Origin of the sequence: Ruegeria sp. HKCCA0235A, from assembly GCF_013033235.1 — a bacterium.
Classification (GTDB): domain Bacteria; phylum Pseudomonadota; class Alphaproteobacteria; order Rhodobacterales; family Rhodobacteraceae; genus Ruegeria.
Genome location: NZ_WQDQ01000001.1, coordinates 114296 through 339603, shown reverse-complemented (window position 1 = coordinate 339603; position 225308 = coordinate 114296). Strand labels below are relative to the sequence as shown.

At 57.7% G+C, this 225308-nt stretch carries 227 protein-coding genes, 4 tRNA genes and 1 other RNA gene (2 of these 232 running past the window's edge); 102 read left to right on the top strand and 130 right to left on the bottom strand.

Features of this window, described 5'->3' with window-relative positions:
* A protein-coding gene (locus tag GOW56_RS01680; RefSeq protein ID WP_171204755.1) for a GNAT family N-acetyltransferase crosses the window boundary here: on the bottom strand, positions 1-454 show its 5' portion. It extends 302 nt beyond the left edge of the window; only the first 454 of its 756 coding nucleotides appear in the window; the start codon lies at positions 452-454; its stop codon lies off the left edge, out of view.
* 108 nt (positions 455-562) lie between these two features.
* Positions 563-745 carry a DUF3553 domain-containing protein gene (locus tag GOW56_RS01675; protein ID WP_050602459.1) on the bottom strand — a complete coding sequence of 61 codons (183 nt, stop codon included), beginning with the start codon at positions 743-745 and terminating at the stop codon, positions 563-565.
* 43 nt (positions 746-788) lie between these two features.
* Between GOW56_RS01675 and GOW56_RS01670 the strand changes: the two genes are divergently transcribed.
* Positions 789-1385: a histidine phosphotransferase family protein gene (locus tag GOW56_RS01670; protein ID WP_171204754.1), complete on the top strand. Its 597-nt coding sequence runs from the start codon at positions 789-791 to the stop codon at positions 1383-1385.
* Here the strand turns inward: GOW56_RS01670 and GOW56_RS01665 are convergent.
* The 9 genes from GOW56_RS01665 to GOW56_RS01625 all read right to left on the bottom strand — a co-directional run bounded on the left by GOW56_RS01665 (position 1382) and on the right by GOW56_RS01625 (position 8836).
* Positions 1382-2644 carry a glutamate-5-semialdehyde dehydrogenase gene (locus GOW56_RS01665; protein WP_171168187.1) on the bottom strand — a complete coding sequence of 421 codons (1263 nt, stop codon included), beginning with the start codon at positions 2642-2644 and terminating at the stop codon, positions 1382-1384. The genes GOW56_RS01670 and GOW56_RS01665 overlap by 4 nt on opposite strands.
* Positions 2645-2677: 33 nt before the next feature.
* Positions 2678-3784 (bottom strand): glutamate 5-kinase, encoded by a 1107-nt coding sequence (gene proB / locus GOW56_RS01660; protein ID WP_171204753.1) that lies wholly within the window; start codon positions 3782-3784, stop codon positions 2678-2680.
* Positions 3772-4806 (bottom strand): GTPase ObgE, encoded by a 1035-nt coding sequence (gene obgE, locus GOW56_RS01655; protein ID WP_171204752.1) that lies wholly within the window; start codon positions 4804-4806, stop codon positions 3772-3774. The genes proB and obgE overlap by 13 nt, the downstream gene beginning before the upstream one ends.
* Before the next feature lie 38 nt (positions 4807-4844).
* Positions 4845-5381: a GNAT family N-acetyltransferase gene (locus GOW56_RS01650; RefSeq protein WP_152457964.1), complete on the bottom strand. Its 537-nt coding sequence runs from the start codon at positions 5379-5381 to the stop codon at positions 4845-4847.
* Positions 5378-5986, bottom strand: coding sequence for a LysE family translocator (locus GOW56_RS01645; protein ID WP_152457963.1), 609 nt, complete (start codon positions 5984-5986; stop codon positions 5378-5380). Before GOW56_RS01645 ends, GOW56_RS01650 begins: the two co-directional genes overlap by 4 nt.
* Before the next feature lie 95 nt (positions 5987-6081).
* Positions 6082-6351, bottom strand: coding sequence for a 50S ribosomal protein L27 (gene rpmA / locus GOW56_RS01640; protein ID WP_039535512.1), 270 nt, complete (start codon positions 6349-6351; stop codon positions 6082-6084).
* An 11-nt stretch (positions 6352-6362) separates the two neighbouring features.
* On the bottom strand, positions 6363-6974 hold the full coding sequence (locus GOW56_RS01635; protein ID WP_152457962.1) for a 50S ribosomal protein L21: 612 nt from the start codon (positions 6972-6974) through the stop codon (positions 6363-6365).
* A gap of 219 nt (positions 6975-7193) precedes the next feature.
* Positions 7194-7994, bottom strand: a complete 801-nt coding sequence (locus tag GOW56_RS01630) for a DUF2059 domain-containing protein (protein WP_171168193.1) — start codon at positions 7992-7994, stop codon at positions 7194-7196.
* Positions 7994-8836, bottom strand: coding sequence for a DUF2059 domain-containing protein (locus GOW56_RS01625; RefSeq protein ID WP_171168195.1), 843 nt, complete (start codon positions 8834-8836; stop codon positions 7994-7996). The genes GOW56_RS01630 and GOW56_RS01625 overlap by 1 nt, the downstream gene beginning before the upstream one ends.
* A gap of 123 nt (positions 8837-8959) precedes the next feature.
* Between GOW56_RS01625 and GOW56_RS01620 the strand changes: the two genes are divergently transcribed.
* The 9 genes from GOW56_RS01620 (at position 8960) to GOW56_RS01580 (ending at position 17724) form a co-directional block, all read left to right on the top strand.
* A tRNA-Ser gene (locus tag GOW56_RS01620) sits at positions 8960-9049 on the top strand.
* Between the two features lie 260 nt (positions 9050-9309).
* Positions 9310-9834: a hypothetical protein gene (locus tag GOW56_RS01615; protein WP_171204751.1), complete on the top strand. Its 525-nt coding sequence runs from the start codon at positions 9310-9312 to the stop codon at positions 9832-9834.
* 200 nt (positions 9835-10034) lie between these two features.
* Positions 10035-11063 (top strand): alcohol dehydrogenase catalytic domain-containing protein, encoded by a 1029-nt coding sequence (locus GOW56_RS01610; RefSeq protein WP_171204750.1) that lies wholly within the window; start codon positions 10035-10037, stop codon positions 11061-11063.
* A gap of 75 nt (positions 11064-11138) precedes the next feature.
* Positions 11139-12014, top strand: a complete 876-nt coding sequence (locus GOW56_RS01605) for a branched-chain amino acid ABC transporter permease (protein WP_170344324.1) — start codon at positions 11139-11141, stop codon at positions 12012-12014.
* Between the two features lie 3 nt (positions 12015-12017).
* Positions 12018-13115, top strand: a complete 1098-nt coding sequence (locus GOW56_RS01600; RefSeq protein ID WP_171204749.1) for a branched-chain amino acid ABC transporter permease — start codon at positions 12018-12020, stop codon at positions 13113-13115.
* Entirely contained in the window at positions 13112-13876 is a 765-nt protein-coding gene (locus GOW56_RS01595) for an ABC transporter ATP-binding protein (RefSeq protein ID WP_171204748.1), read from the top strand. The genes GOW56_RS01600 and GOW56_RS01595 overlap by 4 nt, the downstream gene beginning before the upstream one ends.
* Positions 13873-14646: an ABC transporter ATP-binding protein gene (locus GOW56_RS01590; protein WP_171204747.1), complete on the top strand. Its 774-nt coding sequence runs from the start codon at positions 13873-13875 to the stop codon at positions 14644-14646. Before GOW56_RS01595 ends, GOW56_RS01590 begins: the two co-directional genes overlap by 4 nt.
* Before the next feature lie 5 nt (positions 14647-14651).
* Positions 14652-16538: a long-chain fatty acid--CoA ligase gene (locus GOW56_RS01585; RefSeq protein ID WP_171204746.1), complete on the top strand. Its 1887-nt coding sequence runs from the start codon at positions 14652-14654 to the stop codon at positions 16536-16538.
* A 25-nt stretch (positions 16539-16563) separates the two neighbouring features.
* Positions 16564-17724, top strand: coding sequence for an ABC transporter substrate-binding protein (locus GOW56_RS01580; protein ID WP_152457952.1), 1161 nt, complete (start codon positions 16564-16566; stop codon positions 17722-17724).
* A 392-nt stretch (positions 17725-18116) separates the two neighbouring features.
* On the opposite strand, the gene rpsI is transcribed toward GOW56_RS01580, so the two are convergent.
* Together rpsI and rplM are read right to left on the bottom strand one after the other, a co-directional pair.
* Positions 18117-18602 (bottom strand): 30S ribosomal protein S9, encoded by a 486-nt coding sequence (gene rpsI, locus GOW56_RS01575; RefSeq protein ID WP_171204745.1) that lies wholly within the window; start codon positions 18600-18602, stop codon positions 18117-18119.
* A 6-nt stretch (positions 18603-18608) separates the two neighbouring features.
* Positions 18609-19067, bottom strand: coding sequence for a 50S ribosomal protein L13 (rplM, locus tag GOW56_RS01570; protein ID WP_039536983.1), 459 nt, complete (start codon positions 19065-19067; stop codon positions 18609-18611).
* Between the two features lie 243 nt (positions 19068-19310).
* Here rplM and GOW56_RS01565 point away from each other — a divergent pair, with 243 nt between their 5' ends.
* Positions 19311-19676, top strand: a complete 366-nt coding sequence (locus GOW56_RS01565) for a nuclear transport factor 2 family protein (protein WP_171204744.1) — start codon at positions 19311-19313, stop codon at positions 19674-19676.
* Between the two features lie 3 nt (positions 19677-19679).
* Here GOW56_RS01565 and GOW56_RS01560 read toward each other — a convergent pair whose 3' ends face one another.
* Positions 19680-21083 carry a PLP-dependent aminotransferase family protein gene (locus GOW56_RS01560; RefSeq protein WP_171204743.1) on the bottom strand — a complete coding sequence of 468 codons (1404 nt, stop codon included), beginning with the start codon at positions 21081-21083 and terminating at the stop codon, positions 19680-19682.
* Positions 21084-21182: 99 nt separating this feature from the next.
* On the opposite strand from GOW56_RS01560, the gene GOW56_RS01555 reads away from it, so the two are divergent.
* Positions 21183-21410 (top strand): DUF1127 domain-containing protein, encoded by a 228-nt coding sequence (locus tag GOW56_RS01555; RefSeq protein ID WP_171204742.1) that lies wholly within the window; start codon positions 21183-21185, stop codon positions 21408-21410.
* 61 nt (positions 21411-21471) lie between these two features.
* Here the strand turns inward: GOW56_RS01555 and GOW56_RS01550 are convergent, their stop codons facing one another.
* Positions 21472-21915 carry a PaaI family thioesterase gene (locus GOW56_RS01550; protein ID WP_171204741.1) on the bottom strand — a complete coding sequence of 148 codons (444 nt, stop codon included), beginning with the start codon at positions 21913-21915 and terminating at the stop codon, positions 21472-21474.
* Between the two features lie 58 nt (positions 21916-21973).
* On the opposite strand from GOW56_RS01550, the gene GOW56_RS01545 reads away from it, so the two are divergent.
* The 4 genes from GOW56_RS01545 to gluQRS all read left to right on the top strand — a co-directional run bounded on the left by GOW56_RS01545 (position 21974) and on the right by gluQRS (position 25883).
* A complete protein-coding gene (locus GOW56_RS01545) occupies positions 21974-22759 on the top strand; it encodes an enoyl-CoA hydratase (RefSeq protein ID WP_171204740.1) in 786 nt (261 codons plus the stop codon).
* 253 nt (positions 22760-23012) lie between these two features.
* Positions 23013-24353, top strand: coding sequence for a methylenetetrahydrofolate--tRNA-(uracil(54)-C(5))-methyltransferase (FADH(2)-oxidizing) TrmFO (gene trmFO, locus GOW56_RS01540; protein ID WP_171204739.1), 1341 nt, complete (start codon positions 23013-23015; stop codon positions 24351-24353).
* A gap of 37 nt (positions 24354-24390) precedes the next feature.
* On the top strand, positions 24391-25005 hold the full coding sequence (locus GOW56_RS01535) for a class I SAM-dependent methyltransferase (RefSeq protein ID WP_171204738.1): 615 nt from the start codon (positions 24391-24393) through the stop codon (positions 25003-25005).
* Positions 25002-25883, top strand: a complete 882-nt coding sequence (gluQRS, locus tag GOW56_RS01530; protein ID WP_171204737.1) for a tRNA glutamyl-Q(34) synthetase GluQRS — start codon at positions 25002-25004, stop codon at positions 25881-25883. The genes GOW56_RS01535 and gluQRS overlap by 4 nt, the downstream gene beginning before the upstream one ends.
* Positions 25884-25893: 10 nt before the next feature.
* On the opposite strand, the gene hisI is transcribed toward gluQRS, so the two are convergent.
* Complete coding sequence (gene hisI, locus GOW56_RS01525) at positions 25894-26283, bottom strand: phosphoribosyl-AMP cyclohydrolase (protein WP_171204736.1); 390 nt, start codon at positions 26281-26283, stop codon at positions 25894-25896.
* A gap of 48 nt (positions 26284-26331) precedes the next feature.
* On the opposite strand from hisI, the gene GOW56_RS01520 reads away from it, so the two are divergent.
* Positions 26332-26784: an iron-sulfur cluster assembly scaffold protein gene (locus GOW56_RS01520; RefSeq protein WP_152457940.1), complete on the top strand. Its 453-nt coding sequence runs from the start codon at positions 26332-26334 to the stop codon at positions 26782-26784.
* A gap of 59 nt (positions 26785-26843) precedes the next feature.
* On the top strand, positions 26844-27482 hold the full coding sequence (locus GOW56_RS01515; protein ID WP_152457939.1) for a MarC family protein: 639 nt from the start codon (positions 26844-26846) through the stop codon (positions 27480-27482).
* A 184-nt stretch (positions 27483-27666) separates the two neighbouring features.
* Here the strand turns inward: GOW56_RS01515 and GOW56_RS21985 are convergent, their stop codons facing one another.
* From GOW56_RS21985 to GOW56_RS01495, 5 genes are all read right to left on the bottom strand, one after another.
* A complete protein-coding gene (locus tag GOW56_RS21985) occupies positions 27667-27789 on the bottom strand; it encodes a hypothetical protein (protein WP_256368775.1) in 123 nt (40 codons plus the stop codon).
* A 112-nt stretch (positions 27790-27901) separates the two neighbouring features.
* A complete protein-coding gene (gene recG, locus GOW56_RS01510; protein WP_171204735.1) occupies positions 27902-29992 on the bottom strand; it encodes an ATP-dependent DNA helicase RecG in 2091 nt (696 codons plus the stop codon).
* The gene (ligA, locus tag GOW56_RS01505; protein WP_171204734.1) at positions 29989-32241 is read right to left on the bottom strand and encodes an NAD-dependent DNA ligase LigA; all 2253 of its coding nucleotides are present in this window, start codon (positions 32239-32241) and stop codon (positions 29989-29991) included. The genes recG and ligA overlap by 4 nt, the downstream gene beginning before the upstream one ends.
* A gap of 123 nt (positions 32242-32364) precedes the next feature.
* Positions 32365-33081, bottom strand: coding sequence for a response regulator transcription factor CtrA (ctrA, locus tag GOW56_RS01500; protein ID WP_152457936.1), 717 nt, complete (start codon positions 33079-33081; stop codon positions 32365-32367).
* A gap of 86 nt (positions 33082-33167) precedes the next feature.
* Positions 33168-33461 (bottom strand): DUF1153 domain-containing protein, encoded by a 294-nt coding sequence (locus GOW56_RS01495; RefSeq protein WP_171168228.1) that lies wholly within the window; start codon positions 33459-33461, stop codon positions 33168-33170.
* Positions 33462-33589: 128 nt separating this feature from the next.
* Here GOW56_RS01495 and mnmA point away from each other — a divergent pair, with 128 nt between their 5' ends.
* Complete coding sequence (gene mnmA, locus GOW56_RS01490; RefSeq protein ID WP_171204733.1) at positions 33590-34735, top strand: tRNA 2-thiouridine(34) synthase MnmA; 1146 nt, start codon at positions 33590-33592, stop codon at positions 34733-34735.
* On the opposite strand, the gene GOW56_RS01485 is transcribed toward mnmA, so the two are convergent.
* The 19 genes from GOW56_RS01485 to GOW56_RS01400 form a co-directional block, all read right to left on the bottom strand.
* Positions 34732-35277, bottom strand: a complete 546-nt coding sequence (locus GOW56_RS01485) for a carboxymuconolactone decarboxylase family protein (protein WP_171204732.1) — start codon at positions 35275-35277, stop codon at positions 34732-34734. The genes mnmA and GOW56_RS01485 overlap by 4 nt on opposite strands.
* Positions 35278-35376: 99 nt before the next feature.
* Positions 35377-35952, bottom strand: a complete 576-nt coding sequence (locus tag GOW56_RS01480; RefSeq protein WP_171204731.1) for a hypothetical protein — start codon at positions 35950-35952, stop codon at positions 35377-35379.
* On the bottom strand, positions 35945-37111 hold the full coding sequence (lpxB, locus tag GOW56_RS01475) for a lipid-A-disaccharide synthase (protein WP_171204730.1): 1167 nt from the start codon (positions 37109-37111) through the stop codon (positions 35945-35947). Before lpxB ends, GOW56_RS01480 begins: the two co-directional genes overlap by 8 nt.
* Positions 37111-37905 (bottom strand): LpxI family protein, encoded by a 795-nt coding sequence (locus tag GOW56_RS01470; protein ID WP_171204729.1) that lies wholly within the window; start codon positions 37903-37905, stop codon positions 37111-37113. The genes lpxB and GOW56_RS01470 overlap by 1 nt, the downstream gene beginning before the upstream one ends.
* 4 nt (positions 37906-37909) lie before the next feature.
* Entirely contained in the window at positions 37910-38695 is a 786-nt protein-coding gene (gene lpxA / locus GOW56_RS01465) for an acyl-ACP--UDP-N-acetylglucosamine O-acyltransferase (RefSeq protein WP_171116000.1), read from the bottom strand.
* On the bottom strand, positions 38692-39165 hold the full coding sequence (gene fabZ, locus GOW56_RS01460; RefSeq protein WP_152457928.1) for a 3-hydroxyacyl-ACP dehydratase FabZ: 474 nt from the start codon (positions 39163-39165) through the stop codon (positions 38692-38694). The genes lpxA and fabZ overlap by 4 nt, the downstream gene beginning before the upstream one ends.
* 73 nt (positions 39166-39238) lie before the next feature.
* Positions 39239-39754, bottom strand: coding sequence for an OmpH family outer membrane protein (locus GOW56_RS01455; protein ID WP_254447148.1), 516 nt, complete (start codon positions 39752-39754; stop codon positions 39239-39241).
* A gap of 69 nt (positions 39755-39823) precedes the next feature.
* Positions 39824-42076: an outer membrane protein assembly factor BamA gene (gene bamA, locus GOW56_RS01450; protein ID WP_371807866.1), complete on the bottom strand. Its 2253-nt coding sequence runs from the start codon at positions 42074-42076 to the stop codon at positions 39824-39826.
* A 235-nt stretch (positions 42077-42311) separates the two neighbouring features.
* The gene (locus tag GOW56_RS21980; protein WP_256367495.1) at positions 42312-42440 is read right to left on the bottom strand and encodes a hypothetical protein; all 129 of its coding nucleotides are present in this window, start codon (positions 42438-42440) and stop codon (positions 42312-42314) included.
* Positions 42441-42518: 78 nt separating this feature from the next.
* Entirely contained in the window at positions 42519-43871 is a 1353-nt protein-coding gene (gene rseP / locus GOW56_RS01445; protein WP_171204727.1) for an RIP metalloprotease RseP, read from the bottom strand.
* A gap of 4 nt (positions 43872-43875) precedes the next feature.
* A complete protein-coding gene (gene dxr / locus GOW56_RS01440; RefSeq protein WP_171204726.1) occupies positions 43876-45048 on the bottom strand; it encodes a 1-deoxy-D-xylulose-5-phosphate reductoisomerase in 1173 nt (390 codons plus the stop codon).
* Positions 45048-45830 (bottom strand): phosphatidate cytidylyltransferase, encoded by a 783-nt coding sequence (locus GOW56_RS01435; protein WP_170344370.1) that lies wholly within the window; start codon positions 45828-45830, stop codon positions 45048-45050. The genes dxr and GOW56_RS01435 overlap by 1 nt, the downstream gene beginning before the upstream one ends.
* On the bottom strand, positions 45827-46558 hold the full coding sequence (locus GOW56_RS01430) for an isoprenyl transferase (protein WP_170344372.1): 732 nt from the start codon (positions 46556-46558) through the stop codon (positions 45827-45829). Before GOW56_RS01430 ends, GOW56_RS01435 begins: the two co-directional genes overlap by 4 nt.
* Before the next feature lie 9 nt (positions 46559-46567).
* Positions 46568-47131 (bottom strand): ribosome recycling factor, encoded by a 564-nt coding sequence (gene frr / locus GOW56_RS01425; RefSeq protein ID WP_171116013.1) that lies wholly within the window; start codon positions 47129-47131, stop codon positions 46568-46570.
* 181 nt (positions 47132-47312) lie between these two features.
* Positions 47313-48308 (bottom strand): acryloyl-CoA reductase, encoded by a 996-nt coding sequence (acuI, locus tag GOW56_RS01420; protein ID WP_171204725.1) that lies wholly within the window; start codon positions 48306-48308, stop codon positions 47313-47315.
* An 89-nt stretch (positions 48309-48397) separates the two neighbouring features.
* On the bottom strand, positions 48398-49501 hold the full coding sequence (locus GOW56_RS01415) for a dimethylsulfoniopropionate demethylase (RefSeq protein WP_171204724.1): 1104 nt from the start codon (positions 49499-49501) through the stop codon (positions 48398-48400).
* A complete protein-coding gene (locus GOW56_RS01410; RefSeq protein WP_371807865.1) occupies positions 49502-50032 on the bottom strand; it encodes a DinB family protein in 531 nt (176 codons plus the stop codon).
* Positions 50029-50733 carry a DUF1326 domain-containing protein gene (locus GOW56_RS01405; protein WP_152457918.1) on the bottom strand — a complete coding sequence of 235 codons (705 nt, stop codon included), beginning with the start codon at positions 50731-50733 and terminating at the stop codon, positions 50029-50031. The genes GOW56_RS01410 and GOW56_RS01405 overlap by 4 nt, the downstream gene beginning before the upstream one ends.
* 4 nt (positions 50734-50737) lie before the next feature.
* The gene (locus GOW56_RS01400) at positions 50738-51502 is read right to left on the bottom strand and encodes a DUF2182 domain-containing protein (protein ID WP_171205023.1); all 765 of its coding nucleotides are present in this window, start codon (positions 51500-51502) and stop codon (positions 50738-50740) included.
* Positions 51503-51617: 115 nt separating this feature from the next.
* On the opposite strand from GOW56_RS01400, the gene GOW56_RS01395 reads away from it, so the two are divergent.
* The 10 genes from GOW56_RS01395 (at position 51618) to GOW56_RS01350 (ending at position 59267) form a co-directional block, all read left to right on the top strand.
* Positions 51618-52349, top strand: coding sequence for a FadR/GntR family transcriptional regulator (locus GOW56_RS01395; RefSeq protein WP_171116021.1), 732 nt, complete (start codon positions 51618-51620; stop codon positions 52347-52349).
* A gap of 117 nt (positions 52350-52466) precedes the next feature.
* A complete protein-coding gene (locus GOW56_RS01390) occupies positions 52467-53867 on the top strand; it encodes a selenium-binding protein SBP56-related protein (RefSeq protein ID WP_152457916.1) in 1401 nt (466 codons plus the stop codon).
* A 13-nt stretch (positions 53868-53880) separates the two neighbouring features.
* Positions 53881-54534 (top strand): hypothetical protein, encoded by a 654-nt coding sequence (locus tag GOW56_RS01385; RefSeq protein ID WP_171204723.1) that lies wholly within the window; start codon positions 53881-53883, stop codon positions 54532-54534.
* 59 nt (positions 54535-54593) lie between these two features.
* Positions 54594-55244 (top strand): TenA family protein, encoded by a 651-nt coding sequence (locus GOW56_RS01380; RefSeq protein WP_171204722.1) that lies wholly within the window; start codon positions 54594-54596, stop codon positions 55242-55244.
* A gap of 17 nt (positions 55245-55261) precedes the next feature.
* Complete coding sequence (locus tag GOW56_RS01375) at positions 55262-55624, top strand: DUF4345 family protein (RefSeq protein ID WP_152457913.1); 363 nt, start codon at positions 55262-55264, stop codon at positions 55622-55624.
* Positions 55625-55660: 36 nt separating this feature from the next.
* Positions 55661-56008: a transfer-messenger RNA gene (ssrA, locus tag GOW56_RS01370) on the top strand.
* A gap of 101 nt (positions 56009-56109) precedes the next feature.
* Positions 56110-56541, top strand: a complete 432-nt coding sequence (locus tag GOW56_RS01365; protein WP_171116031.1) for an ester cyclase — start codon at positions 56110-56112, stop codon at positions 56539-56541.
* Positions 56542-56666: 125 nt separating this feature from the next.
* The gene (locus GOW56_RS01360) at positions 56667-57482 is read left to right on the top strand and encodes a sulfurtransferase/chromate resistance protein (RefSeq protein WP_171116033.1); all 816 of its coding nucleotides are present in this window, start codon (positions 56667-56669) and stop codon (positions 57480-57482) included.
* Positions 57479-58732 carry a chromate efflux transporter gene (gene chrA / locus GOW56_RS01355; protein WP_171116035.1) on the top strand — a complete coding sequence of 418 codons (1254 nt, stop codon included), beginning with the start codon at positions 57479-57481 and terminating at the stop codon, positions 58730-58732. Before GOW56_RS01360 ends, chrA begins: the two co-directional genes overlap by 4 nt.
* 76 nt (positions 58733-58808) lie before the next feature.
* Positions 58809-59267 carry an SspB family protein gene (locus GOW56_RS01350; protein WP_152457909.1) on the top strand — a complete coding sequence of 153 codons (459 nt, stop codon included), beginning with the start codon at positions 58809-58811 and terminating at the stop codon, positions 59265-59267.
* A gap of 27 nt (positions 59268-59294) precedes the next feature.
* Here the strand turns inward: GOW56_RS01350 and GOW56_RS01345 are convergent, their stop codons facing one another.
* Positions 59295-59858 carry a hypothetical protein gene (locus GOW56_RS01345; protein ID WP_152457908.1) on the bottom strand — a complete coding sequence of 188 codons (564 nt, stop codon included), beginning with the start codon at positions 59856-59858 and terminating at the stop codon, positions 59295-59297.
* A gap of 205 nt (positions 59859-60063) precedes the next feature.
* Here GOW56_RS01345 and fumC point away from each other — a divergent pair, with 205 nt between their 5' ends.
* From fumC to GOW56_RS01325, 4 genes are read left to right on the top strand one after another with little or no spacing between them, the layout of a single operon-like run.
* The gene (fumC, locus tag GOW56_RS01340; RefSeq protein ID WP_171204721.1) at positions 60064-61458 is read left to right on the top strand and encodes a class II fumarate hydratase; all 1395 of its coding nucleotides are present in this window, start codon (positions 60064-60066) and stop codon (positions 61456-61458) included.
* Positions 61458-61634, top strand: a complete 177-nt coding sequence (locus tag GOW56_RS01335) for a DUF4169 family protein (protein ID WP_171116043.1) — start codon at positions 61458-61460, stop codon at positions 61632-61634. Before fumC ends, GOW56_RS01335 begins: the two co-directional genes overlap by 1 nt.
* Positions 61631-61852 (top strand): ribbon-helix-helix domain-containing protein, encoded by a 222-nt coding sequence (locus GOW56_RS01330; RefSeq protein ID WP_171116045.1) that lies wholly within the window; start codon positions 61631-61633, stop codon positions 61850-61852. The genes GOW56_RS01335 and GOW56_RS01330 overlap by 4 nt, the downstream gene beginning before the upstream one ends.
* A 58-nt stretch (positions 61853-61910) precedes the next feature.
* The gene (locus GOW56_RS01325) at positions 61911-62513 is read left to right on the top strand and encodes a DNA-3-methyladenine glycosylase I (protein ID WP_171204720.1); all 603 of its coding nucleotides are present in this window, start codon (positions 61911-61913) and stop codon (positions 62511-62513) included.
* Between the two features lie 4 nt (positions 62514-62517).
* Here GOW56_RS01325 and GOW56_RS01320 read toward each other — a convergent pair whose 3' ends face one another.
* The 4 genes from GOW56_RS01320 to GOW56_RS01305 all read right to left on the bottom strand — a co-directional run bounded on the left by GOW56_RS01320 (position 62518) and on the right by GOW56_RS01305 (position 66836).
* Positions 62518-63399, bottom strand: a complete 882-nt coding sequence (locus GOW56_RS01320) for a fructose bisphosphate aldolase (RefSeq protein ID WP_171204719.1) — start codon at positions 63397-63399, stop codon at positions 62518-62520.
* Between the two features lie 73 nt (positions 63400-63472).
* Complete coding sequence (locus tag GOW56_RS01315; protein WP_171204718.1) at positions 63473-64822, bottom strand: cytochrome P450; 1350 nt, start codon at positions 64820-64822, stop codon at positions 63473-63475.
* Positions 64819-66021, bottom strand: coding sequence for a hypothetical protein (locus GOW56_RS01310; RefSeq protein WP_171204717.1), 1203 nt, complete (start codon positions 66019-66021; stop codon positions 64819-64821). Before GOW56_RS01310 ends, GOW56_RS01315 begins: the two co-directional genes overlap by 4 nt.
* A 62-nt stretch (positions 66022-66083) precedes the next feature.
* Positions 66084-66836 (bottom strand): cytochrome c biogenesis CcdA family protein, encoded by a 753-nt coding sequence (locus GOW56_RS01305; RefSeq protein ID WP_152457901.1) that lies wholly within the window; start codon positions 66834-66836, stop codon positions 66084-66086.
* A 106-nt stretch (positions 66837-66942) separates the two neighbouring features.
* On the opposite strand from GOW56_RS01305, the gene GOW56_RS01300 reads away from it, so the two are divergent.
* Positions 66943-67176, top strand: a complete 234-nt coding sequence (locus GOW56_RS01300; protein WP_152457900.1) for a sulfurtransferase TusA family protein — start codon at positions 66943-66945, stop codon at positions 67174-67176.
* 48 nt (positions 67177-67224) lie between these two features.
* On the opposite strand, the gene GOW56_RS01295 is transcribed toward GOW56_RS01300, so the two are convergent.
* The 8 genes from GOW56_RS01295 to purC form a co-directional block, all read right to left on the bottom strand.
* Positions 67225-70095 carry a ribonuclease E/G gene (locus GOW56_RS01295; protein ID WP_171204716.1) on the bottom strand — a complete coding sequence of 957 codons (2871 nt, stop codon included), beginning with the start codon at positions 70093-70095 and terminating at the stop codon, positions 67225-67227.
* 508 nt (positions 70096-70603) lie between these two features.
* Positions 70604-71938: a sigma-54 dependent transcriptional regulator gene (locus GOW56_RS01290; RefSeq protein ID WP_171204715.1), complete on the bottom strand. Its 1335-nt coding sequence runs from the start codon at positions 71936-71938 to the stop codon at positions 70604-70606.
* Positions 71939-71950: 12 nt separating this feature from the next.
* Positions 71951-73633 (bottom strand): ATP-binding protein, encoded by a 1683-nt coding sequence (locus GOW56_RS01285; RefSeq protein ID WP_371807735.1) that lies wholly within the window; start codon positions 73631-73633, stop codon positions 71951-71953.
* A 132-nt stretch (positions 73634-73765) separates the two neighbouring features.
* Positions 73766-74434: a phosphoribosylformylglycinamidine synthase subunit PurQ gene (gene purQ, locus GOW56_RS01280; protein ID WP_171204714.1), complete on the bottom strand. Its 669-nt coding sequence runs from the start codon at positions 74432-74434 to the stop codon at positions 73766-73768.
* An 11-nt stretch (positions 74435-74445) separates the two neighbouring features.
* Positions 74446-75489: a zinc-dependent alcohol dehydrogenase family protein gene (locus GOW56_RS01275; RefSeq protein ID WP_171204713.1), complete on the bottom strand. Its 1044-nt coding sequence runs from the start codon at positions 75487-75489 to the stop codon at positions 74446-74448.
* A gap of 4 nt (positions 75490-75493) precedes the next feature.
* Entirely contained in the window at positions 75494-75724 is a 231-nt protein-coding gene (gene purS / locus GOW56_RS01270; protein WP_117872765.1) for a phosphoribosylformylglycinamidine synthase subunit PurS, read from the bottom strand.
* Positions 75725-75839: 115 nt separating this feature from the next.
* Positions 75840-76505, bottom strand: coding sequence for a MarC family protein (locus tag GOW56_RS01265; protein ID WP_171116063.1), 666 nt, complete (start codon positions 76503-76505; stop codon positions 75840-75842).
* 139 nt (positions 76506-76644) lie between these two features.
* Complete coding sequence (gene purC / locus GOW56_RS01260) at positions 76645-77400, bottom strand: phosphoribosylaminoimidazolesuccinocarboxamide synthase (protein WP_117869044.1); 756 nt, start codon at positions 77398-77400, stop codon at positions 76645-76647.
* Positions 77401-77587: 187 nt separating this feature from the next.
* Here purC and GOW56_RS01255 point away from each other — a divergent pair, with 187 nt between their 5' ends.
* Positions 77588-77905 (top strand): DUF1476 domain-containing protein, encoded by a 318-nt coding sequence (locus GOW56_RS01255; RefSeq protein ID WP_152457893.1) that lies wholly within the window; start codon positions 77588-77590, stop codon positions 77903-77905.
* Positions 77906-78026: 121 nt separating this feature from the next.
* A complete protein-coding gene (gene bmt, locus GOW56_RS01250; protein ID WP_171204712.1) occupies positions 78027-79040 on the top strand; it encodes a betaine--homocysteine S-methyltransferase in 1014 nt (337 codons plus the stop codon).
* A gap of 11 nt (positions 79041-79051) precedes the next feature.
* Here bmt and GOW56_RS01245 read toward each other — a convergent pair whose 3' ends face one another.
* The 10 genes from GOW56_RS01245 to GOW56_RS01200 all read right to left on the bottom strand — a co-directional run bounded on the left by GOW56_RS01245 (position 79052) and on the right by GOW56_RS01200 (position 90466).
* On the bottom strand, positions 79052-79828 hold the full coding sequence (locus GOW56_RS01245) for an enoyl-CoA hydratase-related protein (protein WP_171204711.1): 777 nt from the start codon (positions 79826-79828) through the stop codon (positions 79052-79054).
* Between the two features lie 75 nt (positions 79829-79903).
* Entirely contained in the window at positions 79904-80359 is a 456-nt protein-coding gene (locus GOW56_RS01240; protein ID WP_171204710.1) for a cytochrome c-type biogenesis protein, read from the bottom strand.
* Positions 80356-82320: a heme lyase CcmF/NrfE family subunit gene (locus GOW56_RS01235; protein WP_171204709.1), complete on the bottom strand. Its 1965-nt coding sequence runs from the start codon at positions 82318-82320 to the stop codon at positions 80356-80358. The genes GOW56_RS01240 and GOW56_RS01235 overlap by 4 nt, the downstream gene beginning before the upstream one ends.
* A gap of 75 nt (positions 82321-82395) precedes the next feature.
* The gene (locus GOW56_RS01230) at positions 82396-82974 is read right to left on the bottom strand and encodes a holin family protein (protein WP_171204708.1); all 579 of its coding nucleotides are present in this window, start codon (positions 82972-82974) and stop codon (positions 82396-82398) included.
* The gene (locus tag GOW56_RS01225) at positions 82965-83576 is read right to left on the bottom strand and encodes a holin-associated N-acetylmuramidase (RefSeq protein WP_171204707.1); all 612 of its coding nucleotides are present in this window, start codon (positions 83574-83576) and stop codon (positions 82965-82967) included. Before GOW56_RS01225 ends, GOW56_RS01230 begins: the two co-directional genes overlap by 10 nt.
* A 118-nt stretch (positions 83577-83694) precedes the next feature.
* A complete protein-coding gene (ccmE, locus tag GOW56_RS01220; protein ID WP_171116077.1) occupies positions 83695-84141 on the bottom strand; it encodes a cytochrome c maturation protein CcmE in 447 nt (148 codons plus the stop codon).
* A gap of 7 nt (positions 84142-84148) precedes the next feature.
* Positions 84149-85177 carry an N-acetyl-gamma-glutamyl-phosphate reductase gene (argC, locus tag GOW56_RS01215; protein ID WP_171204706.1) on the bottom strand — a complete coding sequence of 343 codons (1029 nt, stop codon included), beginning with the start codon at positions 85175-85177 and terminating at the stop codon, positions 84149-84151.
* Positions 85178-85271: 94 nt separating this feature from the next.
* On the bottom strand, positions 85272-86081 hold the full coding sequence (locus GOW56_RS01210) for a glutamate racemase (RefSeq protein ID WP_170344434.1): 810 nt from the start codon (positions 86079-86081) through the stop codon (positions 85272-85274).
* 8 nt (positions 86082-86089) lie between these two features.
* Entirely contained in the window at positions 86090-86968 is an 879-nt protein-coding gene (locus tag GOW56_RS01205) for a lysophospholipid acyltransferase family protein (protein WP_171204705.1), read from the bottom strand.
* 78 nt (positions 86969-87046) lie between these two features.
* The gene (locus GOW56_RS01200; RefSeq protein ID WP_171204704.1) at positions 87047-90466 is read right to left on the bottom strand and encodes an indolepyruvate ferredoxin oxidoreductase family protein; all 3420 of its coding nucleotides are present in this window, start codon (positions 90464-90466) and stop codon (positions 87047-87049) included.
* Between the two features lie 169 nt (positions 90467-90635).
* On the opposite strand from GOW56_RS01200, the gene GOW56_RS01195 reads away from it, so the two are divergent.
* The 5 genes from GOW56_RS01195 (at position 90636) to grxD (ending at position 97202) form a co-directional block, all read left to right on the top strand.
* Complete coding sequence (locus tag GOW56_RS01195) at positions 90636-91544, top strand: LysR family transcriptional regulator (RefSeq protein ID WP_171116088.1); 909 nt, start codon at positions 90636-90638, stop codon at positions 91542-91544.
* 269 nt (positions 91545-91813) lie between these two features.
* A complete protein-coding gene (locus GOW56_RS01190; RefSeq protein WP_171204703.1) occupies positions 91814-94060 on the top strand; it encodes a mechanosensitive ion channel domain-containing protein in 2247 nt (748 codons plus the stop codon).
* A 181-nt stretch (positions 94061-94241) separates the two neighbouring features.
* Complete coding sequence (gene purL / locus GOW56_RS01185) at positions 94242-96401, top strand: phosphoribosylformylglycinamidine synthase subunit PurL (RefSeq protein WP_171204702.1); 2160 nt, start codon at positions 94242-94244, stop codon at positions 96399-96401.
* A gap of 135 nt (positions 96402-96536) precedes the next feature.
* Positions 96537-96773, top strand: coding sequence for a BolA/IbaG family iron-sulfur metabolism protein (locus tag GOW56_RS01180; RefSeq protein WP_170354080.1), 237 nt, complete (start codon positions 96537-96539; stop codon positions 96771-96773).
* Between the two features lie 66 nt (positions 96774-96839).
* Positions 96840-97202 (top strand): Grx4 family monothiol glutaredoxin, encoded by a 363-nt coding sequence (gene grxD / locus GOW56_RS01175; RefSeq protein ID WP_171116094.1) that lies wholly within the window; start codon positions 96840-96842, stop codon positions 97200-97202.
* 6 nt (positions 97203-97208) lie between these two features.
* Here grxD and GOW56_RS01170 read toward each other — a convergent pair whose 3' ends face one another.
* The 3 genes from GOW56_RS01170 to GOW56_RS01160 are packed head-to-tail and all read right to left on the bottom strand — an operon-like array spanning position 97209 to position 98802.
* Positions 97209-97556, bottom strand: a complete 348-nt coding sequence (locus tag GOW56_RS01170; RefSeq protein ID WP_171204701.1) for an MliC family protein — start codon at positions 97554-97556, stop codon at positions 97209-97211.
* Complete coding sequence (locus tag GOW56_RS01165; protein WP_171116096.1) at positions 97553-97948, bottom strand: cell division protein ZapA; 396 nt, start codon at positions 97946-97948, stop codon at positions 97553-97555. The genes GOW56_RS01170 and GOW56_RS01165 overlap by 4 nt, the downstream gene beginning before the upstream one ends.
* Positions 97948-98802 carry a hypothetical protein gene (locus GOW56_RS01160; protein ID WP_171204700.1) on the bottom strand — a complete coding sequence of 285 codons (855 nt, stop codon included), beginning with the start codon at positions 98800-98802 and terminating at the stop codon, positions 97948-97950. Before GOW56_RS01160 ends, GOW56_RS01165 begins: the two co-directional genes overlap by 1 nt.
* Before the next feature lie 236 nt (positions 98803-99038).
* On the opposite strand from GOW56_RS01160, the gene tkt reads away from it, so the two are divergent.
* Positions 99039-101063 carry a transketolase gene (gene tkt, locus GOW56_RS01155; protein WP_171204699.1) on the top strand — a complete coding sequence of 675 codons (2025 nt, stop codon included), beginning with the start codon at positions 99039-99041 and terminating at the stop codon, positions 101061-101063.
* Between the two features lie 56 nt (positions 101064-101119).
* On the opposite strand, the gene GOW56_RS01150 is transcribed toward tkt, so the two are convergent.
* On the bottom strand, positions 101120-102079 hold the full coding sequence (locus GOW56_RS01150) for a DUF808 domain-containing protein (protein WP_171204698.1): 960 nt from the start codon (positions 102077-102079) through the stop codon (positions 101120-101122).
* 181 nt (positions 102080-102260) lie between these two features.
* Here GOW56_RS01150 and gap (GOW56_RS01145) point away from each other — a divergent pair, with 181 nt between their 5' ends.
* The 3 genes from gap (GOW56_RS01145) (at position 102261) to gap (GOW56_RS01135) (ending at position 104565) form a co-directional block, all read left to right on the top strand.
* Positions 102261-103262 (top strand): type I glyceraldehyde-3-phosphate dehydrogenase, encoded by a 1002-nt coding sequence (gene gap, locus GOW56_RS01145; protein ID WP_152457871.1) that lies wholly within the window; start codon positions 102261-102263, stop codon positions 103260-103262.
* 72 nt (positions 103263-103334) lie between these two features.
* On the top strand, positions 103335-103478 hold the full coding sequence (locus GOW56_RS01140; protein WP_171116107.1) for a hypothetical protein: 144 nt from the start codon (positions 103335-103337) through the stop codon (positions 103476-103478).
* Between the two features lie 82 nt (positions 103479-103560).
* On the top strand, positions 103561-104565 hold the full coding sequence (gap, locus tag GOW56_RS01135) for a type I glyceraldehyde-3-phosphate dehydrogenase (RefSeq protein ID WP_152457870.1): 1005 nt from the start codon (positions 103561-103563) through the stop codon (positions 104563-104565).
* On the opposite strand, the gene coaD is transcribed toward gap (GOW56_RS01135), so the two are convergent.
* From coaD to GOW56_RS01120, 3 genes are all read right to left on the bottom strand, one after another.
* Positions 104557-105048, bottom strand: a complete 492-nt coding sequence (gene coaD, locus GOW56_RS01130; RefSeq protein ID WP_152457869.1) for a pantetheine-phosphate adenylyltransferase — start codon at positions 105046-105048, stop codon at positions 104557-104559. The two genes, gap (GOW56_RS01135) and coaD, sit on opposite strands and share 9 nt — an antisense overlap.
* A gap of 85 nt (positions 105049-105133) precedes the next feature.
* A complete protein-coding gene (locus tag GOW56_RS01125) occupies positions 105134-105571 on the bottom strand; it encodes a CBS domain-containing protein (RefSeq protein WP_171116112.1) in 438 nt (145 codons plus the stop codon).
* A gap of 60 nt (positions 105572-105631) precedes the next feature.
* A complete protein-coding gene (locus tag GOW56_RS01120) occupies positions 105632-106534 on the bottom strand; it encodes a LysR family transcriptional regulator (RefSeq protein WP_171204697.1) in 903 nt (300 codons plus the stop codon).
* A 104-nt stretch (positions 106535-106638) separates the two neighbouring features.
* Here GOW56_RS01120 and GOW56_RS01115 point away from each other — a divergent pair, with 104 nt between their 5' ends.
* Together GOW56_RS01115 and GOW56_RS01110 are read left to right on the top strand one after the other, a co-directional pair.
* Positions 106639-108138 carry a CoA-acylating methylmalonate-semialdehyde dehydrogenase gene (locus tag GOW56_RS01115; RefSeq protein WP_170344463.1) on the top strand — a complete coding sequence of 500 codons (1500 nt, stop codon included), beginning with the start codon at positions 106639-106641 and terminating at the stop codon, positions 108136-108138.
* A 204-nt stretch (positions 108139-108342) separates the two neighbouring features.
* Positions 108343-108927, top strand: a complete 585-nt coding sequence (locus tag GOW56_RS01110) for a L,D-transpeptidase (protein WP_171205022.1) — start codon at positions 108343-108345, stop codon at positions 108925-108927.
* A gap of 68 nt (positions 108928-108995) precedes the next feature.
* Here the strand turns inward: GOW56_RS01110 and GOW56_RS01105 are convergent, their stop codons facing one another.
* Positions 108996-109472: a fasciclin domain-containing protein gene (locus GOW56_RS01105; RefSeq protein WP_152457864.1), complete on the bottom strand. Its 477-nt coding sequence runs from the start codon at positions 109470-109472 to the stop codon at positions 108996-108998.
* A gap of 71 nt (positions 109473-109543) precedes the next feature.
* Positions 109544-110395 (bottom strand): class I SAM-dependent methyltransferase, encoded by an 852-nt coding sequence (locus tag GOW56_RS01100; RefSeq protein ID WP_171204696.1) that lies wholly within the window; start codon positions 110393-110395, stop codon positions 109544-109546.
* 137 nt (positions 110396-110532) lie between these two features.
* Here GOW56_RS01100 and GOW56_RS01095 point away from each other — a divergent pair, with 137 nt between their 5' ends.
* The 5 genes from GOW56_RS01095 (at position 110533) to GOW56_RS01075 (ending at position 115091) form a co-directional block, all read left to right on the top strand.
* Positions 110533-111648 (top strand): carboxylate-amine ligase, encoded by a 1116-nt coding sequence (locus GOW56_RS01095; protein WP_171204695.1) that lies wholly within the window; start codon positions 110533-110535, stop codon positions 111646-111648.
* A gap of 112 nt (positions 111649-111760) precedes the next feature.
* Positions 111761-112903, top strand: a complete 1143-nt coding sequence (locus GOW56_RS01090; protein WP_152457861.1) for an acyl-CoA dehydrogenase family protein — start codon at positions 111761-111763, stop codon at positions 112901-112903.
* A 7-nt stretch (positions 112904-112910) separates the two neighbouring features.
* Positions 112911-113951 (top strand): enoyl-CoA hydratase/isomerase family protein, encoded by a 1041-nt coding sequence (locus tag GOW56_RS01085; protein ID WP_171204694.1) that lies wholly within the window; start codon positions 112911-112913, stop codon positions 113949-113951.
* Between the two features lie 3 nt (positions 113952-113954).
* Positions 113955-114827, top strand: coding sequence for a 3-hydroxyisobutyrate dehydrogenase (mmsB, locus tag GOW56_RS01080; protein ID WP_171204693.1), 873 nt, complete (start codon positions 113955-113957; stop codon positions 114825-114827).
* 72 nt (positions 114828-114899) lie between these two features.
* The gene (locus tag GOW56_RS01075; protein ID WP_171116124.1) at positions 114900-115091 is read left to right on the top strand and encodes a DUF2892 domain-containing protein; all 192 of its coding nucleotides are present in this window, start codon (positions 114900-114902) and stop codon (positions 115089-115091) included.
* A 37-nt stretch (positions 115092-115128) separates the two neighbouring features.
* On the opposite strand, the gene uvrA is transcribed toward GOW56_RS01075, so the two are convergent.
* Together uvrA and GOW56_RS01065 are read right to left on the bottom strand one after the other, a co-directional pair.
* A complete protein-coding gene (gene uvrA / locus GOW56_RS01070) occupies positions 115129-117987 on the bottom strand; it encodes an excinuclease ABC subunit UvrA (RefSeq protein WP_171204692.1) in 2859 nt (952 codons plus the stop codon).
* 177 nt (positions 117988-118164) lie between these two features.
* Positions 118165-118241, bottom strand: a tRNA-Asp gene (locus tag GOW56_RS01065).
* A 180-nt stretch (positions 118242-118421) separates the two neighbouring features.
* On the opposite strand from GOW56_RS01065, the gene GOW56_RS01060 reads away from it, so the two are divergent.
* Positions 118422-118496, top strand: a tRNA-Val gene (locus GOW56_RS01060).
* A 112-nt stretch (positions 118497-118608) separates the two neighbouring features.
* Positions 118609-120195 (top strand): APC family permease, encoded by a 1587-nt coding sequence (locus GOW56_RS01055; protein ID WP_171204691.1) that lies wholly within the window; start codon positions 118609-118611, stop codon positions 120193-120195.
* 45 nt (positions 120196-120240) lie between these two features.
* Here the strand turns inward: GOW56_RS01055 and lon are convergent, their stop codons facing one another.
* The 4 genes from lon to GOW56_RS01035 form a co-directional block, all read right to left on the bottom strand.
* Positions 120241-122649: an endopeptidase La gene (lon, locus tag GOW56_RS01050; RefSeq protein ID WP_171204690.1), complete on the bottom strand. Its 2409-nt coding sequence runs from the start codon at positions 122647-122649 to the stop codon at positions 120241-120243.
* A gap of 223 nt (positions 122650-122872) precedes the next feature.
* On the bottom strand, positions 122873-123280 hold the full coding sequence (locus tag GOW56_RS01045; protein WP_152457854.1) for a DUF6636 domain-containing protein: 408 nt from the start codon (positions 123278-123280) through the stop codon (positions 122873-122875).
* A 91-nt stretch (positions 123281-123371) separates the two neighbouring features.
* On the bottom strand, positions 123372-124502 hold the full coding sequence (tgt, locus tag GOW56_RS01040; protein ID WP_171204689.1) for a tRNA guanosine(34) transglycosylase Tgt: 1131 nt from the start codon (positions 124500-124502) through the stop codon (positions 123372-123374).
* A gap of 63 nt (positions 124503-124565) precedes the next feature.
* The gene (locus GOW56_RS01035) at positions 124566-125477 is read right to left on the bottom strand and encodes a nucleoside hydrolase (protein WP_171204688.1); all 912 of its coding nucleotides are present in this window, start codon (positions 125475-125477) and stop codon (positions 124566-124568) included.
* A 175-nt stretch (positions 125478-125652) separates the two neighbouring features.
* On the opposite strand from GOW56_RS01035, the gene GOW56_RS01030 reads away from it, so the two are divergent.
* The 3 genes from GOW56_RS01030 to GOW56_RS01020 all read left to right on the top strand — a co-directional run bounded on the left by GOW56_RS01030 (position 125653) and on the right by GOW56_RS01020 (position 127278).
* Positions 125653-126543, top strand: coding sequence for an SPFH domain-containing protein (locus tag GOW56_RS01030; RefSeq protein ID WP_152457851.1), 891 nt, complete (start codon positions 125653-125655; stop codon positions 126541-126543).
* Positions 126543-126821 carry an NfeD family protein gene (locus GOW56_RS01025; protein ID WP_171168340.1) on the top strand — a complete coding sequence of 93 codons (279 nt, stop codon included), beginning with the start codon at positions 126543-126545 and terminating at the stop codon, positions 126819-126821. Before GOW56_RS01030 ends, GOW56_RS01025 begins: the two co-directional genes overlap by 1 nt.
* Before the next feature lie 94 nt (positions 126822-126915).
* The gene (locus GOW56_RS01020) at positions 126916-127278 is read left to right on the top strand and encodes an SUF system Fe-S cluster assembly protein (protein WP_152457849.1); all 363 of its coding nucleotides are present in this window, start codon (positions 126916-126918) and stop codon (positions 127276-127278) included.
* 220 nt (positions 127279-127498) lie between these two features.
* Here the strand turns inward: GOW56_RS01020 and GOW56_RS01015 are convergent, their stop codons facing one another.
* Positions 127499-127768 carry a hypothetical protein gene (locus tag GOW56_RS01015; RefSeq protein ID WP_254447138.1) on the bottom strand — a complete coding sequence of 90 codons (270 nt, stop codon included), beginning with the start codon at positions 127766-127768 and terminating at the stop codon, positions 127499-127501.
* A gap of 289 nt (positions 127769-128057) precedes the next feature.
* Here GOW56_RS01015 and GOW56_RS01010 point away from each other — a divergent pair, with 289 nt between their 5' ends.
* Entirely contained in the window at positions 128058-128423 is a 366-nt protein-coding gene (locus tag GOW56_RS01010; RefSeq protein ID WP_171204686.1) for an iron-sulfur cluster assembly accessory protein, read from the top strand.
* Positions 128424-128571: 148 nt separating this feature from the next.
* Positions 128572-129321, top strand: a complete 750-nt coding sequence (tpiA, locus tag GOW56_RS01005; RefSeq protein ID WP_171168346.1) for a triose-phosphate isomerase — start codon at positions 128572-128574, stop codon at positions 129319-129321.
* Positions 129322-129430: 109 nt separating this feature from the next.
* Here tpiA and GOW56_RS01000 read toward each other — a convergent pair whose 3' ends face one another.
* The 7 genes from GOW56_RS01000 to GOW56_RS00970 form a co-directional block, all read right to left on the bottom strand.
* Positions 129431-129718, bottom strand: coding sequence for a hypothetical protein (locus GOW56_RS01000; protein ID WP_171204685.1), 288 nt, complete (start codon positions 129716-129718; stop codon positions 129431-129433).
* A gap of 97 nt (positions 129719-129815) precedes the next feature.
* Positions 129816-130127, bottom strand: coding sequence for a multidrug efflux SMR transporter (locus GOW56_RS00995; protein WP_171116148.1), 312 nt, complete (start codon positions 130125-130127; stop codon positions 129816-129818).
* 154 nt (positions 130128-130281) lie between these two features.
* Complete coding sequence (locus GOW56_RS00990) at positions 130282-131658, bottom strand: TRAP transporter large permease (protein ID WP_152457844.1); 1377 nt, start codon at positions 131656-131658, stop codon at positions 130282-130284.
* Positions 131658-132335, bottom strand: a complete 678-nt coding sequence (locus tag GOW56_RS00985; protein WP_171116150.1) for a TRAP transporter small permease — start codon at positions 132333-132335, stop codon at positions 131658-131660. The genes GOW56_RS00990 and GOW56_RS00985 overlap by 1 nt, the downstream gene beginning before the upstream one ends.
* Before the next feature lie 113 nt (positions 132336-132448).
* Complete coding sequence (locus GOW56_RS00980) at positions 132449-133450, bottom strand: DctP family TRAP transporter solute-binding subunit (protein WP_171116152.1); 1002 nt, start codon at positions 133448-133450, stop codon at positions 132449-132451.
* 362 nt (positions 133451-133812) lie between these two features.
* A complete protein-coding gene (locus tag GOW56_RS00975; RefSeq protein WP_171204684.1) occupies positions 133813-135042 on the bottom strand; it encodes a sigma-54 dependent transcriptional regulator in 1230 nt (409 codons plus the stop codon).
* Positions 135039-136820, bottom strand: coding sequence for an ATP-binding protein (locus GOW56_RS00970; RefSeq protein ID WP_171204683.1), 1782 nt, complete (start codon positions 136818-136820; stop codon positions 135039-135041). The genes GOW56_RS00975 and GOW56_RS00970 overlap by 4 nt, the downstream gene beginning before the upstream one ends.
* Here GOW56_RS00970 and GOW56_RS00965 point away from each other — a divergent pair.
* Positions 136819-138000 carry a cytochrome P450 gene (locus GOW56_RS00965; RefSeq protein ID WP_171204682.1) on the top strand — a complete coding sequence of 394 codons (1182 nt, stop codon included), beginning with the start codon at positions 136819-136821 and terminating at the stop codon, positions 137998-138000. The genes GOW56_RS00970 and GOW56_RS00965 overlap by 2 nt on opposite strands.
* Before the next feature lie 128 nt (positions 138001-138128).
* Here the strand turns inward: GOW56_RS00965 and GOW56_RS00960 are convergent, their stop codons facing one another.
* Entirely contained in the window at positions 138129-138611 is a 483-nt protein-coding gene (locus tag GOW56_RS00960; protein ID WP_117869097.1) for an Lrp/AsnC family transcriptional regulator, read from the bottom strand.
* A 144-nt stretch (positions 138612-138755) separates the two neighbouring features.
* Between GOW56_RS00960 and cobA the strand changes: the two genes are divergently transcribed.
* The 7 genes from cobA (at position 138756) to infC (ending at position 144381) form a co-directional block, all read left to right on the top strand.
* Positions 138756-139592: a uroporphyrinogen-III C-methyltransferase gene (cobA, locus tag GOW56_RS00955; RefSeq protein ID WP_171204681.1), complete on the top strand. Its 837-nt coding sequence runs from the start codon at positions 138756-138758 to the stop codon at positions 139590-139592.
* The gene (locus GOW56_RS00950; protein ID WP_171204680.1) at positions 139532-139846 is read left to right on the top strand and encodes a DUF2849 domain-containing protein; all 315 of its coding nucleotides are present in this window, start codon (positions 139532-139534) and stop codon (positions 139844-139846) included. The genes cobA and GOW56_RS00950 overlap by 61 nt, the downstream gene beginning before the upstream one ends.
* A gap of 65 nt (positions 139847-139911) precedes the next feature.
* Positions 139912-141576 carry a nitrite/sulfite reductase gene (locus GOW56_RS00945; protein WP_171204679.1) on the top strand — a complete coding sequence of 555 codons (1665 nt, stop codon included), beginning with the start codon at positions 139912-139914 and terminating at the stop codon, positions 141574-141576.
* Positions 141566-142327 carry a phosphoadenylyl-sulfate reductase gene (locus GOW56_RS00940; RefSeq protein ID WP_171204678.1) on the top strand — a complete coding sequence of 254 codons (762 nt, stop codon included), beginning with the start codon at positions 141566-141568 and terminating at the stop codon, positions 142325-142327. Before GOW56_RS00945 ends, GOW56_RS00940 begins: the two co-directional genes overlap by 11 nt.
* Entirely contained in the window at positions 142324-142731 is a 408-nt protein-coding gene (locus GOW56_RS00935) for a DUF934 domain-containing protein (protein ID WP_171116164.1), read from the top strand. Before GOW56_RS00940 ends, GOW56_RS00935 begins: the two co-directional genes overlap by 4 nt.
* Positions 142732-142840: 109 nt before the next feature.
* Positions 142841-143674, top strand: coding sequence for a ferredoxin--NADP reductase (locus tag GOW56_RS00930; protein ID WP_171204677.1), 834 nt, complete (start codon positions 142841-142843; stop codon positions 143672-143674).
* Between the two features lie 158 nt (positions 143675-143832).
* Positions 143833-144381 carry a translation initiation factor IF-3 gene (gene infC / locus GOW56_RS00925; RefSeq protein WP_152457832.1) on the top strand — a complete coding sequence of 183 codons (549 nt, stop codon included), beginning with the start codon at positions 143833-143835 and terminating at the stop codon, positions 144379-144381.
* A gap of 57 nt (positions 144382-144438) precedes the next feature.
* On the opposite strand, the gene GOW56_RS00920 is transcribed toward infC, so the two are convergent.
* The 3 genes from GOW56_RS00920 to GOW56_RS00910 are packed head-to-tail and all read right to left on the bottom strand — an operon-like array spanning position 144439 to position 146993.
* Positions 144439-144852 (bottom strand): hypothetical protein, encoded by a 414-nt coding sequence (locus tag GOW56_RS00920; protein ID WP_171204676.1) that lies wholly within the window; start codon positions 144850-144852, stop codon positions 144439-144441.
* 54 nt (positions 144853-144906) lie between these two features.
* Positions 144907-146223 carry an aspartate aminotransferase family protein gene (locus GOW56_RS00915; RefSeq protein WP_171204675.1) on the bottom strand — a complete coding sequence of 439 codons (1317 nt, stop codon included), beginning with the start codon at positions 146221-146223 and terminating at the stop codon, positions 144907-144909.
* Positions 146220-146993 (bottom strand): 3-keto-5-aminohexanoate cleavage protein, encoded by a 774-nt coding sequence (locus GOW56_RS00910; RefSeq protein WP_171168371.1) that lies wholly within the window; start codon positions 146991-146993, stop codon positions 146220-146222. Before GOW56_RS00910 ends, GOW56_RS00915 begins: the two co-directional genes overlap by 4 nt.
* Before the next feature lie 88 nt (positions 146994-147081).
* Between GOW56_RS00910 and GOW56_RS00905 the strand changes: the two genes are divergently transcribed.
* Positions 147082-147981: a MurR/RpiR family transcriptional regulator gene (locus tag GOW56_RS00905; protein WP_171204674.1), complete on the top strand. Its 900-nt coding sequence runs from the start codon at positions 147082-147084 to the stop codon at positions 147979-147981.
* A gap of 66 nt (positions 147982-148047) precedes the next feature.
* On the opposite strand, the gene GOW56_RS00900 is transcribed toward GOW56_RS00905, so the two are convergent.
* Together GOW56_RS00900 and GOW56_RS00895 are read right to left on the bottom strand one after the other, a co-directional pair.
* The gene (locus tag GOW56_RS00900) at positions 148048-149049 is read right to left on the bottom strand and encodes a molybdopterin-binding protein (RefSeq protein WP_171204673.1); all 1002 of its coding nucleotides are present in this window, start codon (positions 149047-149049) and stop codon (positions 148048-148050) included.
* On the bottom strand, positions 149046-150014 hold the full coding sequence (locus GOW56_RS00895) for an XdhC family protein (protein WP_171204672.1): 969 nt from the start codon (positions 150012-150014) through the stop codon (positions 149046-149048). Before GOW56_RS00895 ends, GOW56_RS00900 begins: the two co-directional genes overlap by 4 nt.
* Before the next feature lie 229 nt (positions 150015-150243).
* On the opposite strand from GOW56_RS00895, the gene GOW56_RS00890 reads away from it, so the two are divergent.
* Positions 150244-150744, top strand: a complete 501-nt coding sequence (locus GOW56_RS00890; RefSeq protein WP_171204671.1) for a hypothetical protein — start codon at positions 150244-150246, stop codon at positions 150742-150744.
* 4 nt (positions 150745-150748) lie between these two features.
* Here GOW56_RS00890 and GOW56_RS00885 read toward each other — a convergent pair whose 3' ends face one another.
* Together GOW56_RS00885 and GOW56_RS00880 are read right to left on the bottom strand one after the other, a co-directional pair.
* Positions 150749-152008 (bottom strand): VWA domain-containing protein, encoded by a 1260-nt coding sequence (locus tag GOW56_RS00885; protein ID WP_171204670.1) that lies wholly within the window; start codon positions 152006-152008, stop codon positions 150749-150751.
* Between the two features lie 6 nt (positions 152009-152014).
* The gene (locus tag GOW56_RS00880) at positions 152015-152923 is read right to left on the bottom strand and encodes a MoxR family ATPase (protein WP_171204669.1); all 909 of its coding nucleotides are present in this window, start codon (positions 152921-152923) and stop codon (positions 152015-152017) included.
* A gap of 162 nt (positions 152924-153085) precedes the next feature.
* On the opposite strand from GOW56_RS00880, the gene pyrC reads away from it, so the two are divergent.
* Positions 153086-154123 carry a dihydroorotase gene (pyrC, locus tag GOW56_RS00875; RefSeq protein WP_171204668.1) on the top strand — a complete coding sequence of 346 codons (1038 nt, stop codon included), beginning with the start codon at positions 153086-153088 and terminating at the stop codon, positions 154121-154123.
* Here pyrC and GOW56_RS00870 read toward each other — a convergent pair.
* Both GOW56_RS00870 and GOW56_RS00865 read right to left on the bottom strand, forming a co-directional pair.
* Positions 154120-155412 (bottom strand): MmgE/PrpD family protein, encoded by a 1293-nt coding sequence (locus GOW56_RS00870; protein ID WP_171204667.1) that lies wholly within the window; start codon positions 155410-155412, stop codon positions 154120-154122. The two genes, pyrC and GOW56_RS00870, sit on opposite strands and share 4 nt — an antisense overlap.
* Before the next feature lie 37 nt (positions 155413-155449).
* The gene (locus tag GOW56_RS00865; RefSeq protein ID WP_171205021.1) at positions 155450-155896 is read right to left on the bottom strand and encodes a type II toxin-antitoxin system RatA family toxin; all 447 of its coding nucleotides are present in this window, start codon (positions 155894-155896) and stop codon (positions 155450-155452) included.
* Between the two features lie 72 nt (positions 155897-155968).
* Here GOW56_RS00865 and hpt point away from each other — a divergent pair, with 72 nt between their 5' ends.
* Positions 155969-156511, top strand: coding sequence for a hypoxanthine phosphoribosyltransferase (gene hpt, locus GOW56_RS00860; RefSeq protein ID WP_152457820.1), 543 nt, complete (start codon positions 155969-155971; stop codon positions 156509-156511).
* A 120-nt stretch (positions 156512-156631) separates the two neighbouring features.
* On the top strand, positions 156632-156988 hold the full coding sequence (locus GOW56_RS00855) for a hypothetical protein (protein ID WP_171204666.1): 357 nt from the start codon (positions 156632-156634) through the stop codon (positions 156986-156988).
* An 11-nt stretch (positions 156989-156999) separates the two neighbouring features.
* On the opposite strand, the gene GOW56_RS00850 is transcribed toward GOW56_RS00855, so the two are convergent.
* Both GOW56_RS00850 and lipA read right to left on the bottom strand, forming a co-directional pair.
* On the bottom strand, positions 157000-158151 hold the full coding sequence (locus GOW56_RS00850) for an amidohydrolase (RefSeq protein ID WP_171204665.1): 1152 nt from the start codon (positions 158149-158151) through the stop codon (positions 157000-157002).
* A complete protein-coding gene (lipA, locus tag GOW56_RS00845) occupies positions 158148-159098 on the bottom strand; it encodes a lipoyl synthase (RefSeq protein WP_171116194.1) in 951 nt (316 codons plus the stop codon). The genes GOW56_RS00850 and lipA overlap by 4 nt, the downstream gene beginning before the upstream one ends.
* Positions 159099-159361: 263 nt before the next feature.
* Here lipA and GOW56_RS00840 point away from each other — a divergent pair, with 263 nt between their 5' ends.
* Positions 159362-159910, top strand: coding sequence for a peroxiredoxin (locus tag GOW56_RS00840; RefSeq protein WP_171204664.1), 549 nt, complete (start codon positions 159362-159364; stop codon positions 159908-159910).
* A 48-nt stretch (positions 159911-159958) separates the two neighbouring features.
* Here GOW56_RS00840 and GOW56_RS00835 read toward each other — a convergent pair whose 3' ends face one another.
* Positions 159959-161038: a DUF6456 domain-containing protein gene (locus GOW56_RS00835; RefSeq protein ID WP_171204663.1), complete on the bottom strand. Its 1080-nt coding sequence runs from the start codon at positions 161036-161038 to the stop codon at positions 159959-159961.
* A gap of 241 nt (positions 161039-161279) precedes the next feature.
* On the opposite strand from GOW56_RS00835, the gene GOW56_RS00830 reads away from it, so the two are divergent.
* Positions 161280-161579 carry a DUF6477 family protein gene (locus GOW56_RS00830; protein WP_171204662.1) on the top strand — a complete coding sequence of 100 codons (300 nt, stop codon included), beginning with the start codon at positions 161280-161282 and terminating at the stop codon, positions 161577-161579.
* On the opposite strand, the gene GOW56_RS00825 is transcribed toward GOW56_RS00830, so the two are convergent.
* Both GOW56_RS00825 and GOW56_RS00820 read right to left on the bottom strand, forming a co-directional pair.
* On the bottom strand, positions 161580-163124 hold the full coding sequence (locus tag GOW56_RS00825; RefSeq protein ID WP_152457813.1) for a trimethylamine methyltransferase family protein: 1545 nt from the start codon (positions 163122-163124) through the stop codon (positions 161580-161582).
* A gap of 114 nt (positions 163125-163238) precedes the next feature.
* Positions 163239-163688: a GNAT family N-acetyltransferase gene (locus tag GOW56_RS00820; RefSeq protein ID WP_171204661.1), complete on the bottom strand. Its 450-nt coding sequence runs from the start codon at positions 163686-163688 to the stop codon at positions 163239-163241.
* 93 nt (positions 163689-163781) lie between these two features.
* Between GOW56_RS00820 and guaA the strand changes: the two genes are divergently transcribed.
* The 9 genes from guaA (at position 163782) to GOW56_RS00775 (ending at position 173201) form a co-directional block, all read left to right on the top strand.
* Positions 163782-165341: a glutamine-hydrolyzing GMP synthase gene (guaA, locus tag GOW56_RS00815; RefSeq protein ID WP_171204660.1), complete on the top strand. Its 1560-nt coding sequence runs from the start codon at positions 163782-163784 to the stop codon at positions 165339-165341.
* A gap of 246 nt (positions 165342-165587) precedes the next feature.
* On the top strand, positions 165588-166451 hold the full coding sequence (locus GOW56_RS00810; RefSeq protein WP_171168686.1) for a DMT family transporter: 864 nt from the start codon (positions 165588-165590) through the stop codon (positions 166449-166451).
* A 126-nt stretch (positions 166452-166577) separates the two neighbouring features.
* Positions 166578-167738, top strand: coding sequence for an OmpP1/FadL family transporter (locus GOW56_RS00805; protein WP_171204659.1), 1161 nt, complete (start codon positions 166578-166580; stop codon positions 167736-167738).
* Positions 167739-167839: 101 nt separating this feature from the next.
* Entirely contained in the window at positions 167840-168736 is an 897-nt protein-coding gene (locus GOW56_RS00800; protein WP_171204658.1) for a DMT family transporter, read from the top strand.
* A 48-nt stretch (positions 168737-168784) separates the two neighbouring features.
* Positions 168785-169657: an ATPase gene (locus GOW56_RS00795; protein ID WP_171116212.1), complete on the top strand. Its 873-nt coding sequence runs from the start codon at positions 168785-168787 to the stop codon at positions 169655-169657.
* Positions 169658-169693: 36 nt separating this feature from the next.
* Positions 169694-170611, top strand: coding sequence for a homoserine O-succinyltransferase (metA, locus tag GOW56_RS00790; protein ID WP_171204657.1), 918 nt, complete (start codon positions 169694-169696; stop codon positions 170609-170611).
* A complete protein-coding gene (locus GOW56_RS00785; RefSeq protein ID WP_171204656.1) occupies positions 170601-171554 on the top strand; it encodes an alpha/beta fold hydrolase in 954 nt (317 codons plus the stop codon). Before metA ends, GOW56_RS00785 begins: the two co-directional genes overlap by 11 nt.
* A gap of 49 nt (positions 171555-171603) precedes the next feature.
* The gene (ppk2, locus tag GOW56_RS00780; RefSeq protein WP_171204655.1) at positions 171604-172473 is read left to right on the top strand and encodes a polyphosphate kinase 2; all 870 of its coding nucleotides are present in this window, start codon (positions 171604-171606) and stop codon (positions 172471-172473) included.
* A 113-nt stretch (positions 172474-172586) separates the two neighbouring features.
* Entirely contained in the window at positions 172587-173201 is a 615-nt protein-coding gene (locus GOW56_RS00775) for a TetR/AcrR family transcriptional regulator (RefSeq protein ID WP_152457804.1), read from the top strand.
* A 5-nt stretch (positions 173202-173206) separates the two neighbouring features.
* Here the strand turns inward: GOW56_RS00775 and GOW56_RS00770 are convergent, their stop codons facing one another.
* Entirely contained in the window at positions 173207-174265 is a 1059-nt protein-coding gene (locus tag GOW56_RS00770; protein WP_171116220.1) for an adenylate/guanylate cyclase domain-containing protein, read from the bottom strand.
* Entirely contained in the window at positions 174262-174630 is a 369-nt protein-coding gene (locus GOW56_RS00765; RefSeq protein ID WP_152457802.1) for a group 1 truncated hemoglobin, read from the bottom strand. Before GOW56_RS00765 ends, GOW56_RS00770 begins: the two co-directional genes overlap by 4 nt.
* Before the next feature lie 399 nt (positions 174631-175029).
* Between GOW56_RS00765 and speB the strand changes: the two genes are divergently transcribed.
* Positions 175030-176004, top strand: a complete 975-nt coding sequence (speB, locus tag GOW56_RS00760) for an agmatinase (RefSeq protein WP_171205020.1) — start codon at positions 175030-175032, stop codon at positions 176002-176004.
* A gap of 34 nt (positions 176005-176038) precedes the next feature.
* Here speB and GOW56_RS00755 read toward each other — a convergent pair whose 3' ends face one another.
* The 7 genes from GOW56_RS00755 to GOW56_RS00725 form a co-directional block, all read right to left on the bottom strand.
* Positions 176039-177259 carry an aminopeptidase P family protein gene (locus GOW56_RS00755; RefSeq protein WP_171204654.1) on the bottom strand — a complete coding sequence of 407 codons (1221 nt, stop codon included), beginning with the start codon at positions 177257-177259 and terminating at the stop codon, positions 176039-176041.
* A gap of 163 nt (positions 177260-177422) precedes the next feature.
* A complete protein-coding gene (locus GOW56_RS00750; RefSeq protein ID WP_171204653.1) occupies positions 177423-178634 on the bottom strand; it encodes an ABC transporter permease in 1212 nt (403 codons plus the stop codon).
* A 5-nt stretch (positions 178635-178639) separates the two neighbouring features.
* Entirely contained in the window at positions 178640-179914 is a 1275-nt protein-coding gene (locus tag GOW56_RS00745) for an ABC transporter permease (protein WP_171204652.1), read from the bottom strand.
* A gap of 70 nt (positions 179915-179984) precedes the next feature.
* Positions 179985-181076, bottom strand: coding sequence for an extracellular solute-binding protein (locus GOW56_RS00740; protein ID WP_171204651.1), 1092 nt, complete (start codon positions 181074-181076; stop codon positions 179985-179987).
* A gap of 103 nt (positions 181077-181179) precedes the next feature.
* A complete protein-coding gene (locus GOW56_RS00735; protein WP_171204650.1) occupies positions 181180-182280 on the bottom strand; it encodes an ABC transporter ATP-binding protein in 1101 nt (366 codons plus the stop codon).
* 137 nt (positions 182281-182417) lie between these two features.
* The gene (locus tag GOW56_RS00730; RefSeq protein WP_171168409.1) at positions 182418-183128 is read right to left on the bottom strand and encodes an aspartate/glutamate racemase family protein; all 711 of its coding nucleotides are present in this window, start codon (positions 183126-183128) and stop codon (positions 182418-182420) included.
* Positions 183125-184270: a Xaa-Pro peptidase family protein gene (locus GOW56_RS00725; RefSeq protein ID WP_171168411.1), complete on the bottom strand. Its 1146-nt coding sequence runs from the start codon at positions 184268-184270 to the stop codon at positions 183125-183127. Before GOW56_RS00725 ends, GOW56_RS00730 begins: the two co-directional genes overlap by 4 nt.
* A gap of 209 nt (positions 184271-184479) precedes the next feature.
* Here GOW56_RS00725 and GOW56_RS00720 point away from each other — a divergent pair, with 209 nt between their 5' ends.
* Positions 184480-185664: a M24 family metallopeptidase gene (locus GOW56_RS00720; RefSeq protein WP_171204649.1), complete on the top strand. Its 1185-nt coding sequence runs from the start codon at positions 184480-184482 to the stop codon at positions 185662-185664.
* A 33-nt stretch (positions 185665-185697) separates the two neighbouring features.
* Here the strand turns inward: GOW56_RS00720 and GOW56_RS00715 are convergent, their stop codons facing one another.
* Positions 185698-186540 (bottom strand): LysR family transcriptional regulator, encoded by an 843-nt coding sequence (locus tag GOW56_RS00715; RefSeq protein ID WP_171204648.1) that lies wholly within the window; start codon positions 186538-186540, stop codon positions 185698-185700.
* A 106-nt stretch (positions 186541-186646) separates the two neighbouring features.
* On the opposite strand from GOW56_RS00715, the gene GOW56_RS00710 reads away from it, so the two are divergent.
* Genes GOW56_RS00710 through GOW56_RS00690 form a run of 5 tightly spaced genes read left to right on the top strand, consistent with a single transcriptional unit; the run spans position 186647 to position 191446 of the window.
* Positions 186647-187246 carry an amino acid synthesis family protein gene (locus GOW56_RS00710; RefSeq protein ID WP_171204647.1) on the top strand — a complete coding sequence of 200 codons (600 nt, stop codon included), beginning with the start codon at positions 186647-186649 and terminating at the stop codon, positions 187244-187246.
* Positions 187218-188006, top strand: coding sequence for an alpha/beta fold hydrolase (locus tag GOW56_RS00705; protein ID WP_171204646.1), 789 nt, complete (start codon positions 187218-187220; stop codon positions 188004-188006). The genes GOW56_RS00710 and GOW56_RS00705 overlap by 29 nt, the downstream gene beginning before the upstream one ends.
* Positions 188003-188920, top strand: a complete 918-nt coding sequence (locus GOW56_RS00700; RefSeq protein ID WP_171204645.1) for a flavin reductase family protein — start codon at positions 188003-188005, stop codon at positions 188918-188920. The genes GOW56_RS00705 and GOW56_RS00700 overlap by 4 nt, the downstream gene beginning before the upstream one ends.
* A gap of 3 nt (positions 188921-188923) precedes the next feature.
* Complete coding sequence (locus GOW56_RS00695; protein WP_171204644.1) at positions 188924-189958, top strand: LLM class flavin-dependent oxidoreductase; 1035 nt, start codon at positions 188924-188926, stop codon at positions 189956-189958.
* A 9-nt stretch (positions 189959-189967) separates the two neighbouring features.
* On the top strand, positions 189968-191446 hold the full coding sequence (locus GOW56_RS00690; RefSeq protein ID WP_171204643.1) for an aldehyde dehydrogenase: 1479 nt from the start codon (positions 189968-189970) through the stop codon (positions 191444-191446).
* 424 nt (positions 191447-191870) lie between these two features.
* Here GOW56_RS00690 and GOW56_RS00685 read toward each other — a convergent pair whose 3' ends face one another.
* The 5 genes from GOW56_RS00685 to GOW56_RS00665 all read right to left on the bottom strand — a co-directional run bounded on the left by GOW56_RS00685 (position 191871) and on the right by GOW56_RS00665 (position 195517).
* Positions 191871-192659, bottom strand: coding sequence for an SDR family NAD(P)-dependent oxidoreductase (locus tag GOW56_RS00685; protein WP_171204642.1), 789 nt, complete (start codon positions 192657-192659; stop codon positions 191871-191873).
* A gap of 22 nt (positions 192660-192681) precedes the next feature.
* The gene (locus GOW56_RS00680; RefSeq protein WP_371807864.1) at positions 192682-193593 is read right to left on the bottom strand and encodes an LLM class oxidoreductase; all 912 of its coding nucleotides are present in this window, start codon (positions 193591-193593) and stop codon (positions 192682-192684) included.
* A 69-nt stretch (positions 193594-193662) separates the two neighbouring features.
* A complete protein-coding gene (locus tag GOW56_RS00675) occupies positions 193663-194439 on the bottom strand; it encodes a CmcJ/NvfI family oxidoreductase (RefSeq protein WP_171204640.1) in 777 nt (258 codons plus the stop codon).
* 49 nt (positions 194440-194488) lie between these two features.
* Positions 194489-194791, bottom strand: a complete 303-nt coding sequence (locus tag GOW56_RS00670) for a DUF1330 domain-containing protein (protein WP_171116251.1) — start codon at positions 194789-194791, stop codon at positions 194489-194491.
* Positions 194792-194809: 18 nt separating this feature from the next.
* On the bottom strand, positions 194810-195517 hold the full coding sequence (locus GOW56_RS00665) for an NAD(P)H-dependent oxidoreductase (protein ID WP_171204639.1): 708 nt from the start codon (positions 195515-195517) through the stop codon (positions 194810-194812).
* Positions 195518-195628: 111 nt separating this feature from the next.
* On the opposite strand from GOW56_RS00665, the gene GOW56_RS00660 reads away from it, so the two are divergent.
* Complete coding sequence (locus tag GOW56_RS00660; RefSeq protein WP_171204638.1) at positions 195629-196558, top strand: LysR family transcriptional regulator; 930 nt, start codon at positions 195629-195631, stop codon at positions 196556-196558.
* A 52-nt stretch (positions 196559-196610) separates the two neighbouring features.
* Here the strand turns inward: GOW56_RS00660 and GOW56_RS00655 are convergent.
* The 9 genes from GOW56_RS00655 to pyrH all read right to left on the bottom strand — a co-directional run bounded on the left by GOW56_RS00655 (position 196611) and on the right by pyrH (position 206959).
* A tRNA-Ser gene (locus tag GOW56_RS00655) sits at positions 196611-196700 on the bottom strand.
* A gap of 134 nt (positions 196701-196834) precedes the next feature.
* Positions 196835-199261, bottom strand: coding sequence for a DUF3772 domain-containing protein (locus GOW56_RS00650; RefSeq protein ID WP_171204637.1), 2427 nt, complete (start codon positions 199259-199261; stop codon positions 196835-196837).
* Positions 199261-200295 (bottom strand): cysteine synthase A, encoded by a 1035-nt coding sequence (locus GOW56_RS00645; RefSeq protein ID WP_171204636.1) that lies wholly within the window; start codon positions 200293-200295, stop codon positions 199261-199263. Before GOW56_RS00645 ends, GOW56_RS00650 begins: the two co-directional genes overlap by 1 nt.
* A 68-nt stretch (positions 200296-200363) precedes the next feature.
* Positions 200364-201479: an NUDIX domain-containing protein gene (locus GOW56_RS00640; protein ID WP_171204635.1), complete on the bottom strand. Its 1116-nt coding sequence runs from the start codon at positions 201477-201479 to the stop codon at positions 200364-200366.
* Between the two features lie 27 nt (positions 201480-201506).
* Positions 201507-201947, bottom strand: a complete 441-nt coding sequence (locus tag GOW56_RS00635) for a TrgA family protein (RefSeq protein ID WP_171204634.1) — start codon at positions 201945-201947, stop codon at positions 201507-201509.
* A 15-nt stretch (positions 201948-201962) separates the two neighbouring features.
* On the bottom strand, positions 201963-203171 hold the full coding sequence (locus GOW56_RS00630; RefSeq protein WP_171168444.1) for a cyclopropane-fatty-acyl-phospholipid synthase family protein: 1209 nt from the start codon (positions 203169-203171) through the stop codon (positions 201963-201965).
* A 69-nt stretch (positions 203172-203240) separates the two neighbouring features.
* Positions 203241-204665, bottom strand: coding sequence for a deoxyribodipyrimidine photo-lyase (locus GOW56_RS00625; protein WP_171204633.1), 1425 nt, complete (start codon positions 204663-204665; stop codon positions 203241-203243).
* Positions 204666-204715: 50 nt separating this feature from the next.
* A complete protein-coding gene (locus GOW56_RS00620) occupies positions 204716-205942 on the bottom strand; it encodes an aminotransferase class V-fold PLP-dependent enzyme (protein ID WP_171204632.1) in 1227 nt (408 codons plus the stop codon).
* A 264-nt stretch (positions 205943-206206) separates the two neighbouring features.
* A complete protein-coding gene (pyrH, locus tag GOW56_RS00615) occupies positions 206207-206959 on the bottom strand; it encodes a UMP kinase (RefSeq protein WP_152457773.1) in 753 nt (250 codons plus the stop codon).
* Between the two features lie 97 nt (positions 206960-207056).
* Here pyrH and miaA point away from each other — a divergent pair, with 97 nt between their 5' ends.
* From miaA to GOW56_RS00590, 5 genes are all read left to right on the top strand, one after another.
* Positions 207057-207950, top strand: a complete 894-nt coding sequence (miaA, locus tag GOW56_RS00610; protein ID WP_171204631.1) for a tRNA (adenosine(37)-N6)-dimethylallyltransferase MiaA — start codon at positions 207057-207059, stop codon at positions 207948-207950.
* A 355-nt stretch (positions 207951-208305) separates the two neighbouring features.
* Positions 208306-209970 (top strand): ABC transporter substrate-binding protein, encoded by a 1665-nt coding sequence (locus GOW56_RS00605; RefSeq protein ID WP_152457771.1) that lies wholly within the window; start codon positions 208306-208308, stop codon positions 209968-209970.
* Positions 209971-210106: 136 nt separating this feature from the next.
* Positions 210107-211153: an ABC transporter permease gene (locus GOW56_RS00600; protein WP_152457770.1), complete on the top strand. Its 1047-nt coding sequence runs from the start codon at positions 210107-210109 to the stop codon at positions 211151-211153.
* A gap of 13 nt (positions 211154-211166) precedes the next feature.
* The gene (locus GOW56_RS00595) at positions 211167-212630 is read left to right on the top strand and encodes an ABC transporter permease (protein ID WP_171204630.1); all 1464 of its coding nucleotides are present in this window, start codon (positions 211167-211169) and stop codon (positions 212628-212630) included.
* A gap of 93 nt (positions 212631-212723) precedes the next feature.
* Positions 212724-214811 (top strand): ABC transporter ATP-binding protein, encoded by a 2088-nt coding sequence (locus GOW56_RS00590; RefSeq protein WP_152457768.1) that lies wholly within the window; start codon positions 212724-212726, stop codon positions 214809-214811.
* Positions 214812-214931: 120 nt separating this feature from the next.
* Here GOW56_RS00590 and GOW56_RS00585 read toward each other — a convergent pair whose 3' ends face one another.
* The 3 genes from GOW56_RS00585 to GOW56_RS00575 all read right to left on the bottom strand — a co-directional run bounded on the left by GOW56_RS00585 (position 214932) and on the right by GOW56_RS00575 (position 217687).
* Positions 214932-215918 (bottom strand): MBL fold metallo-hydrolase, encoded by a 987-nt coding sequence (locus GOW56_RS00585; RefSeq protein ID WP_171204629.1) that lies wholly within the window; start codon positions 215916-215918, stop codon positions 214932-214934.
* Positions 215919-216048: 130 nt separating this feature from the next.
* The gene (locus GOW56_RS00580; RefSeq protein ID WP_171116283.1) at positions 216049-217011 is read right to left on the bottom strand and encodes a LuxR C-terminal-related transcriptional regulator; all 963 of its coding nucleotides are present in this window, start codon (positions 217009-217011) and stop codon (positions 216049-216051) included.
* 97 nt (positions 217012-217108) lie between these two features.
* A complete protein-coding gene (locus GOW56_RS00575) occupies positions 217109-217687 on the bottom strand; it encodes a lytic transglycosylase domain-containing protein (protein ID WP_152457765.1) in 579 nt (192 codons plus the stop codon).
* Positions 217688-217890: 203 nt separating this feature from the next.
* Here GOW56_RS00575 and ssb point away from each other — a divergent pair, with 203 nt between their 5' ends.
* Together ssb and GOW56_RS00565 are read left to right on the top strand one after the other, a co-directional pair.
* The gene (gene ssb, locus GOW56_RS00570; RefSeq protein WP_171204628.1) at positions 217891-218379 is read left to right on the top strand and encodes a single-stranded DNA-binding protein; all 489 of its coding nucleotides are present in this window, start codon (positions 217891-217893) and stop codon (positions 218377-218379) included.
* 18 nt (positions 218380-218397) lie between these two features.
* Positions 218398-219468, top strand: coding sequence for a site-2 protease family protein (locus tag GOW56_RS00565; protein WP_171116285.1), 1071 nt, complete (start codon positions 218398-218400; stop codon positions 219466-219468).
* Positions 219469-219477: 9 nt separating this feature from the next.
* Here GOW56_RS00565 and aroB read toward each other — a convergent pair whose 3' ends face one another.
* Together aroB and GOW56_RS00555 are read right to left on the bottom strand one after the other, a co-directional pair.
* A complete protein-coding gene (gene aroB, locus GOW56_RS00560; RefSeq protein ID WP_171204627.1) occupies positions 219478-220590 on the bottom strand; it encodes a 3-dehydroquinate synthase in 1113 nt (370 codons plus the stop codon).
* A complete protein-coding gene (locus tag GOW56_RS00555; protein ID WP_171116289.1) occupies positions 220591-221178 on the bottom strand; it encodes a shikimate kinase in 588 nt (195 codons plus the stop codon).
* Positions 221179-221396: 218 nt separating this feature from the next.
* On the opposite strand from GOW56_RS00555, the gene GOW56_RS00545 reads away from it, so the two are divergent.
* The 4 genes from GOW56_RS00545 to GOW56_RS00530 form a co-directional block, all read left to right on the top strand.
* Positions 221397-222917 (top strand): hypothetical protein, encoded by a 1521-nt coding sequence (locus GOW56_RS00545; RefSeq protein ID WP_171204626.1) that lies wholly within the window; start codon positions 221397-221399, stop codon positions 222915-222917.
* A gap of 2 nt (positions 222918-222919) precedes the next feature.
* Entirely contained in the window at positions 222920-223876 is a 957-nt protein-coding gene (locus tag GOW56_RS00540; RefSeq protein WP_171204625.1) for a site-specific tyrosine recombinase XerD, read from the top strand.
* A gap of 63 nt (positions 223877-223939) precedes the next feature.
* Positions 223940-225247, top strand: coding sequence for an HlyC/CorC family transporter (locus GOW56_RS00535; RefSeq protein WP_171204624.1), 1308 nt, complete (start codon positions 223940-223942; stop codon positions 225245-225247).
* A gap of 19 nt (positions 225248-225266) precedes the next feature.
* On the top strand, positions 225267-225308 hold the 5' end (the start) of the coding sequence (locus tag GOW56_RS00530; protein ID WP_171204623.1) for a hypothetical protein. Its footprint extends 117 nt past the window's final position; only the first 42 of its 159 coding nucleotides appear in the window; it begins with the start codon at positions 225267-225269; its stop codon lies off the right edge, out of view.

The window sequence follows — 225308 nt, the reverse complement described above, 5'->3', positions numbered from 1 at the left end:
CCGTGCCGTGAAAGCTGGCGACGCCAAACAGAACTTCGATCTGGCGTTCGGCCACATAGCGAGAGAGACCATTCCAGAGATGATACATGGCCGTACCGCCCCGGTAGTCCCTGTGCAGGCACGACCGGCCCAGTTCCAGCAACTTGCGGCCACTTTGCTTGAGAACGCTCAGATCGTATTCGTCTTCGGAATAAAACTGCCCCAATTCAGCGGCGCGATCACCCGGTAACAGCCTGTAAACGCCGACAACTTCTCCGGTCGCATCATCAATGGCCAGCATGTGATCGAAATAAGGATCAAACCGGTCCCGTTCCAGCCCGGCCACATGATCGACCAGCGCCCCTCCGCCGCCGAGTTCGCGCACAAATACGTCATAACGCAACCGCTGCGCTGCGCGCAGTTCGTCCCGGGTTTCCGCCAGTTTGATCGTGAACGAGGGGCCAGCGTCCGGCATGTCAGATTTATCAATCCTGTTTTATCAACGCGGCTGATACCTCAGTTCTTCGGGGGAAGGCAACAAGTGGAGATCTGGTCTTTTCCGTTAACTCTTCTTAAACCAGTTTCACGGATCAAAGACCGGCATCAGGGCGATGCGTGTTCCGTCGATTACCACTTTCCCCTGCTCGCGAAAGTTTACGGTGATCTTGCCTGCGATGTTGGATTGAACCTGTCCGACACCCCATTCGGGGAAATCCGGGTGGCGAACAAACATGCCCGGTGCAAGAATAGCATTCATGTCTGTCATTTGGGGCTTCCGGTTCCTGTGGCAGATACCGCAGGAGGTACGCATGGGCAACACGAACGTCAACCTGGCTGAATTGATCGGCTCACGGATCTGCCACGATTTGATCAGCCCGATCGGGGCAATCACCAACGGGCTGGAACTGTTGGACATGGTTGGTGCTGTTCAGGGCCCCGAGATGGAGTTGATCTCGGGCAGCGTCGGCAGTGCGGGCGCGCGTATCCGGTTTTTTCGGGTTGCCTTCGGATCAGCAGGAGAACAGCCGCTGGGCCGGGCCGAAGTGGCCGAACTGCTCAAGGACATCGAACGCACCGGACGGGTGCGGGTAAACTGGTTTATGACCGAGCCCATGCCGCGCAACCAAATCAAGCTGGCGTTCCTTGCGCTCATGTGCTGCGAAAGTGCCATGCCGATGGGCGGAGAGGTTGAGATCGAGAACCAAGGCACCAATTGGACAGTGACCGGAACTGCCGACAAGTTGAACGTAGACAATACCTTATGGAAACACGTTGCAACCGGCCGGTTCCCCAACAAGATTACCCCCGCGCAGGTCCAGTTCGCTCTGCTGCCGGAAACGGCAAATGCGATGGGTCGACGCGTTTCCGTGGAAACCGCCGCGACCCGCCTTGTGCTGCGTTTTTAATTCCGAATTGTTCCGTTCCCGCGCACCAGATATTTGAAACTGGTCAACTGTGCGGCCCCCACCGGGCCGCGGGCATGCATTTTGCCCGTGGCGATACCGATCTCGGCGCCCATCCCGAATTCACCACCATCGGCGAACTGAGTCGAAGCGTTGTGCATAAGGATCGCGCTATCCAAACGCTCAAAGAAACGGGCCACGGCCGTGTCATCCTCGGTCATGATACAATCTGTATGGTTCGACCCGTAATGCTGGATATGCGCAATGGCAGCATCGATATCGGCGACGGGCTTGGCCGCGATCACGCTGTCCAGAAACTCTTTTCCCCAATCCTCCGCCGTCGCGGGAATTGTACCCTCGACCGCAAGTGCGCCTTCGGCGTGAACCTCGACCCCTGCTTTCAGCAACGCGGCAATCACGTCACGCCCCAGCGTTTCGGCGATGTCCTGATGGATCAGCAGGCATTCGGCAGCGCCGCAGATCCCGGTACGGCGTGTCTTGGCGTTCAACACCACGTCCAGCGTTTTCTGCGGATCAGCGGCCTTGTCGACATAGATGTGCACGATGCCTTCAAGATGGGCAAAAACAGGCACACGGGCCTCACGCTGGACCAGCCCGACCAACCCCTTGCCGCCGCGCGGAACGATGACGTCGACATAGTCGGTCATGGTCAGCAATTCCTGAACCGCCGCACGGTCACGTGTCGGCACCAGTTGAATCGCATCTTCCGGCAGATCGGCGGCCTTCAGCCCCTCGACCAGGCAGGCATGAATCGCTGTCGAAGAATGAAAGCTCTCGGAGCCGCCACGCAGAATGACGGCATTTCCGGATTTCAGACACAGCGCACCTGCGTCAGCCGTGACATTGGGGCGGCTTTCATAGATCACGCCGATCACACCCAGCGGGGTGCGTACGCGTTGGATTTTCAATCCTGTCGGGCGGTCCCATTCGGCCAGCACTTCGCCCACCGGATCGGTCTGATCAGCCACTGCGCGCAGACCATCGACCATGCCCTGAACACGCGCCTCATCCAGCATCAGCCGATCCATCATCGCGGGGCTCAGACCTTTCTCGCGGCCGAACTCCAGATCCTTCCGGTTGGCTTCGATGATCTGCGCCCGATTGGCCCAAACCGCGTCGGCCGCTGCAATCAGGGCGGCATGTTTGCGTTCTGGGTTTGCAAAAGCCAGATCGCGCGATGCCGCTTTGGCACGTTTCCCAAGATCAGCCATCAGAGCGGGAATGCTGTCGAAATCTTTCATGTCGCGTGCCTTTCAGGTCATCTTTTTCAGTATTTACAGGGCCAGATCATCCCGGTGAATCAAGGCCGCACGGCCGGGATATCCAAGTGTCGCCTCGATCTCGGACGACTTGCGCCCCTTGATCGCGTCAGCCTCCTGCGCGGTGTAACGGCTGATCCCCTGCGCCAGCCGGCGGGCCTTGGGGTCAAGGATCGCAACGGGGTCGCCGCGCCCGAAATCGCCGGTCACTTCAACAATACCCGCGGGCAACAGGCTTTTGCCATTTGCCAGCGCATTGGCAGCCCCTTCATCGATGGTGATTTCGCCACGCGGTTTCATGGCCGAAATCCAACGTTTGCGCGCAGCATGCGGGTCCAGCGTTGCGGTAAACCACGTCGAGTTCGCGCCATTTTCCAGCGTTTTCAGAGGGTTCAGAACCGATCCTTCAGTGATCGCCATCGCACATCCGCCCGCGGTGGCCATCTTGGCGGCCAGCAGCTTTGTCTTCATTCCGCCCTTTGACAGGCCAGAGCCCGCATCGCCCGCCATGGCTTCGATCTCGGGCGTGATCTTGTCGATCGTTTCGAAACGCGTGGCCGAGGCGTCCTCGTTGGGGTTGCCCGAATAGAAGCCATCGACATCCGACAGCAGGATCAACTGATCCGCCCCCACGGTCACGGCAATTTGCGCGGCCAGACGATCATTGTCGCCATACCGGATCTCATCCGTTGCCACGGTATCGTTTTCGTTGACGATCGGCACGACACCCAAACCCAGCAGAGTTTCCAGGGTCGCGCGTGAATTCAAATAGCGGCGGCGATCCTCGCTGTCCTCCAATGTCACCAAAACCTGCGCCGTGGTGATCCCATGAGGTGTCAACGCCTCTTCATATGCGCGCGCCAGACGAATTTGCCCGACGGCGGCCGCAGCTTGCGACTTTTCCAATGGCAATGTCGCCATGGACAGACGCAAAACGCCGCGGCCCAGTGCAATCGACCCGGACGAGACGAGGATTACATCTGTCCCCTGCCCCTTGAGCCATGCGACATCCTGCGCCAACGAAAACAACCATTCCTTGCGCAACAGGCCGGTTTCGCGATCAACCAGCAAAGCCGACCCGATTTTGACGACCAATCGGCGCGCTGAAGTCAGGGTTGCCAAGGCTGCGCCTCCTCAGTGGGTTTCTGACGCACACGATTGTCATCGATCTGGCCGCGCAACGCGCGCAAAACCTCGGTTACACCTTGATGAGCAACACCGGACATCATCATCACCGGGCCGCCAACGGCCTCTTCAAGCTCGGCTTTGGCCATATCACGTTCTTCGTCATCCAGCGCATCGACCTTGTTCAGGACGGTGATCCGGGGTTTCTGGGCCAGCTCGCCGCCATAGGCCTCAAGCTCGTGGATAATCGTGCGGTAGTCATCGGCAACCGTTTCCGAGGTACCATCGACAAGATGCAACAGCACGGCGCAGCGCTCAACATGACCAAGAAAGCGGTCTCCGATCCCGCGGCCCTCATGCGCGCCCTCGATCAGGCCGGGAATGTCAGCCACCACGAATTCCACGTTGTCGACCCCCACGACACCCAGATTTGGGTGCAGCGTGGTAAACGGATAATCCGCGATCTTGGGCCGCGCGTTTGACGTGGCTGCAAGAAAGGTCGATTTGCCTGCATTTGGCATGCCCAGCAGACCCACATCGGCGATCAGCTTCAGACGCAGCCAGATCGTGCGGTCAATGCCGGCCTGCCCCGGATTTGCACGCCGGGGGGCCTGGTTGGTGGCCGATTTGAAGTGCAGGTTGCCGAAACCGCCATTGCCCCCTTTGGCCAGCAGAACGCGCTGACCCACCTCGGTCAGATCGCAGATAACGGTTTCTTCATCCTCATCCAGGATCTCGGTGCCGACAGGCACGCGCAGGACAATGTCATCGCCATCCTTGCCGGTACGTTGCTGGCCCCTGCCCGGCTGGCCGTTCTTGGCAAAGAAATGCTGCTGATACCGGAAGTCGATCAGGGTGTTCAGCCCGTCCACGACTTCGGCCCAGACAGACCCGCCCTTACCGCCGTCCCCGCCATCAGGTCCGCCGTATTCGATGTATTTTTCGCGTCGGAAGCTGACGCAGCCGCTACCGCCGGCCCCGGACCGGATGTAGACCTTTGCAAGATCGAGAAATTTCATGGTCTGTCCCCTACTGCAAAGGCCCCATCGGCCACAAGTCAGAGTTTTTTACTGTATGTCCAGGTGGGCACATTCGCATCACGCGCCACCGAATAGCTTTCTGCATCGCCAAGATACTGGAACCCGCAATGAGTCAGGACCCGGGCCGAGGCCGGATTGTCCTGAAACACGCTGGCAAACATCGTCGCGTTTTTCAGCGGGTTGGCATTTACCAGTGCTTCGACAGCCATCGACGCAATGCCGGTGTTCCAGTAGATCGGCGCCACCCAATAGCCCACTTCGGACTGGTTCCGATCCAGCCGCTTAAGCGTGATCAGACCAATCAGTTCCGGACCGCCGTCCTTGGTGGCATCCATGACCCAGACGTCCTCGTCCCGGTCCTCGGCCATTGAGCGCGTCACAAAGGCCTCGGTCGAGCCGGGGGCCAAAGGATGCGCGATACTCGTCGTCATGCGCGCCACACGCTCATCACCGGCATAGTGCTCGATCAGCCCCATATCCGACCGACGCAGAGGGCGCAGATCGAACCGCTCGGTTTCTATGACCGGCTGATTTATTATTGTTTCAAGTTTCATGGGTGTGTTCCTCCTCCGAACAACACGAAAAGTACGGACGCAACCGTAAGGCCTGCCAACGTCCACATCAGATATTTTTCAACGGGTCGTCCTTCAACCGCATGGGCAATTCTATCGCCCGCAAAAGTCCAGATCGGATGAAGGATCACCTGGCAAAACAACAAACACAGAGCAATCGTAACCGTCGCTTCGAAACTGGGGGTGCCCGCAGCCACGAACCCGGTGAACCCGGCAATGATCATGGCCCAGGCCTTGGGGTTGAGCGGATGAACAATCAGCCCGGCCAGAAAGCCGGGGGCGTTCCCTTCAGCCTGTTGTCGCGACAAACGCGTGTTGGCGATCTTCCACGCCAGCCAAAAAATATAGGCCGCTGACGCGTATTTAAGCACCGTAAACACCGCGGGTGCCTGATCCGCGAGATGCAGCAATCCAAAGCCGACCGGCCAAATGATCAACTGCTTCCCAAGGATAACACCCCCGACAAAAGGCAACGCGGCGCGAAATCCAAAACGCGCACCAGTACCCAGCAGGACCATGTTGGCCGGTCCCGGCGTGCCGACCTGGCTGGCGGCAAAGATCAGGAAACTGGTGGTTGCAACTGTCATCGGTTTGTTTGATCACGACTGCGTTAAAACGAAAAAGGGACCGGCACTTTGTGCCGGTCCCCCATGAATTTTTCTTAAACCTTCTGGGTTTCGGCTTACTCTGCGGCCTCCGCCACTGGCAGGACCGAAATGAAGGTGCGGTTTTTGAGCCCCTTGTGGAACTTCACGGCGCCATCAGTAGTTGCAAAGATGGTGTGATCCTTGCCCATGCCTACGCCTTCGCCCGGCCAGAACTTGGTGCCGCGCTGACGCACGATGATGTTGCCTGCGATGGCGGCCTGACCACCATACAGTTTCACGCCAAGGCGACGACCCGCTGAGTCGCGGCCGTTACGGGAGGAACCGCCAGCTTTTTTATGTGCCATTCTCTCTCTCCTTAGCCTTTGGCCAGCTCTTTGGCCTGCTCAACCCATTCGGGTTTCACTTTGACCGTTTCGATAGCAGCAATCTGCTCGTCCGACAAGGCGGCCAGAGCGGCAAAGCTCTCGATTCCGGCTTCGGCAAGCTTCTTGGCAGCGGCAGGGCCGACGCCGTTCAGCTTGGTCAGATCGTCCGCAGCAGCAGCGGCAGGTGCCTCTGCCTTGGCTTCGGCTTTCTTGGCAGGCTTTGCAGCAGGTGCCGCTTCGCCAGCCGGAGCCGAACCGGTTGCAGCCTTGATGCCCGACTTGTCAGCGCCCGACGACAGGATGTCGGTGATCTTGACCAGTGTCAGCTTCTGACGGTGGCCAACGGTACGCTTCGAGCTGTGCTTACGACGACGCTTGACGAACTTGATGACCTTGTCACCTTTGATCTGTTCGATAACTTCGGCCTGAACGCCTGCGCCTTCGATGAACGGTGCGCCAACAACCGGAGCGTCGCCACCCAGCATCAGAACATCGTTGAATTGAACTTTTTCACCTGCGTCGGCAGCCAACTTTTCAACGCGGAGGATATCACCCGCCTGAACCTTGTACTGCTTGCCGCCAGTCTTGAGGACCGCAAACATGCGTCTTTCCTTTGTCTAACCGCGTTCTGTGGTCCCCTTTCGGGAGTTTCCGGCTCCAAGACACTTGAAAGCCACCTCGAACAGCGCGCCCTTTTCGGGCTGTGTGAATGACCATCAGGACATCCCAAGGGTCAAATAATAACGATACCCGGCACGGAAAACCGGCCGGGATGCGCGCTTATCCATAGATCGCCGGGAAAAGTCAACACCAAAGCGTCGTCAGAGATCAGACGCCCTGAGTGTCTGTGCGACCGCCCGCCCCAACCGGAAAGAGATATCGTTGAACATCCGGTCAAAGCCGTCGAAAAGCGCCTCGTTCAGGGCGCGCCCGGTTTCGGTTCTGGAGAACGCAATATTCTCACGCATCTGGGTCTCGTCCAACGGCCGATAGGCCATCAGAAGAAAGGAATAAAGCCACGCCTCGGTTTCCGCTGCGCGGCTTTCTTTCTGTGACAGAAGTTCGGCCAGCAATTCCTGATCGTCGCCTTGCGCGTCGACATCAAGACCCTGAAAGAAGCTGTAGTCGGAACTCAGCGCCCCATGAACGTTCTTTTCGACAAGGTCATTTGCCTGGATGTACTCATCGACCAACTCGAAACGAGTCGAGTCGCGCTCAACGGACTCATAAGCTTCGCGGGCCATGTCCTCAATGGCCGGGTCCGACATCGCCTGACGGGCCGAGTTTTCCAGCGACACGATCGTCTGACCAAGATCGCTTTCGAAAAACAGGATCGCCTGATCAAGCTGCGCAACGGACAGACCCGCCTCAAAGGCATCCGTCAGGAATTTCTGCATCCAGACCGGATCGTAAATATCTTTGACCTGCGCTTCAAAATACGCGCCGCCGGTATTGTCCAACAGCGTTTCGTCAAGTTCCTCGCGGTGCCCTTGACCTTCCTGTACGAGAATTTCCATCACATGCGAAAGATGCATGGCCTGCGCCAGCCGGTCGACCCTTTGATCGGCCAGCAATTGAGCGCCCCACAGAACAAACGCAATCGCCAGAAAAACGCGGTGCATCAAATATCCTGCGCGGGGTGCAGTTCGGCCATTCGGGCCGCAAGTACTTCGAACCGCATGGCCATGATTTCGTATTGGATCGCGTTCAGCAGTTCATACACTTCCTGCATCAGGGGTTGTTCCAGCGCCTCGACATACGAGTCGACATCCGCATCGGAAAAGTCCTGATAGGTATACGCTGCCCCCGCAAGGCTGGACAGTTGCAGCGACTGGCGCATACCGGCTTCGTTCCGCTTCATCAGCGCACGCAATTCATCCGCATCAAGTTGCAGGTCAATGACACCTGATGCGCTGGCTGCCAGAAGAAAACGCACCTGAATTTCTTGCAGGGCCCGCACTGCGGTACCGGTCGAATCGATCGCCTTGTTCATACGTTTGAAACTTTCGACCCGTTGCGATCCGTCCTTGATCAGGTCTGCAATGATTTTTTGGCCTTCCAGCTGCTTGGCCTCATCGTCCTCGAGCATATGCGAGGCGTTTTCGGCCTCAACCAGGCGCTGACCCAGATCCGATGCATAAAAGTCAACCGCGTGTGTCAGGGCCTCATCACTCAGGGTTTGTTCGAGGATGGAAACCGCGGTCTCGTGCATGGCGCCGACGTCAAAGACTTCGTCTGCCAGACGCGTCCAGTCCGAACCGAAGCCATCGGGATCAATCCCCAGCATCTGGGGGGCAGACCTCGAGCTCAGCGCGATGCTTTCCAGGGCAACGTCAAACCCGGTCGTGGTCAGAAAGGCCTCTATCCGATCACGGCTGGCGGCGGAAAGTTCCAACGGGATCAGAACAAGCGCAAAGAGCGGGGCCAGAAACCAAAAGGCGGAGCGGCGTACAAACTGTATCATGGATATCAGACTAGGAGTTTTGCGCTGGCAGGCAACGGAAAATCCCGGGTTTCTTCAATTCCCGAATTTTCTGCTTGCACCCCTGCCCGTTCCTCACTAAATCCCCCCCTCACAGACCCCCGCGGAGAGGTGCCGGAGTGGTCGAACGGGGCGGTCTCGAAAACCGTTGTGGGTGCAAGCCCACCCAGGGTTCGAATCCCTGTCTCTCCGCCACTATCCCAATGCAGGCTCAATGCTGCCTTTTGGCCCACAAGAAGCGCCCGAAAATTGGTTGCGTCTGCGGGTCATTCCCGGCGGATCGCCGCCAAAACAGGGCGCGACATCTTTGTGCCGGCGTGTTCTTGCCGCGTTTCAAAGGACAATGAGCATAGCCCGGCTTATACTCTATTCTGCTGAGAATTATCGGGAATTCCCCTTTGTACCTGAGTTATTTTTGGCGCATTCCGGCGACACAATTTCCAAAGGAGACACACATGTCGCGTACTCTTATTCTTGCCATCGTCATCGCCGCAATTGGCGCCGGCGGATACTATTACCTGAATCAACCCGAACCCACACCCGCCGAGCGTTTGGAAACCGCGGCAGAAGAAGCCGCCGAAGCGGTGACAGACGCAGCTTCATCTGTACAGGACGCTGCCTCTGACGCTGTCGATGCAGCGACCGAACAAGCCGCCGAAGCAGCGTCGTCGCTGACGGACCAAGCTACAGAAGCGGCGTCATCGGTGGCGGATCAGGCCTCTGATGCGGCTCAGGAGGCCAGCGATCAGGTGGCCGCGCTGGCCGGTCAAGGGCAGGAGTTGCTGAACTCATGGATTCAGGAAGGCAAGCTGGACCCGACCAACTTCGACTATGATGGCATTATGACATCCCTTCAGGACAGCACTCTGGCCACCGATCTGAAAGATCAGGCGATCAAGATTGTGAATGATATCAAGGATTCGCCTGAAACGATTGTTCAGAAAATTCAGGAACTGACCAACCTGCTGACCCAACAGTAAAGTGTTGAAGGCCGATCCACGGGTCGGCCTTTGCCCTGGGGCGCATCTGCGCTGCCCCTACGTTACGGTGTCGTTGAATTGACCTCCTGCGCGGCTTTTGATTGGCTGTGCCTGACAAAAAGCCCGCGCCCTGCCCGACTGGTCTGAGGCTTTTCGGACAAGGGGCGCGCTTTGATTCAGCCAAATTCGAGGATCAACCGATGACCGACCTGCCACAGACTATGTTCGCCGCAATCCTTAAGCATAACGGGTATTCCGGTACGGCCACCGGACCGGCCATTGAAAACGCCGCCGACTGGTTGGAAGGAGCCGAAGTTCCCAAGCCGGAACCCGGCCCGGGCCAGGTGCTGATCCGTTTGCGCGCGGCTTCGGTCAATCCGTCCGATCTGCATTTCATCAAAGGTGAATACGGACAGCCAAGGGTCAAGGGATCCCCCGCCGGATTTGAAGGATGCGGAGACGTCGTGGCCGCAGGAAAGGGCGCCGAGGCCCTGCAAGGGCAACGCGTCGCGTTCGTCGCCGCGGGATCGGGGGCCTGGGCGGAGTATGTCGTCACGCAGATGCAGATGTGCATCCCTCTGCGCCCTGATATCTCGGACGATGACGGGGCCGCCCAGATCGTCAATCCAATGACGGCGATGGCCATGCTGGATATGGCCAAGGCCGACGGCGATGCCTTTGTCGTATCAGCCGCGACCAGCCAGTTGGGCAAGCTGATGTGCAGCCTTGGTCGGGATCTGGGTTTGAAGCCGATCGCTTTGGTGCGTCGGGCCGAGACCGCAGAGATGTTGAAAGACCTTGGCGCTGCCGAAGTGCTTGTGACAACCGACGAAGACATTGTCGCAAAGTTTGCGGATCTGAGCGCGCAGCTGAAACCGCGCGTGTTTCTGGATGCCGTGACGGACCAATTGTCCGAACAATTGTTCTGCGCCATGCCCAACCGGGCGCGCTGGATCAGTTATGGCAAGTTGTCTACCGAGGCGCCGACGCTGACTCAGACAGGCCAGTTGATTTTCATGGGAAAGCGGATCGAAGGGTTCTGGCTGACAAGCTGGATGATGTCGACTCCGCCCGCCGATCAGATGCGTGTCGTGGCCGAGGTTCAGGCCCGGTTTGCCGACGGGCGCTGGAAAACGGATGTTTCTGAACACCTTACACTCAGAAATCTTGTGCCAAACCTGGCTGATGCGCTGAAAAAGAGTGACGGCAAGGTGATAATAACGCCATAGTAGAACAAACCCGCGTCACCGCAGGATACGCGCGGGCAGAACGCGACACCGGCAAACCGGTCGAGGGAGGACAGTTTGGATAACGCACAGCTGCTGATCAGCGGACTGGCAAACGGGTGTGTCTATGGCCTGATCGCGCTTGGCTTTGTTCTGATCTACAAGGCGACCGAAGCGGTAAATTTCGCGCAGGGCGATTTCATGATGCTGGGGGCCTTTGTCACCATCGGCCTGACCAACACCGAGTACATGGGTCTGCCGTTCTGGCTGGCCCTGCCGATATCACTGGGGATCATGGGGGCATTGGGGTATCTTCTGGATCGCCTGATCATCCGTCGCCTGTTTGGCGAAAGTCAGACCGCCGTTGTTATCCTGACCATCGCCCTGGGCTTTGTGATCCGTTTCGTGGCCGGATTGATCTGGGGGCACGAACCGCAAACACTGCAAAACCCGCTGGCGGGGAAAGATCTGCGCTTTGGCGGCCTTGTGCTGGGGCTGGAGGATGTCGCCGTGATCGTCGTGACCATCCTGCTGACATGGGGCCTTTACGTCTTTTTCAAACGCTCCAAACTTGGGCTGGCGATGCAGGGGGCGTCGCAGAACCAGCTGGCAGCGTATTACATGGGCGTACCTGTCAAGCGGGTTCAGGGGTTCATCTGGGCGCTGGCCGGTGTCGTTGCGGGGATTGCGGGCATTCTGTTCGCCGCCAAGGGCGCGGTGGATCCGACAACCGGATTGCTGGGCATCAAGGCATTTGCCGCCGCCGTTATCGGAGGATTCGGAAGCCTGCCCGGTGCGTTGGCCGGTGGACTTATCGTCGGCGTGATCGAACCTTTTGCCAGCCGCTATATCGCGGCGGGTTACAGCCAGATCGCGCCATACGCCCTGCTGCTTGCCGTGCTGATCTTTCGCCCCAACGGGTTGTTCAGTCAGGTTCGGGTCAAAAAGGTCTGAGCCATGCGGATCGTCTTCAAAACCGACTACATGCAGGATATCCATCCATGGAAAGACCGCTATCAGCTTGTCCTGTATCTGATCCTGCTGACGGTTGTTGCCGCAGCCCCCTTGTGGCTTGACGAGTTCTATCTGGGTGAACTGACCAACGTCCTGATCTGGGCCATTGCCGGGTTGGGCCTGATGATCCTGACCGGGCATACAGGGCAAGTCAGTCTGGGCCACGCGGCCTTTCTGGCCTTTGGCTGCTATGCCAACGTTGCCCTGATCGAAGCAGGGGTGCCCTTTCTTCTCGCCTTTCCACTGGCCGGCATCCTGACGGGGATCGCGGGCGTGACCGTTGCGATCCCTGCCCTGCGCCTGCATGGCATCTATCTGGCCATCTTCACCATGGCTCTTTCGATCCTGATGGACGACATCATCGTTCTGTCCGAACCCATCACCGGCGGCGTTGCAGGCAAATATGTCGGCGGGGTCGCAATCTTCGGCCATCTGGTGGACCGCTGGGGAACGCCCGATCAGTTTTTCTGGCTGGTCCTGACCGTCGCCGTTCTGGTCACACTGGGATATATCAACCTGCTGCGCGCGCCTTTGGGCCGCAGCTTTATCGCTGTGCGCGACTCTGAGGTTTCGGCCCAGGCGATGGGAATCGATATCGCACGGACAAAGATGATCTCTTTCGCCTTGTCCTGCGCGGTGACGGGCTGGGCCGGGGCACTGATGGGGTTGTTCGCCGGAGCGTTCAACAACGAAACCTTCAGTGTTCTGATCTCGATCCAATTGTTGATGATGATCGTGATCGGTGGGCTTGGGTCGATCCACGGCGCGTTTCTGGGCGCGATCGTGATCGGGTTCCTGCCGCAGTTTCTGTCGATCTCAAAGGAATATGCCGGCGCTCTGTTCGGTGGCAGTACGGTGGCCATTCCGGGATTGGAGTTCGGCATCTTCGGCATGATCCTGATCGCCTTCATCCTGTTCGAACCCATGGGCATCTATGGCCGCTGGCTGAAAATCTGCACCTGGTTCGAGCTGTTCCCCTTCTATCGAAAGGACATGTTCAAACGGCAGAAATCCTATCTCAAGACGGAGCGTCTGAGATGAGCTTGCTGGAGTTCGAAAATGTCACCCTCAAGTTCGGCGGCCTGACGGCGGTGGATGACCTGTCATTCGACGTTCGGGAAGGTGAAGTCTTTGCCATCGTCGGCCCAAACGGTGCGGGCAAGTCCACTGTTTTCAACCTGATTTCCCGGTTCTACGATCCCGTTGACGGGGCGATCCGGTTTGACGGTCATGATCTGCTTCGGGTCAAACCGTCCGGCGTCGCCGCCTATGGCGTGGCGCGCACCTTTCAGAATATCGAACTGTTCGAACACGCCACCGTTCTGCAAAACCTGCTGGTCGGGCGGCACCGCCACCGCAGGACAAACCTGATTTCCGAGATTCTGTTCACCCCGTCCGCAAAGCAACAGGAACTGGAAAACCGCGAGAAAGTGGAACGGATCATCGATTTTCTCGACCTGCAAGCCTATCGCGACAAGATGATATCGGGGCTGCCCTACGGCGTGCGCAAAGTGGTCGAAGTTGCACGGGCTTTGGCAACTGACCCAAAACTCTTGCTGCTGGATGAGCCGGCCTCGGGGTTGTCCGTGGAAGAAACAACGGACATGCGTTGGTGGATCGATGATATCCGACGGCAGATGGGCATCACCGTTTTGATGGTAGAACATGACATGGGCCTGGTCTCGGGCGTGTCAGACCGGGTTCTGGCCATGGCAGACGGCGCAAAACTGGCGCTTGGGACCCCGGCCGAAGTTCAATCGCACCCGGCAGTGATCGAAGCCTATCTTGGGAAGGCTTCATGAGCGCGCCAATCCTGAAAATCCGAAATGTCGAAAGCTTTTATGGCCCGATCATGGCCATTCGCGGTGTTTCGCTGGACGTTCACGAAGGTGCGATTGTTTCGATCCTTGGCGCAAACGGTGCCGGCAAGACGACGTTGATGAAAACCGTCTCGGGGGTGATGGACCCGGAAAAAGGCACGATCACCTTTGATGGAGACGACATTCAAGGGGCCGAGCCGCATACCGTCGTCCAGCGCGGGATCGTGCATGTACCCGAAGGGCGCGAGGTGTTTCCTCTGCTCACCGTCGATGAAAACCTGAGCCTCGGCGCGTATACCCGAACGGACAAAGTGCAGATCGACCAGGATCGCGAGCTTGTTTTCAGTTACTTTCCCGTTCTGAAAGATCGTCACACGCAAGAGGCCGGCACCCTTTCGGGCGGGCAGCAACAAATGCTGGCAATCGGACGTGGGCTGATGGCCCGTCCCCGCATCATGCTGCTGGATGAGCCGTCGCTGGGTCTGTCACCGCTTTTGGTGCAGGAAATATTCGCCATTCTGAAACGTCTGAACGAAGAACAGCATATGACGATGCTGCTGGTCGAACAGAACGCCAATGCGGCGTTGCGGCTGGCGCATCATGGATACGTGATGGAGGTAGGCCGCATCGTCATGGACGGCGCTGCGGATACGTTGCTGAAATCCGAAGACATCCAGAACTTCTATCTTGGCGTGCAGGAAGAAGGCGCACGCGAAAGCCGCCGTTGGAAACGCAAGAAGACGTGGAGGTAAGCAAGATGGATGCCACGCCCCTCGCCTCGCAGGTCAAGATCAACGGCGTTGAACTGAATGCAACCCCCGGACAACGCCCGTTGCGCGTGGATGGGTGCACCACCATCAGCATGCTGTTTCAACAACGTTGCGCGGAACTGGGGGATCGTACAGCCCATCGCGAAAAGGATTTGGGCATCTGGAAGTCATATTCCTGGGCCGACTACTGGCAGCACGCCAAGTGGATCGGGCTTGCCCTGCGCAAGCTGGGCCTGGAACGCGGCGACGTTGTTTCGATCCTGTCCGAGGACCGCAAGGAATGGATGTGGTTCGATATGGGTATTCAGTGCGTCGGGGGTATTTCTTCTGGCGTCTACACGACGGATTCGGCCAATCAACTGCAATATCTGGTCAACAACAGTGGCAGCAAGTTCCTCATCGTCGAGGACGAAGAGCATCTGGACAAGTTTCTGGAAGTCGAAAATCAAATTCCGGATCTGATCAAGGTGATCATTCTGGAAGACGAAGGCTTGCACGACCTGACCCATCCGCGCTGCATGATGATCGACGATCTTTACGCTTTGGGCCAGCAGGCCGAACAGGAAGATCCGGGACGGTTCGAAGCCGAAATCGCATTGGCCAAACCTCAGGATACAGCCTTGCTGGTTTATACATCCGGCACCACCGGCCAGCCCAAGGGTGCGATGTTAAGCCATGAAAACATCCTGGCCGGCATCGAGGCCGGTGCCTGGTCATTGCCGACGCAGTCCAGTGACGAACAACTGTGTTTCCTGCCCCTCTGCCATATCCTGGAACGCGACGTATCGGTCTATTTCCCACTGGCCGCCCGCTGCACCGTGAATTTCGCGGAAAGCCCCGAGACGGTCTTTGCAAATCTGCAAGAGGTCTCGCCTTCGACCTTCACGGCAGTGCCGAGAGTTTGGGAAAAGATCTATGCGCATGTGCAAATCCTGGCGCAGGATGCAACGCCGTTGGGTCGAATGGCATACGGTCTTGCCCTGAAGGCCGGCGCACGGCGGGCCGAGTACGTGAGTTCGGGAAAACTCGTTCCCGCCGCCATCGCGGCCCGGTTCTGGTTTTGGGATCAGTTGGTTCTGAAGAATCTGCGCCGGATGCTCGGTTTGGACAAACTGCGCCGGGGTGGCACGGGTGCTGCGCCTATCTCGGCGGATTTGTTGAAATGGTACTGGGCCATCGGTGTGCCGATCGTCGAGGGCTTCGGCATGACCGAAACGTCCGGCCTTGCCACACTCAACACTGTGGAAAGCAACAAGATCGGAACCATCGGCAAGGTCGTCCCGGGGTGCGACATCCGCATCTCGGACGAAGGTGAAATTCAGCTCAAGGGCATGAACATCTTTCAGGGCTATTGGCGCAACAACGCAAAGACGGCGGAAAGCTTTACCGCCGATGGCTGGCTGCGCACCGGCGATATGGGACGTATCGACAAGGACGGGTACGTTACCATCACCGGCAGGTTGAAAGACATCATCATCACCGCCGGCGGCAAGAACATCAACCCGGCCGAAATCGAAAGCCGGCTGAAGTTCAGCCATTACATCTCGGACGCGGTGATCATCGGCGACCGGCGCAAATACCTCACGGCGCTGATCATGATCGATCAAGAAAATGTCGAAAAATATGCGCAGGACCAGAAAATCCCTTTCTCGAACTTTGCCTCGCTTTGCGCCGCGGCTGAAGTCAAGGAACTGATCGGCGCCGAAGTGGCCGCGGTGAACAAGGAATTCGCACGGGTCGAGCAGATCAAGGATTTTCGCTTGATCGACGTTCTGCTGACCGCCGAGGATGACGAGCTTACCGCCACGATGAAGCTGAAACGCGGCCTGGTCGAAAAGAAACACGGACATCTGATTGAAGACATGTACACTTAGCCAAAGATTTTTCGGGAGGAGAAAGATGAAGAAGTCATTCAAATGGCTGGCCGCCGCCACGGCGTTGACCGCCTCGGCAAGCATCGGTTGGGCTCAGACGCAGGGCGTGACGGATGATGAGATTGTCATCGGGTCCGTCAACGACCTGAGCGGCATCTTTGCCGCGGTGGGTGTCCCGGCGACCAAAGGTGCCAACGTGGTATTCGACCGGGTGAACGAAGCCGGTGGCATACACGGGCGCAAAATCCGCTATGTGGTCGAGGACAACGGATACCAGATGCCGCGTGCGATGCAGGGCTACAACAAACTGCTGAACCGCGACAAGGTGTTCGCCATGCTGCAATCGCTTGGCACGCCGATGAACATGGCTGGGTTCAAGTTGTTGGATCCCAAGGGCATTCCCAACGTGGCACCTCTGACCGCTGCGCGTCAGATGTTGCAAGAGCCGATGCGAAACAAGTTCACGTCTTTCTCGACCTACTATGATCAGGCGCGTGTCGGTGTGAAATATCTGGCCGGCGAATTTGGATCAAAGACGGTTTGCACCATGTATCTGCCAACAGATTTCGGTGAGGAAATTCTTGAAGGCAGCAAGGCCGGCGCCGAAGAAGCCGGGATCGCTTTTGGATCTGAAACGACCCACAAGCCGGATGAGACAGATTTTGTCGGGTCGCTCAGCAAGCTAAAGGAAGAGGGCTGCGATATCGTCACCATGGCGCTTGGCGTGCGGCAGGCGATCACCGTAGTAGGCACGGCCAAGAAGATGGGTCTGACGGACATGAAGTTCCTCGGGACTTCGGCCAGTTTCCTGACTGTCGTGGCGCAGGTTCCCGGTGGGGTGACTGACGGGTTCTATGCAGCAGCTTCGTGGCAGGATCTTTGGGCGCGTGCGGACCAACCTGCCCCAGCGGCATTTATCGAAGAATACAAGGCCGCAACAGGCGAAGATCCGGTTGGATTTGCCATGTTGGGCTATTCCGCTGCGGAAATGATGGTCAAGGCGCTTGAAGCCGCGGGCCCTGACCTGACGCATGACAGCTTTATCGAAGCGATGGAGTCACTGGACTATCAGGATGACCTGGTCGGCAACCACATTACTTATGGCCCGGATGATCACCAGGGGGCGGATACGGTTTTCGTCAATGTCGTTGAAAACGGCGCGTGGAAACTGGTTTACGAAGAATAAAGCACCGCTTCTACTAAAAAATGGGGCTAGTTTTTGCCCCCTTTTTTATCCAGATAATTTTTTGAGCTGTTACCATCTGTTCCCCTTGCGTTCTCATCGGGAAGGGTCATATTGATACTTACGTAACTAGTAGAGTAGAAAATATGAGTAAAAATTATCGCAGTTCAAAAACCGGGCAGTTTGTAACGCCAAAATATGCGAAATCTCACCCGACGACTACGATAGGTGAAAATCGTGGAGGTGGCGAAACCGGCAGATCTAGAAGTGCAAGAACCGGGCAATTCGTAACAACTGGCTACGCCAAGAAGCATCCATCGACTACAGTTACTGAGGACAAATAGCAAAAGGGCTCGCAATTGCGAGCCCTTTCTTTGTTGGGTTTTCCCGGCGAATTAACGCTTGGAGAACTGGAACGAACGGCGGGCTTTGCGCTTACCGAATTTCTTACGTTCCACAACGCGGCTGTCGCGGGTCAGGAAGCCAGCGGCTTTCAGGGCGCCGCGCAGGTTGGGATCGTACAGTTGCAGCGCTTTCGAGATGCCGTGCTTGACCGCACCGGCCTGACCGGTCAGGCCACCACCTTTGACGGTGGCGACAACGTCGAACTCGCCTTCGACACCAGCAACCTGGAACGGCTGGCGCAGGATCAGTTGCAGAACGGGGCGTGCAAAATAGACGTCCTGATCCTTGCCGTTCACGGTGACCTTGCCGGAACCCGGCTTGATCCAAACGCGGGCAACAGCGTCTTTACGCTTGCCGGTGGCATAGGAACGGCCCAGCTCGTCACGTACGGGTTCACGCACGATGACTTCCTCGGCCACGGTTTCAACGCCTGAGACGGCGCTCAGCTCTTCGAGAGTATTGATCTGATCAGCCATCGGTCATTAGCTCCGGGTGTTTTTCTTGTTCATGGACTTGACGTCCAGAACTTCGGGCGCTTGCGCCTCGTGGGGATGCTCGGCACCGGCGTAAACGCGCAGGTTGGTCATCTGCTGACGCGCCAGACGGTTGCCCGGCAGCATGCGCTTGACCGCCTGGGTCACGACGCGTTCGGGGTGTGCACCTTCCAGGATCTGCTGCTTGGTGCGCGACTTGATGCCGCCCGGGTGGCCAGTGTGCCAGTAGAAGTTTTCTTCGCGCTTCTTGCCGGTCATCTGGATCTTGTCAGCGTTGATCACGATGACGTTGTCGCCCATGTCCATGTTCGGGGTGAACGACGCTTTGTGCTTGCCACGCAGGCGCATGGCGACGATCGAGGCAAGACGGCCCAGAACAACGCCCTCGGCGTCGATCAGGATCCATTTCTTGTCGATGTCTGCAGGTGTTGCAGAAAAGGTTTTCATGGCAGGATAGTCCTGTTTGATGTGAAAGACCGCCCCAAGCGAGGCGGCCCGAATTCGATGGATGCGTATCTAGACACCCATGACCGCCACGTCAAGCGACCAAACGCCATTTAAAACGTTTCAAAACAATGGCTTGTTAAATAGGTATTATTTTACCCCACGCTTTCAGCACCGAGATCGCCCCAATTTCGACACTCTGATACACTCGGTTGGAATTGATCATGCCCAACCACGGAGGGTCGAATGCAGGAATTGATGCGCACGATTGAAAACTATGGCGCGGCCTGGCAGGAAAAGTCGGCCGAAAAACGGCTTGCGCTTCTGACCCAGTGCTTTGTGGAAAACGGTCGGTACGTGGATCCGACAGCCGATGTTTCAGGCCGTGAGCGGTTGAGTACACATATCGGCGAAGTCCTTTTGAATTCGAATGGGCGTGTCGAAATCACCAGCAGCCCTGTGTCGCACCATGATGTCGTTCACTTCACGTGGCATATGGTGGCCCCCGACGGCGCAATCATGGTGTCCGGGCATGATTTCATTCGATTGGACGAGGACGGAAAAATTGCCCATCTGGCCGGTTTCTTTGGCGACCCGCCCCCGCTGACCTGAATGCTAAACGCTGATCTGTTCAGGCGGATTGTCCAGCAAAGCGCGCAACCTCAGCATTGCGTCCTCGAACCGTTCCAACGAAACATGGCCATTCATTGCGATGCGCACTGCGTTTGGAGCACGCCCGTCGCGCAGGGCGAACTCATCCGCTGATCTGAGTTGAATGCCTTCCCGCTCTGCCGCGCGGCTGAACGCGGCAGAGCGCCAACCCGATGGCAGGTTCAGCCAGACAAAAGGCACATCCGGTGCCCAGTTCAGATCGAACCCACCCAGCGCATTGACGGTAATCCGAACATACTCGCCCATCCGCTTGCGCACATCCTGTGCAATCTGGCGGGTACGCGGGTCCGACAGCAGCAACCGGGTCAGTTCGGCCAGGGGTTGAGCCAGGCCAAAATACCCATATTCGGCGGATCGGCGCAGATCGACGCTGCGATCCTTTGGGGCAATGGCAAAGCCCACCCGCAAAGCCGGTGTGAGTATCTTTGAAATGGACGACACGTGCCAGCCCCGCTCGGGGGCGAGCGCGCGATAACTGGGTTCACGCGCCTCCCCCATGCGATAGCAATCGTCTTCCACGATCTGAAGGTCGAAGCGCCGGGCGACGTCCACGACCTCTTTCCTGCGTTCCAGCGGCGTGTGGATGCCGGTGGGGTTCTGAACTTCTGGCGAGACGCAAACGGCCTGAGCATTGGTTTGCCGCAAAACATGTTCCATCGACGCCGGATCGATGCCCCATTTGTCCATCTTGACGCCAATGACTTCGGCACGCATCAACTCTCCGGCCCGACGGAACCCGGCGTAAGAGAGGTCTTCAACCAACACAATCGGTTTGGGTCCGCGCAGGATGGTCTGAAACACCAGACACAATCCGTTCTGTCCGCCATGGGTCAAGACGATGTCGTCATGGGTCAGCGGGCCCAGCGGCAAATCCGACAGCCATTCCACGACTGATTGCCGCATGGGTATGTACGCGTCCCGCGTCGGGTAATTCAGAAACAGCCCGGGATCAGCTTGCGAAACCTTTTGCAGGCATTCCCGGATAAGCGCCACCTGCCCCGCATCCGGCAAGCGCGGGCTGAACAGGCTGACATTGGCGTTGTACTTGTCTTCCCTCAGATGCAGTTGCCTGGCCCAGACATCATCCAGAATCGGTGATTTCGGCGGGGCCACAAATGTACCACGTCCAACCTCGGCGTGGAGCAAGCCCTCGTCGGTCAGGATCGTATAGGCACGTGCGACCGTACCAGGTGTGATTTGCAAGCGATACGCCAGTTCGCGAACTGGCGGAAGCTTGGCGCCAACATCTAATTTCTTGTCATCAATAGCTTTTCTTATTGCATCGGCAACCAATGTGTATTTCGGACCCTTGGATTTTGGCAGGGCTTCCGGCCAAATTGTATCCATTACAATTCTTCCTTTGCCTTTGACACAATTTCGAATGTATCAAACCTATGTACCAAGAAATACTGTTTTGTGTCAATACAATTTGAAAGGAATTCCGAGATGACACGCACAATGCACACCCCCGCCCTTCTGCTGCTGAACGACAGCCCACGGCTGCCTCTGCTCGCGGCTCTGGCCGTGCGGTTTGCGGCGGCGGTCACTCAATGGGAACGCCGTCGCCGCAGTCGCGTCAATCTGAGCTATCTGGATGACCGTCTGCTTCAGGACGTCGGGCTGACCCGCCATCAGGCTGGCCGGGAAACAAACCGCTTTTTCTGGCAGCCCTGACTGATCCCCAGTCCCAATTATTGGGACCTCTTCCTTGGCCGGGGCCTGTCCCCGGCCTTTTTTATCCGAAATTCGCGGCAGCGGACCCCGCTGGCGGCAGGGAATAGGTCATCGTTGCCCGCGCAACCGGAAGATCACTGCCTTCCGAGTATAAAAGCACATCCCCAACGGCCAGTGTTTTTCCCAGTTTCAACAATCGACAGGCCGCAATCATATCGGCGCCGCCTTCCGGCTTGCGCAGGAAATCAAAAGAACTGTTGGTGGTAACAGCCAGTGACTGGCGCCCTTTCCGTGCCAGAACCATCGCATAGACACTGACATCGGCAAGCCCGAACATCGACGGGCCGGAAACCGTGCCCCCGGGGCGCAAATGTTGATCCTGAACCACAAGGCGCATGGTGATCGTATCTTCGGTCAAATCTTCAACGACGAAATCCTTGTGCACCTGCGGGAACACCTGTTTGAGGTATTGTGACAGTTCGTCCCGGTTCATTGCCAAAGCCATACTTCCCCTCCTGCTCTTGCCGACCTAGAGTTGGCCCAACTTGGGAATGGAGGGCAAGATGGCAATTCTGGAACGTTACGACACGGGCGCGGTGGCACGGCTGACACTGAACGCCCCGGACCGGCTGAACGCATTAAGTGATGAGATGCTGGCTGCACTGCAAGCCGAACTTGATTCACTGCGCGACGACAGCTCGATCCGGGCCGTGGTCCTGTCGGGGGCAGGAAAGGCGTTTTGTGCCGGGCATGATTTGAAACAGATGACGGCCGGACGCCAGTCGGAAGATGGCGGCAAGGCCTACTTTCAAGATCTCTTTTCCCGCTGCGCCCGGATGATGATGTCCATCCAATCCCTGCCGCAACCCGTTATCGCGCAAGTCCATGGCATTGCGACCGCCGCCGGATGTCAACTGGTTGCAACCTGCGATATGGCGGTGGCCGCAGAAGGAACGCGGTTTGGCGTCAACGGGGTCAATATCGGCCTGTTCTGTTCCACGCCGATGGTTGCTCTCAGCCGCAACATCCCCAGAAAGCAGGCATTTGAAATGCTGACCACCGGCGAATTCATTTCAGCAGAGCGCGCCGCCGAATTGGGGCTGGTAAATCGCGTCGTTCCTGAAGCGCTGCTGGAACAAGAAGCCAACGGGCTTGCGGAACTGGTCGCATCCAAGCTTGGCATGGCCGTGAAGATCGGCAAGGAAGCGTTCTATCAACAGCTGCAAATGCCTTTGGATCAGGCTTATGCCTATACCGGAGACGCAATGGCGCAGAATATGTTGTACCGCGATACAGAAGAAGGCATTTCCGCCTTTATTGAAAAGCGCCCCCCGAATTGGACCCAATGACGCAATTGTTTTGAACATTTTTTGCCACTGTCTTCATTTTTGCACTTTTCAAAAGGGCAACTCTGTGGCAAAGCTGGGTCGAGGCCAAGGCCTCAAGACACTTTTGGGTCGCCGTGGGCGGAAGGTCCCTCCAGCTGGTCTCTCTCACCAGCGCTGACATTCCCGCAGCGGCGACCCCAAGACCCCTCCACCAGATCAGTCGCAAAAAATACGGCAGTTGCGCCTGTCTGTGCGGTGCCCTATGTGGCTGCACATGACACAAGTTTTGCATATCGTGGGCGGTGGAATGGCCGGGTCCGAAGCGGCCTGGCAAGCCGCTGAAATGGGCGTTGACGTGATCATTCATGAAATGCGTCCCACCGTTGGCACCTTCGCACATCAGACAGGAAACCTGGCGGAAATGGTGTGTTCGAACTCATTCCGATCAGATGATGATGAACAGAACGCCGTTGGTCTGCTGCACTGGGAAATGCGGGCAGCCAATGGGTTGATCATGACCACAGCCCATGAACATCGCCTGCCGGCCGGTGGTGCGCTCGCCGTGGACCGCGATCCCTTTGCCGAAGATGTCACCGCAAAACTCCGCGCACATCCGCGTGTGACGGTAACAGACGAAGAAGTGACCACCCTTCCCGACGATGGGCAGTGGATCTTCGCGACCGGTCCGTTGACCTCACCTGCACTGGGGGAAGCCATCCGGGCGGAAACGGGATCGGACGCGCTGGCGTTCTTCGATGCGATCGCGCCCATTGTCTACGCCGACAGCATCGACATGAGCAAAGCGTGGATGCAATCCCGGTACGACAAAGGCGAGACCGAGGAAGAACGCACGGCTTACCTGAACTGCCCGATGGACCGTGATCAATACGAGGCTTTCATCGACGCCCTTCTGGCTGCGGACAAAACCGAGTTTCACGAAGGTGAGACCGCAGGCTATTTTGATGGCTGCCTTCCCATTGAAGTCATGGCCGAACGCGGGCGCGAGACACTGCGCCATGGTCCGATGAAGCCGGTTGGGCTGACAAACCCCCATGCACCTGACGTCAAACCCCATGCCGTGGTTCAGTTGCGGCGCGATAACGCGTTGGGCACATTGTTCAATATCGTGGGGTTTCAGACCAAGATGAAATACGGCGCCCAGACCGACGTGTTCCGCATGATCCCCGGCCTGGAAAACGCCAGCTTTGCCCGGCTGGGCGGCATCCACCGCAACACGTTCATCAACTCTCCCACCCTGCTCGATGCACAGATGCGCTTGAAATCCAAGCCCAACATCCGCTTTGCCGGCCAGATTACGGGCGTCGAAGGCTATGTTGAAAGCGCCGCTATGGGATTGCTTGCCGGTCGCATGGCCGCCGCGGAAATACTGGGGCGTGACTTGCCCGAAGTTCCGAAAGACAGTGCAATGGGTGCGTTGATCCATCACATTACGGGCGGGGCCGAAGCCAAGACGTTTCAGCCGATGAACGTAAACTTTGGCCTGTTCCGCCCCGTGGACGGCCTGAAAGGCGGGCGGCGCGGCCGGAAGGACCGGTACAAGGCCTATACCGATCGTGCCAAGACAGAATGGCAAACCTGGTTGGATCAATGCTGACTGGACGCGCGGCGTGATCTCGGCCTAGCATGACGGGATGAGCGACAAGTTCCTGGACAGCACCTACAATCTCGACACGCCTGAAGACACTGAAACGCATTATCAGAACTGGGCCGCGACCTACGAAAAAGAGGTCGCGGAACAGGGATATGCAACCCCGGGACGGGTGGCCGCGGCTTTGTGGCAATTCCACCCTCACCCCCAAACGCCGATTCTGGACTTCGGCTGCGGAACGGGGCTTTCCGGTCTCGCCTTGCGGGCAGCGGGATTTGAGGTCATCGATGGTATCGATCCCACCCCCAAAATGCTGGAAGAGGCAGAGGCCAAGGGTGTTTACCGAACCCTGACCGGGTTTGACATCACCAAACCGGCCCCCCTCAGGCGCGGCGCGTATTCGGTGATCACCGCCATCGGCGTCATCGGTCAGGGCGCGGCCCCGCCCGAGACATTCGACCAATTGATGCACACCTTGCCCAAAGGTGGGTTGCTGGCGTTTTCCCTGAACGATCATACGCTGAAAGATCACAAATTCACCTGCCGACTGACGGATTGGGTCGACATGGGTGCCGCACGTTTGCTATTTCGTGAACACGGGCCGCACTTGCCCGGCATCAACCTTAACTCTGACGTGTATGTTATAGAAAAAGCGTGACTTTCGTAACGCGTTTCGCGCCATCCCCGACTGGCCCGCTTCACCTTGGTCACGCGTATTCTGCGATGATCGCCAGCGACATGGCCAGATCCGAACACGGCCGGTTCTTGCTGCGCATCGAAGATATCGATCGGTCCCGCTCGCGTCCGCATTGGGAGGATCAGATCTATGATGACCTCAATTGGTTGGGGCTGACATGGCCGGAACCGGTGCTGCGTCAATCAGATCGGCTGAGTATCTATGATCGCGCGTTGGAGCGGTTGTGGATGAAAGGTCTTCTGTATCCTTGCCTGTGCAATCGCAAAGATATTGCCGCCGCCGCAAGCGCGCCCCAGGAAGGCGCGCCCTTGCTTGGTCCAGACGGAATTATCTATCCCGGAACGTGTCGAAAAATCAACCAGGGCATAGACTTAAGTCAAAAACCTCACCCAAAGGACCAGGTGTTGCGACTGGATGTTGCCAAGGCCTGTCAAACAATCCAAGATCCGGCCAGTTTCCAATTCTTGGAACTGGGCTCCGGCCCCGGTGGCGAAACAGGAACAATTGCTTTCACCCCGGATGAGATGGAAACCAGTGTCGGCGATATCGTTCTGGCCCGCCGCGACATGGGCACGTCCTACCATTTATCCGTCGTTCTTGACGACGCGGCCCAGGGGATCACCCATGTAGTCCGAGGTCAGGATCTGTTCGAAGCCACCCGCATCCATGTGCTGCTTCAGGTGCTGTTGGATTTGCCGACGCCTGCGTATTATCATCACGATCTGATCCGCGATGACGCCGGCAAACGGCTGGCGAAACGCGACGATGCGCGTGCCATCGCGAAATACCGGGCCGATGGTGCCAGCCCGGCAGACATCCGGCATATGGTGGGGCTTTGATCTGGCTCAGTTACGCCATCGGGGCCATCAGTTCGGTCTCGGCCCCGTCCCGCACCGCAGTATAAAAGCACGTCCGGCGGTTGGTGTGACAGGCAGCACCGGTTTGACGCACCAGAACCAACAGGCAATCGCGGTCACAGTCGATGCGGAGATCCACCAGTTCCTGCACATGGCCCGAAGTTTCACCCTTGATCCAGAAAGACTGACGCGAGCGCGACCAATAGGTCACCCTGCCCGTTTCCAGCGTCTTTTCAATGGCCTGTGCGTTCATCCATGCCATCATCAGAACTTCGCCCGACACCTCATCCTGCGCAATTGCCGGAATCAGTCCCGCCTCGTTATATTTCAGAGTCGATGGATCAAACGCGACGGGGTGAGACATGACAAAAACCTTTTGCATCCGTTGGGCTGGCCACTATGTATGAGGAACACACGACGAGGGAAAGCCATGAGCGGCGAGAACGACTTGATCAAGCTGTATTCCGGACGCATTCTGGCGTTGGCGGCCGACATCCCGCATCTGGATCGGTTGGAAAACCCGGATGCAACAGTCAAGAAACGCTCGCCTCTTTGTGGCTCTACCGTAACGGTTGATTTGAAGGTTCAGGATGGACGTGTCAGCGCCTTCGGGCAGGACGTCAAAGCCTGCGCGCTGGGACAGGCCTCTGCTTCGGTGGTTGGCGACGCGATCATTGGTGCCACGCGTGCGCAGGTCGAAGCAGCGCGCGATCAGCTTGCGGCCATGTTGAAAAAGGACGGCCCCGCCCCGGATGCGCCGTTTGACGGTCTTGAGGTCCTGATGCCGGCGCGGGACTACAAGAACCGCCACGCGTCAATTCTGCTGGCGCTGGATGCCGCCGCCGAAGCCATGGCGCAGGCCGAACAGGCAGATTGCGCCTGATCATAGCTATTTGATGTAAACCCGTTTACCTTCCGCTTAAATTTAAGGAGGGATGGGTTTTGGAAAATCTACTCGAGCATTTTGTAACTCTTTGGGTCGTAATAGACCCGATTGGAACTATTCCCGTTTTCATTGCCGTCACTGCGGGGCTAGAGGCCGCCGCGCGTCGCAAAACAGCGCTGTTGGCATCGATAATAAGCGCCGGTGTCCTTTTGTTCTTTCTCGTGTTTGGGCAATTGCTGATCGAAGCGCTGGATATTGGACTGAATTCATTTCAGGTCGCAGGCGGCATCATCTTGTTTCTGTTCGCTCTGACCATGATCTTTGGCGAAAGCAAACAAGACATAGAACAGCGTCAGGCCGAAGAGGATCAGGAAGATAAGTATCACAAGCAGAATCCCGCGATATTTCCTCTTGCGGTTCCGTCTCTGGCCTCGCCCGGCGCGATGCTTGCAGTGGTGATCCTGACGGACAACCATAGATACAGTGCAGCCGATCAGGGGATTACCGCATTGGTCATGCTGTCGGTTTTAGTAGTTGCCTTCGTTCTCATGCTTCTGGCCGAACCGATCATCCGCCTGATTGGCCATTCAGGAGCAGCGATCATCAGCCGTATCATGGGGATGATCCTAGCCTCGGTCGCGGTCAATTCAGTGCTGTCCGCATTGCTTGAGATTTTCAAAACCGGCCAGTTGTAAAAAAAACCGCCGCACCTTCCGGGCGAAAGGGCGGCGGCAGGCATTGCGTGTCTCGCGTGGGGTCCGGATTACCGCACGGGGCCGAGGCAAGGCCCCTCAAGGGGTTTGGGACAGGCACGTCACCCTTGACTGAAATGGGGATGACAGCGCGGTTTTTTCGGCACGAGATCGCAGGCAGAAAGGTTCAGAAGCCAACCGGCAGGTGCAAGGCGACCATCAGGATCACGACCAGAGATATCACGCCCACGGCATCCTGTAGGATCGTCGATTGTGAGCGGCTGAATACGGTCTTGATCTGGGTCAGCATAGGGTCACCTCCGGTCAGAGCTTTAATCCTTTGTTGACCTTTTGTTCTCATATTTACCCGAGTCGGTAAAGAACTTTTTGAGAACATTTGTGAACTTTCTGGATCTTTTTGCCTAACCCACTGAAATCAAACGGATCGCCTGATCCTGCTTCATCAGCCACAAAAGCACGCGTGCCGCGCGCCCCCGGTCCGAGGTCAGCTTGGGATCCGCATTCAGCAATGCCCGGGCATCGGATTGGGCCACGGCCATCAAGCCGGCCTGACGCTCGAGGTCCGCAATGCGGAACTTTGGCAGACCGGACTGCGCAGTTCCGATCAGATCCCCGGCACCGCGCATCTCCAGATCGGTTTCAGAAATACGGAATCCGTCTTCGGTTTCACGCAGAACCTCCAGCCTTTTGCGCCCCCCCTCGCTGAGCGGCGGTTGATACATCAACAAACACGTCGATTCCGCATCACCCCGGCCCACGCGGCCGCGCAATTGATGCAGTTGGGCCAGACCAAAGATTTCGGCCCGTTCGATGACCATGATCGTGGCATTGGGCACATTGACCCCCACTTCAATGACGGTCGTGGCCACAAGAACTTTGGTGTCCCCGTTCTGGAATGCGGACATTGCCGCGTCTTTTTCCGACGGCGGCATTTGCCCGTGAACCAGCCCGACCACACCTTCGCCCAATATGGCACGCAAGCGTTTGAACCGTTCTTCAGCAGCCGTCAGGTCTGAAACCTCGGATTCATCGACCAAGGGGCAGACCCAATAGCATTGCCGCCCCTCATCAATCGCCCGACGCAGATGCGACACGACCTCGTCCATGCGCTGCGTACTGACAATCGCTGTCTTGATCGGTTTGCGCCCCGGCGGCTTTTCGTCCAGCACCGAGACATCCATATCGCCATATTGCGCCAACGCCAGACTGCGTGGAATCGGGGTGGCGGTCATCACCAATACATCCGCGCCCTGCCCTTTTTCCGACAACTCCATCCTCTGGCGCACGCCAAACCGGTGCTGTTCATCAACTATGGCCAAGCGCAGCGCTTTGAATTCAACATCACTCTGAAACACGGCATGGGTGCCGACCAGAATTTGGATATTGCCATTTTTCAAAGCCTCAAGCTTGGCGCGCCGCTCTGCGCCCTTGTCACGCCCAGTGAGCAGCTCCAGCACCACTCCGGCCTCTTCCGCCAGCGGTCGCAACCCTTCTAGGTGCTGGCGGGCGAGTATCTCGGTCGGGGCCATCATCACGCCCTGCCCTTTGGCCTCGACTGCAATCAGAAGGGCCATGAAGGCCACCAATGTCTTGCCGGCCCCCACATCACCCTGCAACAATCGGTTCATGCGGGAATCCGATGCCATATCGGCGGCGATTTCCTCGATCGCGCGGCTTTGTGCGCTGGTCGGACGATAAGGAAGGCTGGCCAACACCCTGGATTGCAACGCGCCTGTCCCTACGCTGACGACACCACGGGACTTCCGCTCTCGCTGACGCGCCAGAGCCAGCGTCATCTGATGGGCGAACAGCTCGTCATAGGCCAGACGCTGACGCGCGGGCGCAAATGGTGAGACATCATCAGCCCCCTGAGGATTGTGACCGGCACGAATTGCCGAGATCCAATCCGGCCAGTTTTGCTGTGCCATCTGCGCCGGGTCGATCCATTCCGCCAGCTTTGGCGCCCGCGCCAATGCGCTGCGGGTGGCCTTGAAGGCCGTCTTTTGAGTCAGCCCCTGTGTCAGATGATATACCGGTTCGAATTCCGGAATTTCACTGGCTTGCTCGACCGGCAACATATGATCCGGATGCACCATCTGAGCCATGCCGTCGAACAGCTCCAGCTTGCCCGAGATCACACGGCGCGCGCCCTGAGGCAGTACTTTCTTCAGATACTCCCCGCGCGCGTGAAAGAAAACCAGCTGGAAATCGGCCTGGCTGTCTTCGACATGCACGCGGTATGCGCCCCCCTTGTTGCGCGGCGGCCTGTGTGGGCCGACCGTCACTTCGACGGTCAACGTGGCGGGCAGATCGACGCCCTGAATCGTCTCTCGCCGACGTCGGTCGACGACGGCATAGGGCAAGCCGAACAGAACGTCGCGTGGGCTCTCAACGCCGGCCTGTTGCAGGACCTGCGCGGTCTTGGGGCCGACGCCCTCGAGTGTTTCAAGCCCCGCAAACAGCGGGAACAGCTGTTCCGGCCTCCCGCTCATGCGCCTTCGATCAGCTGCAACCAGCCATCCTCATCCAGGGTTTCGATACCCAGCTCTGCCGCTTTCCTGGCTTTCGAACCCGCACCGGGCCCGGCGACCAGAATGTCGGTTTTCTTGCTGACGGAACCAGAAACCTTCGCACCCAACGCCTCGGCCCGTGCCTTTGCCTCGGCGCGGGTCATCTTTTCCAAAGTACCGGTGAACACAACCGTCTTGCCAGCCACCGGGCTGTCTGAGGCGGGCGCATCAGGAGCGAAGATTGTCAGTTCCTTGCGCAACGTATCGAACGCGCGCCTCTCTTCCACGTTCGAAAATGCATCGGACAGGGACAGACCCAGCGTTGCGCCGATCCCGTCTATTCCAATCAACTCAGCCCAGGCGGCATTGGCATCCGGCGGAACACGCGCCGCGGTTATGGCCGCATCCCGCACTTCCTTGACACGTGCCCGACGACCTTCTGCCAGCGCGGCTGCCCGTTCGGCATCCTCGGCCTCATCCGCTTGCCGCTGAGCCAAAGCCGCAGGGCGGGCGGCGTCCAGGGCCTGCGTCATGGCCTCCCAATCGCGGTAAAACAGCGCCAGATCGCGCGCTCCGACCTCGCCGACATGTCGAATGCCCAAAGCGAACAACAGGCGCGCAAACGGAATGGTCCGCTTTTCGTCGATCGCGGCAAACAGGTTTCTGGCCGAGGTTTCCCCCCACCCATCCCTGTTTTTCAGCCGTGCCAGATTGGCCCTGTCACGCTGCTCCAGTGTAAAGATATCCGCCGGAGTCTTTATCGGAAGGATCGGATCATCATAGAACATCTCGATCTGTTTCGCGCCAAGGCCTTCTATGTCAAACGCCTTGCGCGAGACGAAATGCTTCAGTTTTTCAACGGCCTGCGCGGGGCAAATCAAGCCACCGGTGCAGCGGCGGACCGCATCGCCATCTTCACGGATCGCCTCGCTTTGACATTCCGGACAGCGCGTCGGAAAGGTAAAGGGCTGCGAACCGGCCGGGCGCTTGGACAGATCAACATCTGACAGTTTCGGAATCACATCCCCGGCGCGGTATACCTGAACCCAGTCACCGACACGTATATCCTTGCCATCGCGGATCGTGCCGCCCTTGGCATCGCGCCCCGCGATATAGTCTTCGTTGTGCAATGTGGCGTTGGACACAACAACACCACCCACAGTCACTGGATGCAACCGGGCAACCGGGCTAAGCGCGCCTGTACGACCGACCTGAATGTCGATCGCCTCCAGCCTCGTCCAGGCCAGTTCGGCCGGGAACTTGTGTGCGATCGCCCATCGCGGCGTGGTTGAGCGGAACCCCAAACGCGCCTGAAGCGACAGATCATTCACCTTGTAGACGACCCCGTCGATGTCATAGCCCAAGGTGGAACGTTGCGCTTCGATATCCCGGTAATGTTCCAGCATCTCTTGCGTCGTTTTGCACAGGCGGGTCAAGGGATTCGTCGAAAATCCAAGTGATTTCAACCGCTCGATCGCCCCTATCTGCGAGTCGGACAATGGCTCTGAAACCTCTCCCCAGGCGTAAGCAAAGAAACGCAACGGGCGCGAGCGCGTGATTTCCGGATCCAGTTGTCGCAAAGACCCCGCCGCCGCGTTTCTTGGATTGGCAAAGGGTTTTCCGCCGCGCTCTGCCTGCCGCGCGTTCAACGCCTCGAAATCCGCGTGAGACATGTAAACCTCACCCCTGACTTCCAGAACCTCTGGCGCGTTTTCAAGGTGCTGCGGGATATCAGATACCGTGCGGGCATTGGCCGTTACGTTTTCACCGACTTCACCATCTCCGCGCGTGGCAGCCTGAACAAGCTGTCCGTTTTCATACCGCAATGACAACGACAGGCCATCAATCTTGGGTTCGGCGGTGTAGGCCAAACTTTCACCCGCTCCAAGACCCAGGTATTTCCGGATCGACCTGTCGAAATCGGCCACGTCGTCATCATCGAAAGCGTTGCCCAGCGACATCATGCGCACGGCGTGCGTGACTTTCGAAAAACCATCAGCAGGCTTTGCACCCACTTGATCCGTCGGGCTGTCGGGACGCTTGAGATGAGGGAAGCGCGCTTCTATCTCGGCATTGCGCCGTTTGAGAGCGTCATAGTCGGCATCCGACATGTCAGGCGCATCAGCCGTGTGATACAGCGTGTTTGCTTTCGACAATAGTTCGGCCAGACGTGCAAGCTCGGCACGCGCCTCATCTTCCGTCAGCTCGGATATGGAAATTAAGTTGCTCATGGCCTCGCCCTGTCACGCGTACTTGGACCTCAGTGATAGGGCGAGGCCATGGCCAGGTCCAGACGTGCTGAGCCGTGAGTGCAATGTGCCGCCCTGGACCACCGGCGGCACGGGTGGTTCAATTCAAAGCCCGACTGCCATCCGTGTTTCGTCCAGCGTGTTGCTTTGCGGATCTCGCAGCACATAGCCACGGCCCCAGACGGTTTCGATATAGTTCTCTCCGCCGGTCGCATTGCTGAGCTTTTTGCGTAGTTTGCAGATGAACACATCGATGATTTTCAGTTCAGGTTCATCCATGCCGCCATACAGGTGGTTCAGAAACATTTCCTTGGTCAAAGTCGTCCCCTTGCGCAGGCTGAGCAGCTCGAGCATCTGGTATTCCTTGCCGGTCAAATGAACCGTTTTGCCATCCACTTCCACGGTTTTTGCATCAAGGTTCACCGCAATTCGCCCTGTATGAATGATCGATTGCGAATGCCCTTTGGAACGGCGGATGATGGCGTGGATGCGTGCCACCAGTTCTTCGCGATGGAAGGGCTTGGTCAGATAATCATCGGCGCCAAAGCCGAATCCCTTGATCTTGCTTTCGGTATCATCGGCACCGGACAAAATCAGAATCGGCGTTTCCACCCTGGCGATCCGCAACTGGCGCAGAACCTCGTGCCCGTTCATGTCCGGCAGGTTCAAATCAAGCAAGATCAGGTCGTAATCATAGAGTTTCGCCAGATCGATTCCTTCTTCGCCAAGATCCGTCGCATAGACGTTCAGGTTCGCATGCGTCAGCATCAGTTCGATGCTTTTGGACGTGGTCGGATCATCCTCGACAAGAAGTATGCGCATTTTTCACTGCTCCAATTCGGGTCAATAATTCCAATTAAATTTAAACCTGACCAAGAATGGTTAATCTGACGTTACCGTTGAATTATTTATTCACGCTCTCCTTTAGGTTGTCGATACTTTTTTAGCGCCGTCGCCTTCAACGCCTCGGCGCCGTGTTCCGCGACCAAAGAAACCCAACCATTGAATTCTTCGTCGCTCAGGCCATATTTCTTTTTTGCGTCAGACAGGCTGATCAGCCCGTAAAGCACGCCACGCACGACAAGAATCTTGCGTGACGCCACCCATCGCCTTGTGTTCGCCGGCGGCAAATCCGCATGCGTCAAAATGGATCCATCCGGCAGAGCAACAGACCTTGGCCCTTCAACTTTGTGCAAATACATCGCTTTACCCTTCTTGCTGCACCAAAGCTGCCCTCAGCCTACTTAAAGTCGCGTGAAACCGCCCCTTGAGAGTGTGTAGAATTTTCCTATATTCTGCCGGTCTTTCTTAACCCGGACTGGAATCTGCAATGGCCCTCGATACCGAGACCCCGCTGAACTCGCTTGGCTTTGCCAAACCACCCTCGGAAACGCGGGTCGTTGTGGCGATGTCGGGGGGCGTCGACAGTTCCGTTGTCGCGGCCTATCTGGCCGATCTGGGCTATGATGTGGTCGGTGTGACTTTGCAGCTATATGACCACGGCGCGGCATTGGCCAAGAAAGGTGCCTGTTGCGCTGGAATCGATATTCATGATGCGCGACGCGTGGCGGAAGAGCGGGGATTTCCGCATTACGTTCTGGATTACGAGAACATCTTCAAGGATGCCGTGATCGACGAGTTTGCCGACAGCTATCTGGCAGGCGCGACGCCGGTTCCCTGCATCCGCTGCAACGAGCGCGTGAAGTTCAAGGACCTTCTGGAAACCGCTAGGGATCTCGAGGCAGACTGCATGGCCACCGGCCATTACATTCAGCGCAAGATGGGCGCCAACGGACCGGAACTGCACAGCGCCGAAGACGCCAATCGCGATCAGTCCTATTTTCTGTTCTCGACCACGCCAGAGCAATTGAATTTTCTGCGCTTCCCGCTGGGCCACCTGCCGTCAAAAGACGCAACCCGTGAGATGGCGGCGCAGTATGGGCTGTCGGTGGCGGACAAGCCCGACAGCCAGGATATCTGCTTCGTGCCCGACGGCAACTATGCCAGCGTCATCGAAAAACTGCGCCCCGGAGCCGCGGAACCCGGCGAGATCGTTCACGCCGATGGCCGCGTACTGGCGCAGCACAACGGCGTGATCCACTATACGATCGGGCAACGTCGCGGTCTTGGCATCGGCGGCCTTAGCGAGCCGCTTTACGTCGTCAAACTGGACGTCGACAAAAAGCAGGTCGTTGTCGGCCCGAAAGAGATGCTGGCAACGCGCGTCGTTCCGGTGCGCGAGATCAACTGGCTGGGCGATGAACCCTTTTCGTCACGCGATGAATGGCATCTGTCCGTCAAAGTCCGCTCGACCCGCCCGCCGCGCGAGGCAATCATTCGGCCGCTGTCGGACACCACGGCCGAGGTCGAACTGCTGACCCCCGAGGAAGGCATCTCGCCCGGGCAGGCCTGCGTATTTTACGCAAACGAAGGCAGTCGCGTGTTCGGCGGCGGCTGGATCTGGCGTGGGTATTAGGCTGAAACCGGCTCGACCTCGGGTTCGATCTGAATCTGCAATGCATCGTTGAACCGATTGAACGCACCGCACAAGGCGATGCGCCAAGTTAGCTCGACGATCTGGGCATCGGTGAACCATTCCCTCAGATCCGCCACTTCGGCATCCTTCATACGGCCCGACCGGATCGTCACGGCTTCGGCATAGCGCACGACCGCCTTGTCACAGGCATCCAGCTCCGGATGATCCTCGACGTCCGGCAGACGCGACGCCCCTTCGGGGCTCAGCCCCGCGACGGACAGCAGCGGTGTGTGATGCGACACGCAATAATCGCAGGCATTCAGTTTCGATACCGTCACCATCGCCAGCTCCAACGCACGGCGTGGCAGGTTCTCCTGCTCTCGCAGGGTTGTCAGCATTCCCGTGACATGGTTCAGAACCGGAGGGCAATACGCAGCGACGCGGGCCCAGTTGTCAAATGGTCCATAGGCGCCCAATGCAGCGTGGGAAGCGCGCGCGTCGGCGGTCATTTCCTGATCCGACAAAGGGGGGATGCGGGTCATGTCGAAAGCTCCTTTTCTGGGTCACGATACCTTGGACCTGCGCCCCAGCAACAGACCTTGCAGGTCACATATGCGATACGAAGCGCTCTCTTTGCCGGGTCACAACATATCGGTGGGAGAATTGAAGAGAATATAGAGCCCGACGCAGACCATGATATATGGCGCAATCCGATCCAGCCGGGCAACGCGCGGGCCAAGGCTTTTGGCGTGGGGTGCCCCCCATGCCGCAACAACAACCAGCAAGGCGGCCGCGCTGGCGGCACCGATCAACGCAACAACCCGATAGGACGGCGCCGAATCCGCAAGCAGAGGGGTCATTACCGCAAAACTGTCTATCGAGAGGCTCAGGAAAAGCGTCACCACCGAAGTCACCGCCCCTTTTGACTCCGCACCTTCGGTGTCCGCGTCGCGAAACTGATGCCAGATTCCGCGCAAGCCAAACACCAGCGGGACAAGGCCAAGATAGCCGATCCAAAACGGAAGGCCGCTCTGGTTCAGGCCCACGGCCACGGTCATGGCCAGGGAAAGTACGATCGTCTGAGCGACGGCAAAGCCCACGATCGCACGGCGCTGTTCCATCACCAGAATCAAGCCCAACAAGACAGCCAGATTGTCCAGATTGGTAGAGATCATCGCGATCCCCGCAGAGACTGCAAACAGCGCGTGATCAAGCATTGCTTGGCTGCATTCTGTTCAAAACCGCCCGCGCCGCGCGCAAGCCGGGTGCTTCGCCCCCACGCCCCAACCTGTCCATGGTCAGGTTCATGGCAAGCTGTTGCGCATCGGGTGCGTCGGCTACCTTTCGCAAGGCTTCGGCGATTTTTTGAGGCTGACAATCATCCAGCAGGCATTCCGGCACGGCGCGTGTTTCCGAAACCAGATTGACCAGTGTAACGGTGTCCAGCTTGACCATCCGTTCCGCCATTTTCTGCGTTAGCCAGTTGAGTTTGTATGCAATTACCATCGGCGTATTCTGCGCCGCAAGTTCCAGCGAAACCGTTCCCGAAGCAGCAAGGGCAAGATCTGCGGCGCCAAAGGCTGCTCGTTTGTCGGCCATGGCTTGCTCTGCCCCCACCTGGCGCGGGTCCAGCACCACGGGGGTGCCTGGCCATTCTGGTACCAGGTCATTTATCAGATCGGTTGTCGCACCTACGGTCGGGATCACCACGCGGTAATTCGGGTGGTCATCGAAAAACAACCGCAACGCGCCGCCGAAAGACTCTGCCAGACGTTCGATCTCACCCCGCCGAGACCCGGGCAAGGCCAGCAGGATCGGCGCATTGCCCAGATCAAAGCGGTGGCGAAAGGCGGCAATCTCGTCAGGCGTGGCAATCGGTTCGCCTACCACAGGATGGCCGACAAAGTCGCATTCCATCCCTGCCCGCTCCATATACGGAGGTTCAAAAGGAAGAAGCGCCAGCACATGGTCGATGACCTTTGCCATCTTGTCTGCACGCCCGGGGCGCCAGGCCCAGACGCTGGGGGCAACATAATGCACGGTTCGGATTTTGCTGTTGGCTTTTACGATTTTGGCGACGCGCAAGCTGAAATCCGGGCTATCTATGGTGATTAGAACATCCGGTTTCGTGTCCAGCACCGCCTGTGCCGTCTCGGATATCCGCCGTTTCAGTTGAAAAAACTTCGGCAGCACTTCGACAAGCCCCATGACCGACAGCTCGGACATCGGGAACCGACTGCGCAGACCCTGCGCTTGCATCAGCTGGCCTCCCACACCGTCGAATTCAACCTCGGGCACCAGGGTTTTCAACCCCTCCATCAGCGCGCCGCCCAACCGGTCGCCCGAAGGTTCACCGGCGACCAGAAAGACACGCATCAGACCGACCGCTCGCGGATATAGAGAAACAGACCCAGACGGTTGCATTCAGCGATGACGCGCTCTTTTTCCAGAACCAGCACACCGTCTTTTTCCAAAACGATCCCGGACAAACCTGCCGCAACCGTGTCGGTAACGGTTTCCGGCCCGATGGCGGGCAAATCGGCGCGCCGATCCTGATCGGGTTTGGGACCTTTGAATAGAATGCCGCCGCCAGCGTCGGGGCGTTGGGTCAGGGATTGCAGCATCCACGCGGTGCCGAACACCCCCTCGATGGCCAGCGCCTGCCCTTTTGACACGGCACAGGCCTGCCCGGTATCCGCCGCCCCCATTGCCCGAAGAATCCCGGCGGCGCGGTCAGCGTCTGCCATGTCGGCGTCTGAGGGCTGGGCTTCGGTCAGACATCCCACAGGCGGCAACAAACCGGGCGCGATCTCATGCGCGGCCCTGAGGGTGAGGCCGGCCCCTTCAAGAATTCCGATCACGGCGCGCAAAGCGCCGTCATCCCCGGACAGGATGGCCTTTTGGATGATCGGAACCAATGGCAGCGTCGCGGCGTCAATGCGCGAGGGGTCGATTGGCGGGCGCCGAACAGCGCCAGCCAGACAGATATCGGTCACGCCCCGCGCCTTCAGGTCAGCGATGAAACTGCCCAGCTGTTCCAGAGGAAACACGACATCCGCACTCAGGGTGTCCGGCAGAAACCCCTCCATCGCGCAGATCAAAGGGCGTTCTGTCAACTGCGCAACAACTTCGGTCGGCAGCGCCCCGGTTCCCGCAATCAACGCAAGCATGACCCTATTTCCTCGGGGTCAGGAAGGATCGGTCACTGTGGCCGGTGACGAAATCCACGATCTGCTGCACATAGTCGCTTTCGTTGCCTTCACCGATCCGGCTGGCGCGATCCATAAAGGTGCCTTCGCCGTCGGACAATTCCTTGAAGGCCGCACGCAGCGCCGAGATATCTTCACGCGATACACCCTTGCGCTTGAGACCGACGAGGTTTAGGCCATCCAGCTCACCCCTCGACGCCTGTACCAGACCGTAAGGAATAACATCTTTCGGCACCATGGTCAGCGCGCCAATAATGGCCCCGCGTCCAACGCGCACCCATTGATGCAACCCCGAAATGCCACCGACGATCACGTCGTCTTCGACGATGCAATGCCCCGCCGCGCCGGCATGGTTCACCATGATCACACGGCTGCCGATCTGAACGTCATGGGCCACGTGAACACCCGCCATCAACAGACAGTCGTCACCGATCCGCGTGACCCCTCCGCCACCTTCCGTCCCGGTATTGATTGTCACATGCTCGCGAATGCGGTTGCGTTTGCCAATCTCAAGTCGGGTGTTTTCGCCACTGAATTTCAGATCCTGAGGGATCTCACCAATCACCGAGAAATTGAACACAACGGTATCATCGCCGATAGAGGTGTCGCCCGTCACGACCACATGCGATTTCAACTCGACCCGATCGCCTAGTTTCACCTGTGGGCCCACGTGGCAGAAGGGACCGATGATACAATCCTGTCCAATCTGCGCACCATCTTCAATAATTGCGCTGGGATGGACTCCGTTCATGTTGTTTTTTCCATATCCCAGTCGACATAGGCCGAGAATTCCGCCTCGGCGGCGACTTCGCCTTCGACAGTTGCACGGCCGCTGAATTTGAACAGCTTTCCGCCTTTTTTCCCACGTACGGTTTCCACATGCATTTCCAGCACATCACCGGGCACAACCTTGCGGCGGAATTTGCACTTGTCGATGCTCATGAAGTAAATCAACAGTTCGGTGTCGATGACGTCCATTCCCACACCCAGCATCACACCGGCGGTCTGCGCCATTGCCTCGACGATGGTGACACCCGGCATGATCGGCGTACCGGGGAAATGCCCCTGAAAATGTGGTTCGTTCATGGTGACGTTCTTGATTCCACGCGCCGACTGATAGCCCGAGATATCTACCACCTTGTCGACCAGCAAAAACGGATAGCGGTGCGGCAGGATCCTCTGGATCAGCTGAATGTCTGCGCTTTTGGTTTCAGTGCTCATGATGCAGATATCCCGTTTTGGATGTTTCTTTTTTTGCGTGGTTAGCAATACAGCATTGCAAGGGCAAGCGAACCTATTCGCCCTGAACCTCTTGCAAATCGCTTCCGTCACCAATCGCGGCGTTTATTCGGATGATTGCGGCTTCGGTGATGTCGGACGTGCTGACGACGACATTGGATCGCTCGATCATCACGCTGGCCCCAATTTCGCGCAACAGATCGACAAGCACCGGGCGCACAATCTCGGAAAAGGTCTGCTGGGCTTCTTCGCTGCGACGGGCCAGAACATCCAGCTTTGCCCTTTGCCCCTCGCGATGGGACTGAACCTTGAGATCAAACGCCTCGGCCAGGGGGCGGAACTCGTCGGCCGACATGGTGGCGCGCTGCTCGGTGAGTTCCTTTTCTTCGCGGCTCAGTTCCGCGACAATCCGTTGGTTTTCTTCGGCCAGTAAGGCGCTTTCCTTTTCAATTTCGCGAAAAACGCGCTGTCCAAAGGCGGACTTGGCAAACAGCTCTTCACTGGACAGGGTGACAACACTGGCTTGTGGCACACCAAGCTGCTGTGCATTTGCCAAAGGCGCCGAGACCATCGTCACAAATGCGCACAGGGCCCAAAGCGGGCCCCGTGCTCTGCCAAGCAATCTGTTCAGCATCGCGGATCAGAACCGGGCCTGGATCGTGAAGTCAAAGTTCTGCTCCTTGTCGAAAGATTCTTTCTTGAGAGGCTGCGAGAAGTTGAACTGCAACGGCCCGAATGGAGTTTCCCAGAGCACCGAAATCCCAATCACGTGCCGGATCGATCCGTTTGCACCGACAATAGTTGCACCTGCCGTATTGACGTTGTCGATGTTGTAGAGGTTGCCAACATCATAGAACAAGCCACCGCGCAGACCGAGTTCCTCGGGAAGACCCAGCGGGAAGTCGGTTTCGAAACGGGCAACCCAGTAGTAGTTGCCCCCGATCGCGTCATCCTGACCGTTGGACAGGTCACGCGGTCCGATACCCGCAGGTTCGAAACCCCGGAAAGTATTGGGGCCCAGCACAAACCGGTCAACGGTACGGCTGAAATCGTTTCCGCGCCAGTGCAGAGCGCCCAGTTCCATCGTTGCCCGAAGCACCACCTCTTCGTTCCAAACCCGGGTTTGCGCGATGCCACGTGCCGTGGTCTTGAAGAATTTGTTGTCCCCACCAAGTCCGGCGGCATCAACACCTACTTCAAACAGAACGCCAGTGTTGGGGTCCAGGCCGCCGAGACGGCTGTCATAAATGTAGGACAGTCCCAAGGAACTGGACGTCCGTTTGCCCTGCGCAATTTCAGAAGAAATCACCGCACCGTTAACTTCATTGTCCTGCTGCGTCATCTCGCTGCGGTCCCAGCCATAGCGAACCCGCAGAGCCGACAATTCACCAATCGCGTAGGTCAGCTGCGGTGCAAAGAAAAGACTGCTTGTGTCGTAGCTTGCAAACCCGGAATTGGTAGCCGACAGCCCCAGACCAAGGTCAAAGCGCAGCTTGCGGCCCAGCAGATAGGGCTCTGTAAAGCTGAGCGTATATTGTTCCGAGTCCTGCGCGGTGGAGATCGAGACACCAAGGTTCTGGCCACGGCCCAGGAAGTTGGATTCGTTCAGACCAATTGCAATCCCGAAACCGTCCGTAACCGAGTAGCTGCCTCCAAGGCTCAGCGAGCCGGTGGGTTGTTCTTCAACGTCTACATCCAGAATGACCTGGCTAGGCGACGATCCCTCGCGTGGTTCGACTTCGGCGACAGCAAAGAAGCCCAAGGCATTGATACGCTCCGCAGCCTGGCGGATTTCGCGTGGATTGAACGGGTCACCTTCGACAGTGTCAAACTGCCGGCGGATCACTCGGTCCAGGGTGGTTGTGTTGCCTTCAATATCGATCCGCTCGACAAAGATCCGAGGACCTTTTGTCAGAACAAATTCGACATCCAAAGTCAGATCGCGGTCATTGCGCGTAACACGGGGTTCCACCCGAAGGAAATCCACGCCTTGCTTCAGGCCCAGTCGCTCTTGTCTAGTAATCGAGTTTTCAACAAGCGTCGGCGTATATGTCACGCCGGGTTTGATCTTCAGCGCGTCCTGATAAGGTGCCGGATCGACGCCCGGAATTTCGCTGACGGTCGTGATTTTACCGAACGAGAATTTTTGGCCCTCGGTTACATTCATCACCAGGAAAAAAGCATCCCTTTCACGGGTAAACTCGACGTTGGCGCTGTTCACACGGAAGTCGACATAGCCTCGTGAAAGGTAGAAATCCCGAATGACTTGCTTGTCGAACTCGATACGATCGCCGATGAACGTGTCGTTCCGGAAGAACGTCCGCAGGAAGGTTGCCTGCTTGGTTTCCAGAACGCGGCGCAAACGACGGTCCGAAAAGGCACGGTTGCCAACAAAACTGACACGTTCCACTTCAATGGTCGTGCCTTCTGCCACTTCAAAAACCAGATCAACTCGATTGTCGCTACGGCGGATAATCCGAGGGATTACGGTCGCGGCAACTCGGCCTTGGGCTGAATACACTTCAGCAATCATGTCAGCGTCAGACTCGGCCAACTGCGGGGTAAAGACGCGGCGCGGCTGAGATTCGATAACGTCCAACAACACGTCGTCTTTGACACGGGCGTTACCCTCGATGCTGATCTGATTGATCGTCGGATATTCCTGAACCGTGATGACCAGCGTAGACCCCCGCGGCGTCAGCTCAACTGTTTCAAATACACCACTGTCAAGCAAACGCTGATAGGCATCATTGAGCTGGCCAGCAGTTACGGTCTGGCCAGGTTCGATTCCCGTTCGGGCGATGATCGTACCGGTTTCAATCCGGCGATTGCCCTCAACGTCAAACGAATTGATCGTGAAATTTTGCGCCAGTGCTGCATGCGGAAAAGTCATTAAGCTTGCAGCAACAAAAAGGAAAAGAACCGCTAGCGCCTGCCACAAAATATTGTTTGTTGGCATTTGCTGCCCGCAGGATGTGCCCGCCCCTCGCCTGTCAGTCATTTTATGCTCTACCCAGAATTTAAGACTTTAATGCTGAGTAGCGGGATTGAATGAGCTTGTCAAAAGGCGAAATAGAAGCAGCCGCGAAGACTGCCATTCAAATTGACGACGTTAATTTCGGTAAGAATCACATGGCCGCCAGATAGGCGGCACCTGCCATGGCCAACGCCGTAACCGCAAAGCTCAGCAGAACATCCCAATTCAGCACGAACAGGAAGCTAAAGCTCTGATACGATTTTTTCAGCGTTTTGGTCATGGCTTTTCCCTCAGACGCAAAAACCATAACGTCAAAATGAGGCAATATTGCGGCCCAATCTTGCGCCGCGCGCCACAATTAGCAGAACAAATCGTTGCTCACTGAAAACAGCATGAGGGTGAGAATTAAGGTGATCCCTACCCCCATGAGCACCCGCAAGGCCCCATCACTGGGTGGTTTCCCTGCAATGGCTTCATAGGCGTAGAACACGAGATGCCCGCCATCCAATGCCGGGATCGGAAACAGGTTCAGCAATCCGACCGCCGTCGACAGAACCGCGATGAAGAAAATGAAGTTCTGCGCCCCCTGACTGGCCATTGCCCCCGAGGTTTCGGCGATTCCGATCGGCCCCGATATGTTGCAGGTGCTGATTGCTCCTGTCACCATGTGCCAAATACCCGACAGCGACCCTTCGATAATGCGGCCCGTCTGTCTGACACCGCCGGTCAGTGAATCCAGAATACCAGCCGGTTCAGTTGCCGGCTCCAGCATCATGCCCCCGATGATCCCAATCCGCCAATGGGTGACGAATCCGCCATCCGGCTGAGGTTCATCCGTGCGTCGGGGGGCCAATGCGAATTCCAGCTCGGACCCTTCCCGCCAGACGTCCAACAGCAGAACCCGGCCATCGGACCCTTCGACAAAATCCTTCAGCTGCTCGAAGGCAAAGATCGGTTCTCCGTTCACCGCAGTGATGACATCGCCTTGTTTCAGTTGGATATCCATCGCCGCGCTGCGTGGGGCCACTTGGCGGATCAGGGGTGGAAACATCCATGGTGCTTGTACATCCAGGGTTTCACCATCCCGGTTCACCGTGTAATCCAGAACCGGTTCCACAGGCAGCGCCTCGATAAAGTCCTGCCAGGCGCCCTCTTCATCATAGTCAGGTGTCGGGATACCGGCGATTGCGGTGATCACATCACCTTCTCTCAGCTCCTGCACAGTGCCCGGCAAGGGTTGCAACGATCCAACTGTAAGCGGCTCTTTCGATACGCCCTGTGACCAGAAAATCAGGCCAAACACCAGAATGGACATGACGAAGTTGAAGACAGGTCCGGCCGCGACCGTTGCGGCCCGTGCCCACAAAGGGGCACCGTGCATGGTGCGGCGCAGCTCTTCCGGGCTTTGGGTGGCGATGCCTTCCATCGCCTTTTCATCCTTACCCGATGCTGCATTGGCATCGCCCAGGAACTTCACATACCCCCCAAACGGCAGCAACGCGATCTGCCATCTGGTCCCCCGTTTGTCGACACGGCTCCAGAGAACCGGGCCGAACCCGATCGAGAACACTTCGGCATGGATACCGGACCAACGCCCCACAATGTAGTGGCCGTATTCGTGCACCGCGACGATGACCGACAATGCGACGACAAACGCAACTATCGTCCAGAGAAGATTGCCAAATTGCGGGATTAGGGAAAGTACGTCCAAAATTCTATCCTGCTCGTTCCACCACAGCGTCATCGACCCACTGACGTGCCAGATGGTCTGTTTGCTGTACGTTATCAAGGGTCATAGGGGCATCAATAAGGCTGTCTGACGCGTCGAACCTGTCGAGAACCGCGGCGACGGCATCAGCCATATCCAGAAATCCGGTCCGGCGCGCGATGAAATGATCCAGCGCACGTTCCTTCGCGGCGTTGAAAACAGCACCCGCCAGACCGCCACGCGCCATCACGTCCCGGGCCAGTTTCAATGCGGGATAACGTGCCAGATCCGGCGCGTTGAAACGCAACTGCCCCAGCTTGGCCAAATCAAGGCGCTGTATCGGCAATTCCCGTCTTTCGGGCCAATGCAGCGCGTAACCGATGGCGTGGCGCATATCGGGTGCCCCCATATGGGCCATCATCGCACCATCACGATAACCGACCAGGGCGTGTACTATGGATTCCGGATGCACCAGCACTTCGATCTGATCCGGTTCGACACCGAAATATTCTTTTGTTTCGATGACTTCTAACGCTTTGTTGAACATCGATGCGCTGTCGATGGTGATACGCTGCCCCATATCCCAATTCGGATGGCTGGAGGCTTGTTCAACGGTCGCGTTCACCAGTTCTCTCAGGGGCCAATCTCGGAACGCCCCGCCGCTGGCGGTGATGATCACACGCTCGACTGTTTCGACGTCTTCACCGACCAAAGCCTGAAACACCGCCGAATGTTCGCTGTCGACCGGCAGCAATCGCGCGCCATGCTGTTTGGCCGTTTCCAGAACCAATGATCCTGCGCAGACCAATGTCTCTTTGTTTGCCAGTGCAAGGGTTGTGCCCTGTTTCAACGCCTCGATGCCCGGCGCCAACCCGGCCGAGCCGACAATGGCCGACATGATCCAATCCGCCGGACGTGCCGCAGCCTCGACGATGGCGCGCGGGCCCGCAGCCGCCTCGACGTCACTGCCGGCCAAAGCGGAACGCAGGTCATCAAGCCGGTCTTCATGAGCGGTGACGGCAATATCGGCATCGAGCCGACGCGCGTCATCCGCAAGCCTTTGAATATTGGCACCACCGGTCAATGCCACGACGTCATACTCGGACGGTGCGCGCGAAATCAGATCAATCGTGTTCTGCCCGATCGACCCGGTGGCTCCAAAAACAGATACCTTTCGCATTACATTTCACCCGGCGAATAGATCAGCCCCGCGATAAGAACAAACAGCGCGGCCCCCATCATGCCATCGAACCGATCCAGAAAGCCGCCATGGCCCGGTATCAGGTTCGAACTGTCTTTGACACCGAACTTGCGCTTGACCGCGCTTTCAACAATATCACCAGCCTGACTTGCCATTGAAGCCAAAACGGAAACAACGACAAAAGCGAATCCAAAGCCGGCCATGCTTGCAAAAACCGCGCCGACACATGCCGCGGCGGCCCACCCGCCGGCGGTTCCCGACCACGTCTTCTTCGGGCTGACTTTGGGCCAGAACTTCGGGCCGCCAACCGCCTTGCCTACGAAATAGCCCGCGACATCCGTGGCGACCACGACCGCGATCAGCCAAACCATCCAGCCAAAACCGAAGCTTTCCCGGATCGAAATGAAACCCAGCCCGGCCCCGACGATCCAGACCACAAACAGCCCGAACAGTACCTTCGAGCGACTGATCTGCCCCACACCCACAAGCGCTGGCGCGAGTACGACCGGCAAAGTATAAATCGGCGGCAGATGATAGCTGAGAACCACGGTGACGCTTGTCAGAATTCCCAATTGCACGGCCACGCCGCGGGCCTGCGGGTCGATCATCCGAACCAATTCCCACGTCATCAGACCACAGGCTGCGGCGATGAAGGTTTCGAACCACCACCCGCCAAGCCAGACCTCGATTGATCCGATCACGACCAGAACAGCAGCGGAAAGAACCCGTGTTGTCAGGTCAGACCATCGGCCGTCTCTCATGCCAGAACCGCTCCGAACCGCCGATCTCTTGAGCCGTAATTCTGGCACAGACGGGCCAGTTCATCAGCGGTGAAGTCCGGCCAGAGGGTATCGATGAATTCGTATTCCGAGTAAGCCGACTGCCACAGAAGAAAATTTGAAATCCGCGCTTCACCGCTGGTTCGAATCACAAGGTCGGGATCAGGAAGAACACGCGTATCCAGATACTTGGGAAGGGTTTCTTCATCCACCTCTTCGGGTTTCAGCCGCCCTTCTGCCACATCCCGCGCCAGACGCTTGGTGGCGCGCGCGACCTCGTCGCGCCCACCGTAATTCAGCGCGACGGTCAAATGAACCAGATCGTTGTTTTTGGTTTCTTCTTCCAGCGAGTCCATCAATTCGATCAACTTGGAATCCAGTCGGACCCGGTCTCCGATGAACCGAACCCGGATGCCATTATCCGCAAGTGTCCGGGTTTCCTTGATGATATAGCGGCGGAACAGGTTCATCAGGCCGGCCACCTCGACCTGGGTCCGCTTCCAGTTTTCGGTCGAAAAAGCGAACACTGTCAGGTACTTGATCCCCAAACCTGGGCAGGCCTCGACAACCTCGCGCACGCGCCGCGCACCGGCATGGTGGCCGAACAGCCGGGGACGGCCGCGCGCCTGCGCCCAACGACCATTGCCATCCATGATGATGGCCACATGGCGCGGGCCGGACTCCAGCTCGGTTTGCGGGTCTTTTGGCATCAGTTCGGCTCAGACCTGCATGATTTCGGCTTGCTTGGTTTCGAGCGCAGCATCTACGGCCTTGATCATCTCATCCGTCATGTCCTGAACTTCACTTTCCCAAAGCTTCTGGTCATCTTCCGACATGCCGTCCGCCTTGGCCTTCTTGATCTGATCCATGCCATCGCGACGCACGTTCCGGATCGCAATGCGCGCGTTTTCTGCGTAGTGACCGGCGACCTTGCTCAACTCGCGGCGACGTTCTTCGTTCAACTCGGGTATCGGCAGCATTATGATGGTGCCGTTCAATTGCGGATTGATCCCAAGGCCGCTTTCGCGGATGGCCTTTTCCACCTTACCCACCAGTGACTTGTCCCAGACGTTTACAGTGACCATTCGCGGTTCGGGCACGTTCACGGTGCCCACCTGGTTGATCGGTGTCATCGAACCGTAAGCGTCAACCATGACAGGTTCCAGCATCGAGGCCGAAGCACGCCCTGTTCGCAATGATGCAAATTCGGTTTTCAGATTGGCCATTGCGCCATCCATGCGGCGCTGCAGATCATCGGTGTCCAGTTCGAAGTCGTCAGACATTCTGCTCACTCCCCGTCTTCAGGTAATCTTTGGATGGGTCTTACGCCATCGCAATTGGGATGTATAGCAATCATGATCGGGAATTGTATCAATGGCCAGAGGTGTTGCGACCAATTTGGGCAAACATCTTTTCCGGAACCTGGCCGAGTTTCTTCGGCCAGGTTGAGTTCATGGGTCAGCCTCAGGCGTTCACGTCCACCACGACGCGCCCCTTGACCTGACCTTTCAGAATTTCGGCGCCCAGTTGCGGCAGATCGGACAGACCGGCCGGTTGAACCATCGCCTCAAGCTTATCCATCGGCAGATCCGTGGCGATCCGTTTCCACGCGCGCACCCTGTTGTCATAGGGCTGCATCACGCTGTCGATGCCCAAAAGGTTCACGCCGCGCAGCAGGAACGGAATCACCGTCGCAGGCAAAGCAGCGCCCCCTGCCAAACCTACCGCAGCAACTGAACATCCGTATTTCATCTGGCCCAGAACACGTGCCAGCATGGCGCCGCCCACAGCATCAACGCAGCCCGCCCATGTTTCGCTCTCAAGGGGGCGTTTTGTGGTCTCGTTCAGGTCGTCGCGCGGCACAATGGTCGTCGCACCAAGTGATTTCAGATAGTCACCGGTTTCGGGCCGTCCGGTGACCGCGGCGACCTCATAGCCCAAATTGCCAAGAATGGCCGTGGCCACCGACCCGACACCGCCCGCGGCACCGGTTACCAATACCGGTCCACGATCCGGGGTCAGCCCATGATCCTCCAGCGCCATGACCGCCAGCATCGCAGTAAACCCGGCAGTGCCCACAGCCATTGCCTGACGCGTTGTCAGCCCATCGGGCAACGGCACCAGCCAATCGGCCCGCGCGTTGGCTTTTTGCGAATAGCCGCCCCAGTGTGCCTCACCAACGCGCCATCCGGTCAGAACAACCTTGTCACCGGGTTTGTAGCGGTCATCCGATGAGGCCTCGACCGTGCCGGCGTAGTCAATGCCCGGGACATGCGGATAGGCCCGCACCAGCCCGCCCCCTTTCGGAGACAGACACAGGCCGTCCTTGTAGTTCACCGTGGAATATTCGACCGCAACCGTGACATCACCATGCGGCAGATCATCCACCGACAATTGTTTGATCGAGCCGGTGGCAAGTCCGCTCTCTTCATCCTTGTCTATCACAAGTGCATTGAACATTTGTCATTCCTTTCGTGTTCAGCGACCAGCCCATGTCGTCAGCTGGTTCAAAATATCCCGAGGTCGACGCGGCAGCGTCCTTGATTCTGCTAGATCCAGAAATGCGATTGCACGGTCGCGCGGCGCATCCCAGCCGGTGTTTCCACTTCCAGTTCCGTCCCGGCATCCCAATGGCTCAGGCGCACCATACCGATCGCCACATTGGTTTCAAAATCCGGAGACCAAGCCGCCGATGTCACCTGCCCCACGCGCTTGTCGCTTGCAAACAGGTCCCAGGGACGATCGCAACCCGGTACCGGATCACCGGCGATGGCGATTGGCCGGATTTGCTGCACCGGCCCTTCCTTGGCGACACGCAACAGGGCATCCCGACCGATACAGCCAATCGCAGTATGCGTGTTGCAGAACTTTCCCAGACCGCATTCATGCGGGGTATTGTCGTCGGTCATGTCGTTCCCATAGGACAACAGCCCGCCCTCAATGCGTTCGATCAGGTTCGGGCAGCCCGCGCGCACGTTCAGGTCTTGGCCGGCGGCAAACAGGGCGTTCCACAAAGGCATGCCGATATCGCCACCTTCCACGTATATCTCGAAACCACCCTGTTTCGAATAACCGGATCGCGCGACGGCCAGATCGCGCCCCTCGAACTCGAACATGTCGAATTTGAAGAAACGGATGTCGCGCACTCGGTCCCCGAAGACACGAGCCATCAGCTCGTCCGCCTTTGGGCCCTGAACGGCAAGCGGCGACACGTCCGGTTCATCCACCAGCACATCCAGACGGTACCCAACGGCGATACCCTTGACCCACAGCAACAGATCACTGTCGGCAATCGAGATCCACCATCGGTCTTCGGACAGCTTCACCGCCACCGGGTCGTTCAGCATGCCGCCGGTTTCGTCAACGATCGGCACATAGAAACATTGCCCCGGCAGCATACCGCGCAGATCGCGCGGGGTCAGCATCTGCATCAGACGCGCAGCATCAGGGCCACGCAATTCAACCTGCCGCTCGCACGACACATCCCAGACCTGCACATGGGTCTTCAGATGCCGGTAATCGGCTTCAACACTTTCAAAAACCGTCGGCAACAACATACGGTTGTAGACCGTATAGCCCTTGACCCCGGCAGCTTCGACTCCTTCAGAGAACGGAGTGCGCCGCAAGCGGCGTGAGGCGGAAATCTGCGGCATTCATACCTCCTGCGGCATAAAGACGATATCACTGACAGGCGCTTCCGAGCCCGTCTCGGTCAGCATTTTGTGCACTTGTCCCCTGTGATGGGTCTGATGATTGAAGAAATGGATCACGCACAGCGCGTAAGGCATTGTGACATCAGCCTCTTTTGCGGCGGAATACCACGTGAACGATCCGGTCAGCGGATCATCCCCCAGCCCTTCTGCCCAGTTCAGGATACGCGCATCGATCTTTTCGCGTAACGCCAACCAGCTTTGCAGATCCGGGCACAGGTATACGCTTTCATGGATACCTCCGCCTGCCTTGAGAATATTGCCATCTGGCCCGTCGCGCTTTTCGAAACGCGACATCCACATCCAGTCGCCCCATAGCAGATGGTTCACCGTGCCCATGATCGAGCCAAAGAACGCCCCGCGTTCAAGGGTCAGCTCCTTCGGTGTCAGAGATTGCAAAAACTCTGCCAACTGTTTGTTCTGCCAGTGATTGTAACGCGCCATTTCCTGCGCATACCCACCCGTGATCATCATTTGGGCCCGTGCCAGTCGATCGGGCAGATCTCTGCGGACTTGCCGCCAAAGTCCCAGACCCGGCCATAGTCGCGCACCTTCGATTTGGTGCCACGCGCCACGATGATGTCAGGTCCCATCCAGTATTTGGAATTTGAGACCATCACCGGATGCTCCGGGTCCTTGCCCGCAAGCATCTCGATCTCTCCCTGGATTTTGCGACCAATCGCGATCCGACGTTTGTTTCCGTCGCGCTCAATCTGGACCGGCGCCCGTTCCGCACCAATGATCTCGCTGACCAGCATGGTAAACAGACCGGTCGTGCCGCCCGCCTGACCGCTGAAGATTTGCAACAAACCGTTATAAGCTTTGCCGCTTGCGCGCTCGTCGACATAAGCGGCGACTTTCCACTGGCCTTCCCCCATCCGGCCCGGAATATCGACCAGCAAGCCGACATTCAGACCCGACAGATCCTCGCCTTCATAGTGGCCTTCATCAACGATGATGCCCATCCAAGCATGGCAGTGACCTTCCGTCGGGGGATGTGCGCCCAGCGACACCACGCAGGGGCAAAACACGTCACATGAACAGTTCAGGATCAACTCGCCCTTGATGGCCCATTCCGTCGGGCTCATCTCTCGCCGCTTGGGATTGGGCATGCGGCTGTCGATGCGCTGGCTGACGGGCAGCCGGTCGGCGTCTGGTTTTCTGTTTTTAGCCATTGGCTTATCCTCCGTAGCTAATTAGATACACGAGCAGGACAAGACCGCCCGCAATCAACACAAACCCCATTGGACGGGTCACGGCGTGCCCGATCTGAGGAAGTTTCTCCAAAACCATGAACAGGGTCGCGAGCCCCATCCACAACAGGCTCATAACACCGCCGACAAAGCCGAGTGCCATAAAGCCCCAGCAACAGCCGACGCAAAAGGCGCCAAGACCCAGGCCCATGCGCACGCCACCTGCAAAACCGGTTCTCCAATGTCCCAGGAAATAGGTCATCGGGGCATGGCAGACACCGTGGCACACCTCTTTGGCGCGGGAAAACTGAAAGGCGCCCACGGCAATCATCAAGCCGCCCGCGACCCATCCGGATTTGGCAATTCCCAGCATATCGACAACACCGCCAAACAGCAGAACCAACTGAATTCCTGCGATCACGGCCGCAAACCCGACCCAGACGATGGAATACCCGGCCAGAACCCCCAGCCAGCCGGCGCGGCTGCCATTTGCGCTGCGGATCAGGTCATCGTAACTGCGCAGGGTCGGGATCAGGGTCGGCAGCATCATGGCCGCCATCATGATCGCCCACATTGAAAACAGCGGCCCGAACTCGGCCATGGGCATGTACATATCCATGCGCGGATCCATCGCGGCCATCGCCTGCCCCATCGGCCCCGGACGGCCGATCAGATCAAGGTCCATGTCCCGGCTCATCGAGAACATGACCCACCACGCCCACAAGATCAGAACATAAAAGCCCAGCCACATTCCGCTGCGCAGCCACGTACGACTCACTTCGGCCTCCCGACTCAACTCCCTTGCTTTTCAAATGTCAGACTTTTAAATGTCAGACAAATAAAAATTTGCCCAAGGTCGTCTGAAGATGAAAACCGCGCCCCGGAAAACCGCAGACCTGTCTGCCCAGATCGCCCAGGCCATTCGGGATGCGATCGTATCGGGTGAACTGATCGTGGACGCGCGCCTGCCGTCCGAAGCCGAACTGTCGGATCAGTTCCAGGTCTCTCGCCCGACCGTACGTGAGGCATTGAAACGGCTGGCCGCGCAATCCTTGATCCGCACGCAACGCGGCGCTTCTGGCGGAGCGTTCGTGAATCGCCTGAGCTTTGAGGATGCCTATTCTCAGCAAGTCACGACTTCGACATTGCTGCTGTCGATGAATGCGGTCAGCTTCGATACCGCATGCGAGGCGCGATATGCCTTGGAAAGGGCCTGTGCGCCTTTGTCAGCGCAGCGGCGCACGGCAGATCACCTGGCGACCATGCGGGCAGAAATATTCCGCCAGTCTCAACCGGGCCTGACGGACGAAGCATTTTGCGCCTCGGACGTCACTTTTCATCGCGCTCTGGTGGATGGGGCTGGCAACCCGGTCCTGTCCTATCAGCTGGCAGGCGCCGTGGAAGCGATGCAACCGCTGATGAACATGATCACGTTTACCGCGCGATCCCGCGAAGAGATCATCGGACTGCACAGCAGAATAGTGGACGCGCTTGAGGCAAAAGACGCAGACACCGTAGACACCGCACTTATTGATCTGGAACATTACACACGACGGCTGGCCCATGACGTGGCCGAAAGCAAACGTAAACCGACCTGAGGGCCGCATTCGAAACAAGATCAGAACAAGGGGCAAAAAAGCGGGCAGATTGTCATCCGGCGCCAAGATCGGAACTCTCAATATGAATTGAAGTTCAATGACTTACGGGAGGACGTTATGAACCAAAGACCGGACCCAAGTTTTTATCCATCCGCGAAACTAGCGATGGAGGGCCCCGCTGAGACGCTTGCATTCACGCTGATGCTCAGCCCTGACTTTTCTCAACCCGACGGGCTGGCGGTTGTGAATGTCGATCCAAGCTCGGACGATTTCGGAAAGATCGTGCATCAGGTGATCATGCCCGAAAAGGGCGACGAATTTCACCACTTTGGCTGGAACGCCTGTTCTTCTTCCCTGTCGCCGCTGAGCGGTCACGCGTTTCTGGAGCGGCGCTATCTGATCATCCCGGGCATCCGGTCCAGCCGGATTTATGTCATTGACGTGAAAAACCCGCTTGAGGCCAAGATTCACAAGATCATCGAACCCGAAGAAGTCTTTGCAAAGACAGGGTATTCCCGTCCGCACACGATCCATTGCGGGCCTGAGGGCATCTATGTCAGCACCCTTGGTGGCGGCGGCCCCGACGGCACAGATGGCCCTCCGGGCATATTCATCATGGATTGCGAGACCTTCGATATCATCGGGCGCTATGAGATCGAGCGCGGCGTGCAGGACAAGCATTATGATTTCTGGTGGAACCTGCCGCGTGACTACATGGTCAGTTCCGAATGGGGGCTGCCGCCGCAATTCGAAAACGGGCTGGTGGCCGAGGATCTGCTGTCCAACAAATACGGCCACCGGATCCATTTCTGGAACCTTCGGAACCGGACGAATATTCAAACCATCGATCTGGGCGAAAACCATCAGATGGCCCTGGAAATCCGCCCCGCGCATGATCCCGTAAAACAATACGGGTTCTGCGGCGTTGTCGTCGATACGACCAACCTGCAAGGTGCGATCTTCACCTGGTGGCGCAATGATGACGGCACGTTCGAAGCCAAGAAGACCATAACAATCGATCCGCAACCCGCTGATCCTGATGATCTTCCTGACCTTCTGAAGGGCTTTTCTGCCGTTCCGCCGCTGGTTACTGATATCGACCTGAGCCTGGACGACAAGTACCTCTATGTCGCGTGCTGGGGAACCGGCGAGATGCATCAATACGATGTATCCGACCCGATGAACCCAACCCTGGCAGGCAAGGTCGAGATCGGCGGAATCGTCAAAAAGACAAAGCACCCAAATGGTCAAACCTTTGGCTATGGTCCACAGATGGTCGAAATCAGCCGCGACGGCAAACGCGTCTATTGGACCAATTCGCTCTATTCCACGTGGGACGACCAGTTCTACCCCGAGGAAGGTGGTGCGGCCATGGTCAAGGCTGATGTCGGCGAGAATGGTGGTCTGACATTGGATCCGAAGTTCTGGGTAGAGTTTCCCAAGGGCTATCGCAGCCACCAGATCCGGTTGGAAGGCGGAGACTGTTCAACCGACAGCTTCTGCTATCCGTCGGTCTGAGTTGGAATTTTTGATGTCATCAACGGCTGGCCTTTGGCTGGCCGTTGTTCTGAGCGGAGCCTATCACGGCCTGAACCCCGGCATGGGCTGGCCACTGGCAGTGTCTTCGGCTTTGATGGAACAACGCCAATCCGCGCTTTGGGGTGCACTCGCGGCTTTGGCTGGCGGGCATTTCGTGGCCATGCTCGGCGTACTTCTTCCTTTTGCCCTGATGGCCGTACTGGTCGATTATCAAAATGAAATCCGCATCGGCGCGGCTCTGGTCGTGATTGGCATGGGCCTGTACATCGCGATAACCCGCCGTCATCCCCGCTTTCTTTCGCGGATCCCGCCAAGCAGGCTTGCGCTTTGGTCTTTTCTTGTGGCGCTTGCCCACGGGGCCGCCCTGATGCTGGTTCCAATCTATCTGGGCCTGTGTGCCGTAGATGAACTGGACGCGGGCCATCAAGCGATTTCTCAGATCATGACCACGAACACCCTTTTGGTTCTGGGCGTCGCCGCGCTGCATACGGCCGCCATGGTTTTGGGTGGCGGGTTTTTGGCCTTTGCGGTCTATCGTTGGCTTGGTCTGCAATTCCTGTCGCGCAGCTGGTTCAACCTGGAGCTCGTCTGGGCCCTGAGCCTCATTCTGGTCGGTGGTCTGGGTCTTTGGTCCGCAATTGGCTGACCTTGTACTTTGTTTTGAAACGCGCTTTGTCTGCATCGAAACAAAACTGGAGCTTCCGAATGCAGGACCAAACCCGCCCAACCGAAGTGCTGCGTCAGGGCAAAATCGACGACTGGACGGCCGCCACAACCCATGCCTTCACCCGCAAACTGTCTGATGGCACCCTGCCCGAGAACAAGATGCGCTGGTATCTGCAACAGGATTATCAGTTCGTCGACGGTTTCGTGCGTCTTTTGGCCAGCGCCATCGCGCATGCGCCGACCCTTGCCGACAGCGTACCGGCCGCGCAGTTTCTGGCGGTGATCATAGGCCCCGAGAACACCTATTTCCTGCGCGCGATGGACGCTTTGGGCACTGAGCCCAGCACCGAGCCCGCGCCCGCCACACGCGCGTTTCAGGATCTGATGGCCGAAGCCGCAGCCTCTGGCCGTTATCAGAACATGCTGGCGGTACTCGTCGTGGCGGAATGGGTTTACCTGAGCTGGGCCAGCCCGGAAAACCCGCCCAAGGACGGCTTGCCGTTCTGGTTTGCGGAATGGATCACGCTACATGCGGGCGAAGGGTTCGAAAGCGTCGTGGAATATCTGCGCAGTCAGCTGGACAACGTCTGGCCGACGCTGGATGCGGCCGAACAGGCCGAGGTCACGCGACTGTTCCATCGCGCTGTCGAACTGGAACGTGATTTCTTTGACGCCGCCTACGCGGCCTGAACCATAAGGGGGCCGGAATGGTCGCAACTCTGAACGTCATCGCGGCATTGCTGACCATCGGGTTCGGCGCATTCGGGTTTCTGGCGCCGGCCCACACCGCGTCGGCCCTGGATCTGGCCCCGACCAACAGCACGATGGGGTTGTCCGAGATGCGCGCCTCGGTCGGTGGTTTGTTTGTTGTGACGGGGATTGCCGTTATCTGGCTGAACAACCCAATGGCCTATGTCATGCTGGGCATTGTCTATTCCGGTGCAGCGCTGGGCCGGTTTGTATCGGTCGCGCTGGACAATCCCCCCTTGGCCAAGGCGTTGATCTTTGGGGGAATCGAACTGGTTTTGGCCGTCTGGCTGATTGCTGCAAACTTCAACAAAGCCACCTAACAGATTGGAAATGTTAAACACGGCTGCGTTCATTCTGAGTTTGCATCCACCCATCACCTCACCTATATAAGAGTCGTCCTTCGGGACTATGGACATAAACGCGCTCGTAATAAGCGGATCGGACCCGGGGGCGGTACCCGGCGGCTCCACCAACCATCCTTCGTTTGGGGATTTTGGGGCCGAAACAGGATCGACGAACGTCTAAAGGGGTTAGCTTTGTCTCGGCTGTCTGCCACCGTTACCGGCGAAAACAGTACAATTGCAAACGACAATCGTGCTCCGGTTGCAGTTGCTGCGTAAGCAGTAGCAAGACCGAAACTTAAGCCCTTGCGCCTAGCCGCGTAAGGCGGGGTTCGCAGGTACCTGGCAACAGAAACCTGCATTAATCCCCCACATGTCTGAATTTATTTACCCGTCCCTTGGCGGATTCAGAGTTTATTCATTCCTTTTTGCCATCGTGCCAGCACTTGGACAGGAGAACTGGGATGACGAATTCAGAGATACTCAGAAAGTGGTACTCCGAGGTTTGGGAAAATGGAAACACCGAAGCAATTGATCAGTTCTTCGCACCCGAAACGATGGCCGAAGGGCTGATTCCGGAAATGCAGGTCGGTGCGGACGATTTCCGGGATCTGGTCATGGCGTTCCGCCATATTCTGGGGGACATCAAGGTCGAATTGCCCAAGATCATCGAAAACGGCGACTGGGTGTCCGCCATTCTGCATGTGCGTACTTTTCGGGCTGACAATGGCGCGCCAATGGAAGTCACCGGCCAGGTCATGGCGCGGTTCAAGGACGAAAAGATGGTTGAAGCCTACAACCATTTTGACTTCATCTCGTTTTTTGAAGAACTGGGCCAGTTTCCATCGGACACCCTGCCCGTATGCATGACCGGGCAACGTCTGGACTGGGCGTGAACCCAAAGCAATCTTGACCCCCATGACCCTTGCGCGCTAGCAATTGCCATGGGGTAAGATTGCGAACGCCCCGTGAGGCGACAGCCCAAGTTTCGCATGTATCCGCGGTCACAAGGAAACATGCTATGGCATCGCCCAACTCTATTTCTCCCAAACAGCTCCTGCGTCTGATTGGTACTCCGAACGTGCCCGTTCTATTCGACGTCTGCCTGAATGACGATTTTGAAGAAGATCCCTATCTGATCCCCGCATCAATCCGGCACCCGGCCGCAGATCTTCGGGAGCTTTCGTGCAAGATCTCCGATCGCCCAGCCGTGATTATCTGTCAGAAAGGCAAAAAGCTGAGCCAGGGCGTTGTCTCCTGGTTGCGCAGCGAAGGGCATCAAGCCGAATATCTGGAAGGTGGAATGCATGCCTGGCGCGACATGGCCGATGCACCACGTGTGCCCGCAGCACGCATTCCTGATCGAATTGGTGGCCATACGCTGTGGGTCACGCGTCACCGGCCAAAGATCGACAGAATCGCATGTCCCTGGCTGATACGCAGGTTTGTTGATCCCGACGCCAAGTTCCTGTTTGTGGCACCCGGCGAAGTCGAAAGCGTTGCGACTGTTTTCGGGGCGTCACCTTTTGATATCGAGAACACGTTCTGGAGCCACCGAGGCGACAATTGCACGTTTGACACCATGCTGGATGAATTCGGGCTTCACTCCCCTGCGCTGGACCGGTTGGCGACAGTCATCCGGGCAGCGGACACGAACCGGCACGCGCTTGCGCCTGAAGCGGCCGGATTGTTGGCGGTGTCCGTCGGGCTTTCAAGGCAGTATCGCGATGACCATGAAAACCTGAAAGCCGGGATGAATCTTTACGACGCGATGTATCGCTGGGCGCGCGATGGATTTGACGAAAGCCATGACTGGCCCACCGGGCGAACGTCATGACACCGACACTGGCCGAGATTACCAAGGTCTTTGGCAGGATCGGTTTGCTGTCTTTCGGCGGCCCTGCGGCTCAGATCTCCTTGATGCATCAGGAATTGGTAGAACGCCGACCCTGGCTGGATGAACAGACTTACCTGCGCGCCCTGTCTCTGTGCATGTTGCTGCCGGGCCCCGAGGCGATGCAGCTGGCAACTTATGCGGGGTGGCGTCTGCGCGGCGTTGCCGGCGGGCTGATTGCCGGCAGCTTGTTCGTGTTGCCCGGCGCGTTGGTGATTGCGGTTCTGGTCGCGCTCTATTCAGCATTTGGCGATGTTCCCTTGGTGCAGTCGGCCTTCACGGGCATCAAGGCAACCGTCATCGTCATCGTTTTGCAGGCGCTCCGCAATCTTTCGCGCAAGGCATTGAATGATCGCGAGCATCGAACAATCGCAATTCTGTCCTTCCTGGCCATTTTTCTGCTGAACCTTCCTTTTCCGGCGATCATATTCGTTGCCGCAGCCTGGGGGTACGTGACCTTCAAAGGACCCGTAGAAACTCCCACGCGAGAAGGAACACCACATCTGGCGCGGTCTCTGCGAACGATTGCTGTCTGGTTGCCCCTTTGGTTAGGCCCGCTCGTCGCTCTGAGCGTCACAGGCCATCAACTGCTGAGCGATCTGGGGTGGTTTTTTGCCCGGCTCGCCGTTGTAACCTTTGGCGGCGCATATGCCGTATTGGCCTACATGACCCAAACGGTTGTCGACCAGTACCACTGGATCAGCACGGATCAGATGATTGATGGGCTGGGGCTGGCGGAAACGACTCCGGGGCCGCTCATACTTGTCACACAGTTTGTCGCCATGCTGACCGGGCAACTGACCGGCGGGTTCACGCTGGCACTTGCAGCCGGTGCGGTTGCATTGTGGGCGACGTTCGTTCCGTGCTTTCTTTGGATTTTTCTTGCGGCCCCATATCTCGACCGTCTGGCCGCGCGTCCCCGCCTGTCTGCGGCCCTGCATGGAATCACTGCGGCCGTCGTCGGGGTGATTCTCAACCTTTCCGTGTGGTTCGCCCTGAATGTTCTTTTCGAATCAGTGTCTGAAAAATCATGGGGTCCTCTGGCAATCCCCATGCCGCAGATTTCCGCGTTGAATTTTACCGCATTCGGTCTAACTATCCTTGCTGGGACCTTGATTTTTCGACTGAAATTAGGGATGGGAACCGTGCTTGCCCTGATGTCGATTGCCGGCCTGGCTGCACACAATATCTGATCAATCCGGTCGTACCCGCCCTTTCGTTTCCGAACAAAACCCCTATGCTGAGCATAACCACTTTTGAGGATCACACATGTCGCAAGGCATCGATTATGGAAACCTGATGCACACCGCCATGCGCGGCCTGATCAAAACAGTGCTGAAGGAAGTTTCTGAAACCGGTCTACCCGGGGCGCACCACTTTTTCATCACTTTCGACACACGTGAAGATGGTGTGGAAATCGCCGACTGGCTGCGTGAACGATATCCCGAAGAAATGACCATCGTCATGCAGCACTGGTTCGAGAACCTCGAAGTTGGTGACCTCGGCTTTGGCATCACTTTGAACTTTGGCGATGCCCCGGAACCGCTGTACGTCCCTTATTCTGCAATCAAGACTTTCGTGGACCCATCCGTGGAATTCGGCCTTCGCTTCGAAAGCCCGGAAGACGAAATCGAAGAAGATCAAATCATCGAAGACGACATCGAAGTCGAAGAAGAAGAAATACATCACGATGCGGATATCGTATCGCTGGACAGCTTTCGGAAATGAACCTTCAAACCCCGCCCGGCGCGGGGTTTATCGTTTCATCAGGAAAGTCTCGACCGATCGTGATTTTTGACCATCTATGAATCGTGAAAACGCGAGGTTCAGCCCGCCTTGGGCAAGCGTGCGGTCGAATTGCTGCAACTCATATCCTCCGTCCTCGTCAATGAACAAAGAGAACACGGTTAGTGTTTCGTCGACGATGCGGCCCCATACAAATGGCTCGCCCTTCATCGGGTCCAGCGGGACTTCGTGACCAAAGACATTGCGTTTCATCGCCGCCGAAAACACATCCGGGCGGTCTGACGGAACAAAATCAATCGAGAACTTCTGTTCCTTTACGCGTCCATCCAGTTTGTATGTCGTCGTCCGCCAACTGACGTTGAAACCGTTCTTGGTCTCGACGATGGAAACGCTCATGTCACGGGGCGTTGTCGTGCCATCCGCGTCCACGACTTCGGCTGAACCGATATAATCTCCTATGAACGGTGTAATGTCTGCCGCGCGAGCCGCTGCGCTCAGAACCGACAGCCACAAAGCGCAAACTGCAAGTATCGCGACTGCTTTTTCAAGCGTAAAGCGATGGAAATTTGGCATTTTGTCCTCCATGGCGTCTATTGCTCTATTGTAGCCCAGAGGTATCCGCAAACAATGCACATTCCCCGCCAATAACGATTAAAGTGACGCACCCCGCGCCTATACCTTTGACGCCCTTAAGTTTAAGGTGCGCGCAACTGGCCGATTGCGTCACGGCGTGGCTGCGGCTAAACGGCATACAACTGCATACCAGACGGAGTGACCGATGTCTCAAACCCGCACAGAATCCGACAGCTTTGGCCCGCTCGAGGTTCCTGCCGACAAGTATTGGGGCGCCCAAACGCAGCGCTCGATCATGAACTTTCCCATCGGCTGGGAAAAACAGCCGGTCGCCATCGTGCGCGCGCTGGGCGTAATCAAGAAAGCCTGCGCCATGGAAAACAAGGCAACGGGCAAGCTTGACGCAAAGATAGCAGATGCGATCATTCAGGCCGCAGGCGAGGTGATCGAGGGCAAGTTCGACGACAACTTTCCGTTGGTCGTGTGGCAGACGGGTTCGGGCACCCAGTCGAACATGAATGCGAACGAGGTCATCGCCAACCGAGCCATCGAGATTCTGGGCGGCAAGATCGGATCCAAAGACCCGGTACACCCGAATGACCACTGCAACATGGGGCAATCGTCGAACGATACTTTCCCAACCGCCATGCATATCGCAACAGCGATGAGCGTACGCGATGTGCTGCTTCCCGGCCTTGAAAAACTGGCGTCCGGTCTCGAGCAGAAGGCCGAGGAGTTCAAGGACATCATCAAGATCGGCCGAACCCATACACAGGACGCGACACCGCTGACCTTGGGTCAGGAGTTCAGTGGCTATGCCCACCAGATTCGTCAGGGAATCGCACGCGTACATGCGGCGATGCCGGGGATTTATGAACTGGCCCAGGGCGGAACGGCCGTTGGCACCGGCCTGAACACCCAGCACGGCTGGGACAAAGCCGTCGCAGGCCATATGGCCCAAATCACCGACCTGCCCTTCGTGACGGCGCCGAACAAGTTCGAAGCGCTGGCCGCCCATGATGCCATGGTCTTCCTTTCGGGCGCTTTGGCGACGATTGCCGGCAGCTGCTACAAGATCGCAAACGACATTCGTTTCCTGGGCTCCGGGCCTCGTTCCGGCCTGGGTGAACTGATCCTGCCGGAAAATGAGCCCGGCTCGTCGATCATGCCCGGCAAGGTAAACCCGACGCAGGCCGAAGCGCTGACGCAGGTCGCCGCGCATGTGATGGGCAACAATGCAGCGATGAATTTTGCCGGGTCGCAAGGGCATTTCGAATTGAACGTCTACAATCCGATGATGTCCTACAACCTGCTGCAATCGATCCAGCTGTTGGGGGATGCCACCGACAGCTTTACCGAGCGGATGCTGATGGGCATCAAAGCGAACGAGCCGCGCATCGACAAGCTGATGAAGGAATCGCTGATGCTGGTCACGGCGCTTGCCCCTACCATCGGTTATGACAATGCGACCACCGTTGCGAAAACCGCCCACAAGAACGGTACCACGCTCAAGGAAGAAGCCATCGCGCTGGGCTTTGTGGACGAAGCGACCTTTGATGCCGTCGTCCGTCCCGAACAGATGATCGGCCCAAGAGACTGATGGGCAAGCCGGTCAATCTGAACCGGTATCGAAAAGAAAAAGCGCGGACCGAAAGAAAGGCCCGCGCTGACCGGAACGCCGTCGCGTTTGGGCGTACAAAAGCTGAAAAAGAAGTCGTGAAGCTTCAACAGAAAAAACAAAAGCGCGACCTCGACGATCATGAGCTGGACGAATGAGCGGCCGTCCTGTCAAACGCTCTTTGACCCTGCAAGGACACCGAACCTCGGTATCACTCGAGGATGAATTCTGGCGTGCTTTTCGCGAGATCGCTCAGGAACAAGGCAAGCCAATCAATGTCTTGGCGGCCGAAATAGATGTGGCCCGCGACCCGGAAACGGGTCTTGCATCGGCCATACGCGTCTTTGTGCTGAACTGGTTCCGCAACCCTGATTGAGACTTGTCACGCCCTCGCCTCGACGTGTAACGTGAGCGGGAACAAAAAGGGTACAACCATGAGCGACACCATTACCGGGCCGGATGGGCAGCAAAGATGCGCATGGTGTCAGGCCGCGCCCGAATTCTTTGAATATCACGACAATGAATGGGGTTACCCTGTCGGCGACGACCAACGGCTGTTTGAAAAACTGTGCCTCGAAAGCTTTCAGTCAGGTCTGAGCTGGCGAACGATCCTGAACAAGCGCGAAAACTTCAGGAAGGCTTTTTGCGGGTTTGATTTCAACAGGATGGCCACGTTTTCTGATGCAGATGTGGAACGGCTGCTACAGGATTCCGGGATCATCCGTCATCGCGGCAAGATTGAAGCGGTGATCAACAATGCGCGTTGCGCGCAGGACCTTGTGGCGGCCGAAGGATCTCTGGCGGCCTATGTCTGGCGTTACGAGGCTGAAACGCCTCCGCCTCCGCAAACGGCGTCCACATCGCCCGAGTCGGTGGCCATGTCGAAAGATCTCAAGAAACGGGGGTGGAAGTTCGTTGGCCCTACAACCGTGTTTGCGTTCATGCAGGCCATGGGGCTGGTCAATGATCACGCCGAGACCTGCATCGGCAGAAAAAAAGCGGCACAGTTGCGCCGCTCTTTCGTCAAACCTGTCTGAAAGGTTAGACCGAGGCTTCGTAAATCTTGTCGATGTTGCCACCCAGCGCCGCGTTGAATTCGGCATCTGACTGCTGCTTCGACAGGCCTTCGGTCAAGGCCCGCGAGAAGGATGCAATCATCTTGCCATTCCGGCCCAACAGATCACAGGCTTCTTCCGTCGAATAACCGCCCGACAGGGCCACAACGCGCAAGACCCGCGGGTGGTCAGCCAGCGCGTCATACAGGTTTGCCTTTGTCGGGATCGTCAGCTTCAGCATCACTTCCTGACCCTCGGCCAGTTGATCGAGGTTCTTGAGGATTTCAGCCTTCAGGATGTCTTCCGCCTCGGCCTTGGTTGCCGAATGGATGTTCACTTCGGGCTCCACGATCGGAACCATACCGGCATCGGTGACTTCGCGGGCGACGTCGAACTGTTGCGCAACCACCGCCGCGATGCCGTCGGCATTCGCTTCGTGAATGACCGAGCGTTCCTTGGTGCCGAACACACCATCGGCCTTGGCCAGGGTCTCGGCCAGACCGGGGATCGGTTTCATCATCTGAACGCCATTTGCCTGTTCTTCCAAGCCTTTGTCGATCTTCAGGAAAGGCACGATACCTTTGACCGACCACAGGTAATCGGCAACCTTGCGGCCTTCGATCTCTTCGCCCAGGGTACGTTCGAACAGGATTGCACCAATCACTTTGTCCTTTGTGAAATCGTCGGCCAGAATGATGCGGGCACGCATCTTCTGGATTTCACCGAACATCTCTTCGTCTGAGTTGTAGTCGGATGCCTCGACACCATACAACGCAAGCGCTTTCGGGGTTGATCCGCCGCTTTGATCCAGTGCCGCGATAAAGCCCGTGCCGTTGATCATCTGCGCGCGCTGTTCTGCTTTGGACATATTGTTTTCCCGTTCAATGATGATTCCGATGTTCTTCCCCGCATACAACAGGGCGTGAACCGATGGTAGGTTGTTAGCGCTCAAACAGGCGCAACCATATGCCATCTTTGGATCGAACCGTCAGATGCGCGACCGGAACAGGTGTTTTTCCCGGGATTGTTTCGAACCTGAAACGGCTCAAGAGCATCGACAGGATCAGCGGCCCTTCGACCATTGCAAACCCGGCCCCGGTGCACACTCGGGGGCCCGCAGAGAACGGGATGTAAGCGTCGCGCTGGCAGCGCTTGCCGTTTTCCGTGCCCCAACGCATAGGATCAAAACCATCCGGATCGTCCCACAAACGCGCCTGACGGTGCAAATGCCACGGGCTGATCACGATTTGCGCGCCAACCGGCACATCCCGGTTACGGAACCGTTCGGGGCGCGTGGCCTCGCGAACCATCATGGGCACCGGAGGATAAAGGCGCAGCGCTTCGCGAAACACATCCCGGCTGATCCGGAGTTTTGAAACACAGGCAAATGAAGGATCATCCAGAACGGCGGCTTCATCTGCAACCTTCTGTTGCCATTCCGGGTAAAGGGCCATCAGGTACAGCGTCCAGGCCAAGGCTGACGCACTGGTTTCATGCCCGGCAAGAAAAAAGATCGCTACCTGATCAACCATCTCGTCGGGGTCGAAGAACTGTCCGGTTTCGGGATCAGCCGTCGTCATGATCTTGGTCGCAAGATCATCAGGTGCCGTTCCGTCCTTGATGGCCTTTGCGCGTGTTCCTGTCAGTTCGGCAATCAGCGCCCTGATATCCCGCGCGTTTTGTTTGGTCGCCCTGGAATGAAACCGGGGCAGCCACTTTGGCAATGGAACAAAAGCCGCGAGATTCAGCAAAGGTTGCGCGCGTTGATAGGCCCGGAACTTTTCAAACACCTGGCTGGCGATAGCGTTTTCGATGGGAACGGAAAACAGGGTGCGGAATATGACGTCCGCCGCGGCGTGGCTTGTCTGTTCTTCGAATTCGAGTTCCCCGCCGACACAAGGTCGCAGCCGTTCCACACATGCCTCGGCAGCGGCCAGCATGGCCGGGAATGTATCCTTCAGACGCCCGCCTTCGAACGCCGGATCGATAATCCGCCGCTGTCGTTTCCAGACCTCGCCATTGGTCAGAAACACCGAATTGCCAAGCAACGGCCGCAGGCCTTCGCTTATCCTGCCGGACTTGGGGAAATCGTCAGGCCGTTTCCTGAGAACGGTTTGAATCAGGTCCGGTTGATTGATCAGGAACGATCGGAAGAACGGGGTTTTGAATTCTGCCATCCACGCGCGATATAACCGGGCTGGCTGCGCCGACAGCAGGTCATGTCTGAACAGTTTCAAATAGCGCAGCAAAGAAACCTTATCAGGGCGCGGGTCTGGCTTGGGCGGGGTCATGGGCGTACCGAGGTGAACTTGGAGACAGGCGTCTCGATACGGCTGCGCGAAGCCTCTCGATCCGCAAACCTTTGCCCCAGCGTCAACGGGCCAACCGTTATCCGGAAATAATCATAGCTTTCCGGCTTGTCGAAGGCGCAAAGGTACTGAAAATGAAGGCGAAAAAAACGCCATCGCAGAGCTTTCCAGCGTTCCGGAGACAAGGTTTGCGAAAAAGCCGCCGACAGGACCAGCGGCCAGCGTTTATCAGCATCGGCCACCCCCGTGACCGCAACCGGATCGCAAAGCGCAAAGGCGCAGCCATCACCGGGGGCCGAGACATCGATCCAGCTGAGCTCGGACCGCGTGGACAGGAAATGCAGATCGGACCGCAAATCGTGTGCCTGGGGCAGAAACGAGACCATGGGAACCACCTGTCCCAGACTTAGAAACGACAGCACCGCGCCTTGCTCGTGCACTTTCGTTTTTCGGACCAGCTCGGCCAGAACAGACACCCCCAGATGCGCGCCCGAGCTGTGGCCAACGACCAGCACCTCATCCACATCGGAATTCAACGCGTCTTGGATCGCTTCACGAAACGAAGACAACCTTTCCCGCAGCTCGACCGGCATTTGCCCGCTCAACTGCGCTGAATAGGCGTAATCATGCATCAGGTAATACGCAAACAGCCGGTTATCGACCTTGCGAAACCACAGCAGTAACGCGACGGCGATGGCCGCTCCGGGGAATACCCCCCACCAACCAGCCATGGCTATGCATGCCCATGCCACCGCAAGCGCGATCAGCAGCTGAGACACCAACATCGCCACTGGATACAACGCCGCGATCACCGGGCCCTTGCGCAATCGCATCAGACGCCACAACGTACCGGTTGATACGTAAATCCACGCCGTGCGGGCCAATTGCCAATAGGTCGCCGGGATCGAGACCGACATGCTGTCGCGCACGATATCGGACCACACCAGAACCTCGAATTCCGTTTCAACAGTCAGCCCATCTTGTTCCGAGGTCACACGCCAGCCGAAACGTCCCTCCGTTGTCTTTTGGGATATGGCGATCTCGTACCCCGAGATCCGGGCCTGCTTCTGCGATTCACTGCGATATAGCTCGCGATATCGCCGGGGCGGCATCGGATCATAGCCGGGTATATAGAACACCCGACGTCTGCGCACCTGCGGCTGATTTGTGTGACTGCTCATGCCCTTACCTTCTGATGCGCAGGTTAACGCAGGCTTGAAGCCAAGGTAAGAGGGTCAGTTGATCACCCGAAATTTGCCAGCGCCGGAAAAGTCTCCAGCAACCACCAGCTGAAACGGGTGAAAAGCCCGGTTATCAGCATGATGCCCACAAACAGCAACAGCCCGCCCATGATCTTTTCGATCGTGCCCATATACGGTTTGATCCGGTTCATCACGGTCATGGAGCGATTCAGGAACATAGCTGCCAACAAAAACGGAATACCCAAACCCGCAGCGTAAACCCCCAGCAGAAACGTGCCACGCGCGACAGACGCTTCGTTCGCCGCCAGTGACAGGATCGCACCCAGTTGAGGCCCAATGCACGGGGTCCAGCCGAATGCAAAAGCTAGGCCAAGGATGTAAGCGCCAAAGACCGACCCACCGGAATCACCGGTTTCAATCCGTGCTTCGCGATCCAGAAAAGGAATCCGGAAGACATTCAGAAAGTGAAGGCCAAAGACGATGACAACGGCACCGGACAACTTGGCGAACAGCACCTGGTTTTGCAGCACAAACGCGCCAAAGGCCGATGCGGTAAAGCCAAGCAGCAGAAACACGGTCGACAGGCCCATGACAAAGAACAGCGCCGACATGGTCGCCTTGCGCCGCGCGCGGGCCTCGTCCTGCATCTCATGTATGGTAACGCCGCTCATATACGCCAGATAAGGCGGTACGATTGGCAATACGCAAGGCGACAGAAAGCTGATCAGGCCACCCAGCAGCGCGACGAACATGGCGGGCAGCAGTCCCGCGTCTATGATTTCGATTCCGAACATGTTTCTGCACATATGTGATGAAGAGCGATCCGTCACGGGGCCAAACAGTCACATCCTCGTGCTCGGAATCTGGACAATATTACAACTGCGCCCTATCCCGAAAATCATGTCAGAGATTACAGATACCCTGGACGCTTTGGGCCTGTTGTGCCCCTTGCCCGTCCTGAAAGCCCGCAAACGACTGAAATCCATGCCGGAGGGTGCCGTTCTGCGGGTGCTGGCCGATGATCCTGCGGCCATCGTGGATGTTCCGCATTTCTGTGCCGAGGCCGGGCATACACTGCTTTCGCAGGACACTGACGGCGCACATCAGATCTATCTGATCCAAAAATCCAGCTGACCTTCGTTGCAGGTCAAAAAAGGCGGGCCGATCAGCCCGCCTTTTTCATTAACTTCCCAGCGACCACCAACCGCGTCGTTTGGGCTTGGCGGGTACGGGTTCAGGCTCTTCCGCCACGCTTTCAAGCACCGGCTCGGGCGTTGCTTCTGCTGGCCAGTCTTCGGCAGGATCTTCGGCTTCTGCAACGTCAGAGGCTTTTACAGCTTCCGCAGATGGCTTTTCCGCCTCATCCGCTTCTTCAACCGCTTGTGCCGCATCCACACCGTTTGCAGGTTGCTCTTCCGACGGCGGAGCGTCAGCCTGGGCTTCGGCTGGTTCAGCGGCCTCCTCAACCGGCTCTGCCACGATCTCTGCGCTTTCGCCCGCGATGCTCTCGCCGGTTTCCTCGGTTGCCGGCTCTTCCGTTGCAGCGTCGGCCGTCGTGGCGGATGGCTCTTCAGGCTGATCCGCAACTTCTTCGGCAACCGCATCTTTCTTGCGACGGCGCGGGGCGCGTTTGCGCTTGGGCTTTGCCGGCTTTTCTTCCTCCGAAGCCTCAGCTTCAGCCGGCTCAGCGTTTTCGACGTCAGGCGTATCGCTCTCTGCGTCTTCCTGTGCTGGCGCGTCACCCTCTTCCGCGGCCTGCTCTGGCGTGTCGCCATTGCCCGAACCTTTCTTGCGACGACGACGACGGCGCTTGCGCTTGGGCTTTGCCTCTTCTTCGGTCTGAGCGATTTCCTCTTCGGTCTCTTCCGCGTCCGATGAATCGACAAGATCCATCAGCGACGCATCGACAGAAACAACAGGCGCCGTGGCCTCGGGAACAATCCGGCTGGCCGTCTTGAACTTCTCCATCGAGAAGTCCGGGCTGACCAAATGGATATCCCCTTCGATCCTCACCGAAAGCCCATAACGCGCCTCGATCTGCGCAATATGCTCTCGCTTCTGGTTCATCAGGAAGTTGGCGATGCTGACAGGGCAGCGCACCAGGACTTCGCGCGAACGGCGGCGGGTGCCTTCTTCTTCGATCTGACGCAGGATCGACAAGGCCATGTTGTCGTCCGAGCGGATCAGACCGGTGCCGTGACAGGCCGGGCACGGCTGTGTCGTTGCCTCGATCATGCCGGGGCGCAGACGCTGACGGCTCATCTCCAGCAGACCAAAACCCGAAATACGACCAACCTGAATGCGGGCGCGGTCCGTTTTCAGTTTGTCTTTCAAACGCTTTTCGACAGCCGAGTTGTTCTTGCGCTCGTCCATGTCGATAAAGTCGATGACGATCAGACCGGCGAGATCGCGCAGGCGCAGCTGACGCGCAACCTCTTCAGCGGCCTCGAGGTTGGTCTTGAGAGCGGTTTCCTCGATCGAACCTTCCTTGGTGGCCCGGCCCGAGTTCACGTCGATCGCCACCAGTGCTTCCGTCACGCCGATCACGATATAGCCACCGGATTTCAGCTGTACGGTAGGATTGAACATCCCGGCCAGATAGCTTTCCACCTGATAGCGCGCGAACAGAGGCAGCGCATCTTCGTACCGTTTCACGTTTTTGGCGTGCGACGGCATGATCATCTTCATGAAGTCCTTGGCGATGCGGTACCCGCCCTCGCCTTCGACCAAGACCTCGTCGATATCACGGTTGTAAAGATCTCGGATCGACCGTTTGATCAGATCACCTTCTTCATAGATTTTTGCCGGCGCGATGGATTCCAGTGTCAGCGCCCGGATCTGCTCCCACAAACGCTGGAGGTATTCATAGTCGCGCTTGATCTCGGATTTGGTTCGCTTGGCCCCGGCAGTTCGAATGATCAAACCTGCCCCGGTCGGAACATCGATATCCGTTGCGATTTCTTTCAGCTTTTTCCTGTCCGCCGCGTTGGTAATCTTGCGGCTGATGCCACCACCACGTGCGGTATTGGGCATCAGAACGCAATACCGTCCTGCCAGCGAAAGATAGGTGGTCAGCGCAGCACCCTTGTTTCCGCGCTCTTCCTTGACAACCTGCACCAGAAGGACCTGACGTACTTTGATGACTTCCTGAATCTTGTAACGACGCGGGCGCGGTTTGCGCGGCGGACGAATGTCTTCGCTGTCATCATCATCAGCAACCGATTCAATCGATGCGTCTTTTGATGCAGCGTCTGTGCTTTTGGTTTCGTCAACGTCCTCATCAGGGTCTTGTTCATCATCCGCAGCTTCAACAGGTTCTTCTGCTTGCTCCGGCTCGGATTGGGCTTCATGCCCTTCCGATTGAATGTCTTCAACGGCTTCCACTGGCTCTTCGGCCTGATCCTCCGCGTCGTCGTCCGACACCACGACAGCCTGTTCAGTGGCTTCCTCGGCAACGTCGTCTAGTGCTGCCTCATCCGATGCGGTTTCGGTTGCTTCTTCAGTGGCCGGCGCGTCATCGTCAACCGGCTCCTCTACCGGAGTTTCAGCGACGACTTCCATCGGCGACGTTCCTTCCGGAACCTCAACGCCTGCTTCTTCACCCTCGTCCAGATCGATGGTTTCCATGCCGGTTGGTTCGGTCGAAACCTCCATCGTTTCAACCGGATCATCCGATTTCACGTCAGCGGCCTTCGCGCGAGACCGGGTCCGCCGCTTCTTGGATTTGGCCTCCTCAGCCTCATCCCGCGCCTTCATGGCCTCGGCATAGGCGCGCTCTTCCTCCATCAACGCCTCACGGTCGGCGACGGGGATCTGGTAATAATCCGGGTGAATTTCAGAGAATGCCAGAAAGCCATGCCGGTTCCCGCCATAATCCACAAAGGCCGCCTGAAGCGACGGCTCAACCCGCGTTACTTTTGCAAGATAGATGTTGCCGGCAAGCTGGCGTTTGTTTTCGGATTCAAAATCGAACTCCTCGACCTTGTTTCCGTCAACCACCACGACGCGGGTTTCCTCCGCGTGGGTGGCATCGATAAGCATTTTCTTAGCCATTTGTCCTTGGTGCACCGCGCCAAACGCGTTGTCCTGACCTGTCCAGGCGGACAGGCGCTTTTGGGGAGGTGTCTTGTCAGGGCGATATCAGACGGCGCGCGGCAGGGTCTGGCGCTGTGGCCCCCTGCCCGTTCTCTCAATCGTTGCGCGCGCGTCATCGCGGTTCTTCTCCGACAGGCGCGTCTGAACGCAGCCTGCCCATTTATTCCTTTCGCCCAGTGATCCCGGGCTCAGGTACTCCACTGCCCCTTGAGGGGCATAATCGGTCTGCTGAACCGCGAGGTCTTGACCCTCACCAACGGATCAGCAGCGAAACTCAAAGATTCGGGACTTGCAGGCGTCAAAATCGCCCGGCCCGTTCCGACACAATAAAAGCAACCCTGTGGAAAAGACAATGGGCAAACTGCACTCCGCCACCAACCAGCGCAACGGATCCCCTTCATCTGGCCAAAAATATCCCGGGGGAGGCGCCATAGGCGACGGGGGCAGAGCCCCCAAATCGCATCGCTTACAGATAGTCCGAACGCTGAAGGCCGTATTTGGCCATCTTCTCGTTCAGCGTCCGGCGAGGAAGGCAAAGCTCGTCCATGACTGACGCGATAGAGCCTTTGTGCCTGCGCATCGTATTATCAATCAGCATTCGTTCGAAAGCTTCGACATATTCCTTCAGCGGCTTGCCCTCGGTGGTCATCACCGGCTGCATCTCTTCGTGATCGGACATCAACAGAGACGCGATGGTGCCCGAGCCACGGCGCGATTGCAGCACCGCCCGTTCAGCAATATTGATCAACTGGCGCACATTGCCGGGCCATGGCGCCTGCAACAATTGCGCAGCTTCCTGCGCGCTCACCTGGGGGGCATCGCAACCGTATTCTTCGGCAAACTGCTCACTGAGACGGGTAAACAGGGTCAGGATATCTTCGCCCCGCTGCCGCAACGGCGGCATAGTGATGCGCAGCGCGGCCAGGCGATAGAACAGGTCCGGGCGCAGCACGTCTTCCGACGTCTTGCCCGCCTCCTGCAGGTTCGAGATGGCAACGATCCGGGTCTCCGCAGGTGTGCCCTGCTCGTTCATCACGCTCAGCAGCTTGGCCTGCAACGTATCGTTCAACGCTTCCACATCTTCCAGAACCAGCGTGCCGCCACGCGCCTCTTCGATGGCGGGCAGTTGCGCATCTTCGGGCATCATGGGGCCAAACAGGCGCTTGGCCAGTGCGTCTTCTTCAAGCGCGGCGCAGGACACCAGAACAAACTTCTTGCCGGCACGGCTGCCAACGGCATGAAGCGCGTGAGCCACAAGCGTTTTCCCGGTACCGGTTTCACCGTCGATCAACACATGGCCGTCAGCCTGGCCGAGATCCAGAATATCCTCACGCAGCCGCTCCATGACCGGGCTGGCACCGATCAGCTTGTTCATGATCTGGGTGCCGCCGGACAGCTCGCGCCGCAGGGCACGGTTGTCCAGAGTCAGACGGCGCGCATTGCTGGCGCGTTTGGCCAGTTCGGACATCTTGTCGGGGTTGAACGGTTTTTCAAGGAAGTCGAACGCGCCAACGCGCATCGCTTCAACCGCCATCGGCACGTCGCCGTGCCCGGTGATCATGATCACCGGCAAGGTGCTGTCGGCCCCCATCAACTTTTTCAGAAGCTGAATGCCGTCCATTCCCGGCATCTTGATGTCCGAGATCACGATTCCCGGATAATCCGGCCCCAGAACCTTGAGCGCGTCCTCGGCGCTGGCAAAGGTTTCCGTGTCATATCCGGACAAAGCAAGCCATTGGCTGATCGATTGGCGCATGTCCTGTTCGTCATCCACAATGGCGATTTTCATGGCCTGTGCCATAGTCATTCCTCGTTATTCCGCGGCCTCAAGGCCGTCGCTTCCCAGTGCTGGCAACTGCATTTCAAACACCGCGCCACCGTATTGGCCGTTGCGCGCAGTCAGCCGTCCCCCATGGTCGTTCACGATCCCCGACGAGATGGCAAGCCCCAGGCCCACCCCGTCTCCGGGCTGTTTGGTGGTGTAGAACGGCTCGAACAGGTTCTCGATATCCTCGATCCCATGCCCGTTGTCGCGTACCGTCAGGACAGCCGTGTCACCCGCCGCCAGAATGATTTCCACATCCGGCTCTGCCACTGATTTGGTGGCGTCCAGCGCATTGCGCAAGAGGTTGACCATCACCTGCTCGATCCGCATCCGATCCCCCATCACCACCACCGGTTCTTCCGGCAGGATCTGGGTGATCTTCACATGGCGCTGACGCAGCTGTGGCTCCATCATCGACAAGGCCGAGGCCAGCGCTTCGCCAAGATTTACGGGTGAAAACGCATCTGCCCCCTTGCGAGCGTAAGATTTGAGCTGCCGCGTAATCGCGCCCATCCGCTCGATCAGGCCATCGATCCGGCCAAAGCTGGCCAATGCCTCTTCCGGCCGGTTTCGACGCAACAGCAGACGGGCGCCGGCCAGATAGGTTTTCATTGCAGCCAGAGGTTGATTCAGCTCGTGACTGACCGCCGCTGACATCTCACCCAGAGCTGCAAGTTTCGAGCTTTGGGCAAGGGTCTGTTCCGCCAAATCCAACGTCTTTTCAACCCGTTCGCGTTCAGCGATTTCCCGCTGTAGCCTAGCGTTCAATGCGCGAAGCTCTGCCGACTCGCGCTGAAACAGGGTCATGCGCAGCGTCGCGCGTCGGCTCAACGCGTAGAACGCCAGCGCCAGAAGAATCGCAAAGCCCATGATCTCGAGCGCCAGCACGCTGTTCACTTTCTCGCGGATCGAGGCATAGGTCGTGAATGAAGTCATTTGCCAGCCGCGGAACGGGATGCGCGTCTCCAGACGCATCACGGCCTCGCCTTGCAGGTAGGCGTCAGGTGGCAAAGCGGTCCAATCGGTCGTCGCCCGAATGGCCCGCTGGATCGCCCCTTGCGGCGGTTGACGCAGCAGGGCCGCCCCCTCATCCAGACCCCGCCAGCGCGGTTCGGTGGACAGAATGATGGTTCCGGTACTGTCAGTGACCATCACCGCATCCGAAATACCAGCCCATGCCTGTTCAAACTTTTGCAGATCAACTTCGACAACGATCACGCCCAGTATTTCCGCGCTGTTTTCAAGCCGGCGCGAATAGACAAAGCTGTATCCGCCGGATTCCTTGGGAATAACGGAAAAGATCGTCGCATTTGACCGGATCGCGTCCACAAAATACGGAATATTCCTGTGCGCCTCGCCCAGTCTGTTCCGATCCGTCGCCGCAACCGTTCGCCCGTCACCATCCAACAGCATCAACGACGCCGCACCGATTTCCTCCACGAACGAAATCAAACGCTGCGTCGACAACGAATAGTCCCTGGATTGCAGCGCCGAAATCAGTGTCGGGTCCCGCGCCAGCAACTGGGGCACGATCGAGTTGCGGCGCAGTTCGCTCAGCAAATTGCCGGAATACAGCGCAAGGCGCAGCTCGGCCCGGTTGCGGGTGGATTCGGTGAACCTGTCGGTCAACAAGCGGTTGGTGATCCAAACCGTTGCGATTGTTGCCACCATCAATACAATAACAGCCAGCCGCAGCCGCCACCCCAACGGGGCGCCGCGAAAGGGTTTCAGCAGCTTTGACCAGCCTGATCGCACGTCCGAGTTCATGATCAGACGTTACGCGCGGGCGCGCGCGACCTCAAGTCACGCTGCTTCAAACACACCTGACAATGCGCGGAACAGCGCCGCCCCGTCAGTGCCGCCATGCCCTTGATCGGCCGCGCGCTCGGGATGCGGCATCATACCCAGAACACGACGGTTTTCGGAAAGGATCCCCGCGATATCACCGACCGAGCCGTTGGGGTTCTCGGTATAGGTGAATGCGATCCTGTCCTGATCTCTCAGCGCCGCCAGCATCGCGTCATCCGCGAAATAGTTGCCGTCGTGATGAGCGATCGGAATACCGATCACGTCGCCTGCGTTATAGCCACCGGTAAAGACGCTGTCGCTGGTTTCAACTTTCAGGCCCACAGTCTTGCAGATGTATTTCAGCCCGGCATTGCGCAGCAGCGCCCCCGGCAGGATACCTGTTTCCGTCAGAACCTGAAATCCGTTGCAGATCCCGACCGCATAACCGCCGCGTTCGGTGTGGTTGACCACGGCCTTGCAGATCGGCGACTGCGCAGCGATTGCACCGCACCGCAGATAGTCACCGTAAGAAAACCCGCCCGGAACGCCCACGATATCAATACCGTCCGGCAGCGCTGCATCTTTGTGCCAGACCATGTCGACCTGAAAACCGGCCTGCTCAAAGGCGACCGCGAGGTCTCGGTCACAGTTTGATCCGGGGAAAACGATTACGGCTGCGCGCATGGCGGGCCCTCCTACGAGACAAAATCGGTGACGACCGCAACGCCCGGAGGAGTTGGATGGTCAAAGGCGGCAAGCTCGGCGCTCACCTGGTTGAGAGATATTTTTCGCGTGACCAACGGGCTCAGGTCAATTCCACCGCCCGCGATCAGCGACAACAAAGACGGATAGCGCCAGCTTGGCATTCCGCGTGTGCCAAAGACGGAAAGCTGGCCAGAGTAAAGCACATCCATCGGCAACGCCATCTGGGTGTGATCTCCAGCAGGCATCCCGATCTGCACCATGCGCCCCATTTTGCGCAGGGAACGCATCGCGGAAACGGTCGTTGCTTCGACGCCAAGCGCCTCGATCGCAACATGGGCGCCGCCACCAGTGATTTCCTTCACCGCCTGCGGCGCGTCGCAGGTTGCCGCATTGACCACCGCATCTGCGCCCAGAGCCTTGGCATAGTTCAGTTTGTCATCCGTGATATCGACAATTACCACACGTGCGCCAAGCGCCTTGCCCAGCAGCAAAGTGGAAATCCCGACACCGCCACCGCCGAAGACGGCAATCCATTCACCGCCCTGAACCTGTGCCCGGCCGACCAATGCCTGCCACGCTGTCGTCACGCGGCAACCCAACGCGGCCGCGATGTCCGGCGCGATGCTGTCCGGCAAGGATGTCAGGTTCGCGTCAGCATGGGCCACCGCGACATATTCCGCAAAAGCGCCGTCACAGGTGAACCCCGGCACAACCTGATCCGCGCAGATCGTCTGATGACCCTGCGCACAATCCGGACACCGGCCACAGGCCAGAATGAAAGGCGCAATCACCCGATCCCCGACACGCCACCGGGTGACGCGCGCGCCGACGGAAACCACCTCGCCGCAATACTCGTGCCCTGGCGTCATGGGCAGGATGACGTCCGGGTCCGAACCAGACCACGCGTGCCAGTCAGACCGGCACACGCCGCAGGCCAGCACCCGCACGACCACGCCGTCTGCCGCCGGTGCGGGATCCGGGATCGTCATTACCTCAAGCGGCTGACGGTAGGTGATCAGACGCGCGGCCCGCATTCCATCAGACCAGTTCGATCTCGTAGCGTTCGATAACAGTGTTGGCCAAAAGCTTTTCGCACATCTCGGTCACATCTGCTTCGGTCGCGCCGTCGGCCAGTTCAAGGTCGATCACCTTGCCCTGACGCACACCTTCGACCTGATCAAAGCCCATTGCGCCCAATGCGTGCCGAACCGCTTCGCCCTGCGGGTCCAGCACCCCGTTCTTGAGCATCACATGAACCCGTGCTTTCATTTTGGCAACTCCACCTGCGGGCCGCAATCCGAGGCCCATTTCGTTGCGCGGGGGATAGCGCGCCAAATGGCTTTCGACAACCCTGTTTGCAAAGCAGTTTGCCGCAGCAATCCAACTATCCGCCTTCTTTGGCCAATCCCGGGTAATGCGCGTCAATTGCATGGAACGTGCCAGTCAGAACCATCTCGACCGCGACGGCGACCAGCAGGATGGCCATGATCCGGGTCAGGACGTTGATCATTGTCTCACCCAACAGGCGCGAGATCTGATCTGCGAACAACAATCCCAGCCCCACGATCGCGCAGGCAATCAGGATCGCCGAACCCAGCGTCACGATTTCGGCGCCGCTTGACAGTTGGTGCGAAAAAACGATCGTGATGGCGATCGTGCCCGGCCCGATGGTCAAAGGTATCGCCAGCGGTACGACCGCAAAATTCAGTTTCCGCTCGTGCCCGTCATCCATCGCGGCCTGATCGCCCGGCGGCCGGTCCTCGGCCTTCAACATCGACATCCCGATTCCGAAGATGATGATCCCTCCGGCAATCCGGAAAGCCGGCACATCAATGCCAAAAACCCCAAGCACCTCTTCCCCGATCACGACAGCGGTCAGCGCAATAACCGTAACCGAGATCATGACAACAACCGCAACATGCCGCCGTTCTGCCGCGGTGCAGTTTTTCGTCATGCTCAGAAAAATCGGGATGTTGTAAAGCGGATTGAAGATTGCAAGCACGGCGGCCAGAAACTTCAGAAACACTGTCTGATCAAACAGTTCCGCCATTTGACACCCATCCTGAACCTTTTGTGCCTGCCCGAGGCAAACATGCTGGGGAAACGAGAAACTGTCAATTTCAACCGCGAACGAAAAAGCGCCGCATACACGGTTGCGGCGCTTTGGCAAACTTGTGGTCCGGCCGTTCCTAGTTGATCAGCGTCGGCTTGGTGACATTGTTGCTGGGCAGGACACCCAGTCGGCGTGCAACTTCGGAATAGGCGTCGGTCAAACTGCCCAAATCACGGCGGAACACGTCCTTGTCCAGCTTCTGACCGGTTTCGATATCCCACAGGCGGCAGCTGTCGGGGCTGATTTCGTCAGCAACGATCAGGCGCTGATAATCGCCTTCAAACACGCGGCCGATCTCGATCTTGAAGTCGACCAGACGAATGCCCACCGCCAGCATCACACCGCTCATGAAATCGTTCACGCGCAAGGCAAGGCTGAGGATATCGTCCATGTCCTGCTGGCTGGCCCAGCCAAACGCGGCGATGTGTTCTTCGGTGACCAACGGATCACCCAGCGAATCGTCCTTATAGCAGTACTCGACGATCGGGCGCGGCAGTTGCGTGCCCTCTGCAATGCCCAGGCGCTTGGACATCGATCCGGCGGCATAGTTGCGCACGATCACTTCCAGCGGAACGATTTCGCAGTTGCGAACCAGCTGTTCACGCATGTTCAGGCGGCGAATGAAGTGGTTCGGAATGCCAATCTGGGTCAGGCCGGTCATGAAGAATTCCGACAGGCGGTTGTTGAGCACACCCTTGCCGTCGATCACGTCCTTCTTTTCCGCGTTGAAGGCGGTGGCGTCATCCTTGAAATACTGGACGATCGTTCCCGGTTCGGGGCCTTCGTACAGAATCTTGGCCTTGCCTTCGTAGATTTTCTTGCGACGCGCCATAAGCGACCTTTCCACTCTGCACAGAGGGATTGAGTCCCCTCACGTTGGCGTCCTCATAGTCCAAGCACCCATTTCCCGCAAGTTCATGTACCCGAGAGGCTTTGACGCAGCGCAAATCCCTTGCGCATGGGACGTCGTATAGTCATATCATCAGGAAAGAAGACATAACCCAAGAGGTCCTTGCCCTATGACGACGTTCGACGAACGCGAAAACGCCTTTGAAGCCAAATTTGCCCATGACGAAGAGATGCAGTTCAAGGCACAAGCCCGCTGCAACAAGCTTTTGGGTCTGTGGGCTGCTGAAAAACTGGGTAAATCCGGTGCCGACGCCGAAGAATATGCAAAGACGGTCGTGATTTCCGACTTCGAGGAAGCCGGGCACGAAGATGTCGTTCGCAAGGTTTCGGGCGATCTGGGCAACCTGTCCTCGGACGAGGAAATCCGCGCAAAAATGGCCGAGCTTCTGCCGGAAGCCAAGGCGCAGGTCCTGAGCGAGACCAACTGAGCCTAGGGCGTCCGACTCATGATCTTCATGAGTTTTATGAATTTGATTTGACGCCTTGGTCATGAGACACGGGGCGTCTCTTTTTTTAACGGCGTTTTGCGCCTTTTCCTGGAACAACCCTATGACAAACGCGCTGAGCAAGCTTCTGGAATCCAATGACGCCATTCTGGCCGATGGTGCCACGGGAACGAATCTGTTCAACATGGGCCTGCAATCTGGTGACGCTCCCGAACTCTGGAACGTGGATGCCCCGGACAAGATCCGGGCTCTGTATCAGGGGTCGGTTGATGCAGGCAGCGATCTGTTCCTGACCAACACGTTCGGCGGCACAGCGGCACGGCTGAAACTTCATGACGCGCACAACCGCGTGGGCGAGTTGAACCGCATCGGCGCCGAGCTGGGACGCGAAATCGCCGACAAGGCCGGACGACCTGTCGTCGTTGCAGGATCGGTCGGCCCAACCGGGGAAATCATGGAACCGGTCGGCAGCCTGTCGCACGCGGAAGCCGTGGAAATGTTCCACGAACAGGCGGAAGCGCTGAAAGAAGGTGGCGTGGATGTTCTGTGGGTCGAAACCATCAGCGCCCCCGAAGAGTTTCGCGCCGCCGCCGAAGCCTTTGCCCTGACCGACATGCCCTGGTGCGGCACAATGAGCTTTGACACGGCCGGACGCACGATGATGGGTGTCACCTCGGCCGATCTGGCCCAGTTGGTTGAAACCCTGCCGAATCCTCCCATCGCCTTTGGTGCAAATTGCGGCACCGGCGCGTCCGACATTCTGCGCACCGTGCTGGGCTTTGCCGCGCAAGGCACTGAACGCCCGCTGATCTCGAAGGGCAACGCAGGCATTCCGAAATACGTGGATGGTCACATCCATTATGACGGAACGCCCGAACTGATGGGGCAGTATGCCGCCATGGCGCGGGATGCCGGCGCGACCATCATTGGCGGGTGCTGCGGAACCATGCCCGACCACCTGCGCAAGATGCGTGAGGCGCTGGACAGCACGCCGCGTGGTGAACGCCCGACGCTCGATCAGATCACTGATGCGCTGGGTCCGTTCACATCCGCCTCGGACGGGACGGATGACGATGCGGCACCGGAACGTCGCACACGCCGCCGCCGCCGCGCATGATGTCAGCCTGATCAGCGCCCTTCGAATTTCGGAGGGCGTTTTTCCATGAAGGCCACGACACCTTCGGCAAAATCCCTCGAACGGCCACATTCGCCTTGCAGGTGCGCCTCGGTCGCAAGCTGCTGTTGCAGGGTGTTTTCATACGTTCCGCGAATGGCCCGCTTGATCGCGCCATAGGCGGCCGTGGGTCCTTTTGCCAGATACTCTGCCCTCTTGCGCCAATGATCGGCGAAAGCGTCATCCGGCACGGTTTCCCAGATCATGCCCCATTCATCCGCCTGCTTTGCAGTGATCTTGTCGGCAAACAAGGCCGCGCCCATCGCTTTGGCCAACCCCATCTGACGGGGCATGAACCATGTTCCCCCGGCATCGGGAAGCAGACCGATACGGGCAAATGCCTGAAGAAAATAGGCGCTTTCCGTGGCAATCACCACATCGGCACAAAGGGCAAGGTTCGCGCCTGCCCCGGCCGCCGGTCCGTTCACTGCGGCAATCGTGGGTACCGGGCAATTGTGGATCGCTTCCAACATCGGTTCGTATTCATCGCGCAGCGACCGTTCCAGATCGATCTTGCCGGTTGAAGACGCATCACCCAAATCCTGCCCCGAACAAAACGCGGGACCAGCACCGGTGATGACGACACAGCGCGCCTTGACCGCTGCATCTTTCATGGCGTGCGTAATTTCTGCCCGCATCTGGGTGGTCAGCGCGTTCATCTTGTCCGGCCTGTTCAGCGTCAGAACTGCCAGACCGTCTACAATCTCCAGAGCAACCGTTTCGTAATTCATGAAAACCCTCCCGTCGCGCCATGTGTTTTTGCACACTTACTGGCCCGGACGGGACGGGAAAAGCAGAACCACGCGTCAGTCTTCAAGAATTTGACGCAGACGTTCTTTTTCGTCCTCACTCAACGCGACAGAGTCCACCGAAGCACGGGCCTTGGCCCGGGTGCGGAGAAAGTTCAGCCCAACCGCGGCAGCGATCAACAGCATGATTGGCCCGGCCAGCCACAAAAACAGGTTCGAGCCGCTGGCAGTCGGTTTCAGAAGTACGTATTCGCCATACCGATCAACGATAAACGCGATCGCCTGTTCATCCGTATCCCCAGCCACCAACCGTTCCCGCAACAACACGCGCAGATCACGCGCCAGATCCGCGTTGCTTTCGTCGATGCTCTCATTGCGGCACACAAGGCAGCGCAGCCCGGCGCTGAGATCCCGCGCCCGCTGTTCCAGAACCGGATCATCCAGCACTTCGTCGGGCTGCACCGCAAAGACAGGGGTTGCGAGCATCATCACAATCAGAACAAACCGTTTCATTCCGCAGGTACTCCGCCGACCGGGGTTTTTCTTGCGCCTGCGGCCACACGGAAGCGCCTGTCACACAGGCTCAGGACACCGCCAAGCGCCATTAGGATACAGCCGCCCCAGATCCAGTTTGCCAGCGGCTTGATATAAGTTCGCATCACCCAGCCACCATCTGCCTGTCGATCGCCGATCACGACGTAAAGGTCCCCGAGGAAACGATAATCGATCGCCGCTTCGGTCGTGGGCATCCGCGCAACGGGGTAATCCCGTTTTTCCGGGTGCAATGTCCCGATCGGGCGGCCATTCTTTTCAACCAGAACATCCGCCGTGGTCGAAAAATAGTTCGGCCCCTCGACCCGACGGACATCTTGCAGCGTCAGCGTGAACTGTCCGACTTCGAAAGGTTGGTTGGGTTGGGCGACGCGAATATCCTCGTCCTCCCACGCAGTCAGGCCTGCAATGGCAAAGATGGTAACACCCAGCCCGGTATGAGCGACGGCTTTACCCCAATCCGCACCTGGCAGGCGGAACAAGCGTTTCAGGCTGCCGTTGCGCCCCGTACGGCTCCACAAATCAACGATGGCGCCAAATGTAATCCACGCCCCAAGGAACAGACCCACCGGCCCCAAAGCGCTGCGGCCGGTCTGCATCGCCCAAACCAGCAGGGCAATCGCCAGGGCCAGACCAAAGGCATAGCGCAGCGACCAGGCCGTTTTTCCAATCCGCCCGCGTTTCCACGGCAACATGGCCCCGATGGGAAGGATCAATCCCAGCAAAACCATGAATGGAGAGAATGCAGCGTTGAAAAACGGCGCCCCGACCGAGAGTTTGCGATCAAACATCATCTCGGCCACCATCGGCCACATCGTACCGACAAAGACCACGAAACAACTGACCGCCAGCAGGACGTTGTTTACGATCAGCGCGCTTTCGCGGCTGACCATGCCGAAAACACCCTTGGCCTCCATCGCCTGCGCCCGCGCGGCAAACAAAGTCAGCGCCCCACCGATGAAAACCACCAGAATGAACAGGATGAACACCCCGCGTTCCGGGTCATTGGCAAAGGCGTGAACCGAGGTCAGCAGCCCCGAACGAACGATGAATGTTCCGATCAGCGAAAAACCGAAGGCAATGATTGCCAGCAGGATGGTCCAGCTTTTCAGCGCCTCGCGCTTTTCAACAACGATTGCCGAATGCAGCAGCGCTGCCGCCAGGAGCCACGGCATGAAAGAAGCGTTCTCAACCGGATCCCAGAACCAGAAACCGCCCCAGCCCAGCTCGTAATAGGCCCACCAGGACCCCAGTGCGATGCCGATCGTCAAAAACACCCAGGCGGCCAGCGTCCATGGGCGAACCCAGCGGCCCCACGCCGCATCGATACGCCCTTCGATCAGCGCGGCGATGGCAAAACTGAACGCCATGCTCAGCCCCACGTAGCCGAGATACAGAAATGGCGGGTGGAAGGCCAAACCGGGATCCTGCAACAACGGGTTCAAATCCCGCCCGTCAAACGGCGCAATTGCCAGCCGGTCAAACGGGTTCGAGGTAAACAGTATGAAAGCAAAAAACGCCACGGCAATGGCAGATTGAACCGCAAGCACACGCGCCTTCAGGCTTGGGGGCAACCCGCCCCCAAAGAACGCCGCCATCGCTCCGAACAGCGTGACAATCAGCACCCAGAGCAGCATCGATCCTTCGTGGTTTCCCCACGTCCCGCTGATCTTGTAGATCATCGGCTTGGCCGAATGACTGTTTTCGACCACGATCCGCAGCGAAAAGTCCGACACGATGAAAGCCCAGATCAGCGCACCGAAGGAAAATGCAGTCAGCAGAAACTGGACGATGGCAGCAGGCTCGGCAAAAGCCATCCAGCCGGTCCAGTTTTTTGACGCACCGATCAGAGGCACCACGCTTTGCACGATGGCGACGAAAAAGGCGAGGATGAGGGCGAAGTGGCCAAGCTCTGTAATCATGCCCCGGAATATACTGCGAGGCCGAACCGGGGACCATTAACTTTCGCATGATCCGGGGGCACATAGTGTCGCGGGTCAAAGCCCCCGAAGCTTGCGCCAATCGGTCAATGCTGGATTCGCATCAGGACGCGAGGCGTTCTGTATCAGGTTGGCATCAGGGCCTGGGTCGGCGACGCCCGGGCTGTCGCTGCGCATGGCCCGCACCGTTTCTATGTTCCCCATGACCGTCGGCAGGCGCTGCATGGCTGCGCCTATATCCCGCTGAAAATCCTGCATTTTGCTCTGATGGCGCGCGCCAAAATAGAAAGAGACAATCACGCCCAGCAACCACCAAAGAGGTTCCGGCACCAGCGCAATGCCCTGCATGCGTTCAGCGAACCACAGCGGATCCACCATCGCGGCACCAAACAATCCCAGCGTTCCTAGTGCCAACGCCGGGCGCGGCAACCGGTTCACGCCATCCATGACGCGGTCGAACAGGCCTTTTTGAGGAAACACGAACTCTCGGCCGAACTGCGTCATTGCCTGACTTTGCAACTCTGTCGCGCGCTCGGCACGGGACTCGGCGTTTTCCCGGTATATTTCAACCGTCTCACGCACAGCGTTGCGACCGCCCCCGAACAGCAGCGCCAATACCCCCGAGATCAACCCCATGCCGCAACCCTTTCCTTGAATTCACTTTCCGTCAGACGATAGCGTGGCGACAGAAACTCTTCGGCCCGTTTGATCCAGCCTCCTTTGCCACCGGATCGGGTGCGCGCGTATTTTCTGGATGCCGGTCGTTTGTCGGCCAGCCGAAAGTAATAGTTCCGCCGCGCCACGCCATACGCATCGCGCAACGCGTTGGGATCTGGTTGGGCAGCGTCTTCGCACGCCTGCGCCGTTTTCGCGCCGATCACGCCATCTGCCACCAAGTCAAACCCCATATCACGCAAAAGCCGTTGCAGGATTATTACTGCTTGCGCACCGGCATTGACGTACATGTCGAAGACAGGGGCATGCAGAACATCCGGCAACAGTGCGATGCGTGGCTCTTCAAAGTAGTGCTGAACAAAGATATCGACCGCCTCGGGCTGAGTAAGCGCTCGGACATCCGCCACGTCAACCAGCCCATCCCCCGTCAGATCCAATCCAAGCCGGCGCATCGTATGGATCGTGACACCGAACTTGGTTGCCCCGCCCGGATCGTCCGGGTCATTCACGTACCCGCCTTCCCGGCGCACAATTTCATTGGCAATCTGCCGAACCGTTTGCATAGCGCCCTCATTTCGTTGAATGGCGCTGACGATCCCGAAAAAGAATTAACAAGCCTGAACGACCGAGGGCGCTGCCCGCATCCCGCGCGCAACGCCCTCAACACGAATGTGGGTCAGGTCAGCTTTCTTCAGCCTCTTTGTACACGCCCTGCTCTTTCAACGCGTCCACGACTTCTTTCGGCATATAGGTTTCGTCATGTTTGGCAAGAATTTCAGTGGCTTCAAACACACCGTTCACGTAACGCCCGGTGCCGACCATGCCCTGATTTTCCGAAAACAGATCAGGCAGAACCCCAGTGAAAGATACCTTTACGCTTTCGCCGCCGTCGGTGACGACAAAATGTACGGTTTCGCCCTGCCCACGGATGATTGAACCTTCTTCGACCAGGCCGCCAATCCGAAAGACCTCGGTCGGCTTGGGTGGTTCGGCAATCACCTGGCTTGGCGAGCGGAAAAAGTTGATCCCGTCGCGCATGGCATAGCCAATCAACGCAGTCGATGCCACCAAGGCAACGACAGCTACCAGAATGACTTGTACTCGGCGACGTTTCTTGAGCGTTTTCATACCGTCCTCACGGAAATAACGGTGCCATCATCAGGCCCCGGGTTTCAGTCTCACCTAACATCAGATTGGCGTTCTGCAAGGCTTGGCCACTGCTACCTTTTGTCAGGTTATCCAGCGCCGCGATCACGATCGCGCGCCGTTCGATCCGGTCTGCCACAACACCGATATGACAGAAGTTGGACCCGCGCACGTGGTGGGTCGATGGTGTCTCGCCCATCGGCAGCATCTGAATGAAAGGCTCATCCGCATAAGCCTTTGCAAGCGTTTCATAGATGCTCAGCGGGTCACCTTTTACGTAGGTCGTGGCCAGAATGCCCCGGTTTGCGGGGATCAGGTGCGGGGTGAACTGCACATGAACCGTACGCCCGGCCAGTTTGGAAAACTCCTGATCGAACTCACCCAGATGCCTGTGGGTCCCGCCGACGGCATAGGCGTTGGTGCCCTCGCTCAGTTCGGCGTGCAACAGGTTTTCCTTCAGCGACCGCCCTGCCCCGGACACAGCGCATTTCAGGTCCAGCACGATATCGTCCAGATCAATCACTCCGGCAGAAATCAGTGGCCGCAGAACGTATTGCCCGGTTGCTGCATTGCACCCTGTGCCCGCCACCAGCCGCGCGTCCCGGATTTCGTCGCGATAGAACTCGGTCAGGCCATAAACAGCCTCTTCCTGCTGCTCGAGCGCGGTATGCGGGTTGCCGTACCACTTTTCATATTCGTCCGGGTCAGTCAGCCGGAAGTCAGCAGACAGGTCGATGATCTTCAGATCCTTGGGCAGCGCACTGATCACTTCCTGGCTGGTCTTGTGCGGAAGGGCACAAAAACACAGATCGATCCGGGAAAAATCGATCTCGGAAATCTTGCACAGATCCGGCAGGTTCATGTGGCGCAGATGGGGGAAAACCTGCGCCATGGTCATCCCCGCCTTGCGTTCGGCGGCCAGCGCGACGATTTCCATGTTCGGGTGTTCGGCGATCAGCCGCACCAGTTCCGCACCGGTATAGCCCGAGGCACCCAGAATTGCGATTTTATGGGTCATGTCAGACCTCTTCTCAACGTGTGTCACATGTTACGACCGCCGATGCGACGGTCTTGGAATAATGAAAGCAGAACGGCCGCGTCCTTGACCTAAGTCAGGCGGCCTCGAATGTGATTTGTCGTCGGAGGAACTGGGTCGCCCGATCGCTCACCACATTGGGTTTCCCCGTCGTCAGGAAGCCTCCCGGGCCGGTACCCAGCATGTTGGGGTGGCGATGCAGGTAATCCGCAAGGCTTTCAGCAACCAGCTCTCCCTGGCTGTAGACCTGCACGTCAGGTCCCAATGCCGCCTGAAATGCTTCGGCCATGAGCGGGTAATGCGTACAGCCCAGAATGGCGGCCTGCGGTTCGGGCATCTTGCGCTTGAGGGCTTCTACATGGCTGCGCACCAACGCCTCGGCAAGGATCATGTCACCGTCTTCGATGGCATCCACGACGCCACCACATGCCTGCGCCTCGACATCCACGCCAATTGCCCGGAACGCCAGCTCGCGCTGAAAGGCCCGGCTGGACACAGTGGCGGGCGTGGCGAACAAGGCGACATGCTTGACTGCCACTTCGCGTGGTGGGGAATTGTCGCCCCATTGCCGTTCGGTCAGTGCTTCGATCAATGGGACAAAAACACCGAGAACCCTTTTGCCGTCGGGCACGCCTTCTTCCTGCATCCGACGCAGCGCCGCCGCGCTGGCGGTGTTGCAAGCCAGAATCACCAGATTGCAGCCGCGATCCCAAAGGTCCTGCACGGCCTTTCGGGTCAGCTGATAGATGTCCTCGGCATCGCGCACACCGTATGGGGCATGCGCGCTGTCCGCGTAATACAGGAAATCAACGTCAGGCAGACGTGTCTGCGCGGCGCTCAGGACGGTAAGACCGCCCAATCCGGAATCAAAGATACCTACTGCCATTAGCCCCTTCAGGCGCGATGCCGTTCCTCAAACTCGTAGCCATAGTCATACGACTTCAGCGGTGTTGGAGACAGCTCATACGTCGCTTTGCGCAGGAAATCCATCATCTTGCGCGTATCCTTGCCCAGCGGGTCCAGAATGTCGCGTCCGATCGGCGCGCCAATCACCACATTGACCGGGGTATCAACACGTTTTTTGAATTCCTTGATCAGCAACCCCATGCGCAGGGTGTTGTGCATATGGCTAGCAATCTGAAACAGACGTGACGTGTGCCCGTCGAAGAACACCGGAACGACGGTGGCATTGGATTTGGCCACCATTCGGGCCGTGAAACCGCGCCAACCCGGATCCATGGGATGCGCGAACGGATTGACGCCGGTGCTGACCGTACCCCCAGGGAAAATCCCGATTGCGCCGCCATCGCCAAGGTAATTCAATGCGGTCTTCCGCGTATCCAGATTCAGTTTCACCGCTTCTTTGGTTTCATCAAACGAAACAGGCAAAACGATACGGTTCAGGTCTTCGGCCTTGCGGAAAACGCGATTTGCGAGAATCCGGAAATCACCACGGGTCTGGGACAATATATGCCCCATCATCAGCCCATCCAGAATTCCATATGGATGGTTTGCAATCAGGATAAGCGGACCTTCCTTGGGGATATTCGCCAGTGCGCCACCAACGACATCCAAGGTCAATCCATAGCGATCGACCATGACCGACCAAAAATCCCGACCCTTTGCGACTTCTTGTTCGTATCCGTCGGCCCGTTTGATCAGACGCAACCGTCCCGTGGTGTTCTCCATCAGCCTGATGACCAACCGCCCCCCCTTGGTTTCGGCGGAATGCGCATACGAGATGTCACGAACGACATGACGACGAGAAGACATGAAGGGCTCCGTTTTGCTGCCCGCAAAATAAGTACAAGCAACAGGTTTGACCAGCTATCGTGACACCCTTGTGACGAATTACTCTGCCGCAGCTTGCAATTCAGGCCCACCGCTGCGGATGACGGCCAGCAGCTCTTCTCGCCGTTTCGCAGCCTTGGCCTCATTTTCCCGCAGTACCGGCCCAAATCCGCGGATATCCAGCGGCAAACGGGCCAGGGCGGCAATCGCATCACGGGTGTCCTGCGACACCAGGGGCAGAACCTCGCGCATGTCCTTTTCATACTGTCGGATCAGGGCGCGCTCCATCTTGCGTTCGGATGAATACCCAAAAATGTCCAGTGGTGTGCCGCGCAATGCCTTGAGTTTGGTCAACAGCTTCAATGCAGTCAGGATGGATTCGCTGAAGGCACGCTTTTTCGGCCTGCCATTGCTGCCTGATCCGCCGAATATCGGCGGGGCAAGGTGAAAGGTCATCTTGAAATCACCATCAAACTCGGCCGCCGCTTTTTCCCGACTGGTCAGCAGAAGGCGCGCAACCTCGTATTCGTCCTTGTACGACAACAGCTTGTGATACCCTTTTGCCACCGCTTCGCGCACATCCGCGTCCTCGACACTGTCCACCAGCTTGCGGTACCGCCTGGCCAGCCGGGCGCTTTGATATTCCGTCAGGTGCTGCGTGCGAAACGCGATGATCTGATCCAGTGTCTTAGGCATCTCAGCCACGGTCGGCGCAAGGATGGATTGCACGTCTTCCGGGTGCAGAACCGCCCAACGTCCAATATCAAACGCACGTTTGTTGCGTTCGACCGCCGTGCCGTTCAATTCGATGGCCTCAAAGATCGCCTGATGGCTGACCGGCAACAGCCCGCGCTGCCAGGTCGCGCCGAAGATCATCATGTTGGAATAGATTGAATCCCCCATCACCGCGCGCGCCAGTTCGGTCGCATCAAACAGCGAGACATCTTCTTTCAGCCGCGCTTGCAGGGCCAGTTCCAGCTGATCCGCCGGAATGCGGAACTCGGTATCACGCGTGAAGTCGCCCGTCACCGTTTCATGGCTGTTCACGACGGCCCCCGTACGTCCAGTGCGCGTCAGGCCCAACGTCTTTGCGCCGGCCGAGACCACCAGATCGCCGCCGATCAGCGCGTGGGCCTCGCCAGTGGCGACGCGAATCGCGCTAATATCCTCGGGGCGGTTGGCCAATCTACAGTGTATGTGGACTGCGCCGCCTTTCTGCGCCAGCCCCGCCATTTCCATCATGCCCGCGCCTTTTCCGTCAATCTGCGCCGCCTGCGCAAGGATGGCGCCAATGGTGACGACACCCGTACCGCCAACGCCGGTAATCACGACGTTGTGCGTGCCGGTGATCTTCGGCAGATCTGGTGTTGGCAAATCTGGCAGATCAATTTCGGTCGTCGCCTCTTTGCGAATTTTCGCGCCCTCAAGCGTCACGAAAGACGGGCAGAAACCGTTCAAGCACGAGTAATCCTTGTTGCAGCTCGATTGATCAATGGCCCGCTTGCGGCCTAGCTCGGTCTGTTTGGGAACGATCGACACGCAGTTTGACTGTACACCGCAATCGCCGCAGCCTTCACAGACATCGGTGTTGATGAACACACGCTTGTCGGGATCGGGGAATGTCCCGCGCTTGCGGCGGCGGCGCTTTTCGGCAGCGCAGGTTTGTACATAGACGATGACCGATACGCCCTCGATCTCGCGAAACTTCTCCTGCACCTGCATGAGGTCGGCACGCTCGTATGTCTGAACGCTGGCGGGCAGAGCCTTGAAGTTGACGTCCTCTTTTTCATCGTAAACCAGAGCCACCTCTCGGACACCCATTGCCTTGACCTCGGCAACGATCCGTTCGGCGGTCAGGTCGCCCTCATTCTCCTGCCCGCCGGTCATGGCAACCGCGTCGTTGAACAGGATCTTGAAGGTGATGTTCGTTCCTGCGGACAACGCAGCCCGGATCGCCTGAACGCCGGAATGGTTGTACGTGCCATCGCCAAGGTTCTGGAATACGTGCTTGGTCGTTGAAAACGGAGCCTCACCGATCCAGTTGGCGCCTTCCCCACCCATCTGAGTGAAACCGGTCGTCTCGCGATCCATCCATTGAACCATGTAGTGACAGCCGATACCGGCATAGGCGCGGCTGCCTTCCGGTACCCTTGTCGAGCTGTTATGCGGGCAGCCGGAACAGAAATACGGAAGCCGCGTTGCTATTTCCTGTGCGTTGTCGGCCCGGCGCGCTTCTGACAAAGACGCCAGCCCGGCCCGGATACCATCGGTCTCGCGCCCCTCTTCAATCAGGATCTCGCCCAGCTTTTCAGCGATCATGATCGGGTCAAGCGCACCGCGCGTCGGGAACAGTTCTTCGCGGTGCAATGTCCCGGCACCACCTTTGTACCAGCCATAGACCCGGCGTCCGCGCCGGTCGTCAAAGATGGCCTCTTTGACCTGAACCTCGATCAGCTTGCGCTTTTCCTCGACGATCACGATCAGGTCCAGCCCCTCGGCCCAGTCGTGGAATCCGGCCATATCCAGCGGGAAAGTCTGCCCCACCTTGTACGTGGTAATCCCCAGGCGCTCGGCCTCGGCTTCGTCGATATTCAGAAGCGAAAGCGCATGTGTCAGGTCCAGCCAGTTCTTGCCCGCCGCGACAAAACCGATCTTGGCGCCGGGTTTGCCCCACATCCGCCTGTCCAGCTTGTTGGCGTGTGAAAACGTTTCGGCTGCGAACCTTTTGTAATCGATGACACGCGTTTCCTGCAGATGCGGCGTGTCGCCCAACCGGATGTTCAACCCACCTTCTGGCATGTCGAATTCTGGGATGACCATTTGCATCCGGTCCGGACTTCCATCCACGACCGAGGTGACTTCGATCGTGTCCTTCATCGTCTTCAGACCCACCCAGACACCCGCGAAACGGCTGAGTGCAAATCCATAAATTCCATAGTCGAGGATTTCCTGAACGCCAGCGGGGCTGACGATCGGCATGTACATGTCGACCAGCGACCATTCCGACTGATGCAGCACCGTCGAGCTTTCGCCGGTATGGTCATCGCCCATCGCCATGAGCACACCGCCATGTTTGGCTGTCCCTGCCATGTTTGCGTGGCGCATGACGTCACCGGACCGGTCAACGCCCGGCCCCTTGCCATACCAAAGCCCGAAGACCCCATCGAATTTGCCGTCGCCGCGCAGACCCGCCTGCTGGCTGCCCCAAAGCGCGGTGGCTGCCAGGTCTTCGTTCAAACCGAACTGAAACGTGATATCGCTTTCGGCCAGTGGCTTTTGGGCCCGCATCATTTGCTGATCCACTGCCCCCAAAGGCGACCCGCGGTATCCGGTGACCAATCCCGCGGTGTTAAGGCCCGCTTGCCGGTCTCTGGCCTTTTGCATCAGCATCAAGCGCACAAGCGCCTGCGTTCCATTGAGAAGAACCGGGTTTTTCTCAAGATCGAACCGGTCGTTCAGCGTTATCTGTGGCTGGCTCATCAGACGTCTCCCCTCGTCAGATCAGTGTGCTTTACTTGGGTTCATTTTAGGTCATAATTTCTGACCTGTATAGAATTTATCCACTGATATGTAACGATTTCGTCCTTTGAATGTAGAACTTGTTACCTATTTCATATAGGGCTTCTGAAAGATAACGAAAGTTGCGGTGATGGATTGGGACAAGCTTAGAATATTTCACGCGGTGGCCGATGCAGGCAGCCTTACGCACGCCGGAGACAAGCTGAACCTGTCTCAATCCGCCGTAAGCCGACAGATCCGCGCATTGGAAGAGTCTCTGGATGCCACCCTGTTCCACCGTCACGCGCGGGGGCTGATTCTCACCGAACAGGGCGAGTTGTTGTTTGACGCCACATCCGCCATGTCGAAACGGTTGGATGCCGCAGCTGCACGTATTCGCGACAGCGAGGAAGAAGTCTTTGGTGTTTTGCGTGTCACGACGACCTTCGGCTTTGGAACACTCTGGCTGGCACCGCGCTTGCCGAAACTTTATGAGCAATACCCGGACCTGAACATCGACCTGATGCTTGAAGAACGCGTTCTGGATCTTCCGATGCGCGAAGCGGACGTCGCCATCCGCATGAAAGAGCCCAGCCAGGCTGATCTGGTGCGCAAGCGCCTTATGACCGTTCAGATGATGTTGTATGCAACCCAGGATTATATCGAAAACCACGGCGGCATGTTGCAGTCCCTGGAAGAGATCAAGGACCACCGTCTGATTTGTCAGACCCCTGCGGCGCCGCAGGTTGGGGCCAGTGCCGCTATGGTGCGCCACCTGATGACCTATAATCCCGGGTCCTTGCTGACTGTGAACAACTATTTTGGTGTGCTTCAGGGCGTTTTGCACAATCTGGGCATCGGTGTTCTGCCCGATTATGTCACTCAGGATTTTCCGCACCTCGTGCCCATCCTGTCAGACATCGAAACCGCAGATGTTCCGGTTTATCTGGCCTACCCGGAAGAATTACGGCATTCAAAACGCGTTGGCGCGTTTCGCGACTTCGTGCAGGACGAAATCATCGCACAACGTAAGCAGCTGAAACAGATGGGAAAACTGTAGCTATGCGCAAATAGCATAACGGACATGAAGTGATCACAGAGTTAATTGCCTTGAACGTTCACAAACTGACCCCTAAATGAGCACTCGAAGGCGGTGATGCTGAAACGCTCATCATCTTCATACCTCCCTGTTGGACTACGGCCGAGCTCATAGCTCGGCCTTTTTTTTGGCTGGACCCTGCATTAAGTCAGCGAAAGCTCTGGGAAAAATACACGCATAGGCATATGATCCCCAAAAAACGATACAATTTCGTGTTTGAGGGAAAATACATGTTCCACCCACTCCGCCTGGTTTTGGCGCTCGTCTCAGCATTGTTCATGGCAGTGCCACTATATGCACAGGACGCCGGCTCAACTTCTACAGTGGCCATTCCGGAAGACCTGACACCCGAACAGGTCGACGATCTTGTTGCACGCATGTCCGATGATCAGGTTCGCGCAATTCTATTGGAGCGTCTTGATGCCGTGGCGGAAAAACAAGCCGCCGAAAAGGCGGACGTAGAAGACCCGTTGACCGAGATAAGCGAGATTTGGGCAGCCATGGTCGCATCCTGGACACATGTTCTGACCACTGCTCCCAACATTATCACCGCGCAGATTACCGCGTTCAGCAATTTTAGCGATACATTCGGAACGACCGGTGTCTTTACACTTATGGGGCTTGTCCTTTCTGTACTTGTTGTCGGTTTCATTGCGGAAAAGCTGTTCATCTTCCTGACACGTCGCTGGCATGAAGCGACCGAAGCGGCGGACGAGGCCGACCTTTGGGGCGCCGTCAGATACCTGTTTCGTCGGTTCTGCCGCGAAATCGCCGGGCTGATCATTTTCTATGTCGTGATCCGCGCAGTTGGCCGCGGTCTTCTAACCACGGAACAGATCACCTATGCTGCACCGTTTGTATTCTATCTTATCTGGGTGCCGCGATTGGGTGCAGCAGCGTCCCGGTTTGTTCTGGCACCGGAAAAGCCGCAATTTCGGCTGGTCAATATCGACGACCACTGGGCAAAGTACCTGCACCGCAACCTGATCGGCCTGTTGATCCTGATCGGGTTCACGCTGTTCGTCGTACGGTTCAACGCGCTCAATGGCGTCACGGGTGACGATACCCGCATTGGCTTCTGGCTGAACGCTGCAATTCACGTCTATATCGCCGTAATCGCCTGGACCGCGCGCGAAGGACTGTCGCAGATGATGCTTGGGACAGACCCGGATCACACGAAATTCGATGAGGAAGTTGCGCATTATTACCCCTATTTTGCCATCGGCGTTTCGGTGGCAATCTGGCTGCTGGTCGAGTTCCTGGTCGCACAGCGTGATCCGGCAACATTGAGATTGCTGACCAGCGGTGCGCATTTCACGACGATGTTCTGGTTGTTGATTGCACCTGCGCTAGATACGCTGATCCGCGGTCTCGTGCGGCATTTGCAACCGCCAATGTCGGGCGAAGGTCCTCTTGCCGAACGCGCCTACCGTTCCGCGAAACGCAGCTATATCCGGATTGGTCGCGTTATCGCCGGCTTGGTCGTTGTTTTCATGATTGCACGCGCATGGCATCTTGACCTGCGCAATGTCGCTTCGGCCGGTGTCGGTGCCGAAGTCGGCGGGGCTGTGATCGAATTCCTGCTGATCATCGCCGTTGGCTATATCCTGAACGAGGTCGTCTCGCTCTGGATCAACCGCCGACTGGCCAGGGAACAGACTGCGGCCGAGGCCCTGGACGAAGAGGCAGGCGGTGAAGGCGGCGGTGCCGGCGGCTCCCGTCTGGCGACGGTTCTGCCTCTGATGCGGATCACCGCCCAGATTACGATTGCCGTGATTTTTGGCCTGCTGGCGCTGGGCGCATTGGGCATCAATATCACGCCGCTTTTGGCCGGTGCCGGTGTTCTGGGACTGGCGATCGGCTTTGGTGCGCAGAAGCTGGTTGCTGACATCGTGGGCGGGGTTTTCTTCCTGATCGACGATGCCTTCCGCGTCGGAGAATATGTCGATGTCGGCGGCACAATGGGAACTGTCGAGAAAATCTCGGTTCGCTCGATGCAACTGCGTCACCACCGAGGTGCCGTGCATACGATCCCGTATGGTGAGATTCAGAAGCTGACAAACTTCAGCCGCGACTGGGTCATCATGAAGCTGAAGTTCACCGTGCCGTTCGATACCGACCCCAACAAGGTCAAGAAGATCTTCAAAAAGATCGGCGCCGAAATGATGGAGGACGAAACCCACAAGGATGGCTTCCTGCAACCGTTCAAATCGCAGGGCGTGTTCGACTTCGACGATGTCGGCATGATCATCCGTGGCAAGTTCATGGCCAAACCCGGCAAGCAGTTCACCCTGCGCAAAGAGATCTTCAACCGGGTCAAGGCGGCCTTCAAGGAAAACGGCATCGACTTTGCCCGCCGAGAGGTGCGCGTGGCGATACCGGGGCAGGAAGAGGCCGAAAACCTTACCCCGGAACAGAAGGCCGCTGTAGGCGCCGCAGCCGCAGCTCAACTCAACAAAGACCAGGGGTCAGCGTAACCGTCACGGTTTACGCCTTGGATTTTGCGCCAGTACCGTGGTGCATTCCTTCGGAACCGGCAGTGATGCCGGTTCCGTTTTTCTTTGAAAGACGCAACCTGCGCCGTCTTGACCCTTTCCACACGCGCGCGCTTGCCCTACAAGGCGCGCAATCTCGGCCCACTTGGACACAGGACAGAAGATGCAAGAGCCCGCCATCACACCCGATCTGATTGCCGCACATGGGCTCAAGCCCGAGGAATATGACATGATCCTCGAGATCATCGGGCGTGAACCTACTTTCACCGAGCTTGGCATTTTCTCGGCCATGTGGAACGAGCACTGTTCCTACAAATCTTCGAAGAAATGGCTGCGCACCCTGCCCACCTCTGGGCCTCAGGTGATTTGCGGACCCGGTGAAAACGCAGGCGTGGTCGATATTGGCGACGGTCAGGCTGTGGTCTTCAAGATGGAAAGCCACAATCACCCGTCTTACATCGAACCCTATCAGGGTGCGGCAACCGGCGTGGGGGGCATCCTGCGCGACGTCTTCACCATGGGCGCACGCCCCATCGCGTCCATGAACGCATTGTCCTTTGGCGAACCCGGCCACCACAAGACCCGTCAACTGGTCAACGGCGTGGTCGAGGGTATCGGCGGCTATGGCAACTGCTTCGGCGTGCCTTGCGTCGGCGGCGAAGTCCGCTTCCACCCTGCCTACAACGGTAACTGCCTGGTGAATGCATTTGCAGCCGGTCTGGCCGACAGTGACAAGATCTTCTACTCGGCAGCCTCGGGCGTGGGTATGCCCGTCGTCTACCTGGGTGCAAAAACCGGTCGCGACGGCGTGGGCGGCGCAACCATGGCATCTGCCGAATTCGACGACACAATCGAGGAAAAGCGTCCCACCGTTCAGGTCGGCGACCCCTTTACCGAAAAACGCCTGATGGAGGCGACGCTGGAACTGATGCAGACCGGTGCGGTGATCTCGATCCAGGACATGGGCGCGGCGGGCCTGACCTGCTCGGCCGTTGAAATGGGCGACAAGGGTGGCCTTGGCGTGCGCCTTGATCTGGAAAACGTCCCACAGCGCGAAGAAAACATGACAGCCTATGAAATGATGCTGTCCGAATCTCAGGAGCGTATGCTGATGGTCCTCAAGCCCGAGCTTGAGGCCGAGGCCCGCGCCGTGTTCGAAAAATGGGATCTCGATTTCGCGATCGTCGGCGAAACCATTGCCGAAGACCGCTTCCTGATCATGCATAACGGTGAAGTCAAAGCCGATCTGGTTCTGTCCAAATTGTCTTCTACCGCGCCGGAGTATGACCGCCCATGGGAGCCTACGCCAGAGGCAGAAGAACTGGCCGAAGTGCCTCAGATCGACCCGATTGACGGGCTGCGCGCCCTGCTCGCTTCGCCCAACTACGCAGGCAAGCAGTGGGTCTATGAACAGTACGACACCATGGTGATGGCGGATTCCGTCCGCACGCCGGGTCTGGGTGCGGGCATGGTCCGCGTCCACGGGACCGACAAGGTGCTTGCCTTCACATCCGACGTGACCCCGCGCTATGTGCGCACAAACCCTTTTGAGGGCGGCAAACAAGCCGTGGCCGAGGCCTATCGCAACCTCACCGCCGTCGGAGCCAAGCCGCTGGCCACCACGGACAACCTGAACTTCGGCAACCCCGAAAAGCCCGAGATCATGGGCCAGTTTGTCGGTGCCATTCAGGGCATCGGCGCCGCAGTCGGCGCGTTGGATATGCCGATCGTGTCGGGCAACGTCTCTCTGTACAATGAGACCGACGGACAGGCCATTCTGCCGACCCCCACCATTGGTGCAGTCGGCCTGTTGCAGCACTCGGACGAAGTCATCGGCAACGAGGTGCGCGAAGGTCATGTCGCGCTGGTGATCGGTGAAACCAAGGGGCATCTGGGTCAGTCCGCCCTGTTGGCAGAGGTCTTCAACCGCGAAGACGGCGATGCACCTCATGTCGATCTGGATGCCGAAAAGCGCAACGGTGATTTCATCCGCGCCAACCGCGAGATGATCAAGGCCTGCACCGACCTCAGCGATGGCGGTATCGCTCTGGCTGCCTTCGAACTGGCAGAAGCCGCCGGCGTTGGCGTATGTCTGGACGACGCCCCGACTGAATTCCTGTTCGGTGAAGATCAGGCCCGCTATCTTGTTGCCTGCAACTTCGATCAGGCCGAGGCATTGATGATTGCGGCCGGTCAGGCCGGTGTTCCGCTGAATGCGGTTGGTCGTTTCACCGGCGATACGGTGAAGATCGGCAGCTCGGAAGCCTCGCTTGATGAACTTGCCGCGATTTACCGCAACAGCTTTGCCGAGGCTGTCGCCTGACAACGCCACGCGAATGCCAATCGAAACCCGCGTCGTGACCCGGTGCGGGTTTGGTTGTTTTTGCATGTGCCAGTGCTCTTGCACGCCCGGTTCATGCGCTCTACATCTTGGGAAAGACCTTCTGGAGTTACCTACATGCCGATGAGCGCCCACGAAATCGAACACCTGCTGCGCGAAGCCTTTCCCGACGCCGAGATTCAGGTCGGCGGAAGTGACGGTGTTCATATGTCTGCCATGGTGGTGGATGAAAGCTTTCGCGGCAAAAACCGGGTTCAGCAACAGCGCGCTGTTTACGCAGCTCTGAAGGGCAAGATGGACGGCCCGGACGGAGAATTGCACGCGCTGGCGCTCACCACCAAAGTGCCAGAATAAGCTTCTCGGCTTCTTTCGAGGCGAACATATGACTCTCCCGTTGGAGAAACGAATAGGAAACGCAAAATGACCGATGTGAAAACCCAGATCGACGAAACCGTCAAAGCCAATGACGTGGTGCTGTACATGAAAGGCACCAAGGAAATGCCGCAATGCGGGTTTTCCTCGCGCGTGGCCGGCGTTCTGAACTATATGGGCGTCGAATACACCGACGTGAACGTGCTGGCCGACGAAGACGTGCGCCAGGGCATCAAGGATTATTCCGACTGGCCGACCGTGCCGCAGCTGTATGTCAAAGGCGAATTCGTAGGCGGTTGCGACATCATCACCGAGATGACCCTTTCGGGTGAGCTGGACACGCTTTTTGATGAAAACGGTGTCGGCTACAACAAGGAAGCAGCCGACAAAATCCGCGAAGCAAACGCGTAATCCTGCCTACCGGCTGGAACAGTCCCGATAAATCGCCTGCTCATTGGCGGCACCCGCCGCCAAATAGCTGATTGACGCGTTCCAGCCTTTTGAGCGCAGGATATAGGTTCCGTCGGCTCCAAGAGATTCATAGCGGATGCCCGATCCGCTTTCGACCTGGCGCATCGCGACGAGAGTATTGTCCACCATCGTCGCCGCTGCGCCTGAACCGTCGGGCGCGTTGAAATAGGTCACCGGCAACGGCACGCCGTTCTCGCAGGTAAAGGTGACAGACAGAATGTCGATTTCGGCGAGTGCAGCTGTTGCCGGGAAAACAAGCAAAGCACCGCAGAAGAAATTGCGCAGATACGTCATTGTGCCTTCTTCTCCTCGACGACCGAAGCCAGCGCTTCCGCACGTGCTGCCAGCTCGGCCAGCGTATCCGTGACGGATGGCGGCACCACCGCGACTTCAATACGTTCAGGTTCCGGCGCGGGCGCGTTTCTCAGCGATTGAAGCTCGGCCTCGGCCTCGGCCAGCCTGGCCTCCAGCGACTTGACCTTGTCTTCCGTCGCCGCCGTCTTGTCAGCCAGCAGCAGACCGGCCATCAGCAACATGCGCGCTTCCGGCATCCGCCCAATCTGATCGGACAGAACCTGCGCTTCGTCATCCAGCATTTTGGCGGCCGCGTGCAGAAAGGGTTCTTCCCCGTCCCGGCAAGACACATCAAAACCCCGCCCGCCAATATGAATGGTTACCTCGGGCATTACTCTACCTCACCTTCTACAAGTTTTGCCTGCGACAGCAGAGGTTCCAACCGTGCCAACACGGCCTGCGCTTCGGCTGCATCCGAAGCCTGCGCCGCACGCGTTGCCTCAAGCTCGGCAACGGTGGCGCGGTTCAGCAATTCAGCGTCCGTCAGCCCTTCTGCGGCCGCGGAACGCAACTCTTCGACCGAATTCCGCAACTGCTCGTTCGCCTTGCGCATACGTTGCAGATCGTCATCCAGGCGGGACATCGCAGCGCCATGGCTGGCCCGTTCGGCCCGCAGCATCTCAAGCTCGGCGCTCAGATCATCGACCCGTACCGTATCTTCAAGCTCTGCCTTGAGGCGGCTGTTTTCCGCCTCGACTTCTTTTGCCTGAGCAAGCAATTCACGCAATTGCTCAAGCTCGGCTTTCACCGCCGAAGGATCTTCGATGCCGTCAAGTTCGGCGCGCAGCCTTTCGTTCTCGGCCTTCAACGCGTCCAGTTCGGCACTGTTGTCCAAGGCCGCCTTGGCCTCGGCCAGCTCGGCGCGGGCCGCTTCGACAGACGCGATTTTCGCCCGGGCTTCCTCCAGCTCTGCGCGCAGCGCATCCGCGTCTGGGGCATCCGCTGGTTCCGTGCGCAGCTCCTCCAGATCAGCACGCAACGCGTCCACTTGTTTTTCGTGCTGCTCTTTCAGGGTCTTCAGTCGTTCCTGAAGCTGCGCATTGGCAACTCTTTCGTCTTCAAGTTCGGCCTGAAGCCCCTCATTTACTTCAGCGTTCCGGGACGCACCGCCCAACCCTTCGACGCCCGCACTGATACGGTCCATCGCAGCAATAATACGGTGCTGTAGTTCCTCTAACTGGCTCATGCCCCTGTCACCTCTTTATCAAGGTTCATTCTGTCGCGAAGTGATCCGAATCAAAACCGAATCCCGCTTGCCGACAGTCTAACGGAATGCGACAGAAAATACCCACTGTTTGGTTTCAATCACTTGGGCCGCGCTCTTCACCTATCGGGCGTTGCCAAAGCCCGGTTCCGCTTGCACTTTGGGTGCTGAATGGTATTGAGCGCGCAATCTGCTTTTTATCCAAAGGAACAACGCCCGTGGACCTGACTGCGCTGCGCAAAGCCAACCCCGAACACTGGGACAAAGCGGCGGCCATCCGCACCCTGACCCTTGACGCCGTCGCCGCCGCAAATTCCGGCCATTCCGGCATGCCGATGGGCATGGCCGATGTTGCGACCGTTCTGTTCGAAAAGCACCTGAAATTCGACGCCTCGGCCCCGAACTGGCCGGACCGCGATCGGTTCATCCTGTCGGCTGGTCACGGTTCGATGCTGGTCTATTCACTTCTCTATCTCACCGGTCATGCCGACGTGACGCTGGAAGAGATCAAGAATTTCCGCCAGTTGGGCGCCAAGACCGCGGGCCACCCTGAAAACTTTCTGATCGACGGTGTTGAAACCACGACCGGCCCGCTTGGTCAGGGTATCTCGAACGCCGTGGGTTTTGCCATGGCCGAGGAAATCCAGCGCGCGCATTACGGCAAGAAGGTCGTGGATCACTATACTTACGTGATCGCGGGCGACGGCTGTCTGATGGAAGGTGTCAGTCAGGAAGCGATCACATTGGCCGGCCGTCATGAGCTGAGCAAACTGATCGTCTTCTGGGACAACAACAACATCACCATCGACGGCACTGTCGATATCGCCGATCGCACCGATCAGGTCCGCCGGTTTGCGGCCTCTGGCTGGCACGTGATTGAGATCGACGGTCATGACCCCAAAGCCATCGATGCGGCCATTGTTCAGGCGAAAAAGTCCAAGAAACCAACCATGATCGCCTGTGAAACCCATATCGCTCTGGGTCATGCTGCGCAGGACACCTCGAAAGGTCATGGGGCGCTGACAGATCAGGATCAGCTGAAAGCCGCGAAAGAGGCCTATGGCTGGCCGCACGACACATTCGAAGTTCCAGCCAACGTCAAAACCGCCTGGGAAGCCATTGGTGCACGCGGTGCAGACGAACGTGCGGCTTGGGAAGAACGTTTCGCGCAGCTTTCCGAGAGGAAACAGGCCGAATTCAAACGCGCCTATGCGTTTGAGGCCCCCAAGCGGCTGGCTGGCGCCATTCGTGCGTTCAAAAAGCAGATGTCTGAAGAGCAGCCGAAACTGGCCACCCGCGCCTCGTCCGAAAAAGTTCTGAACGTCGTGAACCCGATCATGACCGAGACTGTTGGCGGCTCGGCCGACCTGACCGGATCGAACAACACAAAATCGGCTGATATGGGCGTGTTCCTGCCGGAAAACCGCAAGGGCCGCTATATCCACTACGGCATTCGCGAACACGGCATGGCCGCAGCGATGAACGGTATGGCGCTGCACGGCGGTATCCGCCCCTATGGCGGCACCTTCATGGCCTTCACCGATTATGCCCGCCCATCCATGCGGCTGGCGGCACTGATGAAGATCCCGTCGGTTTTCGTAATGACCCATGACTCGATCGGTCTGGGCGAGGACGGTCCGACCCACCAGCCGGTGGAACATCTGGCCATCTCGCGCGCGACGCCGAACACCTATGTGTTCCGCCCCGCCGATACGATCGAAACCGCCGAAGCCTGGGAACTGGCGCTGACCTTCAAGGACAGCCCCTCGGTCCTGTCGCTGACCCGCCAGGGCGTGCCGACCGTGCGCAAGGATCACAAGACCAAGAACCTGACCGCACAAGGCGCCTATGTTCTGGCCGAGGCCGAGGGCAAGCGTCAGGCGATCCTGATTGCAACTGGTTCAGAGGTTTCGCTGGCCATGGAAGCCAAAGCGATGCTCGAAGCCGAAGGCATCGGCACCCGCGTCGTCTCGATGCCCTGCATGGAGCTGTTCGCCGAGCAGGACGAAGCCTATCGCAAGCGGGTACTGCCTGCCGGTCCGGTCCGCGTCGGCATCGAGGCCGCCGTGCGCGCCGGTGGCTGGGATCGCTGGCTGCTGGGCGAGCGTGGCCGCGAAGCCAAGGCAGGCTTCATCGGCATGTCCAGCTTTGGCGCCTCGGCCCCTGCCGGTGAGCTGTACAAGCATTTCGGCATCACGGCCGAAGCAACTGTGGCCAAGGTCAAGGAACTGTTGGGACTGTAAGACAGTCCCTTCTGATCGAGTAAAGGGCGGCCTTGGCCGCCCTTTTCATTTTGGTTTCAATGCGTTTCGGATTTGCTGAACAGGGGCATGATTATCTTGGTTGCCACCGGGATCAAAACCAATCCCCAAGCCAAACCAAATACGCCATCCATCGTGGCCTTGGATACCCACTCAACCGCACCAACCCATTGATCAGACACGGAATGCCCAATGGCATTTGCCCAATCGTGGACATGATGGCCCAGCCAGCCAAAGCCCAGAACCTCCATCCCGTGGATGACGATCGAGCCCCCCACCCACAGCATCGCCGCAGTTCCCACAATCGACAGGGTTTTCATCACTCCGGGCATTGCCTTGACCAACCCTCGGCCTAGACCGCGACCGATAGGTGTTGGCGCGTTCTGCGCCAGATAAAGCCCCACATCATCCATTTTCACGATCAACGCGACGGACCCATAAACGGCCACCGTCACGCCGATCCCGACAACGGCCAGCGTCGCGGCCTGCATCCACAGGTTCGGGGCTTCGATCGCTGCCAATGCAATGGTCATGATCTCGGCAGACAGAATGAAATCAGTCTTGATGGCGCCCTTGACCTTTTGCTCCTCAAGGTGGCCCGGATCGCGGTTTTTCATGTCGTCCTCGATCACATGGCTGCCATGAGGAAACAGAACATGAAAAATCTTCTCGGCCCCTTCAAAACATAAATATGACCCGCCAAGCATCAACAAGGGCGTGATCAGCCACGGCGCAAAATTGGCCAGCAACAAGGCGACGGGCAGCAAGAGTATGATCTTGTTAAAGATCGACCCGCGCGCAATGCGCCAGATGATCGGCAACTCGCGCGCCGGGGCGAAACCTTGCACGTATTTCGGCGTCACTGCTGCGTCATCAATGATCACACCGGCGGTTTTGGCCCCCGCTTTGCCTGCCGCCGCGACCACATCATCCACTGATGCCGCCGCAACTTTGGCAATGCCCGCCACATCATCCAACAGGGCCAAAAGACCACTCATCGCGTTTCCCTTCAATCTGCTGTCGCCAACCGGACCCTACCTGATCCAACGGCTAGCGCAAGCGTTAGCGCAACCGGCGCAGGTTTGCGCTAACACCTTAAAAATATGCCGTTTTTGCCCTTTTGAGATTCCCTTTTCGCCGTTATATGGCCCTCAAAGCAAGCGCATCTGGAGACGTCATATGACCATCAAGGTCGGTATCAATGGTTTTGGCCGTATTGGCCGCTGCACCCTGTCGCACATCGCCGCGTCCGGGCGCAACGACATCGAAGTGATTAAAGTCAACGCAACTGGCCCGTTGGAAACCTCGGCTCATCTGCTGAAATATGACAGTGTTCACGGGCGTTTTCCGCGCGACGTCACCATTGACGGCAATACCATGGATCTGGGTCGCGGCCCGATGCAGATGTTCTCGACCTACGACATGACCGAGTTGGACTGGGAAGGCTGTGACGTCGTTCTTGAATGCACCGGCAAGTTCAACGATGGCCTGAAGGCCAAAACACATCTGGAACGTGGTGCTGGCAAGGTACTGCTGTCGGCTCCGGGCAAGAACGTGGACAAGACCATCGTTTTCGGCGTCAATCACAACACGCTGGCCGCCAATGACAACATGGTTTCGAACGGTTCGTGCACGACCAACTGCCTCGCCCCGCTGGCCAAGGTGCTGGACGAGGGCGTCGGCATCGAACACGGCATCATGACGACAATCCACGCCTACACAGGCGACCAGCCGACACTGGACCGTCGCCACAGCGACCTCTACCGCGCCCGCGCTGCTGCAATGTCGATGATCCCGACCTCGACCGGCGCCGCCAAGGCGCTGGGTGAAGTTCTGCCAAACCTGAAAGGCCGTCTGGACGGGTCCGCCATTCGCGTCCCTACCCCGAATGTTTCGGCTGTGGACCTGACGTTCCGTGCCTCGCGCGACACAAGCACGGCGGAAATCAACGCGATCGTCGAAGAGGCCGCCAAGGGCCCGATGCAGCGCGTTCTGGGATATGAGCCGGCTCCGCTGGTGTCGACCGACTTCAACCACACCGAGGAAAGCTCGATCTTTGCACCGGATCAGACCCGCGTCGTCGATGACCGCATGGTCCGCGTTCTGGCCTGGTATGACAATGAATGGGGATTCTCGGTCCGTATGGCTGACGTAGCTGTTGCGATGGGCCGCCTCAACTGACCCTTCGGACTTCGCTTGTACCTTGATGCCCGCTCAGGTTATCTGAGCGGGCATTTTACGTTCGGGACAGCCATGACCAACCAAATCGCTATCTGGCTCGGCCTTCTTCTGCTCGGCGGTATCATGCTGGATGTGGCGCTGTACGGCACCGAACATCTGCTTTTCCTTGGAAAGAAACTTTACGACTTTCTGGACTGGCTCGCTTTCTGGCGGTGACAGAGGTTTTCCTTGACATTTCGCTTGATCTGTCATTGTTAGCGCTAACTCATCTTGCTGAGACATTTGGATGGAGCAGACCATGACCTTGAAACTGGCGATCAACGGATTTGGACGGATCGGGCGCGGAGTTCTGCGCGCGGTGATGGAAAGCGGACGTACGGACGTAGAGATCGTCGCGATCAACGATCTTGGCAAACCCGAAATGAACGCGCACCTGTTTGAATTTGACAGCGTTCACGGCCGCTACCCCAACCCGGTTACGCTCAGCGATGCAGGTCTGGACGTGGGTCGTGGTCCAATTCGGCTGAGCAGCGAGCGCAACCCCGAGGATCTGCCCTGGTCTGACATTGACGTCGTTCTGGAATGTACGGGTGTGTTCCGTACGCGCGAAGCGGCGGAACGTCACTTCAAGAACGGATCCAGGAAAGTTCTGATCTCCGCTCCGGCCAGAGGTGACGGCGGTGTGAAAACCATCGTCTTTGGCGTCAACGATGGCGAGCTGACCGCCGATGATCTGGTGGTGTCAAACGCGTCTTGCACCACCAACTGCCTGTCTCCTGTTGCTGCTGCTCTGGATGCCGGCCTTGGTATCAAGCACGGCAACATGACCACGGTTCACGCTTACACTGCCAGCCAGCCGGTGCATGATACAGTGGGAAAAGATCCCTACCTGTCCCGAGCGGCGGCGCTGTCGATGATCCCCACGACAACCGGTGCGGCCGCTGCCGTGGGGCTGGTGCTGCCGCAACTCAAAGGAAAACTGACCGGTCAGGCCATCCGCGTTCCAACCCCCAATGTCTCGGTCGTTGATCTTGTGGCCGAGGTTTCACGCCCGACGACCGAAGAAGAGGTCAACCAACTGTTCGTCGATGCGGCTGCCAAAATCCCCGGCGTTCTTGCCGCGGAAAGCCGTCCTCTGGTTTCCATCGACTTCAATCACGACCCGCACAGCTCGACCGTGTCACTGGCTGAAACCAAAGTCACTGATGGCACGCTGGTTCGTGTGCTGGCGTGGTATGACAATGAATGGGGCTTTTCGAACCGGATGCTGGATACGGCGGCCGCAATGGGTGCCTTAGCCTAACCTTTTTTTCAGTGCATCATTGACACGGGGCGTGACGAATTTCGACACGTCCCCGTTCAGCCGGGCGATTTCCTTCACCAGCTTGGACGCGATCGCCTGATGGCGCGCTTCGGCCATCAGGAACACGGTCTCGATCGAATCGTCCAGAGCCCGGTTCATGCCGACCATCTGAAATTCGTATTCGAAATCGGCAACCGCACGCAGGCCGCGCACGATGATTTGCGCGCCTACATCCCGCGCACAATCAATCAGCAGGTTTTCGAAGGGATGCGCGATGATTTCGGTTCCGGTCTGCTCGGACAGCCTGGCGCATTCCGCTTCAATCATGGCCACGCGCTCTTCCAGCGAGAACAGAGGGCCCTTGTCCCGGTTGATGGCCACACCGATAACCAGTTTGTCCACCAAAGCTGCCGCCCGACGGATGATATCGATGTGCCCCATGGTGATGGGATCAAAGGTTCCAGGATACAATCCAACCCGCATCGCGCCCTCCTGCGCAACAAAATTTCTGCGCAAGCAAACATAACATTGCTGCAGGTGCAAGTAATTGCTTGGGCAACCCTTGCCGTCAGTGCCCCATTATCATGCCTTCAAGGGCGTCTTTTTCCATCGCAAGTTCGGAAAGCTGAGCCTTCACCACATCACCCAAAGTGACAATGCCTACGAGTTTTCCATCTTCAACCACCGGCATGTGGCGAAAGCGTCCCTCTGTCATGCGGGACATGATGTCTTCCACGGTGGTCTGGCGCGTCGCCGTGACGAGGTCCTGGGTCATATAAGACTTTACCGGTTGGTTCAGACAACCACTGCCGCTGGCCGCCAATTCCCGGACGATGTCGCGTTCCGAAAGGATGCCGACCGCGGTATTGCCACCATCGTCGGAAACAACGACCGTACCGATGCGCTTGTCCGCAAGAATCTTCGAGGCCTCTGAGACTGTCGCCGTTGACGCCACGGTCACGACACCATCTGTCGCTTTGGACTTCAGGATGGCCTGAACTAGCATGAAGAATACCTCCGGAATAATAACACTTATTCCAAAGCGTTGCGCGATTGCCGCGACCTGTCAAGCGTCGGGGCCTGCTTCCAAACGAAGCACTTCATCGCGAATACCGCGTGTCAGGGCATCCGCAAAGCGGTTCAACCGCTCGTTGCGCTGGTCACCCTGATGCCTGACCAGATAGAAGCTGCGCGTCAAACTCACTTGATCCGTCAGGATTTTCCGAAGCCCCGGGTGGAACGGCAACGTGAAATCATGCGCCACGCACACCCCTGTTCCCAGACAGACTTGCCGCAGTTGAACCGATACCGAATTCGATGCAAGAGCGACACGGTCAACGCCAATGTCATTCAGGTAGTCGAGTTCCCGGTCAAAGATCATGTCGGGGATATAGCCGATCAACCTGTGGCCCTTCAGGTCAGCAATGCTCCGGATCGGATCATGTCGCTTCAGATACTCTTCGGTCGCGACCATGTGCAGCTTGTAGTCGCTGATCTTCTTCACCAGCAGCTGTCCGGCGGTCGGCGCACTGACCGTAACCGCCATATCCGCCTCGCGACGGGACAGGTTGATCACACGCGGAAGCGCAAGGATCTGAATGTCCAGATCAGGGTTTGCGTCGCTGATTTTGGCACACACCTGCGGCAGCAGATAGTTGGCACTGCCGTCCGGCGCGCCAATTCTGATTTGCCCGCTTAGCGTTTTTGTTGGCCCTGTTACCGCCCCGGCCGCCGCGCGCATCGCCTCTTCTGCGTGCAGCCCGTGTTCCAACAGCCGCTGGCCCGCCGGGGTCAGAACATAGCCTTGCTGCGACTTGGTAAACAATGTGGAATCAAGCGTTGCCTCCAAGCGTGCTATGCGCCGACCGGCGGTGGCAGGGTCGATCTTCAGGATGCGACCTGCGGAAGACAGGCTTTCCTCTCGCGCAACAGCCAGGAAAACCCGCATATCATCCCAATTTGGGGTCATTTTGATCCCTTTTGCATTTTTGCAAAACTCTTTTGAGACATTGCCTCTGTTCGCCGGATTTCTGCAAGCCTATTCTGCGCGCAAATCTATCGGAGGAGCTATTGATGCAAGACCTGACCCATTTCCTGAACGGCGAAATGGTCGCCGGAACGTCCGGTCGTTTCGACGACGTCTACAACCCGGCAACGGGCGAAGTTCAATACAAGTGCCCGATGGCCAGTGCAGCGGAAACCACCGCCGCGATCGAGGCCGCCGCCGCCGCCCAACCCGCATGGGGCGCAACCAACCCGCAAAAGCGCGCGCGCGTCATGATGGCCATGGTCGGCCTGATGAACCGCGATATGGACAAACTGGCCGAAGCGCTGAGCCGCGAGCACGGCAAAACCATTCCAGATGCCAAGGGTGATTTGCAGCGTGGTCTGGAAGTGATCGAATACTGCATTGGTGCGCCACAGATGCTGAAGGGTGAGTTTACCGACAGCGCGGGTCCCGGAATTGACATGTACTCCATGCGCCAGCCTTTGGGTGTTGTCGGCTCGATCATGCCGTTCAACTTTCCGGCCATGATGCCGCTCTGGCACGTCGGCCCTGCGCTGGCTTGCGGTAACGCCGTTGTTCTGAAACCGTCCGAACGCGACCCGTCCGTGCCCCTGATGCTGGCTGAACTGTTCGTCGAAGCCGGCCTGCCGAAAGGCGTTTTCCAGGTCGTAAACGGCGACAAGGAAGCGGTTGATACCATTCTCGACAGCGAGATCATTCAGGGCGTCAGTTTTGTCGGCTCAACCCCGATCGCGCAGTATATCTACAGCCGCGCAACGGCGAACGGAAAACGCGCCCAGTGCTTCGGCGGCGCAAAGAACCACATGATCGTCATGCCCGACGCTGATCTGGATCAGGCCGCTGACGCGCTGGTTGGTGCCGGTTTCGGTGCGGCAGGCGAACGCTGCATGGCCGTTTCGGTGGCTGTTCCCGTGGGCGAAGAGACCGCGGACGCACTGATCGAAAAACTGGTGCCGCGCATCGAAAAGCTGAAGGTTGGTCCCTACACTGCCGGCGATGATGTCGACATGGGCCCGGTTGTGACCGCTGCCGCGAAACAGCGCATTCTGGGTCTGATCAATTCAGGCGTCGAACAGGGTGCGAAACTGGTTGTCGACAATCGCGACTTCAGCCTGCAAGGCTATGAGGACGGTTTCTTTGTCGGCCCGCACCTGTTCGACAACGTGACCCCCGAGATGGACATCTACAAACAGGAAATCTTTGGCCCGGTTCTGTCCACCGTGCGCGCGGGTTCTTACGAAGAGGCCCTCAAACTGGCGATGGATCACGAGTACGGCAACGGCACCGCGATCTTTACCCGCGATGGCGATACCGCACGTGACTTTGCCAGCCGCGTGAATATCGGCATGGTGGGCATCAACGTTCCGATCCCGGTTCCGCTGGCCTATCACACCTTTGGCGGCTGGAAGAAATCCATGTTCGGCGACCTGAATCAGCACGGCCCGGACAGCTTCAAGTTCTACACCCGCACCAAAACCGTGACCGCACGCTGGCCGTCGGGCATCAAGGAAGGTGGCGAGTTCAACTTCAAGGCCATGGACTGATCCCACAGCCTCCTGACGCTTGAAGCCCGGCCCGTTCAACGGCCGGGTTTTTCGCGTCTTTCCGCCGAAAAACCTGCTTTCCATCACACGCTCACAAGAAATTCAGGTGGTTCACTCTGGAAAAAACCAACCAATGCCCATATTTTGGCGCCAACAGATTACCGAGCAGTGAACTTATCGGAGGCAAACTTGTCCCACTCCCGTATGACCCGTCGCTCTGCCTTGTTGGGCGTGGCCTCTTTGGTGGCAACACCTGCCCTTGTTCGGGCGCAAAGCACGGATGCTTTCCCGGAAACGGAAGACGCGATCAGTACGCAATTGCCGGTCCGGCGCAACATATCGTCCTTCTCGCAGCAGAACTGGCAGGACCATTTCGATGAATTGGGCGTCGGGTGCCTGTTGGCCGATATCACCAGCCGCGCCGTCCATTACTGGGGGTCTGACGGCACCTACAAACTGTACCCAAGCTCCGTACCCATGAGCGAAGAGCTTACCAAACGCGGGTACACGAAAGTCGTGCGCAAAACCGAATTCCCAAGCTGGACACCCACGGCATCGATGCGCGAACGTGACCCTTCGCTGCCGCTTCGGATGGAAGGTGGCGACCCCGGCAACCCGCTGGGAACCCGCGCCATGTATCTGGGTTGGCCTGCCTATCTTGTTCATGGCACACACGACACGCGCAAGATCGGTCGTCAGAGCTCGTCAGGTTGCATTGGCCTGTACAACCAGCATGTCGAAGAGCTGTATCCGCTAGTAAAAGTTGGCACACAGGTTCGACTGGTCTGATCCACCCGGGCTGAAAAGCAAAAGCCCCAGTCGGTCGCCGGGGCTTTCTTGTCTTTGGAAGACGGCGTTTATTCCGGCAGGATCACGGCATCGACGACGTGGATGACGCCATTGCTGGCTTCGATGTCGGCCTGTACGACCTTGGCGTCGTTCACTTTCACGCCGTTTTTGGCGTTGACGCTCAGCCGGTCGCCCTGAACAGTCAGAACCTTGGCGCGTTTGCCCGCGATATCACCGGACATAACCTTGGCTGGTACCACGTGATAGGTCAGAATCGCGACCAACTGATCCTTGTTTTCTGGTTTCAAAAGCGTCTCGACAGTGCCTTCAGGAAGCGCAGCAAAGGCTTCGTCTGTGGGTGCAAATACTGTGAACGGACCATCACCTTTCAGGGTGTCAACCAAGCCTGCAGCCTGAACGGCGGCGACCAGAGTGTTGAACGACCCGGCGGCAACGGCGGTGTCTACGATATCAGCGGCCTGAGCCTTGAGCGGCATAGCGAATGCAAGTGCGGCGGCTGCGCCCATGAATGTACGACGGAACATAGCTGTCTTCTCCTCTCCAGCGTGTTATGGAAAGGGTTACGGACCTTTTGCCGCAATGGATCACTTTGGTTTCAGTTTTCTTTGAGCTGCACCCAGATGCTTTGCGCTCGCCCCTCGGCCAGGAACGGCAAGGCAACAACGGCATCAGGCCGATCCTGTTGCAGGTAATATCCCGGCCAAAGCATTGAATACGCGCCAGATTGCAGCAAGCTGTGCAATACGTACTGCTCTCCCCAGCCCGGGCAATCATAGAAGAAGCGCTTGGGATATTCGTAGGGCAAAAAAACATCGTGAACGTGGATCACCACCCCGGGATTCAGCGACGGTATAATGCGGCAGAACAGATGGGCGACGTCATTGCTCATCCGCACAACATGGCTGGAGTCGATGAACAGAATGTCTCCGGCCTCCAGTTCTGCGAACAATGCCGGGTCTGTATCTTCAAGACGTTTCTGCTCGAACCGGTCGACCACATGGGCGATATCGGCGCGTGGGTACGGATCAACCGCGGTAATGGTGGTATCCAGATTGCCATCGATGATTGCCTGACGGGTCACACGGGTGGAATTGCCGCAACCGACCTCGATCACACGTTTGGGCTGAAAGCGTCGGATCATCAGATATAACGCATCCGCATCCGGGCTGTCATAGTAACCATTGCCGGTACGATAGCCGGTCTGGTTGCGTGCGGAATCTTTCAGCGCCTCCAGGGCAGCTTTGTGACGCCCGTATTCCGCCACAAGTTGAGAGATGTCGAACCCTTCCATCCCTGGCGACAACGCATAGGCGGGGCGCGTCAACCCACCCGCCGCTTCGAAGGCTTCCAGCCGCGCCCGTTCATCCTGTTCCGCAACTCTGTCGACCAGTTTCACCCCCAATTCTTCAAGGGCGGCGTTGATCTTCGGGAATTTTCTGGGTTTCAAGGCGCTGGCTCCGCGATCTGTGATGCAATGTTCCTTACCGTTGCGAACCGTTTCTCTGCAAGGGCAAGCCTGTCAAACCCTTGGCAAAACGTAAATTTCCGTATTCACTGATGGAACTGACAACTGCGAGGGGCTCCATGCAGCAGGAATTTACACTCGGGATCGAAGAAGAATACCTGTTGGTGGATCGTGACAGCCTGCAATTGTCCGAAGCCCCCGAAGCGCTGATGGCGGCCTGCCAAAGCGATTTCGAAGGTCAGGTCAGCCCCGAGTTCCTGCAATGTCAAATCGAGGTTGGCACCAGACCGCACGCCACGGTCGCTTCGGCGCGCGAAGACCTGAAGCGGCTGCGGTCATGCGTTTCGAAACGGGCCGCCGAATACAACCTGTCCCCTATCGCCGTCTCGTGTCACCCGTTCGCCAACTGGAAGGATCAACACCACACCCGGAAAGAACGGTATGACGCGCTACAACATGCATTGGGCGGCGTTGCCCGGCGGATGCTGATCTGCGGGATGCATGTACATGTCGGAGTCGAGGACCCTGCCCTGCGTGCCGATCTGATGCCGCAACTGTCATACTTTCTTCCTCATCTTCTGGCGTTGTCCACATCTTCGCCCTATTGGAACGGCGAGGATACCGGCCTGTCTTCATACCGGCTGACGGTGTTCGACAACCTGCCCCGCACCGGGCTGCCGCCCGTGTTCGCCAGCTGGGGCGAGTATGAACGGAACACAGGCATTCTGGTCGAGCTTGGGGTCATCGAAGACACCACCAAGATCTGGTGGGATCTGCGCCCCTCACATCGTTTCCCAACTTTGGAAACGCGGATCATGGATGTTCAACCCCGTCTGGAACACGCTTTGTCCTTGGCCGCACTGGTTCAGGCATTGACCCGGATGCTGTGCCGTCTGAAAGACCGCAACCTGCGCTGGCGGCAATATGATCGTTTCCTGATCGGGGAAAACCGCTGGCGCGCGCAGCGCTACGGAGTGGGTGAAGGGCTGATCGATTTCGGCGACCGTTCGGTCAAGCCCATGTCTGAACTGATCGGCGACCTCATGGGGTTGTTGGCAGAAGACACCGAAGCACTTGGCACGATGACCGAGCTTGCACGGCTCAGGCAGATTGCTGAAAACGGCACTTCCGCCACGCGCCAACGCCGTATTCATGCCGAGGCATCAGCGCGCGGTGATGATCCGGGGCAAGCCGTCGTGCGCCACCTGATCGAGGAGTTTCACGCCGATCTCTGAACGTTTCCGGCTTGTGACCCGTTTCAACCGACTCATTGTTGCGCCTGCAAAATTTCTGTAAGAATTCAGAAATAAACAACCGTTCAATTCATTGCCGACGGGAGGGAGCGTCATGGATTTCGCACTCAGCGAGGAGCAAACAGCCATATTCGACATGGCGCACGCGTTCGGGCAGGAAAACATCGCCCCCTTTGCGCGCCAGTGGGAAGCGGACGGAACCATTCCCAAAACCCTGTGGCCCCAGATAGGCGAGCTTGGTTTCGGCGCGCTGTACGTATCCGAGGAAAGCGGAGGGTCAAATCTGACCCGCCTGGATGCCACGCTGGTTTTCGAGGCGCTGTCGATGGCCTGCCCGTCGGTCGCCGCCTTCCTGTCGATCCACAACATGTGCGCCAAGATGTTGGACAATTTCGCGGATGACGACCTAAAGGCGCGCATCATGCCGGATGTTCTGAGCCTGAATACGGTTCTGAGCTATTGCCTGACCGAACCCGGTTCCGGCTCTGACGCGGCGGCCTTGAAAACCCGCGCCGAACGCACCAACGAAGGATATACGTTGAACGGTACCAAGGCGTTCATTTCGGGCGGTGGCTATTCGGATGCCTATGTTTGCATGGTACGCACCGGTCAGGACGGGCCCAAGGGGATCTCGACCGTATATGTCGAGGACGGCACGCCGGGGCTCAGCTTTGGGGCGCTGGAGCAGAAAATGGGCTGGAAAAGCCAACCCACTGCGCAGGTTCAGTTCGACGACTGCAAAATTCCCGCAGGCAACCTCGTGGGCACCGAAGGCGACGGCTTCAAATACGCGATGATGGGCCTCGATGGCGGGCGGCTCAATATCGCGGCCTGTTCTCTTGGGGCTGCTCAGGCCGGGCTGGATATGACCCTGCAATACATGTCCGAGCGCAAGGCGTTCGGCCAATCCATCGATCAGTTCCAGGCCCTTCAGTTCCGTCTGGCGGATATGGAGATCGAATTACAGGCGGCACGCACCTTCCTGCGTCAGGCGGCATGGAAACTGGACAACGGCGCGCCCGATGCCACGAAATTCTGTGCGATGGCGAAGAAATTCGTAACCGAAACCGGGTCGAAGGTGGTGGATCAGTGCCTGCAACTGCATGGCGGGTACGGATATCTTGCGGATTACGGCATCGAAAAGCTTGTGCGCGATCTTCGCGTGCATCAGATTTTGGAAGGCACGAACGAGATTATGCGCGTGATCGTCGCGCGCCAACTGCTCGCCAATCGCTGAGGCCCCGATGTCAGACATTGAAATCCGCACCACAGGCCGTGCCGGTCGCATCACCCTGACCCGTCCCCATGCGCTGAACGCATTGAGCTATGACATGTGCATGGCCATCGACACGGCGATGCGCAACTGGCGGGAAGACGATGCCGTTGACCTGATAGTTCTGGACGCCGAGGGGGAAAAAGCCTTTTGTGCAGGGGGTGACATTGCCGAACTTTATGAAACGGGCACAAAAGGCAATTATGCGTATGGCCAGAAGTTCTGGCGGGACGAATACCGTCTGAATGCCCTGATCTTCGAATATCCCAAACCAGTCATCAGTTTTCTTCAGGGGTTTACAATGGGCGGGGGTGTCGGCATCGGCTGCCATGGCAGCCACCGTGTCGTCGGAGAAAGCTCCAGGATTGCCATGCCCGAATGCTCGATTGGCTTGATTCCGGATGTCGGCGGGTCATTGATGCTGGCCCTTGCACCGGGGCGACTGGGTGAATTCCTTGGGACCACGGGCTTCAGGATGGGGCCTGCGGACGCGATCTTTGCGGGGTTTGCCGACCATTTCATCCCCCAGTCGCAATGGTCTGACCTGATCGAAATTCTGGAAGCGTCTGGAAATGCCGAACTGGTGGCCGAGCATTCCGAAACGCCACCCAATGGTGAATTGGCAGTGGCGCTGACGGATATCGACAATCATTATTCCGGTGAAACTCTGGGCGACATCCTGATCAGCCTGCGCAATGACGGTCAGGAATTTGCAGACAAAACTCTGGAAAAAATAACGAAAAACGCACCGCTTTCCGTGGCCTGCACGATCGAGATGCTGCACCGTCTGCGTGGCCCCTCGCTTACCATACGGCGCGCGTTGGAGATGGAATACCGCTTTACCCACCGGGCGATGGAGCATGGTGACTTTCTGGAAGGTATCCGCGCGCAGATCATAGACAAAGACCGCAACCCGAACTGGCAGTTTTCCGATATGGACGTCCCCCTGGTGGCCGTCTCGAAAATGTTGCAGCCATTGGGTGCGGACACCCTGACATTCGAGGAGGACTGAGAGATGCAGATCGGGTTCATAGGGCTGGGAAACATGGGGGCGCCCATGGCGGCCAATCTGGCAAAGGCCGGCCATCAGGTTCTCGGATTCGACACGGCCGGCGTTGCCGTTGACGGGGTGACTCAAGCCGAAACCGCGACCGAAGCCGTCGCCTCTGCCGATGCAGTCATAACCATGCTGCCGAATGGCGCCATCCTGCGGGCCGTTGCAGATCAGATCATTCCCGCCATGGCAAAGGGTGCCGTGCTGATCGATTGCTCGACAGTTGACGTGGACAGCGCGCGCGCAGTCGCGGAACAGGCCAGCGGCGCCGGTCTGCTGTTCGTGGACGCTCCGGTTTCGGGGGGTGTCGGCGGCGCGGCAGGTGGCACCCTGACATTCATGGCCGGCGGGTCAGACGACGCATTTGCAAAGGCTGCTCCTCTGTTCGACATCATGGGGCAGAAAGCGGTTCACTGCGGCGAAGCCGGAGCCGGCCAGGCCGCCAAGATCTGCAACAACATGATCCTCGGCGTGACCATGATCGCCACGTGCGAAGCCTTTGCCTTGGCCGACAAACTGGGTCTGGACCGCCAAAAGATGTTCGATGTGGTCAGCACCTCATCCGGGTACAGCTGGACGATGAACGCCTATTGCCCTGCCCCGGGCGTTGGCCCGCAAAGCCCAGCCGATAACGACTATACTCCTGGATTTGCAGCCGAGTTGATGCTGAAGGACCTGCGCCTCAGCCAACAGGCTGCATCCAGTGCGGATGCGGATACACCGATGGGACAGGCCGCGACTGCACTTTACGAGCAATTCGTCGAAAACGAGGACGGTCTGGGTCGCGATTTCAGCGCCATGCTGCCTCGGTTTGAAAAGCGTGGGCGAAGTTGATCCAAGTCATATTCCACTCACGGAATATTTGATATCCGAAGGGTGCAACCTTTTGGAAAGGATTCTTACGTGATGACCAAAAACATGGGTGGGCTCGACAAAACGCTTCGGATTGCAATAGGCGCCGCGCTTATTCTGGGCGCCCTGTTGGGATACGGAACCTGGATGTGGATCGGCATCGTGCCGTTGGTCACCGGTCTGCTGAATTCATGCCCGATATACTCGGTGTTGGGCATCAGCACCTGCCCAACCAAGAAAAATTGACTGGGGAGGCGGTGGAGTGAAGGCAGCCTGAAGCCGCCTACTCCGCCGCCACCCGATCCGGGTTGAGCATGGTTTTCAGATACCTACCGGTATGGCTGCGTTCGACTTGAGCGATCTCTTCGGGTGCTCCGACGGCTACGATCTCACCACCGCCGTCGCCGCCTTCAGGCCCGATGTCGATGATATGGTCGGCGGTTTTCACCACGTCCAGATTGTGTTCGATCACCACGACGGTATTCCCCTGATCGACCAATTCATGCAGCACTTCCAACAGCTTGCGTACATCTTCGAAATGCAGACCCGTGGTCGGTTCGTCCAGAATATAGAGCGTCCGCCCGGTTGATCGTTTCGACAGTTCCTTGGACAGTTTGACACGCTGCGCCTCACCACCCGACAGCGTGGTCGCCTGTTGACCCACCTTGATATAGCCAAGACCAACGCGGGCAAGCGCATCCATCTTGTCTCGGATCGAGGGCACGGCCTTGAAGAACTCCTGCGCGTCTTCCACCGTCATATCAAGCACATCCGCAATGGACTTGCCCTTGAACTTGATCTCGAGCGTCTCGCGATTGTACCGCGCGCCCTTGCAGGTTTCGCAGGTGACATAGACGTCGGGAAGGAAGTGCATCTCGATCTTGATGACGCCGTCCCCCTGACAGGCCTCACAGCGGCCGCCCTTCACGTTGAAGCTGAAACGGCCCGGCTTGTATCCCCGCGCTTTCGCCTCGGGCAGCCCGGCGAACCAGTCTCGGATCGGAGTGAAGGCCCCGGTATAGGTTGCCGGATTCGACCGCGGAGTCCGCCCGATCGGGCGTTGATCGATATCGATGACCTTGTCCAGATGCTCCAAACCCTTGATTGTCTCACACGGCGCAGGCGTCTGCCGCGCGCCATTCAGGCGCATCGAGGCGGTCTTGAACAACGTCTCAATCGTCAGGGTCGACTTACCGCCGCCAGATACACCCGTGACACAAACAAACTTGCCCAAAGGAAATTCGGCCGTCACGTTCTTGAGGTTGTTGCCCGAAGCCTTTACCACCGTTACCTTTTTCTTGTTCCCCTTGCGCCGCTCGGCGGGCACCGGAATCTCGCGAACGCCCGACAGGTACTGCCCCGTGATCGAGGCCGCATCCGCTGCGATCTGCTCGGGCGTGCCGTGGCTGACCACCTGCCCGCCATGAACGCCGGCGCCGGGGCCAATGTCGAACACATAATCGGCTTCGCGGATGGCTTCCTCGTCATGTTCGACAACAATCACGGTGTTGCCCTGATCCCGCAGATTCTTGAGCGTACCAAGCAACCGGTCATTGTCACGCTGGTGCAAGCCGATCGAGGGCTCGTCCAATACATAAAGAACCCCGGTCAGGCCCGATCCAATCTGGCTTGCCAGACGAATACGCTGACTTTCGCCGCCTGACAGGGTTCCACTTGAACGAGACAGCGTAAGGTATTCCAAACCAACATTATTCAGGAAACCCAGCCGCTCGCGGATTTCCTTCAGAATGGCCCGGGCAATCTCGTTCTTCTGAGCGCTCAGATGGTTCGGAGCATCCTCGATCCAGGCAAGCGCTTCGCGGATGGACATTTGCACCACCTGACCGACATGCAGCCCCGCGATCTTCACGGCCAAGGCTTCGGCGCGCAGACGATACCCTTCGCAGGTGCCGCACGGGCGGTTGTTTTGGTACCGTTCGAATTCCTCACGTATCCACGCGCTATCCGTTTCGCGATAACGCCGTTCCATATTCGGAATCACGCCTTCGAAGCTGCGTGTCACCTGGTACACCCGTCCGCCCTCGTCATAGCGGAACTGGATTTCCTCATCGCCCGAACCCCGCAGGAACACCTGCTGCACTTTGCTGGGCAGGTCTTTCCACGGCGTGTTCTTGTCAAACTCATAATGACGCGCGATGGCCTCGATGGTCTGAAGGAAATACGGCGACTTGCCTTTCCTCCATGGCGCCAAGGCACCGTCATACAGTTTCAGCGTCTGATCCGGCACCACGAGACGCTCGTCAAAGAACAGCTCGACCCCCAAGCCGTCACAATCCGGGCAAGCTCCGAATGGCGCATTGAACGAAAACAGGCGCGGTTCGATCTCCGGGATTGTGAAACCGCTGACCGGGCAGGCAAAATTCTCGCTGAAGGTAATCCGTTCCGGCTCTCCTTCTCGTGGGGCGGTTTCCAGAATCGCGATTCCGTCCGCCAGATCCAGAGCGGTGCGCAGGCTATCGGCCAAACGCGTTTCCATGCCTTCACGAACAACCAGGCGGTCGACCACAACGTCAATATCGTGACGGAACTTCTTGTCCAATGTCGGGGGCTGATCCAGCTCATGGAACTCACCATCCACCTTCACGCGCTGGAACCCCTGCTTGCGCAGTTCCAGAAATTCCTTCCGGTACTCACCTTTGCGGTCGCGCACGATCGGAGCCAGCAGATAACCCCGCGTACCCTCCTCCATCGCCATGATGCGGTCGACCATGTCCTGCACCTGTTGCGCCTCGATCGGCTGGCCGGTGGCCGGGCTGTACGGCGTACCTGCGCGCGCGAACAACAGACGCAGATAGTCATAGATCTCGGTTACGGTTCCCACAGTCGAACGCGGGTTCTTCGAGGTCGTTTTCTGTTCAATGGAGATCGCCGGAGACAGTCCGCTGATATGGTCAACATCGGGCTTTTCCATCATGTCGAGAAACTGCCGCGCATAGGCGGACAGGCTTTCGACATAACGGCGCTGACCTTCGGCATAAATCGTGTCGAACGCCAGCGACGACTTGCCCGAACCGGACAGCCCGGTGATCACCACCAACTGATCCCGAGGGATGTCGACATCGATGCCTTTGAGGTTGTGCTCGCGCGCGCCGCGCACCTCTATTTTCTTCAGCTCAGCCATTTCCGGCCCCCAACAAACAAGTGGTTTAGAGATAGGCGAGCTTGCCCGAGTCTCCAACAGAAAAGTTAGAACATTTAGTGAACGTACAGGTTTTCGCCGACCAAATCAAACGATGGGCATGGAATCGAACAGCTCAATGCCTGGCTATCTGGCGAACTTATGATTTTGAGAAGAAAATGGCGCGGTTGACGGGGCTCGAACCCGCGACCCCCGGCGTGACAGGCCGGTACTCTAACCAACTGAGCTACAACCGCCCGCTGCATGTTCATTGCTGAACGTTTGGGTGTATTATGGCCACGGTCGGGCAGCGTCAAGCGGCGTTTTGCAGTTTTTTGTCAGAATCCAGTTTTTTGTTTGCCTGCTGTTTTTTGCCCGCGCGAATTGTTCAATTTCGCTTGCAGCGCACCCCCGGGAAAGATATGACCGCGTGTCATGGGTGATTAGCTCAGTGGTAGAGCGCTTCGTTCACATCGAAGATGTCAGGAGTTCAAATCTCTTATCACCCACCATCCCTTTTTCGGATTTTCGCTTGGAACCAGCGGGCTTGCCATGTCGCGCGTTCGGCGGCTATCTTGCCCTATTTGGCCCGATTAAAGGCCACACACAAAGGCTGAGGTCACCATGACGGGGTTAAAGCGCGACATCGGCCTGCTGGGACTGACCTTCATTTCAGTCGGAGGAATCATTGGTTCGGGCTGGTTATTCGGCCCCCTTCTGGCCGTTCAGCATGCAGGGCCCGCGGCCACGATCTCGTGGATAATCGGCGCGGTTGCCATGTTCATTTTGGCCATCACCTTCGCAGAGATTTCCGCCATGCTGCCCATTCCCGGAGGGATCGCGCGCGTGCCTCAGTTTTCGCATGGCAATATCGTTTCGATGGCCATGGGATGGACCGCCTGGATCGGCTACAACACCACGGCGCCCATCGAAGTCGAGGCCATGCTGAAATACCTGGCGCCGTATGCGCCTTGGTTGCATACGGCCGAGACAGGTGATTTGACCGGGGCGGGTATTTTCGTTGCGCTGGTTTTCATGCTGCTGTTCGTCGCGGTGAATGCGCTTGGGGTCAAGTTCTTCACGCGCGTCAATGCTGCGCTGACCTGGGCCAAGATCGCCATACCAGTTGTCCTGTCCATTCTGCTTGTCGCAAGCCGGTTCAACTTCGAGAACTTCACCCAACCGGATGGTTTTGCGCCCTACGGCGCGCAGGGTATCATGGCCGCCGTTTCCACCGGGGGCGTTATTTTTTCATTCATCGGCTTTCGCCATGTGGTTGATATGGCTGGCGAAGTTCGAAATCCAAAATTTGCAATTCCGGCCGCATTGGTGTTGTCGATTGTTCTTTGCGCCGTCATCTACCTTGGCTTGCAAGTGGCCTTTATCGGTGCGCTGGACCCATCCATGCTGTCCAAAGGATGGGCACAGTTGAGCTTTGGGGGCGAAGGACCACTGGACGCCATCATCATGTCTGTTGGGCTGGTCTGGTTTCTGAGCCTGCTGAATGTCGGATCCGTGATAGGCCCCTTTGGAAACGGGCTGGTCGCAACCGGATCGAACGCCCGTATCGCCCTCGCCCTTTCAAAAAACGGTTTCCTGCCCAAACAGTTGCAGGTTTTGTCGTCATTCGGGGTTCCACTGTGGGCGCTGGGGCTGAACTTTCTGATCGGAACGGTTTTCCTACTGACAGTACCCTTTACCACCGTCATTGCCCTGAACGGTGCGGCCATCGTCTTGTCATTCGCCGTCGGGCCCATAGCCGTGGTATGCCTGAGAAACCTTATGCCAGATCATCCCAGATCGATCCGAATACCGGCCGTACGCCTTGTCGCACTGTCCGCTTTCGCCATCGCCACGCTGATCGTGTATTGGAGCGGATGGGACACGGTCTGGCGGCTTGGCATCGCGCTGATTGTCGGGAAAATTCTGTTGCTGATCCGGTTCCGGGGACGTTTGGATGAAATGGACGTTACCGAGGCCCTGTGGCTTGTGCCTTATTCCTCAGGCCTTGGGCTGATCTCATTCCTTGGGCAATTCGGAGCCGGTTCGTTGAAGCAGATCCCGTTTGGGTGGGACCTTCTGCTTTGCATCCTGTTTTCGTCGATCATTTTCGTTCTTGCCGTCCGCTCGGCGCTACCATCGAAAAAATTCAATAAATACATAGCCGAAGAAGAAATACTTGATCCAAAACAACCGGTCATTGGATTGTAAAAAAGGCAGGGCATTCGCCCCGCCTTTTTCATTCGCTCAATCTACTTAGTGTGCCGTGGCCGATGGCCCCGTCGCCTCTGACGAGGCTGCTGCGGCAGCGGCGGCCTCCTCGGCGGCTTCGTCCCATTCAACCGGTTCCGGTGTACGAACCAGAGAATGCTCAAGAACCTCCGAGACGTGCTTGACCGGGATGATCTTCAAGCCTTCCTTCACATTGTCCGGAATATCCGCCAGGTCCTTTTCGTTTTCTTCCGGGATCAGGACCGTCTTGATACCACCGCGCAACGCAGCCAGCAGTTTCTCTTTCAAGCCGCCAATTGGCATTGCGTTCCCGCGCAACGAGACCTCGCCCGTCATGGCGATGTCCTTACGAACAGGAATACCTGTCAGAACCGAGACAATCGAAGTCACCATCGCCAGACCAGCCGACGGACCATCCTTGGGCGTTGCGCCATCCGGCACGTGCACATGGATGTCGATCTTGTCGAACTGAGGCGGCTTCACTCCGATCTTGGGAGAAATCGACCGCACATATGACGACGCCGCATCGATGGATTCTTTCATCACATCGCCCAGCTTGCCTGTCGTCTTCATCCGACCTTTGCCGGGAAGCTTCAGCGCCTCGATATGCAGCAGATCGCCCCCGACCGAGGTCCAGGCCAAACCGGTCACGACACCGACCTGATCGTCCTGCTCGGCCAGACCGTAACGGAACTTTGGCACGCCCAGGAATTCATCCAGGTTTTCTGGCGTGACCGTAACGGTTTCCGCCTCTTTCTTGATGATCTTGGTCAGCGCTTTCCGTGCCACCTTGGCGATTTCGCGCTCGAGGTTCCGCACACCGGCCTCGCGGGTGTAGGTGCGGATTATCTTTTGCAGCGCGTCATCGGTCAGCTCAAATTCCTTGGTTTTCAGACCATGGTTTTTGACCTGCTTGGCGATCAGGTGCTGTTTGGCGATCTCGCGCTTTTCATCCTCGGTATAGCCGGCCAGTGGGATGATCTCCATCCGGTCCAGCAACGGCCCGGGCATGTTATAGCTGTTGGACGTGGTCAGGAACATCACGTTGGACAGGTCATATTCGACCTCAAGATAGTGATCCATGAACGTGTTGTTCTGTTCCGGGTCCAACACCTCGAGCATCGCCGAGGCCGGGTCACCACGGAAGTCCTGCCCCATCTTGTCGATTTCATCAAGCAGGATGAGCGGGTTCGTGGTTTTCGCCTTTTTCAGCGCCTGAATGATCTTGCCGGGCATCGAACCGATATAGGTCCGGCGGTGGCCGCGGATCTCGGATTCGTCGCGCACCCCACCCAAGCTAATGCGAATGAACTCGCGCCCCGTGGCCTTGGCGACGGATTTACCCAAGCTGGTCTTGCCCACGCCCGGAGGGCCGACAAGGCACAGGATCGGGCCTTTCAGCTTTTTCGAACGCTGCTGAACGGCGAGATATTCTACGATCCGCTCTTTGACCTTTTCAAGGCCATAGTGATCGGCGTCCAGTATATCCTGCGCACGACCCAGATCCTTTTTGACGCGGGATTTGGTGCCCCACGGCAAAGACAGAATCCAGTCCAGATAATTGCGCACCACGGTTGCTTCGGCTGACATGGGCGACATGTTCTTGAGCTTCTTCAGCTCGCCTTCCGCCTTCTCGCGCGCTTCCTTCGACAGCTTGGTCTCGGCGATCTTGGCTTCCAGTTCGGCGATCTCGTTCGCGCCGTCCTCGCCATCGCCAAGCTCTTTCTGAATGGCCTTCATCTGCTCATTCAGATAATACTCGCGCTGGGTCTTCTCCATCTGGGATTTGACGCGGGTCTTGATCTTTTTCTCGACTTGCAGAACCGACATTTCGCCCTGCATCAGGCCATAGACTTTTTCAAGCCGCTCGCTGACGCTGAGCGTTTCCAGCAGGTCCTGCTTTTGTTCGACCTCGATGCCCAGATGGCCCGACACAAGGTCGGCCAGCTTTGCCGGCTCGGTGGTTTCACCCACGGCCGTCAGCGCTTCTTCGGGGATGTTCTTGCGCACCTTGGCATAGCGCTCGAACTCGTCCGCGACGGTGCGCAACAGGGCTTCGGTCGTGGTGACGTCACCCGGGATTTCGGTCAGATATTCCGCCCGCGCCTCGAAAAACTCTTCGTTTTCAAGAAACTCGGTGATCTGCACGCGCGCCTGCCCTTCGACAAGCACCTTGACGGTGCCGTCGGGCAGTTTCAGCAGCTGCAACACATTGGCCAGAACACCGGACTGGTAAATACCGTTCTCATCCGGGTCGTCGACGCTGGGGTCGATCTGACTGGACAGCAGAATTTGTTTGTCATCCTGCATCACCTCTTCCAGCGCGCGGACCGATTTGTCTCGGCCCACGAAAAGCGGCACTATCATATGCGGGAACACCACGATATCGCGCAGCGGCAGGACGGGGTATGAGGAATTCAGAGGCTCTTGCATGCTCTATCCTTATCGTTGGCAAGATGGCGCTTGTCCCTCATCGAGGCAACATCCGGCCATCTCCTGTCTTGGACGATAAAGGTGGGGCCTCATCGCCCTTTTTCAACCTTACCGCCATGTATCGTGTCGCAGCATGAACCGAGGTTTTCGGGACTGCAAGATGTCCCGGGAACATATCCACCGAAATTAGTGTAGCATGCATATGCAATGCGCAATTTCGGGGTCAGAACACCTGCTGCACTGCCCGGGACAGAAAAAAACCGTGGCCATCCAGGTTGCGACATTCCAGACCTTTCGTGGAGGAGGTGCAGGTAAATCCTCCGAACCGACCGGTTACACCGTATTCCGCACGGTCAAATCCGTCCCGGCTCCGGTTCAGTGGCTGGCACAGCAATTCCACGGGACCGGTGTCGAACATCTGAAAATCATGCCCCCAGTCAGATTGACAGTTCGCGGGGCGCGGCAACGCCGGAGGGCCGTATCTTTCTATGATCGTACACCGAATGTCCGAGGTCTCGGCGCTTTCCCCCACCGAACACTGAATGTTTTCGGATGGGGTCTCAAAGGTCCAGACGTCAGCAACGGCAGGGGATGCGCAAAAAATGACTGCGCCGAGGAAAAAGCGGAACATCAAAAATTCTCCGGGTCACAAACAAAACAACTTTGAACAAAGTGGTTTCAGAATACCGGAAAACCCCGCAATTGTCACCTGAACGGACAGGTTACAGGGGTTCGATGTCGCCCTGTGCGCGTTGCGCGTGGAACGCGGCCTGCCACGCCTCGAATGAGCCTTCAGCGATCGCGTCCCGCATGCCCTGCATGATTTCCTGAAAGTAATGCAGGTTGTGCCAGGTCAGCAACATGCCCGAGATCATCTCGTTGGCGCGGAACACATGGTGCAGATAGGCACGTGAATAGTTCGAACAGGCCGGGCAAATACAGTTTTCATCCAGCGGGCGCGGATCGTCCGCATGGCGCGCGTTCTTGATGTTCACCACGCCATGGCGCGTGAACACCTGACCGGTACGGCCCGAGCGCGAGGGCAGAACGCAATCCATCATATCGATCCCGCGCGCCACTGCTCCAACTATGTCATCCGGCTTGCCAACGCCCATCAGGTAACGCGGCTTGTCCATGGGCAGGAAATCAGGCGCGTAATCGAGACAGTCGAACATGGCCTCCTGCCCCTCGCCCACTGCCAGACCGCCAACGGCGTAACCTTCGAAACCTATCTTCTTCAACGCCTCGGCGCTTTCTTCCCGCAGGTCCCGCTCGAGACCGCCCTGCATGATTCCGAACAGAGCATGCCCCGGACGATCCCCGAATGCGTTACGGGACCTCTCGGCCCAACGCATCGACAAACGCATGGACTCGGCGATCCGGTCGCGATTTGCAGGCAATGCAGGGCATTCGTCAAAGCACATCACAATGTCGGAACCCAGAAGGCGCTGAATTTCCATTGATCTTTCTGGCGTCAGCTCGTGTTTCGATCCGTCAATATGGGATTTGAAGGTCACACCCTTTTCGGTAAGCTTGCGCAAACCGGCCAGCGACATGACCTGAAACCCCCCCGAGTCCGTCAGGATCGGTCGGTCCCAGTTCATGAACTTGTGCAACCCGCCCAGGCGATCAATCCGCTCGGCCGTGGGGCGCAGCATCAGGTGATAGGTGTTGCCCAGCAGGATGTCGGCCCCGGTGGCCCGGACGCTTTCCGGCATCATCGCCTTGACCGTCGCGGCGGTACCAACCGGCATGAAGGCAGGTGTCCGCACCTCGCCACGCGGAGTGCTTATGACACCGGTGCGCGCCTTGCCGTCTGTGGCCTTGAGCTTGAAAGAGAATTGCTGGGTCATGTCATCGCCTCGGATCGCCGAACCGGGCAGGATTTGCCCGATCCGATCGGTCTTTGCAACCCGTCAGGGCAAGGATGCAACGCGGTCAGTAAACAGACGCACGACACCCGCCCCATCCACATCACGACAAACATGAACTGCGGGACGATCCCGGTCAGGTTGCGTCGCACCTATCCGGTCGCCTTCCGTCACAACACGCAGCCCGGTTTCGACCATGTCGAACATGGCCCCGTGCGAACAGGCGATCACGGCGGTTGAATCATGCAGGCCGCACCCTTCCAATCCGCCGATTTCTTTATAGAATTTCAGGTAAAATCGAGAGATATCACGCAGAAAAGATCCCATGCCGGGCGATTTTTGAGCCAGCGCGTCGAAGTCCGCAGTCTCGTAAAGTGTTTTCAGGGTAACGTCCAAACCAACCAGCACGGTCTCGGGCGGTGCGGAAAAGACCGCATCTGCGGCAACCGCATCGTGATAGATGTTGGCTTCTGCATGGTCGGTAACGTTGCCCTTGCAGTAGACGGCACCGCCCATGATCACCAAACGGCCGAGATTACCGGCAAATTCCGGGTCCAATCGCATGGCGTTGGCAATGTTGGTCAGCGGTCCGACCGCACATACCACCAACTCGTTTTTGTGCATCCGGGCCATCTCGGCCAGAAACTCTGCGGCGGGAAGATCATGGTTCCGTCCGATCTCGGGAATCTCGGTCAGATCGCCAAACCCTTCGGGACCATGGACATGGTCCGATGGGACGTGCATGTCAGCCCCCAGAGGGAAAGGCGCGCCTTCCGCCACCGGAAGGTCCAGGCCCAGCTTGTCCAGCAGGAAACGGGCATTGCGGCTGGACTGATGAACGTGCGTATTGCCGAAAACCGTGGTCAGGCCGATCAGGTCAAATTCAGGCGCGGCGGCGGCATAGGCAATCGCCATGGCATCGTCGATGCCGGGGTCTGTATCGATTATCAATTTCATCCCCGCCCGATACCGCAAACAAGCCGGGATGCAAAGCAGTCACAGCAGTTCGGCTCAATGCTGAATTCCCGTAGTGAGGCGTTTGCATCCGCCAGCTTTCCCTCCATACCAGAGTTGAAATCGAGCGACTCGATCCCCATATGTATACCATGGTACACAATAAAAAGAGGACAGAATGACCGAAGATCAGATCATCGGACTGCTTTCATCAAACATCATTTACCTGCTGGCCGCCGTGCTGGTGGTTATCATTATTTTCAAGGGCATCAAGATCGTTCCGCAATCCGAAAAATACGTGGTTGAACGGTTTGGAAGACTGCATTCGGTGCTTGGCCCCGGCATCAATTTCATTGTTCCGTTACTGGACGTTGCCCGCCACAAAATCTCGATCCTTGAACGCCAGTTGCCGAACGCGACACAGGACGCTATCACCAAGGACAACGTGCTGGTGCAAATCGACACCTCTGTCTTCTACCGCATTCTCGAACCGGAAAAGACGGTCTATCGTATCCGCGACGTTGACGGAGCGATTGCCACCACGGTTGCCGGTATCGTTCGTGCCGAGATCGGCAAGATGGATCTGGACGAAGTGCAGTCGAACCGTGCACAGTTGATCACACGCATTCAGGAAAGCGTTGAAACCGCAGTGGATGATTGGGGCATCGAAGTAACCCGGGCCGAGATTCTGGATGTGAATCTGGATCAGGCCACCCGCGATGCCATGCTGCAACAGCTGAACGCGGAACGTGCCCGCCGTGCGCAGGTGACCGAAGCCGAAGGCCAAAAACGCGCCGTCGAACTGCACGCCGATGCCGAGCTGTACGCAGCGGAGCAAACCGCCAAGGCGCGACGCATTCAGGCCGAGGCCGAGGCCTACGCTACAGGCGTCGTCGCCAAGGCCATTCAGGACAATGGCATCGAGGCTGCGCAGTATCAGGTTGCGCTGAAACAGGTTGAAGCCCTTAATGCACTGGGCAACGGTTCCGGCAAGCAGACCATAGTTGTGCCTGCCAATGCGCTCGAAGCCTTTGGTGACGCGTTCAAGATGCTCAAAGGAGGTAGATGATGGCTGATCCCTTTTGGCTGACCTGGTGGATCTGGCTGGCCGCCGCGCTGGCTCTGGGGATCCTGGAAATCGTTCTGCCCGGATTCATCTTTCTGGGCTTTGCAATCGGGGCCGCGATCACCGGTCTCATCCTTGTCATCCCCGGCCTGACACTGTCATTGCATGTGATCGCGCTGATCTTCGCAGTTCTTTCGTTGATCGCATGGCTTGTCCTGCGCCGGCTTTTTGCCTTGCCGCACGGTCAGGTCAAAACCTTCACGCATGACATCAATGACTAAGACACAGTGACGCTCACCCGAGCGTCACGCCCCTACTGGACGCTGTTGCAGGTATTCCCTATATAATCACTCAGGCAACTGACCCGAGGCAAAGATGACCCACCCGAGCGAACAGTTTGAAGGCACCCCGCTGATTGCGCCGTCAACGATTGAACACCCGCTGTACGAGGCAGTCGTCGAAGCGTGCCGCACGGTTTACGATCCGGAAATTCCAGTCAACATCTATGACCTGGGCCTGATCTATACGATCGACATTTCTCCGGACAACGCAGTGAAAGTCATCATGACCCTGACGGCACCCGGATGCCCGGTCGCGGGCGACATGCCTGGCTGGATTGTCGAGGCGATTGAACCTGTTGCAGGCGTCAAGGAAGTCGATGTCGAACTGACCTGGGAACCGCCCTGGGGCATGGAAATGATGTCAGATGAGGCACGCCTGGAATTGGGCTTTATGTAGCCATCAGGCACTTGCCCCCAGCCGACTGTCACGAAAGCTTGGCATTTTCGTCACCTTGTCGTGCAGCCCCTGTCACACTCCTGACGGATAATATCTGAAGGTGGCATTCGCGTATGCGGTGCCGTCGGCTGGGTATGCCATGACCGCCCCCCGCTTCCCAGCTCAAGAATATGGGCCGTTCTTGCCCGAGAACGGTCCTTTTTTGTTCCGACCACGGCGATCAATTCAGATTGCAGGTTTCCTTGATCTCTGCCGCTCTGGCGTCCAGTTGCTTGACGTAGTCACCTGACAGCATTTGCAGTCTTTTTTGCTCGGTTCCCGTGACCAGCCCCAACAGAGCCCCGGCAGGTGTTATGGCAGCAATGCTTTCCAGTTGTTTGTCTTCCGCATGTTTCTTTTCCGATGCAATTGCGCGCAGATCCCCTTCCGCCGTTGCACAATTCACCGGGTGCCGTTCCGATCCCGTGGCCGCCCAAGTTTCGTCGGACATCGCACACACGCTTACGGAAAAAAGTGCGGCCGCAAGTAAAGCTACCTTAACTTTCGACTCTAAATAATTCATATTTTTACCACTTCATGTCATGCCATCTATTCGGGCAGGGTTCCAAAACTTCATAAGACCGATGCTAACCCCGCCTCACGTATCAAAGCAAGTTTGCGGAGCGGCGACGCAGAAACACTAAGCTTTCCAGCGAATTCAATTTCTTTACACGACATTGCCTTGAGCAAAAGAGCCTTGGCCCCTAGATTGGGTGTAACGCGCGACAACGGAGACTTACATGTTCGGCATCCCCGGCAAACAGGCTGTGACCATGACGCCCAAAGCCGCAGAGCAGATTACCCGCCTGATGGACTCGGGCGGTCACGCTGGTTTGCGCATCGGCGTCAAAAAAGGCGGCTGTGCAGGCATGGAATACACCATGGAATATGTCGATCAGGCAGATCCTCATGACGAAGTGGTCGAACAGGACGGCGCGCGCATCATGATTGCGCCAACGGCCCAGATGTTTCTGTTTGGAACCGAAATCGATTACGAAGTGTCGTTGTTGGAATCCGGATTCAAATTCAAGAACCCGAACGTCGTCGACGCCTGCGGCTGCGGTGAGTCGATCAAATTTGACGAAAACATCGCCCAACAAGGCTAAGCCCGCCTCATCACTTTTCATTTGAACGTCGCATGCGGACCCATCTTCGATGTTTCCGTCCGGGATCAGCATGCGAGCAGAATTGTAAGATGATGCCGACAATGCTATCCGCATGCTAAAATCATCGGATGATCAGGGAGATACCGAAATGCGGCAGAAGCTGGCGGCTGGAAACTGGAAAATGAATGGGACCGGCGCTGAGTTGACCGAGTTGAAGGCGCTGTCTCAGATCCACCCGGCGGCATCGGTGGATATCCTGATTTGCCCACCGGCAACATTGCTCAGCCGCGCATCAATTGCCGTTCAGGGCACCGCCATCTCTGTCGGTGGTCAGGACTGTCATGCCGCAAAATCAGGCGCACACACCGGAGATATCAGTGCGGATATGCTGGTGGATGCCGGTGCAACATCGGTCATCCTGGGCCATTCCGAACGCCGCGTGGACCACGGTGAACATGATGAAGATGTGCGGGCCAAGGCGCGCGCAGCGATGGATGCAGGTCTGAAGGCGATCATTTGCGTCGGCGAAAGCCTTGAGCAGCGCGAAGCGGCCAATACGCTCGACATCATCGGCGGCCAGATGTCCGGGTCGATCCCGGATCAGTCGACCGGCGAGAACCTGATCGTCGCGTATGAACCGATCTGGGCAATTGGCACCGGCAAAGTTCCCACCCTGGAAGAAATCGGGGAAGTTCACGACTTCATGCGCGCCCGGCTGGAGCGCCGCTTTGGCGAAGGCGTGGGCCGTTCTGTCCGCCTGCTTTATGGCGGTTCGGTGAAACCCAGCAACGCGGCGGATATATTTTCAGTTTCCAACGTCGATGGCGCACTTGTGGGCGGGGCCAGCCTGAAAGCGTCTGATTTCTCGGATATTATTCAAGCGCTGGAAGGCGCCTAGTTCCAGACTTCGTCCCACAGTTTCTTCGGCTCAAGGATCGGTTATTCAATAGATCGTCGCTTCAACGCGTTGCGGTCAGGGTTGTTCACTACAACAGGCCCGTCCCCTTTTATCGTACAAAAATCCTGCCTTGCGCACGAAACTCCGTAGTTGACGAAGACACGCGGGATTCCGATCTGAGCGATGGGAAGCGAACAAAATTAAACTGGGTAATGGCGCGATATGTTTTCTGACGCCCCGCCTTGGGCAGGGCATCCAGCTCTTCCAGCACGGTCGGGTTGCCGCCCTGTACAGGATGATTGCGACCTTGTGAGACAACTCCGCCATCCCGCGCCAGAACCGATCCGATGCGACATCCGCCGTTATCAAATCCGGCCTTTGCCTTTTTAGAAGCCACACAAAATGCGTTTGTCAGAGCCGGTAAAAATTCCGAGCTCCGCTTCTTGTGTGTGCTGTAAGCTGCCGAAGTACTTTGGCTTGGCAAGTCAAGCGCATCAGGCCAGCTTCATCACCACAAGGCCTGTCACGATCAGAACCGCAGCTGCGATCCGCGCAGGTGTCAGGGCTTCGCCAAGAAACAGAATACCGACACTGAACGCCCCCACCGCACCGATCCCAGTCCAGATCGTGTATGCGGTCCCCAACGGCAAGTCCCGCATTGCAAGCGCCAGCAGACCAAATGAACCCAACATCGAAACGCCCATCACGGCCGTCGGCCACAATCGGGTAAAACCGGCCGACTGCTTCATGGCAACCGCCCAGACAATTTCCAAAAGGCCAGCAAACAGAAGAAAGATCCAGGGCATAAGACAACCTCATATCCGTACGGGTCGTCCCGAATGATGTCCCAGAAAGCAGAGGTCGTCCTCTATGCCTCAGATAAGAACCCATCGCGCGGTTTCAAGACACGAAAAAGCCGGGCAGTTGACACCACCCGGCTTTGCTCAGTTTTCCGGCAGTCTAGTTGGTTATTATTTCCGGCCCCATGAAGGTGTTGGGCAGGAAGGTCGATATCCACGGAATATACGTCACCATGATCAGGAAGACGAACAGCACCGCCAGGAAGGGCAGCGCCGCCTTCACAACGCTCATCATCGGCATACCCGCAACACCCGAAGTCACGAACAGGTTCAGACCGACCGGAGGCGTGATCATCCCGATCTCCATGTTGACCACCATGATGATACCCAGATGGATCGGGTCGATGCCCAGCTCGATAGCGATCGGGAACACCAGGGGCGCCACGATGACCAGCAGGCCAGACGGTTCCATGAACTGACCGCCGATCAGCAGGATCACGTTTACTACGATCAGGAAAGCCACCGGGCCAAGGCCCGCCGACAGCATCGCTTCGGCGATATGCTGCGGCACCTGTTCGTCGGTCAGAACATGCTTGAGGATCAGCGCGTTGGCGATCACGAACAGCAGAGTGACAGTCAACTTGCCAGCCTCGAACAGCGTATGCTTGGTGTCCGGGTGAAAGAAAGCCGTGATCAGCGCATAGGGTTTTTTCAGCAGCGGCAGGTTCTGGGTGCCTTCTTCCGTGCTCAGCGGGCCCATGTCCTTGTACACAAAGCTGGCAATGAAGAACGCGTAGACTGCGGCGACTGCGGCGGCCTCGGTCGGGGTGAAGATGCCACCATAGATACCACCCAGAATGATGACGATCAGGAAAAGACCCCAACCGGCCTCACGGGCCGAGGTAAAGATCTCTCCCCAGCCTTTCCATTCGCCCTTGGGCAGGTTCTTGACCTTGGCCATGACATAGATGGTGATCATCAGCATCAAACCGGCCATCAGACCGGGAATAACACCTGCAAGGAACATGCGCCCAACCGAGACTTCAACAGCGGCGGCATATACGACCATGACGATGGACGGAGGGATCAGAATACCCAGTGTCCCCGCGTTGCAGATCACACCGGCGGCAAATTCCTTTGAGTAGCCCACTTGACGCATCCCCGCGATGACGATCGAGCCGATGGCGACCACGGTCGCCGGGGACGACCCGGACAGGGCTGCGAACAGCATACAGGCAAAGACGCCCGCAATCGCCAGACCGCCGGGCAAATGCCCGACACAGGCGATCGAGAACCGGATGATCCGTCGTGCGACACCACCTGTTGTCATGAAGGACGACGCCAGAATGAAGAACGGGATCGCAAGCAGGGTAAAATGCCCTTCAAAAGCCTCGAACAGCGTGCCCGCGACAGAAGCGAGTGAACTGTCTGAGTAGATCAGCAGAAACAGGGTCGAGCTGAGGCCAAGCGCAACCGCAATCGGCACACCGATCAGCAGCAGGCCGACGACCATCGAGAAAAGAAGTACGACGTCCATCAGTTGTGCTCTCCTTGCTGAGCGCGGACTTCTTCGATCTCGTCCTCGACTTCGTGGCTGGCGACAAGGCGGTCCGTTTCACCACGCCAGATCTGAACGGCAACCTGGGCGAACCGGATCACCAGCAGCAGCATCGATACCGGCAGCACAAGATAGGGCACCACCTTGGGAAGCTTCTCGTATCCTTCGCCATAGTTGATCAGGTCTTCCAGAAACCGCAGCGGAGCGACCATCGGGATATCGTCAACCTCATAGAAGCTCTGGCTGCGGGCGTCGAAGTTGAGCCCGGTCGGGAACCAGCGTCCGGATGTCGGCGGCAGATCCGCGAAGACCGCCCAATAGTCATAGGCGCCTTTCAGCAACAGCAGCGAAAACACCAGACAGCACCCCACAGCGATGAGCGCCAGAATGCGACGCGGCGCCGGGGCCAGCATGTTTAGGATCGCGTCAACACCCAGATGAGAGTGTTTCTTGACCGCGTAAGAGGCACCAAGCAGCACCAGCCAGCCAAAAGTGAACACCGTCAGTTCAAGCGCCCACAGGATATTGGAATTGAAAACAAACCGCGCGATCACGTTGGCAAATGTCACGACCGTCATCAGGCCCAACAGACACGCGATCAGGGTTTCTTCGATATGGTCGACCAGCCCGCCTTGGCCGGAATTCGCACCAGACATCTTTCTGTCCCCGCATTTTTTGTGATGAGAGAGTGTTGGGCGGGCTTGTTCAGCCCGCCCGGCCAGCGCGTCGAATACTCCCCAGTCCCCGGACGCGCTGCCTTTAGCCAGATTCAGAAGCCGGCGTTGATGGCCTGAGCCGCGTCGATCTTGTCCTGACCCACGTCACCTGCGAACTGGTCCCAAACAGGCTTCATCGCATCAACCCAGGCCTGACGCTGTTCCGGGGTCAATTCGCGGATGACACCGCCTGCTTCAACGATCGAAGCTTTGGCTGCTTCGTTCACGGCAAAGGCCTCTTTGTTCCGTGTTTCCGTGACTTCAGCCAGAATGGTCTGGAACTGGTCACGTACGTCCGGATCCAGGCTGTCCAGCCAGTCGACAGAGGTTACGACCAGATAGTCGATGATGCCGTGGTTGGTCTCGGTGATGCCGTCCTGCACCTCGAAGAACTTCTTGCCATAGATGTTCGACCAGGTGTTTTCCTGACCATCCACAACCCCCTGTTGCAGCGCGCCGTAAACTTCCGAGAACGCCATTTTTTGCGGGCTGCCACCAATGGCCTCCATCTGTGCCACCAGAACGTCCGAAGACTGCACGCGGAACTTCAGACCGTTTGCATCCGACGGATCGACCAGCGGCTTGTTGGCCGACATTTGCTTCATGCCGTTGTGCCAGAAGGCCAGACCCTGAAGGCCACGGCGCTGCATGCTGTCCTTCATCGCCTGACCATCGGCCGAAGCCTGGAATGCATCTACAGCGTCAATGTTCTTGAACATGAACGGCAGGTCAAACAGGCGGAACTGCTTGGTGAACTTCTCGAACTTTGACAGCGACGGTGCGGCCAGCTGAACGTCGCCCTGCAACATCGCCTCCAGCACCTTGTCGTCGTTGTACAGGGTCGAGTTCGGATAGACCTCCATGCACATCACGCCGTTCATCTCATCATTGACGCGCTGTTCCAGCAGCGATGCGGCGATGCCCTTGGGGTGTTTGTCAGTGTTGGTCACATGCGCGAACTTGACGACGATTTCACCATCGTCACAGGCTGCCATGCCTGCGGTGGCTGTGACTGTCAGCGCCAGAGCGGTTGCGGCCGTTGTCAGGAATTTCATCTGTCTTTTCCTCCCAGACTTCCTTGAAACTGTCCTTCGACACCAATTCGGTGTCAGATGAAGCGAAGTGAAACGAATCGGCACGATCCACTCAACGATTTGTTTTTTGCCCCTCAATTTTCTATTAATATTATTTATTTCAAAATGTTATGAAGCATTTTGCAATGTATACTCGATCCATTCGAAACCCCGAGTGCGAGATTCCGCACAGCAATCTTCCAGTTTGTGCGGAAATCCGCACACCCTGCGAATCAAAACACCCGAATCAACTGGCGCGAAACCGCAGCCCGCGACAGCGGGCTGCCCGGCCCAACAGCTTTAGACGCATGTTAATGCGGAAAAAGGTGGCGGGAGCCCGACCGTTACCGCCGGTAATCCTCGGCCCGAATCTGGTACCGCGCCAGCTTGTCGTAAAATGTCTTGCGCGGCAGTTTCAATGCCTTCGCCGCATCTGATGCCTTACCGTTGTGACGACCCAGCGCCGCGATGAGCAGCGACCGCTCCACCCGCGCCATCTGTTCGCTGAGGCCAAGGTCTGTTGCCTGCGCGACTTCCTCCGGCATTCCCAGCACGAAGCGCATCGCGGCTGACATCAGGGATCGCGCATTCCCCGGCCAGTCGCTTGCCATAAGCGACGCCAGATGCTCGGACGAGATTTCCGGCGCCACGATCCCCGCCTGTTCTGCGGCCTGTGCAACGTAATGGCGGAAGATCACCGGAATGTCGTCGGGGCGTTCTGCCAGCGATGGAATACGCACCCGCATGACATCCAGCCTGTAAAACAGGTCTGCATTGAACCAGCCTTCGGAACTCAGCGCCGAAAGATCAGCGGTCGTTCCCGCAATGATACGCCCGCCTGGTCCATGCTCGATGATCTCCAACGCCGCAAATTGCGTGGCATGGGGCATGGCCGAGACTTCATCCAGAAACAATGACCCACCTGCCGCATCTTCACAGCTCTTGGCCAAGTCGTCGGGGCTGAGGCTGGAGGCCGTGCGTTTGACAAATGGTCCCAGCCCTGCTGGCGACATCAGATGCACGACCTCGGCGACCTTCGAGATGCCGCTGCCTGGCGGTCCCGTCACAAGAACTTCGGCACCTGTTGGCGCAACGGTCCGAACCCGTTCGCGCAGGGCCTCGGCCTGCGGAGACAGACCGAAAAGCAAACGCGCGGCGGGGTCTCCTCGTTCCAACTCGGATTTCGCCGCTCTTTGCTCCAACACCTGCGAACGGGCTGCAAAGGCGCGTTCAAGAACCTCCAGAAGATCGGACGCGGCGCACGGCTTTTCCAGAAAATCGAACGCACCCTTTCCCATGGCGTCGACGGCCATGGGAATATCGCCCTCACCCGTCAGAAGAACCACGGGAAGATCCGGATCGACCTCTCGGGCATACGACAAAAGGTGGAACCCGTCCCGCCCCGGCATGCGGATATCCGAGATGATGACACCGGGAAACTCGCGGCTGATGTGATCCTTGGCCGCCACAAAGGATCCAGCGGTCGTTGGCTGATAGTCCGCCAATTCTAGAGTTTGAGACAGGGCCTCGCGTACGGCGGCATCATCATCGACCAACAAAACCCTGCGCATCATGCGGCCTCTTCCTTGTCGCAGGGTTCCAGTTCGACGGTAAACATGGCCCCATCCGCCGTGTTCGCGCCCCGTATATCCCCACCAAAGCTTTGAACCAGCCCGTAGGAAATGGAAAGCCCCAGCCCCAAACCTTCTGACGATCCAACGCTTTTCGTGGAATAGAAGGGCTCGAACATCCGGTCGGGGTCTTCAATGCCCGGGCCAGTATCCTGCAAGGAAACGCTCAATCGTGCGCCTTTTCGCAGCGTTATCGTAATAATCCGTTTTGGTCGCCCCAGCATTGCATCCGCCGCATTGTTGATCAGATTCACGAACACCTGCACCAAACGTACTTCACCCCCCCAAACATACACAGCGCCATTCGGGGGGGTCCAGTTCAGGGTTACGTCGTCGTCTCGCAGGCGGGCCTCGGTCAGTTCAACAGCGGTGTTGAGAACCTGAATCAGGTCAACCCGCCCCATCGGTTCGCTTTCGTTGCGGGCAAAGGCGCGAAGGTTCTTGATGATCCGCGCCATCCGCGCCGCCATTTCCGAGATCCGGCCCAGGTTCTCGGCAGCCATTTCAGGTTTTCCCCGCGTCATGAACGCTGAACCGTTATCCGCAAATTGTCGTATGGCCATAAGCGGCTGGTTCAGTTCGTGGCTGATGCCCGCCGACATTTGCCCCAAAGCGCTGAGCTTTCCCGCCTGCACCAGGTCTGCCTGGGCCCGCCGCAGCGCCGCCTCGGCTTCTTCCCGTTCCGCCACTTCCTTGCGCAAACTGGCATTTGCCACTGTCAGGTCATGGGTACGTTTGGCCACACGGCTTTCCAGAACGGCATTCGCTTCTGCCAATGCCCGCCGCCGCTCCATGGCTAGAAAGAGCATGGCCCCAAAGGCCAAACAGATCGCTGCGACGGCCGCCGCCTGAAGCCTGGCAAGCTGAAGGGCCGGCGCCACGTCCACCAGAACCTCGGCAGTCATGTCGATCACCGGCAAATCAAGGGTCAGATGCAGCGCATCGCGCGGTAGGTAACGCCCCCAGTTCAAGTGCCACAACTCGTGCCTGCCGACCTGTTTCGAAGAAAAATCGACAGCCGCACCATCTGGCGGCGTCAATCCCGCCTCACCGTCCGCCCGGCGCCAGAACAACAGGTCGGATCTGTTGGAAATGAAAACGACACCATCTGAATCGACAAAGAAAACCGCCTCGGTACTGCCACGCCACGTTTGTTCAACGTCCTGAACATCAGCAACAACCATCAGCGCGCCTTCGATCTGGCCAGACGGGCCAAAAGCGGGGGCGGCGTAGGAATAGATCCGGTCATCGCCCGAAGGTACAACCTCATGCGCACTGCCCAAGGCGCCCTGCATCGCACGGCGGAAAGCCGGATGATGGGCCATGTTGCGCTGGGACACAGGCTGCGCCGATACCAGCACCTGCCCGTTCGTATCCAGGTACATCATGTTTACGGCGGCAGTCTTGTCTGCAACGTCCAGAAGCATTTCCCGAGCCTGGCGTCTGTCGGCCTGTGTTTCCAGTTCATGCAAAACGGGATGTGTCGCCATCAGCACGGCAAGTTCCTGGTACACCTGCATCTGCGTGCTCAGCCGGTCAGCCGCCAGCTCAAGATCGGCCTCTGCCTTCTCGCTCAACTGAGACAGGGCCTGTCGATAGCCATAAGACCAGACAAACCCCGACAATAGCCCGACGGCGAGCAAAAAACCGGAAATGAACCAAACCCTGTGCATAGACAGGGTCTTGCATTCAACGCGCCGCATGGCAAGTGTGCGGCGCATGAAGTCCTTTTCGCAATCGCCGACAGACCCGGGTTTCGTCCAAAACCCCTACCCGTTCTACGACAAGACGCGAGGCTCGGGCGATCTGTTCCATTGGCAGGACTACGGTATGGTCGCCGCGGTTTCATACCGCGCGGTTCGCGCCCTGTTTCGGGACCGCCGATTTGGCCGCGAGGTACCGCCCGAACTGGCAGAGCAAGGTCCCGCCCATCTGGCGCCCTGGCTGGCCATCGAGGCCCATTCACTGCTTGAGACAGAACCGCCAAGGCACACACGCCTTCGATCATTGGTGATGCGCGCCTTCACGTCACGGGCGATTTCTGCGCTGCAACCTTCCATCGAAGATCTGTGCCACGGCCTGATCAAGGAATTCCCTCGGAACACGTTCGACCTGTTGGAAGCCTATTGCACTCAGGTTCCGGTGGTCACGATCTGCCGGCTTCTGGGCGTCCCCGAAGCCATGGCGCCCGATCTGCTACGGTGGTCTCACGATATGGTTGCCATGTATCAGGCCAATCGCACGCAGGACACCGAAGACACGGCCGCCAAATCATCTCGGGAGTTCACCGAATTCCTGAAGGAATACATAGAGCTGCGGCGCAATGATCCACGGGACGACCTGATAACCCGGTTGATAAGCGCCGAGGAAGAAGGCCAGAAACTGTCACTGGACGAGCTGGTTGCCACCTGCATCCTGCTGCTCAACGCAGGCCATGAGGCTACCGTGCATTCACTGGGGAACGGGGTGAAGACCCTGTTGCAGACCCGTACCGCCCCCGACGCCCTGGCACCGGATGGACTCGACGCAACCATCGAAGAGATCCTGCGCTTTGACCCGCCTCTGCACATGTTCACACGTTACGCGTATCAGGACGTGGACCTGTTCGGCCATTCATTCAAACGTGGCGATCAAGTGGCACTGTTGCTTGGCGCGGCCAACCGCGACCCCGCTGTGTGGGCTGAACCGAACACGTTTCAGCCGAGCCGTCCGATTGAAGTCAACACAAGCTTTGGGGGCGGAATTCATTTCTGCGTCGGCGCACCTCTGGCGCGTCTGGAAATGCGCATTGCTTTGCCGATCCTATTCGAAAGCTGTCCAAACCTGCAACTGGCTGCGCCGCCGCATTATTCGGACAGCTATCACTTTCACGGGCTGAATCAGCTGCTGGTCAGACCTTAGCCATCACCTTTCGCATATCTACACGACGCTTCCGGCGATTTTGCTTCCGGCCGGATGAAAACACCCATCAGTTCATCTGGCTCAAAGCCCCCTGAAAGACACTGGCGGAGGAGCCACGGTCGAGTGTTCTAGGCCCCCTCTGCCAACGCATTCAGCGGCAACATCGTCGTGGACTTGATCTCTTCCATGGACAGCAACGCCGTGACATTGTGCACGCGCACCTCCGAGATGAGCGACTGATAGAACTGATCATAGGCACGTGCGTTCTTGACCCGGACTTTCAGGATATAGTCGATATCACCCGCCAACCGGTGCGCCTCTTGCACTTCGGGGTGATCCTTCAATGCTTTCAGGAATTTACGTTGCCAGTCCGCCTCATGTTCCGAGGTGCGGATCAAAACAAAAAAGGTGGCTTCGAACCCAAGTGCCTCGGCATCCAGCAGCACCGTTTGCTGGCCGATGATTCCCGCCCCCTTGAGCTTGCGAATGCGATTCCAGACAGGCGTCTTTGAACTACCGACCCGAGCCGCAATTTCGTCCAATGATTGTCCTGCGTCCCGTTGCAGCTCGGCCAGAATTTTTCGATCCGTGTCATCTATCCGCACCGACATTCCAATTTTCCTTCTGTTTCGACACCCCTGTTCCGGTTTTCCCGAAAATCGGAACACTTGTCCTTATTTCAGCGGCGATATGGCGCTTTGGTGGGAATATTTCCTATATTAAGGGTCAAGTCAAACAATGTCCGAGACGATCCGATGCAGGATTTTCACACAACCAAGCCCAAAGGTCATGTCGACTTTGTCGGCGCCGGACCCGGTGACCCCGAATTGCTGACGCTCAAGGCGTTGGCCGCATTCGAGCGCGCGGATGTGGTGCTGCATGATCGCCTGATCAGCAAGCCTGTGCTGGACATTGCCGCCCAGAGCGCCGCTTTGGTCGATGTCGGCAAGGCCGGGTTCGGCCCCTCGTGGAAGCAAAGCGATATCGACGCGCTTCTGGTTGAACACGCCCTGAATGGCAACCGTGTGGTGCGTCTCAAATCGGGGGATCCCACAATCTTTGGCCGCCTGGACGAAGAAATCGAGGCCGTCGATGCGGCCGGTATTTCCTGGCAGATCATTCCCGGCATCACGGCGGCCTCTGCCTCAGTGGCTGGCATCGGTCAAAGCTTGACCCGCCGCGGACGCAACTCATCGGTGCGTTTTTTGACCGGGCACGACATGCAAGGATTCGCGGATCACGATTGGAACGCTCTGGCTCAGGCCGGTTCCGTGGCGGCAATCTACATGGGCAAGAAATCCGCTCGGTTCATTCAGGGCCGTCTGATCATGCACGGCGCCGATCGCACCAACCCCATTACCCTGGTCGAGAATGCATCGCGTCCCGACCAACGGATTTTGGCCACCACCTTGGACCAATTGCCCACCGATCTGGCCGCCGCCGAAATGGATGGACCGGCCCTGACCTTATATGGCCTTGCCCCGCGCGAAGCGGCGCAGGCTGTAACCGAATTCAACAAGGAGCTTGCCCGATGGCCCGCGCTTTTACCCCCAAAATCGTCACTGCAAATGACTTGCTCGAAGGTGACGTGATTTATCTGACGGAAGATGACCGCTGGTCTCGTGACCTGAGCGAAGCAGAACTGATCACCGACGAGGCGCATGCGCAGGTTCGCCTGCTGGATGCCGCGCGTCAGGCAAACAAAATCGTGGGCGCTTATCTGGCCGATGCCGTCGCTGGCGAAAACGGCCCCGAGCCCACCCATTTCCGGGAAGACTTCCGCCGCACTGGTCCGTCCAACTATGCCCACGGCAAACAGGAAACTTCCCCGCAGCCCCGGGCCTGACCTCTGGCCCTTCTCTCTCCCCTTCAAGGCCCCAGGTTCGGGGCTGCAACCAAGGACAGCTAGACATGTATCGCTACTCCGAGTTTGACAAAGATTTTCTGGCAGAGCGTAACGCGCAGTTCCGCGCTCAGGTCGAGCGCCGCATCGACGGTTCGCTGACCGAAGACGAATTCAAGCCTTTGCGCCTGATGAACGGCCTGTATCTGCAATTGCACGCATACATGCTGCGAGTCGCCATTCCCTACGGCACGCTGAACAGCGCGCAAATGCGTCAACTGGCCCTGCTGGCTGAAAAGTGGGACAAAGGTTATGGTCATTTCACCACCCGTCAGAACATCCAGTACAACTGGCCGAAACTGAAAGATGTGCCAGACATGCTGGACGCGCTGGCCGAGGTCGGCATGCACGCCATCCAGACCTCGGGCAACACCATCCGCAACGTGACCGCCGACCATTTCGCCGGTGCCGCCGCGGATGAGGTCGCCGACCCGCGCCCCTATGCCGAACTGCTGCGCCAGTGGTCGACCGACCACCCGGAGTTCCAGTTCATGCCGCGCAAGTTCAAGATCGCGATCACCGGTTCGGAAAACGACCGCGCCGTGATCAAAGCGCATGACATCGGCCTGCAACTGGTCGAACGTGACGGCGTTCTGGGCGCGCGCGTCATCGTCGGTGGCGGCCTGGGCCGGACGCCCATGATCGGCAAGGAACTGTCCGAATTCGTCGCATTCGATGATCTGCTGGCCTATCTGGAAGCCACCGTCTCGGTCTGGAACCAGATCGGTCGCCGCGACAACAAGTACAAGGCGCGCATCAAGATCACCGTGCATGAACACGGCATCGACGCCATCCGCGCCAAGGTGAACGCGCGTTTCTTGCAGGTTCGCCCACAGTTCAAGGGCGCCGACATGGCGCTTCTGGATGAGATCAAAGGCCACTTTGCGCCTCCGGCTTTCCGTCAAGGTTCGGTTGCGTCGTTTGAAAGCGCCTATACCAACGATCCGGTTTTCCGGTCGTGGGTCGATACCAACATCGCGCCGCACAAGCAGGCGGACCACGCGATCGTCACGATCTCGATCAAGAAGCACGGGGCAACGCCGGGTGATGCGACCGCCGAGCAGATGCGCGTGATGGCCGATCTGGCCGAAGAATTCGCCTATGATGAGCTGCGTATCAGCCACGAGCAGAACGTGATCCTGCCGCATGTCCACAAATCGGACCTGCCCGCGATTCACGCCAAGCTGAAACAGCACGAACTGGCCACCGCCAATATCGGCCTGATCAGCGATATCATCGCCTGCCCCGGCATGGATTACTGCGCGCTGGCGACGGCCCGCTCGATCCCGGTTGCTCAGGAAATCGCGACCCGCTTTGAAGAGTTGAAGCTGGAGCATGACATCGGGCACCTGAAGATCAAGATCTCGGGCTGCATCAACGCCTGCGGCCACCACCATGTGGGCCATATCGGCATCCTGGGCCTGGATCGTGCAGGCGTCGAAAACTACCAGATCACACTGGGTGGCGACGCCACTGAGACGGCAGCGATCGGCGACCGCACCGGTCCGGGTTTTGCCTATGACGAGATCGTGCCGGCCGTGGAACGCATCGTCGACACCTACCTGGATCTGCGCGAGAGTGCTGAAGAAACTTTTCTGATGACCTATCGCCGCGTCGGCATGGAGCCGTTCAAGGCCGCTCTCTACCCCGAGGCTCGGGCGAATGCCGCTTGATCTGATCCAAACGGAACTGGGCAAAGACCGCAGCGACCTGACCGAAAAGGTCAACGCATTGAATGCCCGGTTCCGTCACCACAGCGCCCATGACGTGATGCATGGCGCCCTTGAAGAGATCGATGCGCTTGCTCTGGTCTCAAGCTTTGGCGCGGAATCGGTGGTGCTGCTGCACATGGCTGCGGTGATCGACAAGATGACGCCGGTGTTGTTCGTGGATACCCAATTGCTGTTCACCGAAACGCTGGAATACCAGCAGGAAGTCAGCGAGCGTCTGGGTCTCAGGAACATCCGGATCATCCGGGCGGATGACGAAGAACTGCAACGCGAAGACCCCTATGGCGCGCTGCGCCTGCGGGATACGGATGCGTGCTGCAACCTGCGCAAGACCTTTCCGTTGCAGCACGCCCTGACAGGGTATTGCGGTTGGATTACCGGCCGAAAACGGTTTCAGTCCGGCACGCGCGCCGCGCTCGAGTTTTTCGAGGTCGAAGACGGCACGGGCCGGATCAAGGTCAATCCGCTGGCCCATTGGGCGCCGGACGATGTGCGCGCCTATATGGAAGAAAACAACCTGCCCCGGCATCCGCTGGTGGCCAAAGGATACCCTTCGATCGGCTGTGCGCCCTGCACTTCACCGGTGAAGGAAGGCGAAGACCCCCGCGCCGGGCGCTGGCGCGATCAGAACAAGGAAGAATGCGGCATTCATTTTGTCGATGGCAAGATGGTGCGCATCGGAGAGAAAACATGAACGTAATCGTAACGGATGAGGGCTTTTCGCCCGATGACTGGACCGACGGCTTTGTCACTCTGGATGATGCCGCAAATGACGTGGTTGCGCTGGACGTCAGCTCGGACACGGACCCGGATGAGCTTTTTGACCGCTTGGGCAGTGCCAAGCTGGTCCGGGTGGATTTTCCATCCTTTGCCGACGGTCGCGGCTTTACCATCGCCCGCACCCTGCGCCTTAAGGGCTATACGGGACGCTTGCGCGCCAAGGGTCATGTTCTGGCAGACCAATATGCCATGGCACGTCGCTGCGGCTTTGACGAAGTTGAGATTGACGGAGACCTGGCAGATCGCCAGCCCGAAGATCAGTGGCTTTCCCGGGCCAACTGGAAAGAGAACAACTATCAGGCGCGTTTGCGCGGTTAAAAGCCGCCCATCGCCAGCTTGAAACGCAAAGGGGGCAATCTGTCCCCTTTTCCTGACTTGGATCAAAGATTAAACGGAGATGTCGGTTTAGCAGACCGGCAGGTAAACGATGACAGAGATGAAGCCCGTGAGCGAAGCAACTGCCGTGAAGGCCCCGGTCCTGCCGGACGCGCAAACTGTAACCGAGGTCAAGCATTGGACCGACAGCCTGTTCTCTTTCAAGGTGACGCGCCCCGCCACGCTGCGTTTCCGCTCGGGCGAGTTCGTGATGATTGGTCTGCTGGGCGACAATGGCAAGCCATTGCTGCGCGCCTATTCAATCGCTTCGCCTTCGTGGGACGATGAGCTGGAGTTCTATTCGATCAAGGTTCAGAACGGCCCGTTGACGTCGAAGCTTCAGCATATCAAGCCCGGCGATCAGATCATCCTGCGCCCCAAGCCGGTTGGCACGTTGGTGCATGACGCACTGCTGCCGGGCAAGCGTTTGTGGTTCTTTGCCACCGGCACCGGCTTTGCCCCGTTTGCTTCGTTGTTGCGTGAACCGCAAACATATGAAGATTATAACGAGGTGATCATCACCCATACCTGCCGCGAAGTGGCCGAACTGGAATATGGCCGCCAATTGATCGACAGCATCCGTCAGGATGAAATGCTTGCCGAACTTATAGGCGAAGGCTTTGCTGACAAGATCCGCTACTACCCGACAACCACGCGCGAAGAGAGCCCCAAGATGGGCCGGATCACCGACCTGCTGAAGGATGGCACCGTGTTCAGCGATCTGGGCATCGAAGGCGGGATCAAGCCCGAAACCGATCGCGCCATGGTCTGCGGTTCGCTGGCTTTCAACCTGGACATCAAGGAAATCCTTGAAGGTTTTGGTCTGCGTGAGGGCGCGAATTCCGAACCCAAAGAGTTCGTGATCGAAAAGGCCTTTGTCGGCTAAAGGCACCATGCGTTCGGAGCTTTGCAGCCCCGAACGCAAAAATCAGCGGACAAAACACTGTTTTTTCGCAACTGCCGGTGTTTATGCCGCTTGAAGTGTGGCCCGGCCCGGTTTAAATTCCGGGCTCGAAATTCTGCAATTATCAAAGGAATGAACCCATAGCTCGCAGACCTCACAACGCGCCGCCACAACGAGACACCGGCCCGCGCGTCAATGATAAGATCCGTGCCCCCGAAATTCGCCTGATTGGCGCCGAAGGTGAAAATGTCGGGGTGGTTCATCCCGCCAAAGCCATGCAGATGGCCGCCGATGCCGGTCTTGATCTGGTCGAAATTTCGCCCAATGCGAACCCACCGGTCTGCAAGATCATGGACTTCGGCAAATTCAAATACGAAACGCAGAAACGCGAAGCCGAAGCCCGCAAGAAGCAAAAGATCATCGAGGTGAAAGAGGTCAAGTTCCGACCCAACACTGACACGCATGACTATGACGTCAAGATGCGCAACGTCTTCAAGTTTCTGGAAAACGGCGACAAGGTCAAAGTTACCCTGCGTTTTCGCGGTCGCGAAATGGCACACCAGAACCTGGGCCGCGAATTGCTGGAGCGCGTTGCCGAGGACGTCAAGGACTTGGGCAAGATTGAAAACATGCCCAAGATGGAAGGCCGTCAGATGATCATGATGATCGGCCCGCTGCCGCAGAAATAATCCGGTCCAAAGATCGAAACGGTCCAAGCCCCTTCTCTCTTGAAGGGGCTTTTTTGCTCAGGGCGCTTGCCTGCTGCGCAACCAACGGGCCGCATCCCGGAAATCGAACACCAGCGAGGTGATATCGACGATCAGAAGCACCCGGAGAAAGCCGGCAAAGGCTGGGCTCAGGGGGTCTTCAGAAAACAGCAGAAGCGTCGCGATGATGACCAACGGCACCCAGCACAGAATGTGCGGCAAGGCCATCGCACCGCTCATCGCGCGTGCACCCAACATGATAGGCACGTTCAGCGCCATGCCTGAAATTGCAAGCAATGCAATCAGGTGCCCCTGTGGCTGATCCAGAAATGCCAACGGAAGCAGGTTTACCGGCACCAAAACAACGGCTACCCAGACCTGCACCCACACAGGGAGCGTTCGGAAACTGCGCCAGATATCCAGCACCATGGACGTCGCCTTTTCCAATTCCATAGCCCACGACACATAACAAACGTGTCGCAGGCAAACAGGGTGCTCACGGTATTGTCAGAGAACGGCTGAAAAAGAGCGTTCCAGTTTGCTGACAAGTTCGCCTATCTGCTCGTCATTTATGATGAATGGCGGCGCAAGAAGTATATGGTCTCCGTTCCGGCCATCCCGGGTGCCCGCCATGGGATAACAGATCAACCCTTCGGCCAGCGCCGCCTTCTTTATCTTTCCGGCAATGCCCAACGATGGATCAAAGGGGGTCTTCGTCTCGCGATCCGCCACCAATTCCACACCCCGGAACAGGCCACGGCCACGCAAATCGCCCACGTTCGGGTGCTGTCCAAACGCGGCTTCCAGTGCGGAATGCAGTTTGCTGCCCATGCGTCCGGCGCGCACCGGCAAATCACCCTCTGTCAGTTCACGGACCACCGCAAGAGCCGCAGCCGTGGCGACAGGATGGCCGACATAGGTATGCCCATGTTGGAAAAACCCTGACCCATCGCGAATTGCGCCGAAAATTTTATCGGTGCACAGCATCGCCCCGATCGGTTGATAGCCTGCGCCCAACCCTTTGGCGATGCACAGAATATCCGGTGCAACTCCGTCGTGATCGCAGGCGAACAGATGACCGGTGCGCCCCATGCCACACATCACCTCATCCAGAATCAGCAGCACGCCATATTGGTCGCAGATTTCCCGGATGCGTTTGAAATACCCCTCAACCGCCGGAACCGCGCCAAGCGTAGCACCGACAACCGGCTCGGCCATGAAAGCCATAACCGTTTCGGGACCAAGGCGCAGAATTTCCGCCTCCAGCTCGTTGGCGACGCGCTGACCATAGTCAAAGCTGCTCTCACCCTCGGGCTTTTCGGCATATTCATAGCAGGCCGAGATATGGGTCATTTCGATCAGCATCGGTGCGAATTGGGCCCGTCTCCAGGCGTTTCCCCCGGCAGACAAGGCCCCCAGAGTGTTGCCATGATAGCTTTGCTTGCGCGCGATCACGTGGCGGCGCTCGGGCTGCCCGATTTCCAGAAAATACTGGCGCGCCAATTTGATGGCCGCTTCGGTCGCCTCGGACCCGCCCGATACGAAATACACCCGGTCCAAATCCCCCGGCGCGTGCTGGATCAGCAGATCGGCCAATGCCTCGGCCGGTTCCGAGGTCATGAACCCGGTATGGGCAAATGCGATCTGTTCCACCTGCTGTTGCACGGCCCGGATCACTGCCGGGTTGGAATGCCCCAGACAGGACACGGCCGCATCGCCGCAATCCAGATATCGCTTGCCGTCGGCATCGATCAGGTAAGCGCCGTCGCCACCCGCTGCGACGGGAAGTTCAGATTTGGTGTGGCGTGGGAAAACATGACTCATGTTCCGGTCCTTCCAAGTGTTTCAACCAAAGCCGCGACCGAGGCCGCGTTGTCCGTCCAGAGCGTGCCATCCGGTGCCGTCAGGCTGTTTTCGAATCCAACACGCAAGTCACCGCCGCGCCGCGCTGTTTCGGCAAGACAATCATGTTCCTGCGTCCCAAAGGCGCACACCATCCAATTGGCCGGGCTGGACGGAAACGCATCCAGATCCGCTGGCACGGATTGCTGGTTCTGACTGTAGCGTCCCAACACAAGCAATCGGTCTGTCTGGTCCGGCTGGACGATACCTTTTGACTGCCAGTCTTCCAGCAGCTTCACATCTTCCAAGTCGTAGAGAATATGCTGAACCCGCGTGCCCTGAGCCGCACATAGCGCATAGACCCGAGGCGCAAGATCAAGGGCCCGGGCGATTTCCCGGACTGAAATCGAGGCCCATTCAGGCCGGACCCGTTGCAGACATTCAAACTGCGACGATACGTCGAACACGCCTGCTGCCTCGGTGGTGATCTGAACATCCATGCCCGGCACCACCCTTTTCAGTTCCGCGATTGTTTCGCGATACAATCCGGCATCCAACGTGTGGTGTCCGTCGGCATCCCGTACATGCAGGTGTATGCCATTCGCCCCAGCCTCGTGGCAGCCCCGCGCCGTTGCGACGATCTGATCCGTCGTGACTGGCAAGGCCGGGTGATCCGCGCGGCCCCGCCGGGCCCCGTTCGGAGCAACCAGAATATATGGTTCTCCGATGGTTTTCACTGTGCTCTCGGTCATTGCGCCCTCGTGTTCGTCTGTCCTCAGCTAATGAGCTCAAGTTTCGTTTTCAATTTACCAATTAGAAAACATATGTTTTGCTTGCCACATGACCCGCGCTCTAACTGCCATCGTTACGCAAATGCGCCGCGAGATCGATGAAATGCCTGCGCAAATGCAGGTCGCTGTAAAGTACATCATCGATCATCCCGCCGATTTCGCGTTGAATTCGATCCGCACCACCACCGATCGCATCGGCATCAGCTCGAACGTTCTGATCCGGCTGGCGCAACGCATGGGGTATGACAGCTTTGACGCTTTTCGGCGCCCATTTCGAAACGCTCTGACAACCGATGGTGAGGACAGGTTTGGGCAGGATTGGCTGGAACACCTAAAGGAACAAGGAGAGTTTGGTGCGGCGCAGGCACGATTTGCGCAGAACGAAATAAATGTCGTGGCCAGATCGCTGCGCCTCATGGCCCCCCAATTGACGGAACAGGCCGTCGCGCACATCAGGTCGGCGCGCCGCTGCTATGTGACGGCCACACGATCCAGCCACGCGCTGGCCTATTATTTTCACTACGCTGCACGCATGGCCCATCCCGGGCTTCAGCTGGTGCCCCGCCACATGGGTTCGGCCATCGACGATCTGGTCGAAGCCACCGCCGAGGATTGTCTGTTTGCCATCACGGTTCACCCCTATTCCGCCGACACGATTCAGGCGATGCGGTATGCTCGTGACCGGTCGATGCGCATCGTCCTGTTGTCGGATAGCGAGGTCATCGCGCCGGGGGTTGAACCGGATGTCGTCCTGCCTGTCAGCACGCGAACCTTGCACCCGTTTTCCAGTTTTTCGGGGGCAATGGCTGTTCTTGAATGCCTGCTGGGCCATTTGTTTGACGCGGGCGGAGAGACCGCCAGAGAAAGAGTGGATGCCTATCAGAAAGCGCGGGAAGATACCGGTGCGTATTGGCGACCCGGCGTATTGCCAAAGCTCAGAAAACCATAAACCGGTTCCGCCAAAATCCTCTGGGGTCAACCTCAGAATTCAGCCCCGCTCAGGATCAGCGGCGGATCATTCTTTTCGTTTGGCGCGCGGCTGCGGTCTGGTCGGGATTTCTTTCAACAATCCTCCGACCCCCATTCCGGCAATATCCGATCCGGTTGTTTCGATCCCGCAGGCAACCCGTGACAGAACCCAATCCGCCCCGTTCAGCGCCGGAGATCGTGCGCACCCGGGCAACCCGATCACCGGTCGATCCTGCATCGCACCCAGAAACAGCAGGTTTCCCGGATCAACCGGCATCCCGAACCGATCCACCCGCCCGCCGGCAAGCCGAACAGCAGACGGGGCAACATCGTCCGGATCCGAGGTCGCGGATCCGGTCAGGATCATGAGCAGATCACCGGTCGCTCTGGTAACCGCCTTGGCCAGCGCATCCACGCGATGCGGCACGATCTGCACATCACACAAATCCAGACCCAGGGCTTCGGTCCGTCCGCGAATGGCGGCGATCCCCTTGTCGTTGGGCGGGCCGCCGGGGATATCCGTGACGATCAAACCTGCCGTCTTGTGAACGGGTCTTACCAGGCGCACGGCCCCTTGCGCCAAATTGGCGGCCCGCCGAACATCAGCCTCTGGCACGGCATATGAGATGACCTTGATGGTGGCGACCATGCCCTTCGGGCCCATCTGCTGGTATTGCGGAACCGTCGCAACCGTGATCATCGGGTTGACCTGATTGAACATTTCCAGCGCATCCACATCCAGAACCGCCACGCCCGGCCCGTCCGCCAACAGGTTGACCCGGCCGGTGAACGCGTCGGTCACGCGCAGATTGGCCGACGCCGCATCTGGCGCAAGAGCTGCGGCCAAACGACGTGCGGCCTCGTCTTCGTGGCAATCGCCAGGTTCAAGGCGCGCAACGATCACTTCGCGGATGCCCGCCTGCGTCAACTGCGCCACTTGCTCTGCTTGCAGTGACAGCCCCTTGCGCAGCTTTTGACCGTCAGCCGTCACCGAATGGGCCAGAATGGCGCCTTTTGCTTCAGAGAGGGGTACCGGACCAAACCTCATGCCTTGCCTCGCAGAACGGCCGTCATCTGCGCCAGAATTGCAACGGCAATCTCGGATGGGCCGGCAGCCCCGATATCCAACCCGATTGGCCCATGAATCCTCGAGATTTGCTGTTGGCTGAAACCGGCTGCTTTCATACGCTCGACGCGTTTGGCGTGGGTACGTGTCGATCCCAATGCACCAATGTAAAACACGCCCGCATCCAGTGCAGCTTGCAATGCCGGATCATCCAGCTTTGGATCATGTGTCAGCAGGACAATTGCGGTGCGCGCATCCAACCCGAGTTTTGCAGCGGCCTCATCCGGCCAATCCGTAAGGATCGTTTCCCCCGGAAAACGGGCGCTGGATGCAAACGCGTCGCGCGGGTCTATTATGGCCGGATCATACCCGGCAATTCGCGCCATCGGCACCAATGCCTGTGCGATATGCACCGCACCAACAACGATCAATCGCAGCGGCGGGTTGTGAACGGCCACAAAGGTTCGGCCATCTTCTTCAAAACCTGATCGATCCATGCGCAGCCGTTCGGCATAGGCGTTACGGCGCAAAGCTCTGTGCCCGGTATCGGTATTGACTTCATAAGCGATGGGTTCGCGTCTTGCGCGGGCTGTAACCAGTTCCGCCAGCATCGGTTCGGGCAGAACCTTTCCAACGGGTTCGACGAGGACGCGAATGGTTCCACCACAGGCCAGCCCGACCGCAAAGGCATCTTCGTCGCTCACCCCGAATTCCAGCAAGCGGGCTTCGCCTTCGTCAATTGCCTCAAGCGCCTCGACGATCACCGCGCCTTCGACACAGCCGCCCGACACAGAGCCTTCGATCCGGCCATCGCCGCCGATCACCAGCTGGGAACCCACCCGGCGTGGCGCGCTGCCCCAGGTTTCGACAACCGTGGCAAGCGCGGCACCGCTGCCATCGCGGTGCCACTTCAGTGCCGTTTCCGGGCTGTTGTCGAATCGTTCCATCAGAACCTCCAGACGTCGTCTGTTTCCCAACATAAGCAGGATTGGCGTGATGAAAAGCGCGACGCCCCTGTCAAAACGTCTATATTGGACCCAGCGAGCAGAAGCTAAGGCCTGAACTGCATCCAAGAAATCACAGCATTGATTGTTAGTGCCACGGGTTTTAGCCTGCGCGGGCAGCCGGCCAAGCGACCGAGCCGCGTATCAAACATATTTTTTCGGAGACAAGCAGTTGAAACATTTTCTTGCACTGGGCGCAGCGGTTGGCCTTTTGACTTCGACCGCAGCGTGGGCTGACACATTCGAACGTTATGGAGAGGTCGAGGGCTGGAAAGTCTTCATCGACAACGAAAAGAAATCCTGCCTGATCGAGGCCGTGGACGATGCGGAAAACGTCGTTCAGATGGGCCTGACCGAAGATCGCGGCGTGGGGTATGTGGGGGTATTCACCAAAGCCGATACCGACATCAAACGTGGCGAAACACAAGAAGTGGCCATCCTGATGGGGGACAACATCTATCTGGGTGAAGCCACAGGTATGAAAGGCAACATCACCAAGGGTTATTCCGGCGGCTATGTTTTGTCAGACAACCCTCAATTCGCGGATGATCTGGCCAAGAAAAAGGTCATGATCGTGTTCCCCGAGACATCCTATGCATTTACCGTCGATCTGACCGGCACCTACAAGGCCATGGAAATGGCCCGGAAGTGCAACGAAGAACAGTTGTCGTAACGGTCTAATCGGAAAGCGCGGCCATCAGCCGTGCTTTCTGCCCCTGGTCGTCAGGTTGTGAAATCACGGCGGCCAGATCCTCGAGCGAGGCAATCGAGTGCCCTGCCCTGAAACTGTCGACATGGGGCAGCATGGCCGCCACCCCCTGGGCCTTGGGGGCAAACCCGTCCCAGCGCAGCAGAGGGTTCAGCCAGATCAGGCGTTTGGAGGACAGGTGCAGCCGCTCGATCTCTTTCTCAAGGCTCTCAGGGTCACCCCGTTCCAAACCGTCGGTGATCAAAAGAACAACCGCACCTTGCCCCATAACACGTCTTGACCAGTCTCTGTTGAACTGATGCAGACAGTCGCCGATGCGCGTGCCCCCCTCCCAGTCCTGTGCCTCGGCCCCGGCAGCGGCGAGCGCTGCGTCAACATCCCGATGATGCAAGTGGCGGGATATGTTGGTCAGGCGCGTGCCGAACGTGAAGGCATGAACCTTGGCCCAACCTGCCCCCTTGGCGTTCGAGACCGTGTGCAGGAAATGCAGAATGACTCGGCTGTATTGGCTCATCGAACCCGAAATATCGCAAAGCGCAACAAGATTTGGCCACCGAGGTTTAGGCTGTAGTCGGGCGATATCACGCAATTCGCCCCCTTGCCGCATGGCAGCGCGCAAGGTGCGGGCACGGTCGATACGGTGCCCCAGATGACTGGCCTGTCCGCGGCGCGACTCAATGGGTTTGACCGGCAGGGTCATCCGCGCCAATACGCGTTTGGCTTGCGCGATTTCTGCGGTGCTCATCTGTTCGAAGTCCAGGTTGCGAAGACGCTCTTCGGACGATGCCGTTTGCATGGCGTCAATCTCGATTTCGGTTTCGCCTTCGTCTTGCGCAGCCGGCTGGGGCGCGTCACGTTCGACACCATCCAGCAGGGCCTCGGCTGCGCGCTTTTCCCCGGCATCCGCCTTGCGCTCCTCTTGTACGCCCCGAATGGCAGGAAGCATCATGGCCATCATGTGTTCCATGTATCGCGGGTCGCGCCAGTACATTCGGAAGACCTGCGCAAACACCGTGCGATGTTCGGGGCGGTTCACGAAACAGGCGTGCAGCGTCCAGTAGAAATCCCGTTTCTGGGTAAAACCCGCGGCTTGTACCGCACGAATTGCATCGATCACCCGCCCTGGACCAATCGGCAGCCCCGCCTTCCGCAGCGCGCGGGCAAAATGGGTGATGTTCTGCGCCAGCTTCGGGTTGTCGGGAATCTCCAGCGGGATTTGCTCGGCCATAGCGCGTCAGGCCGGCTCAAGGGTCGCTTTGGCCTCATCCAGAATGCGCTTGGCCTCAGACCCTTGCAGCTTCTGGATGTCGTCCTGATATTTCAGGATCGCCCCCAGCGTGTCACCGATCACCTCGGGACTAAGGTTCATCACGTCCAGCGCCAGCAGACATTTGGCCCAGTCAATGGTTTCGGCCACGCCGGGTTTCTTGAACAGATCCTCGGTGCGCAGACGCTGAACGAAAGCCACGACTTCGCGGCTGAGCGCATCGGCGGCCTCGGGCGCGCGCGAGTGCAGAATTTCGATCTCGCGTTCAAAATCGGGATAATCGACCCAGTGATACAGGCAGCGACGCTTGAGGGCATCGTGCACTTCGCGGGTCCGGTTCGACGTGACAATCACAATGGGTGGTTCGGGTGCTGAAACAGTTCCCAATTCAGGGATCGTGACCTGAAAATCACTGAGAGCTTCCAGCAGAAAGGCTTCGAACGGTTCATCGGTCCGGTCCAGTTCGTCGATCAGAAGAACTGGCGCTCCGTTTTCGTCGGGGCGCATTGCTTGCAGCAAGGGGCGTTCGATCAGGTATTCATCCGAAAACAGTTCCGCCTGCAACGCGCCCCGGTCGGCCCCGCCCGAAGCTTCGGCCGTTCGGATCGCAACCATCTGCGCCGGAAAGTTCCATTCGTAAACGGCCGAGGACGCGTCCAGACCTTCGTAGCACTGCAACCGGATCAAACGGCGGTTCAGACCGGATGCCAGCGCCTTGGCGATTTCCGTTTTGCCAACTCCGGCCTCGCCTTCCAGAAACAACGGGCGTCCAAGCTTCAGCGACAGGAACACAACCGTGGCAAGGGCCCGCCCGCAGACATAGCCCTGACGTCCCAGCATCTGCTGCACGGCATCGATGGAATTTGGCTGCGTCATGGAAATCCTCTCTACTTCGCCGACAAACAGGTCACGCAAGCGCCTTTGCGTCAAGGCCCTAGCCCCTGTCAGAGCTACGACGTTCCGGTTGGTTGACAAGTTTTTTTGGCAACTCGTTCCGGGCTGGTTGGTCTTTCGGGGCAGCTATGCTAGCGGAAGGCCATGACTGATACCCTCACGATCCGCCGCCCCGACGATTGGCATCTGCATCTGCGCGATGGCGCCATGTTGCAGGCCGTTCTGCCCGAAACTGCACGTCATTTCGCCCGTGCAATCATAATGCCGAACCTCGTGCCGCCGGTTGTGCGCGGGGATCAGGCCGCCACTTATCGCGACAGAATCCTGGCCGCCCTGCCCGACGGCATGGTGTTCGAGCCACTGATGACCCTGTACCTGACCGAGGATACAGATGCGCAGGACGTCGCCACCGCCCATGCCAGCGGGCTGATAAAAGCGGTCAAGCTGTACCCCGCAGGGGCCACGACCAATTCGGCCTCGGGCGTGCGTGACTTTGACAAAGTGCGCCCGGTTCTGGAGAAAATGGCCGAGATCGGCCTGCCCATGTGTGTCCATGGTGAAGTGACCGACGCCGAGATCGACATCTTTGACCGCGAGGCCGTGTTCATCGACCGCGTTCTGGACCCAATCCGAAAATCGACGCCGGGTCTGCGCGTGGTGATGGAACATATCACCACGTCCAATGGCGTGGACTATGTCAAAGCCAACGAAACGGATCTGGGTGCGACGATCACCGCGCACCACCTGATCATCAACCGCAACCATATTCTGGTGGGCGGGATCAAACCGCATTACTATTGCCTGCCGGTCGCCAAGCGCGAGGAACATCGCCAGGCTTTGCTGGCTGCCGCCACCTCGGGCGACCCGAGGTTCTTCCTGGGCACGGACAGCGCTCCGCACACGGATGCAAACAAAGAAATGGCCTGCGGCTGTGCGGGGTGTTTCACCGCGACGAATACCATGTCTCTGGTGGCCGAGATGTTCGACCGCGAAGGTGCACTGGACAAGCTCGAGGCGTTCGTCTCGCTCAACGGGCCGGGCTTTTACCGCCTGCCTGTGAACGAAGAAACGATTACCCTGACCAAAGGCGAGCCGGTTGCATACCCGTCAAAGATCGACACGGGCGATGGACCTGTCACGGTGTTCGACCCCGGTTTTCCGCTGCACTGGCGCGTGGCTTAACCCGCCATACGTTCGGCCAGATCACGGGCGCGACCGCCGGTGCGCAGCATCGACCAGATCGCGTCCGCCTCATCCGTTCCGATCAGCTTCGACGCTTTGGCGCGCACACGATCCTCGCGGTCAGACCGCGACATTGGGGTCAGCAGGTCATGCGTCGCCTCGCGGCGGATACCGTCGCGACGCAGCAAGGCCAGATGCGCCTGCGTTTCCGACAGGTTTTCATCCGCTTCGACCGTGATGCGATCTTGCAGAGACGTAATGCGCGGGTCCGCGCAGACCTTGTCGGTGTAGCTGCCCGGCAAAGCCGTATCATACCCCAGCGCCTGCATTGCGATGACCGTCCGGTAAGAGAACTTGGCCCCCAGCCCGGTTGTGGGCGAAAGCTGATTGCACACACTCATCCAACGGGGATGGGTTTTGATTTTGATCTCGGCCACTTCGGGTTCCGCGATGTCTAGCGCGCGCGCCGCCTCCAACGCCGCGTGCAGGCCGTGACAACAGGCGTGGAACTTGTGGCTTACCGTTTCGAACAACCATTCATCGCCCAAACCATCCAGCGCGCTTTGATCCGCTGCACCCTGATGGGTCGCGCCAAATCCATACGTGCCTTCCAGCGCGTCGGCGTTGGGTTGAAATCCACGCTGAGCAAGCACAGCCGCCTCGACCCCTGCCGAAGCGGCAAGCCCGGCATTGTAAGGCTTGCCCATTGTTCCGAACTGGGCCTTCAGCCCGGCCGCGCGCGTTGCCGTCAAACCCAATACGGACCGCATCTGAACCTTGTCGAATCCAAGCAACCGCCCCACGGCGACAGCGGCCCCGAATGCACCGGATGTCGCTGTCTGGTGAAACCCGGCCTGATAATGCCCCCTGCCCAGCCACAGGCCGACACGGATTGACGTCTCCATACCAACCAGCGCGGCTTCGAGCAGATCGACCAGAATGCGGTCATCCCACTCGGCCACGGCAAGGGCCGCAGGCAGGATGGCGACTGACGGATGCCCGATATGCGCGAAATGCGTGTCATCGTAATCCAGAGCGTGGGATATGGTTCCATTCACCAAAGCTGCGCCGCGCAATGGGGCCGCGCCCCCTCCGAACAGATGGGCCTGAGCGTTCCCGCCCTCGGCCAGAACCATATCGCGTACTATGCAGGATACCGGCTCGGACGCCCCTGCACGACCAACCGCCATCCAATCCAGAACGGACAGCGACGTGACAATCCGCGCTTGAGCCGTCGTTGAAACCGAGCCCGCCGCGAAGGTGGCCAATGCTGCTGAGAAATCCGTCATGAGCGCAGTCTAGCGTGCGCCCTTGCCGCGTAAAGACCTAGCCGTAGAGTTCTTTCGCACGCGCCTCGAAGGCGCGGACGATCCGCTGCATGGCTTCGTTGAACACAACGCCGATGATCCCCTGAAGGATGGCGTTCTTGAATTCGAAATCCACATGGAACGAGATGTTGCACCCCCCGTCGGGCGCGTCCTCGAACTGCCAGTCGGATTTCATGTATTTGAAAGGCCCGTCCAGATACTCGGTATCGATCTTCTTCTGATCTGGAAACAGGGTCACCCGGCTGCCGAACCGTTCGCGAAACACCTTGAACGAAATGACCAGATCGGCCTCCATCACCTCGGCCGCACCGACCGCATAGGTCTTGCGGATCCGGGCCGCGGCGCACCAGGGCAGAAACTTTGGGTAGCTGCCCACATCCGCAACAAGATCATACATCTGCTGGGCTGTGTATGGCAGGTGGCGGGTTTCCGAATGGATTGGCATGATGTCCGGTATTTGCAGGTGACAATGGCGCGTCATGTCGTATGTTGCGCGCCAAAGATCAAGGGGGCTGCGATGACTAACCGCGCTTATGTGATAGATGAGATGATCTCGGCCAAGGCCATCGCGGCGCGGATCGAAGAGTTATGCCGCGAAATCACGGATGAGTTCGGCGATACCGACAAGCTTGTCGTCGTAGGATTGCTGCGCGGCAGTTTCGTCTTCATCGCCGATCTGGTGCGGGAACTGGACCTGCCGATCGAAGTGGATTTCCTTGAGGCGTCCTCGTATGGCGATTCGATGGAGAGCAGCCGGGAAGTACGCATTCTCAAGGACTTGCGCGGCGCCATCGAAGGCCGCGACGTGCTGGTGGTCGAAGATATCGTCGACACCGGACACACGCTGAACCACGTCACCAACCTGCTCCGCAGCCGCAAGCCGAAACGGCTCAAGTCGATTGCCCTGCTCGACAAACCCAGCCGTCGCGAAGTTGATTTCCGGTCAGACTGGATAGGCTTTGAAATTCCGGATGAATTCGTCGTGGGTTACGGGATCGATTACGCTCAGCGCAACCGCAACCTGCCGTTTATCGGCAAAGTCCGGTTTACCGAGGACTAGCCGCACTTTACCCGGGCAATTTGAGTGGCTACCCAGCGCCTCAAATTCAAAAACCCGAATAATAATAGACAAACTTATTTGCGCGCCCTTACTCTTCCTATCAGCTCGGGAGGATTATGGATGAAGCGTGTAGTTGCGACAGCCGGCGTCGTTATAGCGATCGTAGCACTTGCAAGTTCGGGTGCTGCAAAAGACAACAAGGGCAAAGGGCAAGGTGCCAATAAAAACAAGGTAGAGAAATCCATCAAGTCAAACGGCAAAGCCGTACCGCCCGGTCAAATCAAAAGATACACGCGCGGGCAGAAGCTGCCGGGTGATCTGAGTTTTGACTATATCGACGATCTCGACAACTGGAAGCTCAAGCCTTTGGGGCCCGGCCAGCGCTATATCCGGGTGGATGATGAAATACTCTCGATATCTGATGATACAAAGACAGTTATAGAAGCCTTTGGAATCGTTGGTGATCTGGTCAAATAAGTGGATGGCGTCTAGTAGGTGTTGCTAAGTGCGACATCAATCGCGCTCAGGAAAACCCCGGTTCCAATCGGAATAAGCGCATCCGGGAAATCGTAATCCGGGTTGTGCAGTTGCGGATGGTCCTGCCCCGCCCCCAACCAGAACATGGCCGCCTGCGCGCCTTTGCCAAATTGGCCGAAGTCTTCGGAAAAACGCTGTGGCTGATCGACCAGCCTGCACGCGACGCCCCGATCGGCACAGGCTTTGGCCAAAACCGAAACGGTTTCACGGTCATTGACGCAGGCTTCGAACACCTCGTCATAGCTGATTTCGAACGCCAGACCTTCGGCCTCCGCCGTGTTTTTGACCAGAGTTTCGGCCTCTGCCATCAGGCTTTCCATCCGCGCGTCCGAAACCGTGCGCAGGGTTACCCACAGTTCGGCTTGCCCCGGTGCGACACCGACTGTGCGCTCGCCCAGTGTGGCGTGGGTGACCGTGGTCAAAGCGTAGGTGTCATCCAAGTCGCCACCCGCCCCCAAGTTGGCCAATGCCGGAATCAACGTGGACAAAGCACCTGCCGGTGACACGCCGTCCTGAGGGGCGGCTGCGTGTGAGGTTTTGCCTGTCAGAACGATTTGCATCCCGCGCGAAGCACAATTCGCGGGACCTTCACACAGTTCCACCGCCCCCAGTTCCAGCCCCGGAAAATTATGCAGAGACAGCACGATGTCAGGGGAAACCTCAGCGAACTGAGGATCGGCCCGATAAGCAATCGCGCCATGTCCGGTTTCCTCGGCGGGTTGGAAAATCAGAACCACGCGGCCAGATTTCGGTCGCTGTTCCTTCAGCGCCTCCGCCACCCCGAGAACCATCACCATGTGGCCATCATGGCCGCACAGATGCCCCTTGCCTGCAATCCGAGATGTATATTCCAGATCCGAGAGTTCCTGAATTGGCAGCCCATCCAGTTCGCATCGAATTCCAACTGTGGGGCCGGGAACACCGCTTTCGTAAACGGCCGCAACACCGTGCCCGCCGATGCCGCACAAAACCCTGTCCGCACCCGCTTGGCGCAAAAGATCCGCAACCCGCGCCGCGGTATTCTCCTCCTGCCCCGAAAGCTCTGGCTGTTGGTGAAACTCGTGGCGCAGGCGGATGAGCTGCGCGATCCGCTCCGGCGTCACGCTTGCTGTAGCTTTGCTTGCCGGGCCGCGCGAAGCCGGGCGAAATCGTCGCCCGCGTGGTATGAAGACCGGGTCAGAGGCGTCGCGGATACCATCAGGAACCCCTTGCCATAAGCCGCCTTTTCGTAAGATGCGAACTCTTCCGGGGTTACGAACCGATCCACTCCGTGATGTTTCGGTGTCGGTTGCAGGTACTGGCCGATGGTCAGGAAATCGATATCCGCCGCGCGCATGTCGTCCATGACCTGACGCACTTGCTGTTCGTTTTCGCCCAACCCGACCATGATGCCCGATTTGGTGAAGATCGACGGATCAAGTTCTTTCACCCGCTGTAGCAGGCGCAGGGAATGAAAGTACCGCGCACCAGGGCGCACTTCGGGGTAGAGACCCGGTACCGTTTCCAGATTGTGGTTGAACACATCCGGTTTCGCTTCGACCACAATCTCAAGGACCGTGCTGTCGCATTTCAGGAAGTCCGGCGTCAGAATCTCGATCGTGGTTTTCGGAGAACGATGACGTACCGCGCGAATTGTCTGCGCAAAGTGCTCGGCCCCGCCGTCTTGCAGGTCGTCACGGTCCACCGAGGTGATCACCACGTGGTTCAGGCCAAGTTTTTCGACCGCATGGGCCACGCGACCGGGTTCAAACGCGTCAAGATCGTCGGGGCGACCGGTTGCGATGTTGCAGAAGGTGCAGCCGCGCGTACAAATCTCGCCCATGATCATCATGGTGGCATGACCTTGGCTCCAGCATTCTCCTACGTTGGGGCACCCCGCTTCTTCGCAGACCGTCACCAGATTGTTGTCGCGCATGATCCGCCGCGTATCCGCATAGCCCTTGCCACCGGGTGCCTTGACCCTGATCCAGTTCGGCTTTTTGGGCTGTGCATTGTCCGGACGATGGGCTTTTTCCGGATGGCGCTCTTCGGGGATCTTCAGATCTCGCACGGTCGTTTTCCTGGCTTTGGGTCAACTCTTCTTGCTCATAACATAGTCAGAAGCGCGGTGTTAGACCAGCGGCGCATAGCCGCTATGCATTGCATCCTCGCAAGCGCAGAAAGACATCATGCGCGTATTCGTATTTGCGATTTAATTTCAATATCTAGCAAGACGTTGGCCTTATTCGCAATCGCAGCGTTTACGCGATTGAATGCGGTTTAGAACTGTTTTAATTCACACCTAAATCACATGTGAATCACAGGAGTTTGACTATGAAAACCGGCGCAAAACTGCCCGACGTGACCTTTCACACCCGTGTCCGTGACGATTCCATCGAAGGACCAAACCCATTCCGTTGGGAAGACAAGACGACAGCTGACTATTTCGCCGGTAAGCGCGTAATCCTGTTCTCATTGCCGGGTGCGTTCACCCCGACCTGTTCGACTTATCAGCTGCCTGGGTTTGAGAACGGCTATGCCGATTTCAAAGCCATGGGGATCGACGAAATATACTGCATGTCCGTCAACGACAGTTTCGTGATGAACAAATGGGCCCAGGATCAGGACCTGAAGAACGTGAAAGTCATCCCCGACGGATCGGGAGAGTTCACCCGGAAAATGGGCATGTTGGTCGACAAGGACAATCTGGGTTTCGGAATGCGCTCGTGGCGCTATGCGGCCATCGTCAATGATGGCGTTGTCGAGGCGTGGTTCGAAGAGCCCGGCCTGATGGATAATTGCCCAGAAGATCCCTATGGCGTGTCCTCGCCGGAAAACCTGATGAAACACCTGAAGGCGTCAGCAAAACCTGAAATGGCCTAAGCCTCAAATCCAAAGAAAAGGCCCGTATACACCGGGCCTTTTTTCTGATCAGCCGATCATCCGATCTCGTTCCGCCTGTTCCTGATAATGCCGTTTCAGCCGTTGCAGGGCGATCCTCAGGACGATTTTGCCGGACCGCGCTGACCAACCCATTCGCTTTTCCGCCAGCTCCAACCCTTCCAGATAGCAACAGCATCGCAACGCAACATCACTCAGACCCGGTCCCAGGTCGGACAAGGCCCGTGCAACGCGGTCCTTCGCATCAGAAGCCCCCTTTCCTCCATGGCTTTCACTGTCAAAGCTGCTTCGACCACCTGTCGTCAGAAAACGATCCCAGTTCTGCGAAACCTGAGGGCCGATCTGTGCCAGCTCAAAATCTTCGCGCAAGCGCTCGCCGGCGCTGACGAGTGAGTCATCCAGAAACGGTTTTCCGTCACGATCCCGTCTGCGCGACAATGCTATCAGCGGGCTTTCCGCAGCACTGTACCGAATGCGTTTGACCCGCTCGGCGGACCCGCCCGAAGGCTTGCCCTGAAAGCTACTCTGAGCTTCGGCAAAACCAAAGTCAGTCCCGGCACGTGCCTTGTTTTCTGCCTTGGCGATCAAATGGCTTAGCGCCGTTCGTCCCGCTGCGGATATCCGATATCGCGAAATGCGTCCGGGATTGTCGCAGGTGATCCAGTCTTTCAAAGCCAGGGCCTGCGCGATCCTGCATTCTACGACAGCGGTTCTTGTAGCCCCGGCATTGCCGGTGTCGCGTACGACGACCGCCTTGTCCATTTCCTCGGCCACGGCAAGGACCGAACCCGTCTCGCTCAGGCGGCGCAACACACGCAGTGCCTCATTTTCAAATTCTTCTTCAGCCGCGTTTTCTGACCCGCTTGCCAGGCCGTCTGCGCACTCCGAAGCTGAAAAATGTGTCTCTGCGAGCGATTGCAAGGCCGCATCCACCAGTGGATCGTCGCGGCGCAATTCGATGCGTCGAATTTGCCTGAGGATAGTTGACGCATGGCACCCGGCTGATCGCGCGATATCGCGGATCGAGCGACCGGTCTCCGTATGAGCAAGGTATCTTTGCGCCCCTTCTGGAACCCATGCCGGAATGGTGAAAGCCATGTTGTTTTCCATAATTATTTGCCCTCGTCGACAAAACAAACTGCCACTTTTCGCCCTCGGAATGTGGGTTAACCAAATCTAACTAGAGGTCCATTCGTTACTCGTTCGTTAACCACACAAGGCAAGAACCAGATTTGATTCAAAAAGATAAACAGTCGTGAAACCATCGTTCGGGGAGACTCTGACCAAGGCAACACCCGCTTAAGTTGTGCAAAAACAGAATCCATCAATTTCCGAAAAAAGGACACATAACATGCAGGACCTGATGACAATGATCGCAACCCTCCGCCGCCCACGCATGTTGGCGCGTGCTGCCAGATTCGGGGCGCGGGATTACAATCGGGACAGGCATCTGCAACGCATTCTGGGATACGGCTCGCTGCCCGGTTCAGGTCAGGCGCTGCTGCGTTTGCTCGAGATGGAGAAAGATGTAAATGAACTGCGAAAAGAAGATGATGCCGCCTACTCATTGGTGCGGCATCTGGATCTGCTTATTGCGCTGTTGGGTGAGGCGCAGCTGTATCAGGCCAGCCGCGCCTCGGTTCTTCAATAATCAGGCGAAAGCATCCGGCATGGAGGCCTTTTTCTCGGCGATATAGGCTTCCAGCGCCGCCGCGGTATCCGGGTCCATCTGTGGTTGCTGATAATTGGCCAGCAAATGTTCTACTCGCGCCGTGGCCAAAGCCCTCGTGTCACGCGCACCCTCTTCCTGCCAGGTTTCATATGGCTTGTAGTCCAGCACTTCGGATTTCCAGAAGGATTCCTTGAAGTTGGCCTGCGTATGGGCACAGCCGAGATAGTGACCACCCGGCCCTACTTCGCGGATTGCGTCCATGGCCTGCGCGTTTTCATCATAGGCCACGCCCTTGGCCAGTGAATGCAGCACTCCCAACTGATCCGCATCCATGACGAACTTCTCGAAATCGGCGACCAGACCGCCTTCCAGCCAGCCGCAGGAATGCAGCATGAAGTTCACGCCCGATAGCAGACCCATGTTCAGCGAATTCGCTGTTTCGTAGGCCGCCTGCGCATCCGGCAGTTTCGAGCCGCAGAACGACCCTGCCGAGCGGTATGGCAGGTTCAGACGACGCGCCAGCTGGCCTGCACCATACGTGATATGCGCGGCTTCTGGCGTGCCGAAGGTGGGTGCGCCCGAGTTCATATCGATCGACGTCACGAACGCGCCAAAAATCGCGGGGGCACCCGGGCGGATGATCTGGCTGTAGGCAACACCGGCCATGACCTCGGCCAGAACCTGCGTCAAAGTACCGGCCACCGAGACTGGCGCCATCGCTCCACCCACGATGAAGGGCGAGATGATGCAGGCCTGATTGTTGCGCGCATAAACTTCCAACGACCCCATCATCACATCGTCGAATGTCATCGGCGAGTTGATGTTGGTCAGCGAGGTCATCACGGTGTTTTCCTGCACGAACTCCTTGCCGAACAGGATTTCGCACATTTCAACTGAATCCTGTGCGCGGCTGGGATCGGTCACCGAGCCCATGAATGGTTTGTCCGAAAGGGTCATATGCGCCTTCAGCATGTCCAGATGGCGTTTGTTCACCGGAATGTCGGTCGGCTCGCACACCGTACCGCCCGAGTGGTGCAACCACTTGGACATGTAGGCAAGTTTCACGAACTTGTTGAAATCGTCCATGGTTGCATAGCGGCGCCCACCCTGTGCATCACGCACGAACGGAGGACCGTAAACCGGGGCCAGAACCATGTTGCGGCCACCGATCACAACCGATTTTTCGGGGTTGCGGGCGTGTTGGGTAAACTGGCTGGGGGCTGTCTTGATCAGCTCACGCGCCAGACCACGCGGAATGCGCACACGCTCGCCGTCGATATCTGCGCCCGCGTCACGCCACCGTTCCAAAGCTGCTGGATTGTCGACAAAGTTGACGCCGATTTCTTCCAACACGGTTTCAGCGTTGTTTTCGATAATCTCAAGCGCCTCTTCGTTGAGTATCTCGAAATTCGGAATGTTGCGTTCGATGTATTTCGCAGTCTCGATACGAACTGCGGTACGCTCGGCACGGCGGGCAGCGCCACCGCCACCTCTCGCCCTGCGCCGGGTGTTTGCCTCTGCCATGAGAAAATCCCGTCTGATTGGTTAGATTGAGCGTTTTGATACAGGTTTGCCGGAACTCAAGCATAGGGATTGCGGCGCTCTGGGGGGAAAAGCGACATTGCCGCCCCAGGCCGGTCAGTCAGGATCGGCCGCCAACGCTTTCTCCATGGTAAGGCCGCTGCGCGCCTGATCCGTCACTTTCCAGCCCATGTGCCGATACATCGCAATAGTGTCTTTCATCATTTTATGAGTTCGCAACTTCAACTTGGACAGATTCCGCGCCTGTGCTTCTTCTTGGGCAAACTGCATCAATTGCCGCGCAACCCCCTGCCCTTGGGCTTCGGGCGCAACCGCAAGGTTGTACACCATGATTGCGTCGTCAACTTGGTCAAAAACGATGACCCCGACTATACCGCCGGATATCGCAACCACGACGCGATGGGTCTTGATGTCATCCGCGATTCCGGCAGTAACGTCCGGCAGATCTTCGATCCGGCTTATTGCGTCTGCATAAGCATTTTCCAGGCACCGCGTTACCTTATCCGCATCCGCCACATCAGCCGTTCTGAATTTGATCTTCGACATGGCACCTGATCTTTCCGCCGGTTTGACTCAGCTTTTGTACCAAATGACGCCATACCGCTTGCACATGCAAGGCTTGCAACTTATGAGCCGGTTATGACCCAGACATCCCACGACCGCCTTCTGATCATCGACTTCGGCAGCCAGGTTACGCAGCTTATCGCCCGCCGCCTGCGCGAGCTGAATGTCTATTGTGAAATTCACCCTTACCAGAATGTCACGATGGATTTCGTGCGGGAAATGGCGCCGCGCGCCGTGATTTTCTCGGGCGGTCCGGACAGCGTGACGCGCGAGGGCTCGCCCCGCGCCCCGCAAGAGATTTTTGATTACGGCGTTCCGATTCTGGGCATCTGCTATGGCCAGCAGGTGATGATGCATCAGCTTGGCGGCAAGGTCGAAAGCGGCCATGGCACAGCCGAGTTTGGTCGGGCCTTTGTTACACCGAAAGACAAACTGGATATCCTGGAAGGCTGGTTCGCGGACGGCGATGAACAAGTCTGGATGAGCCATGGCGACCATGTCAGTGAAATCGCACCGGGGTTCGAGGTATTCGGAACCTCGCCCAACGCACCTTATGCGATCACGGCCGATCCATCGCGGCACTTCTACGCCGTGCAGTTTCACCCCGAGGTACACCATACGCCAAAAGGCGCGAAACTGTATGAAAACTTCGTTAAGCTGGCCGGGTTCAAGGGCGACTGGACCATGGGTGCCTATCGCGAAGAGATGATCCGCAAGATCCGCGAACAAGTTGGAGACAAAAAGGTCATTTGCGGATTGTCCGGTGGCGTCGACAGCTCGGTTGCCGCGATCCTTATTCACGAAGCAATCGGGGATCAGCTGACTTGCGTCTTTGTCGACCATGGGCTGCTGCGCAAGAATGAAGCCGAAGAAGTCGTTGGCATGTTCCGGGACAACTACAACATTCAGTTGATCCACGCCGACGAATCCGAGTTGTTCCTTGGCGAACTGGAAGGTCAGAGCGACCCCGAGACCAAACGCAAAATCATCGGAAAACTGTTCATCGATGTGTTCCAGAAACACGCCGATACCATCGACGGCGCCGAATTCCTGGCTCAGGGCACTCTCTATCCCGATGTGATCGAATCGGTGTCGTTCTCGGGCGGGCCTTCCGTAACGATCAAGTCCCACCACAACGTGGGTGGCCTGCCGGAAAAGATGGGCTTGAAACTGGTCGAACCGCTGCGTGAATTGTTCAAGGATGAGGTCCGCGCCTTGGGTCGCGAGCTTGGTCTGCCGCAGAGCTTCATCGGGCGCCACCCCTTCCCCGGACCGGGTCTGGCCATTCGCTGCCCAGGCGAGATCACCCGCGAAAAGCTGGAGATTCTGCGCGAGGCCGACGCGATCTACATCGATCAGATCCGCAAACACGGGCTTTATGATGACATCTGGCAGGCTTTCGTCGCCATCCTTCCCGTCCGCACCGTCGGCGTGATGGGCGACGGGCGCACCTATGACTATGCCTGTGCGTTGCGGGCCGTCACCTCGGTCGATGGGATGACGGCGGATTACTATCCGTTCAGCCATGAGTTCCTTGGCGAAACGGCAACCCGGATCATCAACGAGGTCAAAGGCATCAACCGGTGCACATATGACGTCACCTCGAAACCCCCCGGAACCATCGAGTGGGAATGATCCGGTAAAACGCAACCTCGGTCGACGCCAAAACGACCCGATCCCGGGAAATCTGCCCTAGTCGTGCCTGAAAAAGCCGGGCACGGCCTTGAACCTGACGCTTCATAAGCGTTTCAATGATTCAACGAATTCAATCTTATTGATCGCGTAGCGAAAGCCCCGATACCGAGGCCGTGACCGCGCGGCCAGGCCGGGGTGCGGTACGTGAATCAGACACAAAAAAACACATTCAAAGCCGCCTTGTGGATGACCGGAGCCATCGCGTCCTTCTCCTCGATGGCGGTTGCCGGTCGCGAATTGAGCCTCGTGCACGACACCTTCGAGATCATGATGTATCGAAGCCTCGTCGGGTTTCTTGTTGTCGCCCTCGTACTCACGGCCACAGGCGGTTGGATTCAGGTTTCCACGCAACGCCTGGGGTTGCACGCCCTGCGAAACACCCTGCATTTCACAGGGCAGAATCTTTGGTTCTATGCGGTCGCTGTTGCGCCTTTGGCGCAGGTGTTCGCGCTGGAATTCACACAGCCGCTTTGGGTGATCCTGCTGTCGCCGCTGCTGCTGAACGAACGTCTGACGCCCCTCAAAATAACGGCAGCACTTATCGGTTTTGCTGGCGTTCTGATTGTCACGCGCCCAGGCAGTGCGCCTTTAAGCCCTGGCCTTGCTACCGCAGCCGCGTCTGCGATTTTCTTCGCATTTACAACGATTACAACAAAAAACCTCACTCGTTTTGCCAGCATCGGGTGCATCGTTTTCTGGCTTACTTCCATGCAGGCGGTGCTTGGGGCCATCGCAGCCGGTTTTGATGGGCAGATTGCCTTGCCCACGGCGCAAACCGCTCCGTTTTTGGTTCTGGTCGGTCTGGCGGGGCTGCTGGCACATTTCTGCATTACCAACGCGCTGGCGATCGCACCGGCGACAGTTGTGATCCCATTTGATTTTGCGAGGCTTCCCACCATCGCTGTGGTCGGAATGATCCTATACCACGAACCCATTGACCATTGGGTTCTGATCGGTGCGGCGATCATCTTTTCAGGAATATTCCTGAATATCTGGTCTGAAAGCCGTAACAGTTTAGCAACAGTTGAAAACAGTAGTCGCAATACGTAACGCACCGTCACCAGTTGACCTTAAAGTAACCAAAAAGAGAGTATCGCTCATCATACACGGGATAGGCGTTCGTAACACTCAGCCAAACGCCATTGAAACCCGCCTGAGATTGTTAGGGAGGACAGAATGAAAAAAACACTACTCGCGACCTGCGCTTTGTGCGTTGGAGCGACGGCAGGATACGCAGGCGGCCTTGATCGAAGCGGTCAGGGCATCAACCTGATCTTCGAAGAAGGGTCAGCAGTCCAGTTTCGGTTGGGATACACCAACCCCAGCGTAACGGGCACCATGCCTGCTTTGGCTGGACCAAACATCGGGCAGCCGGTCGATTCCGGAGAAGTTGCGAACGACTTTTTCACACCGCATCTGGGTTATAAAACGTCACTGACCGAAAAGCTCGATTTCGCGATCATGTATGACCAGCCCTTTGGGGCCGACATTGAATACGCAAACACCTACCCTCTTTCGATCAACCCTATTCCGGGTGGTCGTACCGATGTTTTGAGGGCTACAGCAGACACGGACGCCATTACGGCATTGCTGCGTTACAAATTCGATGGCGGGTTCAGCGCAATCGGCGGTATTCGAGCACAGCGTGTGAAGGCTTCTGTCACCGTCCCGCTTGCAGCAGGGTACCAGGTTGACACCAATGCCGACACTGCATTCGGCTACGTTATCGGGGTTGCATGGGAGAAACCGGAAATCGCAGCACGTGTGTCACTGACATACAACTCCAAGATCAGCCACGATCTATCGCAAACAGAATCTCTGAACCCACCACCGTTCCCTCCGATTCCACCCGGGACCGTGGCCACCTTCAACACAAACAGCGAAATTGAGACGCCCCAGTCGATCAACCTGGACTTCCAGACGGGCGTCGCGCCTAAAACGCTGTTGTTTGGTTCTGTTCGTTGGGTCGACTGGCCACAGCTGGTGTACAACCCGCCAAACTACCCGCCGACCAGCAACCTTGTTGACTACGACGATGCGACCTTCACCTATTCGTTGGGCTTGGGGTATCAATTCTCGGAAGAGTTCAGCGGTGCTGTAACACTAGGCTATGAGTCTTCTCAGGGTACTCCTGTATCCAACCTCGGCCCGACTGACGGGTTCTGGAGCATTGGTCTGGGCGGAACATATTCGTTGGAGAATGCCAAAATTTCCGGTGGCGTACGCTACACTGACATCGGTGATGCAACGGCAGATGGCGCCTTTGGGCAAACAGCCACCTTCAGCGGCAACAGCGCCTGGAGTGTTGGGTTTCAGATCACTTACGCTCTGAACTAAATCCAAGGCGTTTTCATCTTAGGCTCCGCTGTTTCAGCGGGGCCTTTTTTATGCGCAGGTTTCGGGTCGTATATCTGTCGAATGAATGAAATTGTGCGGCCATGAACACGCAAAAACACCTTTCTCGGCGCGCCTGGGTCGAGCTTCTTCTTCTGGCCGTCATCTGGGGCGCATCCTTTGTAGCCATCCGGATCGCTCTGGACTCCATTCCCGTTATGACATCGGTTCTGCACCGCACGTTCTGGGCGATGCTGGTGCTGTGGCTGGTGGCTTGGGGCAAGGGGCTTTCGCTGCCCCGCTCTGTGCGCATCTGGGGTGCATTTCTGATCATGGGATTGCTGAACAATGTCATCCCGTTCAGCTTGATGGCATGGGGTCAGCTTTACATCGATTCTGGTCTTACGGCCATTCTGAACGCGACCACAGCCATCTTTGGCGTTCTGGTTGCGGCGCTGTTTTTCAAAGATGAGCGTTTGACACAAGCCCGGGTTATCGGAGTCGTTTTGGGTTTTCTCGGTGTCTCGATCACGATCGGACTAAAGACCTTCACGTCTTTCAGCCTGCAAAACACAGCGCAGCTTGCCGTGTTGGCCGGAACGCTGTCGTATGCTTTTGCGGCGGCTTGGGCGCGGCATCATCTGTCTGACCTTCATCCCGTAGTCGCGGCAGCAGGAATGCTGACCGGTTCGACTGTGCTGATCCTGCCGCTGGCGCTCATGACGGACGGGGTGCCAACACTTGCCCTACCCGCGACTACCTGGGTTGCGATTGGCTATTACGCCATTGTGGCAACAGCGGGCGCATATCTTTTGTACTATCGAGTCCTGGCAATGGCGGGCAGCGGCAACCTGATGCTGGTGACGCTTGTTATCCCTCCTGTCGCCATCGTGCTTGGCGCAATTCTGCGGAACGAAGCGCTGCCGCCGAATGCCTATTTCGGCTTTGTCATCCTTGCCATGGGTCTTCTGGTATTGAACCGAGCTGGCCGCCGTGATTGACGCCGTGCGCTGCCCGATTTAGCAAAGGCAAAAAAGGGACAGCACAAGATGATCTACAATTCAGCCAAAGACTGGCGCACGGCAAGCCGCAAGAAGGTGCTGTTCTTTGGCATGTCCGGTCTGGGCAAGACATATGTCTCGAACATACTTCGGGACTCGGGGAACTGGTTTCACTACTCGATCGACTATCGCATCGGCACCCGGTACATGGGCGAATACATCACCGACAATGCGAAGGCCGAGGCGATGAAAGTCCCGTTCTTGCGTGACCTGCTTCTGTCGGATTCCATTTACATCGGCTCTAATATCTCGTTCGCGAATCTGACTCCGGTCGCAGCCTATCTGGGCAAACCGGGCAACCCTGCCCTTGGCGGATTGGAGATGCCGGAATACCGCCGCAGGCAGGAACAGTTTCGGCTGGCCGAAATACACGCGCTGCTGGATACCGAGTATTTCATCGACCGGGCCGAGCGTTTGTACAAATACCCCCATTTCATCTGCGACACCGGTGGATCGATCTGCGAATGGGTAGACCCCGAAGATCCGAACGATCGGGTACTGTCCCAACTTTCGCAACACACCCTGATGATCTGGCTGAAGGGGGATGAGGAACACACGGCAGAGCTTGTACGCCGTTTTGACAAAGCCCCAAAGCCGATGTCCTATCAGGCCGAATTCCTGACCAAGGCGTGGACAGATTATCTGGACCTGCAAGGCTGTTCAGAAGCAGATGTGGATCCCGATGATTTCGTCCGTTGGACCTATGCACAGGCCTTGGCACACCGCCAGCCGCGTTACGAAGCCATGGCGAATAACTGGGGCGTGACGATTGCCGCCAACGACATCGGAAAAATTCGCGATGCCGCCGATTTCGATGAGTTGATCGAACACACACTTGAGACCACGCGCAACAACGCCTAACTATCAGTTTTCACTGATCTCTTAGAAGCCTGACACATGCCCATCAAAATCCCATCGGAACTGCCTGCTTTTGACGTCTTGACCAAAGAGGGCGTCATGGTCATGGACGAAGATCAGGCAATGCGTCAGGACATCCGCCCGCTGCGCATCGGTTTGCTGAACCTGATGCCCAAGAAAATCCAGACCGAAAACCAGTTCGCACGTCTGATCGGGGCGACCCCGTTGCAGATCGATCTGTCTTTGATCCGCATGACCGAACACCGGACCAAGAACACTGCCGCCGAGCATATGTCCGAGTTCTATCGCCCGTTTCAGGAGATCAAGGATCAGAAATTCGACGGCCTGATCATCACCGGTGCCCCGATCGAACATCTGGAATTTCATGATGTCACCTATTGGGACGAAATCAGCGAGATCTTCGACTGGACCCAAACCAACGTACATTCCACCTTTGGTGTGTGCTGGGGCGGGATGGCGATGATCAACCATTTTCACGATGTCAAAAAGCACATGCTGGACGCAAAAGCCTTTGGGTGTTTCCGGCATCGCAACCTGGACCCGGCGTCTCCGTTCCTGCGCGGTTTCTCGGATGACTGCGTCGTTCCGGTCAGCCGATGGACGGAAATGAAACAGGATGAAATCGATCGCGCACCCGGGCTGAGGACCCTGTTGGGCAGCGACGATGTCGGCCCCTGTCTGGTCGAAGATCCCGGCCATCGCGCGCTGTATATCTTCAATCACTTCGAATACGACAGTGACACGCTGAAACAGGAATATGATCGGGACGTCAGCAACGGCACGCCTATCAACGTGCCGATAAACTACTACCCAGATGATGATCCATCCAAAACACCGCAGAACCGGTGGCGCAGTCATGCACATCTGCTGTACGGCAACTGGATCAACGAAATCTATCAGACCACGCCGTTCGACATAACGAAAATTGGCCACTAAAGTCCTGATATCCCTTGGCTTGGCCGTTCTGGGCCTTGTCATACTGACAACCTGGCGCAGCGCCCGGAACGAAGCGCTGGCCGAGGCGGCTTTCCCCCCCGAGGGTCGGATTCTGGATGTGGGCGGCATCGCCGTGCACGCCGTGGTCATGGGGGACGGTCCTGATGTCGTTCTGATCCACGGTTCCAGCGGGAACACGCGCGACATGACCTTCGCGCTGGCCCCCATTCTGGCTAGGTCATACCGCGTGATCGTTTTTGACCGACCGGGCCTGGGCTATTCCGAAAGCTTCAATCCGGATGGCGAAACCATCATTGAGCAGGCGGATATCCTGCAACGGGCGGCGGCTCAGCTTGGTGCGGAAAAACCCATCGTGGCCGGGCAGAGCTATGGCGGATCGGTCTCGCTGGCCTGGGCCGTGACCCGACCCGAGAATATCTCGGCTCTGGTTCTGATCGCCCCGGCCGCTATCCCATGGGAAACGCCCTTGGATGGGTTCAACCGGCTTGCGTCAACCACGGCGGGCAATCTGCTGGCCTTGCCCTTGATCAGCTCTTTCGTGCCCGAATGGTACGTCACACAGGCGTTGGACAAAGTTTTTGCACCGCAAACGGCGCCCGAAGGTTATGCGGAACATTTCGGGCCCGGGCTGACGATCCGGCGTGGCTCGATGCATGCAAACGCCAAGCAGCGCGCCAACCTGCTGGACGAAATTACCCGACTGCAACCCAGATATAGCGAAATCTCCGTTCCGACGGAAATCATCCACGGAACGGCCGACGACACCGTTGGTCTTGAATGGCATTCTGAACGCCTGATCGAACAGATCCCCGGGGCCGAGTTGATCGAGCTACCGGGTGTCGGCCATATGCCACAGGTGGTCGCAGCGCCCGAGGTTGCCGCCGCGATAGATCGCGCGGCGCAGCGCGCGGGTTTGCGTTAACCCACGCTCTAATCCATAGTCAGATATGGATTTTATCGCGAGGTGACATATGGCCCGGTCAGGAAAAGGTTCTATCGAGAAGTATTTTCAGAAAGACGCGCCCAAATCTGTACGGGAAGAGATTCAAAACGCGAAAAAGGGCGAAATTCTGAACCCGACCTACCCGTATTCCGAAAAAATGAAGACCAAGGATTATGATGAGCAGATGGACCTGCTTCAGATTGAATTGGTCAAAATGCAATCCTGGGTCAAGGAAACCGACCAGCGGGTTGCCATCATATTCGAAGGTCGCGATGCCGCCGGCAAAGGTGGCACCATCAAACGGTTTCGCGAAAACCTGAACCCGCGCGGCGCGCGCAACGTTGCGCTGGCCAAACCATCAGACGCCGAACGCAGCCAATGGTATTTTCAGCGCTACATCCCGCATCTTCCCGCCGCAGGAGAGATCGTGTTCTTTGATCGCAGCTGGTACAATCGAGGTGTCGTCGAGAATGTCTTTGGCTTCTGCACTCAGGAACAGCGTGAGAGGTTCTTCCGTCAGGTCCTGCCGCTTGAAACGGGCCTGGTGAATGACGGCATCCATTTATTCAAGTTCTGGCTCAATGTCGGGCGCGCAGAACAACTGAACCGTTTTCTGGCGCGCGAAAACGACCCTTTGAAGCATTGGAAGCTCAGCGCGATCGACGTCGCAGGGCTGAACAAATGGGATGAATACACGCAGTCGATCTCGGAAACCCTGACCCGGTCGCATTCTGATGCCTGCCCGTGGACGATTGTGCGTTCTGACGACAAGAAACGCGCGCGGCTTGCGGCCATCCGAACGGTTCTGCATGCCTTGGACTATGATGAGAACGACAAGAACAGTATCGGCGAGATTGATACCCGTATCTGCGGTGGCCCGGATATGTGGGAGGCATAAATTGTCTCTCTGCCCTGCCCCGTCGATGGCTTCACGATCATGTATTGGACGACAATGCGTCGGTGGTCTATGTCCTTGTCTTCCAACACGCAATCAATGCAACTGAGGCCGGGATGACGAAACGCGGTTATCACCACGGAAACCTGAAGCAAGCCCTGATCGAGGCTGCCTTGTCCCTGATCGAAGACAAGGGCCCGACCGGTTTCACGCTGTCCGAGGCGGCCAAAACGGCCGGTGTCACGCCTGCCGCCGTCTATCGTCATTTTCAAGGGCGCGAGGACCTGATTGCCGAAGCCGCACGGCAGGGGTTTGAGATGTTCGCAGACCTGATGCAATACGCCTATGACGAGGGACAGCCTTCAGCCCTTGCCGCTTTTGAAGCAACGGGGCGTGCATATCTGGCCTTTGCGCGCAAAAATCCCGGGCATTACATCGCCATGTTCGAAAGCGGAATTTCCCTGAACCGGACACCCGAACTGTCCCTGGCAGCCAACCGGGCGAAGGCCGTTCTTGAAAAAGCGGCAGCGGACTTGTCCCAACATATTCCGCCTGACAAGCGCCCGCCCGCGTCGATGTTCAGCGCCCATATCTGGGCGATGAGCCACGGAGTCGTCGAGCTGTATGCCCGAAATACCGGCGCAACTTCGCCTTTTCCTCCCGAAGATTTGCTGGAAAGCGGTATCGGCATCTACCTGCGCGGTTTGGGCCTGATCCCCCAGGACGAGTGACGCGGTCAAAACGAACGACTGCCCTGAGGCATACTCAAGCCCGATGTCACATTGATCAGATCCATCTCACCCATGCCCTTGATATCAACGCACCCAAGCTCCGAGACCTGAAACTCGTCAATCAGGGCATATTTCATCTCTTCCGGGGCCACGATGTTCATGGGGTTGGCAAAGACCTGCAACCGGGACGCGATGTTTACGGCAGGGCCAAACACGTCATAGACATATTTCTGAATGCCCACGACCGATCCGACCGCCGCACCCATCCCCAATCCGATCCGCGCCTGCCACTTATGCGGATGGCTTTCGTTGCGGCGTTCGAGATAGCGCAGGAACCTTACCGCACAATGCGCCACGGCGGTTGCATGATCCGGTGTTGGATCTGGCATACCTGACACGGCCAGATAAGCATCTCCGATCGTTTTGATCCGCTCACACCCGAATTGTTCCACGATCCGGTCAAAGGCCGTGAAGATGTCGTTCAGTTCACTCAAGGTGACCGTCGGGTCGGTCTTGGCCGCAAAATCCGTGAACCCGACAAAATCCAGCATAACTACCGAAACCTGCTGATACAGCTGCGGTGTGACAACGCCGAACGTCTTGAACTCTTCATACACGGCTCGGGGCATCAGGTTCAGCAACAGCCGTTCCACTCTTTCCTTTTCGCGCTCAAGCTCTCGGGTGTTGCGCTCGACCATGGTGGAATAGCTGTCGATCATGCTTTCCAATTCTCGAATGCGGGTGATGTTCTGACATTCCACAATCAGCACCTGCTCGGACAAGCCATTTGCCAATGAGACCGTGACAGCAAAGATCAAGGTCCTGCGTTTCGGCTTTATCTGCAATTCGACCGAGTACCGAAGGCCGGACTGCTTTACATCCTCCAGTTCTTTGGGGTCGAGATCCGACAGAACGTCGCTTAGGGTACTCCCCTTTTCAGGAGTGCCGAACCATTCCGTGAAAGGCCCGTTGTGAAATACGAATTGCAGGTCGGATGCGCGCACCACGGCGACACCGACTCCGATCGCACGCAGCAATTGCTCGTTTATCGCCAGAATGCTCATGCCGCGTTCCGAGTGACTATGATCGAACGTTTGCCTTCGATTGCGGTCAGCGCAGTTTTGATGTCGCCATCGGACATGCCATGCTGACTCAGCGCGTCGCCGAACAGCTCGGCCATGACGTCGAATTCGTTGTGCGAAATGTTCAGATGGCGATGAACTGCTTCGATCCTGTCATCACTGAAGGATGCGGGTCCGCCAATCAAAGACGAGACGAACTTGGTTTGATGGTCGATCAAACGCGGCATATCAATGTCTTCGAAATGATGGCCGATCTCATCCGAATCCAGCGCCATTTCATAGAAGGTCATCACGACCCGGCTGATCGTTTTAAAACCGCCATATTTTTCATAAAGTGTCTGTGCCACACGAATACCCGCGCGTTACCAATCAATAACCCCACAACTTTATATCAAATCGATATTTTTGTTAACGCTTATGATTTTCTGGCCCGGAAGGATCCAAAACCGTCTTTCCGCACAGGAAAACCTGCCAGAGCATCGCTGAGGCCGAAGAGGACCCTTCATACGTTCTTTGAGAATGGGAAACGAAGGAAAGTTACACCAAGCAGGATTATCTATTGACTGATCTTAAAGCGCTCTGATGGGCTGGGCCGGATCAGCTTTGAACGCAAGCAGCCCGCCCTTCTGGAGGAAATTTTCCTCTGGTCCCCCCAGAAGTAGCCGTTCAAAGAGAATTTCGTTTCAATACGGCGTGTCCTCATGTTCACATGCAGGAAAATGGCACAACAATCGAAAGGACCAAAAGTGCAGGAACATGGATATGCGTCCGGGCGACTGAATCTTCCTTTTGTCGGAATATCGACCTTCGCAAAATCTCCATATGTCGAGAACTGGGACGGAATCGAGGCCGATGTTTGCGTGCTCGGCGCGCCGTTCGACTTTGGAACCCAATGGCGCCCCGGCGCGCGTTTTGGTCCTCGGGCCGTGCGAGAAGCATCGACCCTTTTCAGTTTTGGCCATGCCGGCGCCTATGATCATGAGGATGACGCGCCCTATCTTGACAGCTCGGTTCGGATCGTCGACCTAGGCGATGCGGATATTGTCCACACCAAGACCGAGACGAGCCACAAGAACATAGCCTTTGGTGTGCAGAAAATTCTCGAGGCCGGGGCACTTCCGCTGGTGATTGGCGGTGATCACTCGATCAACATCCCCTGCATTTCCGCATTTGAAAGCGACTGCACTGAAAACGGCCCGATCCATGTTGTTCAAATCGATGCGCATTTGGACTTTGTAGATGAACGTCATGGCGTCACCAACGGACACGGAAATCCCATGCGCCGCGCGATCGAGAAAGACTATGTTTCAGGGATGACCCAGCTGGGCATTCGAAACGTATCGTCCACCGCCAAGGAAGGGTATGACGACGCGCGTGCGCGCGGATCGGATATCCTGTCGGTACGGCAGGTTCGCAGATTGGGAACACAGGCTGTTCTTGACCGCATACCCGAGGGAAAACGGTACTACGTGACTATTGATATCGATGCGTTCTGTCCCTCGATCGCACCAGGAACGGGAACTCCCAGCCACGGAGGGTTTCTGTACTATGACGTTCTGGAGATTCTTCAGGGGCTGGCGAAAAGAGGTGACGTGGTCGGCATCGATCTTGTCGAGGTGGCTCCTGCCTACGATCCCACCGAAAGCACTCAGATTCTGGCAGCGCAGCTTCTGCTGAATTTTCTGGGTTTCATATTTCACGAACGAGCTCGGCGCACGTGATAAGCGGGTGGAGCCAAAGCTCCACCCCAAAGCATCAGGCGCCGATAATGTTGTGTCCCGGCCCGTAGGGGAAGCCTGTGATGTTTTCGGCTCCGTCTTCGCCCACCACCAAAATATCGTGTTCCCTGTAACCGCCTGCACCGGGCTGGCCTTCGGGGATCCACAGCATCGGCTCGATCGAGACCACCATGCCGGGTTCCAGCACTGTGTCGATGTCTTCGCGGAGTTCCAGACCGGCTTCGCGACCATAGTAGTGGCTCAGAACACCAAACGAGTGCCCATAGCCGAAGGAACGATATTGAAGCAGGCCTTCGTCGGCAAAGAACCGGTTGATCTCGGCGGTGATACCGGAACATGTGGCACCGGGTTTGATCAGGCTCAATCCAAGTTCATGCGCGGCCACATTGGCCTTCCACAGGCGCAGGCTGTCGGCATCCGGCTCGCCCAGAAACAGGGTCCGTTCCAGGGCGGTGTAATAGCCCGAGATCATCGGAAAGGTGTTCAGCGACAGGATATCACCTTTTTGCAACGCGCGTTTGGTGACCGGGTTATGCGCGCCGTCGGTGTTCAAACCCGACTGAAACCAAACCCATGTGTCGCGGTATTCGGCATCCGGATAGGCCCGCGCGATTTCCACTTCCATCGCGTCTCGACCAGCCATCGCGATTTCGATTTCGGTTGCGCCTTCGCGGATTGCGGCATGGATCGCAGCACCACCCACATCGGCCGTGCGCGCTCCACCCTTGATCAATTCGATCTCTTCAGCGGATTTGATCATCCGCGCGGCCATGGTGTCGGCCGCGATGTCAACCAACTCTGGCTTGTCCAGCGTGTTCAGCGCCGTGTCGCGCGCTGCAAGCGTCATGTGGTCGCCTTCGATGCCGATCCGCTTTGCATTCCCGATCAGACTTGCAACTGCCCGCCAGTAGTTGTCGCGTTTCCAGTCCGTATAGATCACATTGTCTTCAACCGACCGGCGCCAGGGTTGCCCGGCATCAATATTGGCAGAAACGGTGGTGCATTTGTCCTGGGTCACAACGCAGCCATAGGGGCGCCCGAACGCACAGTACAGAAAGCCTGAATAATAGGCGATGTTCTGCATCGATGTCAGCAGCACTACCGGTATATCCCGCTGGGCCATGATCGCGCGCAGCTTGCCAAGACGGCGGTCATATTCGGCTTTGCTGAACGGCAACGGGGCCTTGTCGCCATTATGGCAGGTGAAGAACTGAGGGCGGTTAGAAATGTCAGTCATCCTTGGTCTCTCATCTATGCCGGGCATGCATTTTCCCGGCCACATGTCCCGGCGTTCAGGACAGGCGGTCTCGGGGTCCGAGAGCCGATCACCTCCGTAGTCGCCGCGACGCCATCGCGGCAGAGATGAACAGGTGAATCGTTAGATCAGACGATTTGCTGCGTCAAGCGGGCGAAAGGCCCCGCAGACGCTCCGACCGACGCCGCAACAGTTCAACCGTCGTCAGCAGGGCAATGGATAGGACCACAAGGATTGTCGCGACCGCCAGAATGGTTGGACTGATCTGTTCCCGCAGGCCGGTGAACATCTGCCACGGCAATGTCTTTTGCGAGGCTGAGCCCACAAACAAGACCACGACCACTTCGTCGAACGATGTGATGAAGGCAAACAGGCCGCCCGAGATAACCCCCGGCAATATCAACGGCATCTGTATCTTGAAGAAGGTCCTAACGGGCCCTGCGCCCATATTGGCCGCCGCCCGTGTCAGAGATCGATCAAAGCCCACCAGGGTCGCCGTCACGGTGATGATCACAAAGGGAATACCTAGCACTGCGTGGGCCAGGATAACTTTCAGATAGCCTACGAAGTTCTTGTTCATGCCAAGTGTACCTTCGAGGAAACGTCCGATATCACTGTAGAAAAAGAACATACCCGTCGCCGAGATGATCAGCGGAACAATCATCGGCGAAATCAGAATTCCCATGATCGCACGGCGTCCTGGAACGTGAGACTGGCTGAGCCCGATCGCGGCCAGCGTTCCTAACGTTACCGAGATAACCGTCGCAATCGGCGCGATGATCAGCGAATTCTTGAAGCTGCGTTGCCATTCGTTGTTGGTGAAGAAATCTCGGTAATGCTTCAGCGAATAGCCTTCCGGATCAAGCCGCAGCATCTCGGGCGTGAAGGTAAAGAAGTCCTGCGCGTTGAAAGACAACGGCAACACCACCAGAATCGGCGTGATCAGAAAGACGAAGATCGCACCACAGATCACGCGAAACAGGTAGTGATAGAAAACCTGTTGTGCCGTGAGATACGGCAGCAGCTTGCGCCTATACCGCCCCTCGTACAACCAATAGATAAACCAGGCGAAAAACCAGCCGCCGAGCAGCCCCAATACACCGCCCATCAACCCGGCCACAAAAAAACCCACGACACCGAATCCGAAGATATTGATCAAGCGTGCGAGGTTTTCGTTCTTCACGATATTTATGTAGACCCAGGCCAGCCCCGCGATCAGGACGGCTCCACCCAGTATGCCCAGAAGGACCGAACCATTTCCGGCCCCGACGAAAATGCCGGCAAATGCCCCGGCTAGTGCGACACTGGGCAAAACCATGGACATGGGTTTGCGGGATATCGGTGTCAGTGCTGCCATCTTGATTATCCCAACTTCACGTTATCGATGCCCACGATCTTGTCGTAGACCCAGTAGAGCAACAGCACGACCGCCAGAAGGATCGTACCCAAGGCCGCAGCCAGCCCCCAGTTCAGTGAGGACGAGATGTGATAGGCAATCCGGTTCGAGATGAAGACGCCCTTGGTGCCGCCCACGATCTCGGGCGTGATGTAGTACCCAATCGCCAGAATGAACACGAGGATCGAACCGGCACCGATTCCGGGCACGGATTGCGGGAAGTAGATGCGCCAGAACGTCGTCCAGTTCGTTGCACCCATGGATTTGGCCGCACGCGTGTACGACGGCGGAATGGTCTGCATCACCGAATACATTGGCAAGATCATGAACGGCAAAAGGATGTGTGTCATCGCGATGATGGTGCCGATCTGGTTGTTGATTATGATCAGCCGGGCATCATCAGCGACCAGACCCAGCCAAACGAGGGTATCGTTAATAACCCCCTGTTGCTGCAACATGACCTTCCAGGCGGACGTTCGCACCAGAAGAGACGTCCAGAAGGGCAAAAGGACCAGTATCATCAACAGGTTCGACACCCGCATCGGAAGTGTCGCCAACAGATAACTGACAGGGTAAGCAAGCAGGATACAAGCGCCCGTTATCACGAGCGACATGAACAGAGTACGTCCGAAAAGCTTGATCAGGATCCGCTTGTCTTCGGGTTGGGCCTGCGCGCCTTCCGGGGTTCTGCGCATATCGACGGCATTCAGGAAGTAGCCATTGGTAATCGCCGGTGAGTGGGTCTTGATCACGCGCCAGGTTTGCGGATCTCCCCATCCTTCGTGAATCTCGATCAACTTTTCCTTGAAAGGCCCATCCGTTTCAGGATCCAGTTTTTTGATCTGACGCCCGGATTTGCGGAACAGCGAAGACATACCTGTTTCTTCATAGTTCAGACGCGAACCAAGGCGAGTGTGTTCTTTGTTTTCGACCGCAACGACCATATCGCGGACGAAAGCATCGTAAACCGCTTCATCCGGAAGCTCGCCGCTTTGAGCATCCCAACCCTTCAGAGCTTCCACAGTAAGTGGAAGGGTTTCCGACACCATGCTGTTTTCCACCGAACGAAACAGCATCGACGCAATCGGCACGATGAAGGAAAACATGACGAACAGCAGAAGCGGAGCGACGAGCATCAACGCCCGCAATTTCTGCCGCCGCAGTGAGCGTGCCAGCGATTGCTTGAGCGGCGTTCCGTCCGCTGCCAGCATCGGCCCTGCATTTTGGCTTGCGTCAGTCATCTGTGCCCCTTGGCTCTGCTTGAGTCTGAGGGCGGCGCGCCGCCCTCGACTTTTTCATGAAAACGCGCGCTTATTGCGCCAACCAAGCTTGGAACTTGGCTTCGATGTCGTCGCGGTAATCCGCCCAGAACTCGTAGTTGTAAAGGAACGTGTTCTTGGCGTTTTCCGGATCGGTTGGCATATGGGGCGCCATATCGATACCCAATTCGGCATGCTTACCCACCAGCGGAGCCGACGATGCACGGGCCGGACCGTACGAGATGTACTTGGCCTGATCCGCCAGACGCTGGGTATCGGTCGCGAACATGATATAGTCCAGCGCGCGCTGCTGACGCTCTTCGCTCAGACCAGCAGGGATGATCCAACCGTCCAGGTCAAAGATTTGCGCGTCCCACAACATGGCAACGGGCTGCTTCTGCTCTTCGATCACGCTGAACAGACGACCGTTATAGGTCGAACCCATGACGATCTCGCCATCAGCCAGAAGTTGCGGTGTATCCGCACCAGCGGACCACCAGACTACGCTGTCTTTGATCGTGTCGAGCTTGGCAAGCGCCTGATCCTGTCCTTCCGGAGTGGCCAGAACGTCATAGACATCGTCCTTTGCGACGCCATCGCACAACAGGGCCCATTCCATGTTGTTGATCGCACGCTTTTCAAGCGAACGCTTGCCCGGATAGGCTTCCAGGTCAAATACGGCGCAGACATCGCTGGGCGGAGTGTCTCCGACCAGATCGGTGCGGTACCCGAAGGTGGTTGAATACACGATCTGCGGGATAAAACAGTCGCTGACCAAAAGGTCGCCGAAATCTTCGGAGGCAGGTGTGCCATCCGGCGCCGGCGCAAGCTGGGTGTCAAAGTCGATTTCCAGCGCAAGACCTTCGTCACACAGACGAATTGCGTCTGCGGCCACAACATCAACCACATCCCAGGTGATGTTGCCGGCTTCGTTCATCGCGCGCAGTTTCGCAACTGCTTCGGCCGAGCTGTCATCATTCAGGATGGTGACACCTGTCTTTTCCGAATAGGGCTCGTGATACGCCTTAAGCTGCGATTTGGAATAAGCGCCGCCCCAGGAAACGATCGTCATTTCCTCTGCGAATGCACCCCCAGCAACTGCCCCAAGTGCCGCTGCTGTCAACAATGTTTTGGTTGTCTTCATGAATTGCTCCCAGTTCTTCCCGTTTATGTGTGTGGTCGGCTGATGCACGGGTTTTCACCAGCCGGTCCCTCAGTGAGGTCGCGCTTGTTCCGCGCGACTTGGCCTATGCGTCGAGCGCACGACAATCCTGAGCCAGCCAGCCGATCTCGATCTCCTGCCCCGGGGACAGGCGGATTGCGTCTGGCGCGTTCCGGGTCTTGACGATGAACTCATCATTTCCGGCAACGGACATGCGGAAACGGAACACGTCACCCATGTAAATGAATTCCTTGACGGTTGCCTTCAGCGTATGTGCATCGGCGTGCAGGCGATCCTTGTTGAATTCTACCCGCTCGGGCCGGATCGATACTTTTGTCCGTTCGCCGGGTTCGCGAACATTGATCGGAACAGCGTCAATTTCCGAGCCATCATCCAGCTGGACGAGGCATGTATCGCCATCGATCGTCTTGATGACGCCTTCCATTGTGTTGTTTTCCCCGATGAACTGCGCAACGAAACTGTTTTCGGGTTCTTCATAGAGCTGATCGGGCGGCGCAAGCTGCTGAATGCGGCCATCGTCGAACACGGCAACACGATCCGACATGGTCAATGCTTCGGTCTGGTCATGCGTTACATAGACCGTGGTAATCCCCAGCTCATGCGCGAGACGCGTGATTTCGAACTGCATATGCTCACGCAGTTGTTTGTCCAGTGCGCCCAGGGGTTCATCCATCAACACCAGTTCGGGTTCAAAAACCAAAGCGCGCGCCAAGGCTATTCGCTGTTGTTGACCGCCAGACAACTGAGCCGGACGTCGCCCACCAAACGCACCCATCTGAACCATGTCCAGGGCCCGCTGAACCTTTTCATCCCGTTCAGACTTGCCCAATTTGCGGACTTCCAAGGGGAATGAAAGGTTTTCGGCCACCGTCATATGCGGAAACAGGGCGTAGTTCTGGAAGACCATGCCAATCCCACGCTTGTGTGGAGGGATATTGTTGATGGGCTTCCCGTCAAGAAGGATTTCGCCATGTGTAGCGGTTTCGAATCCGGCAAGCATCATAAGGCAGGTTGTCTTTCCAGACCCGGACGGCCCGAGCATGGTCAGGAATTCGCCTTTGGGCATTGCAAGGTTGAGATCTTTGACAACGAGATTCTCGCCATCATAAGATTTTTGTACGCGTTGGAATTCAACAAACGCGGCATCAGTATTTGTGTCGGTCACAAGACCCCCTGTTGCGTCAAATGATTATCCGAGAGTTGCGGATTTCATTGATCTGTAGTCAGCAGTTAAGACCATGCAGTAGGCACTTGGCAACATTAGATGACGCTTTTGCGAATATTCATATCATATTTGCTGTTTCAATCAGCAAGATTGAGGCGACCCATATGCCATGCAAGACTTTGATTGCTTGAAAGAACAGGCTTACCAATCCGTTTGCGAATCTCAGGGATTGCTTCAATGGTCCGAAGGTTGGTGCAGCTAATGAATACCGCTTCTACCGACGGATCAGATCCCAATTCTGTCGCAGCTTCGATCACGGACTGCACCGAAATCCGAGCAACCTTTGCCTCTTCGGCCTGCCCGAATGTCCCGAAAACATCCATGGTTATTCCGTTTTCCGAAAACGCGGCACGCAGCGGTGCGTTGACCTCTTCGACATAAGGCGACAGCAGCGCAAACCTGGACACGCCAAGATCCGCGGCGCAGGCCGTGGCTGCGCGCAAAGGGTTCGTAACCTCTTTTGTATTGCACGACTGTTTGACAAGTTCCTCCACACGTTCTGATCCAATGACGGAACTTGCGGACGTGCAGCCATAACCCACCACCCGGAAAGGACGCGCGCTGGGCAGCAATCCCGCCGCCGCCGGCAGGGCCTCTTCCATCTCGGCCAGGGTTTCCGGTGTCACTTCAATGCCGCTGGGTATCCGTGTTACATACAACGGGTTTTTCCGGTCCGAGAAAATCGTGCTGAATTCCGGCTCAATCGTCTCGTCGACCTGAAGAACAATCAATCCAAGCGGCGGGGCTTGCGGGTCGTCCTTGTCAAGCGTGTAAGGCACGTAGGTCATAGCTGGATCATCTCCGGCCCGATACGCGGGCTGATAAAGCGCGGAACATCGTCTGTTACGACGATGTTTTCTTCGTGAACCAAGATCTTGCCACCAACGGCAATGCCCGGCTCCAAGGTCAGCACCATGCCTGGCTCAAGAACTGTCTGGTCCGTCGGGATGAGCGACGGCCATTCGGTCAGCGACATTCCCAACCCGTGCCCCAACCGACCGGCATCTGTGCTTTCGGATGCCTTGGTCAGCACGGTGTTCATGGCATGAAACAGCTCTGCTGCGGTGGCGCCGGGGCGGGCGATTTCGAAAGCAGCGTCAGACGCCTCAATCAGCCTAGCGTAAGCAGATTTCACGTCCGGATTTGCTGGGCCGACCGACCAGTTGCGGTCGAAGTCACTGAAATAGCCATCCCAGACCAAGCCGGTATCAAGCATCAGTACATCGCCATCCTCCAAGGGGGACGAAGACGCCGGCGATATTACGTCAGAGTAACCGCCCTGCTCTGCCCCACCTGCGAGATACGGCACCCAGTCGGCACCCTCTTCCAGACAGAGTATCTGGAAACCGCGAAATACTTCATCCAAAGGCACGCCTGCCCGAGCAATCTCGGGAACTCGGGCGAAGGCCCGACCGGCTATGGCGCATGCGGTTTCGATCTTGGCGATTTCCGCCTCGGATTTGACTATGCGAAGTTGGCGCAAAACACCGTGATCTCCGGTGATGTGGCGCGAACCGAGCCTGTTTCGCAGGCGTTCAATATCCGACATGGGCATACGCGCGTGCGTCTCGTGACCATCGGGCATTCCAATACGGCCTGTGAGGGGTGTCAATTCCGTCAGGGCATCCGTCAAAAGCGAGACGCCGTCATCCTGAAGGTCGGGTGAGCTCCACGTTCGGATGTCGTCGATCCAGGTTTGCCCCATCAACGAGGCGCCGATCGAGGGGATAACCGCAACCGGTTTACCGGCCACAGGCAGGATCAGGAACCACGGGCGGGTCGGGCTTTCCCAGAATCTGGTTAGGTATCCGGTAAAGTAACGCACGTCGGTTTCCGTGGTCAGCAGCAGCGCCGACAGGCCAGCGGCATTCATCATCACCTGTGCGCGTTCGGTGCGCGCTGCGAACTCTGCTGGCTCGAACCCTCTCATCCGGCGACCTCAGAGGTGGGGCGCCGCATGCAGGCTGAACCGTTGAAACGACACCGCTTGAATGGCCCGGTGCTATGGCCCGTTCGGTGCGGATTGATATCGGCTTTATTGATATCGGCTTTCATGCAGCCCCCCGAATTTTCGTTCGTTGACGTGAGCGGATCGGTAGGGTTCTGTCAACCAAAGTCTTTTGTTGACCGGAGGCGCCAATGACCCACTCTGATCCAGCCTTCAGCCGGGCGGAATATGATCGCCGTCTTGCCAAGACCCGAAAGGCGATGGCCGCAAAGGGAATTGACTGCCTTTTTGTCGAAGACCCCTCGAACATCGGATGGCTCACCGGGTACGAGGGCTGGTCTTTTTACGTTCACCAGGGTGCCTTGATCTTTCTTGACGCGGACCCGATCTGGTGGGGGCGCCGGCAGGATGCAAACGGTGCGCTGCGCACGGTGTGGATGGGGGACGATCGGGTTTTCGGATACGCGGATCACTTCGTGCAGTCGACCACACGGCATCCAATGCAGGATCTGGCCAAACTTATTGCGGACTGCGGACACGGCCAAAGCCGAATTGGGGTGGAACTGGACAATTATTACTACTCGGCCAAAGCCCATATTACTCTGACAACGGAACTGCCCGGGGCAACCCTGATCGATGCAACGGCCTTGGTCAACTGGCAACGGGTCGTGAAATCCGACGAAGAAATCGCCCTGATGCGCAAGGCGGCCCGGATTTCAGAGTTTGTAACTGACGGCGTGCTTGAGCGCGTTGAACCTGGCCTGCGCAAGAACGAGCTAGTCGCACAGATTTACCATGACGCAATCACGGGCGTCGGTGATGACTGGGGGGATTACGCAGCCATCGTCCCACTTTTGCCGTCCGGCTCAGACGCCGCCGCGCCGCATCTGACCTGGAATGGAGATGTGTTCAAATCGGGCGAATGCACCTTCTTCGAGCTCTCTGGCTGCTATCGCCGATATCATGCTCCGTTCTGCCGGTCGGTATTTCTGGGTCAACCGCCTGATTATCTCAAAAGGGCCGAGGCGGCCTTGGTTGAAGGGTTGGAAGCGGGTCTGGAGGCTGCGCGCCCCGGCAATCGCGCGAAGGATATCGCCAAAGCGCTGGCGGCGCCTCTCGAACGTGCGGGGATCGAACGCGGTGCCCGCTGCGGCTATCCTGTCGGCCTCAGCTATCCTCCGGACTGGGGCGAACGCACGATCTCGCTGCGGGACGAAGACAATACGATCCTCGAAGCTGGCATGACATTTCACTTCATGCCCGGGCTCTGGATGGATGATTGGGGGCTTGCGATCACCGAAACCATCCTGATCAAGGAAAACGGTCCCGCAGAGTGTCTGTGCAAACGACCACGCAAAGTATTCGTCAAGCCCTGAGTGGTGCACGAACGATCCTAGGCCCGCGCCTGATCAAACACGTATCTGTTCAAGCAACCAGTCCCGAAACAATGCGGCCGCCGGATTGCTGGCGTCAGCGGAAAGATAATACCCTTCGTTGCAGTCGACAGTGCTGTCATGTGCGCTTTCGACAAGACCGGTTATCATCGCATGTTTCGCCAGGAACTCGCTGATCAGGGCAACCCCGCTGCCATGAACCGCCAATTGAAGCGCCATGCCGAACGTATCGACGAAAACGGCAGGCTGCCGCTGTACGCCCTGCTTGTCGAACCACGTCTTCCATCCGCTTGAAGTGCCGACTGCCTCTATCAATGGAAGGTCAAACGGATCCCCTGCAAGCGTCGGCGCCTTAAGAGCGACAAGCCTGTCCGGCCACAAACGTTCGGCCCCCCTGCCCACTTGTTTTTCCGATCCGAACCTGACCTGAACGTCAGCTTGCGACGCGTGAAAATCGTCAGGCCAGATTGCGCTGAGCAGCCGCACGCTGATCTCTGGATTGCGGGGGGTGAAGTCCGCGAGGTTTGGGGCGATGACCCATTGCGCGACGCTGACAGATGTGGCCACTGTCAGGACATCTCCTGGTGCGCTTGCGTCGGCCCTTCCGGCGGCGGCGGCAAGCGCCTCAAGCGCACTGCCGACTTCGGGCAGCAGTTTCCGCCCTGCATCCGTCAGGGCCAGACTGCGCGGATGCCTTATGAAAAGCGGTGTCCCCAGACGCATCTCAAGGGATTTCACCTGCTGACTGACAGCCGATTGGGTCAGGCCGATTTCCTCGGCCGCCGCGGTAAAACTCAGGGTCCGGGCCGCCGCCTCGAAGGATCGGAACCAGGTCAGGGGGGGAAGTGATTTTGCCATTGATCAAGTTATCCATTAATCTTTTTAATGCGAAAGCACATAATTCAATCATTTGTCAAAAACCACACCCGTTTCTACTTTCTCCCAGCGCGACAGGAGAGGTGTGATGAAGCCGGAAATACGCAAGATTGTTACCTACGACGAGGAAGTTCTTGTCGAGGGATTTCGCCCTGCGGAAATCCCATGGCGCATGTTCGCCGTGGCCGCAGTGATCACCAATCCCTGGGCGGGTCGATATGTCGAAGACCTCAAACCGGAAATCCACGCATATGGCCCCTTACTGGGAAAGATGATGACGGACCGCATGATCGCGTTGGCAGGCAGTGGCGACGCAATCGAAGCCTATGGCAAGGCAGCCGTCGTCGGGCTGAATGGCGAGGTCGAGCACGCCTCAGGCATTATTCACACCCTTCGGTTCGGCAACCACTACCGGCAGGCTGTCAGCGCGAAATCCTATCTGGCTTTCACGAACACGCGCGGCCCCGCAAATGCGCCGATCATGGTGCCATTGATGGACAAAAACGATGCCGGGCGGCGGTCTCACTACCTGACCGTTCAATTCTCGATCCCGGACGCACCGCGCGACGACGAAATTGTGGTGGTACTGGGGGCGGCAACATCGGGCAGACCGCATCACCGTATCGGCGACCGGTATCAGGATCTCAAGGATTTGGGTCATGACGTGGACAACCCGGCCGCGGTCTGAAATCGGCGGGCTGGCCGCCATCCAGGCAGGCACAGGTCCGGACATCCTGTTGCTGCACGGGGTTGGCCTGCGGGCCGAAGCCTGGGGCGCGCAGTTGGACGGGTTGGCCTCTGAAGCGCGCCTGACGGCACCGGACATGCCCGGTCACGGCGAAAGCCCGCTGAGATTTTTCGGTACGGAACTGTCGGATTACAGTGATGCAGCACAGAACGTGCTGGGCAATCTGAACGGTCCGGTCCTAGTTGTCGGCCACTCGATGGGCGCGATGATCGCGTTGGACCTTGCCACCAAGGCGCCCGACCGGATTTGCGGCGTCGTGGCAATGAATGCCGTTTTTGAACGCAGCGCAAAGGCCGCGCTGGCGGTTCAGAAACGTGCGGCGGGACTGGATGGGGAAACACCGGTTGACCCAACCAGCACGCTGCGCCGGTGGTTTGGTGACATCGGTTCGCCTGAACGTGATGCCTGCTGCGAATGGCTGACGGCCATGGATCCGGCTGCTTACAAGCTGGCCTATACGGTTTTTGCCCAAGGCCAAAATCCGCGGCGCGACGCGCTGGAGAAACTCGCCTGCCCCGCGCTGTTCATAACCGGCAGTCAGGAGCCGAACTCCACCCCAGACATGTCGCTTAAAATGGCTGAAATCACCCCGAACGGCCGCGCGCTGATCATCGATGGGGCGGCCCATATGATGCCGATGACACATGCAAGTCAGGTCAACGCCGCCATTTCCAGCTTTCAAAGCGAGGTGCAATCATGACCGAAATTGACCCCCGCGATCTCCGGCGGGCATTCGGCAAATTCATGACCGGCGTGACCGTCGTTACCACGCGCAGCGCCTCTGGTACGGCCCTGGGCTTCACGGCAAATTCCTTCACTTCGGTTTCGCTCGACCCGCCGCTGTTGATCGTTTGCCCCGGCAAGAACTTGTCTTCATACGGCGAATTCTCGACCTGCACCCATTTCACGGTGAGTGTTCTGGCCGAGGGGCAAGAGGATGTGTCCAACAGTTTCGCCGGCTTCAAAGGTGACCGGTTCGCCAAAACCGACCATGACCTCGACGCGCGAGAGATCCCTTTGATCAACGGCGCGGTCGCGACATTTTCCTGCCGGACCCATCGGGTGATCGAGGCAGGAGACCATTGCGTTCTGATCGGACAGGTCGAAACCTATTCCCACAACGACCGCCCGGCTCTGGGCTACGCGAACGGGCGGTACTTCAGCCTTGGGCTGGAACGGGGCGCGCTTGAACCGACGGGGCGCAGGATCGTCTGTGGCGCAATCATCGAACACGAAGGCCGCGTGCTGCTTGAGAAAACGGATGCCGGTTTCAGGCCGCCGCAGGTCACATTGTCCGACCGTCGACAGTTGCGCGACAGCCTTTGGCAGGATCTGCATGATCGTGGCATCGACGCACGTCTCGGCGTGGTCTACTCGGTCTATGACGATGCCACAGCGCATCATGTCTACATATTGGGAAATGCGCCGGAACTTCCCAAACATGGCAAGCTTGAGGCCGTCGCGATTGAAGACCTGGCAACCCTTAGCTACTCGACGGCGCCAATCACCACCATGATTTCTCGTTTCGCGCTGGAAAGCCGAACCCGCGACTTCTCACTGTATCTGGGCAGTGCGCAGCAAGGCGACGTGCACAGCTTTTCTGAAAGGACCTGATGGATGGAGTTTTCCCTTTTCGCACACATGGAACGGCTGAGCCCCGATCAACCCCATGAGAAGCTGTATGAAGAATTCATCGCGCTGTGTAAAATGGCCGATGAGGCGGGAATGCGCGCCGTCTGGACCGGCGAGCACCACGGGATGGACTTTACGATCGCGCCCAACCCTTTGATGTCTTTGGTCGATATCGCACATCACACCAAGAATGTGCGGCTTGGCACGGGTACAGTTGTTGCACCATTCTGGCATCCGATCAAACTGGCGGGCGAAACGGCTGCGGCGGACCTGATGACAGGCGGACGTATCGAGCTGGGCATCGCCCGCGGCGCCTATTCGTATGAATATGAACGGATGATGCCGGGAATGGATGCATGGGATGCTGGCCAGCGCATGCGGGAAATCGCGCCGCTTTTGCCCCGGCTGTGGGAGGGTGACTGTGCCCATGATGGAGAGTATTTCAATTTTCCTGCTACCACCTCGGCCCCCAAACCGGTGCAACCCGGCGGGCCGCCTATCTGGATCGCAGCGCGGGATCCGAACAGTCATGAATTCGGTGTGCAGAACGGCTTTAACATTCAGGTCACACCGCTCTGGCAGGGCATGCATGAGATTGAAACGCTAATGGGCCGCTTTGAAGATGCATGCGCAAACCATGAGGGGCCGCGCCCCAAGATCATGCTGCTGCATCACACTTACGTTGGCAGCGACGATGATGATCTGGGTCAGGCCGCTCAGGATTTGTCGCGCTTCTACAACTACTTCGGGGCCTGGTTTCAAAACAAGCGGCCAGTCCGGCAGGGCTTGATCCAGACGTTGACGGATGAAGAGATTGCGGCCAACAAGATGATGGCACCGGAAAACCTGGCGCGCGATCTGACAGTCGGAACCCCGGATGGGGTCACGGAACGTCTGAAACGTTATGAAGATCTGGGCTATGATGAGTATTCGTTCTGGATAGACAGCGGTATGAGTTTCGAACGCAAACGCGCATCGCTGGCCCGTTTCATCGACGACGTCATGCCAAAGTTTCAGTAAGGATCGATGATGCATCAGAAACCACATTTCCAGCTTTATATCGACGGCGCGTGGACCGAAGGGGCACACGGGCAAGTGATGCATTCGCAAAACCCGGCGACGGGCCAAGATTGGTCCAGTTTCGCCTGTGCCGCACCCGAAGACGTGAACCGCGCCGTGTCCGCGGCGCGTCGGTCACTTGATGATCCCGCGTGGCGCGATATGACGCAAACCGCACGCGGCAAACTGTTGTTCAAACTTGCGGAACTGATCGAGGAAAACGCCAGTCATCTGGGCCAGCTTGAGACCACAGACAGCGGCAAGCTGCTTGCCGAAACCGCAAGCCAGACAGCCTATGTCGGTGACTATTATCGATATTATGCAGGGCTCGCGGACAAGATCGAAGGAGCGGTTCTTCCGATCGACAAACCGGACATGCACGTCTTCACCAAGCGCGAACCGATTGGCGTGGTGGTCGCTATCGTCCCCTGGAACGCACAGATGTTCCTGACCGCAACCAAGCTTGGCCCCGCGATGGCGGCAGGATGTTCGGTCGTGCTGAAGGCCTCTGAAATTGCGCCCGCTCCGATGCTGGAATTCGCACGGCTGATCGATGAAGCTGGCTTTCCGCCAGGTGTCGTCTCTGTCATTACGGGGGATGCCGAAAACTGCGCCATCCCGCTTACCCGGCACCCGGACGTGGACCGGATCGCATTCACCGGCGGCCCGGAAACAGCGCGCCATGTCGTGCGCAATTCGGCTGAAAACTTTGCGGTGACCACATTGGAACTGGGCGGGAAATCCCCGATCATCGTTTTTGATGATGCCAATCTGGATGGCGCCGCCAATGGCTTGATTGCGGGAAATTTCGGCGCCTCGGGTCAAAGCTGCGTGGCCGGCTCGCGCGGATTGATACATCGCCCGGTACTGGAAGCGCTTGTTGACAAGATCGAAGAGAAGATGAAGGGCATCGCAATCGGAGATCCATTGGAAACGGCCACCCATATTGGCCCGCTCTGCACCACTGATCAGGTGGAAAGAATTCAGGCGACTTTGGCGAAGGCCACAGAACAAGGCGCACGCATCCGCTTCGGGGGAAAACCTCTGGACCGGCCGGGCAACTTCATGGCCCCTACGCTGGTGGAATGCACGAGCCCAGAGACCGAGACGCTGAAGGTCGAAATGTTCGGCCCCGTGATGTCTCTGCTGCCATTCGATACGGAAGAGGAAGCGATCACATTGGCCAACGACTCGCAGTTCGGGCTTGGGTCCGGCGTTTTCACTGAAAATGTCGCCCGCGCCCATCGGGTTTCATCCCGCCTGAAATCGGGAATTTGTTGGATCAACACATACCGCGCAGTGTCCCCGATTGCTCCGTTTGGTGGCTACAATCAATCCGGCTATGGCAGGGAAGCCGGGATCGAGGCAATTCACGATTACACAAGGACCAAAACCGTCTGGCTGAATACGTCGGAACAGCCAATGTCGAACCCATTCGTCATGCGGTGACAAGATCCTGCTGCATTGTTTTGTCAAAGCTGTCGGACTTTAGCGTTTAGAGTCACCTACAAAGCCTTCTTGCAACTGTTCCAACCAAATAGCTGCGTCTTCAAATCTCGTGCACGCAATAAAGTCCGAGTTTTGAGCCAGCATCTTTTCACCAATCTCGTCCTCAGAGTTTTGCGGGCGAACGAGGGAATTTCTGCAAAGAGATGATAATATCTGGTGCCCATCAGATGTAGTGACGAAGGCGGTGGGTCTGGTGTCGAAAACCTGCTCCGGTAATCCCAACTGCGCGCATCGCAGGTCCCAGACGCCCACCTGCCACTTTGGCTTGCCGGAGGCATGGCCACTGAGGTCGAAGCACTGTGCCTGGCCCAAGCGGGACCGAACACCTCAAAGCCGGCGCAAGAGCAACGGGCATATCGCGGATCTAAACTCCGCCGCCGGTCAACGCCGCGATAGCATCCTTGACCCGCGCCGCGTGATCGCGGTCGGCCGCCGCCGAGTGTGGATCAGCAAAATGCCCGCTGTCATTGTCGAAATACAGCCCCGAGGCATCGGCAAATTCGTCCGACAGCGCGGCCCGTCGCAGGATATCAGCGCCGATCGCCAAGTCATTGCCGGCCATTCCAAAACCCTCTCGGACCATCTTTGAGGCCAGAAGAGAGCCAGGGTTGACTGCGACGAAGACTGGGCCCGTTGGGTGTGCGCGCGCCATTTCCCGTGACCAGATCGTGAGCGCCAGCTTGCTTTGCGCATAGGCCTCCATGTCACTCAATTGCCGCTTACCGTGCATCGCATCCACATCCACCGGCGCCTGCGCGGCCGATGAAAGGTTCACCACGCGCCCTTCGGCTGGGATGATCGGCAACAACCGTCGGGTCAGCACATGGGGCGTCAGAGCGTTTACCACGAACCGAACATCCATCCCGTCGGCCCGGCGCGGGCGCGGAGTCTTGTAGACACCGGCATTGTTGATCAGAACGTCCAGCCGGTCGTGCCGGGCACGCACGGCGTCAGCAAGCGCGGCGGCTTCGTCCAGATCGGAAAGATCGGCGCGGAAGGTCTCGGGGTTGCCGCCAACCGTCTGCGCGGCGGCCTTCAGCTTGTCAGAGCTGCGTCCGTGCAGCAGCACGCGGTGGCCTTCGGCCGCCAGTGTCTTGGCGGTCAACAGGCCGATGCCGTCGGTCGCGCCGGTGATCAGTATAGTCTTGGGCATTGAGGCCTCCTTGGGGATGAAATCAGTCGTGAAACTCGGGCAGGACCTCGTCGGCCAGCCGGTGCAGGGTGGGTTCGATCCCGGCCACGTTAAAGCGCAGGTTCAGTGCCACGTGGTTGATGCCCAAATCGCGGATCTCGTGCAGGTAGCGGCGCAGGTAATCGGTGCCGGCACTGAACCCAAGATGGATCGGGCGCGGCGGAGCGTCGGCTTGGTCCACCAGATCAACATAGAGCGACTGCATCACCGGTTTGTCGGGCAAGCCGGCCTGTGCCACGCGCGCTCGATAGTCGGCCACAACGCGGGACTGCGCCGCCGTACCACGCGGATAGGTCATCCAGCCGTCACCGTGGCGCGCCACCCACTCTGGCGTCTGCTGGCTGCCACCGGTGATAAGCAGCGGCAGGCGCCCGGCGGCAGGCTTAGGCAACATGTCGATACCGCCAGAGAGGTCGCCCTGCGGGTTATCCAGTCGCGGGTAATCCTGCGCCATGGCGCGGATATAGACCAGGCTGTCACGGAAGCGCGCCCCGCGATCAGAGAAATCCTTGTTCAGCGCCGGGTATTCCTCGGGACGATCCCCCGAGGCCACACCCAGAAGCAGCCGCCCGCCCGACAGCTGGTCGGCCGAGGCTGCCGCCTTGGCCACATGGGCCGGGTGCCGTAATGGCAGCACGATCGAAGCCACGCCAAGCGCGATGTCGCGCGTCGCAACACCCAGCGCGCCGAGATAGACGAAAGGATCGAACACCTGTCCCGCATCGCCGAACGAGGGCACGTTGAAGGGCACGTCTCGCAGCCAAAGCGCGGCAAAGCCCAGTTCGTCGGCCAGCGCGGCGCGCTCCAGATGGCGCGTCATAGTAGGTACCGGATCGTTGCGGTTTGCCTCGAGCGGGACCACAAGCCCAATGCTCAGCCTACCAGGGCGGAACACCGCGTTGAACGCGCGGTTGAGCGGCGCGAAGTTTGGCGTGTTGGATTTGTCCAGCATTTTCTGCCTTTCTCAGAACCGCACCAGCGCCCGGCTTTCCAGGCTTTTGCGGATGGTTTGCCGATCGGGATCTTCGGCAAGATCAATCGCGCTGTGGCCCACCGTTGGACGGCCGCGATTGTCGTAGATGTTGAACCAGACGATCTCGTCCGGCGTCATGCGCGACAGATACACCCAATCATGACGCGGATTGGCCGCCAGACCGAGGATACGACCGCGCCGGTCGGGATAGATCAGGTCGATGTTGATCCAGTCCGCGTCGTCCACGGTTGCAGGGCGTACGAAACCCAGCGGGGCGGTGTTGATCGGGTTTTCCACCGGCCGCCACAGGTTAACGAAGGCGTAATGCCCCGCCGCCCAATCGCGCGCCCGCTCGGGCCCGAGGATGTCCACCAGCCGCTGGTGCGCACCTTGCGGGCTCAGGTCGCTGTGCACGTTGCGCGCGGGGCGGCGGTTGGCTGCCGGGTCGTCAATGCGCAATGTGTGGTCGAAGAACAGCACCTCGCGCGCGCCGATCCGGTCGCACAGCAGCTCGGCCAGTTCGCGGTCGTAGACCTCCTGCCAGCCGGGGGATTCGAAACTGGTCACCCGCGTCGGTGCCACACCAAATTCGAACCCGTCAGAGACAAAGCTGGCCCCTGCCCGCCCGGCACGCAGATCGGTCAGCGCCACCTCGGTCGCGGCCAGTTCGGGCGAGACCAGATTGCCAGCGATGCTGTCCGCGTCCAGCACGAATGCCTGCGGCGCGGGCTTGTGAACATGATAATTGACGGTTCCGGTCCGGGTCATGAAAGCCTCCTTGGGGGTGCCGGCCCGGCATACCGGGCCAGTGCTGCATTCAGGCGAGGTCGTCCTGCCCCGCGATCAGGTAGTGATGGCTGACCGAGCCCTTGGTGCGGGAGGCCAGGTGCGGTGCATAGGCCGGGTCCGCCATGAAGGCGCGGGCCGCCTCTTCCGAAGGCCACTCGATGATGATCCTCAGCCCGGCGGGCTGATCCTCGCCTTCCATCTGCGCGTGGGTCGCGGTACGCGCAAGATACTTGCCGCCATGTGCCGCCACGCGTTCGTTGGCGGTGGGCAGGTAGCCGGGGATCCAGTCCTCGGCGGTGGGGGTGACGTCCAGAACGGAATAATAGGTCATCGTGTATCTCCTTCGGGGTCAGAACCAAGCGACGGTGTCTTGCATCGTGCGGCGGGTCTTGGGGAATTCAGGATCTTTCGCGCGATGACCAAAGGCGAACATCACCGCCGGTTTCCATTTCGCGGTATCGACGCCGAAATGTTCGGCCAGCGTCTGCGTCGTCCGCTCCATGTCGAAGCCCTCGATCGGGCAGCTGTCGATCCCCATCAGCGCACCGGTGGTCATCATGTTGGCCAGCACGATATAGGCCTGCTTGCCCGACCAGTCTGTGATCTCGCGGTCAGAGGTGATCTTGTGATCCTCGGCCTGGAACTTGCCGTATGCGCCGTTGAAGATCTCGATCACTTCCTCGGGCAGCTGCTTCACTTGCCGGTAGTGGTCTTGCAGATAATCCGATCCGGCGCGCATCAGTTCACCCGTCGCCGCCAGAATGATGCCGAAATGGCTGGCGGTGCCAAGCTGGCCGGTCGACCCGTTCATCATCCCGTTGGCACCCCATGAAAACTCGCGGAACAGCTCGCGCTTGTCGGGCGACTGGATCATCAGGATGCGGAAGGGCTCGTTCCCGAACGAAGTGGGCGAAAGGCGTGCAGCCTCGAGGATCGTCTCGAAGTCAGCGTCGCTCACCTTGCGTTCAGGGTCGAAGATCTTGGTGGCATGGCGAGAATTGAAGGCCTCAATGATCTGCGCGTTGATATCGGTCTTCACCTCGGTGATCGCGTTCATTTTATGTCTCCGTTGGGGTGTGTGTCGGTGTGCACCTGACTTATCACTTGCAAGAACAAGAAAAAGGTGGTGAAAAATAAGTTCAGTTTTCGTATTTTGGATATAATCTATATGGATACCGACAGCCTGCGCCTGTTCGTCATGGCGGCCGAACGGCTCAATATCAGCGCCGCCGGGCGCGAGCTTGGCCTTGCACCGGCGGTCTCGAGTGCCAGGCTGGCCAAGCTTGAGAACGAACTTGGCGTCGAGCTTTTGCACCGCACCACGCGCAAGGTGTCGTTGTCATTGGAAGGGTCGGAGTTTCTGCCTTATGCGCGCGAAATTCTCGCCCAGACGGATGCAGCGCGCGCTGCCCTCGGAGGCACGGATACCGGCCCCACAGGCACCTTGCGTTTCGCAGCCCCCAGCAGTTTTGCCCAGTTGCACATCATGCCGCTGTTGCCCGAGTTTCATCAACGCTATCCCGACCTGACGCTGGACCTGCGACTGTCGGACAAGCCCTTCGACGCCATCGAGGGCAGTTTCGACCTAGCCCTGCGCAACGCGCCTCTGGCCGATAGCAGCCTCAAGGGGCGCAAACTTTCAGATGACATCCGCCTGCTCTGCGCTGCGCCGGAATATCTCGAGCGGCACGGAGTGCCTTCGAAACCTGAGGATCTGACGGCGCATCGTTTCATCGCGTGGGCCAATCTCGACCGGCGCGAACTGGTTGATCCTGCTGGTCAGAAGGCGATCCTGAACCCGCGCGCGATGATCAGCCGAACCATCGTCGATGACGGCACCGCGCAACGCGAAGCTACGCTTGCCGGAGCGGGGCTTTCGATCAACTCACTCTGGAGCGTGGCCCATGAACTGCGCTCCGGGCGGCTCAGGCAGGTTTTGCCTGACTGGCGGCTGAATGATCATGCTGGGCTGTGGCTGATCTATCCGCGCTCGAACGTGCTGACGCCCAAGACACGAATCTTCATGGATTTTCTCGTCGAAAAACTCGGCGGCAGGTCAGGCACCGGCTGGGTCGAAGCGCAGCAGGACAGCTTGTAATCGTGCATCGCGTTCGCGGACAGGTTCAGTTCAAGTTTCGCAATGGTGATGGTGGCGGAGAGACAGGGATTCGAACCCTGGAGACGGTTTCCCGCCTACACACTTTCCAGGCGTGCGCCTTCGACCACTCGGCCACCTCTCCGTGCCGGCGATATTTGGACGAATGCCGTCGGATTTGCAAGGCCCCAATTCGAAGAATTCAGGGGAATAGCGCAATTTAATCAATGCACCCACCGACGGGTGATCACAGGTCAACACGTGCTGCGATCTGGCCCCTCAGATCTCATCACCGGCATCCGGGTCCATATCCGCCTCGGTCAAATCCGCCGGAGCTTCTGCAACTTTGCGTGGCTCATTCTGCACAGAAACGGAAGGCTCCTGGTTGCTCGGGTCAGATGCCCGCAGGGTTTCGGGATTTCGCAGCCAGACATCACGTTGTGCGAACGGAATCTCGATCCCTGCTTCCGAGAATCTACGGTTGATTTCATGGTTCATGTCAGATTTCACCGACAAAACCCAATTCACATCCCGCAGGATCGCCCGTATTTCAAAGTCTAAGGAATCTGCTCCAAACCCCTGGAACACGACGCTTGGCGCCGGGTTGGCCAAAACCATCGGATGGCTGTTGGCAATTTCGCCCAGAATGGTTTCTACCAGACGCGTATCAGTTCCGTATGCAACACCCACCGGAACGATCACTCGCCCGATCGTATTGCCGCGGGTATAGTTCGTTACGACACCGCTGATCAGGTCAGAGTTTGGAACGATGACATCCGTCCTGTCGAACGTCTCGACCCGGGTCGAACGAACGGAAATGTCCTTAACATATCCCATCATGCCGTTAACATCGATCCAATCCCCCTTGGAAATCGGACGCTCGACCAAAAGGATGATGCCAGAAACGAAGTTCGACACGATTGTCTGCAAACCAAAGCCGATGCCAACAGACAGCGCGCCAGCGACGATCGCCAGCGATGACAGATCAAAACCGGCCACCATGATTGCCACCAACGCAGCAAGGAATATGCCAACGTATCCCGAACCAGCGACAATCGCGTTTTGGCCACCCGGATCTATGTTGGTTTTCGGCAGAAGCGAATTGCGCAGCCCGCTTTGCAACAGACGCGTCAGCGTATAACCGATTGCAAACACGGCAACAAAGGTCAGAAAGTTGCTGGGCGAAATTGTGACGCCACCGATATCAAAACCAAGCAGCAGGCGCGACCATGCTTCCAGCAGGTCTGTTTCCCGCGCACCCCAATAGATCGCCAGAATGGGAAGCGCCAAGATGGCCAATGCAAACCCGACCAGCACGGAAAAAAGCGAATCCCCTGCGGCTTCGCCCTGCCCGGTGACCCAACCGTAAATCTGACTGATGAACCGTTGCAGGATGACCAAGGCCCCGATCAGCACCAATGTCTTGACGGCAGGAAACACGATTGCTTCGGCCGCATTGGTGTATCCGAAAATAGCCAGCAAGGGAGACATGATCCCCAAAAGGAACAAAGCCCGGCGCAGGAACTCGACCAGTTGGCTGAAACCCGCGGAACGGGTCGAGGCAGCTTGATCCGGAGGCCCGTCGGTTGTTCGAATCTGACGTACTCGCAACAACAACAAAGCCGTCGCGACAATGACCGGGAAACTGACTACGGCGCGAGTGGCGTCGGAAATGTTTTCGATCCGTTCGAACAAAAACGCCAATTCGTGCAAAACCAGCATCAGGGCGAGCAGATCGATATACACGCGCAGTTCAGTGATGCGCGCAGCGGACAGACGTTTGAACCCTTGCGACGCGCCGATCACGTATACCTGGCGACCAATCCAGTCATAGAAAAACACGATCGCTGCCCAATACGGAACATTCTGAAGCAAAAGGCTGCCCCGCAGACCCGGAACGCCGGTGAGACTGATCGCCGTGACCACGGCCACCACACCGATCCATGGCAACAGAATTCGCAATAGTGAGATTACGAACGACCAAACCCCCGTCCCGGCCCCGCCGAGTAACCTCAGGTAGTCGCCTCCGAGTTCAGACCACCGTTTGCCAAAGATCAGCAGCACGGCTGAAATGACCAGAAGTATGAAGATTGCGAGCCCACGAGCGCGAATTTGCTCGCGCACGACATCTGAACGCAAATTTGTGATCGTTTCGTTTACCAGGCCTTGAACGGCCTCTTTGACATCCACCCATGCCGGACCCCAATACGCCGGGTTGATCGGCGACGGGCCCTGTTCAAAGAACTCTTTTTTCTGGCGTGCACGAAGAATCTGATCAATTTCGCTGATCAGCCCGTTCGCACGGCTATACGCTTCTTCGGAAATGATGCGCGGAACACGCAGGCTGTTGAGCTGTTCCTCAAGATGCACCCGAAGATTTGCTATGTCTTCAGGTTCAGTCGTGTCCCCTTCGGGTTTGGGCCCCAACGCTTTTATCTGGCTTTCCAGCGTCGTTATTCGGTCGGTATTTGCACCACGAGCTCGATTGAAGTCTTCCCTGTAACCATTTATTTCAGAACGTAAATTCTCCAGCGCAGCGTCAGATGCCCGGTTCGCCTCGATGACAGCTTCGGCCCGGCTCGCGGTTTTGACCCAGCCTTGGTAATACTCACTTTGACGATCCGTCAGCTGCGCAACAGCGCTATTCGAAAACCCGACAAAGCACAGGAATAGCAGGGTCAGAAACAGGCGGACCTGTCCAAGCATCACACGTCCTCGAAAACGCCGGGAATGCTGCGCGGTGCCTCGGTCATCCAATCCGGAACCGGAAGCTCTTTTTCACGCAGGAACTCGGGGTTGAACAGCTTTGATTGATAGCGTGTGCCATAATCGCACAGGATGGTCACAATGGTATGGCCGGGCCCCATTTCCTTGGCCAGGCGCACCGCCCCTGCCATGTTGATCGCGGTCGAGCCGCCCATGACCAGGCCTTCGTCACGCAGAAGATCAAAGATGTAGGGCAGCGCTTCGTTATCGGTGATCTGATAAGAAAAATCCGGCGTGAACCCCTCAAGGTTTTTGGTGATACGCACCTGCCCGATACCTTCGGCGATTGACCCACCTTCCATCGCGATCTCGCCTGTTGTGTAATACGAATACAGGCCAGCCCCCATAGGATCTGCAAGACCGATCTTGACGCCCTTGGGTTGCAAAACATCGGCAACGCCTGCCAATGTCCCACCCGACCCGACCGCGCTGACGAACCCGTCAACTTCGCCGTCTGTCTGGTCCCAGATCTCGGGGCCTGTGGTTTCCACATGTGCCTGACGATTCGCCACATTGTCGAACTGGTTGGCCCAGATTGCGCCATTGGGTTCTGTCTGCGCCAATTCCTCGGCCAGACGGCGGGAATAGTGCACGAAATTGTTGGGGTTGCGATACGGGGCCGCGGGTACCTGAACCAACTGTGCGCCCGCCAGACGCAGCATATCCTTCTTTTCTTCCGATTGGGTCTCGGGGATAACGATAACCGTTTTGAACCCCATCGACGCACCGACCAAAGCCAGACCAATACCGGTGTTGCCGGCGGTGCCTTCCACGATGGTGCCGCCCGGTTTCAGATCCCCGCGTGCGATGGCATCTTTGATGATAAAAAGAGCAGCACGATCCTTTACCGACTGTCCCGGGTTCATGAACTCGGCTTTGCCAAGAATCTCGCATCCGGTCTCTTCGCTGATGCGGCGCAGCCGGATCAACGGTGTTTTTCCTACTGCGTCAGCAAGATCTCGTGCAATGCGCATGGTCGCCTCTTGTCATTTGGTATCTTCGAAGATTTACAGGCGCACTGCCGGGACCACAAGCGCGATAGTCACGCGCGCAAACGATCCCGATGGCGGGCCAGCCAGTAAGCCAGAGACACCAGCTGCAAATCCTTGAAAAGATGACGGTCTGTCATATCGATGAATTCGTCGAACGGCAGAATCCGACTGCGAATATCTTCGCCTTCTGTGTCCAGGCCACCGGTGATGGTTGTCTGGGTCAAGTTGCCAAGCCCGACATAGAGATACATGAAACCCGTCGACGACCCGCTGGAGGAATACGCCCCGCCCGCATATTCCAGCCTGTCAAATCGAACTCCGGCTTCTTCCATGGCTTCGCGATGTGCCGTCTGTTCCGGCGTTTCGCCGGGGTCGATCATCCCGGCAACCGCTTCCCAAAGCCAGGGCTCTGGATCGTCGATCAAAAACACCGGCGGTCTGAACTGCTCGACCAGAAGCACGGTGTCGCGGATCGGGTCATATGGCAGAACGGACACCGCGCTGCCCTGCATCAAACCGCCCCGGTGCAGCACGGGACCCATGCTGCCGTCATGCTGCCGGTGTTGAAGATCTATTTCCTCCATCCCAAAATAGTCGACGTAAACGCGTTCGTGCCGGTGGACGATCACGTCTTCGGCTATGTTCCGCGGATCGCCGGTTCGTCGTTGCTTGGCCATGATCTTTGCCCAGGCGCGGGTTTGAATGGCGCGGACGCTGCGCGCCATGGTTTTGGGATCGACTTTACCGAAATAGGCCATTTCTTCTTCGGCAGCGAGCGCCGTAACCTCGCCCAATTTGTCTGCCCAGCCCTGCAACGACCACAACTCACCGGGTTTCCACGCGCCCGGGGTCGGAAAAAAGACCTGCGCCTGTGCTTCGCCCCCATCCTCCAGAATGACCTTCAACGATTTCAGGTCATAGTCGAAGGATCCTTCGTAATAAGCCAGTCTGGCCAGATCATCGGAGGACAGGCCCTGCACCAGCAGACCTTCGGCAGCGGCACCCTTGACGGGCAGGATCATCGGGAAATCTTGCCCCTGGACCGCGTGAACCGCGTGATCGCACAGCTTGGCAGCGTGAAACGTTATTTCGCTCAGCGGACGGCCCAGGACACGCTGCAACAACGGCAGATACCGCAACGTTCCATAGAAGAACAAATCAGACAAATTCAATCTCTCTTGTGACGAAACGGTTCAGCGCCATTTGCGGCTGGCCTGTTCCGTGGCCAGACCGGCGACAACGGCGCCAAGTGCGAGTGCAACCAGAATTTCGGGATAGATCAGCTGCTTGCCATAATCGATACCGATCGAAAAAATGGCCATCACAGCTTCGAACGGGCCGCCATATCGATTGCGCATCGCAAGGTCGAACATACGGTAGCACCCCTGCACAAACAGCGCCCAGAAAACCAGCGAAGCAACGCCGGTCAGGCCGTTATTAATACCCGCTGTCCAACCACGCCCAGCGCGCTTGCCCATGATTTTCCAACCACAGATCGCACCAAGAGCCATATTCACATAGGTGAAGTAGCCATAGTCCTTACCCTCTTCGCCGTTTTCGATAACCATGCTTGAAACAAGAAAGGCCAGCACGACGAGACAAACAGCGGCGACGAGACGCGAGGCAGTGGGCATGTGACGGTCCGTGAGTTAACTTGGTTTTGCTATTGTGATCTGTGTCACATCGCAATTGCCCGTGTCAAAGGCCGCACCGCACGCAGTCAAATAATAATTCCACATGCGGCGGAAACGCTCATCAAACCCCATGTCCGAGATCTGATCCCATTTGTCGTTGAACGTTTCATACCAACGGCGCAGAGTCAGATCATAGCTTTTCCCGAATTCCTTCGAATGCACGACTTTCAACCCGGCCTGATCGATCTGCTGACGCAGGATGGTCGGCGACGGTAGCATCCCGCCGGGAAAGATATATTTCTGAATGAAATCAACGCCATTCTTGTAAAAATCCCAGCGATGATCACCCACCGTGATGATTTGCAAGGTTGCCTGGGCACCGGGCTTCAACCGCTCACGAACGGTTTCGAAATAGACCGGCCAGTATTTCTGACCCACGGCCTCGAACATTTCGATGGATGCGATGCCGTCATAGACCCCGCGTTCATCCCGATAGTCTTGAAGCTTGAATTCAACCCGATCTGATAAACCTGCTTTTTCAATACGTTCCTTGGCGTACTTGAATTGCTCCTCACTGATGGTCAGGCCGGTGACACGCAAACCTCGTTCCTTTGCGGCATATTCCGCGAAGCCGCCCCAGCCACATCCGATCTCCAGTACATGGTCACCCGGTTTGGCACCCATCTCATCCACAAGACTTGCGTATTTGGCTATCTGGGCCTTCTCGAGGCTTTCCTGCCCAGACTCAAAAATCGCGCTGGAATAGGTCATCGTGTCATCCAGCCAAGAACTGTAAAATTCGTTACCCAGATCGTAGTGATACGAGATGTTCTTTTTGGCTTGGGCCCTGTTGTTTCTGTGCAGCCAGAACCGCAGCCGTTCGTAAGCCTGAACCAGAAACTGGCCCGTAAACCCGTCATAAACGGTCTCGGTTCCAAGATGCACAAGATCCATGAAAGACCGCAGATCGGGTGTACTCCAATGGCCGTCCAGATACGCATCGGAGAAACCCAGTTCACCTTCGCGGATCAGGCGCGCAAAGACATCGTCGTCGTGAATATCGACCTGTGCCACCGGCCCGGCCTTTGCGCCTTCTGCGCGAAACGTGCGACCGTCGGGTAGTCTGATATCAAGACGCCCGGATTCCATCCGGTTCAACATTTTAAAGACTTGGGCGAAATATCTGGGCAGGTCTTTTTGCCCTTCGGTCGTCGTCAGGATCATCCGCTCTCCCCTCTGCGGTACGCGTACAAAGCTAGGCGGCGAAATTGTTTCTGGCAAGTTTTCAGTTCCTTAGTGGGATTTTCGGCTTTCATATGCGCGCAACGCGCGAGTCCGCCCTTCGGGCAATTCGACTATCGGTTTGGGGTAATCCGCATCCGGACGCAGCCCCCATGAACGCGGGACGGCATCAAAATACGACATGGCGGTTTTGGTGGGTTCGGAATAACTTTCGGCAATCCAGCGATGCGTATAATTCCCGTCAGGATCGAATTTCTCAGCTTGCGTCTGGGGATTGAAAATCCTGAAAAACGGGGATGCATCGGGCCCAGATCCAGCAACCCACTGCCAGCCCATGGCATTGCAGGCCGGGTCCCAGTCGATCAGGCAATCCTCAAACCAATTCATCCCTATTTTCCAGTGGGTCATAAGATGCTTGGTCAGATAGCTTGCGACAATCATCCGAGCCCGGTTATGCATTCGACCCGTCACATACATTTGCCGCAGCCCAGCATCGACGACAGGTATTCCAGTTCTGGCCTGCTGCCACGCGGTGACTTCGGGATGGTCCGGATCGGTATTCCAGGGAAAACTGTTCCATTCCGGCTTCCAGTTGGAAGCCACCAGTTGGGGCGTGTGATACATCAGGTGATAGGCAAACTCGCGCCAGACGAGTTGACGTAGATAGGCATCGGCACCGGGTGTTCCAGTCAATGCGGCCCTTTGGACCATATGCCAGACTGTACGCGGCCCGATTTCACCCAAAGACAGGTATTCCGACAGGTTGGAAGTTCCGTCTTGATCCAACCTGTCCCGGTTGTTGGAATAGTGAGAAATTCGCCCAAGAAACGCCTCGAGATGATCCAAGGCGGCCTGTTCGCCGGGATTTACATGAGGGCGAACGACGGCCGCGCCCCTGTTCATGGCATCCCCCATCTGCCAATCGCTCAATTTGTCAGAAGCGGGCCACGACATCGGGGCCTGCAAATCGGCAACCCGCGCGTCGGGAAATTGTACATCCCGCCCCTGAACCGCACGCCACATGGGCGTGTAGACCCGAAACGGATTTCCTGTTTTTGTAGCGACAGTCCAGGGCTCAAAAAGAAGATGCCCCGCAAATGACTTTGCCGTCACTCCTACTTTTGTAAGCACAGACTTGATCGTCTTGTCGCGTTCGATTGAGGCCGGATCGTAAGCGCGAGACCAGAAGACTGAGGTTGCGCCGGTCTCGGCCATGACCTGCTGCACCTGTTCAAGTGCGTCGCCGCGTCGGAAAATCAGTCGGCTGCCCATATTGGCCAGTGACGCTGTGAAAGCTTCCAGCCCCAAGCCCAACCGCCACTTCGGCGCAGCCCCCATCTGTTCGACGAGGTTGTCATGAATAAACAAAGGTATGACCGGACGGCCACTTTCGGCCGCTGCAGTCAACGCGGGGTGGTCCGACAGACGCAAGTCCCGTCGAAACCACAAAATGATCGGAGCCTGCTGTTGCTTCACAATACGCCCTTGAGGTTTTTTGATTTCTACGCACCCTCAAGAGTAGTGGATCACAAAACGCGCTCAAGAGCCTCTAAAAGCTGATCAATTTCCTGCTGCGTGGTGTAGTGAGTGAAGCTGACCCTCAAAACACCCTGCGCCGGGTCGACGCCCATCGCCTGCAAGGGGCGCACCGCATAGAAGTCTCCGCCACCAGCCATGACACCATATTGCGCCAGTTCCGCCGCAACCGGTTCAGCCGGACGGTTCAACGAAAGCGCGACGGTGGGCGCGCGCCGACTGGCGTCGGAAGGACCGAACAGGCGCACAGCGTTTCGATCCTTTACCGCATCCAGAACCGGTTGCAGCAATGACTCTTCGTGTGATCGCATCAGATCGTGGACAAATACGCCCTGCTCCGCCGCGCCCGCCTCAGGCCCGCCATGGTGGGCGCAAAGCAGCTCAACATAATCCGCCATACCTGCACTGGCCGCAATCTGCGCGTGATCGGGTCCAGCCGGGGTGAACCGCTTGTACAGGACGTCACCGTTGAAATAATGCGCCTGGTTGGGCAACAGCGCACCCAATGTGCGGCGGATGACCATGCACCCCTGGTGCGGGCCATAGGTCTTGTAAGCAGAAAACAAATAGATATCCGGCCCCAGATCGCCAACATTCGGAAATCCGTGCGGGGCGTAGGATACGCCATCAACGCAGACAAACGCACCCGCCGCATGCGCAATAGCAGTGATCTCGGTGACCGGATTGATCTCGCCAACGACATTTGAGCAATGCGGGAAACAGACCAGACGCACTTTTTCGTCCAGCATGTTTTCAAGATCCTGAGGGTTCAGCGACCCGGTTTCGGGGTCGATCTGCCATTCCCTCACCTCTATCCCGGCCTCGACCAGACGACGCCATGGGCCAGAGTTGGCTTCGTGATCCTGATTGGTCACGACGATCGCCTCGCCGGGCTTCATCCATTGCCGGAACGCTTGCGCCAGGACATAGGTGTTCTGGGTGGTTGAAGGGCCAAAACTCAACTCATCCGTGTCGACTCCCAGAATTGCAGCCATACGCGCACGCGCCTCGTCCATTTCGGCGCCCGCAAGGCGGCTGGCCTCATATGGGGCGTAAGGCTGAACCTTGCGCTGCGTGTAGAACCGCGTCAGCCGGTCGATTACTGGTTTGCAGGTGTAAGACCCACCTGCATTTTCGAAGAACGCCTGCCCTTGCAGGCTGGGTTCTGAAAAGGCCGGGAACTGCGCCCGAACGAAATCGATATCCAGAGATTTCATGCCTCATTGCTCCTTAGTTGTGCAGTCAGATCAATGAGATGCCCGCGCATGTTTCCGGACATCTCAGAAATCATGGCAGGTCTTCCAGCCCAGCCTGTGCTTGGGCCTTTGGCCGACGAAACACGGGGCAGCCCTTCGTCTTGGAAGGACAGCGATACTTAGACAGGGCCGTTCACAACCGTCAAGCGAAAGCAAAACAAAAAAGCCCCGGCTCGATGCCGGGGCTTTGAAAGCTTGCGGAATTGTCAGGCGACTCCTTTGGCTTCAACCCTGAACCTTGGTATAGGTCCCCTCGCCCGCGAGAATTCCGCGGAAGCCGCCGGGCTCATCTAGCCCAAAGACGATCAGGGGCAGATTGTTGTCGCGTGCCAGCGCGATGGCCGAAGCATCCATGACCCGCAACCGTTTGGCCAGCACGTCATCATAGGTCACGGTATCATAGCGTACGGCGTCAGCGTGTTCCGCTGGGTCTTTGTCATATACGCCATCCACTCCGTTCTTGCCCATGAAGATCGCCTCGCACGCCATTTCGTTGGCGCGCAGGGTGGCTGCGGTGTCTGTCGTGAAATACGGGTTGCCAGTACCGGCGGCGAAGATACAGACCCTCTTCTTCTCGAGGTGTCGAACAGCCCGGCGGCGGATATAGGGTTCGCACACCTCGTCCATGCGAATGGCCGATATCACGCGGGTGAACACTCCGATCTCTTCCAGTGCGGATTGCATCCCCAGCGCGTTCATCACCGTGGCCAACATGCCCATATAATCCGCCGTTGTCCGTTCCATGCCCTGGGCTGAACCGCTCAGGCCGCGAAAAATGTTTCCACCGCCGATGACCATGCAAATCTCAACGCCCAGATCGTGAACCGATTTCACTTCCTGCGCGATGCGTTGCACGGTTGGCGGGTGCAAACCGAATCCCTGATCCCCCATCAAAGCTTCGCCTGAGATTTTCAACATGACCCGATTGTACTTTGTTTTCGGGGTCTCGGCTGTTTCAGAAGAAGGGGAAAGGCTCATGTTGCGCTCCGGGCTGGCACGGGGTTAATTTCCGGCGCAAAATGAAGCAAAAGCTCCGCAGGTTCAATGCGGTTGGTGAGGATAGAGGCAACCGCGCATGACCCGGCGATCAACAGACCTGCTTTTTCGGCAACTGCCGCCTGTTCCGGACGACAAGCCGGTTCTGATCGCGGGGCCTACGGCGTCCGGGAAATCAGCACTGGCGCTGGAGATCGCCGAACGCCATGGCGGGGTTATCGTCAATGCGGATGCGAGCCAGGTTTATGACTGCTGGCGCGTCATCTCGGCCCGGCCGTCCGCCCAGGAAGAAGCCCGCGCGCCGCATTTGTTGTACGGGCACGTCGCCTATGATCAGGATTATTCTACCGGCCATTGGCTGCGAGAGGTCCTGCCTCTGTTAACGGGGCACCAGCGCCCGATCATTGTCGGTGGGACCGGATTGTATTTCTCGGCCCTGACCGAAGGCATGGCCCAAATTCCTGCGACGCCACCCGAAGTTCGGGCCGAGGCCGATCAGATGCCCATGGTAGACCTTCTGGAGGGGGTCGATGCAGACACGCTTGCAAAGCTGGACATACACAACCGTGCCCGCGTGCAACGCGCATGGGAGGTGCAGCGCGCCACAGGTCGCAGCCTGTTGTCGTGGCAAGCCGAAACGCCCCCACCGGCACTTCCGCTGAACGAGACCCTGCCGATCGTTTTTGACGTTGATAAAGCATGGCTGCTGAACAGGATAGAACGCCGCTTTGACCAGATGCTGGAACAGGGCGCGATCGAGGAAGTGCGTACCATGCAGGACCGGTTCGATCCCACCCTTCCGTCCTGCAAGGCCATAGGCGTGCCGGAACTCAGGGCATATCTGGACGGCGCGATGACTTTGGATCAGGCGCGAGAGCGCGCAACCATAGCGACGCGGCAATTCGCCAAGCGTCAGCGCACCTGGTTTCGCGCCCGAATGAAGGCCTGGAATCACGTCGATCCCACTAGGTGATACCCGGCACGTCTGACATTGCACAAGCAAGATGCCCCGCCAGCTCTCGAAGCTTACGAGAACTTAATGATTTACTGCGGTTTCCCTTAACAAACCAGGAAAACAATGGGTAAGTCGGCATCGTTTTGGGCTGCTGGAAGAAATGCGTCTTCACGACTTCAACGGATCGCGAATGTCGTTTTTGTACTACTTATGACGATTTCGAACATTGACCTTATCAGAAATCTGGTGCCGAATAACGACATGGGGATGAACAGAGTCCAAGAAACAAAATCCTTCACTCTGGCGACCGTAAGAAACCGGGTCGCGTAGAGCCATAATCAATCAACAAAATCAGTGTCACAGGGAGACATCCATGACGAATACCGTATCCACCGAAGACAAGGTGCACTGGGCGGCAGCGATGCACGCTCAGGAATACCGCGACGGCAAGCTAAGCCGAAGGGAATTCATGACGCGCGCAACCAGTCTTGGGGTTACTGCCGCAGCTGCCTATGGCATGATCGGATTGCCGACACCTGCTTTGGCCGAAACAGCAAAGCAGGAAGGCGGCACGCTGCGTGTCCAGCAGGAAGTCCGCGCCCTCAAAGATCCCAGAACTTATGACTGGTCGCAGATCGCAAACGTGACGCGCGGCACGCTGGAATATCTGGTCGAGTACAACTCGGACGGCTCGTTCCGCGGCATGCTGCTGGAAAGCTGGGAAGTCAACGACGACGCGACCGTTTACACTCTGAATGTCCGTCCGGGCGTCAAGTGGAACAATGGCGACGATTTCACGGCTGACGATGTTGCCCGCAACATCGCGCGCTGGTGTGACAAGAGCTCGGAAACCAACTCGATGGCGGGCCGCTTTGCAACCCTGATTGACGCGGATACCGGTCAGGCCGGTGAGGGTGTCATCGAAGTCGTCGACGCAACCACGGTCAAACTGAACCTGCCAAAGCCGGATATCACCCTTATTCCGGGCATGGCCGACTATCCCGGCGCGATTGTTCATAGCTCGTTCAGCGAGACTGACCTGCTGAACAATGTGGGAACCGGCCCATATCTGATGGACGAACTTGAGGTTGGCGTTAAAGCCGTTCTGGTTCGCAACCCGGATCACACCTGGTGGGGCGAAGAAGTGTATGGCCGCCCTGCCCTGGACCGTATCGAGTACATCGACTACGGAACCGACCCTTCTGCCTGGTTGGCGGCGCTGGAATCCGACGAAGTCGACATGCTGTATGAGTCGGTGGGTGAATTCATCGACGTGATGGACGGGCTTGGCTATGTGAAGTCAGAAGTGGTGACCGCCGCGACCATCGTTATTCGTCCCAACCAGCTGGCCGAGATCGACGGGCAGAAGCCTTATGCGGACAAACGTGTCCGGCAGGCCCTTCAGATGGCCGTAGACAATTCAGTTTGTCTGGAACTGGGCTATGGCGGTCGCGGAGCGCCGGCGGAAAACCATCACGTGGCGCCGCTGCATCCGGAATATGCCGAGCTTCCGCCGCAAAAGGTTGATCCCGCAGCAGCCAAGGCGTTGATGGACGAAGCCGGTTTCGGAGATTTCGAGCACGAGATCATCTCGATCGACGATGACTGGCGTCGCAACACCACAGATGCTGTTGCCGCGCAGCTGCGCGATGCCGGGATCAAAGTCAAGCGGACCGTTCTGCCGGGCAATACCTTCTGGAACGACTGGGCCAAGTACCCGTTCAGCTCGACCAACTGGAACCCGCGTCCGTTGGGTGTTCAGATTTGGGCGCTTGCTTATCGTACGGGCGAAGCCTGGAACGAGTTCGGCTATGCGAGCCCCGAGTTTGACGCCATTCTGGAAGAGGCGCTGGCCATTGCCGACGCGGACAAGCGTCGCGAAGTCATGGCGCGTGGCGAAGCACTGCTTCAGGAAGATGGGGTTACTATTCAGCCCTATTGGCGCTCGCTCTATCGCCACATGAAAGAGGGTCTTGTTGGAACCGACATGCATGTGACCTTCGAACACCATCACTACAAGTGGGGCTGGGCTGCCTAAGCACTGCAATCCACACACGAGGGGCGCCTGACACGGGCGCCCCTTTCCAGCCGCAGACTTGCCGACGCGGGGTCGGACGTCCGAGGCCAGAAAATGGTCCAATGATCTGCGGAATACCTGAACAACAGGGGCCACCATGGGACTATTTATCCTACGACGGTTCGGAGTGATGCTGCTTACGGCATTATGTCTGACATTCGTCGTCTTTTTCCTGACCAACCTATACCCGAACCTTGAAAAGCTGGCGAAAACGCAGGGCAACCAGCGTATGTCGGATGAGCAGGTCGAAGCCTGGTTGGAAAACCGCGGCTACTTGCAGCCGACACTCGTTAAATACGGCCAATGGTTGGGCGTGATGCCCGGGTTCCAGAATACACTGGAAGATGGCCAGTTCGTGGGAACCTGCACAAGACCCGGTTCGACGGCAGAGGACACGGCAAGATATTGTGGTGTTCTTCAGGGCGATTGGGGATACTCAACCGTTTTCAAGGAAGAAGTCGGAACCATCGTTGGCAAGCGCTTGGGCAATACAGGTTACCTGATGTTCTGGGTTTTGGTCCTGATGGTGCCATCTGCACTGATCGTTGGTGTACTGGCCGGGATGCGAGAGGGATCAGCCCTGGATCGATCATTGTCGACCTTCTCAATCATCACGACAGCGACACCGGAATATGTATCTGGCGTTATCTTCATCGCGATTTTCACCTCGTCCACCGTGGGGCTGAAATGGTTCAAGGGAACCGCGACGCAAGCGATGGAGAACCCGACATTCGAGAACTTCTTCCTGCCGGTTCTCACCATTGCGCTGTACGGTATGGGCTATATCGCCCGGATGACCCGCGCTTCGATGACCGAAGTGATGACGGCGCAATACATTCGGACCGCACGGCTGAAGGGTGTCTCGTTCCCGAACATCGTCATGAAACACGCCTTGCGCAACGCGTTGATCGCGCCGTTCACGGTTATCATGCTGCAGTTCCCATGGCTGCTGAACGGCGTGGTGATTGTTGAAACCCTGTTCAACTACAAGGGTTTCGGCTGGGCGCTAGTTCAGGCCGCTGGCAACAACGACATCCAGCTTCTGCTGGCGATCTCGGTCGTGTCGGTCTTCGTGGTTCTGATAACGCAGCTGATCTCGGATATCGGCTACGTTTACCTCAACCCGCGCATTCGCATTTCATAAGGAGGGTGAGATTATGGAACCACTAACCTGGACCGGCTCTATCGCCTTCCTGAACCCGCTGCTGATGATTGCACTGGCAGTACTTTTGCTGTCGATCCTGGTCTGGATCATCGCCAGTATTTTTTTGCCTGAACAGCAGATTGTCGTGAATCCGGATGGATCCGTCAGTTCTGGCGGCGGTGTCCGTGGATTGATCCAGCTTGTGCTGCATTACAGTTTCCTTGCCAGCGTGGGATTGGCCGTGGCTTATCTGGTGCTGGGCATTCTGATGGGCACTGGCGCAGGGATCATCGGCGCCATTTCCCAGCAATTCCTGCCTGTATGGGTCGCGCTGATCATCATGTTCGCCATGTCCATCGCCTTCAAACGACGGTTGGGGTTGTACGGCAAACTGTATGACAGTCCCATCGGAATGATCGGCTTTGGCCTTGTGATGTTCTGGGTTTTTACCGGCATCTTCGGCGCGCTTGATCTGATCGTAACCCATGACCCGCTGACACAGATATCTGGCATGAAGAACAAAGTGCCGGGAACGCCTCTGCCTAATCTGGAGGACGGCGAGTATGCTTGGTATCTTCTGGGCGGTGACAATCTGGCGCGAGACGTATTCAGCCGGATGGTCAAGGGGGCCTGGGTTGTGGTGCAGATTGCACCGCTGGCAACGATGTTCGCCTTTATGGTCGGCATTACGCTGGGGCTTCCCGCCGGTTACTATGGGGGCCGTTTTGATACGTTCCTGTCCTTCCTCGCCAACCTGATCCTCGCCTTCCCGGTGATCCTGCTGTTCTACCTGCTGGTGACGCCGGAAATCGTGGCAACCGGGGTGCCGAACTACATGGCGGCCGTGTTGTTCGTGTTCCCGATCCTGTTCATCGGCGTATTGCTGAATTCGCGCTATTACACGCGCCCGAATTTCCGCACGCCATTGCTTATCGGTGTTCTGGGTGTTGCGATCTGGCTGTATCTGTCGCTGATTTCGACCGGTGGCTACATCATCAATACCGACGCCTATCGGATCTGGGGACTACCAACATATCTGGATCTGTTCGATATCCCTGGCGGCATTCTTGTGGTTTTCGTTTCAGTGGTCTTTGTGAACTCGCCCACGGTGTTCCGCATCGTGCGTGGTTTGGCGCTGGACATCAAAACCCGAGACTATGTGGCTGCGGCCCAGACCCGTGGCGAGGGTCCCTGGTACATCATGCTGTGGGAAATCCTGCCCAACGCCCGTGGCCCCCTGATCGTCGATTTCTGTCTGCGCATCGGGTACACCACCATTCTTCTGGGGACTTTGGGCTTCTTCGGACTGGGCCTTCCGCCGGAAAGCCCGGACTGGGGATCCACGATCAACGAGGGGCGCAAGCTGCTGTCGATCTACCTGCACCCTGCCCTTCCTCCTGCGTTTGCCCTGCTGTCGCTGGTTCTTGGTCTGAACCTGCTGGCTGACGGTCTTCGCGAGGAAAGCCTGAAGGACTGATGTGATCGAGGCCGGGGGGCCAGCCCCCCGGACCCCCCGGGATATTTTTGGCCAGATGAAGGGGATCCCCGCATTTGGTGAGGAGTAAGCAAAATGAGCAAAATGGCGGATTATGACGGCCCGATCCTGGAGATCGACAAGCTGTCCATCTCATTCTTTACCCGCCTGCGGGAAATCCCCGCCGTGATGGATTTCTCGGTCAGCGTAGAGCCCGGCGAAGCCGTGGGGCTGGTTGGTGAATCCGGTTGTGGCAAATCGACCGTGGCACTGGGCGTGATGCAGGATCTTGGCAAGAACGGTCGCATCGTCGGAGGCACGATAAAGTTCAAGGGCCGCGATCTGGCAGAGATGTCGGCCGAAGAGTTGCGCGACATTCGCGGCAATGAAATCGCGATGATCTATCAGGAACCGATGGCATCGCTGAATCCGGCGATGAAGATCGGCAAACAATTGATGGAAGTGCCGATGATCCACGAGGGGGTGAGTCAGGAAGAGGCTTATTCCCGCGCGCTGGAAGTGGTGACGGATGTTCGCCTGCCAGACCCCGAGCGGATGTTGAATTCATTTCCGCACCAACTGTCGGGTGGTCAGCAGCAGCGGATCGTGATTGCGATGGCGCTGATGTCGAAACCGGCGCTGTTGATCCTGGATGAGCCGACAACAGCTTTGGACGTGACGGTCGAGGCCGCTGTGGTCGAACTGGTCAAGGATCTGGGCAAGAAATACGGCACTTCGATGTTGTTTATCTCGCACAATCTCGGGCTGGTTCTGGAAACCTGCGACCGTCTTTGCGTCATGTATTCGGGTGAAGCGGTCGAGCGTGGCTCGATCAAGGATGTGTTCGACGAGATGCAGCACCCTTATACACAGGCGCTGTTCCGTTCGATCCCGCTGCCGGGGGCTGACAAGAACACGCGTCCGCTGGTGGCTATTCCGGGGAACTTCCCATTGCCCCACGAGCGGCCTCCGGGTTGCAACTTTGGACCGCGGTGCGACTATTTCGAAGAGGGGCGCTGTGACGCGAAGGAAATCCTGATGGAGGCCGTTCCGGGAAATGACCGGCACCACACCCGCTGCCTTAAATTCCAGGAAATCGACTGGAACGCCCCACTTGCGCTGGCCGATCAGAAAGAAAAGGGTGAAATCGGCCGAACGGTTCTGAAAATGGACAACCTCAAGAAATATTACGAGGTTGCGGCAAATGCCTTGTTTGGCGGCGGTGAGAAGAAGGTGGTGAAGGCCAACGAAACGCTCAGCTTCGAGGCGCACGAATCCGAGACACTGGCCATCGTGGGGGAATCCGGCTGCGGCAAGTCCACCTTCGCCAAGGTCCTTATGGGATTGGAGACGGCCACAGACGGGCAGATCCTGCTGGACAACCGCAACATCGAACAGGTGCCCATCGAAGAACGCGATGCCAAGACGATCGGCGAAGTTCAGATGGTTTTCCAGAACCCGTTCGACACGCTGAATCCGTCGATGACCGTTGGCCGTCAGATCATCCGGGCGCTTGAAATCTTCGGTGTCGGAAACTCTGAAGCCGAGCGAAAGAAGCGGATGCTGGAACTGCTTGATCTGGTGAAGCTGCCGCGCGCCTTTGCAGACAGGATGCCGCGACAGCTGTCCGGTGGTCAGAAACAGCGCGTGGGTATCGCGCGCGCCTTTGCCGGCGATGCACGTATCGTTGTGGCGGACGAACCCGTTTCGGCGCTGGATGTGTCGGTTCAGGCTGCCGTGACGGATCTGTTGATGGAGATACAGCGACAGCACAAGACCACGCTGCTGTTCATCAGCCACGATCTGTCCATCGTGCGTTACCTCAGTGACCGGGTCATGGTGATGTATCTGGGCCATGTCGTAGAGTTGGGCACCACGGATCAGGTCTTTGCCCCGCCCTATCACCCCTACACCGAGGCGCTGCTGAGCGCGGTTCCGATTGCGGATACCTCGATCGAAAAGCAGCATATCGTTCTGGAAGGCGATATTCCCTCGGCCATGAACCCGCCACCAGGCTGTCCGTTCCAGACGCGTTGCCGATGGAAATCCGAGGTGCCTGACGGTCGGTGCGAATCCCATGTGCCGCCGGTGCAGACGCTGGCGGATGGGCACCAGATCAAATGCCACCTGGCCGAAGATATTCTGGCCCGGATGGAGCCGGTGATCAAAGTCGCGGCGGAGTAAACCCGTTTCTGAACCTTGAAAAAGGGCCGGTCAGGGACCGGCCCTTTCTTTTGGCGCCGTGGTTTCTTGGGGAGACAGGCGGCGCTTGGGAGTGGCGTGAGTGGCGATCCCGGGAATTCGTCAGCCGGTCATGACGTTGTTGCCAAAATGCATGAATTCCTGGTTCATTCCGGCAATGTCACCAGCTTCAAGCTGAAGGCTGGCACTGTCAAGCATCTTGTAGCTCTGCTGCCCCTTCACCCAGTCGTCGGCGGATTGCAGAGTGGTCAGCGTGTAGGATGTGACCTCATTCAGGTAATGTGTGGGGATGATCACCTTGGGCTTGAGCTTGGATACGATGTCGTTGCCCTGATCGAAGCTGAGGATATGTTCCGAGCCATCAACCGGCAGCGTCAGAACATCCACCCGTCCGATCGCGTCCCAGAACTCCTGCGGCGGGTTGTGGCGGTTGTCGCCCCAGATCAGCGCTCGAATGCCGCCGGTCTCGACCAGATAGACGACCATATCCATGTGGCCCACGTTGTTCGGCGGGCAGGCTTCCACGCCGAACTCGGCCAGCGCATTGGTCCAATCATACCATCCCGGCGCGACACAGGCGTGCTTGTCGGCAAAACCGGTGATCTTGATGTCTGCAAACTCGAAATTTCCCACCATGCGATCCAGCACCATGGTCGAACTTGGGCGTTCAATCGCATCGTGATCAAAATGGGCATGGGTCGACAGGGTGATATCCACCGGGATTTGCGGGAATTCGTTGCGGAACCAAAGCCCCCATGCGCCCGACGGATCATCGCGCCAGGGATCAAACAGCGCTGTTGCGCCATTGGGCGAGGTGATCTTGATCGCACAATGACCATAATAGTCGATGCCAACCGTCCCGGTGCTGGCCTGACCCGTTGCGCCTTGCAGATCGATCACATGGTTGTTGTTGCCCGGCTGTAGCCACGCCTGAGACTGCGCCTGAGCCGATCTTGCGCCCAGTACGGAAGCAGTCGCGCCGACACCGACAGCCCCCGCCGCCATAAAGAAAGACCGGCGAGACAGCCCCGGCGCCAGATGATCCTTGTCCCCGTTCAGGATGGTTGGTTTCAGATCTTTGCGATCCATTTTTGTGTACCTCTCTGTTGGACATGTGCAGGTTTTCCGCACGTCCCAACCAAAGGTAACAAGCCAAGGCATCTTGGCTCAGACCGAAAAAATGGGGGCGGAATATGGGGGAAAACCCCATATTCCGTGTTCACGAAATCGAGAGCAAATGACTGCGCAGGTTCTGGCTGCGCCCTTCAAGGCCCAGCTTGCGGCGGATGTTGTTGCGGTGAAAATCGATTGTCGATGTTTCTCGGGACAGGGCCTTGGCGATGTCCTTGGTTGTTTTTCCAAACATGACCATCTGCGCAATCTCGATCTCGGTCGGGGTCATTGCTGCAAACGCATCCGTCAGTTTGTCCGACAATGAAGCCGTGATCTCGTTCAGGTTCTTCTCGGCCAACTCAAGATAGACATACTGCGCTTCGTCCCCGGAAAGCTGCGTTCGAACCTTTTCCAAATAGGGCAGAACTCGGCCGCGCACCTGTTCGACAATTTCGTGATCGCGGCCTTTGCGTTCGTCATCCAGACTGGACAGCAGGACGCGCAGCGCCGTGTTGGTTTCCTGCAGTTCACGGGTGCGATCCGCGACACGGGTTTCAAGCTGCGCCAGTGTTTCGTTGAGCTTCTCTTCCAGCGCGCGGCGCAGGTAAACCTCTTGCAACAAAGCCAAATCCGACTCGACCATGCGTGCGAACTGCGCCAACCCTTCGCGGAACAACAAGGCACGCCGGTTCTGCTTTCGATCCAGAACACAAATCGTTCCGAACACCGATCCATCGGGCCATTTCAGCGGCAGGCCGATGTAAAATGTCATCCCATGTTCCAGATCGTCATTGTCGGCCCAATCCGGATCGCAGGCTGCATCCTCAACCACCAGCTCTCCGTCCCGCTGCAGGACGCCCTGACAATAAAGTTTGGGATTCAACTGGAAACTCAAACCAACCGGATACGGGTTTTCGGGATGATCCGAAGTGATCAGCACCGCGTGATCCGGTGCGTCGGTTTTCATGATCAGGCTTGCGGGCACATCCGCCAATTCCGCGACCAGATCAACCAGTTGCTGCCAGTTGGCCAGCGTTTCTTGCGGAATCTCAGGGTGGTCAGCAGGCATGAGGAGACCTCACCAGTTACTGGACGATACCCTTTCAGATTAGTTGGACTGGTTGCGTCGGATCAAGAACCGGACGTTCTGCGCCGCGGCATCGGGATTAACCGCCCCAGATGACCTTCACGTAGTTCTGGGTTTCCTTGTATGGCGGTATGCCGCCATGTTTTTCCACCGCTTTTGGGCCGGCATTGTAGGCGGCCAAAGCCAGCGGCCAGGATTTGAACTTGCGATACTGCCAGGACAGGTATCTGGCCCCACCTTCGAGATTCTGCTTGGGGTCATGCGGGTTGACCCCCAGAAGCTCGGCGGTCTGAGGCATCAATTGCGCCAATCCCAGAGCACCCTTGTGAGACTTCGCGTGCGGGTTCCATCCGCTTTCCTGCTGAACAAGGCGCAGGAACAAGTCTTCGGGAATGTTGTGAAGGCGGGCAGCCTGTTTCGCCAGATCCAGATACTGGCCGCGATACTTGCCAGTATATCGCTTGCCGGTATGCGCACGGGATGTCTTGGGTTTCAACCTCGCGGAGTCGCGATACTGCGTCGCCGCACGGGAATCCAGAATCTTGGACTGCTTGAGGAAGATATCCTTGCGGCTTTTGGTAGATAGAGTTTGCGCCTGCACAGGCAAAACGGCCAGCACAAGGCAGACAACAGAAAACCCAGCAACCCAAGAACGCATCAATGCCTATCCTGCTCGATAAGAAACCAGTCGGATTATAGGTATTCCCACAAAAAATGAAAGCTCGGTAAAGGCCAAAGTAAGACTCTTGCCCAACACTGTTGTATCTACTGTTTTCATCCATGATGCAGGCCGTATAGGGTCTCACGAAACAAGTCGCGCCAGATTCGGCGCACATACGCGAAAACAGAACGAGGAATTACATGGCGGGTTCAGTCAACAAGGTCATTCTGGTAGGTAATCTTGGCCGCGACCCCGAGGTCCGGTCGTTCCAGAACGGCGGAAAGGTTTGCAATCTGCGCATTGCCACGTCAGAGAACTGGAAAGACCGCAACACGGGCGAACGCCGCGAACGCACGGAATGGCACTCGGTCGCCATCTTCTCGGAACCGCTGGCCCGTATTGCTGAGCAATATCTGCGCAAAGGCAGCAAGGTTTATATCGAAGGCCAGCTGGAAACCCGCAAATGGCAGGATCAGTCGGGGCAAGACCGTTATTCAACCGAGGTTGTTCTGCGCCCCTACCGCGGTGAATTGACCTTGCTCGACAGCCGCGGTGAAGGCGGCGGCAGCGGCGGTGGTTACGGCGGCGGCCAGGCCGGTGGCAGCGGGTACGGAGATCCTTACGGCGGTCCGTCCAGTTCCCCGGCACCGGCATCGGGTGGAATCGACGACGACGAGATTCCGTTCTAGAAAATTCGGAGACACGACATGACATGGTCCTTTTCTCTCGGCCGGTTGCTCGGGTCCGAACTGAGGGTCCATGTCACGTTTTTCCTGCTTCTGGCCTGGGTAGGCTTTGCCGCCTATTCCGCCGGTGGCCTGCCGGCCGCCATAGACAACCTGTTGTTTGTTCTGGCCTTGTTTGCCTGTGTGGTCGCGCACGAATTCGGTCATGCCCTCATGGCGCGACGCTTTGGAATCAAGACCCCAGACATAACATTGTTGCCGATCGGTGGGTTGGCCCGGCTTGAAAGGATGCCGGAAAAACCGATGCAAGAAGTGCTTGTAGCACTTGCAGGTCCGGCGGTGAACATCGTGATCTGGGTCATACTGGTCGCCTTCGGAGCAGGAGTGCCGATCGAGACGCTTTCCCAGATCGATTCACCGGGTATCGGGTTTCTGAACAGGCTGGCCTACATCAACCTGCTGCTGGCCGTATTCAACATGATTCCGGCCTTCCCCATGGACGGAGGGCGCGTATTCCGCGCGCTTCTGTGCCTGCGCATGGACCGCGTCAAAGCAACACGCGTGGCTGCGGTCGGAGGTCAGATCGTTGCGGTGGGTCTGGGTTTTTTGGGGCTGAGTTCAGGCAACCCGTTTCTGGTTCTCATCGCTGTGTTCGTGTTCATCGCCGCCAACGCCGAAAGCCAGGACGTCGCCCTGCGATCCGCAGCGCGCCGGGTTTTGGCCCGGGACGCGATGATCACCGAGTTTCACGCGCTTTCCCCCGACGATACGCTGAGCACGGCGGCGCAAGCCGTGATCCACACCACTCAACACGAATTCCCTGTATTGGACTCAAGCCAGGCCCTGCTGGGATTCGTCACGCGTGAACGGCTGTTTGCTGCGCTGGCAAGTGACCAATCCAGATCAGCACCCGCCACGTCGATCATGGACGCGGCGGTCCCCTCGGTTTCGCTTACCACCGGGCTCGAGACCGTTCTGGAGCACTTGCACAACGGCGCTCCGGCCATCGCTGTGGTCACTCGGGGTGGTCGCATGATGGGTTACATCACGCGCGAAAACATCGGTGAACTGATGGTCATTCAGGGGCGCTAGGCCTTCAGGTCAAGCCGTGGCAAGCGCATCCGACAGGACCGAAAGAACCGCATCTTTCGGTACATCTGAGGTCACGAACGCCTCTCCGATCCCACGCGCCAGAATAAACCGAAGCTGGCCATCCACGACTTTCTTGTCCTGTCCCATAAGATCCACCAGCGCCTCGGCGCCTGGCAATTCGCCCGGAATATCGGCCAGATCCGTCTTCATCCCCATGGCACGCAAATGCGCGCGCACCCGGCTTGGATCCTCTTGCGAGCACAAACCCAGGCGCGATGACAACTCAAACGCCAGCGCGCAGCCAATTGCCACACCTTCGCCATGCAGAAGGCGGTCGGAATATCCCGTCGCGGCCTCCAGGGCGTGGCAGAACGTGTGACCCAGATTGAGAAGAGCCCTGTCACCTTGTTCGGTTTCATCCCGCGCGACGATGTCGGCCTTCATTTGCACCGAGCGCGTCACCGCGTGTACCCGGGCCGCCATGTCACCCGAGGAAACGCTTGGCCCGTGCGCCTCAAGCCAATCAAAGAATTTCGCATCGCCAAGCAATCCGTATTTCACGACCTCGCCATAGCCCGACAAGAAGTCTCTTTGGGTCATGGTCCCCAGAACAGAGGTATCCGCAAGAACCAGAGACGGTTGATGAAACGCGCCGATCAGGTTTTTGCCCAGTGGTGCGTTGATCCCGGTCTTTCCACCGACCGAGCTGTCCACTTGCGCCAGCAATGACGTTGGAATCTGCACAAAGCGAACACCGCGCCGCAAAACCGCCGCTGCAAAGCCAGCCAGGTCTCCGATGACGCCGCCCCCCAAGGCCACGACGACATCCCGGCGTTCGACTTTTTCCGCGAGCAGCCACTCGACGGCGCGCTCGAAATGCGGCCAGCTTTTGGTTGCCTCTCCGGCGGGCAGCGCCAGCGCGGTCATCTCGATCCCCGCGGCATTCAGCCCGGCGCGCAATGCCTCAAGATGCAGACCGGCCACGTTTTCATCCGTCAGAACCGCGACTTTTGGCCGGGCCAGAAGTGGTGATATCCAGCCCCCCGCCCGCGTCAGAAGATCCGGACCGATTTCAACATCATAGGATCGGTCACCCAGGTCCACATGTACTGTTTGGTGCATTTATTTGAGTTCCAAAACATCAGGGCGCGCCAACAGAGCGTCGACAACGCGGCCTACCATATTTTCGATCGAGGTCTCACCATCCGAATCCACTGTCAGATCGGCCTGAGCATAAACCGGCACGCGGGCCTCGTAGAGGGATTTCAGCGTCGCATAGGGATCGGCGGTGCGCAGCAGAGGACGGGTGTCCTTGTGGCGCACACGGTTCCACAGAACATTCAGATCCGCGCGCAGCCAGACGGCAGCGCCCTTTTCGGCGATGATGCGACGGTTTTCCGGCTGGAGAAACGCCCCCCCACCCGTTGAAAGAATGCCTTTTTGTTCATCCAGCAAGCGCCCGATGACCTGCGATTCCTTGGTGCGAAAGAAAGGTTCGCCGTCACGCTCAAAGATTTCAGGAATGGTCATGTTGGCGGCTGATTCGATCTCGGCATCGCTGTCCAGAAACGGAACACCCAGACGTGCGGCCAACGCGCGACCCACCGCAGTTTTGCCAGCCCCCATCATCCCCACCAGAACCACGGTTTTGTGCAGATCAAAACCACCCTGTGTGTCTGTTGAATGTGTGTTATGCTTAATTTCGCTCATTTAAACGTGAATGACGTGATCTTGGGAAAAATGCCAGTTATAACTTGGCCAAAATCAAAAATTGAGGCAGCGTGGGGCCATGGGCCGACTGATCAAATTCCTGATATATGTTCTTTGCCTGGTATTCATTGGGCTGGTCGCCTACGCCTATGTTGGCCCATTCTTTGGCGCGGATTTTTCTGCGCCTCAAAGTGAAATCCGCGAACCGGTCGTATTGGATGTCAACTAAACAGGCGCTGTTGGCGGTCTTTCTGGCGGGATCGGCACATGCGCAGACCCCGTTATCCGCGATCGAGTGGCTTGCGGATCCGCCGGAAAACCTGCCCGGAACCGTATTGTTGGAACCGCCGGTGGCACAGAACGGCGGATTGCCCGAAATTGAGGTCACGCCGCTTGAAGCGTTGTCGCAACCTTTGGGCCTGGTCGCATCATCCGTCACTGGGTTGCCCGTGGATTTGTGGCAAGGCAGCGATGCGAACCGGCTGGCGGAGCTGATCGCGAAGACGCCCGTGCGCGACAACCCGGCCATGCAACGCCTGTTGTTTACATTGCTTCTGTCGGAAACCCGGGCACCGGCGGGCCCTGATGCGCAAGAGATTATGCTGCTGGCGCGGCTGGACCGTCTGATGCAACTGGGCGCGGCTGATCCCGTGCAATCACTGGTTCAACTGGCCGGGCCGACCGATACACAGGATCGATTTCAGCGCTGGTTTGACGCAACACTGCTGACCGGTGATGAGGATCGCAGCTGCACCGCCCTTATCGCCGAACCGCATCTGTCAAAGGACTACGCCGCGCAAGTGTTCTGCAAAGCCCGACGCGGAGATTGGGCATCGGCAGCGTTGACGCTTGAGGCAGCGCATGCCCTGGACATCCTGCCGCCGGAAGAGCTGGCGGTTCTGGATCGTTTTCTAAGCCCTGAACTCTATGAAGGCGCGGCTTATCTGCCCCAACCTGAAAACCCGGATCCATTGAGTTTCCGACTGTTCGAAGCGATCGGAGAGCGGCTTCCTTCCGCCTCGTTGCCACGCGCTTTCGCCAACGCGGATCTTCGGGATGTGGCCGGATGGAAAGCGCAGATCGAAGCCGCCGAACGGCTTACACGCATTGGCGCTTTGACGCCCAATCAATTGCTTGGACTTTATACCGAAAGGTCCCCGGCAGCGTCCGGCGCAGTTTGGGACCGGGTCGCGGCCATCCAACGATTTGAAAGCGCATTGGATACGCGAAACGCTGAAGCCATCGGAAAAACGCTGCCACTAGTCTGGCAGCAGATGCGCAGCGTCGGGCTTGAAGTGCCCTTCGCCGAATTGTTCGCCGAGCGTCTGTCGAAGGTTTCGCTGTCGGTGCCGGCGACTGAAAACCTGCGCTGGCGCATTCTGATGCTGTCTGGCCTGTACGAACAGGCTGCGCAATCAGCACCGGACAACTCGATCGATACCCTGTTTCTTGCGGCGCTGGCGCAGGGTGATCCGGGGCGGGCGGTTTCTCCTTCTCCGTTGGCGGACGCGGTTTCTCAGGGGTTTGCATGGGCGGCACCCGTACCCAACGACATTGACGCCTTACTGGACAACGGTCAGCTTGGTGAAGCCATACTGGAAGCCATGCAGCTGTTTGCGCATGGTGCACGGGGCAATCTGGTGGATCTGACCGCAGCAATTGCAACCTTCCGACGCGTGGGCCTGGAAGACACCGCGCGGCGTGCCGCGCTGAGCCTGTTGATCCTGCAAGAGCGTTGAAGATGGCAATTCCGGCGACAAATGAGCTATGGATTTCGACCTTTCTACAGGCCCAAGCAGCGGAACTTGGCGCGGCGACAAATACCTTGCTGGCCTATGGGCGCGATCTGAAAGACTTTGCGTCCTGGTTGCAGCGCATGGGATCCGGATTCGATCAGGCAGATCGTGATCAGATCGAGGCCTATCTGATCGACTGCCAGGCACAGGGCTTGTCACGTTCCACCCGCGCGCGGCGATTGTCGGCGATAAAACAGCTGTACCGCTTTGCGTTCGAGGAAGGCTGGAGCGAGACGAACCCCGCCATCCAGATCAAAGGTCCGGGGCGACAGAAGCGACTGCCCAAAACGCTGGACGTGCCCGAAGTCGACCGTCTTCTGGCAGCCGCCCGACAAACCGGGCGCAGCAAGCCTGATCGCATACGCAATACCTGTTTGATGGAAGTTCTCTACGCCACCGGGATGCGTGTGACCGAACTTGTGTCCCTGCCCGTTTCCTCGGCCCGTGGCGATCCGCGTATGTTGCTGGTGATGGGCAAAGGCGGCAAGGAACGCATGGTGCCCCTGTCCCCGCCGGCGCGGGATGCTTTGGCTGCCTGGTTGACCGTGCGGGACGAAGCCGAAGACCAGACCGTCGAGAAAGGCGGTCAAAGGTCCCGTTTTCTGTTTCCGTCGCGCGGCAAATCCGGCCACCTGACGCGGCACAGGTTTTTTCTGCTGGTCAAGGAACTGGCCGTTCAAGGTGGCGTTTCACCCGAGAAAGTAACCCCGCATACCCTGCGCCATGCCTTTGCCACGCATCTGCTGGCCAACGGCGCTGATCTGCGTTCGATCCAGACCTTGTTGGGTCACGCCGACGTTGCAACGACCGAGATTTATACTCATGTTCTGGATGAACGGCTGTCGGAACTGGTGTTGCAACACCACCCGCTGAGCAAAGACCCTGACGAAGACCGGGGCTAAGCCCTTGATCCAGCAGCGCGGCATCCCCATAACGGATGCGTCACCCTAACCCACCAAGGACCAATGGAACTCTCATCTTCTCTGATCGACAGCGCATTCTGGTTTACGTCAGGCGCGATCCTCTTGTTGCTCGTTTTGTCCGGCTTTTTCTCGGGTTCGGAAACGGCGCTTACAGCCTCTTCTCGCGGAAAACTGCGGGCGCAGGCCGACAAGGGATCACGGGGCGCAAAAAAGGCGCTGGAAATCACCGATGACAATGAACGCCTGATCGGCTCGGTTCTTCTGGGCAACAACCTTGTCAACATCCTGGCGGCCTCGCTGGCGACGGCCTTGTTCACCCGTTTGTTCGGCGAAAGCGGCGTGGCGTTGGCGACCCTGGTCATGACTTTGCTGGTGCTGATCTTTGCCGAAGTGCTGCCCAAGACCTACGCCATCACCAATTCCGAAAAGGCCGCGGCGGCTGTCGCGCCGATCATTAGCGTCGTCGTGACGGTGTTTTCACCCATTGTGGCCGCGGTGCGGCTGCTAGTGCGCGGTGTGTTGCGCCTGTTCGGCGTGCAGATCGATCCCGACAGCAACATTCTGGCTGTACGCGAAGAGATTGCCGGCGCCTTGCAACTTGGTCATTCCGAAGGCGTGGTCGAAAAGGAAGACCGCGACCGCATCTTGGGTGCGCTGGATTTGGGCGACCGAACGGTGGAAGAGATCATGCTGCACCGATCGAATATCGAGATGATCGACGCCAATGCCGCCCCAGAGGAAATTCTGAAACAATGTCTGCAAAGCCCCCACACCCGTCTGCCTGTGTTCCGGGACGAGCCGGAAAACATCGTGGGCGTTGTCCACGCCAAGGACCTCTTTCGCGCCATGTATGCGCAGGCAGGCAGCAGCGACGGCGGGACCGACCGTTTGGCAAGCTTTGACATCGGAAAGGTGGCAAACGACCCTTACTTTGTGCCCGAAACCACGACGCTGGACGACCAGATGCGGGAATTCCTGCGGATGCACAGCCATTTTGCATTGGTTGTGGATGAATATGGGTCACTGCGAGGCCTGATCACGCTTGAAGATATTCTTGAAGAAATCGTGGGCGAGATTGCCGATGAGTTCGACATAGACGAAGAGGTTCCGGTAACACGCATCGAAGATGGCCAGTATCTGGTTGAAGGTTCCATGACAATCCGGGATGCCAACAGGGCACTGGACTGGTCTCTGCCGGATGACGAGGCGAACACGCTGGCCGGTCTGGTGATTCACGAGGCCCAGATGATCCCTGACGTCGGTCAGGTGTTTTCGTTCCACGGTTTCCGATTCGAGGTCACGGCGCGTGAAGGCAACCGCATCACCGGACTGAAAGTGCGCCCCCTGTAGCCCTTGCGATTTTTCTGAAATGTTCCGCGCGCTGCCCAAGCGCCTGTCGTCAACCGAACGA

Excerpts from the sequence above, each read along its gene's own strand:
- GOW56_RS01675 (WP_050602459.1), bottom strand. The coding sequence starts at position 745 with ATGACAGACATGAATGCTATTCTTGCACCGGGCATGTTTGTTCGCCAC.
- GOW56_RS01670 (WP_171204754.1), top strand. The coding sequence starts at position 789 with ATGGGCAACACGAACGTCAACCTGGCTGAATTGATCGGCTCACGGATC.
- GOW56_RS01665 (WP_171168187.1), bottom strand. The coding sequence starts at position 2,644 with ATGAAAGATTTCGACAGCATTCCCGCTCTGATGGCTGATCTTGGGAAA.
- obgE (WP_171204752.1), bottom strand. The coding sequence starts at position 4,806 with ATGAAATTTCTCGATCTTGCAAAGGTCTACATCCGGTCCGGGGCCGGC.
- GOW56_RS01650 (WP_152457964.1), bottom strand. The coding sequence starts at position 5,381 with ATGAAACTTGAAACAATAATAAATCAGCCGGTCATAGAAACCGAGCGG.
- GOW56_RS01645 (WP_152457963.1), bottom strand. The coding sequence starts at position 5,986 with ATGACAGTTGCAACCACCAGTTTCCTGATCTTTGCCGCCAGCCAGGTC.
- rpmA (WP_039535512.1), bottom strand. The coding sequence starts at position 6,351 with ATGGCACATAAAAAAGCTGGCGGTTCCTCCCGTAACGGCCGCGACTCA.
- GOW56_RS01635 (WP_152457962.1), bottom strand. The coding sequence starts at position 6,974 with ATGTTTGCGGTCCTCAAGACTGGCGGCAAGCAGTACAAGGTTCAGGCG.
- GOW56_RS01630 (WP_171168193.1), bottom strand. The coding sequence starts at position 7,994 with ATGCACCGCGTTTTTCTGGCGATTGCGTTTGTTCTGTGGGGCGCTCAA.
- GOW56_RS01625 (WP_171168195.1), bottom strand. The coding sequence starts at position 8,836 with ATGATACAGTTTGTACGCCGCTCCGCCTTTTGGTTTCTGGCCCCGCTC.
- GOW56_RS01615 (WP_171204751.1), top strand. The coding sequence starts at position 9,310 with ATGTCGCGTACTCTTATTCTTGCCATCGTCATCGCCGCAATTGGCGCC.
- GOW56_RS01610 (WP_171204750.1), top strand. The coding sequence starts at position 10,035 with ATGACCGACCTGCCACAGACTATGTTCGCCGCAATCCTTAAGCATAAC.
- GOW56_RS01600 (WP_171204749.1), top strand. The coding sequence starts at position 12,018 with ATGCGGATCGTCTTCAAAACCGACTACATGCAGGATATCCATCCATGG.
- GOW56_RS01595 (WP_171204748.1), top strand. The coding sequence starts at position 13,112 with ATGAGCTTGCTGGAGTTCGAAAATGTCACCCTCAAGTTCGGCGGCCTG.
- GOW56_RS01590 (WP_171204747.1), top strand. The coding sequence starts at position 13,873 with ATGAGCGCGCCAATCCTGAAAATCCGAAATGTCGAAAGCTTTTATGGC.
- GOW56_RS01585 (WP_171204746.1), top strand. The coding sequence starts at position 14,652 with ATGGATGCCACGCCCCTCGCCTCGCAGGTCAAGATCAACGGCGTTGAA.
- GOW56_RS01580 (WP_152457952.1), top strand. The coding sequence starts at position 16,564 with ATGAAGAAGTCATTCAAATGGCTGGCCGCCGCCACGGCGTTGACCGCC.
- rpsI (WP_171204745.1), bottom strand. The coding sequence starts at position 18,602 with ATGGCTGATCAGATCAATACTCTCGAAGAGCTGAGCGCCGTCTCAGGC.
- rplM (WP_039536983.1), bottom strand. The coding sequence starts at position 19,067 with ATGAAAACCTTTTCTGCAACACCTGCAGACATCGACAAGAAATGGATC.
- GOW56_RS01565 (WP_171204744.1), top strand. The coding sequence starts at position 19,311 with ATGCAGGAATTGATGCGCACGATTGAAAACTATGGCGCGGCCTGGCAG.
- GOW56_RS01560 (WP_171204743.1), bottom strand. The coding sequence starts at position 21,083 with ATGGATACAATTTGGCCGGAAGCCCTGCCAAAATCCAAGGGTCCGAAA.
- GOW56_RS01555 (WP_171204742.1), top strand. The coding sequence starts at position 21,183 with ATGACACGCACAATGCACACCCCCGCCCTTCTGCTGCTGAACGACAGC.
- GOW56_RS01550 (WP_171204741.1), bottom strand. The coding sequence starts at position 21,915 with ATGGCTTTGGCAATGAACCGGGACGAACTGTCACAATACCTCAAACAG.
- GOW56_RS01545 (WP_171204740.1), top strand. The coding sequence starts at position 21,974 with ATGGCAATTCTGGAACGTTACGACACGGGCGCGGTGGCACGGCTGACA.
- trmFO (WP_171204739.1), top strand. The coding sequence starts at position 23,013 with ATGACACAAGTTTTGCATATCGTGGGCGGTGGAATGGCCGGGTCCGAA.
- GOW56_RS01535 (WP_171204738.1), top strand. The coding sequence starts at position 24,391 with ATGAGCGACAAGTTCCTGGACAGCACCTACAATCTCGACACGCCTGAA.
- hisI (WP_171204736.1), bottom strand. The coding sequence starts at position 26,283 with ATGCAAAAGGTTTTTGTCATGTCTCACCCCGTCGCGTTTGATCCATCG.
- GOW56_RS01520 (WP_152457940.1), top strand. The coding sequence starts at position 26,332 with ATGAGCGGCGAGAACGACTTGATCAAGCTGTATTCCGGACGCATTCTG.
- GOW56_RS21985 (WP_256368775.1), bottom strand. The coding sequence starts at position 27,789 with ATGCTGACCCAGATCAAGACCGTATTCAGCCGCTCACAATCGACGATC.
- recG (WP_171204735.1), bottom strand. The coding sequence starts at position 29,992 with ATGAGCGGGAGGCCGGAACAGCTGTTCCCGCTGTTTGCGGGGCTTGAA.
- ligA (WP_171204734.1), bottom strand. The coding sequence starts at position 32,241 with ATGAGCAACTTAATTTCCATATCCGAGCTGACGGAAGATGAGGCGCGT.
- ctrA (WP_152457936.1), bottom strand. The coding sequence starts at position 33,081 with ATGCGCATACTTCTTGTCGAGGATGATCCGACCACGTCCAAAAGCATC.
- GOW56_RS01495 (WP_171168228.1), bottom strand. The coding sequence starts at position 33,461 with ATGTATTTGCACAAAGTTGAAGGGCCAAGGTCTGTTGCTCTGCCGGAT.
- mnmA (WP_171204733.1), top strand. The coding sequence starts at position 33,590 with ATGGCCCTCGATACCGAGACCCCGCTGAACTCGCTTGGCTTTGCCAAA.
- GOW56_RS01485 (WP_171204732.1), bottom strand. The coding sequence starts at position 35,277 with ATGACCCGCATCCCCCCTTTGTCGGATCAGGAAATGACCGCCGACGCG.
- GOW56_RS01480 (WP_171204731.1), bottom strand. The coding sequence starts at position 35,952 with ATGCTTGATCACGCGCTGTTTGCAGTCTCTGCGGGGATCGCGATGATC.
- lpxB (WP_171204730.1), bottom strand. The coding sequence starts at position 37,111 with ATGCGTGTCTTTCTGGTCGCCGGTGAACCTTCGGGCGACCGGTTGGGC.
- GOW56_RS01470 (WP_171204729.1), bottom strand. The coding sequence starts at position 37,905 with ATGCTTGCGTTGATTGCGGGAACCGGGGCGCTGCCGACCGAAGTTGTT.
- lpxA (WP_171116000.1), bottom strand. The coding sequence starts at position 38,695 with ATGAACGGAGTCCATCCCAGCGCAATTATTGAAGATGGTGCGCAGATT.
- fabZ (WP_152457928.1), bottom strand. The coding sequence starts at position 39,165 with ATGAGCACTGAAACCAAAAGCGCAGACATTCAGCTGATCCAGAGGATC.
- GOW56_RS01455 (WP_254447148.1), bottom strand. The coding sequence starts at position 39,754 with ATGGTCTCGGCGCCTTTGGCAAATGCACAGCAGCTTGGTGTGCCACAA.
- bamA (WP_371807866.1), bottom strand. The coding sequence starts at position 42,076 with ATGACTTTTCCGCATGCAGCACTGGCGCAAAATTTCACGATCAATTCG.
- GOW56_RS21980 (WP_256367495.1), bottom strand. The coding sequence starts at position 42,440 with ATGACCAAAACGCTGAAAAAATCGTATCAGAGCTTTAGCTTCCTGTTC.
- dxr (WP_171204726.1), bottom strand. The coding sequence starts at position 45,048 with ATGCGAAAGGTATCTGTTTTTGGAGCCACCGGGTCGATCGGGCAGAAC.
- GOW56_RS01435 (WP_170344370.1), bottom strand. The coding sequence starts at position 45,830 with ATGAGAGACGGCCGATGGTCTGACCTGACAACACGGGTTCTTTCCGCT.
- GOW56_RS01430 (WP_170344372.1), bottom strand. The coding sequence starts at position 46,558 with ATGCCAAAAGACCCGCAAACCGAGCTGGAGTCCGGCCCGCGCCATGTG.
- frr (WP_171116013.1), bottom strand. The coding sequence starts at position 47,131 with ATGTCTGACGACTTCGAACTGGACACCGATGATCTGCAGCGCCGCATG.
- acuI (WP_171204725.1), bottom strand. The coding sequence starts at position 48,308 with ATGTTCAATGCACTTGTGATAGACAAGGATGAAGAGAGCGGACTTGCC.
- GOW56_RS01415 (WP_171204724.1), bottom strand. The coding sequence starts at position 49,501 with ATGCCGCAGATTTCCGCCTCACGCCGCTTGCGGCGCACTCCGTTCTCT.
- GOW56_RS01410 (WP_371807865.1), bottom strand. The coding sequence starts at position 50,032 with ATGATGATCACGGGTGGGTATGCGCAGGAAATGGCGCGTTACAATCAC.
- GOW56_RS01405 (WP_152457918.1), bottom strand. The coding sequence starts at position 50,733 with ATGGCTAAAAACAGAAAACCAGACGCCGACCGGCTGCCCGTCAGCCAG.
- GOW56_RS01400 (WP_171205023.1), bottom strand. The coding sequence starts at position 51,502 with ATGTGGCTGGGCTTTTATGTTCTGATCTTGTGGGCGTGGTGGGTCATG.
- GOW56_RS01395 (WP_171116021.1), top strand. The coding sequence starts at position 51,618 with ATGAAAACCGCGCCCCGGAAAACCGCAGACCTGTCTGCCCAGATCGCC.
- GOW56_RS01390 (WP_152457916.1), top strand. The coding sequence starts at position 52,467 with ATGAACCAAAGACCGGACCCAAGTTTTTATCCATCCGCGAAACTAGCG.
- GOW56_RS01385 (WP_171204723.1), top strand. The coding sequence starts at position 53,881 with ATGTCATCAACGGCTGGCCTTTGGCTGGCCGTTGTTCTGAGCGGAGCC.
- GOW56_RS01380 (WP_171204722.1), top strand. The coding sequence starts at position 54,594 with ATGCAGGACCAAACCCGCCCAACCGAAGTGCTGCGTCAGGGCAAAATC.
- GOW56_RS01375 (WP_152457913.1), top strand. The coding sequence starts at position 55,262 with ATGGTCGCAACTCTGAACGTCATCGCGGCATTGCTGACCATCGGGTTC.
- GOW56_RS01365 (WP_171116031.1), top strand. The coding sequence starts at position 56,110 with ATGACGAATTCAGAGATACTCAGAAAGTGGTACTCCGAGGTTTGGGAA.
- GOW56_RS01360 (WP_171116033.1), top strand. The coding sequence starts at position 56,667 with ATGGCATCGCCCAACTCTATTTCTCCCAAACAGCTCCTGCGTCTGATT.
- chrA (WP_171116035.1), top strand. The coding sequence starts at position 57,479 with ATGACACCGACACTGGCCGAGATTACCAAGGTCTTTGGCAGGATCGGT.
- GOW56_RS01350 (WP_152457909.1), top strand. The coding sequence starts at position 58,809 with ATGTCGCAAGGCATCGATTATGGAAACCTGATGCACACCGCCATGCGC.
- GOW56_RS01345 (WP_152457908.1), bottom strand. The coding sequence starts at position 59,858 with ATGCCAAATTTCCATCGCTTTACGCTTGAAAAAGCAGTCGCGATACTT.
- fumC (WP_171204721.1), top strand. The coding sequence starts at position 60,064 with ATGTCTCAAACCCGCACAGAATCCGACAGCTTTGGCCCGCTCGAGGTT.
- GOW56_RS01335 (WP_171116043.1), top strand. The coding sequence starts at position 61,458 with ATGGGCAAGCCGGTCAATCTGAACCGGTATCGAAAAGAAAAAGCGCGG.
- GOW56_RS01330 (WP_171116045.1), top strand. The coding sequence starts at position 61,631 with ATGAGCGGCCGTCCTGTCAAACGCTCTTTGACCCTGCAAGGACACCGA.
- GOW56_RS01325 (WP_171204720.1), top strand. The coding sequence starts at position 61,911 with ATGAGCGACACCATTACCGGGCCGGATGGGCAGCAAAGATGCGCATGG.
- GOW56_RS01320 (WP_171204719.1), bottom strand. The coding sequence starts at position 63,399 with ATGTCCAAAGCAGAACAGCGCGCGCAGATGATCAACGGCACGGGCTTT.
- GOW56_RS01315 (WP_171204718.1), bottom strand. The coding sequence starts at position 64,822 with ATGACCCCGCCCAAGCCAGACCCGCGCCCTGATAAGGTTTCTTTGCTG.
- GOW56_RS01310 (WP_171204717.1), bottom strand. The coding sequence starts at position 66,021 with ATGAGCAGTCACACAAATCAGCCGCAGGTGCGCAGACGTCGGGTGTTC.
- GOW56_RS01305 (WP_152457901.1), bottom strand. The coding sequence starts at position 66,836 with ATGTTCGGAATCGAAATCATAGACGCGGGACTGCTGCCCGCCATGTTC.
- GOW56_RS01300 (WP_152457900.1), top strand. The coding sequence starts at position 66,943 with ATGTCAGAGATTACAGATACCCTGGACGCTTTGGGCCTGTTGTGCCCC.
- GOW56_RS01295 (WP_171204716.1), bottom strand. The coding sequence starts at position 70,095 with ATGGCTAAGAAAATGCTTATCGATGCCACCCACGCGGAGGAAACCCGC.
- GOW56_RS01290 (WP_171204715.1), bottom strand. The coding sequence starts at position 71,938 with ATGGCACAGGCCATGAAAATCGCCATTGTGGATGACGAACAGGACATG.
- GOW56_RS01285 (WP_371807735.1), bottom strand. The coding sequence starts at position 73,633 with ATGGTGGCAACAATCGCAACGGTTTGGATCACCAACCGCTTGTTGACC.
- purQ (WP_171204714.1), bottom strand. The coding sequence starts at position 74,434 with ATGCGCGCAGCCGTAATCGTTTTCCCCGGATCAAACTGTGACCGAGAC.
- GOW56_RS01275 (WP_171204713.1), bottom strand. The coding sequence starts at position 75,489 with ATGCGGGCCGCGCGTCTGATCACCTACCGTCAGCCGCTTGAGGTAATG.
- purS (WP_117872765.1), bottom strand. The coding sequence starts at position 75,724 with ATGAAAGCACGGGTTCATGTGATGCTCAAGAACGGGGTGCTGGACCCG.
- GOW56_RS01265 (WP_171116063.1), bottom strand. The coding sequence starts at position 76,505 with ATGGCGGAACTGTTTGATCAGACAGTGTTTCTGAAGTTTCTGGCCGCC.
- purC (WP_117869044.1), bottom strand. The coding sequence starts at position 77,400 with ATGGCGCGTCGCAAGAAAATCTACGAAGGCAAGGCCAAGATTCTGTAC.
- GOW56_RS01255 (WP_152457893.1), top strand. The coding sequence starts at position 77,588 with ATGACGACGTTCGACGAACGCGAAAACGCCTTTGAAGCCAAATTTGCC.
- bmt (WP_171204712.1), top strand. The coding sequence starts at position 78,027 with ATGACAAACGCGCTGAGCAAGCTTCTGGAATCCAATGACGCCATTCTG.
- GOW56_RS01245 (WP_171204711.1), bottom strand. The coding sequence starts at position 79,828 with ATGAATTACGAAACGGTTGCTCTGGAGATTGTAGACGGTCTGGCAGTT.
- GOW56_RS01240 (WP_171204710.1), bottom strand. The coding sequence starts at position 80,359 with ATGAAACGGTTTGTTCTGATTGTGATGATGCTCGCAACCCCTGTCTTT.
- GOW56_RS01235 (WP_171204709.1), bottom strand. The coding sequence starts at position 82,320 with ATGATTACAGAGCTTGGCCACTTCGCCCTCATCCTCGCCTTTTTCGTC.
- GOW56_RS01230 (WP_171204708.1), bottom strand. The coding sequence starts at position 82,974 with ATGGGGTTGATCTCGGGGGTATTGGCGCTGCTGTTCGGGGGCGGTCGC.
- GOW56_RS01225 (WP_171204707.1), bottom strand. The coding sequence starts at position 83,576 with ATGCAAACGGTTCGGCAGATTGCCAATGAAATTGTGCGCCGGGAAGGC.
- ccmE (WP_171116077.1), bottom strand. The coding sequence starts at position 84,141 with ATGAAAACGCTCAAGAAACGTCGCCGAGTACAAGTCATTCTGGTAGCT.
- argC (WP_171204706.1), bottom strand. The coding sequence starts at position 85,177 with ATGACCCATAAAATCGCAATTCTGGGTGCCTCGGGCTATACCGGTGCG.
- GOW56_RS01210 (WP_170344434.1), bottom strand. The coding sequence starts at position 86,081 with ATGGCAGTAGGTATCTTTGATTCCGGATTGGGCGGTCTTACCGTCCTG.
- GOW56_RS01205 (WP_171204705.1), bottom strand. The coding sequence starts at position 86,968 with ATGTCTTCTCGTCGTCATGTCGTTCGTGACATCTCGTATGCGCATTCC.
- GOW56_RS01200 (WP_171204704.1), bottom strand. The coding sequence starts at position 90,466 with ATGAGCCAGCCACAGATAACGCTGAACGACCGGTTCGATCTTGAGAAA.
- GOW56_RS01195 (WP_171116088.1), top strand. The coding sequence starts at position 90,636 with ATGGATTGGGACAAGCTTAGAATATTTCACGCGGTGGCCGATGCAGGC.
- GOW56_RS01190 (WP_171204703.1), top strand. The coding sequence starts at position 91,814 with ATGTTCCACCCACTCCGCCTGGTTTTGGCGCTCGTCTCAGCATTGTTC.
- purL (WP_171204702.1), top strand. The coding sequence starts at position 94,242 with ATGCAAGAGCCCGCCATCACACCCGATCTGATTGCCGCACATGGGCTC.
- GOW56_RS01180 (WP_170354080.1), top strand. The coding sequence starts at position 96,537 with ATGCCGATGAGCGCCCACGAAATCGAACACCTGCTGCGCGAAGCCTTT.
- grxD (WP_171116094.1), top strand. The coding sequence starts at position 96,840 with ATGACCGATGTGAAAACCCAGATCGACGAAACCGTCAAAGCCAATGAC.
- GOW56_RS01170 (WP_171204701.1), bottom strand. The coding sequence starts at position 97,556 with ATGACGTATCTGCGCAATTTCTTCTGCGGTGCTTTGCTTGTTTTCCCG.
- GOW56_RS01165 (WP_171116096.1), bottom strand. The coding sequence starts at position 97,948 with ATGCCCGAGGTAACCATTCATATTGGCGGGCGGGGTTTTGATGTGTCT.
- GOW56_RS01160 (WP_171204700.1), bottom strand. The coding sequence starts at position 98,802 with ATGAGCCAGTTAGAGGAACTACAGCACCGTATTATTGCTGCGATGGAC.
- GOW56_RS01150 (WP_171204698.1), bottom strand. The coding sequence starts at position 102,079 with ATGAGTGGTCTTTTGGCCCTGTTGGATGATGTGGCGGGCATTGCCAAA.
- gap (WP_152457871.1), top strand. The coding sequence starts at position 102,261 with ATGACCATCAAGGTCGGTATCAATGGTTTTGGCCGTATTGGCCGCTGC.
- GOW56_RS01140 (WP_171116107.1), top strand. The coding sequence starts at position 103,335 with ATGACCAACCAAATCGCTATCTGGCTCGGCCTTCTTCTGCTCGGCGGT.
- gap (WP_152457870.1), top strand. The coding sequence starts at position 103,561 with ATGACCTTGAAACTGGCGATCAACGGATTTGGACGGATCGGGCGCGGA.
- coaD (WP_152457869.1), bottom strand. The coding sequence starts at position 105,048 with ATGCGGGTTGGATTGTATCCTGGAACCTTTGATCCCATCACCATGGGG.
- GOW56_RS01125 (WP_171116112.1), bottom strand. The coding sequence starts at position 105,571 with ATGCTAGTTCAGGCCATCCTGAAGTCCAAAGCGACAGATGGTGTCGTG.
- GOW56_RS01120 (WP_171204697.1), bottom strand. The coding sequence starts at position 106,534 with ATGACCCCAAATTGGGATGATATGCGGGTTTTCCTGGCTGTTGCGCGA.
- GOW56_RS01115 (WP_170344463.1), top strand. The coding sequence starts at position 106,639 with ATGCAAGACCTGACCCATTTCCTGAACGGCGAAATGGTCGCCGGAACG.
- GOW56_RS01110 (WP_171205022.1), top strand. The coding sequence starts at position 108,343 with ATGACCCGTCGCTCTGCCTTGTTGGGCGTGGCCTCTTTGGTGGCAACA.
- GOW56_RS01105 (WP_152457864.1), bottom strand. The coding sequence starts at position 109,472 with ATGTTCCGTCGTACATTCATGGGCGCAGCCGCCGCACTTGCATTCGCT.
- GOW56_RS01095 (WP_171204695.1), top strand. The coding sequence starts at position 110,533 with ATGCAGCAGGAATTTACACTCGGGATCGAAGAAGAATACCTGTTGGTG.
- GOW56_RS01090 (WP_152457861.1), top strand. The coding sequence starts at position 111,761 with ATGGATTTCGCACTCAGCGAGGAGCAAACAGCCATATTCGACATGGCG.
- GOW56_RS01085 (WP_171204694.1), top strand. The coding sequence starts at position 112,911 with ATGTCAGACATTGAAATCCGCACCACAGGCCGTGCCGGTCGCATCACC.
- mmsB (WP_171204693.1), top strand. The coding sequence starts at position 113,955 with ATGCAGATCGGGTTCATAGGGCTGGGAAACATGGGGGCGCCCATGGCG.
- GOW56_RS01075 (WP_171116124.1), top strand. The coding sequence starts at position 114,900 with ATGACCAAAAACATGGGTGGGCTCGACAAAACGCTTCGGATTGCAATA.
- uvrA (WP_171204692.1), bottom strand. The coding sequence starts at position 117,987 with ATGGCTGAGCTGAAGAAAATAGAGGTGCGCGGCGCGCGCGAGCACAAC.
- GOW56_RS01055 (WP_171204691.1), top strand. The coding sequence starts at position 118,609 with ATGACGGGGTTAAAGCGCGACATCGGCCTGCTGGGACTGACCTTCATT.
- lon (WP_171204690.1), bottom strand. The coding sequence starts at position 122,649 with ATGCAAGAGCCTCTGAATTCCTCATACCCCGTCCTGCCGCTGCGCGAT.
- GOW56_RS01045 (WP_152457854.1), bottom strand. The coding sequence starts at position 123,280 with ATGTTCCGCTTTTTCCTCGGCGCAGTCATTTTTTGCGCATCCCCTGCC.
- tgt (WP_171204689.1), bottom strand. The coding sequence starts at position 124,502 with ATGACCCAGCAATTCTCTTTCAAGCTCAAGGCCACAGACGGCAAGGCG.
- GOW56_RS01035 (WP_171204688.1), bottom strand. The coding sequence starts at position 125,477 with ATGAAATTGATAATCGATACAGACCCCGGCATCGACGATGCCATGGCG.
- GOW56_RS01030 (WP_152457851.1), top strand. The coding sequence starts at position 125,653 with ATGACCGAAGATCAGATCATCGGACTGCTTTCATCAAACATCATTTAC.
- GOW56_RS01025 (WP_171168340.1), top strand. The coding sequence starts at position 126,543 with ATGGCTGATCCCTTTTGGCTGACCTGGTGGATCTGGCTGGCCGCCGCG.
- GOW56_RS01020 (WP_152457849.1), top strand. The coding sequence starts at position 126,916 with ATGACCCACCCGAGCGAACAGTTTGAAGGCACCCCGCTGATTGCGCCG.
- GOW56_RS01015 (WP_254447138.1), bottom strand. The coding sequence starts at position 127,768 with ATGTCCGACGAAACTTGGGCGGCCACGGGATCGGAACGGCACCCGGTG.
- GOW56_RS01010 (WP_171204686.1), top strand. The coding sequence starts at position 128,058 with ATGTTCGGCATCCCCGGCAAACAGGCTGTGACCATGACGCCCAAAGCC.
- tpiA (WP_171168346.1), top strand. The coding sequence starts at position 128,572 with ATGCGGCAGAAGCTGGCGGCTGGAAACTGGAAAATGAATGGGACCGGC.
- GOW56_RS00995 (WP_171116148.1), bottom strand. The coding sequence starts at position 130,127 with ATGCCCTGGATCTTTCTTCTGTTTGCTGGCCTTTTGGAAATTGTCTGG.
- GOW56_RS00990 (WP_152457844.1), bottom strand. The coding sequence starts at position 131,658 with ATGGACGTCGTACTTCTTTTCTCGATGGTCGTCGGCCTGCTGCTGATC.
- GOW56_RS00985 (WP_171116150.1), bottom strand. The coding sequence starts at position 132,335 with ATGTCTGGTGCGAATTCCGGCCAAGGCGGGCTGGTCGACCATATCGAA.
- GOW56_RS00980 (WP_171116152.1), bottom strand. The coding sequence starts at position 133,450 with ATGAAATTCCTGACAACGGCCGCAACCGCTCTGGCGCTGACAGTCACA.
- GOW56_RS00975 (WP_171204684.1), bottom strand. The coding sequence starts at position 135,042 with ATGATGCGCAGGGTTTTGTTGGTCGATGATGATGCCGCCGTACGCGAG.
- GOW56_RS00965 (WP_171204682.1), top strand. The coding sequence starts at position 136,819 with ATGAAGTCCTTTTCGCAATCGCCGACAGACCCGGGTTTCGTCCAAAAC.
- GOW56_RS00970 (WP_171204683.1), bottom strand. The coding sequence starts at position 136,820 with ATGCGCCGCACACTTGCCATGCGGCGCGTTGAATGCAAGACCCTGTCT.
- GOW56_RS00960 (WP_117869097.1), bottom strand. The coding sequence starts at position 138,611 with ATGTCGGTGCGGATAGATGACACGGATCGAAAAATTCTGGCCGAGCTG.
- cobA (WP_171204681.1), top strand. The coding sequence starts at position 138,756 with ATGCAGGATTTTCACACAACCAAGCCCAAAGGTCATGTCGACTTTGTC.
- GOW56_RS00950 (WP_171204680.1), top strand. The coding sequence starts at position 139,532 with ATGGCCCGCGCTTTTACCCCCAAAATCGTCACTGCAAATGACTTGCTC.
- GOW56_RS00945 (WP_171204679.1), top strand. The coding sequence starts at position 139,912 with ATGTATCGCTACTCCGAGTTTGACAAAGATTTTCTGGCAGAGCGTAAC.
- GOW56_RS00940 (WP_171204678.1), top strand. The coding sequence starts at position 141,566 with ATGCCGCTTGATCTGATCCAAACGGAACTGGGCAAAGACCGCAGCGAC.
- GOW56_RS00935 (WP_171116164.1), top strand. The coding sequence starts at position 142,324 with ATGAACGTAATCGTAACGGATGAGGGCTTTTCGCCCGATGACTGGACC.
- GOW56_RS00930 (WP_171204677.1), top strand. The coding sequence starts at position 142,841 with ATGACAGAGATGAAGCCCGTGAGCGAAGCAACTGCCGTGAAGGCCCCG.
- GOW56_RS00920 (WP_171204676.1), bottom strand. The coding sequence starts at position 144,852 with ATGGAATTGGAAAAGGCGACGTCCATGGTGCTGGATATCTGGCGCAGT.
- GOW56_RS00915 (WP_171204675.1), bottom strand. The coding sequence starts at position 146,223 with ATGAGTCATGTTTTCCCACGCCACACCAAATCTGAACTTCCCGTCGCA.
- GOW56_RS00910 (WP_171168371.1), bottom strand. The coding sequence starts at position 146,993 with ATGACCGAGAGCACAGTGAAAACCATCGGAGAACCATATATTCTGGTT.
- GOW56_RS00905 (WP_171204674.1), top strand. The coding sequence starts at position 147,082 with ATGACCCGCGCTCTAACTGCCATCGTTACGCAAATGCGCCGCGAGATC.
- GOW56_RS00900 (WP_171204673.1), bottom strand. The coding sequence starts at position 149,049 with ATGAGGTTTGGTCCGGTACCCCTCTCTGAAGCAAAAGGCGCCATTCTG.
- GOW56_RS00895 (WP_171204672.1), bottom strand. The coding sequence starts at position 150,014 with ATGGAACGATTCGACAACAGCCCGGAAACGGCACTGAAGTGGCACCGC.
- GOW56_RS00885 (WP_171204670.1), bottom strand. The coding sequence starts at position 152,008 with ATGGCCGAGCAAATCCCGCTGGAGATTCCCGACAACCCGAAGCTGGCG.
- GOW56_RS00880 (WP_171204669.1), bottom strand. The coding sequence starts at position 152,923 with ATGACGCAGCCAAATTCCATCGATGCCGTGCAGCAGATGCTGGGACGT.
- pyrC (WP_171204668.1), top strand. The coding sequence starts at position 153,086 with ATGACTGATACCCTCACGATCCGCCGCCCCGACGATTGGCATCTGCAT.
- GOW56_RS00870 (WP_171204667.1), bottom strand. The coding sequence starts at position 155,412 with ATGACGGATTTCTCAGCAGCATTGGCCACCTTCGCGGCGGGCTCGGTT.
- GOW56_RS00865 (WP_171205021.1), bottom strand. The coding sequence starts at position 155,896 with ATGCCAATCCATTCGGAAACCCGCCACCTGCCATACACAGCCCAGCAG.
- hpt (WP_152457820.1), top strand. The coding sequence starts at position 155,969 with ATGACTAACCGCGCTTATGTGATAGATGAGATGATCTCGGCCAAGGCC.
- GOW56_RS00855 (WP_171204666.1), top strand. The coding sequence starts at position 156,632 with ATGAAGCGTGTAGTTGCGACAGCCGGCGTCGTTATAGCGATCGTAGCA.
- GOW56_RS00840 (WP_171204664.1), top strand. The coding sequence starts at position 159,362 with ATGAAAACCGGCGCAAAACTGCCCGACGTGACCTTTCACACCCGTGTC.
- GOW56_RS00835 (WP_171204663.1), bottom strand. The coding sequence starts at position 161,038 with ATGGAAAACAACATGGCTTTCACCATTCCGGCATGGGTTCCAGAAGGG.
- GOW56_RS00830 (WP_171204662.1), top strand. The coding sequence starts at position 161,280 with ATGCAGGACCTGATGACAATGATCGCAACCCTCCGCCGCCCACGCATG.
- GOW56_RS00825 (WP_152457813.1), bottom strand. The coding sequence starts at position 163,124 with ATGGCAGAGGCAAACACCCGGCGCAGGGCGAGAGGTGGCGGTGGCGCT.
- GOW56_RS00820 (WP_171204661.1), bottom strand. The coding sequence starts at position 163,688 with ATGTCGAAGATCAAATTCAGAACGGCTGATGTGGCGGATGCGGATAAG.
- guaA (WP_171204660.1), top strand. The coding sequence starts at position 163,782 with ATGACCCAGACATCCCACGACCGCCTTCTGATCATCGACTTCGGCAGC.
- GOW56_RS00810 (WP_171168686.1), top strand. The coding sequence starts at position 165,588 with ATGACCGGAGCCATCGCGTCCTTCTCCTCGATGGCGGTTGCCGGTCGC.
- GOW56_RS00805 (WP_171204659.1), top strand. The coding sequence starts at position 166,578 with ATGAAAAAAACACTACTCGCGACCTGCGCTTTGTGCGTTGGAGCGACG.
- GOW56_RS00800 (WP_171204658.1), top strand. The coding sequence starts at position 167,840 with ATGAACACGCAAAAACACCTTTCTCGGCGCGCCTGGGTCGAGCTTCTT.
- GOW56_RS00795 (WP_171116212.1), top strand. The coding sequence starts at position 168,785 with ATGATCTACAATTCAGCCAAAGACTGGCGCACGGCAAGCCGCAAGAAG.
- metA (WP_171204657.1), top strand. The coding sequence starts at position 169,694 with ATGCCCATCAAAATCCCATCGGAACTGCCTGCTTTTGACGTCTTGACC.
- ppk2 (WP_171204655.1), top strand. The coding sequence starts at position 171,604 with ATGGCCCGGTCAGGAAAAGGTTCTATCGAGAAGTATTTTCAGAAAGAC.
- GOW56_RS00775 (WP_152457804.1), top strand. The coding sequence starts at position 172,587 with ATGACGAAACGCGGTTATCACCACGGAAACCTGAAGCAAGCCCTGATC.
- GOW56_RS00770 (WP_171116220.1), bottom strand. The coding sequence starts at position 174,265 with ATGAGCATTCTGGCGATAAACGAGCAATTGCTGCGTGCGATCGGAGTC.
- GOW56_RS00755 (WP_171204654.1), bottom strand. The coding sequence starts at position 177,259 with ATGACTGACATTTCTAACCGCCCTCAGTTCTTCACCTGCCATAATGGC.
- GOW56_RS00750 (WP_171204653.1), bottom strand. The coding sequence starts at position 178,634 with ATGGCAGCACTGACACCGATATCCCGCAAACCCATGTCCATGGTTTTG.
- GOW56_RS00745 (WP_171204652.1), bottom strand. The coding sequence starts at position 179,914 with ATGACTGACGCAAGCCAAAATGCAGGGCCGATGCTGGCAGCGGACGGA.
- GOW56_RS00740 (WP_171204651.1), bottom strand. The coding sequence starts at position 181,076 with ATGAAGACAACCAAAACATTGTTGACAGCAGCGGCACTTGGGGCAGTT.
- GOW56_RS00730 (WP_171168409.1), bottom strand. The coding sequence starts at position 183,128 with ATGACCTACGTGCCTTACACGCTTGACAAGGACGACCCGCAAGCCCCG.
- GOW56_RS00725 (WP_171168411.1), bottom strand. The coding sequence starts at position 184,270 with ATGAGAGGGTTCGAGCCAGCAGAGTTCGCAGCGCGCACCGAACGCGCA.
- GOW56_RS00720 (WP_171204649.1), top strand. The coding sequence starts at position 184,480 with ATGACCCACTCTGATCCAGCCTTCAGCCGGGCGGAATATGATCGCCGT.
- GOW56_RS00715 (WP_171204648.1), bottom strand. The coding sequence starts at position 186,540 with ATGGCAAAATCACTTCCCCCCCTGACCTGGTTCCGATCCTTCGAGGCG.
- GOW56_RS00710 (WP_171204647.1), top strand. The coding sequence starts at position 186,647 with ATGAAGCCGGAAATACGCAAGATTGTTACCTACGACGAGGAAGTTCTT.
- GOW56_RS00705 (WP_171204646.1), top strand. The coding sequence starts at position 187,218 with ATGACGTGGACAACCCGGCCGCGGTCTGAAATCGGCGGGCTGGCCGCC.
- GOW56_RS00700 (WP_171204645.1), top strand. The coding sequence starts at position 188,003 with ATGACCGAAATTGACCCCCGCGATCTCCGGCGGGCATTCGGCAAATTC.
- GOW56_RS00695 (WP_171204644.1), top strand. The coding sequence starts at position 188,924 with ATGGAGTTTTCCCTTTTCGCACACATGGAACGGCTGAGCCCCGATCAA.
- GOW56_RS00690 (WP_171204643.1), top strand. The coding sequence starts at position 189,968 with ATGCATCAGAAACCACATTTCCAGCTTTATATCGACGGCGCGTGGACC.
- GOW56_RS00685 (WP_171204642.1), bottom strand. The coding sequence starts at position 192,659 with ATGCCCAAGACTATACTGATCACCGGCGCGACCGACGGCATCGGCCTG.
- GOW56_RS00675 (WP_171204640.1), bottom strand. The coding sequence starts at position 194,439 with ATGACCCGGACCGGAACCGTCAATTATCATGTTCACAAGCCCGCGCCG.
- GOW56_RS00670 (WP_171116251.1), bottom strand. The coding sequence starts at position 194,791 with ATGACCTATTATTCCGTTCTGGACGTCACCCCCACCGCCGAGGACTGG.
- GOW56_RS00665 (WP_171204639.1), bottom strand. The coding sequence starts at position 195,517 with ATGAACGCGATCACCGAGGTGAAGACCGATATCAACGCGCAGATCATT.
- GOW56_RS00660 (WP_171204638.1), top strand. The coding sequence starts at position 195,629 with ATGGATACCGACAGCCTGCGCCTGTTCGTCATGGCGGCCGAACGGCTC.
- GOW56_RS00650 (WP_171204637.1), bottom strand. The coding sequence starts at position 199,261 with ATGCTTGGACAGGTCCGCCTGTTTCTGACCCTGCTATTCCTGTGCTTT.
- GOW56_RS00645 (WP_171204636.1), bottom strand. The coding sequence starts at position 200,295 with ATGCGCATTGCACGAGATCTTGCTGACGCAGTAGGAAAAACACCGTTG.
- GOW56_RS00635 (WP_171204634.1), bottom strand. The coding sequence starts at position 201,947 with ATGCCCACTGCCTCGCGTCTCGTCGCCGCTGTTTGTCTCGTCGTGCTG.
- GOW56_RS00630 (WP_171168444.1), bottom strand. The coding sequence starts at position 203,171 with ATGATCCTGACGACGACCGAAGGGCAAAAAGACCTGCCCAGATATTTC.
- GOW56_RS00620 (WP_171204632.1), bottom strand. The coding sequence starts at position 205,942 with ATGAAATCTCTGGATATCGATTTCGTTCGGGCGCAGTTCCCGGCCTTT.
- pyrH (WP_152457773.1), bottom strand. The coding sequence starts at position 206,959 with ATGAGCCTTTCCCCTTCTTCTGAAACAGCCGAGACCCCGAAAACAAAG.
- miaA (WP_171204631.1), top strand. The coding sequence starts at position 207,057 with ATGACCCGGCGATCAACAGACCTGCTTTTTCGGCAACTGCCGCCTGTT.
- GOW56_RS00605 (WP_152457771.1), top strand. The coding sequence starts at position 208,306 with ATGACGAATACCGTATCCACCGAAGACAAGGTGCACTGGGCGGCAGCG.
- GOW56_RS00600 (WP_152457770.1), top strand. The coding sequence starts at position 210,107 with ATGGGACTATTTATCCTACGACGGTTCGGAGTGATGCTGCTTACGGCA.
- GOW56_RS00595 (WP_171204630.1), top strand. The coding sequence starts at position 211,167 with ATGGAACCACTAACCTGGACCGGCTCTATCGCCTTCCTGAACCCGCTG.
- GOW56_RS00590 (WP_152457768.1), top strand. The coding sequence starts at position 212,724 with ATGAGCAAAATGGCGGATTATGACGGCCCGATCCTGGAGATCGACAAG.
- GOW56_RS00585 (WP_171204629.1), bottom strand. The coding sequence starts at position 215,918 with ATGGATCGCAAAGATCTGAAACCAACCATCCTGAACGGGGACAAGGAT.
- GOW56_RS00580 (WP_171116283.1), bottom strand. The coding sequence starts at position 217,011 with ATGCCTGCTGACCACCCTGAGATTCCGCAAGAAACGCTGGCCAACTGG.
- GOW56_RS00575 (WP_152457765.1), bottom strand. The coding sequence starts at position 217,687 with ATGCGTTCTTGGGTTGCTGGGTTTTCTGTTGTCTGCCTTGTGCTGGCC.
- ssb (WP_171204628.1), top strand. The coding sequence starts at position 217,891 with ATGGCGGGTTCAGTCAACAAGGTCATTCTGGTAGGTAATCTTGGCCGC.
- GOW56_RS00565 (WP_171116285.1), top strand. The coding sequence starts at position 218,398 with ATGACATGGTCCTTTTCTCTCGGCCGGTTGCTCGGGTCCGAACTGAGG.
- aroB (WP_171204627.1), bottom strand. The coding sequence starts at position 220,590 with ATGCACCAAACAGTACATGTGGACCTGGGTGACCGATCCTATGATGTT.
- GOW56_RS00555 (WP_171116289.1), bottom strand. The coding sequence starts at position 221,178 with ATGAGCGAAATTAAGCATAACACACATTCAACAGACACACAGGGTGGT.
- GOW56_RS00545 (WP_171204626.1), top strand. The coding sequence starts at position 221,397 with ATGTCAACTAAACAGGCGCTGTTGGCGGTCTTTCTGGCGGGATCGGCA.
- GOW56_RS00540 (WP_171204625.1), top strand. The coding sequence starts at position 222,920 with ATGGCAATTCCGGCGACAAATGAGCTATGGATTTCGACCTTTCTACAG.
- GOW56_RS00535 (WP_171204624.1), top strand. The coding sequence starts at position 223,940 with ATGGAACTCTCATCTTCTCTGATCGACAGCGCATTCTGGTTTACGTCA.